At 50.3% G+C, this 194,756-nt stretch carries 165 protein-coding genes and 4 tRNA genes; 96 read left to right on the top strand and 73 right to left on the bottom strand.

Annotation, left to right across the window (positions count from 1 at the left end; translation table 11 throughout):
* Positions 1-149 precede the first annotated feature (149 nt).
* Complete coding sequence (locus IEX02_RS19890) at positions 150-386, top strand: hypothetical protein (RefSeq protein ID WP_188699206.1); 237 nt, start codon at positions 150-152, stop codon at positions 384-386.
* A 135-nt stretch (positions 387-521) separates the two neighbouring features.
* Here the strand turns inward: IEX02_RS19890 and IEX02_RS19885 are convergent, their stop codons facing one another.
* The 3 genes from IEX02_RS19885 to IEX02_RS19875 form a co-directional block, all read right to left on the bottom strand.
* Entirely contained in the window at positions 522-671 is a 150-nt protein-coding gene (locus IEX02_RS19885; RefSeq protein WP_188699205.1) for a hypothetical protein, read from the bottom strand.
* Between the two features lie 334 nt (positions 672-1,005).
* Positions 1,006-5,502: an EAL domain-containing protein gene (locus IEX02_RS19880; protein ID WP_229702306.1), complete on the bottom strand. Its 4,497-nt coding sequence runs from the start codon at positions 5,500-5,502 to the stop codon at positions 1,006-1,008.
* A gap of 213 nt (positions 5,503-5,715) precedes the next feature.
* The gene (locus tag IEX02_RS19875) at positions 5,716-8,475 is read right to left on the bottom strand and encodes an insulinase family protein (protein ID WP_188699204.1); all 2,760 of its coding nucleotides are present in this window, start codon (positions 8,473-8,475) and stop codon (positions 5,716-5,718) included.
* A 136-nt stretch (positions 8,476-8,611) separates the two neighbouring features.
* On the opposite strand from IEX02_RS19875, the gene sixA reads away from it, so the two are divergent.
* Positions 8,612-9,076, top strand: a complete 465-nt coding sequence (gene sixA, locus IEX02_RS19870) for a phosphohistidine phosphatase SixA (protein WP_188699203.1) — start codon at positions 8,612-8,614, stop codon at positions 9,074-9,076.
* A gap of 66 nt (positions 9,077-9,142) precedes the next feature.
* The gene (locus IEX02_RS19865; RefSeq protein ID WP_188699202.1) at positions 9,143-9,328 is read left to right on the top strand and encodes a hypothetical protein; all 186 of its coding nucleotides are present in this window, start codon (positions 9,143-9,145) and stop codon (positions 9,326-9,328) included.
* Between the two features lie 15 nt (positions 9,329-9,343).
* On the opposite strand, the gene IEX02_RS19860 is transcribed toward IEX02_RS19865, so the two are convergent.
* Positions 9,344-10,645: an HlyC/CorC family transporter gene (locus tag IEX02_RS19860; RefSeq protein ID WP_188699201.1), complete on the bottom strand. Its 1,302-nt coding sequence runs from the start codon at positions 10,643-10,645 to the stop codon at positions 9,344-9,346.
* Between the two features lie 89 nt (positions 10,646-10,734).
* On the bottom strand, positions 10,735-11,529 hold the full coding sequence (locus tag IEX02_RS19855) for a cytochrome C assembly family protein (protein ID WP_188699200.1): 795 nt from the start codon (positions 11,527-11,529) through the stop codon (positions 10,735-10,737).
* 285 nt (positions 11,530-11,814) lie between these two features.
* Between IEX02_RS19855 and ffh the strand changes: the two genes are divergently transcribed.
* The 9 genes from ffh to glpQ all read left to right on the top strand — a co-directional run bounded on the left by ffh (position 11,815) and on the right by glpQ (position 20,437).
* Positions 11,815-13,191, top strand: coding sequence for a signal recognition particle protein (ffh, locus tag IEX02_RS19850; RefSeq protein ID WP_188699199.1), 1,377 nt, complete (start codon positions 11,815-11,817; stop codon positions 13,189-13,191).
* A gap of 238 nt (positions 13,192-13,429) precedes the next feature.
* A complete protein-coding gene (rpsP, locus tag IEX02_RS19845; protein ID WP_102796062.1) occupies positions 13,430-13,681 on the top strand; it encodes a 30S ribosomal protein S16 in 252 nt (83 codons plus the stop codon).
* Positions 13,682-13,703: 22 nt separating this feature from the next.
* Positions 13,704-14,234: a ribosome maturation factor RimM gene (gene rimM, locus IEX02_RS19840; protein ID WP_188699198.1), complete on the top strand. Its 531-nt coding sequence runs from the start codon at positions 13,704-13,706 to the stop codon at positions 14,232-14,234.
* Positions 14,234-15,010, top strand: coding sequence for a tRNA (guanosine(37)-N1)-methyltransferase TrmD (gene trmD / locus IEX02_RS19835; RefSeq protein ID WP_188699197.1), 777 nt, complete (start codon positions 14,234-14,236; stop codon positions 15,008-15,010). Before rimM ends, trmD begins: the two co-directional genes overlap by 1 nt.
* A 19-nt stretch (positions 15,011-15,029) precedes the next feature.
* Complete coding sequence (gene rplS, locus IEX02_RS19830) at positions 15,030-15,389, top strand: 50S ribosomal protein L19 (RefSeq protein ID WP_102796281.1); 360 nt, start codon at positions 15,030-15,032, stop codon at positions 15,387-15,389.
* A gap of 142 nt (positions 15,390-15,531) precedes the next feature.
* The gene (locus IEX02_RS19825) at positions 15,532-15,846 is read left to right on the top strand and encodes an ArsR/SmtB family transcription factor (RefSeq protein ID WP_188699196.1); all 315 of its coding nucleotides are present in this window, start codon (positions 15,532-15,534) and stop codon (positions 15,844-15,846) included.
* The gene (locus tag IEX02_RS19820; RefSeq protein WP_188699195.1) at positions 15,833-16,270 is read left to right on the top strand and encodes an SRPBCC domain-containing protein; all 438 of its coding nucleotides are present in this window, start codon (positions 15,833-15,835) and stop codon (positions 16,268-16,270) included. Before IEX02_RS19825 ends, IEX02_RS19820 begins: the two co-directional genes overlap by 14 nt.
* A gap of 267 nt (positions 16,271-16,537) precedes the next feature.
* Complete coding sequence (locus tag IEX02_RS19815) at positions 16,538-19,372, top strand: TonB-dependent receptor (RefSeq protein WP_188699194.1); 2,835 nt, start codon at positions 16,538-16,540, stop codon at positions 19,370-19,372.
* 93 nt (positions 19,373-19,465) lie between these two features.
* Complete coding sequence (gene glpQ / locus IEX02_RS19810; RefSeq protein WP_188699193.1) at positions 19,466-20,437, top strand: glycerophosphodiester phosphodiesterase; 972 nt, start codon at positions 19,466-19,468, stop codon at positions 20,435-20,437.
* Positions 20,438-20,476: 39 nt separating this feature from the next.
* On the opposite strand, the gene IEX02_RS19805 is transcribed toward glpQ, so the two are convergent.
* From IEX02_RS19805 to IEX02_RS19795, 3 genes are all read right to left on the bottom strand, one after another.
* Complete coding sequence (locus tag IEX02_RS19805; protein WP_188699192.1) at positions 20,477-21,085, bottom strand: hypothetical protein; 609 nt, start codon at positions 21,083-21,085, stop codon at positions 20,477-20,479.
* 74 nt (positions 21,086-21,159) lie between these two features.
* A complete protein-coding gene (locus IEX02_RS19800; RefSeq protein WP_188699191.1) occupies positions 21,160-21,624 on the bottom strand; it encodes a YaiI/YqxD family protein in 465 nt (154 codons plus the stop codon).
* Complete coding sequence (locus IEX02_RS19795) at positions 21,621-23,018, bottom strand: diguanylate cyclase (protein WP_188699218.1); 1,398 nt, start codon at positions 23,016-23,018, stop codon at positions 21,621-21,623. Before IEX02_RS19795 ends, IEX02_RS19800 begins: the two co-directional genes overlap by 4 nt.
* Positions 23,019-23,281: 263 nt before the next feature.
* Between IEX02_RS19795 and IEX02_RS19790 the strand changes: the two genes are divergently transcribed.
* Positions 23,282-24,817, top strand: a complete 1,536-nt coding sequence (locus IEX02_RS19790; RefSeq protein ID WP_188699190.1) for an AbgT family transporter — start codon at positions 23,282-23,284, stop codon at positions 24,815-24,817.
* 24 nt (positions 24,818-24,841) lie between these two features.
* Positions 24,842-25,417, top strand: coding sequence for a DNA-J related domain-containing protein (locus IEX02_RS19785; RefSeq protein ID WP_188699189.1), 576 nt, complete (start codon positions 24,842-24,844; stop codon positions 25,415-25,417).
* Here the strand turns inward: IEX02_RS19785 and IEX02_RS19780 are convergent.
* The gene (locus IEX02_RS19780) at positions 25,399-27,075 is read right to left on the bottom strand and encodes a methyl-accepting chemotaxis protein (protein WP_188699188.1); all 1,677 of its coding nucleotides are present in this window, start codon (positions 27,073-27,075) and stop codon (positions 25,399-25,401) included. The genes IEX02_RS19785 and IEX02_RS19780 overlap by 19 nt on opposite strands.
* Before the next feature lie 363 nt (positions 27,076-27,438).
* Between IEX02_RS19780 and IEX02_RS19775 the strand changes: the two genes are divergently transcribed.
* The 3 genes from IEX02_RS19775 (at position 27,439) to IEX02_RS19765 (ending at position 30,509) form a co-directional block, all read left to right on the top strand.
* Positions 27,439-28,530: a 3-deoxy-7-phosphoheptulonate synthase gene (locus IEX02_RS19775; RefSeq protein ID WP_188699187.1), complete on the top strand. Its 1,092-nt coding sequence runs from the start codon at positions 27,439-27,441 to the stop codon at positions 28,528-28,530.
* 2 nt (positions 28,531-28,532) lie between these two features.
* Positions 28,533-29,660: a bifunctional chorismate mutase/prephenate dehydrogenase gene (tyrA, locus tag IEX02_RS19770; protein ID WP_188699186.1), complete on the top strand. Its 1,128-nt coding sequence runs from the start codon at positions 28,533-28,535 to the stop codon at positions 29,658-29,660.
* Between the two features lie 195 nt (positions 29,661-29,855).
* A complete protein-coding gene (locus IEX02_RS19765; RefSeq protein ID WP_188699185.1) occupies positions 29,856-30,509 on the top strand; it encodes a glutathione S-transferase family protein in 654 nt (217 codons plus the stop codon).
* A gap of 50 nt (positions 30,510-30,559) precedes the next feature.
* Here the strand turns inward: IEX02_RS19765 and pheA are convergent, their stop codons facing one another.
* The 4 genes from pheA to yciH form a co-directional block, all read right to left on the bottom strand.
* Positions 30,560-31,747, bottom strand: coding sequence for a prephenate dehydratase (gene pheA / locus IEX02_RS19760; protein WP_188699217.1), 1,188 nt, complete (start codon positions 31,745-31,747; stop codon positions 30,560-30,562).
* Positions 31,748-31,934: 187 nt separating this feature from the next.
* Entirely contained in the window at positions 31,935-34,307 is a 2,373-nt protein-coding gene (locus tag IEX02_RS19755; RefSeq protein ID WP_188699184.1) for a penicillin acylase family protein, read from the bottom strand.
* 120 nt (positions 34,308-34,427) lie between these two features.
* Positions 34,428-35,225 carry a response regulator gene (locus tag IEX02_RS19750; protein ID WP_188699183.1) on the bottom strand — a complete coding sequence of 266 codons (798 nt, stop codon included), beginning with the start codon at positions 35,223-35,225 and terminating at the stop codon, positions 34,428-34,430.
* Positions 35,226-35,262: 37 nt separating this feature from the next.
* Positions 35,263-35,583: a stress response translation initiation inhibitor YciH gene (yciH, locus tag IEX02_RS19745; protein ID WP_188699182.1), complete on the bottom strand. Its 321-nt coding sequence runs from the start codon at positions 35,581-35,583 to the stop codon at positions 35,263-35,265.
* Between the two features lie 174 nt (positions 35,584-35,757).
* Between yciH and IEX02_RS19740 the strand changes: the two genes are divergently transcribed.
* From IEX02_RS19740 to IEX02_RS19715, 6 genes are all read left to right on the top strand, one after another.
* Entirely contained in the window at positions 35,758-36,213 is a 456-nt protein-coding gene (locus IEX02_RS19740) for a GNAT family N-acetyltransferase (protein ID WP_188699181.1), read from the top strand.
* 147 nt (positions 36,214-36,360) lie between these two features.
* Complete coding sequence (locus IEX02_RS19735; RefSeq protein WP_188699180.1) at positions 36,361-37,377, top strand: Fe(3+) ABC transporter substrate-binding protein; 1,017 nt, start codon at positions 36,361-36,363, stop codon at positions 37,375-37,377.
* A gap of 61 nt (positions 37,378-37,438) precedes the next feature.
* Positions 37,439-39,073 carry an ABC transporter permease gene (locus tag IEX02_RS19730; protein WP_188699216.1) on the top strand — a complete coding sequence of 545 codons (1,635 nt, stop codon included), beginning with the start codon at positions 37,439-37,441 and terminating at the stop codon, positions 39,071-39,073.
* Positions 39,073-40,137: an ABC transporter ATP-binding protein gene (locus IEX02_RS19725; protein ID WP_188699179.1), complete on the top strand. Its 1,065-nt coding sequence runs from the start codon at positions 39,073-39,075 to the stop codon at positions 40,135-40,137. Before IEX02_RS19730 ends, IEX02_RS19725 begins: the two co-directional genes overlap by 1 nt.
* On the top strand, positions 40,137-40,919 hold the full coding sequence (locus IEX02_RS19720; RefSeq protein WP_188699178.1) for a S1/P1 nuclease: 783 nt from the start codon (positions 40,137-40,139) through the stop codon (positions 40,917-40,919). The genes IEX02_RS19725 and IEX02_RS19720 overlap by 1 nt, the downstream gene beginning before the upstream one ends.
* A gap of 58 nt (positions 40,920-40,977) precedes the next feature.
* Positions 40,978-41,421, top strand: coding sequence for a tellurite resistance TerB family protein (locus IEX02_RS19715; RefSeq protein WP_188699177.1), 444 nt, complete (start codon positions 40,978-40,980; stop codon positions 41,419-41,421).
* Here IEX02_RS19715 and IEX02_RS19710 read toward each other — a convergent pair.
* Both IEX02_RS19710 and IEX02_RS19705 read right to left on the bottom strand, forming a co-directional pair.
* Complete coding sequence (locus IEX02_RS19710; protein ID WP_188699176.1) at positions 41,418-42,674, bottom strand: MFS transporter; 1,257 nt, start codon at positions 42,672-42,674, stop codon at positions 41,418-41,420. The genes IEX02_RS19715 and IEX02_RS19710 overlap by 4 nt on opposite strands.
* A gap of 8 nt (positions 42,675-42,682) precedes the next feature.
* Positions 42,683-44,476, bottom strand: coding sequence for a sensor domain-containing diguanylate cyclase (locus tag IEX02_RS19705; protein ID WP_188699175.1), 1,794 nt, complete (start codon positions 44,474-44,476; stop codon positions 42,683-42,685).
* A gap of 203 nt (positions 44,477-44,679) precedes the next feature.
* Between IEX02_RS19705 and IEX02_RS19700 the strand changes: the two genes are divergently transcribed.
* A complete protein-coding gene (locus IEX02_RS19700; RefSeq protein WP_188699174.1) occupies positions 44,680-46,521 on the top strand; it encodes a GNAT family N-acetyltransferase in 1,842 nt (613 codons plus the stop codon).
* Complete coding sequence (locus tag IEX02_RS19695; RefSeq protein ID WP_188699173.1) at positions 46,518-47,435, top strand: histone deacetylase family protein; 918 nt, start codon at positions 46,518-46,520, stop codon at positions 47,433-47,435. Before IEX02_RS19700 ends, IEX02_RS19695 begins: the two co-directional genes overlap by 4 nt.
* Before the next feature lie 191 nt (positions 47,436-47,626).
* Here the strand turns inward: IEX02_RS19695 and IEX02_RS19690 are convergent, their stop codons facing one another.
* From IEX02_RS19690 to IEX02_RS19615, 16 genes are all read right to left on the bottom strand, one after another.
* Positions 47,627-49,000, bottom strand: coding sequence for an amidohydrolase family protein (locus tag IEX02_RS19690; protein WP_188699172.1), 1,374 nt, complete (start codon positions 48,998-49,000; stop codon positions 47,627-47,629).
* A 124-nt stretch (positions 49,001-49,124) separates the two neighbouring features.
* The gene (locus IEX02_RS19685) at positions 49,125-50,588 is read right to left on the bottom strand and encodes a M48 family metalloprotease (RefSeq protein ID WP_229702304.1); all 1,464 of its coding nucleotides are present in this window, start codon (positions 50,586-50,588) and stop codon (positions 49,125-49,127) included.
* Entirely contained in the window at positions 50,572-51,234 is a 663-nt protein-coding gene (locus tag IEX02_RS19680; protein WP_188699171.1) for a hypothetical protein, read from the bottom strand. Before IEX02_RS19680 ends, IEX02_RS19685 begins: the two co-directional genes overlap by 17 nt.
* Positions 51,231-51,848 carry a hypothetical protein gene (locus tag IEX02_RS19675; protein WP_188699170.1) on the bottom strand — a complete coding sequence of 206 codons (618 nt, stop codon included), beginning with the start codon at positions 51,846-51,848 and terminating at the stop codon, positions 51,231-51,233. Before IEX02_RS19675 ends, IEX02_RS19680 begins: the two co-directional genes overlap by 4 nt.
* Positions 51,849-51,898: 50 nt before the next feature.
* Entirely contained in the window at positions 51,899-52,906 is a 1,008-nt protein-coding gene (locus tag IEX02_RS19670; protein WP_188699169.1) for a vWA domain-containing protein, read from the bottom strand.
* Positions 52,903-53,985, bottom strand: a complete 1,083-nt coding sequence (locus IEX02_RS19665; protein ID WP_188699168.1) for a vWA domain-containing protein — start codon at positions 53,983-53,985, stop codon at positions 52,903-52,905. The genes IEX02_RS19670 and IEX02_RS19665 overlap by 4 nt, the downstream gene beginning before the upstream one ends.
* The gene (locus IEX02_RS19660) at positions 53,982-55,196 is read right to left on the bottom strand and encodes a hypothetical protein (RefSeq protein ID WP_188699167.1); all 1,215 of its coding nucleotides are present in this window, start codon (positions 55,194-55,196) and stop codon (positions 53,982-53,984) included. The genes IEX02_RS19665 and IEX02_RS19660 overlap by 4 nt, the downstream gene beginning before the upstream one ends.
* 8 nt (positions 55,197-55,204) lie before the next feature.
* The gene (locus IEX02_RS19655) at positions 55,205-56,005 is read right to left on the bottom strand and encodes a MotA/TolQ/ExbB proton channel family protein (protein ID WP_188699166.1); all 801 of its coding nucleotides are present in this window, start codon (positions 56,003-56,005) and stop codon (positions 55,205-55,207) included.
* Positions 56,006-56,013: 8 nt separating this feature from the next.
* Positions 56,014-56,175 carry a hypothetical protein gene (locus IEX02_RS19650; protein ID WP_188699165.1) on the bottom strand — a complete coding sequence of 54 codons (162 nt, stop codon included), beginning with the start codon at positions 56,173-56,175 and terminating at the stop codon, positions 56,014-56,016.
* Positions 56,172-58,259: a PEGA domain-containing protein gene (locus tag IEX02_RS19645; protein ID WP_188699164.1), complete on the bottom strand. Its 2,088-nt coding sequence runs from the start codon at positions 58,257-58,259 to the stop codon at positions 56,172-56,174. The genes IEX02_RS19650 and IEX02_RS19645 overlap by 4 nt, the downstream gene beginning before the upstream one ends.
* Positions 58,256-59,737: a tetratricopeptide repeat protein gene (locus IEX02_RS19640; protein ID WP_188699163.1), complete on the bottom strand. Its 1,482-nt coding sequence runs from the start codon at positions 59,735-59,737 to the stop codon at positions 58,256-58,258. The genes IEX02_RS19645 and IEX02_RS19640 overlap by 4 nt, the downstream gene beginning before the upstream one ends.
* Before the next feature lie 15 nt (positions 59,738-59,752).
* Positions 59,753-60,931 carry a hypothetical protein gene (locus tag IEX02_RS19635; RefSeq protein ID WP_188699162.1) on the bottom strand — a complete coding sequence of 393 codons (1,179 nt, stop codon included), beginning with the start codon at positions 60,929-60,931 and terminating at the stop codon, positions 59,753-59,755.
* Between the two features lie 13 nt (positions 60,932-60,944).
* Positions 60,945-62,102: a hypothetical protein gene (locus tag IEX02_RS19630; RefSeq protein WP_188699161.1), complete on the bottom strand. Its 1,158-nt coding sequence runs from the start codon at positions 62,100-62,102 to the stop codon at positions 60,945-60,947.
* 10 nt (positions 62,103-62,112) lie between these two features.
* Positions 62,113-63,225 carry a tetratricopeptide repeat protein gene (locus tag IEX02_RS19625; RefSeq protein WP_188699160.1) on the bottom strand — a complete coding sequence of 371 codons (1,113 nt, stop codon included), beginning with the start codon at positions 63,223-63,225 and terminating at the stop codon, positions 62,113-62,115.
* A gap of 571 nt (positions 63,226-63,796) precedes the next feature.
* Positions 63,797-67,084 (bottom strand): S41 family peptidase, encoded by a 3,288-nt coding sequence (locus IEX02_RS19620; protein ID WP_188699159.1) that lies wholly within the window; start codon positions 67,082-67,084, stop codon positions 63,797-63,799.
* Positions 67,085-67,228: 144 nt separating this feature from the next.
* Complete coding sequence (locus IEX02_RS19615; RefSeq protein WP_188699158.1) at positions 67,229-68,089, bottom strand: DUF72 domain-containing protein; 861 nt, start codon at positions 68,087-68,089, stop codon at positions 67,229-67,231.
* Positions 68,090-68,261: 172 nt separating this feature from the next.
* On the opposite strand from IEX02_RS19615, the gene aspS reads away from it, so the two are divergent.
* The 12 genes from aspS to ybgF all read left to right on the top strand — a co-directional run bounded on the left by aspS (position 68,262) and on the right by ybgF (position 78,568).
* Complete coding sequence (gene aspS / locus IEX02_RS19610; protein WP_188699157.1) at positions 68,262-70,022, top strand: aspartate--tRNA ligase; 1,761 nt, start codon at positions 68,262-68,264, stop codon at positions 70,020-70,022.
* Positions 70,019-70,468: a dihydroneopterin triphosphate diphosphatase gene (gene nudB, locus IEX02_RS19605; protein ID WP_188699156.1), complete on the top strand. Its 450-nt coding sequence runs from the start codon at positions 70,019-70,021 to the stop codon at positions 70,466-70,468. Before aspS ends, nudB begins: the two co-directional genes overlap by 4 nt.
* Entirely contained in the window at positions 70,465-70,989 is a 525-nt protein-coding gene (gene ruvC, locus IEX02_RS19600) for a crossover junction endodeoxyribonuclease RuvC (protein WP_188699155.1), read from the top strand. The genes nudB and ruvC overlap by 4 nt, the downstream gene beginning before the upstream one ends.
* Before the next feature lie 42 nt (positions 70,990-71,031).
* A complete protein-coding gene (gene ruvA, locus IEX02_RS19595) occupies positions 71,032-71,652 on the top strand; it encodes a Holliday junction branch migration protein RuvA (protein WP_188699154.1) in 621 nt (206 codons plus the stop codon).
* A 44-nt stretch (positions 71,653-71,696) separates the two neighbouring features.
* Positions 71,697-72,701, top strand: coding sequence for a Holliday junction branch migration DNA helicase RuvB (gene ruvB, locus IEX02_RS19590; protein ID WP_188699153.1), 1,005 nt, complete (start codon positions 71,697-71,699; stop codon positions 72,699-72,701).
* Between the two features lie 782 nt (positions 72,702-73,483).
* Positions 73,484-73,894, top strand: coding sequence for a tol-pal system-associated acyl-CoA thioesterase (gene ybgC, locus IEX02_RS19585; RefSeq protein ID WP_229702303.1), 411 nt, complete (start codon positions 73,484-73,486; stop codon positions 73,892-73,894).
* Positions 73,884-74,570 (top strand): protein TolQ, encoded by a 687-nt coding sequence (tolQ, locus tag IEX02_RS19580; protein WP_188699152.1) that lies wholly within the window; start codon positions 73,884-73,886, stop codon positions 74,568-74,570. Before ybgC ends, tolQ begins: the two co-directional genes overlap by 11 nt.
* 8 nt (positions 74,571-74,578) lie before the next feature.
* Positions 74,579-75,001 (top strand): protein TolR, encoded by a 423-nt coding sequence (tolR, locus tag IEX02_RS19575; RefSeq protein WP_188699151.1) that lies wholly within the window; start codon positions 74,579-74,581, stop codon positions 74,999-75,001.
* Positions 75,002-75,874 (top strand): cell envelope integrity protein TolA, encoded by an 873-nt coding sequence (gene tolA / locus IEX02_RS19570; RefSeq protein ID WP_188699150.1) that lies wholly within the window; start codon positions 75,002-75,004, stop codon positions 75,872-75,874.
* 23 nt (positions 75,875-75,897) lie between these two features.
* The gene (gene tolB / locus IEX02_RS19565) at positions 75,898-77,226 is read left to right on the top strand and encodes a Tol-Pal system beta propeller repeat protein TolB (RefSeq protein WP_188699213.1); all 1,329 of its coding nucleotides are present in this window, start codon (positions 75,898-75,900) and stop codon (positions 77,224-77,226) included.
* Positions 77,227-77,263: 37 nt separating this feature from the next.
* Positions 77,264-77,806 (top strand): peptidoglycan-associated lipoprotein Pal, encoded by a 543-nt coding sequence (pal, locus tag IEX02_RS19560; protein ID WP_188699149.1) that lies wholly within the window; start codon positions 77,264-77,266, stop codon positions 77,804-77,806.
* A 45-nt stretch (positions 77,807-77,851) separates the two neighbouring features.
* Positions 77,852-78,568: a tol-pal system protein YbgF gene (gene ybgF / locus IEX02_RS19555; protein WP_373285046.1), complete on the top strand. Its 717-nt coding sequence runs from the start codon at positions 77,852-77,854 to the stop codon at positions 78,566-78,568.
* A gap of 234 nt (positions 78,569-78,802) precedes the next feature.
* Here the strand turns inward: ybgF and IEX02_RS19550 are convergent.
* From IEX02_RS19550 to IEX02_RS19540, 3 genes are all read right to left on the bottom strand, one after another.
* Positions 78,803-78,878 (bottom strand) — tRNA-Lys (locus IEX02_RS19550).
* A 51-nt stretch (positions 78,879-78,929) separates the two neighbouring features.
* Positions 78,930-79,005 (bottom strand) — tRNA-Lys (locus tag IEX02_RS19545).
* 225 nt (positions 79,006-79,230) lie between these two features.
* Positions 79,231-79,965 (bottom strand): ferredoxin--NADP reductase, encoded by a 735-nt coding sequence (locus IEX02_RS19540; protein ID WP_188699147.1) that lies wholly within the window; start codon positions 79,963-79,965, stop codon positions 79,231-79,233.
* A gap of 148 nt (positions 79,966-80,113) precedes the next feature.
* Between IEX02_RS19540 and nadA the strand changes: the two genes are divergently transcribed.
* The 3 genes from nadA (at position 80,114) to IEX02_RS19525 (ending at position 82,947) form a co-directional block, all read left to right on the top strand.
* The gene (gene nadA, locus IEX02_RS19535) at positions 80,114-81,172 is read left to right on the top strand and encodes a quinolinate synthase NadA (RefSeq protein WP_188699212.1); all 1,059 of its coding nucleotides are present in this window, start codon (positions 80,114-80,116) and stop codon (positions 81,170-81,172) included.
* Between the two features lie 272 nt (positions 81,173-81,444).
* Positions 81,445-81,532: transfer RNA gene (locus tag IEX02_RS19530), tRNA-Ser, on the top strand.
* Positions 81,533-82,191: 659 nt separating this feature from the next.
* Positions 82,192-82,947: a substrate-binding periplasmic protein gene (locus tag IEX02_RS19525; protein WP_188699146.1), complete on the top strand. Its 756-nt coding sequence runs from the start codon at positions 82,192-82,194 to the stop codon at positions 82,945-82,947.
* 145 nt (positions 82,948-83,092) lie between these two features.
* On the opposite strand, the gene yhbY is transcribed toward IEX02_RS19525, so the two are convergent.
* The gene (gene yhbY / locus IEX02_RS19520; RefSeq protein ID WP_188699145.1) at positions 83,093-83,389 is read right to left on the bottom strand and encodes a ribosome assembly RNA-binding protein YhbY; all 297 of its coding nucleotides are present in this window, start codon (positions 83,387-83,389) and stop codon (positions 83,093-83,095) included.
* Positions 83,390-84,035: 646 nt separating this feature from the next.
* Between yhbY and ftsH the strand changes: the two genes are divergently transcribed.
* From ftsH to IEX02_RS19465, 11 genes are all read left to right on the top strand, one after another.
* The gene (gene ftsH, locus IEX02_RS19515) at positions 84,036-85,970 is read left to right on the top strand and encodes an ATP-dependent zinc metalloprotease FtsH (protein ID WP_308422511.1); all 1,935 of its coding nucleotides are present in this window, start codon (positions 84,036-84,038) and stop codon (positions 85,968-85,970) included.
* 63 nt (positions 85,971-86,033) lie between these two features.
* A complete protein-coding gene (folP, locus tag IEX02_RS19510; RefSeq protein ID WP_188699143.1) occupies positions 86,034-86,864 on the top strand; it encodes a dihydropteroate synthase in 831 nt (276 codons plus the stop codon).
* Between the two features lie 39 nt (positions 86,865-86,903).
* Positions 86,904-88,253 (top strand): phosphoglucosamine mutase, encoded by a 1,350-nt coding sequence (gene glmM, locus IEX02_RS19505; protein ID WP_188699142.1) that lies wholly within the window; start codon positions 86,904-86,906, stop codon positions 88,251-88,253.
* 92 nt (positions 88,254-88,345) lie between these two features.
* Positions 88,346-89,092 (top strand): triose-phosphate isomerase, encoded by a 747-nt coding sequence (gene tpiA, locus IEX02_RS19500; RefSeq protein WP_188699141.1) that lies wholly within the window; start codon positions 88,346-88,348, stop codon positions 89,090-89,092.
* A 13-nt stretch (positions 89,093-89,105) separates the two neighbouring features.
* Positions 89,106-89,444: a preprotein translocase subunit SecG gene (gene secG / locus IEX02_RS19495; RefSeq protein ID WP_188699140.1), complete on the top strand. Its 339-nt coding sequence runs from the start codon at positions 89,106-89,108 to the stop codon at positions 89,442-89,444.
* Positions 89,445-89,463: 19 nt separating this feature from the next.
* Positions 89,464-89,548, top strand: a tRNA-Leu gene (locus IEX02_RS19490).
* A gap of 172 nt (positions 89,549-89,720) precedes the next feature.
* Entirely contained in the window at positions 89,721-90,104 is a 384-nt protein-coding gene (locus tag IEX02_RS19485; RefSeq protein ID WP_188699211.1) for an MmcQ/YjbR family DNA-binding protein, read from the top strand.
* 278 nt (positions 90,105-90,382) lie between these two features.
* On the top strand, positions 90,383-92,509 hold the full coding sequence (gene pnp, locus IEX02_RS19480) for a polyribonucleotide nucleotidyltransferase (RefSeq protein ID WP_188699139.1): 2,127 nt from the start codon (positions 90,383-90,385) through the stop codon (positions 92,507-92,509).
* Positions 92,510-92,744: 235 nt separating this feature from the next.
* Entirely contained in the window at positions 92,745-93,647 is a 903-nt protein-coding gene (gene nlpI / locus IEX02_RS19475; RefSeq protein WP_188699138.1) for a lipoprotein NlpI, read from the top strand.
* 7 nt (positions 93,648-93,654) lie between these two features.
* Positions 93,655-95,118 carry an SEL1-like repeat protein gene (locus IEX02_RS19470; RefSeq protein WP_188699137.1) on the top strand — a complete coding sequence of 488 codons (1,464 nt, stop codon included), beginning with the start codon at positions 93,655-93,657 and terminating at the stop codon, positions 95,116-95,118.
* Positions 95,119-95,205: 87 nt separating this feature from the next.
* A complete protein-coding gene (locus IEX02_RS19465) occupies positions 95,206-96,120 on the top strand; it encodes a TlpA family protein disulfide reductase (RefSeq protein WP_188699136.1) in 915 nt (304 codons plus the stop codon).
* A 41-nt stretch (positions 96,121-96,161) separates the two neighbouring features.
* Here the strand turns inward: IEX02_RS19465 and IEX02_RS19460 are convergent, their stop codons facing one another.
* Genes IEX02_RS19460 through IEX02_RS19445 form a run of 4 tightly spaced genes read right to left on the bottom strand, consistent with a single transcriptional unit; the run spans position 96,162 to position 99,973 of the window.
* Positions 96,162-97,400: an ABC transporter permease gene (locus IEX02_RS19460; RefSeq protein WP_188699135.1), complete on the bottom strand. Its 1,239-nt coding sequence runs from the start codon at positions 97,398-97,400 to the stop codon at positions 96,162-96,164.
* Positions 97,393-98,061 (bottom strand): ABC transporter ATP-binding protein, encoded by a 669-nt coding sequence (locus tag IEX02_RS19455; RefSeq protein ID WP_188699210.1) that lies wholly within the window; start codon positions 98,059-98,061, stop codon positions 97,393-97,395. The genes IEX02_RS19460 and IEX02_RS19455 overlap by 8 nt, the downstream gene beginning before the upstream one ends.
* A 46-nt stretch (positions 98,062-98,107) precedes the next feature.
* On the bottom strand, positions 98,108-99,268 hold the full coding sequence (locus tag IEX02_RS19450) for an efflux RND transporter periplasmic adaptor subunit (protein WP_188699134.1): 1,161 nt from the start codon (positions 99,266-99,268) through the stop codon (positions 98,108-98,110).
* A gap of 12 nt (positions 99,269-99,280) precedes the next feature.
* Positions 99,281-99,973, bottom strand: coding sequence for a YIP1 family protein (locus IEX02_RS19445; protein ID WP_188699133.1), 693 nt, complete (start codon positions 99,971-99,973; stop codon positions 99,281-99,283).
* A gap of 295 nt (positions 99,974-100,268) precedes the next feature.
* On the opposite strand from IEX02_RS19445, the gene IEX02_RS19440 reads away from it, so the two are divergent.
* Entirely contained in the window at positions 100,269-101,621 is a 1,353-nt protein-coding gene (locus IEX02_RS19440; protein WP_188699132.1) for a GGDEF domain-containing protein, read from the top strand.
* Positions 101,611-102,861: a glycosyltransferase gene (locus tag IEX02_RS19435; protein WP_229702302.1), complete on the top strand. Its 1,251-nt coding sequence runs from the start codon at positions 101,611-101,613 to the stop codon at positions 102,859-102,861. Before IEX02_RS19440 ends, IEX02_RS19435 begins: the two co-directional genes overlap by 11 nt.
* Here the strand turns inward: IEX02_RS19435 and IEX02_RS19430 are convergent.
* The 5 genes from IEX02_RS19430 to IEX02_RS19410 form a co-directional block, all read right to left on the bottom strand.
* A complete protein-coding gene (locus tag IEX02_RS19430; RefSeq protein ID WP_268237445.1) occupies positions 102,858-103,370 on the bottom strand; it encodes a SprT family zinc-dependent metalloprotease in 513 nt (170 codons plus the stop codon). The genes IEX02_RS19435 and IEX02_RS19430 overlap by 4 nt on opposite strands.
* Before the next feature lie 98 nt (positions 103,371-103,468).
* Positions 103,469-105,322: a choice-of-anchor I family protein gene (locus IEX02_RS19425; RefSeq protein ID WP_229702301.1), complete on the bottom strand. Its 1,854-nt coding sequence runs from the start codon at positions 105,320-105,322 to the stop codon at positions 103,469-103,471.
* 180 nt (positions 105,323-105,502) lie between these two features.
* On the bottom strand, positions 105,503-107,059 hold the full coding sequence (locus IEX02_RS19420) for a glycoside hydrolase family 32 protein (protein WP_188699128.1): 1,557 nt from the start codon (positions 107,057-107,059) through the stop codon (positions 105,503-105,505).
* Positions 107,060-107,185: 126 nt separating this feature from the next.
* Positions 107,186-108,409, bottom strand: a complete 1,224-nt coding sequence (locus tag IEX02_RS19415; RefSeq protein WP_188699127.1) for a DEAD/DEAH box helicase — start codon at positions 108,407-108,409, stop codon at positions 107,186-107,188.
* A gap of 75 nt (positions 108,410-108,484) precedes the next feature.
* Entirely contained in the window at positions 108,485-109,510 is a 1,026-nt protein-coding gene (locus IEX02_RS19410) for a site-2 protease family protein (RefSeq protein WP_188699125.1), read from the bottom strand.
* Between the two features lie 316 nt (positions 109,511-109,826).
* Between IEX02_RS19410 and IEX02_RS19405 the strand changes: the two genes are divergently transcribed.
* The 3 genes from IEX02_RS19405 (at position 109,827) to IEX02_RS19395 (ending at position 115,083) form a co-directional block, all read left to right on the top strand.
* Complete coding sequence (locus IEX02_RS19405) at positions 109,827-110,864, top strand: OmpA family protein (RefSeq protein WP_188699123.1); 1,038 nt, start codon at positions 109,827-109,829, stop codon at positions 110,862-110,864.
* A gap of 168 nt (positions 110,865-111,032) precedes the next feature.
* Positions 111,033-111,659 carry a LysE family translocator gene (locus tag IEX02_RS19400; protein ID WP_188699121.1) on the top strand — a complete coding sequence of 209 codons (627 nt, stop codon included), beginning with the start codon at positions 111,033-111,035 and terminating at the stop codon, positions 111,657-111,659.
* A gap of 145 nt (positions 111,660-111,804) precedes the next feature.
* Positions 111,805-115,083, top strand: coding sequence for an Ig-like domain-containing protein (locus tag IEX02_RS19395; RefSeq protein ID WP_188699119.1), 3,279 nt, complete (start codon positions 111,805-111,807; stop codon positions 115,081-115,083).
* 40 nt (positions 115,084-115,123) lie between these two features.
* Here IEX02_RS19395 and IEX02_RS19390 read toward each other — a convergent pair whose 3' ends face one another.
* Complete coding sequence (locus IEX02_RS19390) at positions 115,124-115,726, bottom strand: Crp/Fnr family transcriptional regulator (RefSeq protein WP_188699117.1); 603 nt, start codon at positions 115,724-115,726, stop codon at positions 115,124-115,126.
* Between the two features lie 111 nt (positions 115,727-115,837).
* Here IEX02_RS19390 and IEX02_RS19385 point away from each other — a divergent pair, with 111 nt between their 5' ends.
* The 3 genes from IEX02_RS19385 (at position 115,838) to IEX02_RS19375 (ending at position 118,363) form a co-directional block, all read left to right on the top strand.
* The gene (locus tag IEX02_RS19385) at positions 115,838-116,179 is read left to right on the top strand and encodes a 5-carboxymethyl-2-hydroxymuconate Delta-isomerase (RefSeq protein WP_188699116.1); all 342 of its coding nucleotides are present in this window, start codon (positions 115,838-115,840) and stop codon (positions 116,177-116,179) included.
* 156 nt (positions 116,180-116,335) lie between these two features.
* Positions 116,336-117,376 (top strand): serine hydrolase domain-containing protein, encoded by a 1,041-nt coding sequence (locus IEX02_RS19380; protein ID WP_188699114.1) that lies wholly within the window; start codon positions 116,336-116,338, stop codon positions 117,374-117,376.
* A 153-nt stretch (positions 117,377-117,529) separates the two neighbouring features.
* On the top strand, positions 117,530-118,363 hold the full coding sequence (locus IEX02_RS19375; RefSeq protein ID WP_188699112.1) for an alpha/beta hydrolase: 834 nt from the start codon (positions 117,530-117,532) through the stop codon (positions 118,361-118,363).
* A 1-nt stretch (position 118,364) separates the two neighbouring features.
* On the opposite strand, the gene IEX02_RS19370 is transcribed toward IEX02_RS19375, so the two are convergent.
* The 4 genes from IEX02_RS19370 to xthA form a co-directional block, all read right to left on the bottom strand.
* On the bottom strand, positions 118,365-119,606 hold the full coding sequence (locus IEX02_RS19370; RefSeq protein ID WP_188699110.1) for a GGDEF domain-containing protein: 1,242 nt from the start codon (positions 119,604-119,606) through the stop codon (positions 118,365-118,367).
* A 230-nt stretch (positions 119,607-119,836) separates the two neighbouring features.
* Positions 119,837-121,141: a hypothetical protein gene (locus tag IEX02_RS19365; RefSeq protein WP_188699220.1), complete on the bottom strand. Its 1,305-nt coding sequence runs from the start codon at positions 121,139-121,141 to the stop codon at positions 119,837-119,839.
* Between the two features lies 1 nt (position 121,142).
* The gene (locus IEX02_RS19360) at positions 121,143-121,799 is read right to left on the bottom strand and encodes an energy-coupling factor ABC transporter permease (RefSeq protein ID WP_188699107.1); all 657 of its coding nucleotides are present in this window, start codon (positions 121,797-121,799) and stop codon (positions 121,143-121,145) included.
* A 6-nt stretch (positions 121,800-121,805) separates the two neighbouring features.
* Positions 121,806-122,612 (bottom strand): exodeoxyribonuclease III, encoded by an 807-nt coding sequence (gene xthA / locus IEX02_RS19355; RefSeq protein WP_188699106.1) that lies wholly within the window; start codon positions 122,610-122,612, stop codon positions 121,806-121,808.
* A 170-nt stretch (positions 122,613-122,782) separates the two neighbouring features.
* On the opposite strand from xthA, the gene IEX02_RS19350 reads away from it, so the two are divergent.
* Complete coding sequence (locus IEX02_RS19350) at positions 122,783-124,465, top strand: carbon starvation CstA family protein (protein WP_188699104.1); 1,683 nt, start codon at positions 122,783-122,785, stop codon at positions 124,463-124,465.
* Positions 124,466-124,480: 15 nt separating this feature from the next.
* On the opposite strand, the gene IEX02_RS19345 is transcribed toward IEX02_RS19350, so the two are convergent.
* Together IEX02_RS19345 and IEX02_RS19340 are read right to left on the bottom strand one after the other, a co-directional pair.
* The gene (locus IEX02_RS19345; protein ID WP_188699102.1) at positions 124,481-125,428 is read right to left on the bottom strand and encodes a GDYXXLXY domain-containing protein; all 948 of its coding nucleotides are present in this window, start codon (positions 125,426-125,428) and stop codon (positions 124,481-124,483) included.
* Positions 125,425-126,699 carry a DUF2157 domain-containing protein gene (locus IEX02_RS19340; protein ID WP_188699100.1) on the bottom strand — a complete coding sequence of 425 codons (1,275 nt, stop codon included), beginning with the start codon at positions 126,697-126,699 and terminating at the stop codon, positions 125,425-125,427. The genes IEX02_RS19345 and IEX02_RS19340 overlap by 4 nt, the downstream gene beginning before the upstream one ends.
* Before the next feature lie 369 nt (positions 126,700-127,068).
* On the opposite strand from IEX02_RS19340, the gene IEX02_RS19335 reads away from it, so the two are divergent.
* The 5 genes from IEX02_RS19335 (at position 127,069) to IEX02_RS19315 (ending at position 130,595) form a co-directional block, all read left to right on the top strand.
* On the top strand, positions 127,069-128,313 hold the full coding sequence (locus IEX02_RS19335) for a glycoside hydrolase family 18 protein (protein WP_188699097.1): 1,245 nt from the start codon (positions 127,069-127,071) through the stop codon (positions 128,311-128,313).
* A gap of 258 nt (positions 128,314-128,571) precedes the next feature.
* On the top strand, positions 128,572-129,150 hold the full coding sequence (locus IEX02_RS19330; protein WP_188699095.1) for a TetR/AcrR family transcriptional regulator: 579 nt from the start codon (positions 128,572-128,574) through the stop codon (positions 129,148-129,150).
* A gap of 13 nt (positions 129,151-129,163) precedes the next feature.
* Positions 129,164-129,451 carry a YciI family protein gene (locus IEX02_RS19325; protein ID WP_188699093.1) on the top strand — a complete coding sequence of 96 codons (288 nt, stop codon included), beginning with the start codon at positions 129,164-129,166 and terminating at the stop codon, positions 129,449-129,451.
* Between the two features lie 9 nt (positions 129,452-129,460).
* On the top strand, positions 129,461-130,066 hold the full coding sequence (locus tag IEX02_RS19320; protein ID WP_188699091.1) for a DNA-3-methyladenine glycosylase I: 606 nt from the start codon (positions 129,461-129,463) through the stop codon (positions 130,064-130,066).
* Between the two features lies 1 nt (position 130,067).
* On the top strand, positions 130,068-130,595 hold the full coding sequence (locus IEX02_RS19315) for a GNAT family N-acetyltransferase (RefSeq protein ID WP_188699089.1): 528 nt from the start codon (positions 130,068-130,070) through the stop codon (positions 130,593-130,595).
* A gap of 231 nt (positions 130,596-130,826) precedes the next feature.
* Here IEX02_RS19315 and IEX02_RS19310 read toward each other — a convergent pair whose 3' ends face one another.
* From IEX02_RS19310 to IEX02_RS19300, 3 genes are all read right to left on the bottom strand, one after another.
* Positions 130,827-131,288: a GreA/GreB family elongation factor gene (locus IEX02_RS19310; protein WP_188699087.1), complete on the bottom strand. Its 462-nt coding sequence runs from the start codon at positions 131,286-131,288 to the stop codon at positions 130,827-130,829.
* A gap of 352 nt (positions 131,289-131,640) precedes the next feature.
* Positions 131,641-132,408 (bottom strand): polyphosphate kinase 2, encoded by a 768-nt coding sequence (gene ppk2, locus IEX02_RS19305; RefSeq protein ID WP_188699085.1) that lies wholly within the window; start codon positions 132,406-132,408, stop codon positions 131,641-131,643.
* A gap of 92 nt (positions 132,409-132,500) precedes the next feature.
* Entirely contained in the window at positions 132,501-135,173 is a 2,673-nt protein-coding gene (locus tag IEX02_RS19300) for a cation-transporting P-type ATPase (protein WP_229702300.1), read from the bottom strand.
* Between the two features lie 168 nt (positions 135,174-135,341).
* Here IEX02_RS19300 and recC point away from each other — a divergent pair, with 168 nt between their 5' ends.
* Genes recC through recD form a run of 3 tightly spaced genes read left to right on the top strand, consistent with a single transcriptional unit; the run spans position 135,342 to position 144,060 of the window.
* Positions 135,342-138,635, top strand: coding sequence for an exodeoxyribonuclease V subunit gamma (gene recC / locus IEX02_RS19295; protein WP_188699081.1), 3,294 nt, complete (start codon positions 135,342-135,344; stop codon positions 138,633-138,635).
* On the top strand, positions 138,632-142,174 hold the full coding sequence (gene recB / locus IEX02_RS19290; protein WP_188699078.1) for an exodeoxyribonuclease V subunit beta: 3,543 nt from the start codon (positions 138,632-138,634) through the stop codon (positions 142,172-142,174). Before recC ends, recB begins: the two co-directional genes overlap by 4 nt.
* Positions 142,168-144,060 (top strand): exodeoxyribonuclease V subunit alpha, encoded by a 1,893-nt coding sequence (gene recD, locus IEX02_RS19285; protein WP_188699076.1) that lies wholly within the window; start codon positions 142,168-142,170, stop codon positions 144,058-144,060. Before recB ends, recD begins: the two co-directional genes overlap by 7 nt.
* Before the next feature lie 54 nt (positions 144,061-144,114).
* Here the strand turns inward: recD and IEX02_RS19280 are convergent, their stop codons facing one another.
* Positions 144,115-144,651 (bottom strand): DUF2062 domain-containing protein, encoded by a 537-nt coding sequence (locus tag IEX02_RS19280; RefSeq protein WP_188699075.1) that lies wholly within the window; start codon positions 144,649-144,651, stop codon positions 144,115-144,117.
* 47 nt (positions 144,652-144,698) lie between these two features.
* On the opposite strand from IEX02_RS19280, the gene IEX02_RS19275 reads away from it, so the two are divergent.
* The 12 genes from IEX02_RS19275 to IEX02_RS19220 all read left to right on the top strand — a co-directional run bounded on the left by IEX02_RS19275 (position 144,699) and on the right by IEX02_RS19220 (position 159,683).
* Complete coding sequence (locus tag IEX02_RS19275; RefSeq protein ID WP_188699073.1) at positions 144,699-146,960, top strand: DNA internalization-related competence protein ComEC/Rec2; 2,262 nt, start codon at positions 144,699-144,701, stop codon at positions 146,958-146,960.
* Between the two features lie 107 nt (positions 146,961-147,067).
* Positions 147,068-148,822 carry a lipid A export permease/ATP-binding protein MsbA gene (gene msbA, locus IEX02_RS19270; protein WP_188699071.1) on the top strand — a complete coding sequence of 585 codons (1,755 nt, stop codon included), beginning with the start codon at positions 147,068-147,070 and terminating at the stop codon, positions 148,820-148,822.
* Entirely contained in the window at positions 148,819-149,787 is a 969-nt protein-coding gene (gene lpxK, locus IEX02_RS19265; RefSeq protein WP_229702299.1) for a tetraacyldisaccharide 4'-kinase, read from the top strand. Before msbA ends, lpxK begins: the two co-directional genes overlap by 4 nt.
* Positions 149,777-149,974, top strand: coding sequence for a Trm112 family protein (locus tag IEX02_RS19260; protein WP_188699069.1), 198 nt, complete (start codon positions 149,777-149,779; stop codon positions 149,972-149,974). Before lpxK ends, IEX02_RS19260 begins: the two co-directional genes overlap by 11 nt.
* Before the next feature lie 6 nt (positions 149,975-149,980).
* Positions 149,981-150,736 (top strand): 3-deoxy-manno-octulosonate cytidylyltransferase, encoded by a 756-nt coding sequence (kdsB, locus tag IEX02_RS19255; protein ID WP_188699068.1) that lies wholly within the window; start codon positions 149,981-149,983, stop codon positions 150,734-150,736.
* 11 nt (positions 150,737-150,747) lie between these two features.
* The gene (locus IEX02_RS19250) at positions 150,748-151,410 is read left to right on the top strand and encodes an SDR family oxidoreductase (RefSeq protein ID WP_188699067.1); all 663 of its coding nucleotides are present in this window, start codon (positions 150,748-150,750) and stop codon (positions 151,408-151,410) included.
* Between the two features lie 120 nt (positions 151,411-151,530).
* Positions 151,531-152,184 carry a PilZ domain-containing protein gene (locus tag IEX02_RS19245; RefSeq protein ID WP_188699066.1) on the top strand — a complete coding sequence of 218 codons (654 nt, stop codon included), beginning with the start codon at positions 151,531-151,533 and terminating at the stop codon, positions 152,182-152,184.
* Positions 152,185-152,275: 91 nt separating this feature from the next.
* The gene (locus IEX02_RS19240; RefSeq protein WP_188699065.1) at positions 152,276-152,911 is read left to right on the top strand and encodes a PilZ domain-containing protein; all 636 of its coding nucleotides are present in this window, start codon (positions 152,276-152,278) and stop codon (positions 152,909-152,911) included.
* 72 nt (positions 152,912-152,983) lie between these two features.
* Positions 152,984-153,973, top strand: a complete 990-nt coding sequence (gene nagZ / locus IEX02_RS19235) for a beta-N-acetylhexosaminidase (RefSeq protein WP_188699064.1) — start codon at positions 152,984-152,986, stop codon at positions 153,971-153,973.
* Positions 153,963-155,330: an SLC13 family permease gene (locus IEX02_RS19230; protein ID WP_188699063.1), complete on the top strand. Its 1,368-nt coding sequence runs from the start codon at positions 153,963-153,965 to the stop codon at positions 155,328-155,330. Before nagZ ends, IEX02_RS19230 begins: the two co-directional genes overlap by 11 nt.
* Positions 155,331-155,544: 214 nt before the next feature.
* Positions 155,545-156,579 (top strand): efflux RND transporter periplasmic adaptor subunit, encoded by a 1,035-nt coding sequence (locus tag IEX02_RS19225; protein ID WP_188699061.1) that lies wholly within the window; start codon positions 155,545-155,547, stop codon positions 156,577-156,579.
* A 5-nt stretch (positions 156,580-156,584) separates the two neighbouring features.
* Positions 156,585-159,683 (top strand): efflux RND transporter permease subunit, encoded by a 3,099-nt coding sequence (locus tag IEX02_RS19220; protein ID WP_188699059.1) that lies wholly within the window; start codon positions 156,585-156,587, stop codon positions 159,681-159,683.
* Between the two features lie 94 nt (positions 159,684-159,777).
* On the opposite strand, the gene IEX02_RS19215 is transcribed toward IEX02_RS19220, so the two are convergent.
* Complete coding sequence (locus IEX02_RS19215; RefSeq protein WP_188699058.1) at positions 159,778-160,815, bottom strand: oxidoreductase; 1,038 nt, start codon at positions 160,813-160,815, stop codon at positions 159,778-159,780.
* Positions 160,816-161,021: 206 nt separating this feature from the next.
* Between IEX02_RS19215 and IEX02_RS19210 the strand changes: the two genes are divergently transcribed.
* From IEX02_RS19210 to IEX02_RS19200, 3 genes are all read left to right on the top strand, one after another.
* On the top strand, positions 161,022-162,017 hold the full coding sequence (locus IEX02_RS19210) for a hypothetical protein (protein WP_188699056.1): 996 nt from the start codon (positions 161,022-161,024) through the stop codon (positions 162,015-162,017).
* Between the two features lie 127 nt (positions 162,018-162,144).
* Positions 162,145-162,579, top strand: a complete 435-nt coding sequence (locus IEX02_RS19205) for an acetyltransferase (RefSeq protein ID WP_188699054.1) — start codon at positions 162,145-162,147, stop codon at positions 162,577-162,579.
* A 36-nt stretch (positions 162,580-162,615) separates the two neighbouring features.
* Positions 162,616-163,197 carry an NAD(P)H-dependent oxidoreductase gene (locus IEX02_RS19200; RefSeq protein WP_188699053.1) on the top strand — a complete coding sequence of 194 codons (582 nt, stop codon included), beginning with the start codon at positions 162,616-162,618 and terminating at the stop codon, positions 163,195-163,197.
* Between the two features lie 56 nt (positions 163,198-163,253).
* Here IEX02_RS19200 and rsgA read toward each other — a convergent pair whose 3' ends face one another.
* The 6 genes from rsgA to IEX02_RS19170 form a co-directional block, all read right to left on the bottom strand.
* Positions 163,254-164,291 carry a ribosome small subunit-dependent GTPase A gene (gene rsgA, locus IEX02_RS19195; RefSeq protein ID WP_188699051.1) on the bottom strand — a complete coding sequence of 346 codons (1,038 nt, stop codon included), beginning with the start codon at positions 164,289-164,291 and terminating at the stop codon, positions 163,254-163,256.
* Between the two features lie 294 nt (positions 164,292-164,585).
* The gene (locus IEX02_RS19190) at positions 164,586-165,248 is read right to left on the bottom strand and encodes a TVP38/TMEM64 family protein (RefSeq protein WP_188699049.1); all 663 of its coding nucleotides are present in this window, start codon (positions 165,246-165,248) and stop codon (positions 164,586-164,588) included.
* 15 nt (positions 165,249-165,263) lie between these two features.
* Positions 165,264-165,671: a DUF2141 domain-containing protein gene (locus IEX02_RS19185; protein ID WP_188699047.1), complete on the bottom strand. Its 408-nt coding sequence runs from the start codon at positions 165,669-165,671 to the stop codon at positions 165,264-165,266.
* 52 nt (positions 165,672-165,723) lie between these two features.
* The gene (locus IEX02_RS19180; protein WP_188699045.1) at positions 165,724-166,455 is read right to left on the bottom strand and encodes an SDR family NAD(P)-dependent oxidoreductase; all 732 of its coding nucleotides are present in this window, start codon (positions 166,453-166,455) and stop codon (positions 165,724-165,726) included.
* A gap of 103 nt (positions 166,456-166,558) precedes the next feature.
* On the bottom strand, positions 166,559-166,921 hold the full coding sequence (locus IEX02_RS19175) for a hypothetical protein (RefSeq protein WP_188699043.1): 363 nt from the start codon (positions 166,919-166,921) through the stop codon (positions 166,559-166,561).
* 149 nt (positions 166,922-167,070) lie between these two features.
* Positions 167,071-167,319: a GlsB/YeaQ/YmgE family stress response membrane protein gene (locus IEX02_RS19170; protein ID WP_188699041.1), complete on the bottom strand. Its 249-nt coding sequence runs from the start codon at positions 167,317-167,319 to the stop codon at positions 167,071-167,073.
* Between the two features lie 227 nt (positions 167,320-167,546).
* Between IEX02_RS19170 and rhlP the strand changes: the two genes are divergently transcribed.
* Entirely contained in the window at positions 167,547-168,452 is a 906-nt protein-coding gene (gene rhlP / locus IEX02_RS19165; RefSeq protein ID WP_188699039.1) for a rhombotarget lipoprotein, read from the top strand.
* The gene (locus IEX02_RS19160) at positions 168,452-168,964 is read left to right on the top strand and encodes a M23 family metallopeptidase (protein ID WP_188699036.1); all 513 of its coding nucleotides are present in this window, start codon (positions 168,452-168,454) and stop codon (positions 168,962-168,964) included. The genes rhlP and IEX02_RS19160 overlap by 1 nt, the downstream gene beginning before the upstream one ends.
* Positions 168,965-168,982: 18 nt before the next feature.
* On the opposite strand, the gene IEX02_RS19155 is transcribed toward IEX02_RS19160, so the two are convergent.
* The 5 genes from IEX02_RS19155 to IEX02_RS19135 form a co-directional block, all read right to left on the bottom strand.
* Complete coding sequence (locus tag IEX02_RS19155) at positions 168,983-171,190, bottom strand: GGDEF domain-containing phosphodiesterase (protein ID WP_188699034.1); 2,208 nt, start codon at positions 171,188-171,190, stop codon at positions 168,983-168,985.
* A 401-nt stretch (positions 171,191-171,591) separates the two neighbouring features.
* Positions 171,592-172,110: a cob(I)yrinic acid a,c-diamide adenosyltransferase gene (locus IEX02_RS19150; protein ID WP_188699032.1), complete on the bottom strand. Its 519-nt coding sequence runs from the start codon at positions 172,108-172,110 to the stop codon at positions 171,592-171,594.
* Positions 172,107-173,402, bottom strand: coding sequence for a CsiV family protein (locus tag IEX02_RS19145; RefSeq protein WP_188699031.1), 1,296 nt, complete (start codon positions 173,400-173,402; stop codon positions 172,107-172,109). Before IEX02_RS19145 ends, IEX02_RS19150 begins: the two co-directional genes overlap by 4 nt.
* 2 nt (positions 173,403-173,404) lie before the next feature.
* The gene (gene mfd / locus IEX02_RS19140) at positions 173,405-176,890 is read right to left on the bottom strand and encodes a transcription-repair coupling factor (RefSeq protein ID WP_188699030.1); all 3,486 of its coding nucleotides are present in this window, start codon (positions 176,888-176,890) and stop codon (positions 173,405-173,407) included.
* A gap of 56 nt (positions 176,891-176,946) precedes the next feature.
* Positions 176,947-177,546 (bottom strand): PilZ domain-containing protein, encoded by a 600-nt coding sequence (locus IEX02_RS19135; RefSeq protein ID WP_188699029.1) that lies wholly within the window; start codon positions 177,544-177,546, stop codon positions 176,947-176,949.
* Between the two features lie 181 nt (positions 177,547-177,727).
* On the opposite strand from IEX02_RS19135, the gene IEX02_RS19130 reads away from it, so the two are divergent.
* The 4 genes from IEX02_RS19130 to IEX02_RS19115 all read left to right on the top strand — a co-directional run bounded on the left by IEX02_RS19130 (position 177,728) and on the right by IEX02_RS19115 (position 181,531).
* Positions 177,728-178,933 (top strand): lipoprotein-releasing ABC transporter permease subunit, encoded by a 1,206-nt coding sequence (locus IEX02_RS19130; RefSeq protein ID WP_188699028.1) that lies wholly within the window; start codon positions 177,728-177,730, stop codon positions 178,931-178,933.
* Between the two features lie 30 nt (positions 178,934-178,963).
* Positions 178,964-179,644: a lipoprotein-releasing ABC transporter ATP-binding protein LolD gene (lolD, locus tag IEX02_RS19125; protein ID WP_188699027.1), complete on the top strand. Its 681-nt coding sequence runs from the start codon at positions 178,964-178,966 to the stop codon at positions 179,642-179,644.
* Entirely contained in the window at positions 179,641-180,891 is a 1,251-nt protein-coding gene (locus IEX02_RS19120; RefSeq protein WP_188699026.1) for a lipoprotein-releasing ABC transporter permease subunit, read from the top strand. The genes lolD and IEX02_RS19120 overlap by 4 nt, the downstream gene beginning before the upstream one ends.
* A 265-nt stretch (positions 180,892-181,156) precedes the next feature.
* Positions 181,157-181,531, top strand: coding sequence for a hypothetical protein (locus tag IEX02_RS19115; RefSeq protein ID WP_188699025.1), 375 nt, complete (start codon positions 181,157-181,159; stop codon positions 181,529-181,531).
* Between the two features lie 20 nt (positions 181,532-181,551).
* Here the strand turns inward: IEX02_RS19115 and IEX02_RS19110 are convergent, their stop codons facing one another.
* Positions 181,552-182,226: a DUF599 domain-containing protein gene (locus tag IEX02_RS19110; protein ID WP_188699023.1), complete on the bottom strand. Its 675-nt coding sequence runs from the start codon at positions 182,224-182,226 to the stop codon at positions 181,552-181,554.
* A gap of 117 nt (positions 182,227-182,343) precedes the next feature.
* Between IEX02_RS19110 and IEX02_RS19105 the strand changes: the two genes are divergently transcribed.
* On the top strand, positions 182,344-183,273 hold the full coding sequence (locus tag IEX02_RS19105; protein WP_188699208.1) for a tRNA-dihydrouridine synthase: 930 nt from the start codon (positions 182,344-182,346) through the stop codon (positions 183,271-183,273).
* Positions 183,274-183,373: 100 nt separating this feature from the next.
* On the opposite strand, the gene IEX02_RS19100 is transcribed toward IEX02_RS19105, so the two are convergent.
* Both IEX02_RS19100 and IEX02_RS19095 read right to left on the bottom strand, forming a co-directional pair.
* Positions 183,374-184,198, bottom strand: coding sequence for a DUF2971 domain-containing protein (locus IEX02_RS19100; RefSeq protein WP_188699021.1), 825 nt, complete (start codon positions 184,196-184,198; stop codon positions 183,374-183,376).
* Positions 184,199-184,270: 72 nt separating this feature from the next.
* Complete coding sequence (locus tag IEX02_RS19095; RefSeq protein ID WP_188699018.1) at positions 184,271-184,798, bottom strand: hypothetical protein; 528 nt, start codon at positions 184,796-184,798, stop codon at positions 184,271-184,273.
* 328 nt (positions 184,799-185,126) lie between these two features.
* On the opposite strand from IEX02_RS19095, the gene IEX02_RS19090 reads away from it, so the two are divergent.
* Together IEX02_RS19090 and IEX02_RS19085 are read left to right on the top strand one after the other, a co-directional pair.
* Complete coding sequence (locus tag IEX02_RS19090; RefSeq protein ID WP_373285044.1) at positions 185,127-185,567, top strand: tyrosine-type recombinase/integrase; 441 nt, start codon at positions 185,127-185,129, stop codon at positions 185,565-185,567.
* 460 nt (positions 185,568-186,027) lie between these two features.
* A complete protein-coding gene (locus tag IEX02_RS19085) occupies positions 186,028-186,756 on the top strand; it encodes a hypothetical protein (RefSeq protein ID WP_188699016.1) in 729 nt (242 codons plus the stop codon).
* 214 nt (positions 186,757-186,970) lie between these two features.
* Here IEX02_RS19085 and IEX02_RS19080 read toward each other — a convergent pair whose 3' ends face one another.
* Positions 186,971-187,492, bottom strand: coding sequence for a hypothetical protein (locus IEX02_RS19080; RefSeq protein WP_188699014.1), 522 nt, complete (start codon positions 187,490-187,492; stop codon positions 186,971-186,973).
* Positions 187,493-187,842: 350 nt separating this feature from the next.
* Here IEX02_RS19080 and IEX02_RS19075 point away from each other — a divergent pair, with 350 nt between their 5' ends.
* Entirely contained in the window at positions 187,843-189,258 is a 1,416-nt protein-coding gene (locus IEX02_RS19075; RefSeq protein WP_188699012.1) for an amidohydrolase, read from the top strand.
* On the top strand, positions 189,255-190,526 hold the full coding sequence (locus IEX02_RS19070; protein WP_188699010.1) for an amidohydrolase family protein: 1,272 nt from the start codon (positions 189,255-189,257) through the stop codon (positions 190,524-190,526). The genes IEX02_RS19075 and IEX02_RS19070 overlap by 4 nt, the downstream gene beginning before the upstream one ends.
* Positions 190,527-190,592: 66 nt before the next feature.
* Here the strand turns inward: IEX02_RS19070 and IEX02_RS19065 are convergent, their stop codons facing one another.
* Together IEX02_RS19065 and IEX02_RS19060 are read right to left on the bottom strand one after the other, a co-directional pair.
* A complete protein-coding gene (locus tag IEX02_RS19065) occupies positions 190,593-190,772 on the bottom strand; it encodes a hypothetical protein (protein ID WP_188699008.1) in 180 nt (59 codons plus the stop codon).
* Positions 190,773-190,829: 57 nt separating this feature from the next.
* The gene (locus IEX02_RS19060) at positions 190,830-191,486 is read right to left on the bottom strand and encodes an arylesterase (RefSeq protein WP_188699005.1); all 657 of its coding nucleotides are present in this window, start codon (positions 191,484-191,486) and stop codon (positions 190,830-190,832) included.
* On the opposite strand from IEX02_RS19060, the gene IEX02_RS19055 reads away from it, so the two are divergent.
* Positions 191,449-192,165, top strand: a complete 717-nt coding sequence (locus IEX02_RS19055; protein ID WP_229702298.1) for an ABC transporter ATP-binding protein — start codon at positions 191,449-191,451, stop codon at positions 192,163-192,165. The two genes, IEX02_RS19060 and IEX02_RS19055, sit on opposite strands and share 38 nt — an antisense overlap.
* Positions 192,155-194,677: an ABC transporter permease gene (locus IEX02_RS19050; protein WP_229702297.1), complete on the top strand. Its 2,523-nt coding sequence runs from the start codon at positions 192,155-192,157 to the stop codon at positions 194,675-194,677. The genes IEX02_RS19055 and IEX02_RS19050 overlap by 11 nt, the downstream gene beginning before the upstream one ends.
* Positions 194,678-194,756 lie beyond the last annotated feature (79 nt).

The raw sequence follows: 194,756 nt of genomic DNA, 5'->3' as shown, positions 1-194,756 counted from the left end.
AGAAAACCCAATAAATACCCCACAAAGAAAAATGCCAGTCAGCTTAACTGACTGGCATTAGGCTCATATGCCGGCTTTTTTATGTGGCGAATGTTCCTTAACATAATTTTAACGAATAAAAACTGTTGTTTTTATCACCAATATGTATAATGCGCGAACAATTTTCCTATCCCATCCCCGGAGTCATGATGTTGTTGGCTATTTTAGTCTCTGTTATCAGTGCAGTGTTTTATTATGTCGAAGCATTCAGAACGGGATTGTCTGCAAAACAGTGGGGATTGGCAGGTTTGCTATTCGGCCCATTGGTTTTCCCGCTGTTTAGTGTGAAAAAGCAAATGGCGCTTCGCAAAGCGAGGGGATTTGACTCGGCTTATCTTCGCGCCTGATCCAGAAGTTAAATTGCCCAGGCTGTAAAAACAAAAAAGAGAGCATTGCTCTCTTTTTTATACCAGGTATGCCGATATGACTGCTTTCGGCTACGTCATCCTACAGCCGGTAGACTGTTGAATAACACCTTATGCTTAGATACGTACTGAGCGTGGTTTCCAGGCTTGCACGGTTTGCGTGGTTTCAGCCTTGCTCTTTACTGGAGCTTTTGCGCCGTCTGCGGCTTTGTCAGCAACAGGAGTGGCGGTAGTCAGTGCGATGGCAATTGCATAAGCTTTCAACATGTCGTTCTCTCCTAAAGGTTAATTCTTTTTTTGTAACAGCCTGCTGGCTGCTCACAAACTATATAGCCAGTCCCGTGCCAACTTTTTAACTCATTGAAAAATATGGATTTAATTTGTTTTTTGGATGAGTTTGAGAGAGTGTCAAAAATTTGATTAGGGTAGGGAATCGTTTAAACTCTAGGCGTGCCAACAATTTGACTGATTCGTGGTGGGCGAATTAATAGGCAATAAATCCACCGGATTTGGCGACGTTTTGCCGCTGGACTGCGGCAATTCGCCGCAAACTAAGCAAAGGAGGGGATTGGTCAGAGGGGGATTGAACACCCCGTCACAATTAGAAGTTGTTTTGCTTGATTAGCTTGGTGAGATGGCGGTTTTCCTGCAAAAGCTTAGTGAAGCGCTCGCTGCTTAGCGGCTTGCTATACAGATAACCTTGCAACATTTCACACTCGTAGCGACGCAGGATACTCAGTTGCTGCTCTTCCTCCACCCCTTCGGCAACGACTTTCAGACCAAGATTGTGGGCAATCGTAATAATCGCGCTGGTCATATGGCGATCCACTGCACTGGTGGCGATGTCGTCAATAAAGGCTTTGTCAATTTTCAGGGTATTGAGTGGAAAGCGCTTGAGATAGGCTAGTGACGAATAGCCAGTGCCAAAATCATCCAGCGCCAGGTGGATGCCCATTTCCCGCAAACGTTGCATCAGCTCCAGAGATTGCTCTGGACGCTGCATCAGTGTGCCTTCGGTGATTTCACACTCTAGATGTAAAGGAGAGAGACCTGTTTGCCTTAAAACCTGTTCAATGCGACGGTCCAAATCGGGAAGTTCAAACTGGCGGGCAGATATATTGATAGCCACCCGGCCACTGAACAGTCCCTGTTTTACCCATCGTTGGGTATCTTCACAGGCTTTGCGCAGGACGATATCGCCAATCTCGATAATCTGACCTGTTTCTTCTGCCAAGGGAATAAATTGGTCTGGACTGACGATGCCTTTTTCGGGATGTTCAAAGCGCACTAAGGCTTCCATACTGACCAATTGACCGGATGCAATATCCACTTTGGGCTGATAGTAGACACTGAACAAATCTTCTTTGATTCCGTGGCGGATCAGGTTCTCAATTTGCAGCTGTCGTACCGCATTTTGATTCATCTCACCACTAAAGAACTGATACTTGTTACCACCGGCATTTTTAGCAAAGTACATGGCGGTATCGGCATTTTTCAGCAGTTCCTGGGGGCTGACACCATCCTCTGGATAGAAGGCTATTCCCAGGCTGCCCCCTAAAACGAACTCCTGACGATTAATAATAAAGGGGCGGGCCATCTCATCCAGGATGCGCTGAGCCAGATGCGTAATGCGGTGTATATCGGTGCTGTTTTCCACCAACACACTGAATTCATCGCCACCTAGGCGATAGCAAGTGGCATTGGTTCCAGCAATTTTCTGTAGTCTTGCTGCGATTTGCTTGATCAGTAGATCCCCGGTCTGGTGTCCCATGGAATCGTTGATCTTTTTAAAGTTATCCATATCCATGCAGAGCAGGGCATGATGGGCCCCTTTGCGCACTAGGTTCTGGTGGCTGGCTTGGAAGAATGAACGGTTTGGTAAACCTGTCAGGGTGTCTGAGTTAGCCAGTTGCAATAATTCTTTTTCGGTGCGCTTGCGGGAGGTTATGTCCGAAAAGACTCCCACATAATGGCTGATGCTGCCGTCATCGCTATGGATAGCATCGATATTCAGATCGACTTCATAACGCTCACCATTTTGTCGCAGCGATTCAATTTCACCACTCCAGTTCCCTTTGTGCCTGAGCGTCTTACGTACTTCCTCGGTAAAAGCAGGAGGGTACTGATGAAAGGACAGATAACTGGCCAGGGCTTGTTCTCGGGTCTCGCCAGTATGGGCGCAATAGGCCTGGTTGACCGAAATAATTCTGAAGCTGGTGTCGGTGATAAATACGCCATCGGAAATGGTTTCAATGGAGCGCTTAAACAGGCGTAATTGTTCTTCGGCTTGTTTCAGGTGGCTGATGTTCTTAAGTGTGCCAGTCATCCGTAAAGGGTGTTGGCCGGCATCCCAGGCGACCACTTTGCCGCGATCCAAAACCCACTGCCAATCGCCTTTAAAATCTTTAACCCGGTATGTGGTTTCGTAATATTCGGACTTACCCTGCAAATGCTGACTCAGACTGTCACGAACCCGCTCCAGATCCGATGGATGTATATTGGACTCCAGCTCAGTGGCAACACGATGATTATCCTGAGGGAAATCAAGAACACCCCATATGTTAGCTCTGTGCACTTCACTGTGCTGAATATCCCAATCCCATAGTTCGTCACCGCTGCTCCAGAGCGTGAGTTTCAAACGCTCTTCGCTGTCACTGACTCGGCGCTGGGTAATGCGACGTAGCTTGTATTGTCTGAACCAGTAGCTGAGTATCAGGAAGGCCACAATACCGTAGGCAATCAACGCTGATTGATGTAACCAGGTAGGGGCTTTCACTCTTATTGCCAGCTCGGCGGGGGGCGACCAGGGGCCGTCTAATTCACGAGCCTGGACTCTGAAGGTGTAGTTACCAAAGCCTAGGTTGGTGAAGGTTGCCTGACGAATATTGTGGTTTGCCTCCAGCCATTGATCCGACAAGCCTTGCATTTGATAACGGTAGTTGACCGACTTTGGGTTAACCGGATTGAGCAGTGCAAAGGTAAAGGAAAATGGTGAAGCTTTGTTTTCCAATTCAACGGCAGGAAGCTGGTAGATGGGGTGCGACAGTGGGCTGTCAATTTCGCCGACCCTGACTTCCTGATTAAATATACTGAGCTTAGTAATGCTTGGCGCACGTATAACACGTTCAACTTTTTCGTTCAGGCGTTGAGGGTTGAAGATATGAAAGCCCTTAGTGCCACCAAAGAGAATATGCTGCTGGCTGGTTACCAGGCCGGCAGATTCGTTCAGCTCATTAAAATCCAGCAGATCTTTGGGGATGTGCCGAACCAGCTTGCCACTTTGACGATCAATCTGGTCAATACCCGCGGCAGTTGCTACCCAGACAGCGCTGTCATCCAGCAACATGGTCAGGATACCGTTGTCCGCCAGGCCATTTTCCTGGGTGTAATGGTGCAGAATCTGGTAATTCTGCTTATCCAACTTGAACAAGCCACTTTTGAAGCTGGACACCCAGATATATTCGGGACCCTCTACAATGGCGTTGGTATCGCCTAGGGGGGACGTTTTGCCATTAAAGGCAAACAGCAGGTGGTTAAATTGTTCGGAGTCGAGGTTGTAGAGACTGATACCGTCATTACTGGCCAGCCAGACATTGTTCTTGCTATCCACCATGCTGGGCTTAATGAGTTGCCCTTGCTTGTTGGGCACCGGCACCTGCTCAAAACTGAAATCATTGATATTGATGCTGGATAACACGCCGGTTGTCCAAATCCAGGCGCGCCCCCCCGACAGTTGTACACTGTCTACCAGTTGCCCCGATAACAAATGCTCTACCTGATTAAGCTTACCTGCTCCGTCCAGTTTAAAAATAAATATACCGTCAATAGTGGCTAGCCATAGCCTGTCTTGCTTATCGACGGCCAAATCCCAGATTGAATGAGGAAAGTCACTCAGATAATGTGTAAAACCGGCATTGGTGGGCTCAAACAGATTCAGACCACCAGATTGCGTGGCAATCCAGATTTGTCCATTTGGGGCTTCAGAGAATGCCCACACCATGTCGTCCGAAATGGAAACATTGCTATGGGGAATTGCCTGGTAATGCTTAATAAAAGCAGTGCGTTCATTGTATTGAAAGGCGCCACCGGTAAAGCTACCCAGCCAGATCGAGTCATTGCTGTCTTTAAACAACTTAAATACATAGCGGTTGTCCAAAGACACTAGCGCGTCGTTGGTTTGGTCGATGTTGAGTCCGGTGAAACGTTTGGGATTGATAATACTGAGACCTTCTGAGGTGCCCAGCCATACGTCCTGATCGCCGTCTTGGGCGATAGTCTGTACCAGATTACTGACCAGAGCTGGCTGAGACTCTGTGGTCAGGTGATGTTGCAGCTGTAACTGCTTATCCAGCACATATACGCCTTGTTCTGTGGCCAACCAGTATTGATCATCAATGACTTTTATTTCGTGTAAGAAACTCGCTGGAATATCCAGTTGCCAGGGGTTCTCGCCATTTAACGGGAACAATCGATTCTCTGACACCTGATAAATCTGAATACCGTGGCCATAGCTGCCAAGCCATAAAAAGTCGTCGTGAAAAAGAAAGCTTTTGGTTTCAGGGAATGAATCGATGTCGGCGAGTTTAATCTTGTGAAAGCTTTGTTGTTGCGGGTTAAAGCGGAAGAGATGATTTTTATCAGCGACCCAGAGCTCCCCGTTAAGTCCTTCGCTGATCGAGACAATCAGGTCGTCTGACAGCTGACTGTTCTGCGTGTTAAAACGCGTGAAATTATCACTTTGTCGGTTGTAATAGGCCAAGCCACTATTGGTTGCGACCCACAATTTCCCATCTGCGGCGATAAAAAGTTGGCGAATAAATTTGTCCGGCAGGCTGTTGGGTAGGTTAGGATCCAGGTGATATTGCTTGAACTCGTAGCCATCAAAGCGGTTCAGGCCATTTACTGTGGCCAGCCAAATAAAACCATATTTGTCTTCGGCGATGTCTAGCACCGTACTTTGGCTGAGGCCGTCCGGCACAGAATAATTCTTGAACTGAATGTCAGAAAGACTGGTAGTGGCTTGGCTACAGGGCGACAACAACAAGGTCAGGTACAAGACCACCTTGAAAATGCCAAGCTTGACCGGATTAAGACGCAATGGACACCTTTATGCAGCATTGCTGCTTTATAGTAATTATGTTTATCGGGTACTTTCTGCTTCTTTGCTGTCCTTAGCGTTGCAATCTACCGAAAAGCAATCTTTTTTCGGCTGTAACTGGCTAGCTTCCTGGCCTGCCAACGTATTATGTAATCTGTACGTTAAAATATGTCATGGCCCAAGTCAAAGCCCTGATTGTTGAAAGTTTCACTTTTATCGAATCGGGCTAACGTTTGCTTTAAATTGCGGCAAATTCACAATCAACTTTCCTTCCAGGCTAGGTTCCGCCTCATCTGCATGTTGGCTGTAAAGTAATACTGAAGCAAAACCGTCGGTTGAGGTGAAACCCTGACAAAAATTCAACACTTGCTCGCGGCCGAGGGCCAGAATTTGGCTGGCTAAACGCTGAGGGTGGTCAAACTGCCAATCCTGATTGCCAATCGCCAACCACAGGCGCTGGCTGCGCATGGACAGACTGGTATCCTTACTGGTCAGCTGCTTGGCAATCCCTTGTTTTAACAGTTGCCAATCCTGCTCGTCCATGCTCGCAATGGCGTCTGAACTTTGTGCAAGAAACTGGCGTATCGCCTCAACAAGCACTTCAATCCCATAGTTAGGTGACTGAATATAAAAACCAATACCAGGATGCTGGTTGTATGGCATGTATCCACTGCCAACCAGATAACCGAGTTGCTTCTCGGTGCGTAGCTGGTTGAAAAAAGGAGCGGCCAGTAATTGCTCAACCAAAATTGTCAGGGCAATATCATTGACATCGTCGTTAGGAGGTTGGAAGTAAAGTAGTACGGCTTTGTCATCGCCCTGGCAAGGCACTCCCAATCGATAGTTGTCACTGAGAGAGACCACATCCCGGGGTAAGCCTTTGGCCTGCAGCCGCCCATCGAGTAACTGTTGTTCCAGATTGCTGGCAAAGTTGATGGCTTGTTGTGCTGGCCAGTCGCCATGAGCGAAGGCTTCTAAATGCAACGACGACAACAGTCGGGTTTGAATATTCAGCATTTGTGAATATTCCGCTGCTTCCACAATGGGTAGCATGTCTTCCAGCGCGAAGGACAAGGGTTGCATTAGCACCGACAGATGATTGAAGAGTCGGTTTACCGGCTTATTCAGCAGACTGTTTTGCATGGCTTGAGATTGTTTCGCTTTGGCAAGTTCAAACTCATCGCGGGTAAAGTCAAAACTCAGAATTTGCCTGAGCATCTGTTCTGCCATGGGAAACTGCTGGTCGCTAAAGCCACTGGTATGCAGCGAAAAACCGCCCTGATGCGCATAGAAGTGAAAGTGCAGGCCAGCGATATTAGCCTGATAGTAATCCTGATTCAGCCTCTCCTGTACCATGTTGGTCCAGATGCGTTTATAGCCACAAAGACCCGCCCCTTCCAATACTGCGCTGCTGTCGAACGACAGATACAATTCGCCCTTAGGCTGGTGAAACTCGTCATCCTGGCAAAACCAGAAATTGAAACTGTTTCTCTCAAGTAGAATAGTGGGCCTTAAGTAGGTCTTGTCCACTTCATGCAGGGCGGTGCGAACATGCAGATAAGGGTTGGGCTTGGGCAAGACTAAAGCAGAAATGACTGGCGGGCATTTCAGTTGCGCCAGCAATGCGGGTGAAAGTGGTTCTATGGCGTAGGGCGTGTCGTACCAGGCAGCTTGCCGGTCGGTATGTTGGTCCGGCAATATCAGTTTAAGACGCATATTTTGCGGCTGCATCTGCGCTAACATACGATGAATCAAATCGGGAGAGAACTGTTCAAGCAGGTATTCGCCGCTCAGTAAATCTCTGGGCGGGTAGTAATGCAGTTGTACTGCCAAATGCGAAGCAAGATCCATGGCTTTAGGCTTGTCATGGAAGTCGAAGGCCATTTGACCAAACTTCTGGCGTTCCTCAAAACGCCATTTGCTAACACCTTCTTCTTTAATTAGCGCTATGCTGGCAAATAAGCAAAACAGGATATCCTGCCAGTGCTGTGCCCCTGAAGGGGTAAGCTGCAGATTGATGTTGAAATCTTTGAAATTGCTCCCTTGGATCCCACCGCCAGCGCTAAGGCTGGTTGCCCAACCTTGTTCTTTGAGGTAGCTAAGCAGGCTGCCGGGCCCTTCATCACCGAGTAAATGACTGATGAGATTCAAGGGTTTGCTTTGGTAAAACTGGTGCACATCTTCAAGGGCAAAACTGACGATCATCCGCCTGGCTGTTTTTAAGGGCACGATCTTAAGCGCCACGCCTAACTGCTCAGGTAAGTATAACGGCGGATAGGGTTTTGGTTGGCTTTTGAGCGCTGTAGGCAAATTTGTAAAATACTGCTGGCATAACTTTTCCTGCTCGTCCAATGACAGTTCTGAAACCAGACACAAGCTCATATTGCCACCGTGATAATGTCGCCGGTGCATGTCCCTGAGCATCTGTTGTAACTGGGTTTCATCAAACTGGCTGAAAATGTCCAGGTTACCTACCGAAAACTTACTGAATGGATGAGCCGGGTTGCACGTTTCTTTATGCACTTGATATAGACGTCGCAGGTCATCCTGCTTCTTCATGTGAAATTCAGCGTCGATGGCGTTCAGTTCATTTCGCATCGCGCTCAGATCAAATAGCGGAGTGCACAACATGGCACTGAATTGCCTCAATGCCTCTTCAAAACCGTTACTTAACGCATCAAAGTAGAAACTAGATTGTTCTGTGCCTGTCCAGGCGTTAACATGTCCGCCGTTTAACGATAGGTGGTCGGCCAGATGGTTGGCGGCAGGGTAATCCTGGCAGCCGAGAAACAGCATATGCTCAAGCAAATGCGCAAGTCCCTGGCAAGATTCAGGGTCTTGAAAATGTCCTAGTGCAATGGTGGCGCAAGCTGCAGACTTACGACTTTCAACATCATGCACCAACAGGACGTTAAGACCATTGTCCAGTACAAGGTGGCGGTACTGGCATCTATCATAGGTACTGGTAATCACGTGCTAGACCTGCTGGTTGGTATATAGGGTATCAAATAGGATAACGTGGCAAATTGCAACCAAGGCTGTCCGTCCTTTTTGTCTGTTACCCTTGCGTCTTGGTATTTTCCACAGATTTTGGATAATTGAGCTGTTAATGCAAATATTCATTATGCGTCATGGTGAGGCTGAGAACCGCTTTACTGATGATGCCAGCCGCTGTTTAACTCCGCAGGGAGTGGTAGAAGCCGGGAGCAGTGGTGCCTGGTTACATAACATCGTTGACCATATTGATAGGGTATTGGTCAGTCCTTATGTGCGTGCTGGTCAAACCTTGGAGGCGGTGAAGCATAAACTGCCGATTGAGAGGACGCAGGTGAGTACTGATGTCACTCCTGATGGGCAAGTAGCGTTGTTCCACGATTATCTGCAGGTTCTGCTTGGCGAAGATAAGCAAATCCAGACCCTGCTTATTGTCAGTCACATGCCATTTGTCAGCAGCTTAGTCGATGAGCTGTGCGGTCATTATCATTCTATGTTGTTTGCTACGGCGGGCATTGCGCAGTTGGAATATGATATTGAAAGCGGTCGGGCATCGCTGATCAGACAATATATTCCTTAAGTTTTCCTGCTATCCGACTTTAGCTTTTTTGACATTCTCCGATAATACTCTTGAGGAGGAGGAGAGATGCCAGGTAAAAGTTTGCCAGCCCAGTTGCGTCAGGTGTTGGAAAATCACGTTGAGCAGTCTGACCTTGTCTATGACGAGGAGCTTAAAGGGATTTTTGAACGACTGAACAGCCTGAATGATCAGGTTGAGCGTCTGAAGGCTAATATTCACCAGAAAAGATTGCGGCAGGAGGATAATCCTTAACTGCCGCTTGTCTGTTTAGTTGCCGAGGCTATCACCGCGCCCTTGTTCGGGTTCTTTGAAGTACATGGGTTTGACTCGTACTGTTTTGACCATGTTCTCGCTTATCTCAACGATTTCCATCGGATAGCCCGCCAGGCGGCAGCATACCTGTTCAGGTGGAATTTCCTCAAAGTGCTCCAGAATCAGTCCATTGAGTGTCTTAGGCCCTTCGATGGGCAGACTCCATTCCATCTCTTTATTTAAATCACGAATGTTGGCACTGCCATCCACAATCACACTGCCGTCATCCTCAATATTCACTTCTTTGCTGTGAGTCGGCAGTATGGTGGTGGTAAAATCACCGACAATCTCTTCCAGAATATCTTCCAAGGTCACCAGGCCCTGGATATCACCGTATTCATCTACCACCAAACCAATGCGCTCTTTGGCTGATTGGAACTTGTACAGCAAGGTGTGCAGTGGCGTACTTTCCGGCGTGAAATAAATTTCCCTGACGGCGCGTAACAGATTGGATTTGGAAAACTCATCCTTGGCCGTTAGTCGCAGGGCATCTCGGGCATGAATGAAGCCAACGGCATCATCTATAGTGTCACGGTAAAGCAGTACCCTTGTGTGCTGAGAGTGCATCAACTGCTTCTGGATGGCTTTCCAATCGTCATTGATATCAATACCCACTATTTCGTTACGTGGGATCATAATGTCTTCCGCCGTGACCTTTTCCAGATCCAGTATGCCTACCAACATATCCTGGTGCTGTTTGGGGATCATGGCGCCGGCTTCATGCACGACAGTGCGCAGTTCTTCTCTGCTTAAACTGTCCTCGTCGCCGTTTTTGGGGCTGATACGAAACAGCACTAAAAAAGCATTGGTAAAGCCATTAATGATAAAAACCAGTGGATAGAATAGCTTCAGCATCGGCAGAAGTATGACTGAACTTGGGAAGGATATTTTTTCTGGGTACAAGGCGGCCAGCGTCTTTGGTGTGACTTCTGCAAACACCAGAATAACTAAGGTCAGGGCAAAGGTGGCAATGGCAATACCTACGTCGCCAAACAAACGCATACCGATAATGGTTGCGATAGCTGAGGCGGCGATGTTGACCAGGTTGTTGCCAATAAGAATCAAGCCGATAAGGCGGTCGGGCCTGAGTAGCAATTTGTGAACGCGAATGGCGCCTTTATGTTCTTCCTTGACCAGATGTTTGAGTCGGTACCGGTTGATGGACATCATGCCGGTTTCTGAGCTGGAAAAATACGCGGATAACAATATGAGAATGGCAAGCAGGATAAACAGCGTGCCGGTTGATATGTCGTCCAAAGATGGGGTTCCTGTGTTGTCTTAATGGTTCCTTATGACCCCAAAGGCCATAAGGAATTGTTCGACGCTCTAGTTTGCCAAACTCGATTCTACATTCCCAGTAAAACTTCTTTGACAAAGCGACTACCGAAGTAGGCGAGGGTTAATAACAGGGCGCCAATAAGGGTGGCGATCACAACAGGACGGCCACGCCAGCCAAGGCGATAGTGGCCAGCCAACAAGACCACAAACACTAACCAGGCCAGGCTGGATAGCACGGTTTTATGCACCTGATGCTGAGCAAACATATCATTGAGGAATACAAAACCACTGATCAGCGACAGAGTTAACAGTACTGTACCAACCAGCAGCAATTTGAAAAGAATCTGCTCAACAATCATCAAGGGCGGTAGCGAGGAGTGCAGTAGCGACAATTGCTTACGTTTAAGTTGAAAATTAATAAAAGCCAGTTGAAGTGCATACAGCATGCCTATCATCAAACAGCCATAGGAAAATAATGCCAAGGTGATATGTGCAATAAGGCCTGGACGCATTTCTATATGCATTAAATGGGTATCAGGAACGAACAGGTTCAGTAGTACAGTCAACGAGGCGAAGCCGTACACCACCGGCAGTAAAATGGCGTTAGGTAGGCTAAATGAGGCAATCGTCATGGCCAGGGTGATCATCCAGGCAATCAATGATGCCACATTGAGAATGCTCATATTTTGCCCAGGCTGGCTGAATATATCGCCGGTGAGTAACCAGAAGTGCAAAATAACCGCGATAGACCCTAGTGCGGCAGAGAATTTATGCCGAGGGCCTTCGTGATGAAATAGTCTGCTGGCGATATGAACAGCAGCGCCCAAATAGAGCAGGGTTACTGCCAAACCTAACAGGAACATCTTGTAGCCTTATTGATTTGCATCTGAGTATATGAATCCGTATCCGCTTATGTTGCGCCGATTTATGCTCGGTTCTCCAAGTAGGCGCTCAAGTATATCCCCTCGCACTTTGCTTCACCAGCCTAATGAGAATGAATATCAACAGGTTGCCCGGCGCAGTTAGGTTAAGGGGCCTACACATGGAAATTGCGCGGCATCGCCTATATAATCCGCGGCACCGGCTCTTTGCCTGCTTTTTTTATTCCAGACTCCGCTAGGTCGGCGTCGAAAAGGATGATACCTGATATGTTTGAAAATCTTACCGAACGCTTGGGACAGACCCTGAAGAATATCAGTGGTCGTGGCCGACTGACTGAGGACAACATCAAGGACACACTGCGTGAAGTCAGGATGGCCTTGTTGGAAGCTGACGTGGCTTTACCTGTGGTGCGCGAGTTTATTAACCAGGTTAAAGAGAAAGCCGTTGGCATTGAAGTCAGCAAGAGCCTTAATCCGGGTCAAGTGTTCGTTAAGATTGTACGTGGCGAACTTGAGGCCATTATGGGCCAGGCCAACGAAAAATTGGCCTTATCGGCGCAGCCCCCGGCTGTGGTGATGATGGCCGGTTTACAAGGTGCAGGTAAAACCACCAGTGTCGGTAAACTGGCGCGTTTTCTGCGGGAGCGGGAAAAGAAAAAGGTCTTGGTTGTCAGTGCGGACGTATACCGCCCGGCGGCCATTAAACAGCTGGAAACTCTGGCTAATGAGGTACAGGTAAGTTTTTTCCCGTCCGATATCAGCCAAAAACCCATTGATATAGTTAACGGCGCCATAGAATACGCCAAAAAACAGTTCTACGATGTGCTGTTGGTGGATACCGCCGGTCGTTTGCACGTCGACGAAAGCATGATGGACGAGATAAAGGACCTGCATGCAGCGGTTAAACCGGTAGAAACTTTGTTTGTGGTAGACGCCATGACGGGGCAGGATGCGGCCAATACTGCTAAAGCCTTTAACGATGCACTTCCTTTAACCGGGGTTATTCTAACCAAGGCTGACGGTGATGCTCGTGGCGGTGCCGCGTTGTCGGTACGTCATATCACAGGTAAGCCGATTAAATTCCTCGGTATGGGTGAGAAGTCGGATGCCTTAGAGCCTTTCCATCCGGATCGTGTGGCGTCACGTATTCTGGGTATGGGTGATGTACTGAGCCTCATTGAAGAGGTCGAGCGCAAGGTTGATAAAGACAAAGCCCAGAAAATGGCGAAGAAGATCCAAAAGGGCAAAGGCTTTGACCTGCAGGACTTCAAAGAGCAACTTGAGCAGATGCGTAATATGGGCGGTATGATGTCCATGCTGGATAAGTTGCCGGGAATGGGCAACATGAGCGAGCAAATCAAGGAAAAGGCTAACGAAAAAAGCTTTAATCAGCTGGAAGCCATTATCAATTCCATGACGCCTGGCGAGCGAGCCAATCCTGACCTTATTAAAGGGTCGCGTAAGCGTCGCATTGCCGCGGGATCAGGTACGCAGATCCAAGATGTCAATCGTCTGCTTAAGCAGTTTACTCAGATGCAGAAGATGATGAAGAAGATGTCCGGCGGCGGTATGCAAAAAATGATGCAGCGCATGAAGGGCATGATGCCACCAGGTGGACCAGGCGGTATGTTCCCTCGCCGCTAATAAAGATATCAGTTGGCAGTCATCAGTTGACCAGCGATGGGCTAGGTTCAATCTGAACTGCCAACTGCCAACTGCCAACTGCCAACTGCCAACTGCCAACTGCCAACTGCCACTCCGTATTTATCCTTGCATTTATAAGTAAAATCCGTACAATACCGCGGCCCTTCAACCTGGCTTTGATGTCAGTGATGAAAGGTAAGTAAGGTAATGTCAACGCTTAACGAGTTTAGAGGCAACTATGGTTACTATTCGTTTACAGCGTGGTGGCGCTAAAAAAGCTCCATTTTATCAGGTCGTGGTGGCTGACAGCCGCCGTGCGCGCGATGGTCGTTTCATCGAAAACATCGGCTTTTTCAACCCGACTGCTCAAGGTCAGGAAGAAAAACTGCGTATCGATCTGGACCGTGTAGAGCATTGGGTTGGTGTAGGTGCAAGCCTGTCTGACCGCGTTGCTCGCTTGGTTAAAGATGCAAAAAAAGCAGCGGCTTAAGCCAGTCTGCTGAGGTATAGGAATGAGTGACGCGTCTGAAACTCTGGTGGTAGGCAAAATCGGGGCACCCTATGGTGTTAAAGGTTGGGTCAAGATCACCTCTTATACCGATCAACCCGAGGGTATTTTCGATTACGCGCCCTGGCTTTTGAAGTCGGAAGGTGGATTGAAAGAACTGAAGGTTGACCAATGGCGTGAACATAACAAAGGGTTAATTGCCAAGCTGGCCGGTGTAGATGACCGTGACGCAGTCGACAGACTGAAGAATCTGGAAATCGTGATTTCGGCTGAGCAACTTCCTGAACTGGAAGAGGGCGATTTTTACTGGCGTGATCTGGTGGGCATGCAAGTGGTAACCGAAAAAGGTTACAACTTGGGTACCGTCAGAGAATTGTTCGAAACCGGCTCTAACGACGTACTGGTGGTTAAAGCCAATATTAATGACGCCTTTGGACAAAAAGAACGCATGATCCCTTATCTTATTGACCAAGTGGTTAAGAAAGTGGATCCCGCGGCGAAAACCATCACGGTGGATTGGGAACCAGACTTCTGATGACACGCAAATTTTGTGTGGTCAGCCTGTTCCCTGACATGTTCGATAATTTCACCCAACAAGGTGTGTTTGGTCGGGCAGTCAAATCCGGTTTGTTGCAAGTAGAGTGTTTCAATCCGAGAGACTTTACCCATGATAAACATCGTACCGTGGACGACCGACCTTATGGCGGTGGGCCCGGTATGCTGATGATGGTGCAACCGCTGACAGACGCTATCCATGCAGCTAAACAGGCGGCAGGGGATAAGCCCAAGGTGATTTATTTATCGCCCCAGGGCCAAAAGCTGGATCAGCAAGGGGTACGACGGCTTTCCGAATCGGAAAACCTGATCCTGGTTGCTGGCCGCTACGAAGGCATCGACGAGCGAGTCATAGAAGCCGAAGTTGACGAAGAATGGTCAATCGGCGACTACGTACTCAGTGGCGGGGAACTCCCGGCCATGGTGTTGATGGACGCAATAGCGCGATTTGTTCCCGGTGTGCTGGGACATGAGCAATCCGCTGAGCAAGACTCATTTAATGATGGGCTGCTGGATTGTCCGCACTATACCCGTCCGGAGAACCTCGACGGTTGCCTGGTGCCAGATGTTTTATTATCTGGCAATCACGAAAAAATCAGGCAGTGGCGTTTAAAACAGTCGCTGGGGAGAACCTGGCAACGACGCCCTGAATTGTTAAACGACCTGGCTCTGACTGAGGAGCAAAAGCGCTTATTGAGGCAGTTTCAAGATGAAATTGCCCAGCAGCAAACGCCTTTGCAGCATGATGACAGTTAATCCAGGATGAGAGGTTATGATGAGCAAAATCAATCAAGATATCATCAAGCGTATTGAAGAAGAACAGTTGAAAAAAGACGTTCCTGCTTTCGGCCCAGGTGACACTGTAGTCGTTCAGGTGCGCGTTAAGGAAGGCGACAAAGAGCGTCTTCAGGCTTACGAAGGTGTAGTTATCGCCAAGCGTAACCGTGGTCTGCACTCTGCATTTACCGTACGTAAGATTTCCAGCGGTGAAGGCGTTGAGCGTGTATTCCAGACTCACAGCCCGGCTGTAGCTTCTATCGAAGTTAAGCGCCGCGGTGCGGTACGTCGCGCCAAGCTGTACTATCTGCGCGAGCGTAGCGGCAAGTCTGCACGTATCAAAGAAAAGCTTAACTAAGATTAATCTTCCGTTGACATACCTTACTGAAAAAGCCCGGCACTCGCCGGGCTTTTTACTTTTCTCGCACCAATAAAGATTTCACCCAATTAATTTTTGAATGAGTTTGACATGCAACCAATTGGTTGCATAAGGTTGGAGTATGGATATTTTCACTGCCCTTTCAGACCCTGTTCGTCGCCAATTAATTGAAGCCTTATGGCAGCGTGGTCCTTTGTCCATTAAACAACTGGGCGAGGGCTTACCTATCAGTCGTCAGGCGATCACTAAACATCTGAATATGCTGGTAAAGGCCAAGTTGGTGAATGCCCGTTATTGTGGCAAGGAACGTATCCACGAACTCAACCCCAAGCCCATGGAGAAAGTGGCGCTGTGGTTGCAACCTTTTGCCGAGCAGTGGGACGACAGATTGTCCCGCCTCAAAACCTATTTGGGAGAACAGCATGAGCAAGATTGACAGTATTAACCGTGAGCTGCGCCTTACTGCATCTATTGACAAAGTCTGGGCGGCAATCAGTGATCCTAAGCAGGTGGCTTGCTGGTTTGGTTCAAAGGCCGAATTCCAGCTAGAAGCAGGCTGTGAAGGCTGGTTTGAATGGCCAGCAGAGATTTGTACTGGCCGCTATGCCATGCGTATAGAGCAGGTTGACGCGCCTCATTACCTGGCCTGGCGCTGGATGGCTGACCAAGATGTCTCCTTTGACGAAACAACATCCACCCTGGTTGAATGGTGGCTGGAATCAGAAGGACAGGGGACGCTTCTGAAACTCAAAGAGTCTGGCTTCTTAACCCACAAACAACAGCAACTGAATGTACAAGGTTGGTTGCAAGAGTTGGCAGAGTTGTCTGGCTATGTCGATCGTGCCTCGATGCCCGTTTAATGGAGGGGCTTCTGTGTCAGATGCGCCTGCGTAATCAAGCAGGCAGCATTCTCTATTGTTGGTGAGTTGCTTTAGTTGTTGCCATTTTGCGTGCTCTTTTTGTTCTTTTGTTGGAACGATTTAACAAATTGATTTCATTAAGAAATCCGACCTCTCATAACATCGCCATCTTGTCATATTTCGTTCCGAAATCTGTCATCTGCCTTTGTTAGTTTTGCCCCGCTTTTTAGCACACCATCCTTGTTGTACCTACATGGGGTAATTAAATTGAATTTAACAACTAAAAAAACTTACCTGGCGACGGTTCTAGCTTCACTGTGCTCACTCAGTGCCGCCGCCCAGGACACCACACACACGCAAGAGTCCAAGCTTATTGAAGAAGTAGTTGCCACCGGCAGCTTGAGACAAGCTAACAATGCGTTAGCCGAACAGTTTAATGCAGCCAGCGTTACCACCACCATGTCGGTGGAAGCGATGCTGAATATGCCCCAGGAAAACCTGGCAAATATCCTTGGCCGTTTACCAGGTATGGCTGCCAGCGCTGACCAAAGCCGTAACCAGGCTGGCACGGGCGAGGCACAGTATTTGTCCATCCGTGGTCTGGATAACTCCTTCAATGCCTTTAGTATGAACGGAGTACGGGTAGCACAAACCGATGCTACTACCCGTGCGGTGTCTTTAAATCTGTTTTCCCCTTTCTCCATTGCCAGCGTCTCGGTAGATAAAGCGCCGACCGCAGAGTATGACGGTGACAACATCGCCGGCATTGTGGATTTTCGCACCCCTAAAGCGTCTGACTTTGGTGGCGAGTTGCTGCGTATGCGTGCGCAGGGCAACATCGCTGGCAGGGCGAATGAGCGCAGTCAGGATGACGATGGTTTTGCCATACAAGGAGAGATTGCCCATACCTTTGATCGCTTAGGGGTATATGCCAACTTGTATTACTCCGAAAAAAACACGCTGGGCGAATCTACCGCGCTGCAACAAGGTTGGATGAAGAAAAATAACCAGGTTGCTCCAGACCAGCCCAATCGAGAGAACCTGAATAACCTGGCGCCCCGAAACGGTGTGCAATGGAACTTCCTACGCAACAATATTGAGCGTCAGGGCGCAACATTAAGTCTGGATTATCAGACCGATAACCATTTGTTGTATTTACGTTCTACTTACGGTGAATACAGCTTGAAGAGTTGGATGGACCAAGCCAGCTTACGGGCCGAACTTGACGGTGGACTCGGTCAGGTCAACCCTATTACTGGCACTAACGCTGGTACCGTTTATGACGATTACGGTAACCTTAGCCTGTGGGGTATGCGCTCCGGTGCGTACCATCGTACCGAGCACAGTGACCAAAGCTTGTTTACCGTTAAGCTCGGTGGGGAAAGTCGTCTGAGTGATGCCTTACATCTGGATTACTACGCGGCGTATTCCGATGGTCAACAAGATTATCCTATGCGTATTCAAACCGCATTTTACTCACCCACATACAACGGTACTGCCAGCGGTACCGGTGAGGCCACCGAGCAACTGTTGATTGATGCCTTGGACCCGACCAACCCTCGTTTGGTTCTTTCCCCGGGACAGCAAGCCTTCGCGAACGACTTGAATAATCCACGACAGTGGTATGTCACTGGTGGCTATGAAGAAAGTGAAGAACAGAAGTATCAGTATGGTACGGATTTAACCTGGCAGTGGGACGACGAAAAGGTTAAATACATTAAGTTCGGCCTGATGTATGAGGACGCAGAGCGTTTGTCTAACTCTGTGGATCTGGGGGGCGATGACAGAGCCTATATGCGTGGCGGAGACTATTTGTCGTTCTCCCGTGAGGGGTTACCCATAGGTCAGCAGGGCCTGAGCATTGGCGAATTCCAGGGCAGCTTTGTGCATGACTTTATGGGCGGCGCGACCCAAATGCCCTTGTTCCTGCCGGATACCAAGTTGGTTGAACAGCAATACCACCATATCGCATTACCTATCATTGAAGAGTTGAAGCAACTGCGTGATACCGATGGCGTATTAAGTCCACGGGTGTGGAGTGGCTATGTGGATGGTCAAGAGAGTCGCCTTGGGGCTTATATGATGGCCGAGATGCAGTTTGGTGATTGGACCTTATATCCAGGCCTGCGCTTTGAAGATAATGATTTTGAGGCCACCTACACTCAGGAACAAACGCTTGGGGATGAAAGCAGCCTGGCGTTTGAAACCTCCAGTCGTAGCTACCAACAGTGGATGCCGAGCTTGATTGCCAGCTATCGTCCTAGTGATGACAGCGTGTACCGCGCATCGGTACGTAAAAGCTATAGCCGCCCTTCGTTTGATTTACTGCTTGGCCCCTCCAAGGTTAGCCGTAACGACAAGAACGAAGTGGTATCTATCAGCATGGGGAATCCCAATCTGAAGCCGGTAGAGTCCTGGAACTATGACTTGAATGCCGAGTTTCATGGTGAAGGCGGGGACTACTTGAGTGTCTCTGTGTACTACAAAGATCTGCAGCATGTGATTCAAGCAACAGGCCAAACCAATGCGGGCAGCATGGGTATCTTAGATGATGTATCCAAGGTGACCGAATTAGGCGCTGATGGGGTGGAGATCACCTCGCTGGATAACTCCGCAGACGGTGAAGTCTATGGTATCGAGCTGGGTGGACAATATCACTTCACCTCTTTGCCTGGTGTCTTTGATGGCTTAGGGGTCTACGCCAACATCACCCGTCAGGAGACCTCTACCGATGTGGGTACGGGTGAGAACAAACGTGAAAGCTGGCTGACTCAGGCGCCGGAGCTAATGTACACCGCTGAGCTGAACTACCGCAATCATGGTTTGTATGCAGCGTTAACCTACAGCTATACGGGTAAACGTTTGTATCGTATGAACAGTTACGATCCTGATTTGTGGACACACTCGGTTAGCAGTTTGGATCTGGCCGTTAACTATGAAGTCAATGATGCGCTGAAAGTGGGCGCGGCCATTGAAAACCTGTTGGATAGTCACAGCTTCTGGACTTATTACGGCAAGGAAGAGTTGCTCTCCAATGACCGCAATGGTGGTTATGTTGAAACCGGACGCTTCTTCACCGTCAATATGACCTACAGCTTCTAAATAGCCGCAGTGGCCCGGTGCTGAGCGCCGGGCTGTGATTGATAAAGGTCGACGGACTTCAGTCCGCCGACCTTCTTTATAAAGAGAGACTTTATGAAAGCACTTTTGATTCCAACCCTGATGCTAGGCTTGCTGGGCAGTGTTCAAACCGTGGCTGATCCGCAAATTATTGCCCATCGCGGCGCATCGGGTTACCTGCCGGAGCATACGCTGGCGGCGGTGATTTTGGCCCATGGAATGGATGTGGATTATATCGAACAGGATTTGGTGGTCAGTAAAGATGATCAACTCTTGGTGTTGCACGACATCTACCTGGATCATGTTACCGATGTGGCGACACGTTTTCCCCAGCGTAAACGGGCTGATGGGCGTTTTTATGCGGTGGATTTCACCCTGGCTGAGCTAAAAACCTTGCGGGTCACCTCTCGTCACGCCGAACAGCCTCGTCAGGTTGAGCTAACAGCCCGTCAGGGAGGGGAGATGTTCAGGATCAGCACTTTTGCCGAGCAAATCGCATTAATCAGCCAGTTAAACCAGGGCCGCGGTAAGCAAATAGGTTTTTATCCTGAAGTGAAACAAGCCGCCTGGCACCGTAAGCAAGGAAAAGACATCAGTAAGTTAGTGGTAAGCGCGTTAACAGAGGCCGGTTTAAATCATCCAGATGCCAAAGTGATGGTGCAATGCTTTGACTTTGCTGAAACTCAGCGTCTACGCAATCAATTGGGTTTAAAGACGGGCTTGGTACAGTTAATTGGCGAGTCTGACTGGGGGAATCCGGAAAGTGATTATGCATGGTTGCAATCCGATCCCGGTTTACAGGCGATTGCCAAGGTAGCGCAAGGCATTGGGCCCTGGCATCGCCAGCTTTACCAAGTAGAGAATGGCCAGGTCTCGGCCTTTGCACGTATGGCAAAGCAACACGGACTACTGATTCACCCCTATACAGTGAATTTTGACGATGCTCCCCAAGGCATGAACTTTGAGCAGTTGCAGCATATGCTGTTCGAGAAGGTTAAGGTGGACGGGGTCTTTACTGATTATCCAGACCGGATTTCAAATAGATAAAAACGGGGCTGCGGCCCCGTTCTTGTTGTTAAGCAGGGATTAGTCTTTATATCCCCAGGGCGCAGCAGGTGTGCTAATTTCTTTGGTCAGGTCAAAATCCACCCTGAATTCACGACCTTCCCGCACCAGGCGATAGGTAAAAAATTCGGGGTAAATATACATCTGCCAGGTATTGCCGATGGATTGCGGAATCCCCTGGCTGACAAATAGCTCCTTAGAGTACTGATCAGCGGGGAAGGACTGCACTTGCGCCCAACCTGCATCGACAGTGTGGCCTCCATACATGGTGGATTCATCATAAGTGCCGTCTTTGTGGCGATGATCGTGTTTAAGCGACAAGCCAGCTCCCGTCTTGGTGATAATCCAGGTACGTGAGGCGTCGTCGCCTACATGAAAAGGGATCTGCAATTCTGTGTCGCTGCACTTGCGCACATGCATAGTCAGAGGCTTACCGGCCATACCGCCTGGCCCCTGGTTGTCGATGGCGATTTTGCCGGCAAAAGCCTTGCCACAAAGCGCTTTCAGCTGGTTAAAAAATGCATCCTGACTGGCAATCGAGACTTCGGGGGCGTCTGCCACCACGGGCTTGGCTAAAACCAAAGGGCTCAGCATGCTTAGTAGTAGCGCGGAGTGGGTGAGTAACCGCATGTTATTTTCCTTTTTTGGTTGAATTCCCTGGCGCAGACTATAGGGAAGCACCGAGCGCTTTACAACTAATAGGTTTATTGACGAGGTTTTCGTGACGCTTGTCTGGCAAGGTAGCTGTCTAAACCGTTGGCAAAGGTCTGTTTTTCCTTGGCTCCTAAAGGCGGTGGCCCACCTGTTTGAACACCGCTGCTGCGCATGGTATCCATAAAGTCACGCATATTCAGACGCTGACGAATGGTGTCGCGACTGTATACTTCTCCCCGGGGATTAATGGCTTCGGCCCCTTTGGCCATGACTTCTGCGGCCAGTGGAATATCGCCGGTAACCACTAAGTCGCCGGCTTCGACCCGCTGAACTATCTCATTATCCGCCACATCAAAGCCGCTGGGAACCTGAATAGCGCGAATAACCTTGGAGGGCGGAGTGCGCAGGGGTTGATTCGCTACTAACAGGGTTGGGGTGGCGGTACGCTCGGCGGCGCGGAAAATAATTTCCTTTATCACTACAGGGCAGGCGTCGGCATCGACCCAGATTGTCATGGTGGACTTTCCTCACTAATACAAATTCGATTACGGCCTTGTGCTTTGGCGTTGTATAGCGCCTGGTCTGCGCGCTCAAAACATTGTTGCATAGGTTCCATCGTCTCTAATTCGGCGATCCCGAAGCTGCAACTAATAGGTAAGTCCAGACTGAAACGGGTCTCTTCCAGGGTGTCTGCTATACGTCTTGCCAGTGCAACCGCATCCTGGAGGGCGGCATTGTGACAGAGGATGATAAATTCTTCACCTCCCCAGCGGGCCACCAGATCATGTTCCCGTACACATTGACGCAACACGTCCGCCAGCTCTCGTAAAATACGATCGCCAATATGATGACCATGGGTATCGTTAACGGTTTTGAAATGGTCAATATCCAATAGAATTAAACTACGACTTAATTGCTCCGGATTACGATTATCTTGTAAGACACTATGATCAAAGTAATGGCGATTATGCAGTTTGGTGAGGGGATCGTGACTAGACAGATAGGTCAGTTCGGCATTCTTCTGTTCAAGTTCATGACGAAGCGCCTCTAATAGTTGATTTTGTTCAGCTAACTTGAGGTTGTAACGGCGGATCCACAAATTCCACAGGCTGAGTAGCAATATTACCGTCAGGGTAACCAGACCAATCTGCCAGGCCAGCCGCCGGTTGCTGTTTTCCACAATACGCAGGTTGTTCCAATGATTTTGAATCTGCAGGTGTTGTTCTTCACTGATAGTCAAAAGCGCCTGGTTGATAGCAGGCAGCAACTCCGCAACTTCATGGCTAAGACCGATACGCAGCTCGTCTTGCGGACCGCCCCAACCGGATATTTTTAGGTCGTGTAGCGCATCCTGTTGAATATAGGCATTGATAGAGTACAGCGAGCCGACAAACAAATCAGCCTGGCCATCGGCTACCGCCTGTAAACCGTCGCGTTCTGTGCTGACTGCCAGCGTTTTTATATTGGGGTAATGATTGCGCAAATATTCGTGTAGTCGGTAACCCGCAGCCACTGCCATGACTCGTGGGCCGATATGTTCAAAGCTTTGCAAAAACGGCTGGTCTTTTCTGGCCACCATAACATTGGGGGCGTAGAAATACACTTGGCTGAAGGTCAGATACTGATTACGCTCATCGGTGCGATTCAGCATAGGAGAAAGGTGACATTCACCCTGTTTTAGTTTCTCCAATGTCTCCCGCCAACTGGATGTGGGCTCAAGCGCTAGCTCAATTCCCAACCTTTTCGCGACCAGCGCCAGATACTCCGAAGACATGCCAACATGTTGACCATTCTCAATGGCTTCGTAAGGCATCCAATCAGGATCCACACAGTACTTGAGTTTTAGGGGGGAGGCGTTCGTGTTTGATATGGCTTGTGCTCTGCACAAGACAGAAAAAAGAGGCAGCATCAGCGCAAGGCCGACAAAAATTAACTTAATGGGGCCAGATCCACTCAATCTTTGGCTCTTTATTTTGTTTTTGTCAGTGTAAGGGCTTAACGCTTTGATTGCCAAGGTGATGTCACAAGGTTTTTACACTAGCTTGGGTAAAAATACCGCGAATACTCTCGATTCTGCCTTGTCTGATTTGCCTGGGCGGCCTAGTGTGGCAAACTTCGTTCCACCTTTTGAATACTGAAATGTACTCATAACAACAATAATGGAGTGACTTAATGACAGCCCAAGCAAATTGGACCAGCCGGGCGCTGGACAAAATAGAGAAGGTCGGCAATAAGCTGCCCGACCCTGCGGTAATATTCCTGCTCAGCCTGGTTATTGTCTGGGTGTTATCCGCCTTACTGGCCAATATGAGTTTTGATGCCCTTGATCCACGTACCGGAAAAAACATTGAAGTTCAAAACCTGTTAACCGGGGCCAGCCTGGCTGACTTTATGTCGCGTATGGTAACCATCTTTACTAGCTTCGCCCCCTTGGGTGTGGTACTGGTGTCTATGTTGGGGATTGGGGTCGCCGAGCATTCGGGCTTTATCAACGCCGGTTTAAAGCGGATGTTGGATTCCACGCCTAAGTTTTTGCTTACGCCTTCTATTATCTTGGTTGCGATTGTTAGTCATACGGCAACGGATGCAGGCTATGTGTTGGTTATTCCGCTGGCTGGTGTGATTTTTTATGCTATGGGTCGTCATCCATTGGCGGGTATTGCTGCAGCCTTTGCCGGGGTAAGTGGCGGCTTCGCGGCCAACTTTGTCCCGTCGGCTATCGATCCCTTACTACAAAGCTTCACCCAAAGCGCAGCCCATATTATTGACCCTGGCTTGCAGATAAACCCCCTGAATAACTGGTTCTTTACCAGTGCCTCCAGCTTACTGATTATCTGTATTGGCTGGTATTTGACCGACAGAGTGATTGAACCTCGCTTGCAAGCCACGCCGGTGGACGGCGATCCAAAGGAAATTCCAAAGTTTGATGAACTGAGTGATAAAGATCGCAAAGCGTTGCGCGCGGCAACCCTGGTAATGCTCGCAGGTATTGGTTTGCTGGTGGCAGTATTGTGGCCGGTTGACTCGCCACTGCGTGCGCCTGACGGTGATTTGGCATCGTTTTCTGCGCCTGTTATGCGCAGTATCGTACCGCTGATCTTCCTGCTGTTTATTATCCCCGGTGTGGTGTATGGCCTAGTGGCTGGTACTTTTAAGTCCAGCCGTGACATTATCGGTGCAATGAGCAAATCCATGGGCAGTATGAGCTATTACATTGTGATGGCGTTCTTCTGTGCCTTGTTTATCGATGCGTTTGGTAAGTCCAATTTGGGCGCCTTATTGGCCATTGAAGGGGCGCAGGTTCTGCAAACATTACAGTTGCCTTCCATGGTGACCATAGTGGGCCTAATTTTCCTGACGGCCTTTGTTAATCTGTTTGTTGGCTCGTCTTCAGCGAAATGGGCGCTGCTGGGGCCGATTTTCGTGCCTATGTTGATGCAACTTGGTATTTCGCCAGACCTGACTCAAGCCGCGTACCGTGTGGGTGATTCATCGTCTAACATCATTACGCCTCTGATGCCTTATTTCCCGCTGGTGGTGGTGTATTGCCAGCGCTATGTTAAAGACACGGGGATTGGCACAGTACTGTCACTGATGCTGCCATTCTCCATTTGCATTATTCTGCTTTGGACCGTGTTCCTGCTGATCTACTGGGGACTGGGACTGCCGTTGGGACTGCAATCCAGTTATGTTTACCCGGCCCTTTAATCGCCATTCTCTGCGGGGCCTGATGTGAATCACCCCGCTGACTTTACTCGCCTGTTGCATCAGCTGTTGCAACAGGCACCTAACGGGCTGAGTGAGTACGAGTTAATCGGCCTGTTGAAATCTGAAAGTCACGCAATATTCAGCCCGGATTTGAGTCTGTCGGACCCCCTGGTGATGTTTCAAACTCACTTTGTGTTATTTCATCAGCTATATCAGTTGCGCAATCAACTGCGTACCCGTGAAGAAGCGGAGCTGACCATCAGTGCCATGCGTATTCAGTTACAGCCCTATCAACCGCGCCGGGCTGATATTACCGCCCACGATGGCTTGGCAGCCTATTATCTGAACTGGGACAATTTCAAGCAGACATCCGAAGCGGACGTTACCAGTTTGCTGGCGGACTTTTGGCTGCGTATGCGCGGTGTGCTGTCGTCTGAAGAGCGAAGCGCGGCATTGGCAGTGTTGGAATTGGATGAGAAGGCCGATATGCCGACGATTCGTCGCCAGTACCGACGGCTGATGCATTTACATCATCCCGATAAGGGCGGCGACCACCATTATTGCCAGCAGCTCAGTGATGCTTATCGTAAGCTAACCTGAAGCGGGTTGTTGGTAGTACGGACAGACTCTGGCCCCGGTTGAGCCGATGGGGCCAGGGCCTTCACAGCTTGCTCCAGGTTATCGGATGCCAGCCTGACGGCATTGGAAACATCGGTGCGCTCAGATAGGGCAATATAGGCTTTTGATGAATCAACCACTTGCGCCGTGCAGATATTCATTTCAACCAGCACAGCGGATTGAGCTTCGGCGGCTTGATTCAGGTCACTGACCACAGATTCAATACCACTTACATCTTCTACCAGTGCATTTAGCCGTTGCAGGGCAGATTTAGCCTCATCGGCATTAATGATGCATTGCTCTCGCCCTTGGGACATAGCGTTGACGGCATGGGCGGCGCCTTGCTGAAAACTACTTAGGATACTTTGGATATCCGAGGTGGAGTGTTGAGTTTTGAGGGCTAAGGAGCGGACTTCATCGGCGACCACGGCGAACCCGCGCCCATGCTCACCGGCCCGGGCTGCTTCAATAGCAGCATTTAGCGCTAGCAAATTGGTTTGGTCGGCAATTTCATTGATAACTCGCACAACGCGGGTGATATCGGCGCTTTTGTTCTGCAGTTCTTCGATGAGTTGACTGGTTTGTTCGGTATCTGACACTAAGCGCTCAAAGCCTTTATTGGCATTATCGAAGATATGAAAGCACAGGTCGGCATTGTGTTTGGCCTGATTGCTCGAGTCTGACACCTTCTGGGTCACATTTTGCAATTTAGTGACTATTTGATTGAGATTCTCCATCCCTTGCTGTAACTGCCATGACACTGATTGCTGATTATGGGCGCCTTGGCTAATGATATGGCTGACCTCCTGAAGTGCATTGAAGGAATGATTAACCTCATGTTTTGCCTGCTCAAGCAGGCTCAGGGTTGATTGCATTTTACCTTGCATATGCCGGGTTGCTTCCGCCAAGGCACCGAGCTCATGATGGCTTTGGTAAGGGATAGGGGAGTCATAGCGACAGTGCATTAAGTCCTTTACCCCGACGGTAATGGACTTGGTAGGACGGATCACCTGTTGGCGAAGCACAAACATCACTAAGGCAACGGTTGCAAAGGTGAGCAGCAGGCTGAGTAGTAAGATGGATTGGATCGCCGCATTTGCACCACTTTTCATTTCTGCCAGCTCTGTTCTGGCTAATTCGGCAATTTTATCTTCCAGGCTGGTTAATCGGGCCGCCGGCTCTCTATCCATACCTTTAACGACCTTATCACCCAACGTTGGTTCAAAATTCCCTGCAACAAACTGGGTAAGACCGTTGCGGTATTGTGCCGCCATGGTTTGGTGCGCAGAACGGAAGGCTTGAATGTCAGTGACGATCTGGGCTGGTAACTGATGATGATGTTCCAGGTCTTCCAGTTGCTGTTGAATCTGAGTTTCGTGCTTTACAAAACTGTTCCAGTACTTATCCAGACTTTTGGGGTCATGGCCCCGCAACAACACGTTTTTCCATTCTTGTACTTGTGTTTTGAAGCCCACCAGGATAGCCGATGTCTGTCTTTCCGCTGACAAGGTGTTGTGTTGCATATTTTCAAATGAATGGATGATGCGCTGGGTTTGGTACAGTGATGCCATGTTCAGGGCAAATAACACCATCAAACCAAACAGAACGGGGAGGGAGATGATCAGACTGAGCTTTTTCAAGAGCGTAATCTCTTTAACACCGGAGGCATTTGGATGCCAGCAAGAACACCGGAGGCATTTGGATGCCAGCAAGCTTAATGATGTCAGATGACAAATTAATGACGAAGCAGGGGCTGGGAGAGAGGAAAAACCTGACGTTTTACTGCACGTTAGCGGTTCTTATGAATCTTGTCTTGTAACTGAATTTATAAAATGTTAAAAAGTCAATCGAAACGAAATTAAAGTAAAGTCATGAAAGTAAATAAAATATTACACCCTCTTTTTAAGACCTCCCGATACCGCTAATCTTTTCGGTTTTGATGCTATTGTGGCGTCATATTTCTTCTACAATTTGTAAACTCATTCATACAGGTAGTGCTCCTCATGTTAAAAGATTCCATCCATAACGTTCACGTTTCCGGTGAACAAGTCCTGATTACCCCCGATGCCCTGGCCAGAGAAATGCCGGTCAGCGAACGTGCTCTTGAGGTGATTGCTCAGTCGCGCGCAACTATTGCAGACATTATTCACCGTCGTGATCATCGCTTACTGGTGGTGTGTGGACCTTGTTCCATTCATGATATTGATGCGGCCAAAGAATATGCGCTCAAGCTTAAACAATTGCATGAAGAGACCAAGGACACCCTGTATATCGTTATGCGTGTTTATTTTGAAAAGCCGCGTACTACGGTAGGTTGGAAAGGTCTGATTAACGATCCACATTTGGATGGCACCTTTGATATTGAGGCGGGCTTGCGTAAAGCCAGAGAGTTATTAATCTGGTTGTCCGAGTTAGAACTTCCTGTGGCAACCGAGGCGTTGGATCCCATCAGCCCTCAATATCTGGCAGAGTTGTTTGCCTGGTCGGCCATTGGTGCACGTACCTCAGAATCCCAGACTCACCGTGAAATGGCCAGTGGTTTGTCGATGCCAGTCGGCTTTAAAAACGGCACAGATGGTAGTCTGGGTATTGCAATCAACGCCTTGCAGTCGGCCGCATCGGGTCACAACTTTATGGGGATTAATAAGCAGGGCCAGGTAGCCATTATTCAAACCCAGGGTAATCCCGATGGCCATATCATTCTGCGTGGTGGTAAGCAGCCTAACTATGACTCGGTATGCGTGTCTGAATGTGAACAGCAATTGCAAGCAGCCAAACTCAGCGCCGGATTAGTGGTAGACTGCAGCCACGCGAATTCAAACAAAGATTATCGCCGCCAGCCGCTGGTCGCGGCTAATGTGATGAATCAGATTCTGGAAGGTAACCAGTCTATTATCGGTATTATGCTGGAAAGCCATTTGAATGCCGGTAATCAAAACAGCGATGGAAAGAAGCCCACCGAGCTTGACTACGGGGTGTCTATTACCGATGGCTGCATTGACTGGGCTAGTACCGATAAGCTGCTCAAGCAGACCAGGGAAAAGCTAATTACCGTATTGCCAATGCGTATGAAGAAACTCAAACAAGCGAGCTAAGCATGAGTGAGCACGCAGATCCTCTGGCGCCGCTGCGCCAACAAATTGATGCTCTGGACAGTCAGCTGGTTGAGCTACTGGTTAAACGCTTGGCCATTACGCGCCAGGTGGGTGAGATCAAAAGTCAGGTAGGTTTACCAATCTACGTACCCAGCCGCGAGGCTGAACTGTTAGCCAAGCGTCGAGCTGAAGCCGAAGCCCTGGGATTGTCCCCGGCATTGGTTGAAGATCTGCTGCGCAGGATCATGCGTGAATCCTATCAGACCCAACATCAACGCTATCGTTGTTGCAATCCCGAACTTGGCAAGGTAGTGGTGATTGGTGGCGGTGGCGCGCTGGGTAGTGTGTTTGTGGATATGTTTCGTCTCAGTGGCTATGAGGTGGCTATTCTCGAACAGGAAGACTGGCCACATGCCGACGCGCTCTTTAAGGGAGCCGGGCTGGTGCTGGTATCGGTACCAATGAAACTGACCGAAACGGTCATTAGCAAGTTGTCGGGGCTGCCTGAAAATTGCCTGTTGGCCGATATTACCAGCACTAAATCAGGTCCCCTGCAGGCCATGCTGGAGGTGCATCAAGGACCTGTATTGGGCTTACATCCCATGTTTGGTCCTGATGTGTCCAGCTTGGTGAAGCAAGTGATTGTGGTGTGTCATGGCCGCTATCCAGCGCGTTATGAGTGGCTGCTTGAGCAGATGCGCAGTTGGGGAGCTATTTTGAATGAAAGCACCGCGCAGGAACATGACGATGCCATGGCGTTTATTCAGGTCATGCGACACTTCTGTACTTATGTGTATGGCTCTCATCTGGCGGGTGAAAATCCGGACTTGGACAAGCTGATTCAATTCAGCTCGCCAATATACAGGCTGGAGTTAGCGATGGTGGGACGGTTATTTGCCCAGTCTCCCAATCTGTACGCGGATATTATTTTCAGTAACAAACAAAGTCTGCCTTTATTGAGACGTTTTCGCGATCATTTGGATCAGGCGCTTGCCACCTTGGAAGCCGGCGATAAGGCGACCTTTATCAAGGACTTTTTCCATATTGGCCAATGGTTTGGTGATTTTGCTAAGAAAAGTTTGGTGGAAAGTAAGAAGCTCTTGCTTAAAGCCAATGATGATCGCAGTTAGTGTTAAATAGGCGTGTCGTGACGACACGCCGTATTCTCTCTTTCCTCTCTGTATTGCCCCGCAGTTTTGTTTCAAAAAAGATAAAAGTGGCTGATTTATCATGCTGATGCTTTTATTTTCCGGCGTTAGAACTGGCATAGAACGCGCCCCTGACCTATTTTGTAAACGCCATGTTTAAAACAAAAGGAACAACAGATGCCGTTGGTTGAAGATAACAAGTGCGATTTAGTCTTGTATACCAACCCCTGGTCGCGCGGGCAAATAGTGCGTTGGATGCTTGAAGAAACTGGCGTGGCTTATCGTCAAGTCGTATTGAATTATGGCGAGCAAATGAAAACGCCAGCGTATTTGGCGATCAACCCTATGGGGAAAGTACCCACCTTAGTGCATGAAGGGAAGGTAGTGACGGAGTGTCCTGCTATTTGCGCCTATCTTGCTGATACCTTTCCTGAAGCAGCATTGGCGCCGCCTTTTTATGACAGGGCGGCTTACTATCGCTGGTTGTTTTTTGCTGCTGGGCCACTTGAAGCGGCAATAGTGAATCGCTTGCTTAAGGTGGAGGTGGATGAAGACCAGCAAAAAATGGTGGGTTACGGTAGCTATGATAAGGCCGTGGCTGTGCTGGCCGATGCGGTGTCTTCTGCTCCCTATCTGCTCGGTGAGCAGTTTACGGCTGCAGACGTTTATGTGGGCTCTCATGTTATATGGGGAATGCAATTTGAAAGCCTACCCAAGCGCCCTGAATTTGAACGTTATGCCAAGCGCTTAATGGAACGTCCTGCCTTTTTGGCAGCGAAAGCGATTGATGACCGGCTTGGCGAGGCGCTTAAAAACGCTGCCCAGGCATAACCTTGTGTTTGATACTAAGGTTGTGACCGGGGCCACAACCTTATAAGGGCCTAACCCTGTAGAGCGTCTGCAGCAGCTACGCGGGTGGGTGTGACTTCTTCGCTGGGATAGCAGCCGAGTACTTTCAAGGAACGGGTGATACCGTGCAATTGTTCGATAGCGGTCTGCATGGGACCGTCCTGTAGATTGGCTTCCACATCAATGTAAAACATTTCTTCCCAAGGATTGCCGTTGATCGGCCGTGACTCCAGCTTAGTCATATTAATTTGGTTATCGCGCAATACCAGCAGGGCTTCCACTAGGGCGCCAGGTTTTTGCACTGTACTCATTACCAAGGTGGTCTTGGCTGGAATTTGCAGCGGCACATTCACCGGCTTTCTGGCGACGACAATAAAGCGGCTGTGGTTTTCTTTCTGGTTGGCCAGATTGGACTTAATTGGGGTCAAACCATATAACGCTCCACCAGGAGCGCTGCCTATGGCAGCGATGCTTGGGTCTTGCATCTCAGACACTTTCAACATGGCGGCAGAGGTACTATCGGTGGGCTTAACCTCAATATTACCCAGCTCCGCTAAAAAGTGGCTACATTGGGAGAATACCTGAGGGTGGGCATACAGGGTCTTAAGCTTACTGATATCGGTATCACAGGCGACCAGCAGCGCATGTTCAACCGGGTGGGTTAGCTCGCCGATAATAGACAGACTGGTATGTTGCAGTACGTCAAATACTTCATTGATACTGCCGGAAGAGGTGTTTTCAATGGGGAGTACCGCATAGTCGGCTTCGCCGGTTTCCACCTTGTGGATAATGGCATCGAAGCTGGGACAGCCGATTTCCATCAGTTCACCGGGACGGCGCGAGAAGTACTTTTGCGTCGCCAGGTAGCTGTAGGAGCCTTTGTCACCCAAAAACGCCACGCGATTTAGCGGTTGCGCGTTGTCAGGATTTGCCTTTTGGGCCAGCAACATTTGTTGATTAAGCACAGAGTCTTCGATAATCACATGGAACAGGGACGTGACATATTGTGGTGTCAATCCTAGTGGCTGACCTTGTTTGATGAGTTTAATCAGCAACTGTTCTTCACGTACCGGATCCCTAACCTGCATATGTGCTTTAATCTTGGTTTCTGCCACCTGATTGGTGAATTGCTGGCGCTTGGCGAGCAGGCCCAATAACTCGGCGTCCAATGCACTAATCTGCTGTCTGATTTGTTCCAGTTGTGCCTGATAGTCTGTCATCTGTGGTTCCTGTTGCTGATAAAAGGGATACTCATGATCCAAAAAAAAACCTCCCTGGTGGGAGGTTTTCTGAATTCGACTTTCGCGCAGCCAACTACCTCCCGGATTCAGGTAAGGTAAAAAAGTGCGCAAAAGAAAAAATATTCGTTTTCATGAGCTTGAATGTAAGGGGGCAGTGGCCCCCTTGTCAACCCCCAATTGGTTGCAGGCTAAGGTGGTAGCGGCCAGGGCCCGGCAATAATCCGGTTGGCTGACCACTGCGCCAGGCTTCATGACCTAGACCAAAATAAGGGGAGAGCGGGTGGCCGGCCTGACTGGACGGCATGTGAAAGATGGCTTTGTCTTCATGACCAGGAGCAACCACCAAGCGTTGCGACGCGCCGGAGCTGCTTTGTGCCACGCGCGGCATAAAACTGTCGCCAGCCAGTGATTCTTTGGGCATATCCGTCAATTTGCCCAACATGGGAACGAAGGCACTGAGGGGGTGACGAATATCTACCGCATTGAACTGACCCCAGGTCAGGGTACGCCAGTCACCAAAATCCTTGTCCAGCTTGGCCAAGGTGTCGGTCAGCGCAGCATTAAATAATTCCTGCCAGCTGTCAAAATCACTGGGTACTAAGTTAGCCGGTTGCTGGCTGACCATTTCCCACAGTGGCGCTTCCATCTGATTGCGTACCGCATTGAAGTTAAAGCGCGCCGAGTGTTCTAACATTATGCGGTTAAGATCCTGATAAACCTTATTCCTTACATTCAGGCGAAACTGGCGTACTAACAGGTAGCCTAAGTCGTGCTCCGAGGCGCTGGCGGTCCAGTTTTGCAAGGCTTCTTTCACTAAGGCTTTTTGTGGGTGTTGGCTGACAGGTAATACGCTACTGAGCATAAAGTCACGCCAAGGGGCCAGAAACAAAGCTCTGTCATCAAGCTGGATATCCAGCAAGTCTTGCTCGTTGAAACTGTCCTTGGCTCGCAGGCCGTCGCGGATTTGTTGATTGCGGGCGCCAAGCGCATAGCCGCCATCACCAATTTTTTCATACATCTGGCCGCCGACTACCCGAGAGTTGGCGGTCCACAACCTGTGATCGGCGGGATTAATTACTTTGGGATAATCCTGTGGGTCACGATAACCTGCCCAGCCGGCACTGCCATCGCTCCAGTCAGCAATATAGCGACCATCAAAGCCAAAGCGGATGGGCATGGGACCGGAAATGGTCCAGCCTATATTACCGGCACTGTCGGCCATCATCAGATTCTGGGCCGGCATACCGGCGGTGGCACCAACGGCAGCGCCTTGCCCCACATCTTGGGCCACTTCTAAACCAATGAGATTAAGGTTGGCGCCTTGGCTATCGTGCGCAACCCAGCGCAGTGCCAGTGGCATACCGTTTTCATCCTCAGAAACTACTGGCCCCCAAATGGTTTCTTTTATCTCAATGGTCTGGGTTGGTGCACCTTTAATCTCTATGTCCTGACTGACATAGTTAAACGCCTGGTAGCCAGCAGGGGTAAGATACTGATCGCCTGTGTCGTTCAGTTTAAGCCGGATAAGATCGCTCCAGTCACCGTAGCTGTTGGTAAAGCCCCAGGCCAGTTTGCCATTACTGCCCACTACCATCAGCGGCGTGCCGGGTAATGTCACGCCGGTTACTTGATGAGTGTGGCCGTTTTGTTGCCAGTTAAACTGCGCTTTAAACCAGATGTTCGGTACACGTAAACCTAAATGCATATCATCGGCCAGGATCCCGGCCTGATAAGGGCTCAGTGCACCGCCAACAGCCCAGTTATTACTGCCGATAGTGCGGTCTTCCGGTTGATTGTCCAACATGACTAATTGCTGATTAGTGGAAGATGGCCAGGCACTGGCTGGCAGCGGATTGGTGGGGCGCAGGCTGTCATCTATAGGGGCATCCCACTGGCTACCCTCTGGATGCAAAAATGCGTACAGGTCTGCTGGCAAATGCGTTTTCATCAGACTCAGGCTAAAGTCGCGCCGTCCGTCATGGTGCTGTAAATCCAGATACATGCTGTAAAGCGCCAGCATAGTATCGCTGGCTTGCCATTTGGCCGGCGTTACTCCTAGCAGGTAGTATTCGAACGAGTGGGCGCCGAGTTGCGTCAGCCCATGATTGACGCCCGCCGTATAGGCCTGAATGATCTGGCGATGCTCTGTGGGCATGCTGGACAGGATTCGCTCGGCGCGATCTCTAAAGCGGTGCAGACGGATTTCTTTATCTCGATTCAGCGCGACTTCACCGAATAAGGCTGAGAGCTCTCCGGCGGAATTGCGCCTTAGCAAATCCATCTGAAAAAAACGCTCCTGGCCATGCACAAAACCCACCGCTCTGGCCAGATCCAGTCGACTTTGAGCCTTGAATACCGCCATGCCACCCTCGTCCCGTGTTACCTCGACGCTTTCCTGCAAGTCTGGCACGGTGCGCTGGCCATCCAGTTGCGGCAGACTGGCACGCAGTAGCAAATATCCACCGAGTAAAGCGAGTAAAATAAGGCTTAGCAGGCCCAGAAGCGTCAGTTTGAGGTAGCGGGATGTCGTCGATTGCATGACGTAATTCCTTGTTTTTTAGACCATCTTACGGCTATGCCTGAATAAATTGAAGAGGTCGGACAAGAATCGTTTTAATGGCTATAAAAAAACCGGCCACTGGCCGGTTTTCACTGTTCGCTACTGCCCTAGTAATGAGCTTAGCATCTTACGCACTTCGGCTGACTCAAAAGGTTTGTCACAGAGCGCATTCACGCCGGTCTGCTGGATATTACTCATATGGGCGCTGTTGGCCTCTGAAGTCACCATGATAATGGGAATATGCGCCGTATCAGGGTTATAGCGCACAAACTCAGACAGCTCCCGACCGTCCATCTCCGGCATATTGTAGTCGGTAACTAATAAATCAAAGGCGTGATCTTTTAGGAAGGTTAACGCCATAGCACCGTTTTCTGCCTCGGTAATCTTCTTCAGACCCATATTTTCCAACACCCGGCGGATGTGGTTTCGGGCCATGCGGCTGTCATCAACCAACAGTACGCGGACTTCCTGAATATCAAATAGTTCGAGTTCTAATTCTTCGGCGTTAAGTAAATCCAGTGTGGCATTTAGCGCGCGGGTTAAATGGAGCGGTTCAAAGGGTTTAGGCAAAATGGCCACAACACCGGCTTGTTTAAATTCTTCCAGCTTGGCGGGTCTGAATTCACTGGATACCAGCATAAAGGCGATAGAAGAAGTTTTGTCGTCCTGTTTGATGGTCTTGAGTAGATCTAAGCCTGTGCCGTCTTCGAAGTACATGGCACTGACCACCAGATCAATGCCGTGTTTATGAATATGTTCCAGTGCGGACTGTACGTTTCCGGCAGTTTCAATTCGGCCGATTTGTTCCTTAGCCAGCATAGCACTGATGATTTTGCGTTGGGTATCAGAAGGTTCAACCAGCAAAATACTCAGCTCGCTGCGGGAAATATGCTCCATTTGGGATCCTCAGTGACGATGTCTAGACGAAAGGCGGTTAGCCTCCGGCAAGCTTAACCTGAAAGCCTTTCTTTTCAAGCAATGCTTTTATCTTGTCACGATTATCACCCTGTATCTCTATTACTCCGTCTTTAACCGTGCCACCTGTGCCACAGACTTTCTTCAGATCGCTGCATAGCTGCTTGATCTCGCTTTCGTCCATTTGCATACCATAGACGGTGGTCACCCCTTTACCTTTGCGGCCTTTAGTTTCGCGTTTAATACGAATAATGCCGTCACCTTTAGGGGCTTGTTTTTCCGGCTTAGGGTCGGCAATACGGCCGGAGGCGGTGGAATACACCAGAGGGTTGTCGCTCATAGTCAGATTCTTGCTGCTGATTTGATGGGGCGATCTTAACCAACCTGGGCCACTTTGCCCAGACGCTTGATGGACTGATGTTGGCGGTGACCAACCTTGGCCTGCATTGGGGCTTCGGCTAGAATGCGCGGCACTTATAGTGGGCCGCTCGCGCCCTTTTGTCAGGATATACAAATGACCGATTTTATTCTTCGTCAGGCCGTTGCCCAGGATCTTGAGGCATTAACCGCCTTTAATCAGGCCATGGCGCTTGAAACCGAAAACAAGACCCTGGAAGCACAGACGCTACGTCAGGGGGTTAACGGCATTCTGCAGCATCCCCATTATGGCTTTTATCTGGTAGCTGAGCGTGAAGGTGAAATTGTCGGTAGCCTGGCGGTAACTTATGAATGGAGTGACTGGCGTAACAGCTTGTTTTGGTGGATCCAGAGCGTATACGTAGTGCCAGCCGCCAGGCGTCAGGGCATTTACTCCGCGCTTTATCATAAGGTGCAGGATATGGCTAAAGAGCAGGGCAATGTATGTGGCTTCCGCTTGTATGTGGAAAAGGAGAATCTTGTCGCTCAGGCAACATACCAGAAGCTAGGCATGCAGGAATGCCAGTATTTTATGTACCAGAGCAAAGCCTAGGGCAGCAGGCCTGGGATAGATGCGGTCAAGATAAAGCAAGAGGCGGTAGATAACAGTTGTTGTTATTGAGAACTGTTATCAAAAAGGATAAAGTATTGACCTTATCCTACGGCGAATCGGCCGCTTGATCTTCGTAAGAGGGAAATTATGCTCAAACCTGTTTCTATCCTAGCGCTATTGTTGTCTGCAGCGACCGCTGTCCAGGCGGCGCAAGAAGTGAATGTTTATTCTGCCCGCAAGGAAGCCCTGATTAAGCCCGTGCTGGATGATTTCACCAAGCAAACCGGTATTCAGGTTAATCTTATTACTGGCAATGCTGATACCTTGCTGTCCCGTATTGCCACAGAAGGGCAGTTCAGCCCGGCTGATTTGTTGGTGACCACCGATGTTGGCCGTCTGCAATGGGCCAAAGAGTCTGGCTTACTGCAAGGTGCCCAGGCCAACGAGCAATTAGCACAATGGGTACCAGAAAACCTGCGTGATCAGGATAATCAGTGGTTCGCTCTGACTAAACGCGCCAGGCCTATTATGTATGCCATTGACCGGGTTAAGCCCGAAGAGCTTAATCGCCTGGAGGATCTGACTGACGCCAAATGGAGAGGACGAGTTTGCGTGCGCTCATCCACTAACATTTATAACCAGTCAATGGTGTCGGCGCTGATCGAGCAAATAGGTGAACCAGCTACCCTGGAATGGGCTAAAGGCTTAGTAAAGAACTTTGCCCGCCCGCCCAAAGGTGGTGATCGCGACCAAATAAAAGCTGTAGCAGCCGGACAATGTGATATTGCCATTGCTAACACTTATTATCTGGCTGGCATGTTAAAAGACGCCGACCAGTCGCAAGTGGAAGCGGCGAAAAAAGTGAAGGTATTCTGGCCTAACCAGGCCGATCGAGGCGCCCACGTGAATATCTCCGGAGCGGCCGTGACCAAGCATGCCCCCAATGCCGACAATGCCAACAAGTTACTGGTATTTATGCTCGGCAAAGACGCCCAGCAATGGTACGCCGAACATAACGGTGAATACCCGGTGCGCAGCGATGTGAATATCAGCGAAGTGCTCAAAGGCTTCGGTGAATTTAAAGCCGAGTCTATTCCTCTGGAAAAAGTGGGTGCACGTAACACCGACGCACTGATGCTGATGAATCACGCTGGTTGGAAGTAACAGATAAAACAGGGATAATGCGCGCCCACGCAGTTTAGAGGCAGAGCAAGGTTTGGCAATACTGAGATCATCCGGCCGTATCAGTGGTTGGCGAAGCATTACCTTGACGGCGTCCTTGTTGCTGGCGCTACCTATTCTGCTGGTGGTATTGAGCCTTAGTCAGCCGCAATGGCAAGTTTGGCAGCACCTGGTGGATACGGTGCTGCTGGATTATGTGCTCAACAGTTTGTTGCTGGCGTTTGGCGTGGGACTGGGGGCTATGCTGCTGGGCACCGCGCTAGCCTGGATTTGTCACCATTATCAGTTTCCTGGGCGCAGTTGGTTCGAATGGCTGTTGCTGCTCCCGCTGGCGATCCCTGCTTATATTATTGCCTACTGTTACACCGGCTTGTTGGATTTTGCCGGGCCGCTGCAAACCACATTACGTGAATGGTTTGACTGGGGTTACGGCGACTATTGGTTTCCAGAAATCCGTTCCTTGGGCGGTGCCATTGTCATGCTGATTCTGGTGTTGTACCCCTATGTCTTTATGCTGGCCAGAAATGCCTTTCGTGACCAGTCGCAAAGTTTGCTGGAAGCCAGTCGCAGCATGGGGCTGACACCTCAGCAGTATTTTTTGAAGGTGGCCGTGCCCATGGCCCGGCCCGCCATTTTAAGCGGTACGGCATTAGCCATGATGGAAGCCTTTGCTGATTTCGGCACCGTTGAGTATTTTGGTGTCAGTACCTTTACCACCGGCATTTTCCGCACCTGGTTTGGCATGGGCAATCATCTGGCTGCTGCGCAGTTATCTGCATTACTGATGTTATTTGTTATGGGGCTGGTTTTGTGGGAACAGTACTCACGACGTAAAATTCAGTATTACTATCAGGGACATAAACGTCAGGTACAGAGGCGCACTAAACCGGCGCGGCTGACAGGCTGGTTGTTGTTTGCCTTGTGTAGTTTGGTTCTGGCTCTGGGGTTCTTATTGCCGCTGGCGATGTTATTGCACTGGGCCTGGCTAACCGGCCCTGAGCAGCTTGATGCCCGTTTCTGGCAACTAGCCTGGAATAGTTTTTCATTGGCATTGATGGCGGCGCTGCTGATTTTGTTGCTAGCCATGTTGTTTGCCTATGCTAAGCGGCTGAAAAGCGACCCCTTTATCAATGCGCCGGTGACGGTGGCCAAGTTGGGGTATGCTTTACCGGGGACGGTCATCGCGGTGGGCACTATGGTGCCGTTGGCCTGGTTTGATAAATCGCTGGACGCGGTATTGCAGGCCTGGCTAGGTATCAGTACCGGCCTATTACTCTCAGGCACAGTGTTTGCGTTATTGTTTGCCTATTCGGTGCGCTTTTTGGCCGTGAGTTTACATCAAGTGGAAACGGGGCTTGCCCGAGTTAAGCCGAGCATGGATATGGCGGGGCGAAGCCTTGGCTTAAGCCCGACCGGGGTATTCACCAAGGTGCATTTACCTATTCTTAGGGCCAGTCTGCTCAGCGCCGTGTTGTTGGTATTTGTGGATGTACTAAAGGAATTGCCAGCTACTTTGATTTTACGTCCATTTAATTTCGATACGCTGGCGATCCGTACTTATGAATTGGCCTCCGATGAGCGCCTGTCTGATGCCGCAGCCCCGGCGCTGCTGATCTTACTGGCCGGTCTGGCACCGGTTATATTGTTGTCCAGGGCCATCAATAAGGAAACGGCATAATGTTGCAACTTGACCAGGTGGCCATTAGTTATGGCAGCAATAAAGTGGTGCAGGGCTTTGATTTACTCCTGCAAAGCGGGGAGATTGGCTGTTTATTAGGGGCCTCTGGCTGCGGTAAAACATCTGTGCTGCGTGCTATTGCCGGGTTTGAACCTGTAAGTGAAGGAACGATTCACTTGCATCAACAAACGGTGAGCCGTGCCGGTTTTGGTGTCGCGCCGGAAAAACGCAAAATTGGCATGGTTTTTCAGGATTTTGCCTTGTTTCCTCACTTAACCGTGGCAGAAAATATTGCTTTTGGCATCCGTCGCTTACCTAAAACTCAGCAGCGTCAACGAGTTGATACCCTGCTGGCCTTGGTAGAACTGCAAGGATTGGGCGAGCGCTATAGTCATGCTTTATCCGGTGGTCAGCAGCAACGGGTAGCCCTGGCCAGAGCCCTGGCGCCACAGCCGGATTTACTGCTTTTGGATGAACCTTTCTCCAGCCTGGATACCGAGCTGCGAGGCAGCCTGGCTACTCAGGTTCGACAAATTCTTAAACAACAAGGCATCACTGCTTTATTGGTGACCCATGATAAATCAGAAGCCTTCAGCATGGCCGATCAGTTAGGGGTGATGGATAAGGGCAGACTCTTGCAATGGGGCAGTCCTGCCACGTTATTCAGTCAGCCTGCCTGCTTGGATGTAGCCGATTTTATTGGTAAAGGGGCGGTGGTGAAGGTGCAGTATCTGGGGGATGGACAAATATCCGGTGATATTGGTCATTGGCCATTAAGTGACCGTCTTAATCTTGATGCCGGAGTGCCGTTAAGTTTACTGCTCAGACCACATCAGGTTAAGCCTGACAATAGTTCTGCACTAAAGGCCAAGGTACTGCGCCAGATATTCAGAGGTGCCGATTACTTATATGAATTGCAATTGTCCGGCGGTGAGCAACTGCTGAGCAGTACCTCATTGGATTGTGAATTGAGGGTCGGGGAAAGCCTCGGCTTGTCGCTGGATATGACCAATCCACTGCTTTTTGTTGCGGCCGATGGCCACAGTGTATCCCGGGAGTTGTAATGAAAACTTACCTTGCTGTCTTCACCCTTTTACTGATGTCCTTAAGCGCTCAGGTGCAAGCCTGGGGGGAGAAGGGCCATCGCACCGTGGGCCTGTTGGCCTACGCCCAGTTAAGTCCGGCGGCGCAGAAAAAAGTCGATGCACTGCTAAAACACAAAGGGTTTAAGGATATTGGTGAAGCCTCGGTATGGGCTGACAAAATACGTGAACAAAAGTTGCCTGCCTATGCCCACACCGGCCCCTGGCACTATGTTAATCTGCCGCGCGATGCGGAGGTCTTTGATATGTCCAGGGATTGTTCGCGCCCCTGCATTGTCAGCGTATTACAAGATATGCAGCTTCAGCTCCAGGACAGTGACAAAGATCAACAGGCTGAAGCATTAGCCTTTGTTGTGCACCTGGTCGGCGATATACATCAGCCCATGCATGTCAGTTTTGCCGATGACAAAGGCGGCAACACCACTAAGGTGAAGATTAAGGGCGACGAAGTCAGCTTACACTATTACTGGGACGGGGTGGTGCTAAGAGGCTTACCACGCTCCGAGCAACTGGCAGCCAGATTAATGGCTGAAGCTGACAACGAACAGCGCCGCCAATGGCGGGCAGCCCCGCTCAAGCAGTGGCTGGCCGAGTCATATCAATTGACCCGACAGGTCTATGCCAATCAATCCAAGGTATTGGATGCGGCCCAACTGCAACGAGATCAAGCCTTGGCGCTTAAGCGTTTGCAAGTTGCCGGGGCCCGTTTGGCGGCCTTACTTGAGAGGCAATTAGGTCACTAATGGAACCAGTACAAAACAGACGAGTCCTATCTGATAGCAGAGTGTTAAGGCGATAACTATGTTGAAACAGTTTAAGCATTGGTTACAGGAAACCTTGGTTGTGACGCGTGACAGTGGCATCCAATTGCAATTGGATCTGGCCACGGCTGTTTTGTATATGGAAGTCATCCGGGCTGATCAGCAACTGGATCCCCAGGAGAGAAAATTAATGCAGGACTTACTGCAAAGCGAGTTTAATCTTGGTCACTCAGACATCCAGGCGCTGTTACAAACATCAGAGCAGCAAGCAGAACAAGCACCGGATCTGGTCAGTTTCACCCGTGTACTGAATCAGCAATGCGGGGCGGAGCAGAAAGCTCGTATCATGGAAAACCTGTGGCAGCTGGCCTACGCAGATGGGCGCTTAGATAGTCACGAAGAGCATATTATCCGTCGCATTGCCGACTTACTTTATATTCCTCATAGCCAGTTTATTCAGGCTAAGCTCAAGGCGCAGGATTAATCTGTTTCGGCCATTCGCCAGGTAGACCAACTGCCAGCCAAGCCCATCAGGCCGAGAAAGAAAATAACCGCACTAACCGAGAAGCTAGCCAGTAGGGCGGTGATGCCTCCCATCAGCAGTAAAATGCTACCAATAACGGTGTTGCTGACCGAGACGTAATCTGTGCGTTTTATCCCGCCGGCCATATTGACCAGGTAGGTCTGTCTGCCGATTCGCACGCCTTCATGGGCGACGGATAAACTCAAATAAAACAAAGCATATAACCACACAGGTGCGTCATTGGACTGTAGCTCGGTGCCCCATACCGCCAGGCAGCTTAAGGCAGCAAAAACACCACCGAGCAACATTACCCGACGACTGGACTGGTCTGCCATAAGTCCCCATACGCTGGCAGAGATACCCGCTGCCAGGCTGCTAGCCAATAAAAAGAGGGCAAAGGTGCTGCTTTGTGTCTGTTTGGCTTGCGCCAGTAGCAACATAAATGGCGCGGATAAGGCCGAGCCCATTAGCAGGGCTCTGGAAAGCAAAAAATGGCGGAATTTGCGATCCCGACAGATCAGTTGCCAGGCATGGCTCAATGCTGAAGATTGGTTGTCGCCGGGCTGTCTGTTTTCCCCTGGAGGCTCCTGTACGGCCCAAAACAGCATCCCGGCCAGCCACCAAAGCAAACCTGCCAGCAGGAGTAATGCAAGGTACATGGTTGTGCTGACAGAGGATGCATCAATAAAAAATACCAGGCTGACGGCAAATGTCAGTACTCCCGCTATGCTGGCGGCAAAGCCGGATAGTCGCCCTCGCTGTTTTTTGGCGATCACTTTACCTTGCATATCTTTAATAGTGACCGAGCACAGTGCGCGGGCCAGACTAAATAACACCAACAGCGCTAATACCGTATAGCCGGCAGTATCACCTGACAAAAGCCAAAGGGCTGCGGCCATGCCTAGCACTGTCAGCCCTTGGATAAAGGCCCCTAGTTGCCAAAGCCCTTTACGATAAACAAAGCGGTTTACCCAAGTGCCAATGGCAATTTGTGGGATCATCGAGCCAGACTCGCGAATGGGTACCAGCAAAGAGATTAATACCGGGGAGACACCGACGGCGCCAAGTAACCAGGTCAAAACAATTTTGGGGGAGGCGAGTAAATCCCCAAGTTTGGTCAATACCAGTACGGCACAGAGCAGCCTGAAATGCTGTGTACTGTGATTTTTCCGCGTATCTACTTTTTTTCGTACCGGTTTAACTGGCGAATTCATCCCCATTTTCACTCATCCATAGACACCCGATTACGGCCATTGGATTTGGCTTGGTAAAGGCGTTGATCTGCCCGTTGCAACAAGGCTTTAGGGCTTTGTCTGTGGCCGGGGATCATGCTGGACACACCCACACTAATGGTTAAAAAGTAAGGCTTATCATCAATCATAGCGGGCTGGCTGGCGATAGCTTTACACATTTGCTCGGCAAGCGGGGCTGCGGCCTCTAAGCTGGTGTTAGGCAACACCACGGCAAATTCTTCTCCTCCGTAACGGGCCACTAAATCGGTTGAGCGATGCAGTTGTGCGGCCAGTTGCTCAGCCACCTGAATTAATGCCTGGTCACCCGCCGGATGGCCATACTTGTCGTTGAAGGCTTTAAAATGATCAATATCGATTAACATCAATGACAAAGGTTGTTGTTCACGTTTTGCCATCAGCCACTGCTGGTTAAAATGCTGGTCAAAGGCACGCCGGTTAGCAATATCTGTGAGGCTATCCTGCGTGGATAACTGTTGCAGCTTATCGTTCGCTGCCTGTAGCTCTCGTGTACGCCGGATAACGCGGTTTTCCAGCTCATCAATGGACTCTGCCAGCTTATCACTCAGGTGCGCCATGCTGGCCGATAACGAGCGTACCTCGCGAATGGGACTGTTCTTAAAGCTATCTTGTTGCAGCGCATTTAACGCGCGGCTGTTGGCCAACTGCGAAATGTTTTCAATGGGCCGTGCAATTAGGCCTCCCAGCAAGGCACCGCACAGTGCCAGCAATACTAAGATCATCAGCATTAATCCCAGTGCCTGGCGCGTCGTTTTCATGGTCTTGCCGACGAATTCCTGCTCAGGCAGTAAAACCCCTAATTGCCAATGCAGGCCATGACCAAGATCGATACGGCGAATATTGGCCAGATACCGTTGCCCCTGTACGTCCAGAATGTGACTGAACGGCTGGATATTGTGCTGACTAACTTCACGCAGCAAGGCGCTAGGGTGGGAGGCCAGATTGAGACGTACCGACGGTGTGTCTGGGTCGACAAAAGGTATGGCGGTGGATGACGTAGCGATTAGCTTTCCCTCGGCATCGGCCAGATAAGCTATTCCTGCATTGCCTAATGGAATATGGGCAATAAACTCACTGATTTCTGCAAGCGCCATGTCCACACCGCAAACGGCAATCACCTTGCCCTGGGCATCTGTTACCGCTAACGACATACTGATACCAAAGTCTGGTAAACCCACATAGCGGTGAATTGACCCCCAGGCCAATTGCCCTGGCTCGCGCAGCGCCGCCTGCATGTATGGGCGCTGACGCGGGTCGTATGCCGTTAACGCTGAGGTGCGATGTCCTATACTGCCATTGGGGTTAGGGGCATAAGAGGCCAGGGTTAACTCACCATCAAGAAAATTGCTGGCAATATTAGTTTGTCCATTTGAGGCAGGGGCTCGAGCACCATTAATATAACGTCCGTCGGGGAGTGCCACAGAAATAAACGTCATATGTTCTGATTGCTGAATTTGGGTATAAAGCCAAGGCGCCATGTTAACAGGCTGCTGAATATCAAGGCGTCCGCTGCGTATTCCTTGCGCATTGAGCTCGAGGATCGCCGGTAGGCGTTGTGTTAGCAGTTTTATCTGGTTTTCCAGCCGCTCACTGCGTTCTTGAGCTATCTGCTGGCCAAACGCCCGTCCTGTGTCCAGGCTGTTATGTAAAGAGATACCACCAATTAGCATGGCTGCAATCAGAAACAGCAAAGTAGTGGGGATTATAATCAGCAGCCTGAGCGGCAGTGCGCCAGTCCTGCTCATTTCGTGATTCCGTTCATACAACAGTGTAATACCATGAACTAAGATTTTGTTATCTAATGGAATTGGTATTTTCCAAAAGGACTATCTGCTAATGTTACGGCAAGTTGCACATAACTCGAAGCGCTTTGGTTTATATCAAACCATTGTGCTTTGCCGGGTGACAAAATAGGTCGCATATCGCCCTGGTATTCAAGGAGTTACACATGTATACCGCATTGCCGAACCGACCGGACTGGCAAACTTTATTGAAATCCGGTAACCGTATCTTTCTCGGTTCCCACGCCGCAGTGCCTAATGCGCTGCTTGATGATTTGATTGCCAATGCCCAGGGCCTGCATGATATCGAGATCGTGCATATCCTGACCCTGGCCGACCATCGCTGGGTCGAGCCGAAATTCAATGACCTGTTTAAGGTGAATACCTTTTTTATTGGCGGCGATAAAATGCGCGCCGCCGTGTCCGAAGGTCGTGCAGATTATACACCTTGTTTTTTGTCTGAGGTGTCGAGTTTATTTGAAACCGATATTTTACCTCTTGATGCGGCACTGATTATGGTGGGGCCGCCGGATAAATTCGGCTATTGCTCACTGGGCGTATCGGTGGATGTGGTGCAAGCTGCGGTGCGCAAAGCCAAATATGTTATCGCCCAAATCAACCCCTTGATGCCGCGCACCAGTGGTGACTCTTTTGTGCATGTATCGCAGTTGAGTGCAAGTATCGAACGCCAACAGGAATTGCCGGAAATGCCGGATGTTGAGCCAGATCCCGTGACTGAACGTATAGGTCAGTATGTGTCGATGCTGGTGGAAGACGGAGCAACCTTACAACTTGGAATCGGCAAGATCCCCAATGCGGTGCTGCAATACCTGCAACATCATAAAAATTTGGGGGTGCATAGTGAGTTGATTACCGATGGGGTCATCGATTTAATTAAAAAAGGGGTGATCAACAACCGCAAGAAAACCTTTCATCCCGGTAAAACAGTCACCAGCTTCTGCCTGGGCAGCAAGCGGCTTTACGATTTTGTTGACGGTAATCCGCATGTGGAATTTTACCCCAGTAGTTACGTCAATTCGCCGGTCAATATTTCCCGTAACAATAAGATGGTGGCCATTAACAGTGCCATTGAAGTGGATCTGACCGGTCAGGTGGTTGCGGACTCCATTGGTTATCAGTTTTATAGCGGCATAGGCGGGCAAGTGGACTTTATTCGCGGTGCGGCCATCAGCCCCGGCGGTAAGCCGATTATTGCGTTACCTTCCACGGCTAAGAACGGCAAGGTGTCACGTATTGTGCCGCATATTACCCAGGGAAGCGGTGTGGTTACGTCTCGCGGGCATGTGCATTATGTGGTCACTGAGTTTGGTGTAGCGTCTTTAAAAGGCCGCAGTATTCGTGAGCGGGCCTTGGAGCTGATCCGGGTGGCGCATCCGAAGTTTAGGGCGCAGTTGCTTGAGCAGGTGCGCAAGCATTATTGGGTGCCGCATTACCAGAAGGATTACCCACGAGAAGTGCCTGAGCTTGGCAAAATCAGTGTGAAAACTCTGATAATAGACGGCGCAAGTTTTGATTTGCGGCCGTTGAACCCGGCTGATGAAAGGCGTTTACAAGAGTTTTTCTATTCACACACCAAAGAAACGCTGTTCTATCGCTATAACTATTACCCTACCCAGATGACCAGAGAAAAGTCCTGCAGTCTGGTCAGTGTGGATCAAAGCCGTGACCTGGCCTTGTGTATTGTCAGGCAATACGGCTCGGTATCAGAAATTCAGGCGGTAGGGCGATATTATCTGAACGAAGATGGCACCAGCTGTGAAGTGGCCTTTGTTACCCGGGAGAAGTATCACGGTAAAGGTATGGCACGTCAGTTGCTGGCTGAGATGATCAGTATTGCCAATAAGCGGGGCCTGGATTCTATGCAAGCTTATGTTCGTTCTGACAATAAAAACATGTTGCGGGTGTTTGAAAGTGCCAACTTCAAACGTCAGCCCGCCGAAGACCCGGGAGAAGTGATGTTGAAACTGTCGTTAAAGGCTGACTCATGAGCTTTGTATTTATCAGTCATCCGGCGTGTGCGCTGCACGATGTGGGGGACGAACATCCAGAATCACCGGAGCGTCTGGATGCCATCAACGACAGGTTGATTGCATCCGGGCTGGATTATTCCATTCTGCGTGCAGAAGCTGCTAAGGCCACCCGCAAGCAGCTGTATCTGGCCCATGATAAAACCTACGTAGATAAATTGTTTGCCTGCACCCCAAAAGAAGGCAAGGTGCAATTGGACGATGACACCACCATGATGCCACGTAGCCTGGAAGCGGCCTTATATGCCGCCGGGGCGAATGTGATGGCGGTAGATATGTTAATGCAGGATAAGGCGGGCCAGGCGTTTTGTGCAGTGCGCCCGCCGGGTCATCATGCGGAGCGGGACAAAGCCATGGGCTTTTGCTTGTTTAACAATATTGCCGTGGCGGCGCATTGGGCCATGCATAAATATAAGCTCGAACGTATCGCCATTGTGGACTTTGATGTACACCACGGTAATGGCACCGAAGATATTTTCTTTGACGACGAGCGGGTGCTGTTTTGCTCATCGTATGAATATCCCTTCTATCCCTTTAATGTAGGGCCAGGTAATGCGCACATTTTAAATATGCCTTTACCGCCAGGCACAGACGGTGACGGTTTTCGTGAAGCGGTGATCAATCAGTGGCTGGACAAGATTGATGCCTTTGCACCGCAACTTATTTTGATCTCCGCCGGTTTTGATGGCCACTACGAAGACGATATGGCGCATTTTCGTCTGGTGGAGACCGACTACGATTGGATCACCCGCGAATTAAAGCAGATTGCCAACAAGCATTGTAACGGCAAAATGCTTTCCACCCTGGAAGGGGGCTATGCCATGAGCGCCTTGGGCCGCAGTGTGACAGTGCATATTAAGGCGATGATGGAGTGACGGACCACCTTGGTCGCCGTCCGGGTGACAAGTAGCGGTGTCTGCACCGTCAATTTATGCCACCTTGACACAAGAACTTTTGCTGTCAGGGGAAAATAATGAATGGGTTTGGAGGGGGACTGTGCTAGCAGTGGCTAAGTGATAGGGCGTACAGAGGTACGGTGCAAATACCGACCTCTGTAGTATGTAAGTTAAAGTGCAGACTCAATAACCTGACCATCTTGTTTATAGAGTGTCCCGCCTTTCATGACTAGTTTGACATCCTGCAGCAGGTTGATATAACGCAGCACATCGCCTTTTACGGCAATGATATCGGCATATTTCCCCGCTGATACCGTACCGCTGTGTTCATCAACTCCCATCATAACGGCCGGCCAGTATGTGGCAGCGCGAATAGCATCCATAGCAGGAATATCCATAACATCTACCCATACAGCCATCTCGTTCCACGTGCTTTGGCAATGAAATTTTGTCGGAATACCGCTGTCGGTGCCAACCAGAAAAACCACGCCCGCATCACGCAATTGTTGAATTTTGCGTTTAAGAGTTGGTTTTCGTAAGGGGGTTAGCTGCATATAGCTAAGTTGACCAGGTTTTTTCAAGGACTGGCGAATATCTTCGACGGTATCTTTCTTTAACCCCCGTTCCCAGCAATTGTTATCGAGGCGCTCTGGGTTGGATACGGTCAAGTCGTATTGCCACAGCCCCTCTACGGTTGGTGTCCAGAATAAGGGACCGCCAGCTACGCGGCCGGTCGCGGTGCGCTCATTCAACTGTTCGATAACATCAGCGGGAAATCCCGGGGCTGTGGTTAATCCGGTATGCTCAAAATTATCTACACCAATGGCCAGTCCGCGGCGGATTTCATCGGGGCGGTGAGCATGGGCAACAACTTTAAGACCTTGCTTATGTGCTTCATCCACAACGGCATTGGCTTCTTCCAGCGTCATCTTGTCATGATCTATGAGTTTGATAACGTCTACCCCGGCTTGGGCCAACTTTTTTATTTTCTTCCTGGCGTCATTAACGCCCTTTATTCCCCAGCGGTAGCTTTCGGTTCCTGGGTAAGCTTCATGTTGGATAAAGGGGCCGGATATATACAATCTGGGGCCAGGGATACGGCCTTCGTTGATACTTCGTTTAACTTCAATAGAGGCTTCCAGTGGGGCGCCAAGATCTCGCGCGCTGGTTATACCTGCAAGTAATAACTGCAATGCACTTGCCGGCATGACTTCATCTTGAAAACGTTCGGGATAGGCTTTATGCCAATGGCTATAATTGGCATGGCCTGCCAACATCAGGTGGGCATGGTTTTCCCATAAACCGGGTAATACGTCCATGCCTTCTGTAGAGATATGCTCATAGCCATCGGGTACGGGTAGGGTATCTACTGTCCCGACTTTTTCAATGCGATCATCTTTGATTAAAATCACACTATTAGCGATAGGTTGATGACCGAAACCATCAATCAGACGGCCACCTACTAGTGCTTTCAGTTCTTGCGCCTGAAGCGCCGTGGGGGACAGCAGCAAAGTCAAAAGCAAAACGGTATTTTTGGTAGACATGCGTACCTCTTATTATTGTTGAATGGGTGCAATGTCGGCTTGTCGACCTATCTACCTTAAGCAAGTTGACGAGCTAAATCTACACAACTTTGAGTGTCACTATTGGTTGTGTATTGGCTAAAAGCTATTTAATTATCTTCAACCATTCTCCCTCCTGAGGTTCGCCGCTGGGGTAATAGCCGTTAATCAGGCGTAGCTGTTCCTCGGCATAGCGGCCGATTCGCATGCGTTTGGCTATGTCGGCAAAGGTCATACCGGGGCTGGCCTGCACATAGCTGATGGTTTTGGCTTTAGGCAGCGCGGCCGTGCCTCGAGCCGGCGCGAAGCTGTGAATACTGTCTAAAAATAGCTTGTCATAGTCGGTATCGGGGGCTGGCTTATGCACTTCCCCCTGTAACATGTAGATAAGCGAGCCGCGATAAAAGATAGCCACCCGGCTGGGCTCGGCGAGCTTGTCGTCTGCTGGACGAATTCCTGTGTGCCCCAACATGCCGGCCTGACTAAAGTCCTCAGAGCGCATCAGCAGTGGGACATCGTAGTATTTACGTAAATAGTTGCCGGGGGGAAGTTCTTCCTGGCGTCGGGTCACTTCCATATGTATCAGGGCACTTTTATCCGGAGCTTCGGCCACAATGGTATGGCCGGCATTGGTCACCTGCCAGTTTTCTGGGAATACCAGGGAAAAACCCAGGCGGCTGTGGGTAAAACGATTTTCCTCTGACTGCTTGGTCTGCGCCGGACGGCGATAACTTGGACCGTAGACCAGGCCCTCCATAATATTGCGAAACTCAGCCGGGTCTTTTTCCATCACCTGGGTATTTTTTTCCAGCTCGGCGGCCTTATTCACCACTTCCTTTAGACGGGTGTCATTGCGAGGGTGGGTGGAAAATAAGCCATGATAGGTTTGCTGGCGGCCGGTTTTAGCATTGAGATGACGGGTGAATTTTTCCTGATCTTTAAGCGTGGAAATTACCTCGATCATCGCATGGGGAGAATAGCCAGCTTTAGACAGATAGCGGGCACCCAGGCCATCGGCTTCCAATTCCATTTCACGCCCATAGCCCATGACTGCCGCACTGCTCCATAAACTGGCAGCGTCCCCAACCGCCCAGGACCCTGTGGCCAGCACCGACATCACGCTTAATACCTTGGCGCCGGTTCGGGCAGTATCCTGTTGCACCGCGTGGCGGGCGGTTACATGGCCCAATTCGTGAGCCAGTACTGCTGCAAGTTGGGCTTCGCTGTGCATGTACGCCAGCAAGCCGCGATTGACATAGATATAGCCACCGGGCAGGGCAAAGGCATTAATCTGCGGATTGTCCAGCACGGTAAAGTGATAAGTAAGCTCGGGTCGTTCACCGACGCTGGTCAGCGCCTGACCAACCCGGTTCACATAAGCGGAGACTTTTTCATCCTCATATATGGGCTGAGTTTCGAGGATTTTCTGATGCATTTCCTGGCCGATTTCCAGTTCACTGGACTCGGACATAGTGACAAACTCGGCATCGCCGGTGGCTGGATTAGTAGCACAGCCGCTGAGCAAAAAAACGGCCCCCATGACGAATAACAGGCTAATTCTGTAGACCATGGCTTGGCTCTCCTTGTGGTTGGAAAAACTCACTTAACTGATTACCCAGTCCTTTACATGCCTCACTTTCAACCTGTGCCAGCAGTGGAATAGGGATCACGACTGCCGGCATGTAGGACGTGCCTTTGGCACTGGTATGAATACGTCCCGCGACGACTTCGCGTTTTAGATCCCAAATGACCGACTCATAGCCGGCCTCGTCGTCCCAGCTACCAAATCCCAGGCAACCTCCGCCAGGTACTAGCGCACAACTGATGGAACCGACACTGGATGTGGTCTCGGTATTGCCGTCTACCCAAATGAGATAGCGCAGGTTTTTCTGGCTCATGCGCTCGGCCAGCTTATCCTGTCCCCGGAGTTTGTTGATTCCTGGCAGATTGAGCGGGGCGGTACGGGGTTCAAAAAAAGGATAAAACTCGTCGAGAAACTCCTGTTCCGGGATAACCTTCAGGCCCTTATCGGCCATGGTTTCCTGTAAGCAATTAATCAAAGACGGCTCGGTTTCATAATTGTTGGCGTGGCGTCTGCCCAGAATCACAATGGACTCGCCACTATTGAGGCTAGTGCTACCTTGGCGAAATTCATCAATGGTGACACTAGAGCAACCAGTCAGGAGTAACAAGGGAACAAAATAAACAGGATTCATTGTTTTTCTCCTCGGATAGCCAGGGTATGTTGATTGAGGTTTTGCTCCATCCATTGACGTATTTCCGGCACCCGCGAGAAGTCCATCAGCAGTTTTGCTCCGGCATCGCGCAGGGCCATCTGAATAGCGAGCTCCAGCCCATCAGCATCCGTGGTGGAGAATGCGGTTGGGGTCTTGCCATAAGAGGTCATAAACCAGTCAGCCACCAGTCGGCCATTTCCTTCGTGCAGTTGCAGGTGATATTTAAACCACACCTCATATATCTTGCTGCGGGTTTCCCGTGGCACGGTATATTGGAATTCCTCCACAACCGGCGTGAGAATCAGATCGGCCGAACCAGATTGAGCGGATAATTCCACCAGGTTTTTAAACATGCCACTCAATACCCGACTGAACATCTGCATATGCGCGTCCCCTTGTTCTATGTCCCAATCTTCGCGCGCTTCATTATTCTCTTCGTAGCGGTAATGGCGTAATTCCACCGGATAGTAAGTTCCCATGGTGATGGGCATTTGTTGTACCAGAGGTTGAGGAACCTGGCTTTTTACCCGAAAGCTGCTGGAGCAACTACCAAGTAGCAAACACAGTACTAGCAGTAAAAGCGCTCTTGTCATGTTTTCCTCCTGGAGTGCCGAAAGGCACCGTGTCACCGATAATGAACGGGCTAATAGCCGGGACGAAAGTCATTTAAACCAATAAAGGTGCCGCCATTTTGTAAGGTGAGTTCGCGCATCAGGGCGGCAAAGCGAATACCTGTCATCTGGTATTGTGGGGGATTGGCAAACTGCACGGGTAATCCCACTGCATGAATTCGTACCCGCTTTTGATTGCCTTCGGCCATTTGATTAATGCGTGACACAGTGTCCACCACTTGTTTAATCGATTTGCCGGTAAACTCGTCACCAAACACATAAATACTGATCTTTTTATCTGGTGCGTAGAAGGAGCGTATGGCCGCCAGCACGCCTTCTACCGGCGAGGAGTTGCTGAACGGATGCCAGCCGCGCAGACGCTGAATAATGGCGCTGCGACGGGCCGGGGTGTCGGGGATCCATTCGCGGCGGTAGTTGCTGAACATGTAATCGCCCATATCATTCATAATCTGAATACCCTTGACGTCGGGGTAGATATCTAAGGTGGCGATAATCTCGTCGATCATGCGTTGCCAGCCGTAGTTCACCATGCTGCCGGAGGTATCTATGATGAAAATGATGTATTCGCTGTCCACCGGAATACCGCCAATTAGATCGTTTTTACGTTTGTAGTTATCGCCCAGTAAACGGCGCATTTCATCGGTTAGGCTTTGTCTGGCCAGTTCCAACTCACCTTTTTGTCTGGCGCTGAGTTGCTGGGCATCCGACAATCTGGCGTAGCGGCTTTGCATCAAGTCAAGTTCGGTGCGCAGGCGGGCTATGCGGGTCTTTTCCAGCGACAACTGTTCATGCTTGGCGGTCATTTGCCGGTTCAATATCTGGGTTTCGCCACGAAGTTCAAATAACTGGCGTTGCAGCTCTTGTATCAGCCCCTGTTGGTCCAATTCGGCTTGCTCTATGACATCCGGGGGCACATTGCGAACGATCAGCAACAGGATAATGATGGCGCCAAAGCCACAGGAGATGACATCCAGAAACGAGATGCTGAAAATATCGGTGATTTGGCGACGGCTTCTCATGGCCAGTCCTCTGAGGGGCTGAGAAAAGATCCTCCGGTATGCTGTGCCAATTGCCAGAATGCTGCTGCCGCCATAGGATCGCCCTCCATGGGGCTGAGCAATGTGTTAACCGGTACGCCTGGGGGTAAGCCTTGCACGGCTTTTTTAAACAGCTCCAAGCGCTCTATACCGGAAATCGTATTCTGACTACTGGCCGACAGTCCCTGAGTGGGCAGACCATCGGTGATAAGGAATATGTTATCGGGGAGGGGGTCTAAGCTGCCGGCAGACAAAAATGCCCGCTCCAGGCTGGTTCCCCCCGCAGGAAGAGCGGCGCGCATATTGTCCATAGCCTCTTGTAGACTGTCACGGTCACTGACTTTCAGCCAGTTACCCTGGGTTTTTTTGATCGCGGCTCGGGCGTCGGTATTAAACAGATATATCTGGTAATGGCTGTCTTTGGGAAATTGCGATACCAGCCAGGAAACTCTGTCCTGAGCGCGTAACCACTTAGGGGAAGCCCGCTGAATATCGTCCTGCATATGGCGGCGACGTATAATATTCACCAAACGTTCGTCCAACATGCTGGTGCTGGCGTCCAGTAAAATCAGAATTCGCTGGCCGCCAAGACGTAAGCCGGTCAGGTACTGACGATCGCCCATACCGACAAACTTTTGCACGTTTTCTCCCTCTCGCTGTTCGGCCAATAGTTGTTGTTTTTCTTTTTCCAATGCGGCGAGCTGGGCTTGAAGTTGTTTAATGGCTTCGTTCCACTGCTCAGGATCCAAGGTCTCAAGCATGCTGCGTTGCTGCTTGAGTTCCTGTTCTATTTGCCTGGCCAAGCCTTGTGCTTCGACCAGCTCTTCATCGGCATCAGACAGGACGTTGCGGGCTCTGACCAGATTTTCTTCCCCGATACGAATCTCTTCTTCGAGCAATCTCACTTCTGATTCATCTTGCTGTTGCAGCTGTTCGCGGCTTTCATCAATACCGTGTTTGAGCAACAAAAACAGCAGCGCCGCAGCGCCAAAGCCGCAGGACATAACATCCAAAAAGGCCAGGCTAAAGTTAGAGGTTTGGCGACGACTTCTTCTGCTCATGGCATAACCCGAATACAGCGAAGTGAGCGGCTGATATTGCCCTGGCTCAAGACTAGGTTGTCGCCAACTTTGAGTGCGGCTTCACGTTCTTTTTGTGAGGTGTGCCAGTTGCCACAAGGGATAAGTCGATGTCCCTCAGCATGCGGCTGAATACAGAACGCGGTCTCGGTAGGCGAGTGAATCAGTTGGTTGTTCTGCCAGCCATAGTTACCTTCTTGCAGGGCGAAGGCATGATCCTTATACAGTAAGTGCGTTGCCAGTGGCTGTGCTTCTGTCTGGGAAGTGCGGGGAAGCGTATCTATCAAGTTGATTCCCTCTGACGCCTGAGAAGGTACAACAAGGGCTGCGGCGTCAAGCACTGCGTGGGCATCAAGCACCTTTGCCTGAGGGAGCGCAGCGGTGATGCCGGGCAACCGAGCCAGATGGTGATCTAACCAGATGTGATGAGGGTGGTTAGTCAACAGTGACAACAAAGGGGCCATAAACTGCTGGATAAGCCCTGGCAGCTCAGAATCATCCAGTGGTAATGTGCGGTTAGCTATGCTCAGGGGGAGGCGTTGCCCGCTGTGGCAATATTGTCGGACCCATAAATACAGGGCTTGTTCGGTGTTACCTTGATGCATGGGATCAAAACGCAGCTCGTGAATATAACGTTTGGTCAGATGTTTCATCAGATAATCACACAGTGAATCTAGGCCTATGCCGCTGAGTAACTGGTAATTGCTGTGGCTGAGGCTGTCGGTTGCACTTAACTCGGTCAGTACAATGTGTTTGCTGTGTAATGCCACATGCAGATGCATGCCGTTATCGACACGATTCACTAAACTGCCCAGGGCTGTATACATCAATCCGGTCACTTGCCAGGGTGTTTCCCGCATAATTCCCAATAGCAGTGCAAGCTGAGCCTGATTAAGGTTACCGGGCACAGCCACTAAGACGGGAGAAGGGCCCACCTGCTGCGCTAGGGCGAGGAGTTGCCGATGCGCCAGATCTGCCGTATGGCGCAATTCTCCCATCAGGTTCAGTGGTTCCAGGCTCAAGCGGTGCCAGTAACCGCTGGCGCATTGGCTAGGGGCTAAGCGTTGCCCGGCCAGTGCCTGTTGATCAAACAATAACCCGTTATCCAGCTCGCGAACCAAACACTGATGTTCAATATGCTGACCTTGCCGGTATAGACTCAGGGCAATATCGTTGATTTCCAGAATGTCCATCTTGCACCTCAATCTAGTTGCTTCATCCAGCGCAGCAAGTGTTCATCGGCGTAGCGTTTAGTTTGGGTGACAACGCGTTCTTGCTGAAGCTGTAATTGATGGCTGATAAACATGATAAATATGCTGATAAGTAACGCGATAAAGGTTGAGTTAAAGGCCACACCCAAGGCCTGAGTCACGCCGGTAATATCACCTTCTATGGCCTTGTGTGCCTGTCCCAGGGCTTCACCTATCCCTCGTACCGTGCCAATAAAACCAATAGAGGGGATGGCCCAGGCAATGTAACGAACCAAGGATAGTTCGCTGTCTAAGCGATCAGACTCGGTATCGCACTGTTCTTTAATGGCATCGGCGGCGGCGGTAACATCCCCGGTTGCGGCAAAACGTTGCAGGGCGCTTAATAAGGTACGCGGGGTTAGAAGCTGTTGTTGTTTTTCGGGTAAGGCCTGAAGCGGGCGGCACAGGTTGACTGCATCGGCAGGCAATATGGTGGTGCCTTGTTCGGTCGCCAGCCAGTGGCGCGATAACATGCGCTTTTCGCCTTGTAACTGCCAGGCCTTGAATCCCATGATGGCACAGGCCCACAGCATCAAAATAAAGCAGCTTTCCTGTTCGAAATCCTTCAGCACCACGTACCAGGAACGTTGAACCTGGATGGTTTGTCCCTGACTTTGTAGTTCAATCTGTTGTTGTATTAAGGCATCCGCTTTGGGCCGGATCAGTGACACATACGTGCCATGCACCAGGATAATGGCCAGTAGTAAGCTAAACAGTTGGTAGATAAATTCACGGGGTATGCGATTTTCCATAGCGAACCTCAGATATCCGTGGGAAATGAAACCGAAGCATCTTCTGAAATCTCCTCAGAGGGGATAAAGATGCCTTCACGATTTAGCTGTGGCTGATCGGGGGCGAAAGCCTGACCGGTCTGGCAGCTCAGTACCATCGCCAGTAACATCAGTTTCAGCTTTTTGCTCATGGGCTTTCCTTTGTGATTGGGGGGAGGGACTCGGCATAACGGGCCAGGCGAAATCCCACGTCCCGGCGGGCGTCGTTGCCGTAATCCCGGTAAGACAGTCTGACTTCGGTTAAGCGGCCATGGGCCCAACTGGCACCACGTATCACATGATGAATACCTTGCTGCGCACCAAGAGGGTCGGTATTGGCCTTGAAGTTCAGTCCGGAATGGATTTGATAAACATCATGTACCCACTCTGAGACATTCCCCATCAGGTCGTACAGCCCCTTCTGGTCGGCTTGAAAACTCGCCACAGGCGCACTGACCTTGAAGCTGTCTTGATAACCCGCCAATATGTCTCCCACTAATGCCACACTCTCTAGCCCGGCCAGATTGACGCTGCCAGCGGGGGGCGGAAGTTGTTGCCCCCAATTGAATTGCTGCATGCGCTTTGATTGATAGCGTGATGCCCAGGCCCATTCCGCTTCACTGGGCAGGCGATAGCCATTGGCGCTGGCGTTAAAGCCCTGGTATTGATTCTCTTCAATAAGGTAAAAAGGTTGCAGCCCTTCCTGCGAGGACAGCCAATTGCAGAAGCGAGCGGCGTCTAGCCAACCAATGTTGACCACGGGTTGATTGTCGCCGTCCAGGCTGGCCCCCTCTGCATGCGATGAACTATGAAAGGAGGCAAACTGTCGGTATTGGCGGTTGGTCACCTCGGTCATACCCAGGTAGAAAGGACGGGCTAATGCCACCTTATGTAAGGTTTCATTGGCTCGGCGTCCTTGTTCACGTCTGGACGCACCCATCTCAAAACTCACCTGGGGGTGAAACAATTTCAGTCTGGCATCGCCTAAAAGCGTCAGTTGGGCGGGCAGTGCCTCGAATCTGGCTTGTTCAAGGGTTTTCAGATTGGCTTGCACTTTAATGGTTTGGCCGGCCTTGGGCGTCAACGTCTGGATAAAGTCAGCATAGCCGGACAGACTGACTCGCAAGGTTTGAGGATGGGTGGCCAGTTCAAGGGTTTGATTGGCTCTCCCCAGTAGAATGTCATTGATATATAAAAGGGCATCTTGGTGCTGGGTGCTTACCGAGACTTTGCCGAGCAGCGGTGCTAGAGGTAGGTTCAGTGCCTGTACACTGCCGGCGCTGGCCTGAATGTCGCGTCTGGTGGGTTGGTAACCTTCCCGCAATAGCAACAATTCATGATTTGTGCCTGCACTTAGCGACAGTTCAAGGGGGGTTTTACCTTGATACAAACCATCCACGCTGACACTTGCGCCGTTCGGCTGCGATGTGAGTTTTAGTCTGGCCGATGCGGGTAACAGTCTGGCTTGGCTGATGGTCAGGTTTTCACCGGCATTTATCTCCACCCTTTGCTGCCAGTTCTGATAACCAGGGTAGGAAAGTTGTAACTTGTGGGTACCAGCTAGCAGTTCAATATTCAACGGGGTTTGGCTAAAAGCTTGTTCGTCGATACTCAGGCTGGCCCCGCTGGGATAACTATCCAGTACTAGGGTTCCCCAGTTAGGCAACAGATTAATATCAAGGTGTTGCAACTCGTCATAGCCCTTGATCTCGATGATTTCTGTGTGGCTTTGATAGCGAGGTGCTTCGAAGCGAATCTGCTGTTTACCAAGAGGAAGGTTAGTGAGTATCCCATCGGTGTCACCCAGAGGAAGGTCATCCAGATAGGCCTGCGCTGTGACATTGCTGGTGGCTTTTAGCCGACCAGGAAGGGGAGACAGTTGAATATTAAGACGAAAGTGATCGTCAGTGGCAGTATCCAACTGCCTCTCATAAGGGCTGTAACCTGGCTGACTGATATGCAGACTGTACTGGCCCGGCATTAATAATCTGCGTCCGGCCACTTGCACATGGTAAGGGCCTGCCAAGCGAATCTGGCTGGACGCGGGACTTACCTGAATATCCAGGCTGGTGGCACTGAGTAAAAAGCCGGCGACAGCGAACAAAATAACCAGTAAGGCCGCTACCAACCACAGCCAAGGACGCCAGGCAGGGCGCCGGGGCGTGGATTGTTTGCCGCCTGGCTCAAATACTGCCGGGGTGATCAGGGTGGCATTTTTTAACTGCAGATTACTCATATACTGCCTATTTTCTCAGTACAGCGAATGCTGATGGTGGTGGGGGCTTCCCCGGCCTGTAATACAAATTCATGCATGACATCCCGGTAACCACTGCGCGTGCCTTGCAGGGTATATTTGCCTGGATAGAGTTGAATCTGTTTGCTATCGAAAATGCCCAGGCCGCCTACCTTAAAGAGTTGCACCTGAGTTTGGCTGTCAGATATCAGCTGCACTGTGACGGGTTGCCTAGCCTGGATGAGCAAATGCTGCAGATCATCAATCTGGTCGCTCAGGCGGGGGCCGGGCTGCTTGATGCGGCTGGCCTGATCAAGTAACTGCGCGGCATTGGCGTAGTGACGTTCATCTCGCAGGGCTAATGGGGCCGCGAGCCTGGCACTGAGCAGTTCATCTAATTCTGCCCTGGCGCGGGCGCGAAGCAGAGCGACGCGTACCTGCACTAATCCAGATTGCAAGGCATCAGCCTGCTTGTAGTGCTCTATGGCTTGCGGCCACTGCTCCTGCGCCTCCAGCATCTGCCCCTGATGCATAAGCTGAGTGATGCGTTGTGCCAGTTGCTTGCTTTTGGCCTGGCGCATGGCATCCAAGCTGTCTTGATCGTTCGGCTTAAGATGAAGTGCCTGGGTGAATGCCTCAATGGCCTGTTGGGTGGCATTGTTAGCCAACGCAGACAGACCGTTTGACATATAACGACGATGCAGACGATCCAATTTATTCTGTTGCAGTCGCGCCAGAGTCTGACTGGCCCCTGAATGCAGAGGATCCAAGCCATGGGCTTGGTTGGCCAGGTCAATGGCTTCATCCAACTTGCCATCTTCTTCTGCATATTGGCTGGCGGTCATCAGTTTCAGCAGTGCGGGTAAGCCTTGCGCCCGGTTTAAGCCGGATTGCGCCGCTTCTTGCTCCGGCGCTATGGCATAGGCCAGTTCAAAAGCCTGCAAAGCTGCATCCGCGTCGTCTTTGGCCAGCGCCAGTTGCCCTTCATTCAGCGCCGTTTCCAGCACTTGTTGCCCTTGTGTTTGCAAGTCTTGCAGCGCTAGCAGGCTTGCTTGGTATTGTTCCAACGCCTGGGAAAACTGACGCTGTTGATAAAACTCATCCCCCTTGGCTGCGACCTGCAGCGCTTGCTGAAAACTTGCCTCGGCCCAGCGCTTTACGGCAATGTCTTCCAGCGCTTGTTGCACCTTTAACAGGTTCTGCAGAACGTCCTGCGCCTCACGTCTGGCTTTCGCCAATTGGGCGTCCTGAAACGGACTGTCTTCAAGCTTCTCAAATACGGGCTCAGCGGCTGGTAAAGCAGTATCGTCTGCCTTTGGCAGCCAATCAGGTAGATAAAAAATGGCCACAATCAGCAGCAGGCAAAACAAGGCCAAAGGCAGCAGAATATAAGGCTTGCCACCGGGGTGGATCGGCGTACCTACCCGCGCTTCTGAAAAACGAGGGGATGGGGTGCTGTTGTCTGATTTTTCATCCTGCATAACTGCCTCCCGGGATTAGAGTTCGGATTTGCCGCGCTCTAGCTGATAGATTTCCCTGAGTAAGGTTTTCCATTGCTGATACTGGTCATCTACCGTGCCAGACAACGTGACGGTGCGATCCTCCAGCTCAATGCTTTGGGGCGCGATACTGGCTTCCAGTGACTCTCCCAACTCCAATAACGCATCAACATGAATTTGTGCCTGATCGGCTTTATCCATGCCGCTTTTGAGCATATATCCGCCGCCTGCGACGCCCACGTAAGAAGCGGCTCTGGCGACTGCATCTGGACTGCCTGCGCCTAGGACGCCACCAAGAATGGTGGCGGCACCAAGCATAATGCGTTTACGTGACTCCTCCTCAAGCTCGCGCATGGCGATAACTTCCTGATAGCTTTGACCTCGCCAGGCCCGATAGGCCACGGTCATCTCCCGGGCGTACTGCGAGTAGTACTCCTGTAGGGTATCTATATACATTTGGTCACGCTCACGAATGGCTTGCAGGCGCTGCATCATGTTGTCACCTGATGCGGGGAGGCGGTTAATTTCAAAGTAGCCGCTGCTATCTTGTGTTACGTAGTCGCCAAATACTTGGGGGGAAAACTCACTGGCAAACCGCAATCCGGCTAACTCATGCAGATAGGCAACCTGCTGCTCATTGAGCTGTTGTCGATACTGAAGTAAATCGTTGGCGATACGGTTGTAAAGATCGGCAAAGGGCTCGCCACTTTGCTTATATTTGGGATCATAGGCATAGCGGCTGGCCATACTTTCATATTCTTTTTCCAGCCAGGTGCGACCGCTGGCATCATAGGCATGAATTAAAAGACGTAGCTTTTCTCCATCCGAAGATAGAATTTTCCCTGTCACATTTAGATCCAACGGAACAGTGTTTTGCGGGACAATGCGAACAGGCCCCCAAGCGGCGCTTTTCTGCATGGCCTGCATTAACTGGAAGGGAAAATACTGGCTTTCCGCTTTACGGATTTCGGCAAAGTAAAGGGTGCTTTCGTCGTCATCCTCAGGCATTTCACCCACATCAAAGCGCACAATCGCCACATCCAGCAGTTGATTTTCATTGAGCAGGGTTTGCTGGGTAACAACGGGCGTGGTGTTGGTGGTCTTCACCTGGTAGCTGGCACAACCGTTGATCATGAATCCACTCATCACACAGCCGAACAGGAATAAATATTTCATTTGTGTCTCCCGATTATCCTGATTGCCCGCTGGTGGACTTTTTCAGTGGCAAACCTTTGTATTTGCGATACTCATTCCAAAGCTGCTCTCTTAGCACAGGGTCTCGCTCTTTGATGGCCGCCTCGCGAATTTGTCTGGCAACCACATCATCCTCATTAGCATCGGGAATATCCGCTGGCACGCCACTGACACCGGGTAACGGAGCGCCCCCTTCGGGCAAGGGCGAGCCTGCTGAGGATGGCGCTCCAGAAGAAGATGTGTCGCCAGCCGGCGAACTTTGCTGATTGGCTTGTTCACCGCCGAAACCTCGATCTTCAGCGGATTCAGCCATCTCCTCGTCGCCACTGTTGTCCTCGGGCAACGAGGCACCTTGCTTGGCGGCCCGATCTCGTATGTAGCTATTTTCCCGCAGTATCATCTGGTCGTACTGGCCCATAGCGCTGTCTAAACGGGCATCGGCTTTAGCGATAAGCTGTTCGTCTGTTGCGGTATTTTGTTGAGACGCTGCTTCTTGACTGGTGGTCGTGGTCTGTGAAGCTGAAGACGAAGAAGACGAAGAAGACGAAGAAGACGAAGAAGACGAAGAAGCTGCACTTACTTCCTCTGAAAAGTCGATATCGTCTGACTCACTTTGCCCTTCGCCTTGTATGCCATCATTGGACTCATTGCTGGACTCTTCATAACCACTGGCGTTACCACCTAGATCTTGCTCATTCTGACCTGCACCGACGTCTGGCTGATGCATCCCTTCATTGCCCATACCCTCTGTTTGTTGCCCGGTGTTGCCGGCACTGCCGTACGGCTCCGCCCCCGTTTGTTGATTGCCTTGTTGTTGTCCCTGAGTGCCTTGCTCTGAGGCTTCCCCTGTCGCAGAAGCCGGACTGCGCTGTGCCTGGCCATCCTTGGATGAGGATTGTCTCTGGGACTGACTAGGTTGACTGCCACTGGAAGGCCTTGATGGTGTTGACTGGCTCTGGCCTTGTCCTTGTTCCTGGCTTTGCCCCTGTCCTTGCCCCGACGAAGTGCTCGGCTGGCTAGGTGGACTGGGTTGAGACGGTTGAGGTGTTGGAGGGGAGGGCTGCGATGTAGACTCACAACCACTCAACGCCATAAACAACGCAGTAGCTAGCAGCGACACTCTGTATCGTTGATTGGGTTTTCGAATCGACATAATACTGCTCCTATGGGTTGCTGAGTTTCAGCCGAACACCCTGCGTATCTATGGGTTCCTCTTCTTCAAAGCGTGGGCGAAAACTGGCCGTACGCAAGAATTTAAGTGCTCTGGAACGCATAGCGGTTGCATCCAATGGATTGGAATCAAGTAACTGAATATTGTTAGCTTTGCCGTGGGCATTGACATCAAAGCTGGCCAGCACAAAGCGGTCCGGCTCCCTATTCTGACCATCATCAGCAAGGAATAAGCGGGAGTCCGGCAGCAAGGTGGGCCGCTCAAAAAGCTTGATGGCGCTACTTTCATGTCCCTGGCGAGCCAATTCCCTGGCTTCCCGATAGGTATTAAATGCATGACTGGTTTTACCAAACATCAGATACCAGTCTGCTAGCCCCACTCTGGCTAGCACTTTACCTTGCATGGCGGCTGACTCAGTTTGGGCGTCATAAATTTCCACCATTTTTTCCAGGGCGATTTTGCCATCCCGATAATTCTCTGTGCGATAGTCAACAGCGGGTAAGCCCATGTAAAAACTGCCTTGACGGGTCATATCCAGGTTGTCAAAACTGAACTCCAACTGCGCTGGCCCAAGCTGCGATTTAAAAAAGCTGGCCATCACTAACCCTTTGAGGCTCTGCACCATACGGGGATCTTTGTCGCCGAAGTTGGCCAGGATAATGTCATGGGTCTGCTGGTAGAGCGCTTCTGACTGCAGCAGCCTGACATAAGCCTCGTTGAGAAATTCATGATGGTGAACAAACAGCAGCCAACTGGCATAACTGAACAAGTAGGGCAGTAGCTGAGGATCGTCTGGTTTGTAATTGCGATTAACCAGCCAATATACTCGCTGGTGCATGTCATCCAGCTCTTTCCAACGCTTTTGCGCCATCATGCTGCTATGCATTTTTTCAATAATTGGTACTTGTGCCAGAGCGTAAATCCCCTGACTTATCTTGGTGATTTGCAGTGCCCGGGAAAAACTGTCAATGGCTAACTCGTGCTGGTTTTGCTGTTGATAGGCAACCCCAAGCTGAGCCAGTAACTGTCCTAACTGTGGACTGTAGGTTCCTTCATCCTGCTGAACGCGATCAATTTCCTGCAAGTAGGGTCGGATAGATTGCATATCCAGCTCTGCTGCGGGCGAGGCAGGGGACAACAGCAAACATATCAATACAGAAGGACTTACCAAGCAACGGGCAGCAATACACATAATACAACCCCAAGGAACGAGTTATTTACCTGAAACCTCTTACCTGATCAGCGTGCTCAAGGGCTTATCAGGTAGTGATAGTGTGTTTCCCGGTGTCCTATGTTCAGCTGCCTGCCGGATATCGTTGTTTTGTTCTGGATCCTTGTGTCAAAAATGCCCGGGCCATCGCCCTATGAGGATATTTTTGCGCCTGGATAGATGCCCACACTGAGCTGTCAAAGGCATGACAGCGGTGACATCCTTGCTTATTAATCAGAAGCTTAGGGTGTCATAACTTGGGCTTACTGCGAGTATAGTTAATGTGTAATTAAAATGTTAAAAATTTCTTGAACATTTTTTTTGATTGTGGTTGAACCCATGATTTCTCAAGACTTAGGGGGAATGAGTATCTGCAGGACATCGTCGACGAATGTTCCGACAACGTCGGCATCCCATCCATAGCTGGAAATAAAAAGACCGAGCACTGACCGGTCTTTTCTGTCATTTATCTTTTCAGTATGTCCCCGGCGGGGTCATTAACGCCGGGCAGGGGCTGGGCCTTAAGAGTGGGAACTGGCTGCGCTTGCAATTGTTTGCTGAGATAGTCGAGCGCATAGGTCAATTGAGCATCTTGGCCCATATAAGTCGCATGGGGCAAGTTATCCACCTCTATTGTGGGTTCAACACCGTGGCCTTCCACTATCCAGCGACCATCCATGGCAAACTGGGCAAATTCCGCCACTCTGGCCATACCATTGTCGGTCAGACGATTTCGACCGGTCAGCCATACCCCGGCTCCGGCCGTGCGCTTGCCCACTACAGGCGCCAGATTCAGAGCCTTAACGGCGGCGGTAAAAGTTTCGCCGTCTGAGTAGGTATACTGATCAGCCAATACCACTAAATGCCCTCTGAACGCAGACTGCATATTGGTATTGGCTTCACCTCGGGTATTTTCCCAAAATGCCCAGGCTTTGCGCATCAGCTTCTCAATCAGCCAACTGTCGATATTTCCGCCGCGGTTACGACGAACGTCGATAACCAAGCCCTTTTTGTTGTAGTTGGCGTAGAACTCACGGGCAAACTCGGCAATATCATTGCCGCCCATGGCATAAATATGCAGATAACCAACATCAGGGTTGGCTTGTTCCACTTTCTGGCGATTCTGATTCACCCAGTCCAGATATTGCAGGCGGCTAGCGTCTCTATTGCTAATTGGTGTGACCACGGTTTGGTGAGACTTTCCGCCGCGCTTGAGCTGCAGTAAAACCTGTTTGTTTTGCTGGTTTCGAAGGGCGCTGTATAGTTCACCAACCTGGCTGACAGGCTGGCCATTAACGGCCAGGATAATATCGCCCGGTTTGGCATCAACCCCGGGTTTAGCCAGTGGCGAAGCGCGCTCCGGCAGCTCTGGGTCGTGTTGGAAGATATGAGAGATTTGCACTCCTTTGGCGGTTGGCGCAAAGGTTGCTGCCAATGAGGCGGCGCGAGGGCGTTCGTTGGCTTTAGGGAAATCTCCGCCGTATACCTGAGAGTGCAGGGTATTCAATTCACCCATCATCTGCGCGAACACGTCGTTAAGTTCATATCGATCGGTAACACGTTCCAGCAGCGGCTGATATTTGTCTTTTACCGCAGCCCAATCAAGGCCACGCATACGCGTATCAAACAGCGAATCTCGGTGCATTAGCCAGGCGTCATGGAACATCTGTTGCCATTCTTCACTGGGTTTAAGCAGCATTTGCCAGTCTTGGCTATTGAGCTTGTTCTGGCTGCTATCAGCGGGAAACTTCTGCTTGGCGTCCACAATAAAGATATTGGCGTTATCTGCACCTTGCTGCCGTACCAGCATTTTCTTGCCGTCAGCCGACAGGGTAAACTCCGCAATATCGTCTTTAAAGGTTTCCAGCTTGGCTTGTGGGTTGATCTCAATAGACTTAATCGCTGGCTTGCTGCCTGGTTCACTAATTTGATCCAGTACATACAAGTAGTCTTTATTGGCCTGAAGTCCCTTGTAATTGCCTGCAGGCGCCTTAACCTGCCAAAGCCGCTGGCTGATACCTTGCCAGTCCAGCTCTGAGGCTTTCTTAGCCGACTTGTTGTTTTTGCTGTCTTTTTCCTTTTTATCTTCATCGGCCTTGTTATCCAAACCGGCTAACAATTCATCATCGGCCTGGAAGGGGAAACGGGCTTTCGGGTCCAGCGCATAAGCAAATATCTGGCTGCGCCGGTCAAAGGCCGGGCCCATATTACGATCACCCCAGGGAGAGTTTGGCGTAGCGACGAAATGGCGGTTAGACAGGAAATACAACCATTTTCCATCATCGCTGAAAGCGGGGGCATAGGACTCATATTTCTCAGACGTGAGAATTTGCGAGCGCTTTTTTTTAACGTCAAACAGCGTGATTTGCCCACGATCTTTACCCAGTCCTGTACCGGCCATGGCCAGCAGGCTGCTATCCGGTGACCAGCTCAGGCTGGTAAGCGCAGAGAGACCAGCATAACCACTGATAATTTTGCGGTTTTTACCGCTGGTTAAATCGAGTAGCCAGACATTGCCGTTTTTATCATCATGCACCAAGGAGTTACCGTCCGGTGACAAGCTCAGGTTCCAGCGATAAGTATTGCCATCCTGGGTTAATTGCTTGGCGTTACTTGAGCCGTCAGCTGCGTAGCGCCAGATCTCCATTTCGCCGCTGGCATCGTTAAAGGCGTATACCCATTTTCCGTCATGACTGAGCAGGGCATTGCGACTGCGCGAGTTTTTCGGTGTGGCGATTTCAACTAAACGGGATTTGTCTATGCCGGACACGGCAATGCGTCCTCGGGCGGTTAAGACGGCTTTTTCCTGCTCACCGGCAAGACTGGTGGATGTTAAGTAACGCAGGGGGGTGTTTTCCCAGTGTTCACGCAGATTGGGAAAATCCGAGGTGAGATTCAATGGCAGTTTTTGCATTGCGCCACTGACCAGGTCTAACAGCTGCAAGTCGGCACCCAACTGGAATACCAGCTTATCACCGCTGAGGCTGGCGTGACGCACGGCTAAATCCTTGAATTGGGTAACCTGCTCTATATCGGATCCATCCAGATTCATGCGCCAGATATTATCGTTGCCACTGTTATCCGAGATAAAATACAACTTGTTGTTATGCAGCATAGGACGGCGTACTGAACCATCGTGGCTGTCGGTCAGGGCCTTCGCTTCTTGGTGCTTCCCTGGTATGAAATGCCACAGCTCACCGGTTGCGCCGCCGCGGTATTGACGGGTGTTATCTACAGACACTTGCAGACCAAACTGACTGAAATACAAATGCTTGCCTGAGTCGTCCAACACCCCTTCCACGGCGTCGGCCACTTCCAGTTCAGTGACTTGTAGATTTTCGGGGTTTACACTTAGCAGGTTCCAACTGTTTGACATGCCTGTACGGCCGGTTGTGCTATAAAGCACCTCGCCTGAGGCTGTCCAGCCGTGCACTTTTACTTGTGCTTGCTCAAACGTAAGGCGCTTAGCCAGACCACCCTCAATAGGCAGCATATACACCTCGTTGGCTCCCTCATAGTTCGCTACAAAAGCGACATATTTGCCGTCTTTAGATAAGGCCGCCATGGTTTCTTCTGCGGGGTGAGTGGTTAGGCGTCTGGCCTGAGACTGATTGAGGCCCGCTACCCACAGATCGCCTTCTGCGGTAAATACTAAAGTATTCCCTGCCAGTGCCGGAAAACGGTAATAACCTTCGGCTGCATTAGCCAGAGTGCTGACGCCAAACATCAGGCTTAATAAGAGTTTTATCTTCATCAGGTGTCCTTATTGGCATTTAACACATGCCTTCTCATTTTTAACGGGGTCAATATGCCCTGGGGCAAGCCTATTGCAGACTAGAGGGCTTGTGAACACGGATCTGTGTTAAAACTGTAACAATACGTGCTCAACAGGTGCTAGCTAAAACAGACTAGTCTGGCTGGCCTGACGTGGCAGATTGATGGCAAAAGGTGAGGAGCCTTTGGGCCAGTCCTGAAAAAATTGCTCAGCCAAAAAAGGGGCATCGGCGTTATCCGCTAGGTGGAAAAACATAAAAGGGGTTTTGCCTTCGTCCAGCCATTGCTGCAGCTTGCTGTGCCAGCTTTGGTAAAAACGCCGGTTGGTCGGAATATCCGGATGGCCTACAAAGCGCACGATAGGGCGCTCAGCCGTGGCAATCACATTAACCGGTACGCGTGGTTTTTTCATTTTCACTTCGCCCAAAAGCCCGTTATTGCCCTTGGCACTGAATAGGCCGCGGGTGTCCATAATGACGCGATTAACTCCTCTGTCCAGCAGCAATCTGTTGAATTGGCGCTCTTCTTCGCCTTTGGCAAAAAACGCCGGATGACGCACTTCCACTCCATAGTGAAAACCTTCCGGCAGCAGTTGTAAAAAATGCTGCAAACGCGGCAAGTGCTGAGGGCCAAAATGAGCAGGGAGTTGCAACATCAGGCAACCAATTTGTGTGGCCATAGGCCTAAAGCGGGCCAGAAAATCTAGCGTTTGCTGCTCTACATTCAGCAGCAGTTGATGGTGGCTGATACCCTGGTGGAATTTAAAGCAAAATCGAAAGTGTTCGGGTACGCTTTGCTGCCAGCGCCGTAAGTTTGCTTGATCGGGAATCTGGTAAAAACTGGTATTGCCCTCTACCGAATTAAACAACCTGCTGTAGTGGTAGAGGCTTTGGGCAGCAGAACTGGCGGCGGGGAAAATACTGCTGGACCACGCATCCATATGCCACATAGGGCAGCCAGCATAAAGGGATGAAAAAGATGGCATGGTAATCCAGACAAACAGCAAAGGCCGGCCAGTCTATCAAAGTAACAGGTCATGACAGAAGCCTGCGTGACACCTCGCATATTCATATGGTTTGGGTATACTATGCGGCCTTTGGTTTCGGCTTTTTTTCTCGGCCAATTCAGGGCCGGTTTTCTAAGACAAGGTTTTATTCATGCGCACAGATTATTGCGGCAATATCAATGCATCTTTTGTTGGTCAGGAAGTGACGCTGACTGGTTGGGTAAATCGTCGACGTGACCTAGGTGGCGTTATTTTCCTCGATTTACGTGATCGCCAGGGCGTAGTGCAGGTGGTGTACGATCCTGACTTGGCCGATGTTTTCGAGCAAGCCAATAAAGTGCGTAACGAATTTTGTGTGCAAATCACAGGTCTGGTACGTGCCCGTCCAGAAGGACAGGTCAATAAAGACATGAGTACCGGGGAAATTGAAATCCTGGGTAAAGCGCTCACTGTGCTGAACAAAGCTGCACCTTTGCCGCTGGACTTCAACCAGGAAAACTCGGAAGAGCAGCGTTTAAAGTACCGTTATCTTGACCTGCGTCGCCCGGTGATGACCGAGCGTCTGATGTTCCGCGCCAAAGTAACGGGGGCGGTACGTCGTTATTTGGAAGACGAAGGCTTTCTGGATATTGAAACGCCAATTCTGACTAAAGCGACGCCGGAAGGGGCTCGGGATTATCTGGTGCCCAGCCGTACCCATAAAGGTGAATTTTTTGCCCTGCCGCAATCACCACAGCTGTTTAAACAGCTGCTGATGATGTCGGGCATGGACCGTTACTACCAGATTGTTAAATGCTTCCGCGACGAAGACCTGCGCGCTGACCGCCAGCCAGAATTTACCCAAATCGATATCGAGACCTCTTTCCTCGATGCCGATGGTGTAATGGCCATCACTGAACGAATGATTCGTGGCCTGTTTAACGACCTGCTAAATGTGGAGCTAGGTGAGTTCCCGCGTATGACCTATGCCGACGCCATGCAGCGCTACGGTAGTGATAAGCCGGATTTGCGTAACCCACTGGAGCTGGTGGATGTGGCAGACCTGGTTAAGGATGTCGAGTTTAAAGTATTCAGTGGTCCGGCCAATGATCCCAAGGGGCGCGTAAGTGTTATTCGTGTGCCGGGCGGCGCCACTTTGTCCCGTAAGCAGTTGGATGACTACGGCAACTTTGTTGGTATCTACGGCGCCAAAGGCCTGGCCTGGTTGAAGGTAAACGACAAGGCGGCGGGTCTGGAAGGTTTGCAGTCTCCTATTCTTAAATTCCTCGGTGAAGAGGTGGCGAACGCCTTACTGGCACGCACCGGTGCCGAAACCGGCGATATCCTGCTGTTTGGCGCTGATTCTGCTCGTGTGGTTACCGAGGCCCTGGGCGCTCTGCGTCTTAAGCTGGGTGAAGACCTGAATCTGTTGCAAGGTGAGTGGCGTCCGTTGTGGGTGGTGGACTTCCCCATGTTCGAAGAAGTGGATGGCAACTTGTACGCGTTGCATCATCCGTTTACCGCGCCACGTGACATGACTCCTGCGCAATTGGCGGCCGACCCGCAAAATGCGGTATCCAATGCTTACGATATGGTGCTAAACGGTGTGGAACTGGGCGGTGGCTCGGTACGTATTCACGATCAGGCTATGCAGGCCGAGGTCTTCCGCATCCTGGGCATCAGTGACGAAGAAGCTGAGCTGAAATTTGGCTTCCTGCTCGAAGCGCTGCGCTACGGTGCACCGCCACATGCGGGTTTGGCCTTTGGCTTAGACCGTATGGTGATGCTGATGGTGGGCGCAAGCTCCATTCGTGATGTGATGGCTTTCCCCAAAACTACCACGGCGGCTTGTCCGTTAACTGACGCGCCGTCGCCTGCCAATCCTGATGCACTCAAAGAACTGGCTATCCAGACTGTTAAAACCAGCCAATGAGTTTTAAACAGCCACGCTCGGTGCTGGTGGTAATTTATGACCAGCATCACCGAGTGTTGGTGATGCAGCGTCTGGATGATGCCAATTTCTGGCAATCGGTCACCGGCTCCATGGAGCCGGATGAACAGCCTTTCGATACCGCCTTGCGTGAAGTGCTGGAAGAAACGGGTATTGATGTTGCAACCCTTGGCTATCAGTTAGTGGATTGTGCTATTACCAACCAATACGACATTCGTCCCGCCTGGCGTCACAGGTATGCCCCCGGCGTAACCACCAACACGGAATATGTGTTTTGTCTGCAAGTAAAATCTGGCCAGACTATTGCGCTTAGCGAACACAGCGATTATTTATGGCTTCCCTGGCGGGAGGCCGCGCAAAAGGTGTGGTCACAGACCAATCGAGAAGCCATTAAACGGCTAGCCAAGGCGTGGGGAGAAGACCTGTGAGTATTATTTTAGGTATCGATCCCGGCTCAAGGATCACCGGTTATGGGGTGATACGTCAGGTTGGCAGTAAATTTGAGTACCTGGGCAGTGGCTGTATTCGCCTCCCTGACGGAGCTCTGCCCGAGCGTTTACAGCTTATCTATAATGGCATCACCGAGCTCATCACCCAGTATCAACCTACCCAGATGGCGGTGGAACAGGTATTTATGGCCCGCAACCCCGATTCGGCTTTGAAGTTGGGACAAGCGCGTGGCGCAGCGATTGTGGCCGCTACTAATCAAGCCTTGCTGGTTTCTGAATATTCGGCAAGGCAGATAAAACAAGCCGTGGTAGGCAAGGGCAGTGCCGCCAAAGAGCAAGTTCAGCATATGGTCACTTACCTGCTCAAATTACCCGGTAAACCCCAGGCGGATGCGGCGGATGCCTTAGCGGTAGCGCTGTGCCATGGCCATACCAGCCAGAGCCTGATCAAACTGGCAGGGCAGGCGAGTAAAACGGTGCGCGGGCGATTGCGCCGCTAAGCAAGGCGGATTGACGAACAGAACAAGTAACAGGAAGGCATAATGATAGGCAGAATTCGCGGCATACTGATTGAGAAGCAGCCACCCGAAGTGTTAATCGAGGTAGGTGGTGTTGGCTATGAAATCCAGATGCCGATGACCAGTTTTTACCAACTTCCCGAGCTCGGCAAGGAAGCCGTAATCTATACCCATTTTGTGGTGCGGGAAGATGCCCAACTGCTGTTTGGCTTTGCCAGCAAAGCAGAGCGGGCCCTGTTCAGAGAACTTATCAAGGCCAATGGTGTGGGACCTAAACTGGCGCTGACGATTTTATCGGGTATGTCGGCCAGTCAGTTTGTGATTTGTGTACAAAATCAGGATGTTAGTGCGCTGATAAAGTTGCCTGGTGTGGGGCGTAAAACCGCTGAACGTTTATTGGTGGAACTGAAGGACAGATTGAAACACTTCCTTGGTGATGATGAACAAGCCTTTACCCTTGCCTCACAAACCGGGCCGGTGGAGAATACTTTTGTGGTATCTGATGACCCTCGTGACGAGGCGATCAGCGCCTTGATTGCGTTGGGTTATAAACCAGCGCAAGCGGAGAAAACTGTGAAGTCCTTGTACAAGGACGGATTGAGTTCTGAGCAGCTTATCCGCGACGCCTTACGTTCCATGCTGTAACGCAGGCTGCGTTGCCAACCTTATATCAGCCAAGAGCATAACAGATGATAGAAGCCGACAGATTGATCCAGCCTACCGCCAGAGAAGAAGATGAGGCGGTAGATCGTGCCATACGCCCTAAAATGCTGGCCGATTACACTGGCCAGGATCATGTGTGTGAGCAAATGGAAATTTTTATTCAGGCTGCCCGTAAGCGCCAGGATGCGCTGGATCATTTACTTATTTTCGGCCCGCCCGGATTGGGGAAAACCACCCTGGCGAACATTGTGGCCAATGAAATGGGGGTCAATATCAAAACCACCTCTGGGCCGGTACTGGAAAAAGCCGGAGACCTGGCGGCGCTTTTGACTAATCTAGAAGCCCATGATGTGCTATTTATTGATGAAATTCACCGTCTTAGCCCAGTAGTCGAAGAGATCTTGTATCCAGCCATGGAAGACTACCAGTTGGATATTATGATTGGGGAAGGGCCAGCAGCCCGTTCCATCAAGCTCGATTTGCCACCTTTTACCCTGGTGGGGGCCACCACCCGAGCCGGTTCGTTAACCTCACCACTGCGCGATCGTTTCGGCATTGTGCAGCGCCTGGAATTTTACAATGTGCGCGATCTGACCCAGATTGTGCAGCGCTCGGCTAACTACCTGAATCTGAATATGCAGGAAGAGGGCGCCTTGGAAGTGGCGAGACGAGCCAGAGGCACGCCACGTATTGCCAACCGATTACTGCGCCGGGTGCGGGATTATGCAGAAATCAAAGCCGATGGTGTAATATCTCAGCAAGTCGCCGCCAAAGCACTGGACATGTTGGATGTAGACAAAGAAGGCTTCGATTATATGGATAGAAAGTTACTGAATGCCATTATCGACAAGTTTTCTGGTGGTCCCGTGGGATTGGATAACCTGGCTGCTGCTATTGGTGAAGAAAAAGACACCATTGAAGATGTCATCGAGCCATTTTTGATTCAGCAAGGTTTTTTGCAGCGCACCCCTCGTGGACGTATTGCCACCCAAAGAGCTTTCCTGCATTTAGGCTTTGATATTCAAGGTTAGAGGTTGGGCGTGACTCAGAGGCGTCGGGCTCAGGTCCGACTCTCTGTGAAGCGTTAAACCAGCAGCAGATAACACCCGCCATCTACTATACCCAAGCTGGAAAAGTCCGGATAAATATTGCTATATCAATGCGTTAAGCCAAAATTTTACGCCTTACGCCTTACGCCTTACGCCTTACGCCTTACGCCTTACGCCTTACGCCTAAAACAGGCAAAAAAAAAGCCCACCTAAAAGGTGGGCAAAAGCAACAAGTGTTGAAGGAAAAGGAAAACCCTTCCAGGGAACATGTCAACAGGAGATGTGACAAATGCATCTGGCTCTCAAAGATGAAACATCGTGCGCTAGCTCAGAATACGAAGTGTATTTTACGGCTTTGAGGTGATTGCACAATTGAGTTTTTCTGTCATTTATCATTAGTAAAACTAATGTGTAAATCTATTGTTTAAATTTGCTGTTGTCATTTTTCTGAAATAATAGCCTGAAAGGCCCATTAAAAATGGGCTTTTGCAATTCTGGTTGTTTTGTAATCGATTAAAAATACTATCAACATTCCCTTTGGCTATGACTTTATGCAGTGTCGGTAGATAGATATGCAATTACATATCATAAAGACAGCTTTTTCCGAGGCGGAAATGACTCGTATCGGGGCGCAGTTCCCACAGCGTAAGGGGATTAAGATTGTTCGCTTTGGTATAAAAAAACATCAGTTGCGATAGTCTACCCGTTACAGAGGGTGGTCGGGCTTGGTATGCTAGGAGCTGAATGTTAATTTTTGGAACTTATTGGCGGTGACGACGCATATTCATGAAATCCGAGTTTATTATGAGGACACGGACGCAGGGGGCATAGTGTATTATGCCAACTACCTGAAGTTTTTAGAGCGGGCCAGAACAGAATGGCTGCGCGCTTTAGGTATAGAACAAGATCTGTTATTGGAACAATCTATAGGTTTTGTCGTCAAACGGGTGGAAGTGGATTATCAGGCCGCAGCCAAGTTTAATCAGCTACTGCGTGTTGAGTCTCAGATCGCTGAGGTAAAACGGGCCAGCCTGCAATTCCAACAAAAGATCTTGGATCAAAACAACAACGTATTAGTGCGCGCGTCGGTGAAGGTGGTTTGTGTCAACCTGGTTGAGATGAAACCTATCGGCATACCGGAATTTATTTTAGGGGAACTATCCTGTGTCAGGTGAAATGTCTGTATTCAGCTTGTTTATGCAAGCCAGCTTATTGGTCAAACTTGTTATGCTGCTGTTGCTTGCTACTTCAGTGGTGTCCTGGGCATTTATCTTTCAACGCAGCAAAGCACTGAAGTTCGCTCAGGCTGAGGTTCGTAAGTTTGAAGATAAGTTTTGGTCTGGCGGTGATTTGAATCGCTTGTTCCAGGAAATTTCTGCGCGTAATCAAGTGTCCGGTATGGCCAGCTTGTTTGTAGCCGGATTTAAAGAATTTGCCCGTTTGCGCAAAAGTGCAGCGGCCTCGCCACAGGCGGTGATGGATGGTACTTACCGTGCCATGCGTGTCGTGCTGTCCCGTGAAGTTGATTCATTAGAAAGCCATTTACCCTTTTTAGCCACCGCCGGCTCCATCAGCCCATATATTGGTTTGTTTGGCACGGTGTGGGGCATTATGACGGCCTTTATTGCCTTAGGTGAAGTGCAGCAGGCAACCTTGGCCATGGTTGCGCCCGGTATTGCCGAAGCACTGATCGCGACAGCCATGGGTCTGTTTGCCGCTATTCCGGCGGTTATTGCGTATAACCGTTTCAGCCATCAGGTTGAGAAGCTGGAAAACAGCTATGCCAACTTTATGGAAGAGTTCTCCAGTATTCTGCATCGCCAGTCTCACGCCAGCGAAAGCGCAGCCTAGGAGCGAATATGTACGAGAGAAAGCGTCGCCGCCCGGTCTCGGAAATTAACGTCGTTCCCTATATCGATGTCATGTTGGTGCTACTTATCATTTTTATGGTGACAGCACCGTTAGTGACTCAAGGCGTAAAAGTAGAGCTGCCCAAAGCATCAGCAGAAGCCCTGTCTGATGATTCTAAGCCGCCTATCATTGCGTCTGTGAATATGGATGGCGAGTATTTTCTGAATGTGGGGGGCAATCCTGACAAACCCATGGCTGCCGATGAATTAGCTGCGCTTGTGGCTGAACAGTTAAAGCTGCAACCTGAGGCGCCAGTGGTGGTAAAAGGTGATGGCCGGGTAGCTTACAACCAGGTAGTACAGTTAATGGTATTGCTGCAACATGCCGGTGTCCCCTCTGTTGGTTTGATGACGGATTCCACGGAGCAGTAGATGGTCAAGTTGAAGGATTCCTTGTGGAAATCCGTTGCACTGCATCTTGTCCTCTTGGTGCTGTTAGCTGTCAGTGTGAACTTTCACACGCCTATGCCGACGCCTGACTTACCGCAAATGAATGTGGTGCAGGCGGTTGCTATAGATAAGGCGGTGATTGACGCGCAGGCTAAGCGAATTCAAGACAAGAAGGACGCAGAAAAGCGCGCTGAACGGCAAAGGCTGGCTGAGATAGAGCGTAAGGCCAAAGAAGCCGAGAAGAAACGCCAACAAGAAAAGGAACGTGCGCGCCAGGTTGAGCTGGATAAAAAGCGTAAGGCGGAGGAAAAACGTAAAGCCGATGCTGCTGCCGCTGAGGCAAAACGTAAAGCGGCAGAGAAAAAGCGCGCAGAGAAGGCAGAAGCCGAACGTAAGCGCAAAGAGCAGGAACGTTTGAAGGCAGAGAAGGCAGCCAAAGAGAAACGTGAGCGAGAAAAGAAAGCGGAAGACGAGCGAAAACGTCGTGAAGCACAAGAGCGCGCTGAAATGGAGCGGCAGATGCAGGAACAACTGCAGGCCGAGCAGGCGGCTCAGCAGCGGCGTCGCAGTCAGCAAGTGTTAACCGAGTTACAAAAATACACGGCGCTGATTAAGCAAGCTATTCAACGAAATCTGATTGTTGATCAGTCCATGAAAGGTAAGTCCTGTCGACTGAATATTCGGCTTGCTTCAAATGGATTAGTGACCCAAGTCAGAATTTTGAATGGGGATGCCATTTTATGTCGAGCTGCACAAACTGCCGTATACAAGGCTGAAACATTGCCGGTATCTCCGGAGCCGGATGTATATGAAAAGCTTAGAGATATTAACTTAACCGTAGAGCCAAACCTGTGATTAAAAGATTGTTATTTGCCGTTATGGCGTACAGCTGTTGTGTGTTGAGTGCCAACGCAACATTAGAGATTGTGATTACCGAAGGTATTGATACGGCCCGGCCGGTTGCTATTGTACCTTTTCAATGGAAAGGGCAAGGACGTGTACCTTTAAACTTATCTGAGGTCATTTCAGCTGATTTGGCCAGAAGCGGTAAGTTTAACCCCATTAAGACCGCCAGCATGCCGCAGATGCCAAGTCGAGACGGTGAAGTGGATTACGCCGCCTGGGCCACCAAAGGGGTGGAAGCTGTATTGGTTGGCAAAGTTGAAGAGCAAGGCATTGACCGCTACCTGGTGTCTTTTGAGCTGATTGATGTGCTGCGTGGGCAGATAACCGGTGGTAAGGCGCAAGTGCTGAGCAATGGTAAGTTAATTGGTAGCAGCGACCATATTCTGGTCAACCGCCAACATGCTATCGACGGCAATAGCTTCCGTCAGCATGCACACCGGATTTCCGATATTGTCTATGAAAAGCTAACGGGGGAGCGCGGTGCATTTTTAACCCGTATTGCTTACGTTATTGTTCGCGACCGCGCGCAAGAACCTTTTCCTTATCAGTTGGTTGTCGCAGATTATGATGGATTCAACGAAACCGTTTTACTGCGCTCTAAAGAACCTTTGATGTCCCCGGTTTGGTCACCTGATGGCAGCAAGCTGGCTTATGTGAGTTTTGAAAACCATCGTTCACAGATATACATTCAGGATATTTACACGATGAGCCGGACCCGAATTACCAATTTCCCTGGTATCAATGGCGCCCCCCAATTCTCGCCTGATGGCAAAAAAATGGCGATGGTGTTGTCCAAAGACGGTAACCCCGATATCTATCTGATGGATTTGGCTAGTAAACAACTTCGCCGCCTGACAGACAGCCGTAATATTGATACCGAGCCGACCTGGACACCGGATGGGCAAAACATCATCTTTACCTCAGAACGGGGTGGTAAACCTCAGTTATATAGCGTAAATTTAGGCTCGGGCAAGGTTCGCCGCTTGACTTTTGATGGAGAAATGAACCTAGGGGCTACGGTCACGCCCGACGGCAAGGAAGTGGTGATGGTTAACCGTACAAATGGAAACTATCACATTGCAAGATTAGATATGTCGTCCGGTATGATGCAGGTGCTGACCAAGACTTATCTGGATGAGTCGCCCAGTATTGCGCCGAATGGCAGTATGATAATATACAGTACCCTGCATAACAGAAGGCAGGTTCTGTCGCTTGTATCGTTGGATGGGCGCTTTAAAGCAAGGTTACCTGCGGCTAATGGACAGGTTAAATCACCAAGCTGGTCGCCGTTTTTAATGTAATTTGTTAAAACCTTTGAAAACAATAAGGATCACGAGAATGCAACTAAATAAAGTATTCAAGGGCGTCATCATTGCTCTGCCGGTAATCACTCTGATGGCTTGTTCTTCCAGCAGCCAGGTTGATGAACAAGCGTCAACCAATCAGTCTCAAACCAGTGCAGGACAAGAATCTTCTTCTAACGTGCAAACCGGTACCGTTGAACGTGTAAAAACGCCCCAGGAGCTGGCGCGTGAAGAGTTAGATGCGCTGCAAAATGAACAGATCGTATACTTTGACTTTGACCGTTCTACCGTTGGTTCAGATTACTACGGTATTCTGGACAAACACGCCGCATTCCTGATCAAAAACCCTGGTCAAACTGTGACTGTTGAAGGTCACTGTGACAGCCGTGGTACACCTGAGTACAACATTGCCTTGGGTGAGCGTCGTGCTAAGTCTGTAGCTACTTATCTGCAAAACGCTGGTGTCAGCAGTTCACAGATTTCTGTTGTATCTTATGGTGAAGAGAAACCTCTTGATCCAAGCCTGACCGAAGCGGCGTTTGCTAAAAACCGTCGCGGCGTATTGGTTTATCGTTAAGCATTAACGATGATTAAGTGTCACGTAGCCTTAATCGGAACCTTTATGGGAGCCGCCGTTTGTGCGGCTCCTGCGCCTGTCTCTGATGTAACTTCTGGTAGTTTAGAAAGCCGGATGGCTGCATTAGAGCGTATGGTTGATGCCCGAACGAATGCACAGCATTCGGTGCAAGCTCAATTAGATCAGGTACAAAACGAGGTTAACGACCTGCGCGGGGTTGTGGAGTTACATAGCCACAAGCTGGAGCAAATTCTGGAACGGCAACGGGAGTTGTATCTGGAAATTGATAAGCGTATTGATGCAGTGCTGAAGAGGCCGGCAAGTAGTCAGCCTGATTACACTGCACCTTTAGCTGATGCGGGTCCGACAGCAGGTTCGATGAGCGAGCAGGAAGCCTACGATCGTGCGGTAAATCTGATTTTACGTGACAAGCGTTATGATCAGGCAATCCCCGAGTTCGAAGCCTTTCTGAAAGCTTACCCAACGTCAGGTTTTGCTGCTAACGCGAGATACTGGTTGGGTCAGTTGTTGTTTAATAAGCAAGATTGGAGTGGCGCAGCCAGTCATTTTGAACGGGTTATTTCTGAATTCCCTGATTCAAATAAGCGTGCGGATTCCTTGTTGAAGCTGGGGATGATTGCACAAAATCAAGCAAACCTTGCCCGGGCACAGCAACTTTATGAACAGGTTGTTCGTGAGTACCCTGATTCATCAGCCAGAAAACTGGCCGAACCCAGGCTTCGTACACTTAAAGCGAATTAAGCATAAGTTGCAAATCTCATTAAACGCCGCAGGGTAATGCTCTGCGGCGTTTTTTTATGTCTGCATAAAGTACGCCCAAGATGGCCAGTAATAGGCCTGATAATCGCCTGAAGGCTTGTCTTGAATAACAATATGTCCGCTGTTTTCGAAGCGGCTGGTTCTCACCCCGCACGACCTATTAAGGTTGTGTTGACTAGGGTAGGGAGTTTGGAATGCTTGGTACTTTTTAGATTGTGGTGGGTCGTGCTGGATTCGAACCAGCGACCAATTGATTAAAAGTCAACTGCTCTACCAACTGAGCTAACGACCCACAATCTATGGAAGGTAGCAGATTTTCTCATTCGCGAAAGCTAGGAGAAAGTGGTGGGTCGTGCTGGATTCGAACCAGCGACCAATTGATTAAAAGTCAACTGCTCTACCAACTGAGCTAACGACCCACTTGTTTTCGTTGTCTGCTGCAACGGGCGCATATAATACTTATTTCAGAACCACGCGCAACCCAAATTTCCCAGAAAATGACATTTTTCTTTCTGAATGCTTTATTTATAGGCGGTATGTGCAAAATTAGCACCGCAGCGGCTAAAAAACATGCTTTGTAGTGCCCTTTACTGCCTGTTTTTCGTGAACAAAATTGTCTTCAAAGAGGCGATGAGTTGTTCTTACTACCAGTATTTTTCCACACTAATTTGGCCTGCGTGCCTTTTTAGGTGCATAGCTAAGCCTCTTTGTTGCAAAAGTTGCTGTGTTTCACTGACCATCTGCGGATTTCCACACAATATAAGGTGGCTGTTTGCCGGATTAATAGCTAATGCCAGGTCGTTTTCCAGAATACCTTCACTGAGCAGACTGGTGATCCGTTTTGAGTAGGCTGCATCAATAGATTCGCGGGTGACGCTAAGACAAAGTCTGAATTGTGGATGCAGCAACGCGATTTCGTTTAACTCATCTATATAGGCGAGATCTTCGGCGTACCTGACACCGTAGACCAGCACTATATTCTCAAACTGCTCCCAGATTTGTTCGCATCTGAGCATGGAGATAAAGGGGCCAACAGCGGTGCCTGTGGCTAACAGCCAAAGATCGCGACAGGGAGGGATTCCATCAAGTGTCATAAAGCCACTGGCCTTAGCGCTGACCTGCAACCTGTCACCGACTTGAAGATTGGCCAGCGCAGGTGAGAGTTTGCCGTTCTCTACGGCTACAACCAGTATTTCCAGCATATCGCTACCTGGTTGGTTAACTAACGAATAGGCCCTGCCGATGCGTTTATCTTCTAAAGGCAATGCCACCTTAATAAACTGGCCGGGTTCAAAAGGTGCTATATCGGCCTGAATCAACAAGGAGAATAGTTTATTGTTCCAGTCTTTGCGCTTCACTATCGTGCCTTCAATCCACATATTTCCTCCTCTTGCACATCTCTTATATATAGAACAAGCCAACTGGCTTTTCTGTCGATGGGGGGCTTTATTTACGCGCTGTCACGGCATATCAATTTTTTTGTAAAGCTTGTATAATCCGCAGCCCCTAGCAATGCCGAGCCGTACCATGATTCAGACTCAAACCATTGATACCCTCGAATATCCATTTCCTCCTAAGCCTGCTGCACTAGATGAAGCGCAACAATTGGCTTACAGAGAGCGTATCAAACGTTTGTTGAAAGAAAAGAATGCCGTTTTGGTCGCGCACTATTATACCGACCCAGTTATTCAGGCTTTAGCCGAGGAAACCCATGGCTGCGTAGCAGATTCATTGGAAATGGCCAGGTTTGGTCGTGATGCTAAAGAACAAACCCTGATCGTTGCAGGTGTTAAGTTTATGGGCGAGACCGCTAAAATTCTCAGCCCGGAAAAAACGGTGCTAATGCCTACGTTAGAAGCAACCTGCTCGCTGGATTTAGGCTGCCCTATCGACAAGTTCAGTGCCTTTTGTGACGAACACCCTGATCATACTGTGGTGGTGTATGCCAATACGTCGGCTGCGGTAAAGGCCCGTGCTGATTGGGTGGTGACGTCCAGTATTGCATTGGAGATTGTTGAGCATCTGGACAGTCAAGGGAAGAAAATACTCTGGGGCCCGGATCGCCACCTGGGTTCTTATATAGAGAAACAGACTGGTGCCGAGATGCTAATGTGGCAGGGCGCTTGTATTGTTCATGATGAATTTAAAGCCCGGGCTTTGGCCTCGCTAAAGCAGCAGTACCCCGATGCAGCTATTCTTGTTCATCCTGAGTCGCCCGCCAATGTCGTGACAATGGCCGATGCTGTTGGTTCTACATCACAGTTGATTAAGGCCGCTCAGACGCTGCCTAATGAGCGACTTATTGTCGCCACCGACAAAGGTATCTTTTATAAGATGCAGCAGGCAGCTCCAGGTAAGATCTTCCTTGAAGCGCCAACAGGTGGAAATGGTGCAACCTGTAAAAGTTGTGCGCATTGTCCGTGGATGGCGATGAATGGGCTGGACGCTATCGAGCAAGCCTTGACCGATAATAGCGGCCATGAAATTTTTGTTGATGAGGCAACCAGGGTTAAAGCGATGGTTCCTCTGAACCGGATGCTGGACTTTGCGGCAGCACATAGCATGAAGGTGAAAGGCAACGCTTAAGGGGGCATCGGGCGGATTTATCGCTTATTTGGCTAATTATATAGCGAATGACATATTCAGCCCGATATTTTCCTTGATTAACAATAGTGAATTCCCTAACATACGCGGCGCTTGAACAGGGGAGCTTTTAGTTACCTGTTCGGAATTTCTGCCAAGTTTGGGTTTATGCTCAAAGCAGACAAAATTTAGGGCTGGAGCCCCAAGCAACGAGCATGCCGCAGTGCTCCTGGAATTTAACCCAGTTAAACAACGCGGCCAAAAAATCAGAATTAGGTGAGGTGTCCGAGTGGCTGAAGGAGCACGCCTGGAAAGTGTGTATACGGCAACGTATCGAGGGTTCGAATCCCTCCCTCACCGCCATATAAAAGCAAAAGGCCCCGTCCAGTTGGACGGGGCCTTTTGCTTTTATATCCCGTGCAGGGCGGTCATGGTTCGAACCCTTGGTTCGACCAACTTGCTGGGAGCAAGTTGGAACGCCGCGCCGTCAGCGGCGGCCCGCAGGGCGAAGGGCAGGAAGCCCGGAGTCATCCCTCCCGTCGTAAAATCTCAAAACTGAACAGATATCTGTATTTGGACGGGGCCTTTTGCTTTTATATTCCGTGGAGGGCGGCCATGGTTTGAACCCTTGGTTCGACCAATTTGCCGGGAGCAAGTTGGAACGCCGCGCAGTCAGCGGCGGCCCGCAGGGCAGAATACAGGACGTATTCTGTAATCCCTCCCGATGTAAAATCTCAAAACTGAACAGATATCAGTATCTGGACGGGACCTCTGTACTCAAAAAGGTCAACAGGCTCTAATGTCGACCCCGGGGGAATCTATTAGTGTTATTTTGCCCATCTATTTTAGCTTTACGTGTTTATATCTTTACTTTATTAATCACGGAATACGCTGAAGAGCATTGTTTTTGCTGGATAAAGCGGAGCCTCAACTGCCATGTATTTGCTGTGCTGACATGACAATAATTGTTGTTTAGGTAGTTGAGCTTTATTACTCTGAAGTCAGTAGCAAAAGGAGGAAGTATGTTTGTCAGAATGGCGCTGTTCGTGATGCTGGCAATGCTACGGCCTGCCTGGGCTGAGTCTATGACCATCTATACGGAGCACTTTCCTCCTTACCAGTTTATACAAGAGGGGAAGGTGGTGGGTATTAATGCAGAGCTAATCATGCTGGTGTGCGAGCGGGCAGAGGTTGATTGTGAGTTGGAGTTGTTGCCTTGGAGCCGATCATTTCAGTTAACCCGGCAGCATAAGTTAAGTGGCCTGATTTCAACCGCCAGATATAAAGAGCGTGAGCAGCAGTTTAAATGGGTGGGACCACTGGTGAAGTCAACGTCTTACCTTTATCGGCTAAAACATCGTGATGACATTTCCCTTACCTCTCTTAGCGACGCTACGCGTTATACCATAGGCATTCAACCTAATGATATTTATGAAGCGGTGTTGTTAAAACATGGCTTCGAGAAAGGCAAGAATCTACTCAATGTATCCTATAAAAATGCTGACATGCAGTTGTTTATAAAAGGAAAACTTGACTTAATTATTGGTTCACCTTTGACGCTCAACTATCAAATTCACCCCTTAGGCTTTGCCTTTGATGATCTGGTGCCGGTACTGGAATTCCCTCTCGATGTTCAGGGGAATTATCTGGCTCTGAATGCCGCTTTTCCTGAGCCACTCCGTGAGCGTCTGCAATGGACTCTTGATAGTCTTCGTGTAGCAGGGGATGTTGATTCCCTGATTCAGAAGTATCAGGTTGCGCAAACCGCAATGAACTGAGTCTCAGGGAATGAGATTGATGAAATTATCTATTAATTGAAACAGTTTTATCAATTATGTCGCGACCGCTAAGGAAGGCTAAGCTTTTCCCTACAAAGGCCACGAGCCGGGTAGCTATAATACGAGGGCGGAAGGCCGAGCTGACTCAGCCTTTGGGGATGCGGATCTTTTTCTCTTCGCTTTCCCGGTATAACACCAGGTTGTGGCCGATAAGTTGTACGTTCAGCGCTTTTGTTTCACGAGCAATGGCATCGCAAATTAACCGTTTTTGTTCGCGGTCCGTTGTCGCCACTTTCACTTTTATCAGTTCGTGGTGATTAAGGGCGTTATCAATTTCAGCTAATACGCCTTCGGTTAAGCCATTGTTGCCAAGTAGTACAACAGGCTTGAGCGAATGGGCTAAACCTTTGAGGTATTGCTTCTGTTTGGTAGAAAGAATCATTAGGTTACAAATTTATCTTTTAACTAAAACACACCAGCGTTAATTGGTGTGTCTAAAGGGTTGAAAAACGGTATTCTACCGCCATCTTAAGCGCATGCCTAATGACATTAGCAGGTTATGCTAAAAAAGGCGTCATCGGCTAAAGCTTAAAATAGCGTAAAGGCAATGCACTTTGTCAGTGGGCATGGTTAGAAAAGGGCTTAGGCACAGATAAAATGGTGGAATTCAATAGGGCGCCTACGCTTTGTAGTGCAGGGGTTCAAGCCAGTTGAAGTACACCACCTCTGTGATAAGCGTTGAGATATCGGGGAAAGCGCTGGTGTGTTGCTAACCACAGATTGGTATAGTTTTTCTATGTCCGAGCAAAATGTCAGTCTTAAGTTTAGAAGAAGGCTTCCGCAAATAAGGGAGCCAAGAGGTAACCGGTTTCAAGGGTGATATTGAGGCGGTTTACATAGTTTCGAGCGTCGAACTCTGGTAGGCTAAGCCTGCCGGACTCTGGAGCCAACCCTAATGCGGTATTGCCACATGACAGGTAAGGGTTTCATAGGCGTTACATCCTGGTTGGTTTGGCTTGTACTGCTAAGTGGGATACCGGTTAGGAAAACCGGTCCGGATAAGAACTGTTTTTACAGAGGTTACAGCGTTGAGCGATATGGCAAAAAATTTAATTTTGTGGTTGGTTATAGCCGTCGTATTAATGACGGTGTTTCAGAGTTTCACCCCGGGGGAATCTTCTGGACGCCAATATGATTACACCCAGTTCATCAATGAGGTGAATCAGGGAATGGTGCGTGAAGTGCGCATTGATGGTCGGGAAATCAAAGGGGTGTCCCGTAGCGGCGAAAGCTTTACCACCTTTATTCCATCTGTTGGCGATAACGGCCTGGTGACAGACCTCATCAAGAATGATGTGCGTATGATCAATGAGCCGCCTGAGCGTCCGTCAATGCTGGCCAACATTTTCATCTCTTGGTTCCCGATGTTGCTGCTTATCGGGGTATGGATTTTCTTCATGCGTCAGATGCAGGGCGGCGGTGGTCGCGGGGCGATGTCGTTTGGCAAGAGCAAGGCGCGTTTGCTGGGCGAAGATCAGATTAAGACTACCTTTGCAGATGTGGCGGGCTGTGATGAAGCTAAAGAAGATGTATCTGAATTAGTTGACTTCTTGCGCGATCCGTCCAAGTTCCAGAAACTGGGGGGAAAAATTCCTAAAGGCGTTCTGATGGTCGGCCCTCCCGGTACAGGTAAAACCTTGTTGGCAAAAGCCATTGCCGGTGAAGCCAAGGTGCCATTCTTTACTATCTCCGGTTCCGATTTTGTTGAGATGTTTGTCGGTGTGGGTGCGTCCCGTGTTCGTGATATGTTCGAGCAAGCTAAGAAGTCAGCGCCTTGCATTATCTTTATCGACGAGATTGATGCTGTTGGCCGTCAGCGTGGTGCCGGTTTAGGCGGTGGTCATGATGAGCGTGAGCAAACATTGAACCAAATGTTGGTTGAGATGGACGGCTTTGAAGGTCATGAAGGTATTATTGTGATTGCCGCGACCAACCGTCCGGATGTCTTGGACCCTGCATTGCTTCGTCCCGGCCGTTTTGACCGTCAAGTGGTCGTTGGGTTGCCCGACATTCGTGGTCGTGAACAGATCCTTAAAGTGCATATGCGTAAAGTGCCTATTGCCGATAACGTTGATGCGGGTGTTATTGCGCGTGGTACGCCTGGCTTCTCTGGTGCCGATCTGGCTAACCTGGTTAACGAAGCGGCGTTGTTTGCTGCACGTTCTAACAAGCGTTTGGTTGCCATGGAAGAGTTTGATAAAGCCAAAGACAAGATCATGATGGGCGCAGAGCGTAAGTCTATGGTGATGTCTGAAGGTGAGAAAGAGATGACTGCCTACCATGAAGCTGGCCACGCTATTGTGGGGCGTATGGTACCCGAGCACGATCCTGTTTATAAGGTGTCTATTATACCGCGTGGTCGTGCGCTGGGTGTGACCATGTACCTGCCAGAGCAGGATAGGTTCAGTTACACCAAACAGCATCTGGAAAGCATGATTTCCAGCCTTTATGGTGGTCGTATCGCTGAAGACATTATTTATGGCGGTGAAAAGGTTACTACCGGAGCGTCAAACGATATAGAGCGTGCTACTGATTTGGCTCGTAAGATGGTCACCCAATGGGGCCTGTCAGATAAAATGGGTCCTATGCTCTACGCCGAGGAAGAAGGCGAAGTGTTCCTGGGACGTAGTATGGCCCGTGCTAAGCATATGTCCGATGATACGGCGCGTGCTATTGATGCTGAAATCAAAGCCGTCATTGATCGCAACTATGATCGTGCTGAGCAAATTCTGCGTGACAACATGGATATTTTGCATGCCATGAAGGACGCGCTGATGAAGTACGAGACTATTGATGCCAAACAGATCGACGATCTGATGGCACGTCGCGATGTTCGTCCTCCTGCAGATTGGGATAATGACAACAAGCCTAAGGGCGATGAGTCAAACAAACCTGAAAGCAAGGCTGAAACGAAGAAAAGTTCAGATGCGGATATCAGTAAGCCGGGCGACTTACCCAGCTAACACCCATCATCAATATCAGAAGGCGCTTTTTAGCGCCTTCTTTTTCTTGAGAAGAATCATTCAATGAAATTTGCCAATAAGACAGTGGATCTATCCAGTCCAAAGGTCATGGGGATCCTCAATGTTACCCCGGATTCATTTTCTGATGGTGGGCGTTTTAATAAACCGGACGCAGCTCTATATCAGGTAGAAAGCATGTTGGCTGACGGCGCTACCTTTATCGATGTCGGTGGAGAATCTACTCGCCCGGGCGCCGCAGACGTTTCGGTAGAGGATGAAATTTCTCGGGTGGTGCCGGTTGTGGAAGCGATTGCCAGCCGGTTTGATACTGTGATTTCAGTGGATACCAGTAAACCTGAAGTCATGTTGGAAGCCTGCCGCGCCGGTGCTGGATTGATCAATGATGTGCGGGCCCTGCAAGAACCTGGCGCCTTGAGTGTGGCTAAGCAAAGTGGGGCGGCGGTGTGTTTAATGCACATGCAAGGGCAACCCCGAACCATGCAACATGAACCTCAATATCAAGACTTGTTTGCAGACATATTTGCCTTTTTGGATGATCGAGTTCAGGCCTGTATCGACACCGGCATAGAGCGAGAACGTATTTTGCTCGACCCAGGCTTTGGTTTTGGAAAAACTTTGCAGCATAATTATCAGCTGTTGCAGGGAATGGAACGTTTCCACCATATGGGGCTGCCGCTCTTGGTGGGGATGTCGCGAAAGTCCATGCTGGGAAATCTCCTTGGTCGGGCGGTTGAAGAACGCTTGGCAGGCAGCTTGGCTTGCGCAACAATTGCAGCCCTCAAAGGGGCGCAGATTATTCGTGTGCATGATGTTAAACAGACAGTCGATGCGTTAAAAGTTACAATGGCAGTACTTGCTCCAGAAGCTATATAAAGATCGGATGATATCCGGCGAAGTCATACAAGGAACACTATGAGTCAAAGAAAGTATTTCGGTACCGATGGTATCCGCGGAAAGGTTGGCGAGAGCGCTATTAACCCCGAGTTTGTGACCAAGCTAGGGTGGGCTGCAGGAAAAGTGCTGGCCGGTCGAGGAACCAATAAGGTGTTGATCGGGAAGGATACCCGTATTTCTGGTTATATGCTTGAGTCAGCCTTAGAGGCCGGTTTATCGGCAGCGGGTATCAATATTGGATTGCTGGGTCCTATGCCCACACCGGCCATTGCTTATCTAACGAAAACCTTTCGTTCGGAAGCCGGTATTGTCATTAGTGCCTCACACAATCCTTATTACGACAACGGCATTAAGTTTTTCTCAGCCGATGGCTTTAAGCTGGATGATGATATTGAGCAGGCAATTGAAGCAATGCTTGAACAACCTATGGTCTGTGCTGCGCCGGATAAGTTAGGTAAAGCTGCCCGTATCAGTGATGCGGCGGGCCGATATATCGAATTTTGCAAGGGAACCTTCCCGTCAGATCTGTCATTAACCGGCATGAAAATTGTGGTGGATTGTGCGCATGGTGCGACTTACCACATTGCGCCTAACGTACTCAGGGAACTGGGCGCTGACGTGGTTGAAATTGGCACCACTCCTAATGGCCTGAACATCAATGACGATGTCGGCGCAACGTCAATGCAGGCTATTACCGAGCGGGTTCTGGCCGAAAAAGCCGACCTGGGATTTGCCCTGGATGGTGATGGCGACCGCATTATGATGGTCGATCATAAAGGCAATGTGGTTGATGGTGACGAGATTGTTTACATCATTGCCAGAGATGCCCTTAAGTCCGGCCGTTTAAACGGCGGCGGTGTCGTCGGTACTTTAATGAGTAACCTGGGCCTGGAAGTGGCACTAAGCCGTTTATCCATTCCGTTTGCCCGCAGTAAAGTGGGTGATCGTCACGTTATGGAACTGCTACAGGAAAAAGGCTGGAATATCGGTGGAGAGAGCTCTGGCCATGTGCTAAATCTCGGCGTTGCTTCTACCGGTGATGGGATTGTTTCTGGTCTGCAGGTACTGACCTCTATGTTACGCGCCGGCATGAGCCTATATGAGCTTCGCCGCGGTATGGAGAAATTCCCGCAAACGCTAATTAATGTGCGATACAGTGAAGGGAGTTCTTCGCCTTTGGAGCACCCTGATGTGTTAGCGTCTGTTCAGGCCGCCGAGCAGGATATGGGCGATGATGGACGTGTCTTGTTGCGTAAAAGCGGCACAGAACCCCTTATTCGAGTCATGGTTGAAGCCACTAAAGACGAGCAAGCAAGTAAGTGGGCCGAAGCCATCGCAGAGTCGGTACGAAAAGTAACCGCACAGTAACATTTGACGCGCGAGCCACTTGTAACTTGTTTTGCGGTTGGTTACACTCTCGCGCGCTTTGAATTGACTCGCCAGGCGAGCCAGGAGTCACAATGGCTGCAAAGATTAGACGGCCCATAGTGGCAGGTAACTGGAAAATGAACGGTAACCTGTCTCTGGTTAAAACAATGCAGGATGCATTAGCACAATCTCAGTTGGACAATATGGATACGGTTGTATGCCCTCCATTTACTCTACTGAGTGGTTTCGATACACAACAGATTAAGCTGGGTGCTCAAAACCTCAGTGTGTATCCGAACGGTGCCCATACTGGCGAAATTTCCGCTGCTATGCTGCAGGATGTCGGTTGCCAATACGTCATATTGGGACATTCTGAACGCAGAGCGGAACAGTTCGAGTCAAATGAACTTGTCGCCGATAAGGTGAAAGTCGCCTTAACGGCAGGCCTTCAGCCTATTGTTTGCGTTGGTGAACCGCTGGAAGTACGGCAAAGCGGCAAAGTATTTGATTATGTTGCCGCCCAACTTGATGCCGTCACACAGGTTATTAGTCAACAAGACCTGTTAGAGGTGGTGGTTGCCTATGAGCCTATTTGGGCTATAGGAACCGGGAACACAGCAACGCCTGAGCAAGTGCAAGAAGTTCATGCGTTTATTCGTAACCATCTGGGCAAGTCCTGTCAGGAAGCGGCTGCGAAAATAAGAATTTTGTATGGCGGCAGCGTGAATGCCGCCAATGCAGCGCAGATTTTTGCGCAACCCGACGTAGACGGCGGCCTGATAGGTGGTGCCAGTCTTAAAGTCGAAGATTTTTTAGCAATTTGCCAAGCGGCAAACTGAATTGAGGTAAAGCATGCTTTACGAAGTATTGATGGTGATTTATCTGCTGATTTCATTAGCCTTGATTGGGCTGGTGTTGATTCAGCGTGGTAAAGGTGCCGATATGGGCGCATCTTTTGGTGCCGGCGCATCTAACACTGTATTTGGTGCCTCTGGTTCCGGTAATTTCCTGAGCCGTTCCACTGCAATTCTGGCGACGCTGTTCTTTGCAATCAGTTTGATTCTGGGGGCAATGACAGCCGGTAAAGAAAAACAGGTTGATGAGTGGGATAATCTGGAAGTACCTGTTACTCAGCCTGCTGATACCGATGTACCGGTTGAGAAAACTCAGCCAACAGACGTGCCTAACTAATAGGGTCTGACAATATTTCGCGGATGTGGTGGAATTGGTAGACACGCCATCTTGAGGGGGTGGTGTCGCAAGACGTGCGAGTTCGAGTCTCGCCATCCGCACCAATACTGGAAACCCGGCTTTTTGCCGGGTTTTTTCGTTTCTGCTACTTATTCTGGTTAACATTCATAGCGTCTACGTGCTGCACCAGCAGGCGTTAGCAAGCCTTAGGTTCATAAATACTTTACCTCTTGGCATTATCTCGGCGATGCTAAGGGCGGACATCTGGAGACGATGATGGACTACCAACAAGCCCGCAGCTATTTACTCGATAAACCCGACGCTAACGAAGATTTCCCTTTTGGCCCGGATGTGGCTGTGATGAAGATTCGCGGCAAGATGTTCGCTACTCTGGCGTTAGAGCAGGGACAAGGGCGAATGAATCTAAAATGTGAACCCCAACAAGCATTAATGCTGCGTGATATGTTTGCCGCAGTCTTGCCTGGTTACCACATGAACAAATTGCATTGGAATACCATCAAACTGGATGGGAGCATTCCACTAGGAGAAGTGCAACGCATGATTGACCATTCTTATGCGCTGGTAGTGCAAGGGTTACGTAAGTCTGACCGACTGGGATTGCTGGCAAAGTATGGCGACAGCTTAAAGCTGGATGCCTAGTTGTATAAATGCTCCTCATCGCTTGCCGTCAGGCTAAGGTCGAGCTGTTCGAATCGCAGGCATGGCGGCCCCTCGATAAATAAATGTTTAATGGAATTGGCAAATCTTCCTCGCTATACTATGCGCCGCGTTAAAAAGCGAATATATGAACATTCAATGTAAAAGCCTCTGCCATGAGACAAGGGGCTGTATTGGCAAAGTCAGTGGTTTCCCGGCGGAAACTCCTTGCCAGTCGCAGTCACTTTGTTTGGCGTCAGGCTTAATGTAAGGAAAATTAAGTGACTCCAATTACTAAAACCTTCCAATACGGTCAGCACCAGGTCACGCTAGAGACCGGTGTTATTGCTCGTCAGGCCACTGCTGCCGTTATGGCCAGTATGGACGATACCGCGGTACTGGTTACTGTTGTAGGTAAGAAAGAAGCGAAACCCGATCAGGATTTCTTCCCGTTGACGGTAAATTATCAAGAGAAGACGTATGCAGCCGGTAAGATCCCTGGTGGTTTCTTCAAGCGCGAAGGTCGTCCCTCTGAAAATGAGACCCTGACTGCACGTCTGATTGACCGTCCGATTCGTCCATTGTTCCCAGAAGGTTTCAAGAACGAAGTTCAGGTTGTTATTACCGTTATGTCTGCCAACCCAGACATCCCTACCGATATCATCTCAATGATCGGTACCTCTGCTGCCTTGGCTATCTCCGGTATTCCATTTAATGGCCCTATCGGTGCGTCTCGTGTAGGTTATAAAGATGGTCAGTATATCCTCAATACGCGTATTTCCGAGCAAGCTGACAGCGAGTTGGATCTGGTGGTTGCCGGTACGCAAAGCGCAGTATTGATGGTGGAATCCGAAGCCAGCGTATTGTCTGAGGAAGTGATGCTGGGCGCCGTGATGTACGGTCACGACGAACTGCAAGCCGTTATTAACGCTGTGAATGAATTTGCCGCTGAAGTGAATACACCTAAGTGGGATTGGCAGCCAGAAGCGGAAAATACTGAGCTGAAAGCCAAGGTGAAAGCTCTGGCTGAAGCCGATATGTCTGCTGCTTACCAAATCTCTGACAAGATGGCCCGTAAAGATGCAGTGACCGCGGTCACTGATAAAGTGGCAGCGCAGATTCTGGAAGAGAGCCCAGAGCAAGACGCAAAAGAATTGAAAGAGCTACTGCACGATCTGGAAAGTGACGTAGTGCGTTCACGTATTTTGAATGGCGAGCCTCGTATCGACGGCCGCGACCCGCAGATGATTCGTGCGCTGGATGTTGCCACCGGTATTTTGCCTAGGGTTCACGGCAGCGCCTTGTTCACTCGTGGTGAAACCCAGGCCATTGTTGCTGCCACGTTGGGTACCGAGCGTGATGCGCAGATGATTGATGAGCTAGGCGGTCGAACCGACAGCCGCTTTATGCTGCATTATAACTTCCCTCCTTACTGTGTGGGTGAAACCGGCATGATGGGTTCACCTAAGCGCCGTGAAATCGGTCACGGTCGTTTGGCTAAGCGTGGTATCCAGGCCGTTATGCCATCAGAGGAAGAATTCCCGTATGTGGTACGTTTGGTGTCTGAAATCACAGAGTCTAACGGTTCATCTTCTATGGCTTCTGTATGTGGTAGCTCACTGGCGCTGATGGATGCGGGCGTACCTATCAAGGCCTCTGTTGCCGGTATTGCCATGGGTCTGGTGAAAAGTGACGACAAGTTCGTGGTACTGTCTGACATTTTGGGTGACGAAGACCACCTGGGTGATATGGACTTTAAAGTCGCCGGTACTTCTGAAGGTGTGACTGCGCTGCAGATGGACATCAAGATCGAAGGTATCACCAAAGAAATCATGCAAATTGCTCTGAAACAAGCCAAAGAAGCGCGTTTGCATATTCTGGGTGTGATGGACAAAGCCATTAATTCACACCGTGAAGAGATGTCTGAGTTCGCGCCTCGCATCTACACTATCAAGATCGATCAAGACAAGATCCGTGAAGTGATTGGTAAAGGTGGTGCGGTTATCCGTTCTATCACCGAGAAGTCTGATACCAATATCGAGATCGAAGATGACGGTACTATCAAGATCTTCGCTACCGAGCGTGCCAAGGCACAGATTGCTATCGATATGATCGAAGGTATTACTGCTGATGTCGAAGTAGGCAAAACTTACCACGGTAAAGTAACCCGCTGTGTAGACTTTGGTGCCTTTGTTGAAGTGTTGCCAGGTAAAGAAGGTCTGGTACACATTTCTCAGATTGCCCACGAGCGTGTTGCCAAGGTAAGTGATTACCTGACCGAAGGTCAGATGGTAGATGTGAAGGTGATGGAAATCGATCGCCAGAACCGTATCCGTCTGAGCATCAAGGAACTGCTGGAAAAACCAGCTGCCCCTGCTGAGTCTCAGGCTGAACAGCCACAGGACTAATAATCTTTCATAACTGATTGATTAAGATAAAAAATGGCACCTTAGCGGTGCCATTTTTGTTTGCAAAAATGCTCAAAAATTTGGTTTTAGGTATATCTACAACAATAATTTGATACAGCAAGGGGCTTTAAGCCAGTCGCCAGAACAGGTATAACTGGCAGCCTGCGAGAGGGAAGGGGGAGCCGGCAGATGCTCCCGATGTAAGGAATACCTCGATAGGAATGTAACGGGTCAGATGACAAAACTATCTAGAATTATTTTTTTGCTTGTTGCCGTAGTCGGTAGCAATGCTTGTAGTACTGTACCGGAAGGGCAGTCCGGCAATGGTCAGATGGGTAATCTTATTCTGGTTGAGCCCATGCCAGCTAATATGCGTAGCCAAATGGCCCTGGCCAGATACAGCCAAATTTTGGCACAGGTGGAGTTAGATAATACGCAGCGTGCCGATCTGCTCTATCAGCGTGGGATGTTATATGACAGCGTTGGTTTAGATGGATTAGCACAGTTTGATTTCACTATGGCGTTGAAGCTGCGTCCCGATATGGCCGAAGCTTACAATTTCATGGGTATCCACCACACCCAAAATATGGAATTTATTCAGGCTTATGAAGCCTTTGATGCAACACTGGACATCGATCCTGATCACGACTTTGCCTTTCTGAATCGCGGCATAGCCTTGTATTACGGCGGTCGCCCGGAGCTTGCGGTGGATGATTTGAACCGCTTTTACCATCGCGATGAAAGCGACCCCTACCGGGCAGTATGGGCTTATCTTGCCGAGTCCGCAGTGGACACCGCCAAAGCGCAACTAACCCTGCGGGAAAGCCGCGCCAAGCTTAAACAGGATAATTGGGCCATTGCATTGGTTGACCTGTATCTTGGCGACATAACTGAGCGCCAGTTATTGTCTGGATTACTCGCCGGTGTGCGCAGTCAGCAAGAGCTGGCTAATCGCTTATGCGAAGCCTATTTCTACCTGGGTAAATACCATATGGCTAAAGGCCACAAAGGTGTTGCGTCTAACTACTTTAAGCTTTCATTGAGCACTAATGTCTACGAGTTTGTTGAACATCGCTACGCCAGGCTCGAATTAGATTTACTGCGCGAGAAGACCCTCGAAGACGCACCGGTACGATAAACTGAGTATGTTGAAATCTTTGCGTTTATTGATTAGCGCTGTTGGTGGTGCCTGCTTGTTGGTGGCCAGTCAGCAGCAATATATTCCGTTGCTGCTTACACAAGGTGAGCGAGATCCCGCATCGTTGTCCCGTGCTGTTAGCCTTGGTTCTGAACAGGCGCTCAATATGCTTAGCGCCTATGCACAGCAGACACAGAGCCCCTATTGGCTTAAGCAAGCCGCTGAGCTTGGAGATGCGGGCTCTTATTACCGCCTGGCATTAAATGAAAGCGATGAAGCAACGCACACACGTTTGATGGGGAAGGCGGCCTTAGGGGGCCTGGCAGCGGCTCAGCACGAAATGGCTTTGCTGAGTAAGTCCCCTGCCAATAAACGTCGTTGGTTGGAGTTAGCCGCAGAGCAGGATTATCTACCAGCGATCATTTCTTTGTATCAATGGTTGCTTATCGAAGAGCAGCCCGAGCAAGCCGAAGTATGGTTGGAAAAAGCTGCCCCACGGGATGCGAACAGTGCCTTGCTGCTGGCTAAGTTGGAATGGCGGACTGGCAAGTATAAACAAGCTAAAGGTTGGCTTACCCACGCCAGGGATAATGGCGTCACTGTAGCCGGCGATTACCTGAACTGGATAAACCGTTATTGGCAAAGACAAGGTAAAGGGCTGGCTGTCACACGAGAGCAATGTGTGATTCAGTTACAACCTGTGGTGATGTCGTTGGAAAATATGCAGCAGATGGCACAGCTGAGCCGGTCTTTTGATAAAGATGACAGGCTGGCGTCTTTACCTATATGTCTGCTTGAACCCATTTGGGTAAAACCTGAACAGGTGAAATGTGATGAAAACTGGCAAAGCCATCGACGTTTAGGTTGTGACGTCAGGCAGTTGTCGCGTTTGCCTCTGGACGACAACTTTTCCCATTTGATGGTACTGGCACCGCGCGGTAAAGCTAATGTACACAACGGCATCATGTATCTGGATCAGGGCGACAGTTACTCGGTGTTTGTGCATGAGCTGGCGCATTTTGCCGGTTTTGTGGATGAATATCCGTTGTCATCGGACATGGCTGAATTTGTTTGTCATCCTTATAGTCAGGCACCTAACCTGGTTTTCGTCAACGAGGCTGAAGAGCTGCCCGAAAAGCTCGACGGCTGGCGGCAAACAGGGGAGGAGTGGTCAATGGCCAAGGCCAGAACCTGTAACAATCACCAGATGCATGCCTACAAAGGCAGCGACCGCTTAACCTTTATGGAATATCACGATCAGCAGTACATCCCGCCTTTGTATATGGCGTTGTGGAAGCAGCGTTTGGAAAATCGTACCGAACTGCTACCGGCTTTTATTAATTTTTCCCAGGCCTGGGAAGCGCAAGGGAATGCTGAGCTCGCTTTGCAGTGGCGGCAGAAGGCAAACCAGTACCAGTATCCATCCCTGGCGGACAGTTTGCCGCCCGACAGCGTTTTAACCCCCTTTTAGTACTAAACAAAGAATGTCTGTTTTTTACAATTCCAGGGCGGTTTAACCAACTACACTGGCCATGAGTATTTTTTAAAAGGAAAACCCATGGCCTGTATCAAATATGTTCCCCTGATTCTGCCGCTGCTCTTTGCAGGAAAGCTGTACGCAAACGAAGACGCGCTGACGGGAAAAACCTATACCGGGGTAAAAGGGGAAACCCTGTCTTATGCCAAGGTGGTGGGTGAATCGCCAATTTATGTCAAATTCTGGGCCACCTGGTGTGTTCCTTGTATGCAGCAGATGCCCCATTTTCAGCAGGCATTTGAACAACATGGCGATAAAGTTCAATTTATTTCCGTTAACCTTGGGGTAAATGAAACGCCCCAGGCACTGACCGACGTTATCGAGAAATTCAATCTCACTATGCCAATACTGCAGGATAACTCAGGCGAGTTAGCCCAGGCGTTTGGGCTGATGGGGACCCCTTGGCATGTGCTGATTAATCGCGATGGGCGAATTGTACATAAGGGCCATGAAGCAGACGCCCAGTTGGATAAACGCCTGGCATTGGTAGCGGCTCGCCAGCCTAGTGAACTGCCAGAACTCAGTCTGCTAGATGGCAAACAGCAACCCTTAGATCTCAATGAGCAGGGGACGCAACTGCTGTACTTTTCGGCCACCTGGTGTGATTGGTACTTAAAAGATTCAAGACCCGAACAAGCTCGTAACTGTATTGCCGGTCAACAGTTTTTCAACAGACTCAGCGACGCCTACCCCAAGGTGAAAAGTCTGGGGATTTTATCGCGGCTTTGGACAGGACAAACCGACGTAGATGAATACCGAGAAAAGTTTGCCATTACGCATCCTCTTGCCATCGACAGCAGCCTGGATGCGGCTATAGGTTATGGCATCAACCAATTGCCCACACTGGTAGTAATCAAAGAGGGACGGGAAGTGTTAAAAGTGAACACATTTTCCAACCCAGACCGGCTTATGCAGCAGGTGCAGAAAATACTCTGAGTATGGCTAAAACGCCGCATGTGCAGCGTTTTAGCTTGTTTTTATTCGTAGCGCAGGGCGTCGATGGGATTGAGATTGGCGGCTTTAACGGCCGGCATCAGACCGAAAATAACCCCAATAGCTGTGGTAAAACCAAAAGACAGGGCAATGGCCCACCCTGGTACGAGTGCCGCCGGCATACTGGGGACTAGCATGGAGAGGAAGGCCGCCAAGCCCCAGCCAAGCAATAGACCAATGATGCCGCCGAACAGCGATAACACCAGTGCCTCTACCAGAAACTGCAACATAATAAAGTTAGGTGTGGCGCCCAGGGCTTTATTGATACCAATCTCGCGGGTGCGTTCGGTGACCGATACCAGCATAATATTCATCACGCCAATTCCCCCTACCAACAAGCTAATTCCCACCACGCCCCCGGCGACCAGAGTCACCCAGTTAGTGATCGCCGCGAAGCTTTCCTTGGTTTTCTTGGCGGTGATAAACTCAAAATCGTCCTTATCATCGCCAGAAAGATGGTGACGTTTACGCAGAATTTGCCGGATTTGGGCCTGAATACTATCCAGGTTTGCCCCCGCTGCAGGTCTGAACATAATATCGATATTCTCGGTCACCCGGCTGCCTGCCAGCGATGCCATGGTGGAGAAGGGCGCGATAATGTAGTTATCCTGGTCAAAACCGAACAGTGAACCTCGCTCTTCTGCTACGCCGATAATGCGAAACCACTCCCCGGACAGACTAATAAATTCGCCTATGGGGTTTTCGGGCAGCTTAAGCTTTTTACGTGTTGACTCACCAATAAACACCACGCGGCGGCGCCTGTCATCGTCTGTACTACGAATAAACCGCCCCTGCTGGGGATACACTTTAATGACTTTCTGATAGCCCGAGTCGGTGCCTATTACCTGCGTTTGAACGGTTTGCCGGCCATAGCTGACTGTACTGCCAAAGCTAAAGGCCTGCATACTGGCGCTCATATCTTCCACGTCCTTGACCTTGGCTTTAAGCACTAAGAAATCTTCGTAACTTAGCTTGTTGGAAAAACCCAACATTTCTTGTTCCTGAGAGGTGATGGCGCGTAACGTCACCATGTCACTGCCAAGATCATCTAGCTGTGAATCAATACCTGAACTCAGGCCTTCCATTATGGCGACTACAGTGATCACCGCTGCGACACCAATCACTATACCCAAGGTGGTTAAGGCGCTACGCATAGCGTGGGCGCGAATGGAAGCGAGCGCTGCACGGGTGCCTTCAATGGCGGCATGTAGTCCATTAAACATGCAGTTTCTCCGGCTGAGTTTTATCGTTTCGCTTATCCGCCGCTATCAGGCCATCAACCAAACGGATCACCCGTTTACAATGATCGGCAATCTCTTGCTCATGGGTAACCAGCACTATGGTATGGCCCTCACTGTGCAGCTCATCAAAGAGTTTCATAATGTCCTGGGTTGTTTTGCTGTCCAGGTTGCCTGTGGGTTCATCACCCAGCAAAATAGCCGGTTTGGTGACTAGCGCCCGGGCAATCGCCACCCGCTGGCGCTGACCACCGGATAGCTGATTGGGATAATGACTAAGCTTATCAGCCAGGCCAACCCGCTTTAGTGCTTGCTTGGCCATGTCTATTCGCTCGGCACTGGGGAGCATACGATAGACTAGCGGCTGCATGACATTGGCCAGTACCGAGGCGCGGGGCAACAAATTAAAACTCTGAAAGATAAAGCCGACACTTTGGTTACGGATTTGTGCAAGCTGGGCTTCGTTCATACGGGCCACCGCTTGATTATCCAGTCGGTACTCACCGCTGCTGGGAATATCCAAACAGCCCAGAATATTCATCAGGGTCGATTTTCCCGAGCCGGAAGGACCGATAATGGCAACATAATCGTTGCGGGTGATCTGCAGGCTGATGTCCCGCAATGCATAAAACAGCTCGCCACCCATTTCATAGCGTTTGCTGATATTGCTCAGACGGATTACCGGCTTATCATCAGTCACTATTTACATCCTGTTTAAGTTGTACGCTTTGGCCTTCTTCTAGTTGGCTGAACAGCCTGGATGGTCCCACCACCACTTTATGCATATCCTGCAGGCCAGATAGCACGGCTTGCTGAATATCGGTGGCCATACCTGTGGTGACCCAGACCTTGTTCAGTTTGTTGTTATCATCAACACGCCAAACAAAAGATTTACCTTGCTCTTCCTGGATAGCGGCTACCGGCACATTTAAGGTGGTGTCGCCCTGGTTCGTGATGATCTCAGCACGGCAACTCATACCTGGGTATAGCTGATGCTCGCCGGGGGCAAGCAGCACCTTAACCCGAAACGCCAGGCCTTCGCCACTGGACAGGCGTTTGGCTGAGGTACCAATAGAAATCACTTCGCCGCTAATGGGGGTTTTAGGCAAAGCGGCGGCAAAAATCTCGGCCTTTTGCCCTAAAGCCACGCGGGCAATATCAGCTTCATCCACTCTGAGCTCAGCCAGAATGGCGCTGGGATCGGCCAGTACCATCAGGTCGGAACCGACAATATTTGTGGTGCCGGCAATGACCGTTTCACCGGTTTTAATATCCACCGAGGCCAGTAAACCGTCCATGGCTGCGACAAACAAGGTTTTACGCAGTCTGTCTTTGGCCAGAATCAAGGCCGCCTGGGCTTGCTCCAACTGCGCCTGCGCCGCCTGGGTATTGATACGGGCAATATCCAATTGGCTTTGTAGGGCGTCCACTGTCTCCTGTTGCACTAGCTTTTGCGTAAGCAAACTGCGATTACGTTTTACCTGGCGCTGCAGGTCGTCTTCCACCGCGCGGGTACGCTGAATTTCGATGCGCCTGGCATCCACCGCAGCCTGATAGCTTTCCACATCAGCGTTAAAGGCGGTGGGATCAAGGCGCATCAGCACCTCGCCTTGTTGCACATGCTGGCCTTCTTCCACTAACACATCTTGCACTGTGCCGGTGACTTCGGAGCGGATCTGAATTTGCGACTTAAATACCAGGTTGCCCGAGGCCAGGATAGTGTCGCTCAGTACCCCTTGGCTAACGGCCGCGGCTTCCACGGTAACCTGGCCTTTATTTCCAGAGAGGTGTTTATAGGAAACCAGACCAAGCACACACAAAATGATGGCACCCAGGATGAGAATTTTTTTCATATCGATCCCCGATTAGAAAAGTGCAATCAGCAGCCAGGTCCCCATGATTGTCATAAAGGGTAATCCTGCCAGCACATAGGCAGTAATGGGCTTCATCTTGGCCCAGCTTTGCAACCCTGCCGCCGCGACCACAATGCCCCATAAGCTAAACAGGTTGAACGCTTCAGCCCAGTTGTATAGGGCATGGTCTATGGGTAAGTTCAGCAATAATTGGTTTAAGGATGCATAGTTGGCAAAATTCAGAGGTACATCCGGGCTGTCTGCCAGTAAAATCAGCAGCGCCAGCCCCAGTGCGTTAAAGAACATAGGCATCATGGCCCACAGACTAAAGCTGTACCAATCCCCGTAGCTGAATTCATCGGTACGACTGACCAGTTTCAGGTAGCCCGAGTACAAGGCATTCATCAACAGGGTTGCCAGAACAATGCTTACTGCGGCAATGGGGGCAGTATAAGGCGCGCTATCTTGCATAAAACTGCGTGCTTGATCGGCTTCCGCCGGGCTGACATCGCCCATTTGTGCGATTTGCTGCTCAACAATCCATTCCGAACTCATACCGCTGTAAAGCCAATATGTGACAAGTGCATATAAGATGGTGGAGAAGAAAAGTGCTATCCATCCCCAGCCTTTGGCCTCTTTTAGATCATCGAATAGGCTTTTGGGGGCCACAAAAACATTAACGAGCGCGTTGGAAAGTGTTGCCACAAATTGTCTCCCTTGATTTCTTATTTTGGGCGAATTCCTGATAGGTGTATCGGTAAACCTGAGTGTCAAATTTACCGAGCACAACATGCTAGTCACTAGCAACGCAAATTTATAACAAAAACGTTATAAATTTTTTTGATGTTTTTTCTCTTTACCTGGTCCTAGATATTGGCGGCGGCGCCCAGGAGCCATTACACTTAAGTTGTCGCCAGGTATCAGGGAAGGGCTTGTCCGCCGAATTCTTTTTGTTTTGATAGGTGGTACTCTGAAGTTTCCCCGACTTATATGGTTGTCTTTGGCAACCCTCTGCTACTACTTGACCGCGTTGCTGGGCATGACCATTTTGTCCCTGCCTCCCGGCAATATCACTTTGCTGTGGCTGCCGGCCGGTATCGGGCTGATTATGTTTATGCAAATCGGCCTTACGGCAGGTCCTTTGGTGTTTATCGCCAGCCTGGCAGCAAATTATCCATCCATGACAGCCTCCGGCTTGGATGCGGGAGTGCTGCATACTGTGGTGGCGGCCACTATTGATACCCTCGCATCGGGCTTGGCTGCGCTCTTAGTACAACGACATTTACCACAGGGCCTGTGTAAAAGCTGGGATACGGTGTCCTTGCTGTTTTGGGCTTGCCTACTGCCAATGGGGTTATCGTCACTTTTACTGTGTAGCAATCTTTGGTGGGGGGGCTATATCAGCCTCGAACAATGGAACTACTACTTTCAAGCCTTGTTTCTGGCCGACAGCCTGGGCATCTTGTTGATTTATCCACTGTATCTAAGTTTACGTGGCTTGGTACTCTCACAGTTGACCTGGCCTAAGTTTGTGGTATTGACCATGCTCTTTGCGCTGCTGTCGGTGGTGGCGGCCTTTCACTTGTTACCCGGCGCTTTATACCTCTGTTTTCCGCTCCTGACTTTTGTTGCCTTGCGTGGTCGCCCTTATCATCTTGGATTTGCTCTACTGCTTTGCGTGATGGCGTTGCTTATGATGGCGTCACAGGATTTAGGCCCCTTCGCGTTAGCCGACTATGACACCGGCGTAGTGATGTTGATGTCCTTTGTTTTTTGTATTGCCGTGGTATCGCTGGCGATTATGCTGCATCAGCAAGAGCTGAATGAAGCTATTCGCATTCAGGCATTTTGGCGAGAGAAGGCGATTCATGACGATCTGACTGGCTTGTACAATCGCGTGCATTTTTTGCGACGTTTGGACGAGGAGCGTTTACGTAGTGAACGCACCAAAGCCCCTTACGTGGTTGCCTTGATGGATGTGGATTGGTTTAAAAAAGTTAATGATCAACACGGCCACCTTATCGGTGACAGGGTGCTGAAAGGGTTGGCCGATTTGATGGTTAAGCAGTTACGGCAGATTGATGTGCTGGCTCGTATTGGCGGGGAGGAGTTCGCCTTGTTGATGCCAAACGTTAGCCTGAATCAAGCAAGACAAGCACTGGAGCGGTTGCGCAGCAGCCTCGAACAAGAGGGAATTCAGGTGAACGGCAGGACTTACCTGATTACCCTGAGCATTGGTGCCATGCAAGCCGATGGTGCGCCCGTAGAGATACTACTGCAAAAGGTTGATACACTCTTGTATCGGGCCAAACATCATGGGCGAAACAGACTGGAGATGGACGTTGCCGAGTAATGATAAAACCCTGTTGGTGATTGGTTATGTATGGCCGGAGCCGAATTCTTCTGCTGCGGGCAGCCGTATGTTGCAACTTTTGTCGGTGTTTCGCTCGGCCGGGTATCAAATAGTATATGGCTCTGCGGCTGAAAGTAGCCAACATGCTGTAGATTTAGCCGGGCTCGGAGTGGAAGCCGTTACACTGAGTCTTAATTGCGCCTCGTTTGATGACTATATTCGTCACCTGCAACCCGATGTGGTGATGTTCGACCGCTTTATGATGGAAGAACAATTCGGCTGGCGGGTAGAACAACATTGTCCCAATGCTCTGCGTATTCTTGACTCTGAAGACCTGCATTTTTTACGCCATGCCAGGCATCTGGCGCTAAAACAAGGCGAGCGACTCAGCAACACACATTTGTACAATGAGTTGGCTAAGCGTGAAATCGCTGCTATTTTGCGCTGCGATATCACCCTGGTTATCTCCGAGTTTGAATGGGCGCTCTTGCGAGACGTTTTTAATATTCCGGCGGAAATTTTGCACTATTGTCCTTTTATGCAAGGGCAGGTGTCCGCTTCACAGACACTGGCATACGAACAGCGTGGCCACTTTATCAGTATTGGCAATTTCCGCCATGCCCCGAACTGGGACGCGGTACTTTATCTGAAAGAAAGTATTTGGCCGCTGATCCGCCAACAGCTGCCTCATGCTGAGTTGCATGTGTATGGGGCCTATCCACCGCCCAAAGCCACCGCGCTGCATAATCCAAAACAAGGCTTTTTGGTTAAAGGCTGGGCAACAGATGCATTGAGCGTGGTCGGGCAGGCCAGAGTCATGCTGGCGCCGCTGCGATTTGGTGCCGGGTTAAAGGGCAAACTGATAGATGCTGCACTATGCCAAACCCCGGCGGTAACCAGCAGTATCGGGGCCGAAGGTATGTATGCTGAGCTGCCACCCGGTTTGTTGGTGGCCGATGACGCCCAGGCATTTGCTGCGCAGGCCGTGGGATTGTATCAACATAAAAACCAGTGGCAGGCACTAAGCGAATGCGCCGGGCAATTGTTGCCAGCGCGCTTTTCTAAAGCCGAACATGGCCCCCGGTTATTAGCTTGTATCGCACAGGTTAGTGATAATTTAGCCACATGTCGCCAGGCTAATTTCTTTGGCAGTATGCTGCGTCACCATAGTCTTAAAAGCACCCAATATATGGCGCAGTGGATCGAAGCAAAGAATCGCCTCAAGGCCTTGCAGTCTTAGTTCTGAGCCGGTAATTGCGGGACAAGGGCTTGTTGGCAGCGTCGACAATGATAGATCACACCTTTTTGCATGCGGTTGTGGCGTCGAATCGACAGATGAACCGGCCCGCACTGACAATGATAGGGAAACTGCTGGCCTGCCACCTTGCTGATATCCATACGGTGAGTCGACGTGCCATTGAGGTTAAACAAAGACTTCATCAGTCCCTTCCACTGCGTTCCATGAGGTTGAATCCGCTTGAACAATGAGCCGCGCCCATACAACTGCCACACCAGCAAATGGCAGAATTCATGGGGGATCACTTCTCGCATAAATTCCTCTGCATTGTCCGCTAAGAGTACTGCATTTAAACGAATATGATTGGCTTGCAAGCGAGCGCTGCCGGCAATGCGTCCACGTTGATCGAAGCTAAGGGAAGGAAGGGGAAAACGCCTTTGCAATTGTTGTTCGGCAAGTTGGTGACAATGCTGCAACCGCATCTGTGCCTGTAATTTAACCTCGTTGTCCAAGCGAATGAAAACCCCAAGCCATGAAATTCGAAACCCAAGTGTATCAAAGCGGCAGGTAGGAAGACCAACAGCTTGTTTGGCTGTTGGTCTGTGCGGGGTTATTTTTCAGTGATCTGGTAAACCGTTACCGAACCACTGACTTCATTACCGATCAGCAGCAGGGCATTGCCATTGGGGCTGTGTTCGGCACTGATAAACTTGATGCTTTCCGGCCCCAGATCGCCGGCCTCAGGAACTTGGCTACAGTCCATCCCTTCGTTTTCATCACAGGGATTATCCAGGTCGTCATCCAGTTCAAAGTCGACATTAAAGTTGCGGTTATTGTAATGGGCAACAAAGGCTGCCTGAAAAGGGTTAGTGACATCGTAAACAAACAAGTCGCCGGAACGCTCCTGGCCAATAAAGGCGTACACGCGACCAGCAATCTCACCCACATCAATGGCCTCTGGCTCGCCGCCTTTATCGTCCGAGCGGTTATCGCCTTTGCTTTCGGTATGCGCACTGTTGAAGTTGTTGCCCAGCACGGCGGCGCCGATGCGACCGAAATCGTCGCCGGAATCAAACACCTGGTTGATGTTTTGATCCCAGATTGAGAAAGAGCGGGCGCCATAAGCATGGAGCTTTTCCACTACGCCATCGTTATCCGGATCCAGCAGTGCCGAGGTCACTTTCAAGCGTCCCAGGCCGTCTTTTCCGCCTGTTTCATCATACAGCGCCTGTAACGTGGTGGATAGCGTCAGGTTGAATTCATCCGGGTCTACAATGTCTTTCACCCTGATGTCTTCTGAATAGGCATCCCAGTCCCTTGCGTCGCCTTCGTTGGCTGACAGGATAAAGGTGGCGCCGTTCCAGCTATAAGTGGCGATACTGTCCGGTTGGAACATACCGTAAACATTGGGGAGTGTTCTGAAGGACGCCACTTCATCTTCGTTGCTGAAGTCTATACCGAACCGGCCCCAATCTTTCAGCCCCAGCGCTTTGACCTCAATGGTCATTTCATCCAGATTCAGGATGCCAATGGCATTGGCTTCTTGCAGCGACACATAGGCGGTTTTGCTGTCAGCCGCCACGGCAATGTATTCTGGCTCCAGGTCCTGCGCCACTGTGGTGCCAGTGGGAGCTGCCAACTTTACGCCACTGGCTTTTAGTAAGCTGCGGCGTTTGGCATCGGTATCGTAATCGGCAGCGCTTAACAGGTCTGAGCTGAAAATCATATCTGTGCTGAGGTTAATGTCATCCGCCAAATCCGCGGGTATGCCTTCAGTCAAGCTGATAACGCTGATGGAGCCTTCTGGATCAAGATTGTAATTCGTATCCGGTTCGCCCTCATTGGCTACCAGTACCTTGCTGCCATCCGGCGTGAAAGTAAGCATATCCGGTAGCGCACCGGCTGCGACCGCTTTGATAAAGCTGCCCTGACCGGTGCCATCCAGGCTGTAAAACAAGACAGCGCCGGTGGCCGTTTTCTCTTTGCCCGCCACCGCAATGGCCAGTAAGTCGTTGTAAATGGCAATGGAGTTAGCTTCGCCCAGTGGCAGACTGACTGCAGTGCCAGTGGTATTTTTTACCGATACGCTATCCGGGAAGGTAAAAGCCGTAGAGGATAGACTGTTGTCGGTAACCGGGCTGCCAACCGCCGCGGTAGGCAGACTTGCCAGGGATATCACTTCAATCTGATTATCGGCGGCATTAATGGCAAAAGCGGCCTTGGAGGCCGCATGAAACTGTACTATTTCAGCAGCGGACTTGCCGTAAATACCGGTATTGAAACGACCGACAACCTCAATATTCAGATCCCGGGGTAAATCTTTACCCGCGTTGCCATCCTGCCCTGGCGCGCCGTCCTGGCCTGGTGTACCAGCCGGCCCTTGGTTGCCATCCTCGCCATCCAGTGAACAGCCGGCCAATACCGACAATAAGGCTAAGGTAAGTAAGCTGTGTTTAAGGTTCATTACTGTTCTCATGCTGTTGTTTTTAGAGAACAAAATCTAACCGTGATGAAATGACCGTAGGATGACAGTTATATTGCCAAAATATGACGCCTGGGATGGCGTCATTCAGGTGTGATGGGCGGAGTTTACTCCGCCTGCGAGCAAAAACGCCCAGCAAGGACCGGGTGCCAAGCGCTTAGTTCATTTATGTGGCCAAATGCTCGTTAACTTATAACCTTGCTTGCGGATTAGCGTGGCGTTGCCTGAAATATGCACGGCAGTGTAAGGACGGGTAGGGAAGACGCGCTCGGTCATACTCAGTTGTCCATCGTTAACAAATACCTCCACGGCGCTTTGGTCTAGAAATAATCTCAGCGACAACGACTTATCTGACAGCGTGAGTGGTGCCAGGTGCCTGGCGGCAAAGGTGTCAGAAAAATCCGAGCGCCCGGCTTGGGAGCGGTCAATATAAAACTGTCCGTCATCCATCCCCAGTTGCAGTTTTTCCCCCGATTCATTGCTGAACGTCAGTGCTAGGGCTGGCGCCTGGTCTGCTAGCCGGAACTCAAATAACCATTCGGATTGCATGATATCGGCGTTACTTTGCAAGGTCAGGCGGTCAGCCTCTGTCCGCTCGGTGAAGGCTAAGGGCTGGCGCAGGGTTTCCAGTTCCGCAACCGGCTGTGATTTTAGTCTCAGTCCTTCGGCTGTGCGTATCATTTCCAATGTTCTTGGCATGGTCATGCTGCTTCGCCAGGGGTGAGTGGGCAGTTCTTGTCCGTACAGCCAGTTACTCATCCAACCAATAAACAAAGTGCGTCCGTCTTTCACCCCCGACCATGTGACGCCAGCATAGTTATCTGCACCATGGTCAAGCCAGACGGCCTCCTTATGCTGCAAGGTGTTGGCAAATTCCGGGTCCAGGGTGAAGGTTTTACCGTCAAAATCGCCGACAAAATACTGGATCCCTGAACCACCTTGCGGACCGCCGGGGTTTAAATTAAGCAGCAGGGCCCAATGGGTCTGGTTGGAGCCCGGCAGGGTGAAGGGCAGTAAATCAGGACACTCCCAAACTCCGCCGTGGGCGCCCAATCCTTTGCCAAAACTGCTTTGGTATTGCCAATCAATCAGATTTTTGGAACGCCAGAACTGCACGTGGTCGGTTACCGACAAGCCCATTATCCAATGCTGACTTGGGGCGTGCCAGAATACCTTGGGGTCGCGAAAATCCTGGGTGTCGCCGGGGTTGGGTATGACCGGGTTGTCGGCATACTTTTGCCAGCTGCGGCCGTTGTCCAGACTGAATGCCAGCCCTTGTGACTCATGATTGCGGGTATTCTTCGCGGCGGCGTTAGGATCATGATAGGTAAAAAGCGCAACCAAAGGGATAGCGCCGTCCTTGCCCAAGCCGCTGGTATTGTGGGTATCTGCCACAATGCTGCCGGAAAAAATATAGCCTTTGTCGTCAGGTGTCAGGGCCACAGGTTGATGTTCCCAGTGCACTAAGTCGCGACTGATGGCATGTCCCCAATGCATAGGCCCCCAACGGGTATCGTTGGGATAGAATTGGTAAAACAGGTGGTATTCTCCCTGGTGATACACCAGACCATTGGGATCATTCATCCAGCCTGATGGGGGAGAAAAGTGCCACTGGGGGCGATAGGGCTCTTGGTAGTGTCCTGCTGCCAGTTCTTGCGCTTGGCCTGTGAGGCTGAGTAGCCAGACCATGGAAGTGATGATGCCGTATCTTAGTTTCACCTGTGCCCCTGCGTTTACGTCGGCTGTACTGCATGCCAATATCGAGCAGAGTGTGGTAATTGTCTAGATTTTGGGCAATGAATACGAATTCATTGCCCGGCTAAGATACAAGGTACTGCTATTTTTTTACGCTTGTTTGGGGACTTTAGGTTTTTTCGGCTTCTTGGGTTTCTTCGGTTTAAGGGGGCGTAAGTCCAGTTTGGATTCAGGTAAGGGCTGTTTAGGCTCAAAGCCGGGAACAGCTTGACGCGGCAGCAACTGACCAATCAATCGCTCGATGGCGCTTAATTCGCCAAACTCTTCAGCGCAAACCAAGGAAACTGCCTGGCCCGCTACCCCGGCGCGGCCTGTACGGCCAATACGGTGAACATAATCCTGGGTGATATGTGGCAGATCGAGATTGACCACCACGGGCAATTGTTTGATATCCAGCCCCCGCGCGGCTAAATCGGTCGCGGCTAAAATCTGCACCTTACCCTGATGAAAATCGTTTAATGCCCGAAGACGGGCGCCCTGACTTTTGTCACCGTGAATGGCCGCAGCGGAGATTTGCTGAGCGGTGAGGCTTTTAACCAGGCGATCCGCTCCTTGCTTGGTGCGACAAAAAACCAGCACCTGCTGCCAGTTATGCTGCCTAATTTGTGCAATTAACAAAGCATTTTTACGCGCTTTATCTACTGGGATAAGCCACTGTTCTACCTCTGTTGCCGTGCTATTGGCGGGATGCACAGATACTTCCTGCGGCGCGCTTAACAAACTGGATGCCAGTTGGCGTATGTCGTCGGAGAAGGTGGCTGACAGCATTAAGCTCTGGCGTTTACCTGGCAGCAAGCGCAGTACACTTTTTACCTCAGGTAAAAAGCCCAGATCCAGCATACGATCGGCTTCATCCAGCACCAGAATCTGTAATTGTTTAAAGCCAATGGCATTAGAACGGAACAGATCCAGCAAGCGTCCTGGCGTGGCCACCAAAATATCGCAGCCCGAGCGCAGTGCCTGCATTTGCGGGTTTATCTTCACCCCGCCAAACACCGCCTGCACTCGCAGACGACTATGAGTGGCATAAGATTTAAGACTGTCCGCTACCTGAACGGCTAACTCACGGGTCGGCACCAGAATAAGGGCTTTAGCCTGATTAGCACGCACCGCAGGGCTTGATAGCAAACGCTGAATAACCGGTAGCGCATAGCTTGCCGTTTTGCCTGTGCCTGTCTGGGCTGACGCCAGCAGATCCTGGCCAGCCAGTACAACAGGGATGGCCAGTGTCTGAATCTCGGTGGGGGTGTGGTAGCCAAGCTCTGTCAGTCTGGTTTGCAGAGTAGGGGCCAGGCCTAATGCTTCAAATGTCATGGATGTTTACTGCCTTTTGGTGTTGGTGCACCAAATTCAAAGTTGGAGCGCTGTGGTGGTGACTTTTCAGTGGCGCTAATTTGCCAGGATCTGCATAGGCAACTGTAATATAGGATGCTCTGCATCGGCAAAGGCATAGATTACGCCAACGTGGCCTACCAGTGTCAGTATGTACCAGACGGCGGAAAATATCCGGCCATAATTATCCAGTGGCACTAAAACAGACTGGTGCCGGGTACGCCATTCGAGCAAGATCTCGATAGCACCGAAGAAGATAAAGAAAACCAGCAAGGCCAGCCCGAAAACCCAGGCAATACCCAGCCCCAGCGCCATACCCGCAATACAGACACTTAGGCCTAGCCAGGAACGCATGGAAAAGCTGATGCTCTTGATCACATGGCCACCGTCTAAGGGCAGGATGGGTAGCAGGTTAAACAGATTTAACAGCGAGCCTATCACGGCTGCACCGGCAAAGAGTTCATGGCCGGTCAGGGCATAAAGCAACAGGCAAGCTAATGACATCAGCAAACCAAACACCGGCCCCATGATGGAAATCACTACATCCTGCCAACGGGTGGTAAGTTTATCGTCAGAGAGCGCCAGCCCGCCCACAAAAGGAATCAGATAAATGCCTTTGGTTTTGATACCGAAATATTGCATGGCCCTGACATGCCCGTACTCGTGGACCACCAGACAGGCCACTAATACCAGCGCAAATTCAACACTGAATAGCCAGCTGTAGCCCGCAACAGACGCAGCAGCCAAGGCTGCCTTCACTACTTTGGCGCTTTTAAATAGTTTAAATCCCAGCGCCAGCAGACCAATGGTCCCTTTGCTGGCAGGTTCACTGGGTAATAGGAATTCTTCGCTTTGCACCTGCTCGCTATCCAGACTGAGCTGATAGCGCATTTTTTGCGTCCCCGGCAGCATAGTCAGCTCGAGTGTCACGCTCACCCCGGTTGCGGTCACAAAATGATGGCAGGTTTGTTCGTTGTGGGCCTGTGTGCTCACTACTTCCCCCCCATAGTGCAGACATTGCTGATTGTTGTGAATGTCCAGACTTAAAGGTTGGTCATACAAAGTGGCGTGAAGTAGTTGCATCTTATTGTCTCAGGCTGAAGGCGCGCTATGGTAGCCAAGTTCATTTGATTGGAAAAGCCTGAAACCGTTGTTCTATTTTTACTCTGTCGCTCAATTTGTCGCCTTTTCACCTTGTTAAATCGGCTATCTACCGTGACAGGCGTTAAATACAACTTATTGATTTGTAATTATTTCCCTTAACACTGAAAGCTTTGATATAATTCTGCGCCGAATTTTTCGGTATGTCGGTTTTTTCACCAAAACAACAATAACAAAGGCGAAAACTGGCATGATGAATTGCTATTTCAACACATTTACACGCTGCTAAGGGATCATCATGAAGTTGAACGCTATTGCTAAGGCTGCCTTGCTCAGTCTGCTACCTGCTTCCAGTTTACTTGCTCAGGAAGCCCCGCAATACGGTGCTTGGGTTGCCGGTTTCGGCGAATACTATAAGGTTGATAACGACAAACCTAATTCATTGGATAGCTTTGAAGATGCATCTGGCCTGGGGGCTGAGCTGGGTTTTCGTTTTACCCCTGAGTGGGGAGCCCGTTTAGAATGGTCTCGCCTGAACTTTGACTCAGAATCTGGTTTGAATGATCGCGATGGTGAGCGTTTTGGTATTGATGCGCTGCATTATTTTGATAAAAAGCAAACCTACCTGTTTGCCGGTTTTAAACACCAGAACCTGGGTGAAAATTACCGTTTGGTGAACTTCGGTCTGGGCCGTCACTGGGATTTAAGCCAGGACTGGAAACTGGTTACCGAAGCGGCTGCTTATTATGATTTTGGCCAGAATTTTACTGATTTTGGGGTAAAGCTGGGTCTGGCTTACACCTTCGGTGGCAATAGCAGCGGCAGCAACAGCGGCGCGAATCCTGCTGCTCAGGCGGTGGCTGAGGTGGATAGCGATGGCGATGGTGTGGGCGACAGTCAGGATCGCTGTGCCAATACACCCAGCACCGACCGTGTTGATGCCTTTGGTTGTACCTTGTTTGATGAAAAAACCGTATTCAGCGCGCTGGATATGCTGTTTGCTCACGACAGCTACAAGATTGCCAACCCCCAGTCGCAGCAGGTGAAGAACTTTGCCGACTTTATGCAACAGTACACTGATACCCGCGTGACCATTGAAGGCCATACTTCTTTGGTGGGGACTGAAGCCTATAACCAGACGCTTTCTGAGCGTCGAGCCAAGGCGGTGAAACGTTTGCTGGTTGAGCAATATGGTATCGAGGCTGATCGTATTCAGACCGTTGGCTATGGTGAAAGCCGTCCTCTGGATAGTGCAGACAACGACGCGGCGCACAAAGCTAACCGCCGTATCCACGCGCAAGTCAGCACCACTAAAAAAGTGAAACTTGAGCGCTAAGTTGATGCTTTAAGGCTAAGTTATAACAGAAGGCGCCCATGGCGCCTTTTTTATGCCTGGTACGCCAGTGTGAGCGAGCATTGCGATAATAGATCATCTATCGCTGGTGGTGACAAAGCGTGGCAATTACCATGTAGCTTAGTTAATCACCTTACAAGGAGCGTAATCATGTTTCCCATGGATGTATGGCTGACCTACAGCCTGGCTTGTATTTTACTGGTACTTTCCCCTGGCCCAGATAATCTGCTGGCTATTGGCCGTGGCCTAAGCCAGGGAAAATTAGCGGCTATTTTTTCCGGTTTGTCATCTGGCACCGGGATCCTTTTTCATGTATTGGCTGCCACCTTTGGTTTGACCCTGCTGATTAAAACCTCGGCGCTGGCGTTTTACGCGGTGAAGATTATAGGGGCGGCTTATCTGATTTGGCTTGGCATCAAGGTGCTTCGCTCACGCAGCCTGTTTACCTTAGAGCCGGTAAAAAAGCAGTCACTGACCACCATCTTCAGTACCGGATTTTTATCCGCCGCGCTGAATCCTAAACCCGGTATGTTTGTACTGGCCTTTGTACCGCAGTTTGTAAACCCCGAATTGGGCTCGGTAACAACGCAAATGCTGGTTTATGGTGCCTGGTTTGCTTTGCTGACGGCATTTGGTTTCGCCTTAATGGGCATCTTTGCGGCCCGGCTTAGTCATTGGTTACAGGCTCGCCCAAAAGTGGTAAATGGCCTGAATATCGGGGCAGGGGTGACCTTTATAGGCTCTGGCCTGGCCGTGGCGGCGATGAAGCAGCGCTAGTTGCGCTTGACGAATGCCCTGCACGTTGTGCGGAGCTTATGGCTATTCCTTTTTATATTTATAACTTCCTGTTCACATTAAGGGCGGGAAGTTATATAACCTCTCTGTATAAAAATAAATCTACACCTTCCAAGGGAGTACAGGGATGTTAACACGCCTATCTTTTTCAGGCCTGGCGCTGGGCCTGCTTATCTATTTATCGTCATTTGCAGCTTTTACACAACCCTTGTCTTTGATTGAGAAGAGTCAATGGGGATCTAGCACCTATAGCAAGGCTGTGAGTATTGGTGACTTTGTGTTTGCTGCTGCATCAACTCAGATTGATATATTTGATAGAACTCTTGATGTTGATTCTTCGCTTATTGGGAAAAAGAATATCCAGCGCGGAGCAATGAATATAGAGGCATTTAATAATATGTTGCTTGTCTCTAGTTTTCAAATGTTGCAAATATACTCTATCTCAGACGAAGGTGGTTTAGCGCAGATATACGAATTTTATACAGGTCTTGTATCAGAAGCATGCTTCACGGTAAGAGATGACGGGTTCTATTTAATGGGAATTAAAGACGAGACGTTTCAGGTATATTCTATTAAGTATCTAAATGAAGAGTTTAGTGTCTCAATCTCTAAAAAATATGAAGTAGATAATGCAAGCTTAGATGGTTGTTCTACCATAGAGGGTGAAAACGGCATCCATTATTCTAAGCTTGAATATAGTTCCAAATTGTCAAGTTACCTTTTAAGAGAAATATTTATTCCTTATGATATGAATGAAGATGATTTTTATGATCGACTTAATTATGGTGTTTACTTTGACGGAAATTTCAACCAGGTTAGATATTTGACTGAAAATACTCTTGTTTTATTTAGCAGGAATGACGGTGAGTTGGTTTTAGTAAAAGTGGAGAATGAAGAGCTGATAGTTTTGGACCGATTAAGAGATCATGCACTGCATGAAGGTAACTTGGCGGTTGGCGACCAGTTTTTTTACTTGGTAAAGGACTATGTCAGTGTTTTTAGTATAGATAGTTTAGATAGAATTGAATGGGTGTCTACTAATAATATTTCGGGCATTGATGCACCTTTCAGTTCTCCCATGCGGGTAGAATTTAAGGGCGGGAAGCTACTATCTGCATCTGAAGATTTTGGTATATTCGAAGTCACCATGAATGGGCTTGAAATTGGTAGTGTTAAACGTTTCTTTAACCAAAGCGGTAGTATAATAAATGCCGCCTTTGTTGGAGATAGGCAGTATGTGCTAAAAAACAACACGATCCACGTAGTTGATATGTTTAAAAAAGGGGGAGCTGTTAAATATTTTGATACTACACTTTTAGATCAAAACAACCCTAATGTGAAAATTTATAATGATCGACTTATTTCGCTCGGATTTCATAATCTAAGCTATTATTCTATAAATAAAGACTATTCACTTAAAAAATTGATTTCTGGAATCCCATCTTGTTATCAATTTGGGTGGGCATACACTCCTAGATTTTTTGTGCACAATGAGAGATTTTATGTTTATTGTTATAATTCAAGTGACGCTGGCTATAAATTATTTGGATTAAATATCGAGTCGGATGACTCTCTTTATGAACCTCCTGTTGTTATAGAAGTGGACGATTCTACTAAGGGGGAGTTCTCTAGATTTAGACATGTGGAGTTTATGTTTGATGGAGATGTTTATTTCGCTGCTGATAATCCTGGGGGGGAGTCCTTTTTCCTTTATAAGCTTGATGATTTGAAAAGTTCTCTTGTGAAAGTTGGTGATTCTTTTAATGTTAAGCTGACTAACCCTAATCGTGAAGCTGGAAATGCATGGCTTTCTAAAGGGCGATACTTTATTTCTGAAAGAGAAAAGGAAGAGCAAGAAGATGGGTGTCATAATTCTAATTTATCTATATATAGAATAAATGAGGTTTTTGGATACGATGAGGTGGCAAGGTTTGATGGTGGGGTGAGTCACCAGCCTTTTATGTTGGGTGAGTATCTTTTTTTATTTAATATTAAGAAAGATTGTATAGCATATTTGGATGTCTATAAAGTTAAAGATAATGGTGATCTCGACTGGAGTCATAAGCAAGTCGTCGATGATATTAATCTGTATTATTACGACAAAATATCTGGAAGTGAAAATAAAGTTTTACTGGGAAATAATAAATTTGTATCTGCTTGGGAGCTAAATTTTTCCCCTGAATTGAATGATTTCCAAATATCTGTAGAAGAAGATAACCAATTTAATTGGGATTTAGAAAGAGCTGACAGGGAAGGGGATAGTATTGATGTTGAGGTTCTTGTTGAACCTAATTCAGGAAGCTTGGAGTTCTTACCAGAGCAAAAATCACTCAGCTATACACCTAATGTGGACTTTTTTGGCACGGATATCATGTCTATTAAGCTGTCTGATGAGCATGGTAATTTCCATGAGTACCAGTTAACTGTTGACGTTTTGCCGGTCAATGACGCGCCTGTGATGTCATCGATGACAGGAGTGACAGTGAAGAACTCGACGCTGACAGGACAGCTTATGGCATCCGATGCAGAGCAAGACACAGTGAGTTTTAGTTTGTTTAAAGCCCCTCAATATGGTCAGGTAACGATAAGTTCGGAAGGCGCGTTTGAGTACACGCCAAACAATGACTTTGTTGGCGCAGATTACTTTGATGTTGAAGCTCTTGATGACAAAGGTGCAAAGAGCCAGGGAAGGGTGTCAATTGAGGTCAAGGCTGAGAATCTGGCGCCCAGTCTTGGAATTACCCAATTTACGCTCGACGAAGATACTGCTAAAACATTTACACTGGATGTCAGTAATGACGATGGTTCAGAGGTAACACTACTATTGGGAGATGTGTCTGGTCTGCAAGGGCTCCTGGAGCTTCTTGGCGAACACAGAATACAGTTTACACCCAGCGCCGATTTTTACGGTGAAACCCAGGCAACACTGGTGCTTACTGATAAACTTGGTGCCAGTAAGACAGAAACGCTCACCTTTGTTGTACAAGCCGTTGATGATCCACCCAGACCACAAGCACAAAGCGTTAGTGCAAAAGCAGGAACTACCCATAAAGGGCAATTAGCCAATCAGGATATTGACGGGGACACCTTGATCTATGCGGTGCTGCAAACAACCAGCAACGGCGCTTTGACCCTGAATGCAAACGGCAGTTATAGCTACACGCCCAATACTGGATTTAGTGGAACGGATAAATTTACCTACCAGGTAAGTGATAGCAATGGCAACACCGCACAAAGCGAGGTGCAGATCTCAGTCGCTAAAGCCAGTACACCGCCGCCTGCCACCTCCTCAGACTCATCGGGTGGTGGTACCTTGTCGTGGCTTTTATTGGCGCTACTGTGGCTTAGTTATCTGCATCAACGGAGGTGGGTGACAAAGTGCTATATCGGCACGGGCAACAGTTAATACTGAGCGGTTGATTTTACCGAGGTAAGGTGAGCTGGCCTCAGGCGCTTTCCTTAACCTCGGTTAAGCCCATGCGGGCGCGAATACGAGACAGTGCCACATCGGTAATACCTAAGTACCGAGCGACCTGGTAAAGCGGGAAATGCTGGGCATCGCTGCCGTATTCACGTAAAAATCCTTGATAACGCTGCTGGGCATCCTGCATAAGAAAGCTGGCTTCGCGACGTTCTTTTTTAATCGCCAGTCCTTCCAGCAACATACGGGTGAGCAGATTCCAGGCGCTGTAGTGATCGGCCAGGTGGGTCAGTTGTCGGTAGCTGATACAGGCCGTGCAGTTGTCGGTCAGCGCCTGGGTAGCAAATGGACTGGGCTGATTAGCAATCAGACTATGCATGCTGGCAAACAGGCTGCCAGGACGGGTCAGAGACTTATTACATTCTTTGCCCTGAGGTGTCAGGTAGTAGTAACGGCCAAAGCCTTCCAGTATAAAATACAGGCGTTTGGGCACTTCGCCGGCTCGGAAAATATGCTCACCGGCCTGCCAGGGTTTGATTTTGAACATATCGGCGGCGGCATGCCAGGCTGAATCATCCAGCTGTATATGCTGTCCAAGAGCATGGCGAAGTTTTTCCAATTGCGGCATAGCATTTCCAATTGTTTGATTTTTGTTCCGCGGCCGTACAGCTTATGTCAGTTGCTAAACGCTGTCATTGCATTTATGTTGTGGCTCCAATTTGTTGACCAGAGACGTAGCGTGCCACATTGTATTGTTGAATATTCCAAGGCGTTGGAAAGCCGTATCATGCCTGAAACCCTGCTGCAGGCTGTTTATCAGGGAGCGGTTGAGTCTGGTTTGTTCACGCCTTCAGCCATTAAGAGCCGTGCCATCGCCTGTGACTATTATATGGTGGGTGATCAGGTGGCGGATTTTGTGCATATCAATTTGCGTATTCTTGCCGGGCGTACCGATGCGCAAAAAAAACAGCTGACCGACGCCGTGCTGGCTAAGCTCAGTGACCTCAGTATCAGCCCTCTTTCCATTACGGCAGAAGTGCAGGATATGCATGTGGAGAGTTACGCCAAACGTCTACTCTAGTGTCTGATACATCGGGTGTGCATCACACTGACCTTTCTCTCTCCTAGCTTATTGCTGCCAGTTGCTGAGATCTTTTTCTTAAGTATGTGCTGAGTTACGACGCTTAATGTCACTGAGATGACTTGGAAGATTACAGAGATTAAGTAGGAGCGAGGGATGAAAGGATGCAAGGGGCACCTGTTGGCTACAGTGCTGTTGGGCTGTGCGTCTACTAGCTGGGCACTGGAGTCTATTCATCGACTGTTTGAGACCGAGGAGTCGGCGCCACGACCTTTCAGTGGCGTACTCTTGGTTGCCAAAGGCGACAAACTGCTAGTTAGCCATCATGCTAACTGGCCAGAAAATAGCGCGTTCGAACCCATAGATAAAACCCAACGTTTTACCGTGGGGGCCATTGCCAGACAGATCACTGCGGCGTTAATTATGCAGGAAGTGGATGCCGGGCATTTGTCACTCAGTCATGAGGTGGAAGAGTGGTTACCCGAATATCAAACTCACTGGCAGGCAAAAATGCCAATTCGGCAGTTACTCAGTCACAGTGATGGCGTGTTTGTCAGTGATTGGTACCAAGGGCTGGAAGGTGAGGTCTTTGCCTATGAGAATCTTGGTTATAACTTGGCAGGCGATATTCTTGAATCCGTCACCGGAAAATCCTATCAAGAGCTGGTCGACGAGGTGCTGCAACGCTGCCGGATGCAAACCAGCACCACCTATGCCCTGGATAAGCCCACCGCACAATCGGCCAAAGGTTTTATGGAACTTCAGCCTGGGGAGCTGGTACCTGTCTTGACTGGCATACCGGATGATTTTATTGCCAGCTCCGGCGTGCAGGCCAGTGCCATGGATTTGCTGAGCTGGAATCTTTGTTTGCACCGGGGCAAGCTGTTATCTAAGCAATCGTATCGGCAGATGATCACTTCATCATCGTTGCAACCGCATCGCTGGGGAACATTAGGACATGGGTTTGGCGTGCAAATCAGTGACCAGCCGGTGCGTGAATACAGCCAAAGTGGTTATGTGCCGGGTTTTATTTCTACCCTGGCTTATTATCCCGATTTTAATATCAGTCTGATTGTACTGGAAAACGTATCCTGGGATCCCAAGGATACGCAGCGGGCCTATTACTACCATGATAAATCCAGACAAGCCTTACTGGCTTATTTAACCCGCGGTGCAGGGCGCTCCATCGGCCAATAGTACTTGGCATTGTCCGGTTCGCTGGCTAAGCTGGGCCGGCTTTATTTCTTGCGGTCAGAAAAATGGCGCCAAGAAACCTGCAGTAATCTGATGAGAGCCTACTGACTAGGTAGGCATTCTTATCCCAAAACAATGTGTTAACAGGAATTCCCTATGAGAAGGATAATCACGGCATGGCTGATGTTTGCCGGTTTTACGGCGTCGGCCTATGAGGTTCAGATACTGGACATAGAAAGCCCCAGTATGGGTATCAGCCAAAAGGCCACCTTAGTTTTGCCGGATGGCTACCAGCAATCCGAGCGGCGTTATCCGGTGTTGTATTTGCTGCATGGTCATGGTGGCAATTATCAGAACTGGGCTGAGCGCACAGAGGTTGAAGCACTGGCGGACAGGTATCAGATGTTGATTTTGATGCCGGATGGCAATATTAATAGCTGGTATGTAGACAGCCAGTTTAAAACCAATAGCCTCTACACCCGTTATATTGGCGAAGAAATTCCGGCTTATCTGGATAGTCATTTTCGCACAGTGGCCCAGCGCAGTGGCCGGGCTATCACAGGATTGAGTATGGGCGGCTTTGGTGCCTTGCATATTGCATTGAGCTACCCCACAGAGTTTATTGCCGCCGGCAGTACCAGCGGTGGCGTTGACCCTCGGGGCTTTGAGGGCAAATGGGGGCTGAATGAGGTGTTGGGCAACCCGCTTGAGCAGCAAGGCGTTTGGATGCAAAACGCTATTGTGAATCGAGTCGACGGCTTTAAACAGCATAACCTGGCACTGATTATTGATTGCGGCGTTGAGGACTTTTTCCTGGCCGCCAACCGGCGCTTGCATCAAGCCTTGTTGGATAAGGGGATAGCCCACACTTACATAGAGCAGCCAGGCGGCCATAACTGGCCTTACTGGGCCGGGAGTATAGGTTTACAGGCCGAGTTTTTGTCCCGTTATCTCTCTGCTTCAATGACACCCACAGAGACCGCGCCCTGATTCAGGCGCGGCTTTTCACACAGTTCCGGCCGGCTTTTTTGGCATCATATAACGCCTGGTCGGCCTGTTTCATTACTGCCATAAACTCACTGCTGGTCTGACTACGCGGTGCCACACCAAAGCTACAGGTCACCTGCACGCTTTGTTTGGCGGTGCTGTCCTTAGTTTTAGCCTTAGTGCGTGATTGGGCGGTTTGTTTGGTTTTTTTCGCCGGCCTGTCCGGGCCCCGTATCACCATTTTGTAATTGGCAATATCTTCGCGCAGGGCTTCTAAATGTGCTTTGATTTCTGCCGGCTCTTTACGTGGGAAGATAATAGTAAATTCCTCACCGCCGTAACGAAATGCCTTGCCACCTCCGGTAACCTTGGTCATACGGCTGGCCACCAGGCGCAGTACCTGATCGCCCACATCATGACCGTAGGTATCGTTGAATGACTTAAAGTGGTCAATATCGGCCATCACCACCACGTATTTTTTACCCAGGGTTTGCACATATTGCATCAGGGCGCGACGTGACGGAATACCGGTCAACTCGTCACGAAAGGCCATGTTATGGCTGTCCATGATCACGCTAAACAGAAATAACACCGCCATGGTTAAAAGCGCCAACTGGCTGATCAGGAGTTGTTGTTTGCCAGGGTATTGCAGCATAGGCAGAAGCAACAGGCTGACAAACAGGGCGCAGTGGTTATTGGTCGGCCTGAGGCCAACCCGTATCAGCGCGATAATCAGCAAGGTAACATACAAGGCTGCTTCCAGCGGGCTGTAGGCCGACAGATAGCGCTGTGGCAGCCAGGATACTAAGCTGGTTAGCCAGTCCAAAGGCTGGGCATTTAGTTGCTGAAAGATAAGATAGACAGCGCTTGCAGCAATGACCACCTGGGTAATGCTAAGCAGGGCATTAGGTAAGGCAAAGCCACGGTCTTTGTCCCATATCAGCCAGACCATGCTGGCCATTAGCAATAAAGGTAAAGGGGGCGAGTCGTGCTTAAGCCAACTTATATCAGGCCAGAGCTGCGCCATATAAGGCAGCATCAGCATCAAGCTGAATAAGGCCATGCGACTGCGGGAAAACTGCAGGGCGATTAAGCCTGCAATGGCCAGGGCAATCAGCGGCAGGTAACTGAGTTGACTGGACCATTTGATCAGCAGGGGATGGGCACTCTGTGCCACCAGGGTGCTAATATACAACAGTATCAGGGCAGGGATGGCGCGTTTGGCCAGTAACTGCAGATTCTGCACCAGGCTCTCCTTATGGCTTTGCGGTTCGCAGCGGCATAATGCGGCCCCATTCTAAAGCAAGTGCGCAAATAGTCTAACCGCTTCGCAGTACCTTATGTATACCTAACCGGCTCACCTTATACCCAAGGCATAAGCTTTTACTTGACCATCCTGCTTCTTGCCAGATGATGTTGCCGGCTATGTATTTGGGCGATAGATAAACTGATGCACAGCTTACCTAATACCGGCTTTTATGGGGGGCTTAGCAAGCGGGCCATGCCGTTATCCAGCAACGCCTGCAGTTTTATGGCCGCCTCGCTCACCTGCCATTCCTCATAACCGTCGACACTGGCCTGTGCGGCCAGGGTAAATGCGCGTCCTCCCTGATATTCAGGCAGGCAAACATGGGCCAGCATCACCATTTCGGCGCGTTTGCGTGTTTCGCTTGGGCCTGAGCCTAGCTTCTGAAAAATACGCCATTTGCCGCTACTTATCTGGTTTAGCTTGGTTCGGTTATCTCCAGGAGCGTCTATTTGTTTGGCGATGGCGTCGGCCACCAGGTTAGAAATGCCCATTAACATGCCGCCATACTGGTGGGTAACATCAGAATGCCCTGTACCGTAAAACAGCGTGCGGATATCTTCTTCCTGCAAGTCTGGGTGACGGGTGGAAGGCTCGGCCATATGATTGGCAAGGCGCTTTAGCCATTCAGCTTGGGCCAGCGTGGTCATGGGTTTATTACCCGTCAGGCCGCAGGTATCGCAGCGATAATCCAGATAGCCTGGGTCCTGCTGGTTGTCGGTCAGACGCGGCATACTTGCCTGCTGTTTGGTGGCTCTGTCCTGCCAGTTATCGCTGTCGGGATCAAATAGCACGCTGCCGTAAGCGCCCCGCAGGTAAATATCCGGGTTACTGAGTTTAAGCCAATCATCATGAAACAAGCCGGTCAGATAATCGCGGCCACTAACATTGATAAAGTAAGAGGCGATAGCATTGGAGTTTCCATCGGCCATGCCAAAGGGAAAATAGGTGTGAATGCTGGTGATCAGATCAGCGATGGGCACTTCGCCGGCCAAACTGTTGGCGCCAACGCCAGCCTGACGGGCTTGGCTTATGGCACCGGTGATCGCCATCACTTTGGATGAACTCCAGGGTTCGTAGCGTTCGTTTTGGCTGTTACCGTTGGCCAGATAGCGATAGGTCATGCCATCGTCTGTCAGTCTTTGGTCAATAACCAATAAGCGGCCTTTGTCATTGTTGTTGCCAAAGAACTGCCAGTCGGCAGCGACACGTTGCTCCCAGCCAGGTGTCGAATAGTCGCTTTGTGCAGCAGTTTGATATTGTTCTGATGGCTCTTGTACTGTCAGTGGGCAGTCTATATAAGGCGCTGTTAGATCGACTGGTTGGTACGGAAAAACATCAACGCTTTGTTTATAAAAGCTCTGCGCTTCTTGGTTGGGAGGGGAGCTTTGTTGCCGCGATTGCTGTGTGGTTGATGGTTGGCAGGCACTGAGTGCAAGCAAGCTGGAACACAGCAATAGCGGGCATTTCAACATGTCATTTATCCTTGATGTAATATTTATCGTAAAAGGTGTAGACCCAAGTCGGGCAATAAATGATAAGCAAGGTAATAGTCATACCATTAAGCATGGCTTCCGGGAATAGCATAAGCGGGATTAGCAATAGGTAGTTATCTACTACCACATCCCATTGGTGAATGCCGTCGAGGAAGAAATACCCACCCATCAGAAACATCTTCAGGGTGATAAGCAGCGCCCCAGGTATAAAGGCACACAGGAAAATATAGATAAACACATGTCGCGGCAGCTTATGAAACGACAGGTTATAAATAAGGTAGGCCACGGCCAGCGGTACACTGACCCCAAGCAGGCCGTTAACACCAAACATACTCCAACTTTCCTTGCCTACTAGCGTGATACCGGCCAGCGCTAGAAAGCTACTGAGCAATGCTCTTCTAAGGCCCAGAACCAGTGGAAGCGCAGACAGCCATAAAAAGTGCACACTCAGGCCGTCATAAATTCCCGCCCTGAACAGCCACAGCACAAACAAACAGGCCGCCGAACCAAAAATCAGATGTTGGCTGTGTTTGTCGTGTAATAACTGCCGTGGTGGTGCGCTTTTAAACAGGCTTAGCATCAGGCCCAGGTAACCCACCCAGGCCAGACTCTGCAATAAGGTTAGATTGTCTAACACCGGCGCTTACCGGTAAACGGCCCAGATGGGCGCATGGTCAGACGGCTTTTCAATACCGCGAAGTTCGTAATCAATACCGGCTTCAACCAATTGCGCATGCAAGCTGGGGGTTGCCAGAATCAGGTCAATACGCAGACCGCGATTGTCATCAAAGCCTTTGGAGCGGTAGTCAAACCAGCTGTATTGGTCGGCAACTTCCGGGTGCAAGCTACGGAAACTGTCGGTCAGTCCCCAGCCCAATAAATGATTCAGCCACTCGCGCTCTTCTGGCAGGAAGCTGCATTTGCCGGTCTTCAGCCAACGCAGGCGATTGGGTTCACCTATGCCAATATCCTGATCCTGATGGGAGATATTCACATCGCCCATGACAATTAACTTTTCTTCCGGGTTGTGATGACCGGTCAGGTAGTCTTGTAAGTCCGCATAGAACTTACGCTTGGCAGGGTACTTGGTTTCATGATCCTGGCTCTCTCCCTGGGGGAAATAACCGTTTAACACCCGAACCTGGCTGCCGTCTTCCATTTGGTAGGTGGCCATGATCATACGGCGTTGTGCATCGGGTTCATCACCGGGAAACCCGTATTGCACGTCCAGCGGTTGTTGCTTACTTAACAGCGCCACACCATAGTGACCTTTCTGCCCGAAAAAGCTTACCTGATAGCCCATGGCTTCTACATCTGCGCGTGGAAACATGTCGTCATGTACTTTGGTTTCCTGCAGGCCGATGACATCGGGTTGATGCTTGTCGATGAGTGCCTGAAGTTGATGAAGTCTTGCGCGTAGTCCATTGATATTAAAAGAGATAAATTTCATGGGATGGTCACTTGGAAAAGAATGGGCTTATGTTAGCAAATCCCTAGGGCGTCATCACCCCGAAAACCCATCAAATCGACGGGTTGCTCAACAGCAGGTATGACCAAAGCAGCAGAGACATTTCAGCCTAACCTGATATGGTTAACACAGGCTTTCACAGGAATCTTGCTATGCAATCCGTCACTATCGTGTTACTCGGCTTGGTCGGCATGTTGCTCGGCTGGTTGTTTTATTCAAAGTTTATTGCTGAAAAAATCTTTGGCATGGACGACCGATTTATCACCCCTGCCCATGAGCTGGAAGATGGTGTGGACTATGTGCCCACCAATAAAGTGGTGCTCTGGGGGCACCATTTTACCTCAGTGGCGGGAGCCGCACCTATTGTTGGTCCGGCCATTGCGGTTTATTGGGGCTGGGTGCCGGCGGTGTTGTGGGTGGTGTTGGGCACCATCTTTTTTGCCGGGGTGCATGATATGGGGGCACTGTGGGCCAGCGCCCGCAATAAGGGCAAATCCATGGGCGCGCTATCCGAATCTGTGATTGGCAAGCGTACCCGCTCGCTCTTTATGGTGGTGGTGTTTTTGGTGCTGCTGATGGTCAACGCGGTCTTTGGTGTGGTGATTGCCAATTCCTTTGTGTCACAGCCGCAGGCGGTGTTTCCTGCCTGGGCCGCAATAGTGGTGGCCCTGATTATTGGTCAGTTGCTGAAACGCAAGGTGCCGTTGATCCCGCTCTGTTTGGTGGGCGTTGGGGTGCTGTACTACAGCATCGCCGTGGGCAGTGATATGCCATTAGCGCTGCCTACCGAGATGTTTGGTCTGACCGATAAGGCCAACTGGATCATTATTCTGTTTATTTACGCGGCTATCGCGTCGTTGTTGCCTGTGTGGATGCTGTTGCAACCACGGGATTTTATCAACGGTATGCAACTGTTGGTGGGCTTGGTGTTGTTATATGGGGCGGTATTTGTGTCTATGCCGGATATTACCGCACCGGCCTTTAATACCCAGACCGCGGTAGATACGCCCAGTATTATACCGCTGCTCTTTGTCACTATAGCCTGTGGTGCGGTATCGGGCTTTCACGGTATTGTCTCTTCCGGTACCAGCTCAAAACAGCTGGATAAAGAAACCGATGGCCGCTTTGTAGGTTATCTGGGCGCCGTGGGTGAAGGATGCCTGGCCTTGATTACGCTGGTGGCGGTAAGCGGCGTCATGCTGGCCGCTTCGCCAGAGGAATGGCATGAGGTATACAGCCACTTAGGGGCGGGGAGTGTTAATGCCTTTATTACCGGTGGCGCCAATCTTATTCAAAGCGGCTGGGGACTGTCGGTGGAAATTTCTTCCACCTTGTTGGCGGTAATGGTGGTGCTGTTTGCCGGCACTACTATGGACTCCGGTGTGCGCTTGCAGCGTTACATTATTCAAGAATGGGGTGAGATCTATCAGGTCAGTGCGCTGAGAAACGGCATTATTGCTACTTTGTTGGCGGTAGGTTGCTGTTTGTTGTTGGCCTTTGGTGCTGGAGGTTCCTCCGGCAGTGGCGGCATGATTATCTGGCCATTGTTTGGCTCCACCAACCAGATCCTGGCCAGTCTGACCTTGCTGGTGATTTCGGTGATGCTGATAAAAGCCGGTCGCCCCGCCATTTATACTCTGATCCCCATGAGCTTTGTGTTAGTGATGGCGTTCTTTGCCGGTGTGATCAAGCTTGGTGAGTACTACCAGCAGGGCAATTGGCTGCTGGTAGGGTTGGACTTGATTGTTTTGGTTGTCAGCGTGTTGGTGATGCTCGAGGCTTGGTCTGTGATCGTTAAACACAAGGCCAGTGAAGCCGCTGCCAAGCAAGATTAAGTGAATAAGGCGGCGTTAATCTACGCCGCCCCGTCTGAAAAATCGCGCCGAGAGGATCTGTTCCGCATCCGCTGTTGGGGTATCCACCTGGCCCTGATAGACCAGTCGAAAGCCATTCCAGGCGCGGTCTACTTCCGCCAATGACAAGGGATCGCTCTGACCTTTTGCCTGCCATTGAAGTTGCGACAGATCGATCTCAACCTGATAGCGGTCGCCGGGAAATAACTCGATTCTTTTCAGTACCGCCTTGCTACAGTTCCGGTTCAACGCTACGGGTCTTAATGTTTCAGCGTGCACCAAGGCAAAGCCGCAGTGCGCCTGGTCATCAAACAATGTCAGTGGGGCTAGGCGGCTGTTCTCTATACTAAATTCAAGATGTTGAGGGGGCGCGTCCGGCTGTGCCAGCGCATCTTCCTGCTCAGCAAAGCGTGTTCGGGTGCGAATCGGACTAAAGCGATGGCCGGTAATAACCGGCGTGCCGTCACTGCCCAGGGCTACCCGCATTTCCAGTGGCGTTTGCCAGGATTGGGCTTCGCCGCGAATGGCTTCCAGCTCCTTACCCGCGCCTTGTTCGACAAAGTATTTTTCAATACCCAGTTGCAGCTTAGGCAGGTAACTGTGGTCAAAAGCGGAAGCAAAACCGCGCACAAATAAACCGAGTGTCGGCGCTGTGCTGTCAACCGATACCAGGTTGGCCACATCACGCTGATTGGTACGAAGATTGAGATAGACGTTGTCGGCGCGCAGGTTGTTTTCCTGCATCAGTCCTTTTGCCCTATGTACTAGCTCATAATCCAGCACCACGTAGTCGCCGCGAAAGATATCACGGGGATCCACCGGCATGGTTCTTAGGTAAACCACTTCACCATTGGCCATGATATTTTCATGTTTACTGACAATGGTAGCCAGTATCAACAACTGTGCGACCAGTACCACCGGCAGCCAAATCTGTGCTTTGTTCATGCCTTTACATCCTTGTTTCTTTGATAGTACCAACCGACTAAAAACAGCCCCAGACCCACTAAAACAAAGGCCAGCGAACGCAGCAGCAGGTTGTCAAACAGGTCCATAAAACGGACAAAGACCACAATAGCCAGGAGCAGGGCAAAGCATCCCACCATCAGGCCGCGTTGCTGGCGATTGCCTTGGCGAATAAACAACATACAGTGGGCGACAAGTATCAGAATAAACAGCATGTCCAGTACTTGACCGGATAGCCACCTGGGAATGTACGCCAGGCTCAGTACCAGGGCATTGCTTATGGCTAGCAAAACCAGATGCGCGCTTCTTTCCAATCTGCTGTTCTTGCACTGATCAGGCAGCATAAGTAAGGTGGCAAAGGCCGATACAACGGCGGCACATGCAAGCAGGCCAAGCCAATGCGCCGGAGTTTCTTCAGTGCTCCAGCCCAATTGCTTGGCGTCAAAGCCAAAGGCCAGCAGCCACAACAACACCACAGTGTAAGCCGGATACAGCAAACCCAGCCGCAATTGATATTGGCTGGCCGATGTGCCTTTGGCATACCCCAGGCAAATCAGCAGGCTGCTGGTGGCCAGCACCACCATCTCGGGAAACACCCCGCTGGCATTGTACAGGCCGGATAGCAGCATCAGCAGGCTGGTGTATGCGCTGAGTAACAACAGCCAGCCTGGCTGACTGCGCCAACAAAAAACATAAAGTGCCAACAAGGCCGCCAGCGCGGGGTGTAAGGTGGCGTTATATTCCCACATTTCGGCACCGGCCCAAACGGCTAACAATAGCAGTGCCAGCAAGCTATGCATCCAGTGCTTCAGGATAATCGCCAGGGCCAAGGCGGACAGCCCCCACAGCATAAAGAAATTAGGATAGTGTTCATCCATATGATAAATCTGCGAGACCAGCCAGATAGCAGCGCCGAATAACATACTCCACAGCAGTCCCAAACCATCGGCCAGCGGGCTGGTCGATTTACGCTGCAAAAACCAGGTTGCGGTCGCCACTGAGCATGTGGCAGTCAGAACCACCAGTAATTTAAGGTAGCGATGCATATCCTGCCAGTTGTAGGCAAAAAACAGCACAATACCCAATCCCAATATCACGGCGGCAAAGGCGTAGATAAGCCACTGTCCCCAGTTATTGTTAGCCGGCTCAGGGTACAGGGCCAGTATGGCCTGATGTTGTTGTTCCGAGATAATGCCTTTGCCACGCCATTCTGCTGCTTGTTGTTGCAGCCAGCGAAGATGCGCATTTTTCATTATTGTCTTCCTTTTGCCTAAATGGCGTTAACCAAATCCTATGCAGGCGCAGCTTGATTGTTTAAACCGTGGCATGCCGGCCAGAGTTGCCCTCAAGCCTGAACAACTCATGAGTGCGCCAGCGCAGATACTGTCACGGGCATACTCAACTGTCTACCGGAGAGGTTAATGACGCAGCGCTAACCTGATTGGCTCAACCGTCGATCAACACCTTGTCCATAGAGTGGGGGTGCGGCAACTTAGTTTTGACAATACCTGCTGCGATATCTAAGCGGAAAGAAGAGGCGTTTCATTTAAGATAGATTTTAACATTTAGTTATCATATCTTTGTTCTTTAGTAACATTGTATGGCCTTATACAGGGGGAAATATGCGCGTGATAAACAGAATTTTCAGTGGCTTGCTGGTTGCCGTGTTGCTGAGTGGATGCGTTGAATCTGACCGAAGACATAGTGGTGCAGACAAACCGAACTCCATGTCAGCTACAGCAGGTACTGGAAAGTCCAGGGTGGTGGGGTATTTTCCGCTGTGGGAGCCCGAACGTGGCTACCGCGTTAAAGATATTGTAACTCGCGGTGCGGCCGACCAACTTACCCATATTCTGCTCGCCTTCGGTGGGCTAGCCGACGGGCAATGTGTGCTGGATGAGATACCTGCCAGCATTGAACATCACTATAGTGCACAAGACAGCGTGGATGGCATGGCGGATAGCCAGGATGCCAAGGTTAAAGGTGTTATTGGCCAGTTGATTAAGTTCAAGGCCATGTATCCAGATGTGAAGCTGCTGTGGTCTATTGGTGGATGGACAGGGTCGGTCGGTTTTATTGAGGCCGCCAAAGATGTTGAGCGATTCGCAGACTCCTGCCATGCGCTACTTAATGATCCGCGCTGGGCTGGCCTGTTCGACGGTATCGATATTGACTGGGAATACCCCAATGCCTGTGGTGTTGAATGTGATAAAAGTGGCCCTGACGGCTATTACCACCTGATCAAAGCGGTACGGGACAGGTTTGGTCGCGACAGCTTAGTCACCTCGGCCATTGGGGCTCCGCTATCTATCCTAAGCGCGGCAGACTACGCTAAGGCCGCGCCTTATCTCGATTTCTTTATGCCCATGACTTACGATTATGCTGGCGCCTGGTCACCGCAGGGCCCGACTTATCCTCATTCCCCTTTGTACCCGATTGCTGTTGCCAAAGGCACCACGCATGAGAAAAACAACGCTGATGATTCAATTGCTTACATGCTAGCGCAAGGTATTCCGGCGGATAAAATTTTGCTGGGTATCGGCTTTTACGGTCGCGGCTGGGCAGGTATTGAGCAAACCGAAGCCCTGGCAACCGCCACTGGGCCTGCGAAGGGCAAGAAAGAAGCTGGCGGTAATGCCTATCATGTGCTGAAAACCTATTGTCCCGCCACGGGAACCTTAGGCGGCACGGCCTATGGCTTATGTAACGGTGAATGGTGGAGCTACGACACACCGCAAACCATTCTGGGAAAAATGGACTACGTGAATCAAAAAGGCTTAGGCGGTGCCTTTTTCTGGCAACTCAGCGGTGATACCGAGCAAGGTGAATTGCTGGATGCCATAGTTACCGGGCTTGGCGCAAAGTGAACCGTTGTGCCTGTAACCCCATCGGGTTTAGAAAAACGTAGTCACTAAGTAGATAAACCACGACGCCGTAAGCTGGCTTATCCATTTCATAAGTCGAAGGTATCCAGTTTATCTGCGCTGTTTGTATACCAGGCCCTGTCAAGGGCCCGATGAATCAATATACCCTTTACAGATAAGATGTTTTTCGATTTTTGCTTGCATGGCTAGGACATTTGCCCTAACTTGTAGGTCAAGTGTCCTAGTGCGGCAATCAGAGTAATGCAAGTATCCAAACGCGAGCATATAGTTGCTCAGGCGGATAGGCTTTTTTATGAGCAGGGCTATGAATTTACCTCCTTTGCCCATATTGCCGAGGCGGTGCAGATTTCCCGTGGCAATTTCTACTATCACTTTAAGTCTAAGGACGAGATCCTCGAGGCAGTTATCGCTCGGCGCCTGGCCAACACCCATGCGATGCTGGACGCCTGGCAGCTGCAGGGGGATTCGCCGCGAGCCAGAATAGATTGTTTTATCCAGATTCTGGTGGCCAATAGCAGCAAGATCCTTAAATACGGTTGTCCGCTCGGCAGCCTGACCAGCGAGCTGGCCAAGCTTAATCATCAGGCCCTGGACCGTGCCAATGACTTATTCAGTCTGTTTCGCCAATGGTTAGGTGAACAGCTTGTTGTCCTGGGATTTTCCCCGCAGCAAGCCGACACCCTGGCCATGCATCTGCTGGCCCGCAGCCAGGGCATTGCCACCTTGGCCAACGCTTTTAACGATATGGCCTTTATCGAGCAGGAAGTTAAGCTGCTGAATCAATGGCTGGACCTGCAAATTCAGTCGCTACCGAGATAATCAAGGAGTGTCGATGTTTATTGTGTTATTAAAATTTGCCCAAAACCATGCCAACGCCGGACACTATATGCAAGCACATAAAGATTGGATAACCCTAGGCCGGGAAGCGGGGATTTTTCTGCTGGTGGGCAGTTTGAAACCTGCGCAGGGAGGCATGTTGCTTGCCCATAATACCAGCTTGGAAGCGCTGCAACAGCGCGTGGCAGAGGACCCCTTTGTGCAGCATCAGGTGGTCAGCAGCGAAATTATCGAAGTGGCACCCAACCAGGCTGATCAGCGTCTTGCCTTTTTACTCAATTAAGGAGTGCGTGTGAGTACTTATATCGAGCCTGTGGATGGCCAGCCCCGCTGTAACTGGTGCGGCGGTGCGGCGGAGTTTCTGCCTTATCATGATAATGAATGGGGATTTCCGGTTAAGGATGATATCCGTTTATTTGAAAAGCTATGCCTGGAGTCCTTTCAATCGGGCCTGAGCTGGCGCACGATTTTGAACAAAAGAGAAAATTTTCGGATGGCGTTCAAGGGCTTTGATTTTCATCAGGTGGCCCGTTTTGATGAGCAGGATATTCAGCGCCTGTTGCAGGATGCGGGCATTGTCCGTCATCGCGGCAAAATAGAGGCGGTGATCAACAATGCTCAAAGGGCCATTGAGCTGATTGAGCGAGAAGGTTCGTTGGCGGGTTATTTCTGGCGTTTTGAAGAAGCTGAGCCGGATACCGAACAGTTGCAGATGCGTGCTACTAGCAGTCAATCTGAGGCTTTATCCAAGGCGCTGAAAAAACAGGGCTGGAAGTTTGTTGGCCCCACTACCGTCTACGCCTTTATGCAGGCCATGGGGCTGGTAAACGATCATGCGCCAGACTGCGTGACCCGGCAAAAAGTGACGCAGGCCAGAAAAACCTTCAACAAGCCCTAACATGGATATCAGGATTAGACCCTATCGGGCAGATGACGTTGAGCCTTTGTACGAGGCGGTGCGTTCATCTGTTGTGCATTTGTCCACCTGGTTACCCTGGTGCAGTGAAGCCTATGCTTGCGAGGATGCTAAAGCCTGGGTGCAAGGGGCGGCTAACGCTTGGCAGGAAGGCAGTGACTATCGTTTCGTGATTGTGGATAGACAAAGCGGCCGCTTGCTCGGCGGGGTTGGACTCAACCAAATCACCGAGCAACACAAGGTGGGCTGCCTTGGCTATTGGGTGCGTAGCGATGCAGTCGGGCAGGGCATTGCCAAACGAGCTGCTCAGCTGGCGCTTAACTATGGGTTCACTCAACTGGGCTTGATGCGTATTGAGATTCTGGTACTGGTTAATAACCTGGCCAGTAATAAGGTAGCCGTGTCCTTGGGCGGTCGGTTGGAAGCGCTGCAGCGCAACAAGTTATATCATCAAGGTCAGCTGTGCGATGCTAACTGTTATGCGGTTATTCCCCAGGATCTTAGCTTGTGACAGAACCAAAAAAAAAGCCGGGCTAGCCCGGCTTAGTGATTTGAATCATGGCAGTGATAAATCAATATTTAATCGTTATTTGAACGTTTTTCTTTTTTTTCTTTGCGCTTCTCTTTGAGAGATTTTGCAGGTTTTTTCTTTTCTTTTTCTTTAGACATAAACAAATATTCTCCGAATAAAAGTAATCACTAAAGATGCCGCTGACTTTAGCTGGGTAAATTCAGTATCCATTTAATACTGATGAAGGTTTTCTAGCGGCATTATTGCTTCTTCATGGCGCATTTCTCCCTTACTGTCAAAATGGTGTTCATCAACACCATTGAGAATAAGTAGCAAACGGAATGCATGTTTTTTATGGAAAATAGAAACATGGCAATAACTACCGGGGTGTTTGCCAAGCAGCGCAATACCCAACCCGGAGCAGACCGACAGCAAGCCTTTTTCAGGGTTGGACTGCTGGCCGGCAACCAAGGTCAGTTTCAGCAATGTTTTAGCGTGCAGATCCCACACCAGTACTCTGTCACCAACGCATACACTGGGTAATGATGTTTGGCTGTTGCGCTGTGGTGCCACTCTCTCTATGGCAGCAAGCAGCTTAACCGGTGAGAGAAAAAGAATAGAGGGACTATAGATAAAAAAATAACGAATATGATTGGCTATTGTATTTGATAGCCGTAAAAAAAAGGCTCTCATCAGACTTCCCCATAAAAAACACAGAATTGTTTTTCAATGCCGGGAAGTTAAAAAAGACTTCCCGGCTTAGTCCGGACAGACTGAAACTTTTTTGTTTTTAAGATGATGCATGGATGTCTCCGTAAAATTCACCTAATAGCATACCGCTTAAAAAATAAAAGGCAAGTCGGTGATTATTTTAAAGAAAATATATAAATTTATTTATAATCAATGACCTCAGGCAGAGATCAGGGGAAATTTAAATGGGCTTGAAAAATTACTCTGATTATTCAGTAGAATTTTTTGCACTCCAGCCTGAATGACCGCGTCTGGAGTACATTGATTGTTCCTTGCTATCAATATTAGAGGCAGATTAGTACGTTTCCGGGACGCGTTTGACCTTATCGGGAATGGCAAGATCCCGATGTTGTTCTTCCATACCTGGCAATTCCACTTTAGGAAAGGGCTGTTGTTGGTAAGGCACCAACGACAGCAAGTGGCTGATACAATTCAGTCGGGCTTTTTTGTCATGGTTGGCGTCAATGATGTACCAGGGACTGTCCTGGGTATCGGTATGTTTGAACATTTCATTGCGTGCCTGGCTGTATTCTCGCCAGCGGCTGCGCGAAATCAGATCCATATCGGAAAATTTCCAGCGTTTAAGCGGGTTGTCCAGCCGTTCCTGAAAGCGCGCCTCCTGTACTTCTGCGGACACACTGAACCAGTATTTGACTAGTCGGATCCCGGAGCGGATCAGCATGCGCTCAAACTCCGGACAAGCGCGTAAAAACTCCTGATGCTCTTCATCGGTACAAAAGCCCATGACTTTCTCAACACCGGCGCGGTTATACCAACTGCGGTCAAATAGCACGATTTCACCGGCACTGGGCAAATGCTCTACATAGCGCTGAAAATACCACTGCTGGCGCTCTTTATCCGAAGGTTTCCCCAACGCCGCCACCCTGACCACCCGGGGATTAAGACGTTCGCTAACGGCTTTGATAGCGCCGCCCTTACCGGCGGCATCGCGCCCTTCAAAAATCACCACCAACTTTTGTCCGCTGTTGGCCACCCATTGTTGTAACTGGATGAGCTCTACCTGCAAGGCTTTGAGCTGTTGCTTATATTGCTGTTTATCCATTTCTCACTCCTCTTGGCTGTTATACCAGCTGTTGAGCGAAGTCTTAAATATTTTAGCGGTAGGAGTCATAGGCAAAGTGCGCTACATATCCATTATCTGGCCTTGTGCAAAAGACAGTGGCGCAGTTGTTTCTCCGCCTCCAGCAAAATGAATAACAATATACCCACACCCAGTATCAGCAGTCCGTCCTGCCAGCTTATGTCGCGGGTGCCAAAGACCTTTTGTAACGGGGGCATAAAGGTAATAGCCAACTGTGCCAGCACCACGGTGATGACCATTGCCCAGACCATGGGTGTAGCCTTGATTATCTGCCAGTTTAAGCTTGTGTTATAGAGATTACGGATAAAGAACAGCTGGAAGATTTCCATAACGACTAGTGTATTGACCGCCAGGGTGCGGGTGAGCTCGGCCTCATAGCCTAGGTTGGTGCCATAATAAGAAACCCCAAATACGCCGCAGATAAATAGCAAAGTGACCAGGATAATCTGCCAGGCCAGTTCGCCGCTTATCAAGGGGGCGTTGCGCGGTCTGGGTGGCCTGGTCATTAAGTTGGCCTCACTTGGTTCAAAAGCCAGGGCAATGCCCAGGGTGACGGCGGTAATCAGATTTACCCACAGAATCTGGATGGCGGTAATGGGCTGGGTCATCCCTAGCAGCAGAGCCAGCACTATAATGCCGGCTTCACCGCCATTGGTTGGCAGTGTCCAGCTGATCACTTTCTTAATGTTGTCATACACAGTGCGGCCTTCGCGCACTGCGGCGGCAATGGAAGCAAAGTTGTCGTCAGCCAGAACCAAATCCGAGGCTTCCTTCGCCGCCTCGCTACCTTTGCAGCCCATCGCAATGCCCGCATCGGCCCGTTTAAGTGCAGGGGCATCGTTTACGCCGTCACCTGTCATCGACACTACCAGCCCCAACTCCTGCAACGCCATGACCAGGCGCAGTTTATGCTCCGGACTGGTGCGGGCAAATACATCAACGTTCAAAATCTGTTCGGCCAAGGTGGCTTGGTCCATGACTTCCAATTGCGCACCGGTAAGCACTTTATCAGCATGTTTCAGGCCGGCCTGGGTAGCGATTGCGGCGGCGGTTTTGGCATGGTCACCGGTGATCATTTTTACCCGGATGCCGGCTTGCTGACATTGATGAACCGCCTCAATGGCATCCTGGCGTGGTGGGTCAATCATTCCCACCAGGCCTAGCAACACCACATCTGCATCCAGATCTGTAAGTTCCAGGGCCAAATGCTGGGCATGAGTGTTTTTTTGTGCCAGGGCCAGCACTCTTTGCCCCTGCGCTGCCAGTCTATCGGCTTTATCATGCCAGTAAGATTGCGCTAAAGGTTGCTGCGTGTTGTCAGGGCCTCGCTGCCATTGACATAAAGACAAAATCTTTTCCGGGGCACCTTTGAGTAGGATTAGGCCATGTCCCTGATGATCGTGATTAAGGGTTGCCATAAAACGATGGGCAGAATCAAAGGGAATGAGGTCGCTGCGTGTCCAGGCTTTATGTTGTGCTTCTGTAAGGCCGCTTTTCGCGGCAAAGGCCAGTAATGCGCCTTCCATGGGATCGCCCTGTACCAACCATTGTTCATCTGCCTTAACCAGTGTGGCGTCATTGCACAGCTGGGCCGCTAGTCCAATGGCAAGGAGTTCGTCCGATGCAGCAGCATTAGGGCCTTGCAGCCTGCCAAAAGGCTCATACCCTTCGCCTTCAACCTGATAATCCCCGGCACTTACGGCCGTGCTGACCACCATCATTTCGTTACGGGTCAGGGTGCCGGTTTTATCGGTACAGATCACGGATACGCACCCCAGGGTTTCAATACTGGGTAGACGTCTGACGATGGCATTGCGTTTGGCCATACGTTGCACGCCAATGGCCAGGGTGATGGTGAGTACTGCCGGTAAGCCTTCGGGAATTGCCGCAACCGACAGTGCCACAATGTTGAGAAACAGGGTCTGTAGTTCATAACCCATCAGGGTGACACCTGAAATCAACAAGGCGGCTGCCAGCATAAGTATGACCAGGGTCAGCCATTTGGCGAACACGCCCATTTGTTCAACCAGTGGGGTGGTGATCTGCGTCACATCCCTTAGTAAACCGCTGATCTTGCCAATTTCGCTTTGTTGGCCGGTTGCTACCACTAACCCAGCGCCCTGACCGTTGGTAACCAATGTGCCGCTAAATGCCATGCAGGTGCGATCGCCCAGGGCGGCCATAGCATCGACAGCCTGAGTTTGTTTTTCCACCGGTACCGACTCACCGGTGAGCGCCGCTTCCTGAATTTGCAGGCCATGGCAGCGAAAGAGTCTGAGATCTGCAGGCACTTTATCTCCCGCTTCCAGTAATACCACGTCTCCCGGTACCAACTGACTGGCCTGGATATGTTGTCGGATTCCTGCTCGAATCACGGCCGCCTTTGGAGCCAGTAATTGCCTGATAGATTGCATGGCCTGTTCGGCTTTCCCTTCCTGAATAAAGCCCACCAGCGCATTGACCAGCACAACCGCCAATATGACCAGACTGTCGGCTACATGACCTAACCAGAAGGTAATAACGGATGAGACCAGTAGCACATAAATCAGGATGTTGTGGAACTGCAACATAAAACGCTGCCAGGCCGGTTTGCCCTTAGCCTGTGGGAGCTGGTTAGGGCCGTATTGTTGCAGGCGCTGGTCTACCTGCGATGGGGCCAGGCCTTGCTGTTCACTGTCAAGTTGCTGCCATAGTTGCTCTACATTGAGCTGATGCCAGTTATCCATGTCGGCTCCCATCGTTTAACCTTACCGTCTCGGCCGCGCTTACTCCGGTCTACATTGGTGTTCGTGCTCAAGCTCAGTGTAGCCCAACAGCAGTAACAAAAATATGTCAGCATAGGCATTGGCCTGCGCTGTGTTACCATGGCTTCAGGACAATAAAATCAACGCCTTATGCTACATCTTGTTCAATCAAACAAAATGGAAGTGCTGGCCGCACAGCTATGCCAGCAGATAGCCAACGACAGCCGAACCCTAGACAACCTGTTCGCGCCTCAACCTATTTGGGTGCAAAGCCCGGGGATGGCACAGTGGTTAAAGCTTAAGGTGGCCGAGTCTTTGGGCATCGCCGCCAATTTGGAGTTTCCGCTGCCTTCCAGCTTCATCTGGAATCAGTTGTATCAGCGATTATTGCCGGATTTACCCCAGCAATCGGCCTTTACCAAGGACAATATGACCTGGAAGCTGATGGCTATTTTGCCTGCGATATGCCAGCAGCCCGCTTTTAGCGCTGTAGCGGGGTACTTAGGGCAAGACGCCGAGCCTCAAGGGCTGAAGCTGTATCAGCTATGCCAGAAAATTGCCGACTTATTTGACCAATATCTGGTTTATCGTCCCGATTGGTTGCAAGCCTGGGAACAAGACGAGCGGGTAGAGCAGCTTCCGGACGCCGAGCAGCAGTGGCAGGCCCAGTTGTGGCAGGCATTGGGGCAATATACCGAGCACTTAGGGGAGTCACCCTGGCACAGAGGCAACTTGCATCATAGCTTGCTGGAAAAACTCCAACAGCAGGATTGCCGTGGATTTTTGCCTGCCACCTTGTTGGTGTTTGGCATTTCTGCCTTGCCTGCGCAGCAGTTGGAAATTCTGGATGCCCTGGCCAGACAGATAGAGGTGGTGATTTTCTGGTTTAACCCCAGTCAGCAGTACTGGGGAGATATTGTCGATGAAAAGCGCAAAGCACGGGCGGCATTAGCGCAATTGGCCGACGGCGATGAGCTGGTGGATTACCTGGATGTGGGCAATCCTTTGCTGGCCTCCTGGGGTAAGTTAGGCCAGGATTTTCAGGATATGCTACTGGAGCGGTCGCCCGAGCAGCACGATTTATTTGTTGAGCAGGTACCACAAAATCTGCTTGAGCATATACAGCATGAGATTCTTAACCTGACGTTGCGCGGCAGTCCGGAGCCGCTCAGTGCAGAGGCATTGCTTGGTCAAGATCAAAGTTTACCCAGACAAGTCATAGACGCTGGTGATAACAGCCTCAAGGTCGTTAGTTGCCATTCCAGGTTGCGGGAATTGGAAGTCTTGCATGACCACTTGCTGCGCTTTTTCCGTCAAGGTCCGGATAATCATCCCGGTGACGTGATTGTGATGATGCCGGATGTGGCCGAATATGCGCCGCTGATTCACGGGGTGTTTGGCGGCCACCGCCAGGAACTGGCTATTCCTTATGCCATTTCTGATCGCAGCTTAGTGCAAGAATCGCCGCTGCTGAATAGTTTTATCAGCCTTAATAAACTGCAATTGTCGCGCCTGACCCTGGCCGAAGTGCTGGATATTCTTGAGGTGCCAGCTATTTTGCGCCGTTTTGAGCTGAGCGACGGGGAATTTGCCCAGTTACGTCGTTGTTTGCTGGATGTGGGCGTGCGTTGGGGGCTGGATGGTCAGGACAAGCAGCGCTGGCAGTTGCCTGAGGATCAACAAAATACCTGGTTATTTGGCCTCAAACGTTTGATCAGTGGCTATGCCATGCAAAGCGAGTTGTATGCACAGCCCAGGCAGGATGGGCAACTACCTATTGCTCCCTATGGTGAACTGGAAGGGCAGAGTAGTCAGGTATTGGGTAAATTATTGTTGTTTTTACAACAACTCACCGATTGGCTTAGCTTCTGTCAGTGTGCCTTGCCGCTGTCCGAAAAGGTTGATTGGGTACTGGCACATATTGAACAGATGTATCTGGTGGACGGTGACGATGAAACTGTCTGGCTGGGGCTGCGCGAGGCGCTTAGTACCTTGTCTGAACACCAGCATCAATATGCATCAGCCATTGAACAGCAAGTGTTTTGTCAGGCGCTGGAGCAACAGTTGCAGGAGTCGGGGGTGGGGCAGCGGTTTTTGGCTGGCAGCGTGAACTTCTGCACACTGATGCCGATGCGCAGTGTGCCCTTTAAACTGGTATGTCTGCTGGGGATGAATGATGCGGACTACCCACGCCAGGTAACCCCCGTGGGCTTTGATTTGATGCAGCATAGCGCTGGCAGAAAAGGCGATCGTTCACGCCGCTTGGACGATAAGTATTTGTTTCTGGAGGCGCTGCTATCGGCCCGTGAGCAACTATATATCAGCTATCAGGGCCGCAGTGCCCGAGATAATCAGGCGCTGGTGCCCTCGGTATTGTTGAGCGAACTGCTGGACTATTGCCAACTGGTTTATTGTGACGAAGACGGTCGTCCGGTTGGCGATGGCCTTATTGAAATTCAGCATTTACAGCCTTTTCATGCCGACTATTTTGCTGCTGCTAAGCCGACGAGTTTTGACAGCTATTGGCTGAGCCTGGCCAGAGGGCAGTTTCAGCCACCGCTACCCAAAGCCTTTATGGTGGAAGGGCTGCCAGATATTGAGGTGCAAAGCACGCTGGGTTGTGAAGAGCTTATCGCCTTTATGCAAAATCCCGCCAAAGGTTTCTTCCAACTGCGTTGGCAGGCCAGATTTGGTTATCTGCCAGACAGTCTTGAGGAAGACGAACCTTTTGTATTGGATAGTTTGCAACGGTATCAGTTGCTCGACAGATTGGTTGACTGGCAACAAGGGGCAACAGAACAGGATAGCTTGGCAATCCGTCTGCGGGCGGAGGGACTGTTGCCGGGCGGACATGCCGGCACATTAGCGCTGGATGCGGTGATGCGCCAGGCGGCCGACATCCGCGAAAGACTAGCGCAATACTGCCTTGATCATCAGAGTGCGCGCGCGGTATTGCACCTGCAAGTGGCTGGGGTCACCATTCAAGGGTGGCAGGATCATATTTATGCCGACCAATTGGTATTGTGGCGGGCCGGCAAGGTGCGAGCCAAGGACAAGCTCTCTCTTTGGTTACGTATGCTGATGTTGTGTGCCAATGGTCATCAATTAAGCTCGGCGGTGTTTGTGGGCACGGATTCGGCGCCTTTTGTGCTCAAAGGTATGAGTCCAGAGCAAGCACTGGAATGCCTGATTGTCTACGTACAGGCTTGGCGGGACGGACATAAACAGCCTTTGCTGTTGTTGCCTGAATGCGCCTGGTTGTGGTTGGAAAAGGGCGATATGGACAAGGTCTTGAACACCTTTGTGGGTAACGATTTCGCCAGGGGCGAAGGCCAGGAAGTGCATATTGCCCGAATCTGGCCGGATCTGAGCTTGCACCAAGATGACTTTATTGCCGTTAGTCAGGCCATGCTTGGTCCGTTGTTTAGCTGGAGTCAGGCATGAAGCACTTACGTATTGCAGACTTCCCATTATCTGGACAGTCTTTGATTGAAGCGAGTGCCGGCACAGGCAAAACCTTCACTATTGTGCGGCTTTACTTGCGTTTGTTACTTGGTGTCGGCTGTGCGCCGCTGAATGTGGATCAGATCCTGGTGGTGACCTTTACCAATGCCGCTACCGCTGAGTTGAAAAGCCGCATCCGGGCTATTTTAGCCAAGGCTAATCTGGATATGTATGTGGGTGCCAGCGACGATCCGATTCTGGCCGCTTTGATTGAACAAGTTGAAGACCGCGCGTTGGCGTGTCGGCGTTTGCAGTTAGCATTACGACAGATGGATGAGGCGGCCGTCTTTACTATTCATGGTTTCTGTCAGCGGGTACTGACCCGCCATGCGTTTGAAAGTGGTAGCCGCTATCAACAAGAACTGATTCTGGATGAGTCCTTACATTTACATCAGGCCATTAAAGACTTTTGGCGCCTCAGGGTGTTGCAATTATCCGCCCCGCTTTTGGAAGTGGCGCTTGGCCTCTGGTCGCAGCCGCTAGCCTTGCTGGGGCAAGTGCGCAGCCTGTTGAATCAGCCGTTCTGTAGTCCGGATAAACCCGTTGCCCTCGAAGAGATACTGGCTAAGTATCAGTGGCTAGTGGCAGATACTAAAACCTGGTGGCAGAACAGTCAGGTCTTGGAGCGCTTGTGGCAGGCCAAACTCAATAAGCGTTCGCGTTTGGGGAAAGGTGAAATACTGACGCAGATGGACAGCTTTTGTCGAAGCGATGCGTTGTTTTTCAATCAGGGGGCCGGTTTTGCTGAGTTTCTGCCCGAAAAAGTAGCGAAGGCATTAAGTAAGAGCAGTCCGGATCTCTCCGACCTGGATTTTGCCCGCTTTGAACAGTTGGTTCGACTTGCTGAGCAATTGCACCAAGGAGTCAAAGTCACCCTTTGTTTGGACGCTATTGCGCATTTACGTCAACAACTGGCCAGCAGCAAATATGAGGCTAACCAATGGAGTCCGGACGACCTGCTTAATCACTTTGCCCAGGCTTTACAAGGTGTCAACGGCGAGGCACTGCAGGCGGCAGTTCGTCAGGCCTATCCGGCCGCCATGATTGACGAATTTCAGGATACCGATGCGGTGCAGTATGAGATTTTCAGTCAGTTGTACCCTGTCGCCACAAGCTTGTGCCTGATTATGATTGGCGATCCTAAGCAGGCCATTTATGGGTTTCGTGGTGCCGATATTTTTACCTATATGGAAGCCAAACAACGGGTGGGCGAGAGCCGTTGTTTTACCCTGGATACGAACTGGCGCTCTGAGCCCGCTATGGTTGAGGCGGTTAATCGACTGTTCAGTCAAAGCCCAGAGGGCTTTTTGTATAACCAGGAGATCCCATTTTTGCCGGTACGAGCCGGTCAGGATAGCAAGCGGCTGCTGATGGATGGTGAGCCGCAGGCCGGTTTGGCTTTTCAGCACTTAGACAGCGATGGCCCGCTGGGTTTCAACGCCGCGCAGCGGACGCTGGCCAGCCACTTTGCCGGACAGATCTGTCAGTGGTTAACCTGGGGAATGCAGGGGCGGGCGCAGATACGTCATGGCGGTCAACTTCGCGCAGTGCGTCCGGCCGATTGTGCTCTGTTGGTGCGAGACAGATTTGAAGCACAGCTGATGCGAGATGCGCTGGCCGAGTTGCAAATTGCGTCGGTGTTTTTGGTCAGAAAAAGTGTGTTCGCCACCCAAACTGCGGCGGATTTATTGCTGATATTGCAGGCTATGCATAGCCCAGGCGAAGAGGCTTTGGTGAAATCCGCCATGCTGACCGAGCTGGTGGGCTTAAATAGCACAGAATTTGAAAGCTGGCTGGCGGATGACAGCCGCTGGCAGGAATTGCTGGGGCAGTTTTATCACTGGCAACGGCTGTGGCAACGTCAGGGGATTGCCAGTGCGCTGGCGCAAATGCAGCAGCAACTGGGACTGATGCCATCCTTGCAGGCCCGTTTTGATGATGGTTTGCGCCGTATTACCGATCTGCGTCACTTGTTTGAGTTACTGCAGCAGCAAAGCCTGATTTTGCAGGGCGAAAGTCAGCTTTTACATTGGTTTGCGCAGACCTTACTGGAACCGGATGATAACCACGAAGGCCAGCAGTTACGCCTGGAAACCGATGATAATTTGGTGCAAATCGTCACCATGCACGCATCCAAGGGGCTAGAGTATCCGCTGGTGTTTATGCCCTTCGCCTGTCGTTATCAAAAGCGACTTGATCCCTTGTATCACGATGATGAGCGACGGCTGTGGGTAGACTTTCTCGGTCGGGAAGAAAGCCTGGCAAAGGCGAGCCGGGAAAAACTGGCTGAAGATATTCGCTTGCTCTATGTGGCCCTGACCCGCTCAGAGCATTGGTGCAGTGTGGGGGTCTTTGATACCACCGCAGGGGGGATGAGCCGCAGTTCAGCGCTTACTTCTACCGCGCTTGGGGCATTGTTGTTCGGCCCAGGCCGAGAGATGCCTGCGGCGGGGCTGGCTGTTTCGTTAAGTGCACTGGCAGACCAGCAACAAATATTCTACTGTCCCATGGCGCAGATGGAGCCGCTGTTATACGGCGCTATGACGGCTGAGCCTCAACAATTGGACTGCGCCAGAGTCGGGCGTAGCCTTCGCCAGAGCTGGCGTCTGACCAGCTACTCTGCCATTAGTCAGCAGCGGGATCATCTGCCGGCTCCAGGTCATGATGAGGGCGTAGTGCCAGTGACTCCTGTGCCAGACGCGCAGCCCAGTTTGGACAGATTTGGTTTTGTGAAAGGGGCGAAAGCCGGTTTGTTCCTGCACGCGGTGCTGGAGCAAGTCATGATGGCGGATAGTCCTGAACAAGGCCTGCGTATCAGTGAGGCGCAATTGCAGGCAAGTATCGAGCAGCAAGCCGAACTCTATGCTATTGAGCCTAGCTGGTATGAGGTGGTGCAGGACTGGCTGTGGGATGTTTTACATACCCCCCTGGAGCTAACGTCTGCGCTTTGTCTGGCAGATATTCGTCAGGCCAGAGTCGAACTTGAGTTTCATTTGCCGCTGCATCAGGTTCAGGCCCACAAGTTTAACCATATTCTGCAAACCCATATGCCACAAATGCCAGCACGTTACGACTTCGATACCTTAAACGGTATGCTCAAGGGCTTTGTGGATCTTATCTTTATCCACGACGGCAAGTTGTATGTGGCGGATTATAAATCTAACCATCTGGGGGGCGATTTCGTTAGTTATGGTCAGGCGCAGATGCGACAGGCTATGTTGGAGCACGACTATCAATTGCAGGCGGTGTTGTACTGTCTGGCTTTACACCGCTGGTTAAAAAGTCGGCTGAGCGACTATAACTATGACCGCCATGTGGGCGGTGCCTGCTATTGGTTTTTACGTGGCATGAGCCTTTCACAGCCCGGGCAGGGAATATTTCAGCTACGCCCGGAAAAAGCCATGATACAGGCCCTGGATGCGTTGTTTGAGGGCAAAAGTGCGGACAGCAGCCAAATGGAGCAACTGAGCTTATGTTAGATAGCGCATCCTTTTTAAAACCCTTATTGGATCCTAAGCGAAGTCCCTTGCCTTGTACCGGGCTTGATCTGGGGTTTGGGGACTTTATCACCGAAAGTGAGATGCAAGGCGGTGAACTGCAGGCCCAACAGTTGGGGCTGCTGGCAGCTATTGTTAGCCAGCAGTTAGGTGCCCAGCATGTGTGTGTTCAACTGGATGAACTTGCGCGTTTGTATAACCTGTGTGTGCCAGCGCTGGCCGAGCCCTTACCCATGTTATTTACCTCTCAACTGCAAGAGTTGCTGGAGGTGGCGGTGAGTGTTAGTAAGGCAGACGCCGAGCAGGCGGACAGAGTTTGTCCTCTTGTCCTTGATGGTCAGGCACTTTATCTGCAGCGTTATTGGCAGTACGAGGTGGCGCTGGCAGGGCAGTTGAAGCAATTGGCTGCCGGACAACTGTGCGTAGACCATGAGGGTGCTCGAGACTTACTTGAACAGCTTTTCGGTGCACCGCAGGAGGGCGTGGACTGGCAAAAGCTCGCTGTTATTCTGGCCGCCAGTCGCCAACTTTGTGTTATTACCGGCGGGCCGGGTACCGGCAAAACTACTACGGTCACCCGTTTAATGGCGCTGATTCAGGGATTGGCGGCCCATGCTAAAACGGCCCCTTTACGTATCGTACTGGCGGCGCCTACCGGTAAGGCGGCAGCCAGGCTCAGCGAGTCTATCGCGATGGCCAGGGAACGTTTGCCAGTCGCTCTACGCCAGCATTTACCTAGCGAAGCGGCCACCTTGCATCGTTTACTGGGCTATCAGCCCGGCAAGAGTACCTTCCGCCATCACCAGGATAATCCACTGGCGTTGGATATGCTGATTTTGGATGAAGCCTCTATGGTGGATCTGCCGCTGATGGCAAAGCTGTTGGTCGCGCTGCCGCAGCATGCCCGTTTGGTGATGCTGGGGGATCGTCAGCAGTTAGCGTCGGTTGAAGTCGGTTCGGTATTGGGAGACATCTGTCAAAGTCTACCTGATACCCTGTGGCTCAAAGAGCAGGGACAATACGATGCCACCACCACCAGGCTGCTTAATCAATTGGGCGATGCACAGCTTATCCCCGCCGAGAAGTCCGTAAGCCTGGTTCAGAACAATTTGGTGATGTTAAGAAAAAGCCATCGTTTCACCGCAGCAAGCGGTGTAGGGCAACTGGCCATGGCAATTAATCAGGGACAAGTGGCGGGCGTCGTGGCATGTTTGCGAAACCCGGCGCTGAGTGATGTCACTTGGTACAACAGGGCGGAGCCGGGACAAGTGGTTGAACTGATGTGCCGTCTGCTGCAGGACTATATGTCTGCGATAGCCAAGCTGGACCTGCGGGCCGCCTTTGCCGCATTGCAGGGACAGCAACTGCTGTGTGCTACCCGTCGTGGGCCATGGGGCGTTGAGCAGTTAAATGCGCGTATTGAGCTTGAGTTGACCCGTAGGGGAATGATTAAACCCACTCAGGAGCTTTATCCTGGCTGTCCGCTGATGGTCAGCCAAAATGACTATCAGGTGCGAGTATTTAACGGTGATATCGGCATTTGTATGGCGGATAGCGATGGGCTTTTGAAAGTATGGTTTATGCAGATGGATGGTAGTCTCAGAGCCTTGTTACCCAGCCGATTACCTGCCTGGCAAAAACTTTATGCTATGACCATTCATAAAAGTCAGGGCTCAGAGTTTGAACACGCTATTATCTGCCTGCCACAGGGGCATTCCAGCCTGCTCAATCGTGAATTGCTGTACACCGGCATCACCCGGGCTAGGAAGCAGGTCAGCCTGTTTGCTGATGAAGGACAGATTCAATCTGCCTTAACCTCTCATTGCCAACGTGGTTCGCGTTTGGCGGTTAGGTTGTCAGTGAGCTAAAACTAGGATTTTCAGCAACCGCTGCCACTAAGGGCTATGCTATGAGTGTGGGACTTACAGGCGGTGGGTCATTCGATTCAGATTACGTTGCTGGCGTTTTTTCCAGGCTTTGTTAACCGAATAGCGCCACAGCAGATTCATCCCAAAATACCCCAGCAAGCCGGCCGCAATGGCACAAATCCCGCAGCCTAATAAAAAGGCTGGACCTATGGTCTCCAGGCTTTGTACCACCCAGTCCCAGCTTAGTTGAAAGGTAAATTCCTGCGGGGGCTGGCCCAGTACACTGACCCCTACCAGATAAGCACCATAGAAAATCGGCGGCATAGTGAAAGGGTTGGTGATCCACACAGTGGCAACGGATAGCGGCAGATTGACTCGCAGAGGAATAGCGCAGGCTGCCGATAGCCACATTTGAAAAGGCACCGGCCAAAAGGCAAAAAACAACCCCAAGCCAAATGCCCCGCAGGCTGACTTGCGGTTCAAATGCCAGAGGTTGGCGTCATGTAGCAAGGTTCCGAAGACTTTAAGGGCTTTTTGTTCCTTAATGGACTCATGGCTGGGTAAAAAGCGCTTAATCATTTTCTTCGGCATAAACATCTCTGATTCGGGCACAGCCCAAGCGTAAAGGCGACATAACTATGGATGGTTGGCTTTTCAGTTTTATGACAGCAAGCGCGTTAACGCTGCTGTTACCTGAGCTTCCTGCCGCCTGGTTGTTACCTGTTCTGCTGTTTGGCGCCTTATGGTTTGCTTATGGACGCCATTGGGTATTGTCCGGTCTACTGACCGGCATGATCTGGATGGCGAGTGTAGGCCATTGGCAGCTTGCCTGGCAACTCCCAAACGACAAGATCCGACAAGTTGTACTGGTGGAAGGGCAAGTGGAAACCTTGCTAAGCAATACCTCCCCAAGTCGTTTTACCTTAAGGTTAACACGACTGGACGATACCGCACTGTGGCGTGATGTGCGACTGAGGTTAAGCTGGCGTTCCCCAGCGTGGCCGCTCAAACAGGGGCAGCGAGTTCGCCTGGCGGTAAAGCTTAGACCACCGCATGCCAGCCTTAATCTGGGTGGCTTTAATTACCAACAATGGATGTTCGCACAGGGGATCCGCGCCAGTGGTTATGTGGTTAGTGACCGCCAGGCAGAGCTATTGACCGAGGCGCCGACAATCAGGCAATGGTGGCTGGATCGTTTTGCCAGCTTGGAGCTGAAGCACAAAGCCTGGCTGGCGGCCCTTAGTTTGGGTTATCGGGGCTGGCTAACCACGCAGGATTGGTGGTTGGTACAACGGACCGGTATTGCTCACCTAATTGCTATTTCTGGTTTGCATCTGGGTATGGTGTCGGCCTTTGCCTATACCCTGATGGTGTGGGTAATGGGTCCGATACTGGGAAGAAAAAAACAGCGCATTAACCTGCACTTGTTGGCCCTTGGAGTGGCGCTGCTGTTGTCCTGCGGTTATGCCGCGCTGGCCGGATTTAGCCTGCCGACGGTACGCGCCTGGCTGATGTTGGTTATGCTGGTGTTGTTGCTCAGGAGTAATCTGTATTGGCGTCCGGCACGTCTTCTGCTGGTCTGTTTATCGCTGTTTGTACTGTTGTTTCCTCTTAGTCTGCTGTCCTTAAGTTTCTGGCTGAGTTTTACCGCGGTGTTGGTCATTTATCTGGTGTTCTGGCGCTGGCCGAACCGGCGACGAAACTGGTCACTGCTAACCGCTGGGCAGACCATGTTGCGTATGCAGTTGGCATTAAGTCTGTTGATGTTGCCGCTGGTTGCCTGGCAGTTCGGTGTGGTATCTCTGGTATCGCCGCTGGTGAATCTGCTGGCGGTGCCTTATGTTACCTTGCTATTGCTGCCCCTGTGCTTGCTGGCGTTGCTGTTTTTGGTGCTCGATAGAGCGTGGGGGCAAGCGCTGTATTCTGTGGCAGATCAGTTAGTCAGTCTGGGATTAAATGGGATCTCAGTGATAGAAAGCCTGATGCACAGCGCGCTGCTGGTACCGGCCTGGTCCGGCTGGGTATGGTTGTGTGCGCTGTTTGCCTGTATATGGCTTGCTTTACCGCAAGGCTTAGTGCATCGCGCCTTGGCGGTGGTGTTGTTGATACCGCTGCTTAGCGCCTGGTTGCCAAGCCGCGAACCCGGCTGGCGAATTGAGGTGTTGGATGTTGGACAGGGGCTGGCGGTCATAGTGCACCGTCAGGGCCGGGCCTTACTGTATGACACCGGGCCTGCTTATTTTTCGGGTGGCAGTGCAGCGCAAGCGCAAATATTGCCTTCCTTGCGGGCACTGGGCATCCGTCGTTTGGACTGGTTGTTTATCAGTCATCAGGACAATGATCATGCCGGGGGATTGCAGGATATTCTGGCGCATATGCCGGTGTCGGGATTGGTTACCAATCTGGGGCGTTGTCGGGCTGGCTGGCAACAGCAGTGGCAAGGGTTAAGGCTGGAGGTGCTATGGCCCCCAGACAACCAAACTGGCAGCCAGAATAATTTGTCCTGCGTATTAAAAGTCAGCGATGGTCAAACTGCCTTGTTGCTATCGGGAGATATTGAAAATACGGTGGAAAAGCAGTTAGTTGGGGCGGTTGATTTGCAAGCGCAGATTTTGCTTGCGCCGCACCATGGCAGTGCTACCTCATCGTCTGAGGCGTTTATTGCCGCAGTGCAACCACAGTATGTGGTTTTCAGTCAGGCGCGCTTTAATCGCTGGGGCTTTCCGCGGCCTGAAGTGCTGGCGGCCTATCAAGAAGCTGGCGTGCATACTTATCAAACGGCCGACACCGGACAGTTACGCTTTTATGTCAACAAGGGACGTATTCACATTCAGGCTGTGCGTCAATCCCGTCACAATCAATGGTACATGCAATCATCAATCCCCGGCACTTTGGACTAAAATTTGTACAAAAAACTATTGATAGTTGGGGAATTATTAGCTGGCGGTTACAATAGGTCGATTCGGCCCGGCTAACGCGGGCGTCAATGGAAAGTCTGTCCTGTCTCATGAGTAAAAAAATCAGCGCTTCCGTTTTTCCGCGCTTTCTTCGTTATCTGCGCGAGTTTAAGCTGGCCTTTGTGATGGCCATTGTTGGCATGATTGGTTATTCGGCCGTGGATGCCTTTGTTATTTTCCAGATGCAGCCACTGATTGATGAAAGCCTGGTCAAAGGCAATGTGGACTACTTGCGTCTGGCTGCCTATCTGGTACTGCCGCTATTTATTCTGCGTGGTTTGTTCAACTTTATGGGCAGCTACAGTTTGTCCTGGGTGGGCAATCAGGTGGTGATGCGTATGCGCCAGCAGCTCTTTAATCAATATATGCATCTGCCGGTGTCCTATCATGATCAGCATTCCTCCGGACAGATGATTTCCAAGGTGATTTACGATACCGAGCAGGTGGCTAACGCCGCGGGTAAAGCATTGTTAACCCTAGTGCGCGAGGGTGCTTTGGTGGTGTACCTGCTGGCCATTATGTTCTATCACTCCTGGCAGCTGTCACTGATCTTTTTGCTAATCGGCCCTGTGGTGGCAGTGATAGTGTCTGTGGTCAGTAAACGTTTTCGCCTGGTCAGTCGTAATATTCAAAAGGCCATGGGTAGCGTTACCAATGTGGTGGAACAGGTTATAAAGGGCCATAAAGTGGTGCTGATGTTCGGCGGCCAGAAACTAGAAGAAGAGCGCTTCGCTGAGCGTAATAACCATAACCGACAGCAGAACATGAAGCTGGTAGTGTCAAGACTGTTAAGTGAATCCAGCATTCAGATCATTGCCTCTATTGCATTGGCCGTGGTGCTGTATTTGGCCAGTACCCCGGGCATGATTGAGAACCTTACCGCCGGTGTGTTTACCTCTGTGGTGGTGAGTATGACCATGCTACTCAAACCCCTTAAACAGCTCACCACGGTTAATGCCGAGTTTCAGCGTGGTATGGCAGCCTGTGCCAGTGTGTTTGAAGTGCTGGATGAGCAGCGTGAGCAGGACAACGGCACCGTTCATATAGCGCGCGCCCTCGGCGATATTCGTTTTGATAATGTGGATTTTGCCTACCCGGGTAAAAACAGTAATGCCTTAAAAGGCATCAGCTTTCATGTAGCACCCGGCAAGAGCCTGGCATTGGTGGGGCGTTCGGGAAGCGGTAAATCCACTATATCCAGCCTGTTAACGCGTTTTTACCAGGTGGAGAAGGGCGGTATCAGTCTGGATGGCCATGAACTTAATGATATTTGTCTGAAAGATTTGCGGCGCCAGTTCGCCCTGGTGTCTCAGCATGTCACGTTATTTAACGACAGCATTGCCAATAACATTGCCTATGGTGCGGATAGCTCCGTCAGCCGTGCCAAAATCGAAGAAGCGGCCAAAATTGCCCATGTGATGGAATTTGTCGAGCAGTTGCCGGATGGACTGGACACTAACATTGGTGAGAATGGGTTGATGTTATCCGGTGGCCAGCGTCAGCGTATCGCCATTGCCCGGGCTATTCTGCGTGATGCGCCCATTTTGATACTGGACGAGGCCACGTCGGCCCTGGATACCGAGTCCGAGCGGCTGATTCAGGACGCCTTGGATAAACTTCAGCAGGACAGAACCAGTATTTTGGTAGCGCACCGTTTATCCACTATTGAAAATGCCGATGAGATATTAGTCATTGACCAGGGGCGTATCCTGGAGCAAGGCAACCATAAAACCTTACTGGAAAAAGACGGTGCCTATGCACTGCTGCATAAAATGCAGTTCAAGGAAGGAATGGGCGAATCGTGAGTTGGTTGGAAAAACGTTGGTATCAGCCTGATGTGTTGATCTGGCTGTTACTGCCGCTGAGCTTAATATTCTGGTTGTTGTCCGCTACGCGGCGCTGGCTGTTTCGACTGGGCATTAAGCGCAGTATTAAGGTCGCTGCGCCGGTAATTGTGGTGGGCAATATCTCGGTGGGGGGCAATGGTAAGACCCCTATGGTGATCCGCTTGTGTCAGCTTCTGAAACAGCAGGGCTTTCACCCTGGTGTTGTGAGTCGTGGTTATGGTGGCAAAGCGCCGTATTACCCTTATAGCCTGTCAATGAACAGCGATCCTAAGTTGGTAGGGGATGAGCCTGTGATGATGCGACATCACATCGGGTGCCCTATGGTGGTGGCTCCAGACAGAGTGCGCGGCGCGCAATATCTGATTGAACAACATAAGTGCAATATCATTGTGTGTGACGATGGCCTACAGCACTACCGTTTGGCGCGGGATATCGAAATTCTGGTGATGGATGGGGCCAGACGCAACGGTAATGGCCATTTACTGCCTATGGGCCCACTTCGCGAAGGTCTTTGGCGGATGAAAACGGTGGACTTTGTGGTCGTCAACGGTGGCGTCGCACAGGAAGGTGAATACTTGATGTCATTGGAGCCAGGCCAACTGGTGAATGTGAAGTATCCCAGTCAGACCCAATCTATTTCTGAATTAAAGCGTCCGGCCATCGCTATGGCCGGTATAGGCAACCCAGAACGTTTCTTCAAACTGTTGGCGACCCGGCAGGTTAAATTAAAAGAGCGCCTGGTGTTTGCCGATCATCATCCGTTTAAGGACGGCGATATACCGGATGACCTGGTATTGATGACCGAAAAAGACGCGGTGAAGTGTCGCGATTTTGCAAAGTCCCAATGGTGGTACTTACCGGTAAGTGCTAAGTTAACCGAACAATTTAAACAACGATTGCTGGAAAAAATTCATGGCATTTGACAAGAAGTTACTGGACATTCTGGCGTGTCCAACATGTAAGGGTAAGCTGATTTATCAGGCCGACAACGCCGAGTTGGTCTGCCGTTTTGATCGCCTGGCTTTTCCCATTCGCGATAACATTCCTGTGATGCTGGAAAATGAGGCCCGTAGTTTGTCCTTAGATGAACTTGAACAGATTAAAGGCTGATAAACCATGAAATTTACCTGCATTATTCCGGCCCGTTATGCTTCTAGCCGTTTTCCCGGTAAACCTCTGGTGGATATTGATGGCAAGCCCATGATCCAACATGTGGTGGAACGTGCGCTGGAGTCAGGCGCCAGTCGGGTGGTGGTGGCCACCGATGACGAACGTATCAGCGAGGTGGTGAAGAGCTTCGGTGGGCAGGTTTGTATGACCGGCCGTCATCATGAGTCAGGCACCGAACGTTTGGCTGAAGTGGTGGAAGTGCTTGGCCTGGATGCAGAGGAAATTGTGGTCAATGTGCAGGGGGACGAACCTTTTGTGCCCGCCGCCATTATCCAGCAGGTGGCAGAGAACTTAAGCCAGCATGCTCAGGCTGAGATGGCTACCCTGGCAGTACGGTTGAGCGATGTGGAAGAGCTATTTAACCCCAATGTGGTCAAGGTGGTTACGGATAAGCTGGGCTACGCGCTGTATTTCAGCCGTGCCACTATTCCTTATGACAGGGCGCGTTTTCTCGACGCCGACAGTATTGATGAGATTGGCGATTATTACCTTCGTCATATTGGCATCTATGCTTATCGGGCAGGTTTTATTAAGCAATATGTGAATATGGCGCCGTCCGGACTTGAGCAGATTGAGTCGCTGGAGCAGCTAAGGGTGTTGTGGCATGGCGAAAAAATCCATGTTGATGTGGCTCTTCAGGCGCCACCAGCGGGGATTGATACCCCCGAAGACCTGGCTCGCGTGTTAAGCCAGTTGAGCTAGAGGAGAAGACAATGGCAACCGTCGTCATTACCGGTGCGGGCCGTGGAATTGGTCTGGCACTGGTGCAACAATTTTTGCAGCGTGGGGATAAGGTATTCGGTCTGTGCCGGCATGCCAGCGATGAACTTAAACAAAGCGGCGCCGAGGTTCTTGAAGGTGTAGATGTGGCCGATATTACCGGTCTGGCGAAAGCGCTCGAACCCTTGGCCAACGTACAGATTGATATTCTGATTAATAATGCCGGTGTGTTGGGTAACGAAAGTTTTGATCGCCCCGATCCTGCCAGTGTGGAACATCAATTCCGCGTGAATGCGCTAGGGCCGTTGATGGTTAGCCAATTGTTGGCTACTCATATGCAAAAAGGCGGCAAGATTGCCATGATCACCAGCCGTATGGGCTCCATGGCTGATAACGGTTCGGGTGGCTATTATGGTTATCGTATGTCTAAGGCGGCGCTGAATGCCGCTGGTGTCTCCATGGCTCGCGACCTTGCCCAGCGTGGTATTGCCGTTGCCTTATTGCATCCAGGTTATGTGCAGACGCAGATGGTAAATTTTGGCGGCGATGTGTCAGCTGAGGTTTCTGCATCGCGTTTGGTGCAGCGCATCGAAGCCCTTACTCTGGATAACTCTGGCCAGTTTTGGCATGCCAACGGTGACGCCTTACCCTGGTAATCTACAAAAATTCTCTTTGCTGGCTTGTTCTGCAATTGATCCTGCTATAAGTTAACAAAGTGTCACTAAGCGTGGCACTTTGTAATCGATGTGTGCTCATCAGAATGCAGGATAGTTAGATTGCAGAATGTCATCATCCAAGCCTGTTCAGAGCAGGACAAGGAGTGGTTAAGCCACGTCCACAATGGTACGCGTATTGATATTCAACTTTTGGATCAATACGACAGTCGTTTTCAAAGTGAGTTAATAGGTTACCGGTTTGGCCGCTATCTGATTATTCGGTTTGACGAATTTGTCATTCCACAAAGTATGAATTGCACCGGGTTAATTGCCGTCTGCCGGTTCTTAATCGAAGACAGTCTGGGCGAATGCTTTGCCTTTAAGAGTGAAATCGTCAATACCTTAAGGCGTCCCGATAAACTTTTGTTTATGGCGTTTCCTCGTGAAATTCACCGCCGACCACTGCGAGCCACCAAGCGTCAGAGCTTGAAGATACCTGCCTCTATTTCATTACGTAGTACCCAGGGCGTCTCTCCGTCTTTTGATGGTGCGCTGATTGATCTGTCCGCTAAGGGCTGTCGCTTTCAGTTTGATGCCTCTCATACGGGGCGTAAGGTTAATCTACTGCCCATTTTGATTCGTATCGACTGGCCTGAACGGGGTATCCAAAAGGAAGTCAGTGGGATGGTCAGAAATTCAAAAATGCAGGATGGTTTTCTGACTATCGGTGTGCAGTTTGACGAAGTGCAGCCGGACTTGGACATTTCACTCTGATTGCACTTTACTAGTTGCTAGATTGTGCCGCCGTTGGCGGCATTACCTTTCCTATTTCCTGCACAGCGCCACAGCCTAGAGGAGTTGAATCATGCAGCCAACGTTCAACGAATCTGACAAGGCCGATGACCACTATTGGATCCAACATTTAACCTTTGGGATGCGCGTCGACGTACAACTTCTCGAGCTGCAAAAACGTCGCTACCATGCCGAGTTGATGGGACTGCGTATTGGCCGCTATATCGCGCTTCGCTTTGAGCCACAAAACTGGCCGTTAGGCGAGCAGTTAACTGGTATGGCGGTGGTCTGTCGTTACCTGGTTGAAGACGAGTTGGGTACCATCTTCGCTTTTAAAGCCGAAGTTTTACAGTTACTGCGCTTTCCCGATCATCTGATTTTCCTGAGCTTCCCTGAGGATGTGGCTAAACGCAGTCTGCGCGACACCGCGCGCAATGAGGTTAATCTGCCCGTCACTGCTACCTTTGCCGATAAAAGCTATGTTGGCCAGATCACCGATATATCCGAAGGGGGGTGCCGGCTGCTGCTGCCTGAGGCTCCCGAACTGCAAGACTGGGACAAGGCTGACGTTTCGTTGGCCATAGAATGCACACAATCTCCAACACAGCCTCTCATTGCCCATGTGCGCAACCATCGGGAAGGGCGGGATGGCGTGAGCGTCGGCATGCAGTTTGCCGCTCCTCAGGCCTGGGTACAGAATTTACCCTGAGCATTGCCTTTTGTTTACAATTATTTAAAGTGTTGAAACCTGTAAACAGAGAGGAAGGCCATGGGCCCCCTGATGCTTGACTTGGCTGGTCATGAGCTGAGCGAAGAAGAAAAAGACATTCTGGATCATCCATTGGTTGGCGGCATAATATTAACCAGATGTAACTTTTATAATCTTGAACAACTCCGTGAATTAATCACCCAGACCCGTGCATCTGCACGTAATACGCTGTTGATTGGTATTGAACAAGAAGGCGGTACAGGTCAGGTGTTGAAAGTCGGGCTGAGTCCTTTGCCCCCTTTATCGTCGTTATTCAGATGCGCAGAAGGGCAGTTGGATAACGCCTGTCATTTGGCTTATCAGGCCGGATGGCTAACGGCGGCGGAATTGCTGGCATTGGATATCGATCTGTCCTTTGGTCCTGTGCTGGATATTCTTGGCCCCTCCCCCTTGGTTGCCGGGCGTGCGTTTCACAGCAAATCGCAGCAGGTTATTGAAATGGCCGCCAGCTACGCCAAAGGCATGCATGAGGCGGGTATGAAAACCGTTGGCAAGCATTTCCCTGGGCTTGGTTATGTGCAGGACGCCGAAAAGCGCGTCGACCCCAGGCCCCTGGCAGAGATTCGCCACCATGATCTGCGGGTGTTTCAGGCCATGCAGCAGCAAAACTTGTTGGATGCCGTGATGGTGGCCCATGTGCAGTATCCGGCGGTAGATAAGTTGTTGGCTTGTTACTCTCGTCGCTGGTTACGGGATATTTTGCGCAAGGAATTAGACTTTGACGGCGTGGTGTTCTCCGGCAACTTGAGTGCCAGTGTTAGCAATACTCGTGAATTTGCCGAGAAGGCCCGCCTGGCCCTGGATGCCGGATGCGATATGGTGTTGGTTTGTGGCAACCGGGACGGTGCTATCGCCGTTTTGGATGCGTTACCAAGTAGCTACCAGGCTAGTGAACGCTTGAATACGCTACGCAAGTCCGACGCTCCCAGTCTCTCTGCATTACGTACAAAAACACTATGGCAAACTGCCAATTCAGCGATGGAATCACTACATGCCGGTTAAAACCTCGTTATTGCTGTCTGGTCCAATATTGGCGGCGTTGTTGTGGGGGATTTTGTATCAGCAAGGTCTGCCTTTACCCATTATCTGGACAGCCAGTATCACCTTACTGACGGCGTTTTACTGGATCACCGAGGCGCTGCCTATTCCGGCAACGTCCCTTATCCCCTTCGCTGCCTTTCCCATGACAGGGGTGCTCACCCATCAACAGGCGGCGTCTTCGCTGGGAAGTCATGTCATTATTCTGCTGATGGGGGCCTTTATGCTCTCTAAAGCGTTGGAGAAATCCAATGTGCACAGTCGCTTTGCCTTTTACATGGTCAAACTCACCGGGGCTGACAGTGCCAGACGTTTGGTATTGGGATTTATGCTTACCGCGGCACTGCTGTCTATGTGGATTTCCAACACCGCCACCACCTTGATGTTATTGCCTATTGCGCTGGCCGTTATCGCCAGGGTGCAGGAGCCGCGTCTGGCGGCAGCTATTTTATTGGGTATTGCGTACTCTGCCAGTTTGGGTGGGGTCGGCACGCCTATTGGCACGCCGCCAAATATCATTTTTATGAGTGTTTACAGTCAGTCTCAGGGCAAAGAAATCAGCTTTCTGGATTGGATGAGCTTTGGCGTACCCATAGTGCTGATCGCTATTCCATTGATGGCGTTGTGGCTGACCCGGGGATTGGGGGCGCTGAACAATCTGCAGATACCGGCAGCGGGACGCTGGGATAGCGGCGAGAAACGTGTGTTATATGTGTTTTCAGTGGTGGCGGCAGCCTGGATTTTCCGTCCCTATTGGACCGAATGGCTGGGTCTTGAGTCGGTCGGTGACAGCACCATCGCTTTGGCTGGCGTGGTGGCCATGTTTTTAACCCCCACAGGTAAAGAAGCCGGTGAAAAACTCCTGGATTGGAAAACCGCCAATGATATTCCCTGGGGGATGCTGTTGTTATTTGCCGGAGGGATCTGTGTCGCCAAGGCTTTTGATGCCTCTGGTTTAAGTGCTGCTATGGGGCAGTGGTTGGGCGGCTTATCTGAACTTCCTGTGCTGCTGCTGATTCTGGCTTTGTGTTTGTTTGTGACCTTTTTGACCGAGATCACTTCCAATACGGCAACTGCCACCTTGCTGATGCCTATTCTCGCCACTGCCGGTGTGGCAGCAGGGGTAGACCCTAAACTTTTGATGATCCCTGCGGCCATCAGCGCCAGCTGTGCTTTTATGTTGCCGGTTGCCACGGCACCCAATGCCATAGTGTACAGTACCGATAAGGTATCTATTAGAACCATGGCGCGGGAAGGTTTGATGCTGAACCTGTTGGTGGCCGTTGTCGTTAGTCTGGTGATATATGTCGCCCTGGCCTGATGTAGAACATCAATCCTAGGGCGCAAGTGTAAAGAATTCGTCAAGGTCGATAATGCCAGGTCAAAGAATAGTAAATTAACTCTCAGCGCCTTCTATTGGTCGAAGTTTGGGAGGCGTTTTTCAGGACTTGCTTTATAGTCCGTACCCGTTTGAATCCAAATATAAACAGCTCACGTAATAACGAGAGCTTGCAACTAAGTATCAAGGATATTTCATGAAGCTTTCCATGCCTGCGGCGGTATGCGGGTGTTTGCTGGTGCTGGCCGGCTATTCCAGTACTTTAAGTGCTCAGGGAGCGCCAGGTGGCCCTCGAGCCGCCAGAGTTTTGGCCACCGATCTTAAGTTTGAACATGAAACCAGTCGGGTTGAAGCGGTAGGCACCGCCGAAGCTTTGCATTCTGTGGTGCTATATCCGGCGGTGGCCGACCGGGTAGTGGCTGTGCATTTTAAGCCCGGTGACAGGGTCAGCAAAGGGCAAGTGCTGTTAGAACTGGATGCCAGGCGCCAAAAAGTGGCCGTAGAGCGGGCCACTATCTTATTGGCCGATGCCGAGCGCACGGTGGAGCGCTTAACCGACAGTCGCAAACGCGGCGCTATTGCCCAAAGTCAGTTGGATGATGCGGTAACCCAGCGCGATCTGGCTAAAGTGCAATTGGATGAAGCCAAAGTGGAGTTGCAGGACCGTTCGGTACTGGCGCCTTTTGACGGGGTAGTGGGGCTGACCGAGGTGGAAGTAGGGGACCGAATCAATCTGCAAACCGCTATTACCAGTATAGATAGCCGTGCCCAGCTATATGTTAACTTCCGAGCGCCGGAAGCGGCCTTGGATATGCTGCACGCGGGCGCGAGCTTAACTCTCAAGCCCTGGCAAAGTCAGGGGATTGAAATTCAGGCCAAGATTGCGGAGTTGGACTCACGTATAGATACCACCAGTCGTACCCTGGCGGTACGCGCCATTATTGATAATCAAAGCGATGTTTACCGCCCTGGCATGAGTTTTCGCGTTGAGCTGAATATGCAAGGCGACAAGCATGCCGTGGTACCCGAAGTGGCGCTGGCCTGGGGCGCCAACGGCGCTTACGTGTGGGTGGCAAGAGAAGGCAAAGCCCAGCGCGTGGAAGTGCAGATTAAGCAGCGTCTGAAAGGCCGATTACTGGTATCTGGCGCCTTGGGAGAAGATGAGCAATTGATTACCGAGGGGATCCAGAGTTTGCGTGAAGGCCAGGCCGTCACTATCGCCAACGGGTAAGCAACATGAGTTTTAAACAATACTTACAAACCAGCGATCTGCCTTCGCTGTCCATTCGCCGCCCGGTGCTGATTGTAGTGCTCAACCTGTTGATCATTATTGCCGGTTTTGCCGCCATCAACGGTGTTGAAGTGCGCGAGTTGCCAGACGTTGATCGGCCGATTGTAACTGTTACCGCCAATTTCCCCGGTGGTTCACCGGAAACCGTGGATACTGAAGTCACCAGTCGTCTGGAAGGAGCGGTGGCCAGGGTTAGCGGGGTAAAAAGCATTCGCGCCAATTCCGAGGAAGGCAATGCCAGGGTGATGGTGGAATTCCGTCCTGGTATCGATCTGGACAATGCTGCCAATGAAACCCGCGAAGCGGTGAGCCGGGTGCAGCGACAGCTACCCGATGATGTGGAGCGTTTGTCTATTATCAAGGCCGATAACGACGCCGAATCCGTGGTGAGCCTGGCGGTATCCAGCGACAAACTCGAACTTGAAGCACTGACCGAGCGGGTGGAAACCGATCTGGCGCCGTTGTTTTTAAGTATTCCCGGGGTGGCCGATGTGCGCCTTAACGGCGACCGTGAGCGGGTTCTTCGGGTCATGATTGACCCATTACGTTTAACCAGTTTTGGTCTGACCGTACCTGATGTCGCCGCGGTGCTGCGCCAGGCACCTTTTGATGTGCCGGCAGGTAGCCTGCGCTCCACTGACCAAACGTTGATTGTACGTGCCGATGCCACGTCGGTGACCGCCGAACAGGTGGAAGATATTGTGGTGCGCGGCGATACCCGTATCGGTGATATTGCCTCAGTGTATTTTGGCCCGGCAGATGCGAGAAGTTTCGTGCGTTTGGACGGCAGACCCGTCATAGGTTTGGAAGTTATTCGCCAGGCCCGCTCCAATACCATAGAGATCTCAGACGAAGTGCTGGCCATGGTGAAGCGGCTGGAAGCACGTTTTCCTGAACTTAAGTTTCAGATCACCTCTGATGATGCGCAGTTTATCCGTGGCTCGGTTGAAGAAGTTATCACCTCGTTGGGGCTGACCATTTTGCTGGTTATTGCCACCTTGTGGGTGTTTATCGGCTCCTGGCGCGCCACTATTGTACCGGCCTTGTCGATTCCGGTGGCTTTGGTCGGATCGCTGGCCATTATCTGGGCTCTGGGTTTCTCCGTGAATATTTTGACCCTATTAGCCTTGGTACTGGCAACCGGACTTATCGTTGATGATGCCATTGTGGTATCGGAAAATATTCAGCGTCGCCGCGGAATGGGGCTCGGGGCCCGCGCCGCCGCGGTCATTGGTAGCCGCGAGGTGTTTTTTGCGGTGGTGGCCACCACTGCGGTGCTGGCCGCGGTATTCGTGCCTATTGCGTTTTTACCGTCAACGGCGGGAAGATTGTTCCGCGAGTTTGGTGGGGTGCTGGCTGGCGCGGTGATTATCTCGTCTTTTGTGGCGCTGTCTCTGGTACCTGCATTAACGGCCAGATTACCGGTAAAAAATGGCGGCAGTCATGTGTTTACCGGTATAGGCCAGCGTTTGCTAAATGGTTACAGCCGCAGTTTGCGTTGGGTGCTTGAGCACGCCTGGCTGACCTTTTTTGCCTGTATTTTGGCGGCCGGTGCAGCCAGTGCCTTATATCAGCATCTGGAAAATGAATTACTTCCCAGTGAGGACAGGGGCAAGATACGTATTTTTGCCCGAGGTCCAGATGGCGTGGGGCTGAACTTTATGGACAGACAAGCCAGGGCCATGGAAGAAGTGCTGCTGCCTTATGTGGATGGCGGGGATATTGACTCTATCTATACCGTGGTGGGGCAGTGGGATCCCAATATCGTATTTATTACCGTGCCCCTTAAAGACTGGAGCGAACGTAGCCACAGTCAGCAGGATATTATTAACGAAATTCGCGGCTCCCTTGGTCAGAATCCTGGTGCACCTGGGCGTGCTTTTGGTTCCAACAGCCTGAATTTACGTGGCCAGGGCGGCGGCATTGAGCTGGCCCTGACCGGTGAAAACTACGCAGGAATTTACGCCGCCGCACTGGATTTTGCCAGGGTCATAGAACAAAACATGCCGGATGTGGGTAAGGTGAATATTTCCTATAAACCCACCCAGCCACAGCTTAGGGTGAATATCGACAGACGCCGGGCCGAAGAGCTGGGTGTGTCATTGTCGGATATTTCCACCACCTTGCGCAGCGCCATTAATGGTGATGATGTGGCGGATTTGAATGTGGGTGACCAATCTATTCCTATTATGCTGCAAGCACAGAATCACACCATCAATGATCCCAGTGATTTATCAAACCTCTATGTGGGCTCGCGTAGTGGCCAGTTGGTGCCCTTATCCAGCCTGGCTAGTATTAGCGAGGAAGGGGTGGCAGCAGAGCTTGAACGTCACGCTCAGCGCCGTGCTATTGGTCTGGATATGGAACTGCCCGCAGAAATGGCTATGAGTGATGCGGTGGAAAAACTCAGAGGCCTGGCGGAGCAAAGCCTGCCAAGCAATATTGCCTTGGTGTTTAAGGGCGAGGCGCTGACCTTTGAGGAGACCGCCAACGAGGTGGTGCTCACTTATGTGCTGGCCTTTGTGATTGTCTTGCTGGTATTGGCTGCGCAGTTTGAAAGCGTTAACAGTGCCATAGTGGTGATGCTGACGGTACCTTTTGGTATTGCTGCGGCGCTGCTGGCGCTATTTTTAACCGGTACGTCCATCAATATCTATTCGCAGATAGGTCTGGTGATGTTGATTGGTCTGTTGGCGAAAAACTCCATTTTGCTGGTGGAGTTTGCCGACCAGTTGCGCGACAAAGGCTTGAGTGTGCGTGACGCGGTGGAAAAGGCCGCGGTGATCCGTTTGCGCCCCATTGCCATGACCTTGTTCTCTACTATTCTGGGCGGTTTGCCATTGATCCTCTCGGTAGGTGCAGGGGCCGAAGCGCGCAATGCCATCGGCTGGGTGGTATTTGGTGGCTTGGGGCTGGCGGTGGTGTTTACCTTGTATTTAACCCCGGTGCTGTATTTGGCCCTGGCCCGCTTTACCAAACCGCGCGCCGATGAAAGTGTGCGATTGGAACGTGAGCTTGAAGCGGTAGAAGCCCTGGAACACTGATAAAAAACGCCCGGCACACACGCCGGGCTTTTATGTTCAGGACGAACGGTATGGCACGGTCGCATGGATGCGAAGGAGCGGCGATGTGCAGCTTTTATGGTCTGAATGCCAGGGTTCGTCCATCTAAGTGACTTTGCAGGGCAGATTCTATGATTTTTATGCCCAGTAGTGCCTGTTGTGCGCTGACCAATAACGAGGCCTTCTTATCGATGGCATCGGCAAGATTACTAAATAGATGCTGGTAGCCCCCGGTTTGGGTTGAGACAACCTGGTGCTCCTCAGGGAGATATAAGGTACCAAACTGCTCTGTTGTTTCCTCTGCCCAGGTTGGCTCAATGGGCAGGACACCCGCCCTTAAACGCGCTTCCTGAGGATCCAGACCAAATTTAATAAAAGTGCCTTTGTTGCCTTGCACTTTAAATCTTGGATTAGGGCCGGCCTGATAGGGATCGGCGTGCAATATAACCTCCTTGTTGGGGTAATGCAGTTGCAGGTGAAAGTAGTCCACCGCCCGGGCAGCCGGTCGCATGGCCAATACCCTGGCCGTTATTGCCTCGGGCGGGCCAAACAGAGCCAGTGCCTGGTCAATCAGGTGTGGTCCCAAGTCATAAAGGATACCGGAGCCCGTTTCACTGTTTTCCCGCCAGCGCTGTTGGGGTGTAGGGCGAAAGCGATCAAAGTGAGACTCAAATAATCGCACCTCGCCAAGGGCTTCTGTTTCAATCAACTGTTTAACGGTGAGAAAGTCACCATCCCAGCGCCGGTTATGGAAGGGCGCCAGAACCTTACCTTGGTGTGTTGCCAGGTCAATAAGTTGTTGCGCTTCCTGGCTGCTAACGGTCAAGGGCTTTTCTACCAGCACATGCTTGCCTTGTGACAGCGCATACTGAGCAAGTTCAAAATGCGCCTGGTTCGGCGCGGTGATAATCACCAGTTCGCACTCTGCCTGGTCAATCAGTTGTTTGGCGTCACCAAAGCAGACCGTATGTGGAAATGCCTGTCGCACCGCGTCAGATTGAGTTGAGCTGATAGCGGTAAGGCTGAAACGTGCTGATGCTTGAATAAAGGGTAAGTGAAATACCTTGGCAGACAGGCCAAAGCCGATAACCGCGGTGCGAATGGGGGTTGACATGGCAATATACCGTGCTGAGCAAAGGGGGCTATTAAAACAGGGGCCAGGCGCGCTGCCAAGTGTGCTGCAGACCAATCAAGGGGCTGGCAACTTGACTCTAAGGTTAATAAAAGACGCCTGCTGCGTTCAGTCACAGTATTTTCTTAACACCTTGATTACAGTAGACTCCTCGGCCTGCAGCCGAAGACGATAGAGGCGAAATCATAATGGAAGATGCGGTTAATTTGCTCAAGCAGGAAAAGCCCAAAAGGTACCAGTCCTATTGGCGCGCTATAGCACGTCGCTGGAACTGGCTGACCTTAAGCCAAAAGTTGTATCTATTGGCCTTAGTGTTATTGCCATTTCATCAAGGCTGGATGGTGGCACTGGTGACTGGTATTGCTTTACTGCTGGAGTTTTGGCCTAAGTTTGTTCGCTGGTGGGAGTCCTTGGCTGGCAGGGCACTGATTCTGCTGTTTTATGCCGCCATCGCTAATTTTGCCGTGGCCGGTGCAGCGGGGCTGGTGAATGATGTCACCGGCGTGGCGGCAGATAACCTGAGTTACAGCCATAACTTTGCTGTTTTACTGCTGTTTCCCACCTGGGCCATCAGTGTCAGCCTGGTTGTGCTTTTACTGTTTCAGATTTTGCTACCCCTATATTTGATAGCCATTTTATTGGCCAAGCCCTTTGGTGAAAAAGGGATGCGGCTGTTTAGCCAGGGCCGTTACCCCATTAGTACTACCTTGGTGAGGTTACTGCTGTCTACTGTGGTGCTGATTAACCTGATGGAAGCCGTGCAGGACTCCAGTCAGCTAACACAGCGCCCTCAGATCTCCTCCAGTCTTACGGATTTTATCAAAGGGCGGGGCGCTGCGGCAGCGACTGACAATCTGTCCGATCATGATAATGCGTCTATAGCTGTCCCTACAGAGCTCGAAGAGGAACGCAGTGCCAGTTTCGGCCTGCATATCAAGTCAGGGGATAAGACCCTCTCCTGCGGCATTAAAAGCTGTGATTACCGCAGCGTGACCCGCCTGGCAGTGGCTAATTTTGTGTACTTTTTTGAGTCAAACAGCTTTTCTCGCTGCCAACTGGATGATGGTGCCCGGGTAGTGGAGCTGAATGATTATGAAATTCTTCAGGTTATTGAGCAACCTGACGCTCCGCTTGGTTTTTCCTTTGCAGTGAAGAAGTGCATCTCTGCGGCTTTTGGGCATTAGGGGCTGCGTATTTGCCCCTGTTCGCTGCTGGGCGCACACCACGGGAAGGTGAAAAACACCATAATAGTCTGCCATTGATATTGATAAGTTGGGTAAATTGCTCGGCCTCACTCAAAAGGAAGTACATATGCAATTAGTTTCAGTGAGTCGTAATGACTACCCGCAGCTTATTCAGATTTGGGAAGCCTCGGTGCGCGCAACCCACGATTTTCTTAGTGAAGCCGATATTCTTGCGCTTAAGCCTCTTATCCTTGAGCAATATTTCGACGCGGTACGTTTAACCGCGGCGCGCAGTGATGCCGGTGCATTGCTGGGGTTTAGCGGGGTTGCTGATGAGAGTCTGGAAATGCTGTTTATCAAGCCAGAACAGCGAGGGCTGGGTGTGGGCAGCGCGCTTTGCCGCCATGCTATTGCACATCAGGGAGTGACTAAGGTGGATGTAAACGAACAAAACCCACAGGCCATTGGTTTTTACTTACGTATGGGCTTTGCGCAAGTGGGACGCAGTGAACTGGACGGGCAGGGTAATCCCTTTCCGCTGCTGCATCTGGCGTTAGCCTGATTTTTTTAGCTGATTTCTTTCACAAGGAAACTTGAAGTGAACACCTTAGTTGTTGTTGCCCACCCGCTGGATAACAGTCTTTGCGCCCATTTGGCCGCACAAACTATTGCGCATCTTAAGCGCCAAGGCCATCAGGTGGAGGTTAAAAATCTTTACCTGGAGGCATTTCAGCCCGCCCTCACGCAAACTGAACGGCAAAGCTATTATCAACCCGAGTTTGATGATTCACTGCTTGCACAGGATATTGCTCAGCTTAAACGGGCCGAGTCGCTGGTGCTGGTTTTTCCAACCTGGTGGTTTGGCTTTCCGGCCATACTAAAAGGCTGGTTTGATCGGGTGTGGGCACCAGGGCATGCTTATGACCATGCATCCGATTTGGGTGCCATTCAGCCCCGTTTACAACATCTTAAAGAAATGAAAGTGGTTACTACCTTGGGTTCCCCTTGGTGGGTGGATAGGCTGGTTATGTTCAGACCAGTACGGCGTATTTTGAAAACCGCATTACTGGGTGCCTGTGCGGCTAAATGTCGCTTCAGCATGTTATCGCTTTATCAAAGTGAAAAGGTCGACAAGCAGCGTATTGAAGCCTTTGTGAAGAAGATTTGTCAGCGTTTTTAACCGGCTTTGACTCAAGCAAACAAAAGGTCACCTGAAGGTGACCTTTAGATTTGTGATTAGTAGCCCTTTTTATTGTGCCGTATAACCGGGACTAACCTTTTGATCATCTTGCCAAACTCCCTGTCCTTGGCGCGCCGTTCCTGCAGTGAACTGCGGTTTCTGCGTAGTTCAGCCTGTAGCTTGTGGTAGTTGACTAAGCGGCGAGGATCCAGTTCACCGCTATTAATGGCCAATTCCACCGCACAACCCGGTTCACCCATATGCTGACAGTCTTTAAAACGGCACTGCTCGGCAAGCACATCGATATCAGCAAAAGTGCGGCGTATACCATCCTCACCCTCACTTAACTGCAGCTCGCGCATTCCTGGGGTATCAATCAGTACCGCCCCGGCGGGCAAAAAGTGCATAGAGCGAGCCGTGGTGGTGTGACGTCCTTTACTGTCATCCTCACGAATAGCCGCGGTTTTCTGTCCATGTTCACCGCTTAAGGTGTTTACCAGGGTGGATTTCCCCACCCCGGAAGAGCCCATGACCGCCAAGGTCTTGCCGGGTTTGCACCAAGACAATAGCGACTTGCAACTGTTGTCATCCAATGCATTGACCGACTCCACGATCAACATGGGATCTAACTGCTGTACTAAACGGTGTTTTTCTTCAGCGTCGTGGCACAGATCCAACTTGGTAAGCACCACCACAGGGTCGACACCCGCTTCATAAGCGAGGGTCAGATAGCGCTCTATGCGACTTAGCTTAAAGTCCTGATTCAGCGAGCTGACAATCAGTAAAGTATCCACATTGGCACTGATTAATTGTTCGGCTAACTGGCTGCCAGCGGCTTTACGTTTAAATACCGACTTACGTTCCAGCAGCCGCACAAACTGCCCATCAGTATTGAGCAGTAGCCAATCACCAATAGTCATGACAGGTAGAGCCGCAGTGAGCGCCAAGTGATGCTTGCCTTGCTCAGAGGCCAGGACATATTCATTACGATGATGGGCAATTAGGCGCGCGATATTAAGTTGCTCAAACTCTTGCAGGCTAAGTTGTTGTTGAAAAAACGCCTGCCAGCCCAGTTGAGAAAGGGATAAATTCATATGATTTCCTTATGCACAAAGCAAAGGCTCTGCACACAGAGATAAAATGCATAGGAACCACAAGACACTGGTTTAAATAAAACCGAGTTTATTAATAGTCAGAGGTCCCGGTTAGAACGCACCGGGCAAAGGCAGAAAATGGGCCGAGGAAAGCGACAGCAGTGACGTTACTCAGCAACCTTTGCCGGGTGGGTAAATACGACAATCATCAAACTCTCCTTTAAGAATAGTGTTACTCAGCGGCCTTCAGCATAACAACTATTATGGGCATTGGCGACAGTGTTTTTGACCCAACTATAGCTTGCAAGGTGCTGGCGATATTCGCCGTTTTGCTACTAGCCATCCCAGCCAGAGTAAGGTGCTCATGCCTATGGCGGTGAATATAGCGGGTTTAGGATTTTCCAGGCTGCTTATGGCCCCTGCATAAGCACCTATCACGGCATAAGGCACAGTGCTGCATAGCCACAGCAGCATAAACTTAGCAAAGCGCATTCTACTGATACCGGCCAGGCAGGATGTCACTTCGGGCAAAATAGGCAGGGCGCGCGCCAGCAGGATTAACATTGGCCCATGCTGAGCAAAGGTGTCGACCGCTTGCTGACGTTTGGAGGCATCTTTTTGCAGCATCCTTATCAACTTATCACCATAGTGGTAGCTGATGCCGTAGCCACCCATTCCGGCCAGAGATAAACCGAAAATGGCCGACAGCGCCCCCGCCAGTGGGCCAAGGAAATAGCCACTGAGGATGATAATGGTCAGGGTCGGTACAGCAATAAATAGGTCCGCAAATAGCAGGGCGACCACAATACTGCTAACAAGCAGGGGATTTGCATGCCGGGCGGCTTCCAGCCACAGGCGAATTTGCTCAATCGTCAACAGCCCCGTGGATTTGATAATCACAAAAGTACAGGCAAATACCAGCACCAGCGGCAATACCAGGGTGAGTAAGGCTTTCATAAGGGCATCCTGTGATTACGGGTAGATAACCGAGATATCGATAACATCCGGCGGGCTGGATAAGGTTAATCTGGCATCGTTAAACGAGGGGGCACCGGTAAGCCGCACCCGGGCACCATTGGAAAACCCGAGGCCTTCTGCGGGCCACACTCCCGTCCAGTTTTTAGTGACCTGGTTGTTCATATCCTCGTCATGCAGCACTTTGATAGCAAATTCCCCGGGGCTTTGCGGGAAATGAAACAACATGCTGTTGGCATCGGCTGTTACGGGTTCGGTTTGGATACTTAATGCTTTGCTGTGATCTTTGGGAAAGCCGTCTTTAGCAAACAGTATTACCATAATTTGTCCCTGACGGGCGGTGTCAATCTGGCTAACTTTCACGGTCAGCGCCTGGGTGGTAAAAGGAGAAAAGAGTAACGCCATCATAAGTCCTTTATATGCTGTAGCTGGAAAACGAGAGGGATGTTTCATGTTGCTAGTGTCCTTTCATCAGGTGGCGAGCCAATGCCGGTGCGATGCGCAGCAGCAAGCGAAGTAACTTAACTTTGCCGATGTCATGTTGCCTTTTACCTAGTTCAAGGCCGTGGATAATGGCCTGTGCTGCCTGTTGAACAGATAACTTGTTGTTGCCGCGCCCTTGAGTCATTGGGGTGTCCACCAACGGCAGAAAAGCCTGTAAAACGCTGACTTGGGTATGTTCAAGTTGGTAACCCAGGCTTTGGGAAAAGCTGTTCAGGGCCGCCTTACTGGCGCAATAAACCGCTGATTGGGTTTTCGGAGCAAGGGCCAGCCCGGAGTTGATATTGAGGATGTAACTTGGTTTACCTGATTGCAGTAAAGCGGGCAGAAGCAGGTAACTCAAGGCACACACTGCGGTGAAGTTTAGGGTCACTTCCTGTGCAATAGATGCATAGCAAAAGTCGTCGTCCAACAGCCTTGGGGTAAACTGCACGGCGGCATTGTTGATAAGCACATCAATTTTCGGATAGTCGCTGAGAATACTTTGACACAGTGACGGGAAAACCTGCTGGTCACTGAGATCCGCAGAATAGGTCTGTATACCGGCAAAACGCTGCGTAAGGGCGACCAGCTTGGCTTCGTCTCTGGCAATCGCCAGAATGTGATTATGCGGGGCGAGCTGGCGCACCAACTCATAGCCGATACCGGATGTTGCGCCGGTGATCAGCAGGGTTTTGTTAGATAACATGGGGTAATCAATGCACTCAAATGTGTTCTTGAGTGCATTTAAGCCCCTTATCCGGATGGCAGCCTTAACCTGGGTTAAGGGGCATGAAAAAGTTAAATGAGGCTTAACTTTGCAGCCAAAGGTTAATACCGCGAATACTGATAAAGACTACCACCATGGTCAGACAGGCTGCAGTTAGCATTAAGAGCAGATAAAAACCTCGGATAAAGCGAATTTTCATGCGTACCGACCAGTTTTGACGCGGGGAAGGGCGCCTAGGCAGGCGGCTAAAGGCAGTGATAAACCAGTAACTTATGCCGCTCCATAGCAAGGTGAGAATGCTGGGTATCAATAGGCTGTCCTGACTGCTACTGCCACTTAGTAATAATACGTAAATAAATACCGCCAGTGACGCTAAACCAACCAGCGATAAAAAAGGTCTCAGCCATCGCAGCTTAATCGCTACTACGCGAAGCTTGTCGAGCATCTTCATAGATCCTGTTTTTTGCGACAGTGTAGCACTGCGCTAAGGTCGGTTTCGATAGGCAATGGATTGGGATAGGAAGTGATGAGAAGGGCTGCGTGGTTTAGGCCAAAACAGATATCGCCTGTTGTATTGCGCGCAGCCCTCAAATGTTACTTCTTAATAACCCGGTACAGATAAAGCAGCAGCAGTGCACCGCCAACCGAGATTAAGACACTGTACAGATTAAAACCGCTAAAGCCGCCGAAGCCGAGCAATGAGGCGATAAAACCGCCCACAAAGGCACCGACAATGCCGATAATAATAGTCACAATCAGCCCGCCGGGATCCTTGCCTGGCATAATCCATTTTGCCAACACCCCAACAATCAGTCCCATAATAATCCACGAGAAAAATCCCATAGTGCACCTCTTGTTATTGAATTGCTCTACCAATGTGCCTGTTTTAGCGCTGATGTAAAGTGCTTTATGCCCTCAGGGGCGGGGATCTGTATGTCAAGCCGCGACGGCGCTTATCAGCAGCACAGATGGTCAAGTGCCTCCAGGCATGGTACAAACAGTTGGCCTATAAATATGGATGGCTTGCCAGAGCGTGGCGACCTTTTGTAAGCAAAATCAAAGGAATACCTATGAAGTACAGAATCTATACAGTAATACTCAGTGTTGTGTTACTGGCCTCTTGCAGTGCTTTGGTCAGCCAGAACAGCGGCCAGCGAACTAAGGCCAGCAGTCTGGTTGACTATTTATATCCCGATGGGCAAAGCCGTGAGGCACATCAGCCTCAGATACCGGTGTTAACCTTGCCGGTGAAAGTGGGATTGGCCTTTGTGCCTTCCAGCCATTGGCAGCATGATGAGATCCAAAGTAAAGATCAGCTTGAATTACTCGAAAGGGTTAAACAGTCCTTTATGCAGTATGACTATATTGACCGTATTGAGGTGATCCCCAGCACTTACCTCAAAGGTGGAAAGGGGTTTACCTCATTGGAGCAAGTGGCCAGGCTTTATGATGTGGATGTCATGGCGTTGGTGTCCTATGATCAGGTGACGCAGTCACTGGAAAACAATGCTGCCGTGCTGTATTGGACCATAGTGGGAATGTACCTGATCCCCGGTAACGAAAATTCTGTGCAGACCTTTGTGGATACTGCTGTGTTTGATGTAAAAAGCCGCAAAATGCTGTTCAGGGCGCCGGGTATCAACAAACTGGAGAAAAGAACCACGGCTATTGGGGTTGATGACACCTTAGCGGAGAAATCAATGCAAGGTTTTCACCTGGCGGTGGCGGATATGAGCACTAACCTCGACGCCGAACTGGCCCGCTTTAAAACCAGAGTAAAAGAAGAGAAGATTGCCAAGATTCAGCATAGCGAGAACTATTCAGGTGGTGGTGCTATGGGGCTTATCTTATTACTGAGCGGATTTGTTCTGCTGGTGATTAGGGCTGGGTTCAATAATCGTGCCGATAACCTGAGTACGCAGAACGCTTTCGACGCAAAGCATATGCCTTCAAGCAAAGGAGTTGGCAGCCACTGATGGGTAAATGGATGGCAGGCACAGTGATGGTGGCAATACTTGCTGGTTTTATGCTGCCTGAGCCTGTGGCTATACCGGTTAAAAACGCCACAGCAAAGGACTGGCATAAAGACACCTTTTGGTATGAGCCCTGGGGCAGCTCCGGGGTACATAAAGGCGTGGATATTTTTGCCAGTGAAGGCACGCCGGTAATTGCTGCTACTCATCAATGGATTTTGTACAAAGGAGAGATTGCCAAAGGTGGCAAGGTGGTGTTGGCCATAGGGCCTAAATGGCGCATACATTACTATGCACATCTGGCCGAAATTACAGCGCAAGCTGGCTTGGTTGCCAGGGGCGAACCCATAGGAACTGTGGGTAGCACCGGCAATGCCAAAGGCAAGGCGTCACATCTGCATTACAGCCTGCTGTCATTGCTGCCTATTCCCTGGCGCATGGACACAACCACTCAAGGCTATAAGAAAGCTTTCTATCTGAATCCCATCGAATATTTCACCCGCGCCAGTCCATAGCTGGAATAGCCATCCGCTTTAGGTGGTGCTGACAGCGCTATATTGCTCAACCCAGTGGGATAGGGGCATGGGTTTGCCAAACAGATAGCCCTGAAAGCGCTGACATCCCAATGATTTAAGTAATGCTAGTTGTTCGCTGTTTTCGACACCTTCGGCGATGGTATGCATATTCAACTTGTTGGCTAATTCCAACGTGGCCTGGACTAGTTTTAAATGCCGCTGCGAATCGGTAATTCTGTCGATAAACTCGCGATCAATTTTCAGTGTCGAGGCCGAAATATCGATAAGCTGTGACAAGGAAGCATGGCCTGTGCCAAAGTCATCAATAATGACACAAACTCCTAACTCTGAGAGGCAGGTCAGGCGCTTGCGAGTCTCGTCATGGCGAGCCATGGCAGAGGTTTCGGTGATTTCAAGCTCTAGTCGTTGCCTCAGCAATGGGCTTTGTGAGTAATAACGGAGCAACTTTTCATAGAATGCATCATCGAGTATTTCAGGACCGGCCAGGTTAATCGCCACAGGTACAGAGGGTAATGTGGAAGGCCAATTGCGCAGTATGTCGATGGTTTTATTTAATACCTGAGTGGAGAACTGCACATGCCAGTCATGCTGATCGATCTGTGGCAAGAACTGTTGCGGTGTCAGCACCGTTTGATTGCCCTGTTGACGAATACGGGCCAATGCTTCATATCCCGTCAGTTGGTGCTCAGCATTGAATTGCGGCTGTAGCCAGAGTTCAAGCGCGCGCTCATCCAAAAACTGTTTAACTTTGTCACGAAGCAGGCTGTTTCTGTGAATAGTACGGCTGTAGATTTGCTCATACTCTACCACGTGATGTTTACTGTCAGCGCGGCTCAGCGCAATAGCGCATTCCTCGATCAGCAAGTTGGCGGCCACCCCTTCGCGCTGTGGGCTAGTACCTACACGCCAGTCCAGTAACAGATCAAGACATCCTTCCGGCATTTGTAAACTGATAAAACTCGGCAGGTATTGGGTAAGCCATTCCTGGGGACGCTGATTTTGAAATACCGAAACGGGGGTAGCCAACATAAACTTAGCACCCGGAAAACGATAGAAGTGAACTTGCCCGGGCAGTTTGCGCCGTAGCTGGCGGCTCAATTCCACTAACAACTGATCACCGGTATGCAGACCGTGTTGAACGTTCACTTCACGCAGGTTAGCCAGTTTCAGGAGAAGTAATACTTTGGGGTGTTTTAAACGTGAGAAGGCACGCTCGTACCAGAAATTGTGATTACGAAGACCGGTCAGACTGTCCAGAAAATACAAGCGTTTGAAACTGTCTTGTTGGGAGATATTGTGGCAATGAATCAACTGTTTCTTGTGATGTACTAAGCTGGCTGGATGCAGTTCATAGTGATCATGTGGAGGTGCCTTTAATTTGCCACGTATTTTCTTGCCTGGGCTTAATGACTCGTCAAAATGAAATATCTTCGCCAAACTGCCACATTTTCCGCCTGCCTGACGGATAAGTTCGCGGGCCGTCTGATTGGCTTGCAGAATGTTGCCTTGTTGGTCACAAAAAAACGATGCGGTGCCACCATTGTCAAAGATTTCCTGATAACGATTGACTATTGTGCCTAATTTTCGGCTTTGTAAGGTCAAGGCTTTAGACTGCCTGTCCAAGGTTGTCAGCAGACGCATCACAGCTAACGGCAGACAGAAGTTAAAAAACAGAAACACCAAGCTGCTCAAGTAAGTGTGTGTTTGGGGCAGGCTCGCTTGCAGGTTGAATAGTTGCGGTAGTGGTGTATTACGAATCAACAGCGCATAAGGAATAAGGTTGAATAGCATCGCCACAATGGCTGCTTTGTTACCGAAAAACAAACGTACGAACAGCGGCAAGGTAAACAGAAATAGCAGACCGAATTTGGCGGATTCAAAGTCAGGCACGAACAGCAGAATACTGACACCGGCTAATACTACGGTAAGCAGGAGGCCAGCTGCCGCCAGGTTGGTGGCATTTTTCCCCAGGCTGAGGATCATAACCAGCAGCAAAACAAAGGTGGAGCTAATAGCCAGCACGAAGTGCCTATCCAAACGGTAGGCCACATATGAAGAATGCAAAAGGATCACTAAGGTTAGCAGCGTGCCGCTAAGTAAAATGATCCTAAGTGCACTGAGTTTCCAAATTCGGTTGTCGGCGTCGGTAAAGTGTTCCTTTTCCAACAACAGATAGTTTTTTATATGTTGATACAGCCAGTTCAACTTATTATTTCAACCTGTCATGACGATAAACAGACAGAGCAGTAGACCATTACATAACCTGATAGAGGGTGCAACTCGTCGTTCTTCTGCTTACTTAGATATAGTGCTTATTTGATTTTCCTGGACTTTTCCTGCATTTCATCGAACTTAGCCGGCTTTTGACCGCTGATCAATCACTTGTGCCTTAGGTTCATCTGATCACTGTTAGACTGGTTGTTAAGATAGTGTTGCTAAATAATGCGATGAACTGCATGTTCAGACTGGGCGGAAGATCCGTAGCTGTGAGGTTAGCGAGTCATTGCTCGGCGACCAGCAGGCCATGTTCGGCGCCTATGCTTATCAGAGAGCCGCGCACCTCTCACACCATTAGCCTAAGATGCAGGGGGGCCTTAACTGAATTTTTAAACCTTAGGCTCGGCCATACCCGCCTGGAAGTTGAGCACTCTGGCCAGTACAAATAACCAGTCAGACAAACGGTTCAGATAGCGTAAACAGACGCCGGGTACTTCACGTTGGTGGCTTAGTTCCACCATTCTTCGTTCCGCACGCCTGGCAATGGTTCGGCATACGTGGGCTTGCGCCGCACTATGACAGCCGCCCGGCAAAATAAAACTGGTTTGCGGTGGGATGTCGCTTTGCCACTGATCTATTTGCTGTTCCAATCGTTCAACGTCAGCATCGGTCAGCTTAGTGCTGGCAGACAGGGCAAAACCGATTTGAAACAGCGCTTGCTGCACTTGCTGAACTGCGGTTAGCTGATCCAGTTCTTTGAGGCCGGATGCCAGCAATCCCAGATGGGCATTGAGCTCATCCAGGGTGCCATAGCACTCCAGTACAATATCCTGTTTGCCAAGACGCTCAGGTTTATCTACGTATATCTGTGTGGTGCCTTTATCGCCACCTTTAGTGTAAATCTTCATTGTGCCGCGTCTTCCTTGGGGGGCTCGGGTGGGTGGTAACGCCGCACCTCCACCACCATTCCGAACATGGGATGGTCAAAATAATGTAACTGTTTACTGATAATGCGTCTGAGCTGATCAAAGGGCATCCCATACAGTTGATACTGACCTGAGGCGGCATCGGCCGGCGCCAGTTGTCCCTGTTCAGCCAGCGCAATTTGCATTGGCTTAGTACCCATTAAGCCCGGCTGGCCTTCCTTACGGTACACCATGTCGGCATCAATATGCAGGTAGGGAACCCGGTTAATATACTGCAAATAGACCTTAAACAGGCCGTCCAGCTCCCACAGCTCATTGGTACTTTCTGTTTCCGGTAGCGCCTCAGTTGGCTGTGTTTCCAGCACGAGTGGCCCGGCAAGCGCCTGCTCTACCTGTGCCATCAGATCCAATGCTTCGACGGGAGTATCCGCGCTTTCCTGTAGGGTAACCTGTTCTTCTGGCTGTATGGTATAGCCATTCAGATCGTAACTTTTGGCAAAGTTGCGTCCGGCAAATAAACGCATTGCCTGTGCTTTACTGCGACCAAATTTTACCGGCTGGCGCCACGCCAGATGCATCAGCGGTGCTATACCGCGTTGACGGTATAAATCACGTGCCAACTGGCTAAGTTGCAGCTGCTCTGTGGGCAGCAGATAAGGGGTCAATGCATAGGGCTTTTCTTCACCATTGGGCCAGGTTGGCGCTTGCTCGACAAAATCTTCTGCTCGGGGATGGGGGACAACCAAATCGTCTAACCAGGCCAGCTCGAAGTCGTATTGACAGCCGGTGCGCATCAAGGGGTACAAATCGACGAAATCCTCATTTCGCCAGGCCGGTAAATCGGCATTAGGCAAGGCTGCGACAATGTGCGCCGGGAAGTCGGACATTGGGTCTTGTGCTGAGATAGACCCCTGTATAACCGATGCCGGCTGTTTGGCCGATTCATCCAATTGCTGCTGCACCTCTTCCAGCAATTGGGTGTCCGCAACGGCAAAGGGAAGCGCGTCTTTTGACTCGCCGGGTTGACAAGTTGGTAGCGCGGCGCGTAATGCCGAGGTATCCGGATGTAACAGTGGGCTTAGCAAATCCATCGCACGGCGGTCATAGGGCGTGGCCACAGGTTGAGGAAACTGTTCATCCAGCGCTTCAACCGCCTGACCTTGCTTGTACAGCACGACTTCCACTTCAAACCACCAATCCTGATTTTGGGCCTGGCCTGGGGCGGCAAAAAGCGCCATCATCAGTCCTATCAGAGGTGCACGTCTTGTTTGCATAGTCAGGCCGCCTGCAGTCGTTGTTTGAATTCATCCAGCATCGAAGCGATGAGTGTAACACGCTCCAGATGGGCTTCCGTTTTTATCGCAAATTTAAGTTTTTGCGGGCCGTCGAGTCGGTAGATCTTAGGTTGCGACTGAATAAGTTTGATAATAAAGCCTGGGTCTATACGGGTATCCTGAGCAAACTCTACAAACCCACCTGTGGCGCTGGCCTCTATCTTGTTGATGCCTATGCTACGTGCCGCCAATTTCATCTGCGTCAGCTTGATAAGATTGCGAGCAGGGTCCGGTAACAGCCCAAAGCGGTCAATCAGTTCAACCTGCACATCATCCAGATCATCGTCCGATTTACAGTTCGCAATTTTCTTGTACAGCGACAAGCGGGTGTTGACGTCGTTGATATAGTCTTCCGGCAGCAAAGCCGGTATGCGAAGCTCAATCTCGGTATGTTGCGACAAGGCTTCATCTAAGGATGGCTCCTTGCCGTTTTTAAGGGCTTCCACGGCTTGTTCCAGCATGTCCATATACAAGGAGAAGCCTACCGAGGCTATCTGACCAGATTGATCATCACCTAGCAGCTCACCGGCACCGCGGATTTCCAGGTCATGGGTGGCGAGGGCAAAACCTGCGCCCAGATCTTCCAGTGAAGCGATGGCTTCCAAACGCTTCTGTGCGTCTTTGGTCATGCGCTTGGGGTGCGGGGTAAGTAAATAGGCATAAGCCTGGTGGTGCGAACGGCCTACCCGGCCACGCAACTGGTGCAGCTGCGCAAGCCCCAGGTGATCGGCTCTGTCCATAATAATGGTATTGGCCGAGGGCACATCGATACCGGTTTCGATAATAGTGGTGCATACCAGCACGTTAAAACGCTGATGGTAGAAGTCCGACATGACCCGTTCCAGTTCCCGCTCGCGCATCTGGCCGTGGCCTATGGCGATACGTGCTTCCGGAACAATTTCGGCGATCTCGGTAGCGGTTTGTTCAATGCTGTCTACTTCGTTGTGCAGGAAGTAAACCTGACCACCACGCAGGATTTCACGCATGATGGCTTCACGGATCAGGGCTTTGTCACGCTGACGTACAAAGGTTTTAATGGCCAAACGCTTAGCGGGAGGCGTGGCAATAATGGACAAATCACGCATACCTGACAACGCCATATTCAGGGTACGGGGAATCGGCGTGGCGGTCAGGGTCAGTATGTCTACATCGGCACGCAGCGCTTTGAACTTCTCTTTTTGTCGTACCCCGAAACGGTGTTCTTCATCTATGACCACTAAACCTAAGTCGGCAAACTTCACATCATCCTGCAGCAGTTTATGGGTGCCTACGACAATGTCGACTTTGCCTTCTGCCAGCTCATCCAGAGTTTGTCTTTGTGACTTGCCACTGGAAAAACGTGACATCACTTCGATACGAAACGGCCAGTTGGCAAAGCGGTCGCGGAAATTCTCAAAATGCTGCTGGGCGAGTAGGGTGGTGGGTACCAGAATGGCTACCTGCTTACCGGCATTGGCGGCCAAAAACGCCGCACGCATGGCCACTTCGGTCTTACCGAAGCCTACATCACCGCACACCAGACGATCCATGGCATTGGGACTGCCCATATCCTGAATAACGGCGCGTATGGCCTGTTCCTGATCGGCGGTTTCCTCAAAGGGGAAACTGTCGGCAAAACTCTGATACTCATTCCAGTCGATGGGAATGGCAAAGCCGGGCTTGGCGGCGCGCCGGGCATAAACATCCAAAAGCTGGGCGGCTACATCACGGACTTTTTCGGCGGCCTTTTTACGCGCTTTCGCCCAGGCATCGGTGCCCAGGTTATGCAGCGGTGCATGATCCAGATCGCCACCGCTGTAGCGGCTAATTAGATGTAAAGAGGATACCGGCACGTAGAGTTTGGCACCCTTGGCGTATTCTATGGTCAGGTATTCGGTGGTGACCCCGCCGGCATCCAGGGTTTGCAGGCCAAGATAACGGCCTACACCATGCTCCAAATGTACGACTGGTTGCCCTGCTGATAGCTCTGCCAGATTGCGGATAACGGCCGCTTCATCGGTGGCCTGACGCTTGTCACGCAGCCGCCGCTGACTGATCTTATGGCCGAGCAGCTCGGTTTCTGTGATGACTACCAGTTTGGCATCGGCTTCTGCCAGGGCAAAACTGTGCTCGGCAATATTTAAGGTGATGCCCAGTGTTTCATGGCTGGTCAGGAACTGGTTTACATCATCAAACACCTTAGGCTTGCAGGAAATCTTTTTCAGCAGTTCCAGCAGACTCTCGCGCCGGCCCTGGGATTCCACGCAAAACAGCACTTTATAGGCATTTTGCTGCCAGGTGGTTAACTGCTGGCTGAGGTTTAAAAGGGGAGTCTTGCTTTGCGGATTTACCGCAATATCTGTGACCGGCGTGGTGGCAAAGTTAATGCGACCGGCTTTGTCTTCCAGCGCCTGATGTTGAATACTGATCCGCGGCCAGTCTTTAAAACGGGCAAACAGTTCGTCTACCTTGAGATAAATCTCGGCCGGTGAGAGCAAGGGGCGCAGAGGATTATATCTGTGCTGTTCAAAGCGTTCGTGCAAATCGGCCCAGTAAAACTCGGCGGCATTGACTAAGTCCCCCTGCATCAGCAGCAGGCTGTCTGGGTGCAAATAATCAAACAGGGTGGCGGTGTGTTCAAAAAACAGCGGCAGGTAGTATTCAATCCCTGCGGGCATTATCCCTTTACCTACCTGGTAGTAGACCGAGTCCTTGGCGTTGCTGGCATCAAAACGATCAACAAACTGTCGCCTGAACAGCTCGATTGCCGGTTTATCGGTAGGAAACTCGCGGGCCGGCAATAAACGAATCTCAGGAACTTTGTCGCCTGAACGCTGGCTGTCGGTGTCAAACAAACGGATGCTGTCTACTTCATCATCAAACAAGTCAATGCGATAAGGCTCTCGACTCCCCATGGGATACAAATCGATAATGCTGCCGCGAATCGAATATTCGCCGTGGCTAAGCACCTGATTAACCGCACTGTACCCGGCCCGTTCCAATCCCTGACGAAAACTGTCCAGCTCAAGGGTTTGCCCTTGTTTGAGTATCAACAGATATTTAGCCAGGTAATCCCGTGGCGCCATGCGTTGTAACAGGGTATTGACCGGCACCACATAGACGCAAGGTTGAGGTTGTGTCAGATGGTAAAGGGTCTCAAGCCTGAGCGAGATAATATCCTGGTGGGGCGAAAAGGTATCGTAAGGCAGGGTTTCCCAATCAGGGAAAACCTTAACCGCCAGGCCTTGTTCTGCATGTAAGAAGCCTTCCACTTCCCGGGCGAGTTTCAGGGCGCTGGGCGTGTCGGCTGTTACCAGCAGAATAGAGCGATGGCTGGTTTTGGCTGCATTGGCGATAGTCAGGGCCAGACTGCTGCCCTGCAGGTTGCCCCATTGAAGATGGTCTCCCTGCTTTTTCGGCAAAGGCGGTGCAAAAATACTGTTGGTCATGCTTAGGTAGACGGCTTATTTAAGTCAATTGATGGTGTTCGCCGGTGGCAAACGTCCTATTCACTCTCGCTGCGCTGTTTAGCTCGCTTACGCAACTGCAGGGTTTGCAGATGCAAGCTGGCTCGCACCAGTAATTCCTGGTCTTCTTCGCGCAGTCGGTTGAAAAACAGCGAGATATGGTACTGATCAGCAACAGGCTCGCAAGCAATAACTTCACCGTAGCAAAATACCGCGGCTGCTTCTTCTTCTAAAAACAGCCGCAATTCGCACTGCTGGCCGACCGGAATTGCTCGGGGTGAACACAGAACAATCCCCCCGCCACCAAAGGAATGGCTGACAAACTGTTCGTCCTGACGCATTTGCTCGTGCAATATATAGGACATCATCAGGTCGATTTTACGTGACTGATGATTGAGGAAAGTCACCAGGTCGGCGGCATGTTCACTGAGGTTACGCAGTGGGCGTAGGGCAGCCACTTCCAGTGCAGACATTTCACTGGCAATGCGAAAGGCATAGGGCATTTGCTCGACAAGTTGCTCTGCGCTTGGCAAAGCAAAATCAGCATCCAGTTCCCGCAGGTTAACCTTGATGGGATGTTTAATGCGGAAAAATTCATCGAACTGCTGACGCTTTTGTTCGAGGCTTGGTAACTCCATCCTGACTCCTTTGCCACCTGTCCGGTCATGCCGGTTCGGCCCTTGATTGTCCCTTAGCTTACACCTATTATCGGCCAACGATAAACAGGGCCTGCATCGAAAGGACTGGTCAGGGTGTTTATCAGTCAAATAATGACCAATGCATACTGCGGTATTGGTACGAGGAAAGCGACCAAAACAGATGTTTTATCCCATATCTGCCTATATCGGCTTGCGTTATGCCAGAGCCAGCAAGGGTAACCCCTTTATTGCATTTATTAATGCCTTTTCGGTGGCCGGTATTGCCCTTGGGCTGACAGCCTTGATTACGGTTTCATCGGTGATGAATGGCTTTGAAGGCGAATTGAAAAAGCGCATTCTGGGGATTAATCCCCATATTCTGGTGGATACCACCGACAGCGAAGCGGTCCGGCAGATTGGTCAGCTTAAGCATGTGCTGGCGACTACCCCCATGCTTGAATCTCAGGGGCTGTTACAGTCTCCCCGGGCCTTACATGGCGTGATGATTCAGGGCGTTGACCCGCAAACTATGCCTGCTAACGCCATTATCAGTAACCATATGATGTTGGGTGAGTTAAGCGCACTTAAAAGCGGGGAATATGGCCTGGTTCTGGGGCGTCCGCTGGCGGCCATGCTGGGACTTGGCCTGGGGGACAAAGTGCGTTTGCTTAGCGCAGATGCCAGTGTGTATACGCCACTGGGGCGTATGCCCAGTCAGCGGCAGTTTCGTATCACGGGGATTTTTGATGTGGGCTCTGAGCTGGATGATAAGGTGGTACTGATTCACCTTAACGATGCGCTTAAATTATTGCGCGGCAGTTATCCGGAACTGGCCAAAACCCGCTTGTTTCTCGACGATGCTTTTGCCTGGCAATCGGTAACCGCTGAGCTTGAGCAGATGGGGCTGGCTTCCAGCAACTGGCGGCAACGCCAGGGCCCTTTGTTTGATGCGGTAAATACAGAAAAGAACATGATGGCCCTGATGCTGGCTCTGATTATCGCGGTAGCGGCTTTTAACATTGTGTCGGCTATGGTGATGGTGGTGACGGAAAAGCGGGGGGATATCGCTATTCTCCGCACGCAGGGAATGCAAGGGGCTGATCTAATTAATGTTTTCTTAATTAACGGGTTGTATAACGGCATTAAAGGCACCTTGTTGGGGTTGGTCGGTGGTTTGTTGTTAGCCACACAGCTCAATAACTTGTTGGACATCTTCGGTGTTCACTTACTGGCAACGCCGGACGGCTCTGGCCTGCCCGTAGATATCCAAGCACATCAGGTGGCGATGATGTTGGGTTTGTCCTTGTTGCTGAGCCTGGTTGCCACCTTGTACCCTGCCATTCGGGCCGCCCGCGTGCAGCCAGCTCAGGCGTTGCGTGATGAATAATCTGGCCTTGTCAGAAATCAAAGGAACAATATGAAGTCGTTGTTAAGTTGCCTGCAACTGACCAAAGAATATGACGAAGGGCCACAGCCCGTCAGCGTGCTGGAAGATGTCAGCTTTGACGTGGGTATGGCTGAGCAACTGGCCATAGTCGGGAGCTCGGGATCCGGCAAGAGCACCTTATTGCATTTGCTGGGTGCGTTAGACACGCCTACCTCGGGTAAGGTGTTGTTTGACGGGCAGGACATATTTAGTTTCAGTGCAAAGCGTCAGGCTGCATTTCGCAATCAAAGTCTGGGGTTTGTGTATCAGTTTCACCATTTGCTGCCCGAGTTTTCTGCGCTGGAAAACGTTGCCATGCCGCTGCTTATTGGTGGGCTTCCCCAGCAACAAGCCAAAACCAGGGCATTGCAAATGTTGGAGCGGGTCGGCTTAAGTTCGCGTGCACAGCACAAGCCGGCGCAATTGTCCGGCGGTGAGCGTCAACGGGTGGCGATTGCCCGTGCCTTGGTTAATCAGCCTAAGCTAGTGTTAGCCGACGAACCTACCGGCAATCTGGATAATAAAACGGCTGAATCTATTTATATGTTGCTGCGCGAACTTACCCGTGATTTAGGTACCAGCTTTGTAGTAGTGACTCATGATCTGCACCTGGCAGAACGTTTGGATCGAACCTTAAGTCTGCATAACGGCAAGTTGGAGTCGGTGTTATGAGCACTGGCTGGCGCTTAAGCAGTCAGTTAGCCTGGCGGTTTCGCCGCAGTCGCGGACAAAGCGGCTTTACCTCTTTTATCTCGGCTTCATCTACCCTGGGCATTGCCCTGGGATGCTGCGTGATGATCTTATTGCTGTCGGTAATGAATGGCTTTGAACGTGAGCTCAAAGACAGGTTACTGGCGGTGTTGCCGCATGGTGAACTGACCGCAGTAACGCCGGAAGGGATCAATGACTGGCAGCAGCAAGTTCAACGTTTTCAGGCAGACCCTAATGTGCGTTATGTTGCCCCTGTTACTCAGATGGCCGCGATGTTGCAAAGTGCAGGGAAGATGAATGCGGTACAAGTTACAGGTATTGACACCAGATTTACCCCATCGACACGCATTCATTTAATGACGGCGCCCGAGCAATGGCAGGCGTTTGAGCAACAGCCCAATGGCATATTGCTTGGCCGCGGTATTATGAAAAAGCTCGGCGTCGAGGTCGGACAAAAAGTGCAGTTATTGATGCCGCAGCAAGGCGACAGTCAACATTTCAGACCTCCCAAATCGGTATGGTTTGATGTGGTGGGGGCGGCCGGTATTGGCGGTGAGTTGGTGGATAATCATCTGGCACTGATTCATCTTAGCAAGGCGTCGTCCATTCTTGGCGTAACGTCCGGCGCTCAGGGTTTGGAGTTTGGGTTTGCAGATCCGTTTCGCGCGCCGTTTTTAATGCGCGAACTGGGGATGGGGTTTGAACAGTATGTGTATATTTCCGACTGGACCCGCACCCATGGACACTTGTATCAGGACATTAAACTTGTGCGTGCGGTAGTGTATCTGGTGCTGACCTTGTTGATTGCCGTGGCCTGCTTCAACATAGTGTCGACATTGGTGATGGCGGTAAACGAAAAGCGCCGGGAAATTGCGATGCTAAAGACCATGGGGGCCAGGGATAGCCTGATTGTTAGTGCATTTATGCTACAAGGCTTGTTCAATGGCTTAATTGGTACCGCATTTGGTGTATTCAGTGGTTTAGTGCTGGCGTGGAAATTATCTGCTTTGGCCAGTGGTTTGGAAAGCCTGACCGGCATCACCTTGTTGTCTGGTGATATTTATTTTATTGATTTCTTACCCTCACAAATCCATCTCTTTGATGTGCTGGTTACTGCTGCCATCGCCCTTGGGCTGAGTAGCGCTGCTACTTTATATCCTGCGGTTAAGGCGGCTCGTATTGAACCTGCCAAGGTGCTTGGACACTAGCGACAATCCCTCTCAAATTGTATCTAAATGGCAACTGTGACGACCTTGGCTGGGGTCGCCGCCGTTGCATGCTGTCATTTTGTTGACTCGTTACTTCTTGCTAAAAAGCCCTTGGGGGCACGTATTGGCTTAGGTCGAGGCTGATTTTCTACTTGCTTACGTAGATCCCATGTGAGTTGGTTCAATTCTTGCTGCAATTTAGCTTTGGACAAATTGCACTGGGTGGGTGAACAAGGTGGGTCAACTCGCTGTCGGGGCTGAAAACATGCTTAAGTGGAATAAAAAAGCGGCCAATATCTGGATTGTATTGGTGGCTATATGTTGTTTTATCGTTCAAGGGGTTTTAGTTAACCTGTTGTTTCCATGGGTTATTTCTCCTTTGGTTTTGGCCTTTGCATGGCTAAAGTATCTACGTGCTCACGGATTTCCTGGCGCCTATGCTGCGGCCAACGGCTTTTTGTTTGGGGCCAGCATTAGCCTGTTATATGTCCATATTGATTGGTTTTTGGTCGCAGGTGTAAACCCTTCTATAAGCGGAACATTACCACAGGTATTTGTACTGGCTCCGCTACAGGCCTTTGTTATCGGTGGTTTGGTCTCCATGCTGAGTTATTTTGCCAGCCGTATCAGGCGTTGGTAGTGTGGCTTTTAGTGTAAAATTCAGTGACAGTCCTTTAAGGCTTTTAATACCTTAGAGTGAAATTCTCGCTGATACATGATCAACATGGTAATGACGGCCGTCAGCATAAATAACCTGGGATCGATAAACCAGGGTAGGGTAGATAAGGAAAAATAGGTGGCGCGCAATCCGTAGTTAAAGGAGTGAGCTGCTTGATCAATTACCTTGGCGGTGCGATTTGCGTATAGGTTCAGCTCTTCTTCGCTCATCTTATTGCCATTTGGGGCGGCACCTATTAGCACCCCGCCGAAACCATACTGGCGCAACGACCAGGTAAACTGAAAGAACGCAAAGACAAAGATCCCCACCAACAACAGTAATTTTATTTGAATTTGCTGGTTTGACTGTTCCGACAGACTTAACTGGTGGATCATGGCATTGATTTCTTCCACCGATGCGGTGGCTGTCAGCAAGCCGGCCAGGATCAGCAGGCAACTGGAGGCAAAAAAGGTAATGTTGCGTTCCAGTGTCGAGATAATTGATACATCGGCAACACGGTTTTCCCTGACCAACATTTCCGTCATCCAACGCGTCCGCTTGGCTCGCATTTCACTGGCTAAACAAGAGGTATGCTTGGCTTTGCGTTTGGCAAACAAGGTGTAGCCAATCCAGATGCTCAGGAACCAGAGCAGGGCAAGGGTATCAATTAAGTTCATAGAATGGATTTACTGATTACAATATTAAGGAATCTGCTAAACTGCGCGGCCCTATCGTACTGCCGTTCGCTCCTGGTAACACAGACAAAAGACTACCCCTAAATCATGACAAAAGAAATGCATATTGCCCTGGCCCCTATGGAAGGTGTGGTTGATCATCTGATGCGCGACATGCTGACTCGTGTGGGCGGCTTTGATCTGTGCGTGACCGAATTTATCAGAGTGGTAGACCAGTTGTTACCGCCGCGGGTGTTTTATCGTCTGTGTCCGGAATTACATACTGGCGGTAAAACCTTGGCCGGGGTGCCTGTCAGGGTGCAATTGCTGGGACAGGATCCTGGTTGCCTGGCTGACAATGCGGCTCGCGCGGTGGAACTGGGTTCGCCAGGTATTGATTTGAATTTTGGCTGTCCGGCCAAAACCGTCAATAAAAGTAAAGGGGGGGCGGTATTGCTGAAGGAAACCGACAGCCTGTACAACATCGTTCATGCCGTCAGACAAGCAGTTCCCCCGACACAGCCTGTCACCGCCAAAATGCGTCTGGGCTTTGAAGATAAGAGTCTAGCCATTGATAATGCCCTGGCTCTGGAAGCCGCCGGAGCAAGTCTGATTACTATTCACGCCCGTACTAAGGTGGAAGGCTATAACCCACCGGCCTACTGGGATTGGATTGCCAGAATCAAACAGCATGTGAAGATCCCTTTAGTCGCTAATGGCGAAATCTGGTCGGCAGAGGATGCGGTGCTTTGTCAGCAGCAGTCACAATGCCAAGCTATTATGCTGGGAAGGGGAGCGTTATCCTTGCCTAACCTGGCGGCCGTGATCAAGCAGCAAAGCGGCCCCATGAGTTGGGAGGAGGTGCGCCAGCTGTTGACCCGTTACTCCGGTTATGAAATTTATGGTGATAAAGGCAAGTATTACCCCAATAGGATAAAACAGTGGCTGGGATACCTGAAACGTCAGTATGTTGAGGCTGATGCGTTGTTTGCCCAGATCCGTGCCATGCAGTCTTCTGAGCAGATTGTTGAGGCGTTACAGCAGCCTTAAACTGGATTAACCAAAACTCTATCTGACACTTTTCATTTTAGAGCTTCACCAAACCTGACAGTCTGCTTTGTGCCAATAACGGACATTCAGTAACTCTTTTTTATAAGCATTCTTGCTCAATTTTTTCAAACTCAACCTTATATTCTGTTCGGGATATGCCCGCTTGATACACCGCGGCCTGAATATGATTTTGCCTTAATGCTTCCCAAACTCGATATTTAGTATCTCTGGATGAATTACTCCCTAAGTAAACACTTGATATAACGTCTTTGGGGATGTCGGTCAGGATAACATCCATTCCGTATTCATCTTTAGATGTAGCAAAGCGACTGTCGATGTGATTCAGAAATAGTCTCTCTTCCTCTTCATATGACCATTCGATTGGTTTCTCCCCAAATAGTTTCTGACGGTAGGCATAGTGACTGTCATTAACACTTGAACGTGCAGTTGTGTAAATTACAGGTAATGGTCTAACTATGTCCCCTTTTAAATCCCGTCTATGGAAAAATTCATGATGTTCATCAAAACCAATAACATAGCCTTTATTGCATGAAGCGTAATGTGACCACATTAACAGACTCGAATTCGTTCTAGACAATGATAATACCCCAAGGTGTTTCAAAAAATCTGTCAGGGCAAGACCAAGTTTGTGTGGATTAGAGATATCTTGAGCATTATTCAGGAAATCTTCTTTCATCTCCTCGTAAAGATTCCGATTTTCCTTTGTTTTTTCACTTTCCGGTGCTCTAGCCCAACACTCATCAAACTCTCTAAGCGTTTGATTAATTACAGGATTAATATCTTCACTGATATTTACTAGAGGGTAAGCTTCAAACGGGTCATTTAGAGATCTTAAAGGTGAAAACCTTATCTTAAGGTTTTCAATAACATCTAGGCGGTCAACTGGCAGATATTTGAAAAGCACTACACCTTCCTTAATACTTTTAACGCATAGCGAAGCGGCAGCCCGTCAGGAACGTCTGCCCTCCACGCCTTATTACGTGCTCTCACCTTCAGGAAAGAGTTGATTAATAAAGTCCGCACAGACTGCGATGTGTTGAATGCAGTCTCCCACCAACATCGATGAACCGTGAGCTTGAGAATTTCTAAGATCAGGAATACCCTTGAGCATCGCTCTGCACCACTCGTTGTCTGGTGACGGATTCTCAATGTGGCGGAACCCCGCATCAGAAATCCAACCATTCTGAAGCGCCATGCGGAGCAGTTTGCCCAACATCATACGATTTTCAGGCTTCGCTTTGAGCTTTAGAGCGTGCTCTATCACTGTATAGGTTTTCAAATGCACTTCCGGCGCTAGCGCATAGAAATAGTAGCTATAAAGTGCCATGTTTCTTGCGACATTGAATTGCCCTTTAACCTCATCAGGAACTTCGCGGTTTAGATGCTCTTGCGATAATAAATCGTGCATTTTTTCTAGGCTAGGAACGCTGCCGCAAACAGCACCAAGAAGACGGTGCTTTTCGTCCATTTTGGTCAGTTCTTCAAGACTCTTGAGTTGCTCCATAGTTCCCTATGCCTTACACGTAATAGCGAATTATACCGGCCATGCAAAGTCGGCTATCTTACAAGCTACATTACCTTGCAAGGTTAAAAAGTCCAATGTCCGCTATTCGTTCATCTGAGCCGCCATACTTAACTCTCCGAACAACAGGAGATTAATCATGGCTGTTCAACAAGTAGTACCCTGGAACAAAGATCGCATCATCGGACAGAAAAAGCCACTTCAGATATCTCATATTTAGGGTATCCGTATCAGGCTAGAACTGGAAGGTAAGACACGGGATTTAGCCCTCTTTTATCTTGGTCTTGATAGCAAGCTCAGAGGCTGAGATTTGGTCAAACTTAAGGTGTCAGATGTTGCTTGCGGGCGCTCAATATTAACCCGTACTCACGTTGTACAACAGAAAACAGGCTGTCCAGTGCAGTTCGAAATCACGCAAGGAACTAGAGAGTCCCTTTCCGCATGGATAAAGAAAGCAAACTTGTTAGGCTCGGATTACTTGTTTAAGCCCAGGATTACTGACTCGGAACACATCTCAACCCGGCAATACAGTCGTATTTTCCATGGTTGGATTCAGAAGCTGTGGCTTGATGCATCGCTATACAGCACCCACTCAATGAGGAGAACCAAACCTTATCTAATCTACAAGAAGACTAGGAATCTTAGAGTCATCCAGCTCTTGCTGGGCCACAAGAAGCTGGAAAGCACAGTGCGGTATCTTGGAATTGAAGTAGACGATGCATTAGAGATTTCAGAATCCATTGAAGTCTAAGAGCAAAAGGGCTGCATGAGCAACCCTCTTGTGCCAAATGCCTCCGTTCGAGTTTTGAGGTCTGGCGGCTGCGTACGTTAAGCGGACCTTAGGATAAATAATCTCCCCACCTCAAAGGACAGTAGACTACAGCCACCTATCTATGGACTCTAATGGATTATTTCATGGACTATTTTTTCATACTCAAATCATTGAATAATATGGTTTAAATCAATAAAGCAATCCTTTCTTCGGCATACTGTTTCTAGATACAATATTGAAACTTCGTTAAAAAAGAGCCTAATCAATAGTATTAGGAACAGCTGATGAGTGAGTTAACTAGTTTATTCAAATCAATATTGAGTCTACCGACGGAGCATCTTGCGCTACTAATTGTCGGTTTGTCGTTGGTAGTAGTGTTTTGTGCATTGCGAATAGTGGTAAAAGTATTGGAACCAGCCAAAGCTAAGGAGAGTAAGTAATGCTTGAATGGACAAAAATACCCAGCGTTAGGTTTTTAGATTTTGAGGATTCTCCGCTGCATAAAATGAAATGGAGTGGAGACGCCAAGTCAGACTACATTGCTGCCCTTATGTTACTTATAGTTTTGTCTCATCATGCTAGCGATAAAGATAGTTTAGCGAATGGGCGGTTGGGTGATACCCAAATGTCTTACGATAAGCTTACAGAATTGTTGGGCATAAGTAGAACGAAGGTCTCTAATGGTATAAGAGTTCTTGAGAGCCTTTCACTCATAAAGGTGAGTAGTAATAAGAGGCCTAATATCTTCACAATAATAGGTCTTGCCGATGGAGCAAGATGGGGTAAGTTGCCAGCTAAAGGGCTATATGACAAAAAACTTTCAAAGGTAAAAGTTTTTGAGTCATTCAAGTTAAGAAGCAAAGTTGAATTAAACGCTCTTAAGATTTATTTAGTCGTTGTTGCATTTAGAGATAGTCAGATTGGATGCACTAAGCTCGGGTATGAAAAAATCACCAAATACGCTGCTGTACAACGAAATGATATTAAACCTGCTTTGTCTTTCTTAATCGCAAATGACTTTTTACAAATCGATACTGAAGTCACCGACTTAAATCAGTTCAGCAATACAAATGTATATTGGCTTAGACATATCGAGCCCCATAAACACCGAGGAACTATTGGGCGAAAGGATGCAACTCAAAGTGCTGAAGTTGCTTCCTCGTCATAGTTTGAATCGCCACCACTTTAGTCGACATACTCCAGCTTCGATAAATTAGCGTGACGGTTACTCTTTTACTCGACACGCGAAGGTCCGAAGTTTGTCTGAAACTGACTGTTGGGGCTGGCCGCTTGGCAACAGTGAACGTAAAGTTGCCCTTCGGCGTCGTGAATAGTTAAGTCCGGAAAGAGCGATTACCAGACCGTCACTACCGCCAATATTATTAAGTTTCATAATCAATGATTGCCTTTTCCATCTCATCGATCCCGGTGCAAATCTTATCTCTAAATTCTTCATATTTTTCGTTTGAACCAAATGGTGCTGCCTGATGAGCTATTCTGTTCCTTCTATCACGCCACTTTGTTGAGCCGTTTTTACTTTGTGTATTCATGATTTCAGTTACTACTGGAAGACCACCCATATACCCTGAAATAACCTTAACATCAGGAATCTTTTCCGGCTCTTGGAGCGAAAACGATTTGATAGCAGACGGTTGCTTGTTGTTCTGGCCGTCAAGATAATCCTTCCAAGCACATACTTGTTCGTATAATTCTTCACGCTTTCGAACCACTTCTATGATTTTCAATCCCTTTTCCAAAACGGCCCATAAGGATAGATATGCCATTTCATTCGACTCGGCGGCCTCGTACACTAAAGCTCTTTCCGTTTGTTCCTTCTTAATTGTCCGAAATTCCTCGATCATGGCTTCTTGAAACTTATCATGTAAATGAATCACTAATGGCATATTACAGCTTTACGCTGTCAGGTCATACACTTAGGAGTTCGCAAAACTGGCTGGTGAAAAATAAAGCGGATCGATTCGATGAGCATCAGCCCGAACGGCTGCAATTTGTCTTAAGCAGACGGACACCAATGAGCTAATCAGTGTCCGTTTTTCGCTCTTTGCTGACTGTCAGGTCGAGTCTAACATTCCTAGCATAAGTGTCAGATCAAATATGAGTCACTGCACTTAAACCGATGGTCTGTATCAGTCAACAGACTGTCGCAATGAGCTTGATCCAGTTTAGTTAATTTGTTGTATTGATTTTTCCTAAAACCATAAGCGGTGAACCCGCGCGGACTTACAGGGATATCATGACAAAACAACAACAAACAGGGCGCTTGCTATTGGCTACCCTGACAATGGCGGTGCTGGCCGCCTGCGGTCAGAAGGCTGAAAAAGAAGCCTCGGCGCCACTGGTCGAGATTAATAAAGACCCCTATCCCAGTACTTACCAGGCACTCCCTTCACCTGCCACCTTAATTACCAATGTCAGTATTTTAGACGGGCTGGGTGGGCAGATTGATAAGGGCTCGGTACTTTTTCAAGACGGTAAAATCGTGGCAGTGGGCAGCGACGTTGACGCCCCGCAGGATGCCATTGTTATTGACGGTAAAGGCAAATGGCTCACCCCGGGTATTATCGATGCACATAGTCATTTAGGGGTGTATGCCACACCGGACGGCCCTTCTCACTCCGACGGAAATGAAATGACCAAACCGGTAACGGCGCAGGTTTGGGCTGAGCATTCTATTTGGCCTCAAGACCCGGGTTTTCGTCGCGCATTGGCCGGCGGGGTAACAGCACTGCAAATTCTGCCAGGCTCGGCTAACCTGGTGGGCGGTCGTTCCGTGACCGTCAAGAACCTGCCCGGTCGCACCATTCAGGATATGAAATTCCCTGATGCTCCTTACGGCCTGAAGATGGCGTGTGGCGAAAACCCCAAGCGGGTGTATGGCAATAAGGGTGGACCTGCCACCCGTATGGGTAACGTGGCAGGCTATCGCCAGGCCTGGTCTGATGCGCAGGACTACCAACGTAAATGGGATAAATATACCCAAGAGCATAAAGCTGGTAAGAACCCCACGCCGCCTAAACGTGATTTAACCCTGGATACCCTGGCCGGGGTATTGAATGGCGAAATCCTGGTGCATATGCACTGTTACCGGGCTGATGATATGGGCACCATGCTGGATTTGATGAAAGAGTTTGATTACAAAATCACCTCCTTCCAGCATGCGGTTGAAGCCTACAAAATTGCCGACCGGTTAGCCGATGACCAGGTGTGTTCTGCTATGTGGGCGGATTGGTGGGGCTTTAAAATGGAAGCCTATGACGGTATCCGTGAGAATATCCCCATGGTACATAAAGCGGGTGCGTGCGCCATTGTGCATTCGGATAGTGACCTGGGCATTCAGCGATTAAATCAGGAGGCGGCCAAGGCACTAGGTGATGGTCAGCGTGCCGGTATTGATATTAGTAAAGCGGTGGCCTGGCAGTGGCTGTCAGCCAATCCGGCCAAATCCCTCGGCATCTTTGATAAAACCGGCTCGCTGGAAGTGGGCAAAAATGCCGATCTGGTATTGTGGAGCGCCGATCCGTTTTCAAGTTATGCGCAGGCCGAACGGGTATACATTGATGGTGGATTGGCATTCGATCGCCAGCGCCCAGACAGCTGGCCGGTGTCAGACTTTGAGTTAGGCCAACCCGGTGAAGGAGACGTAAAATGAAAAAGACCAGTATCGCCTTACTCACCGGTCTGCTAAGCCTGACCGCGCAGGCAGACAACATTGCCGTGGTGGGAGGCTATGTCCATACCCTATCTGAGCAGGGCAGTGTAAACAATGCTACGGTATTGATCCGCGATGGCCGCATCGAAGCCATTGGTGAAGGGATTGAGATCCCCGCGCATTTTCGTGTCATTGATGCCAAGGGGAAAATTGTTACTCCTGGTTTGATGGGGGCCTATACCTCAGTGGGGCTGGTGGAAGTGGGTTCTTCTGCCGGTACTGTGGATGCCAGTTATAAACCGCAGGATTTTTCCAAAGCGGGTGCCGCATTGGATGTTTCCTATGCCATCAACCCCGATAACTCGGTGGTGGATGTGACGCGTATTGAAGGCTTTACCCTGGCGGCGACCGGTATGTCCAGTACTCATACCCTATTTGGCGGTCAGGGCGCCATCATCAGCCTGGGAGACGATGACAACCTGGTTAAAGCCAAAGCCTTTATGACGGTGTCTGTCAGTAATGCTGGGGCCGATGACGCAGGTGGCAGCCGCGCCGCCCTGTGGCCGCAAATTGAAAATGCCATTGCTGAGGCGCAGTCACTAAAAGGCAGAGCGCTTGGGCCTAAGGACGAGTGGCATGGTCAGTTGAGTAAGATGGATGTTAATGCGCTGATTCCTGTGGTTACAGGCAAGATGCTGTTGGTTGTGGATGCGCGGCGCGTGTCTGATATCCGTCAGGTTCTGGCCTTTAAAGCACGACATCCGAAGATCAATCTGGCGCTATTACGTGCTACCGAAGGTTGGCGAATTGCCGGTGAGATTGCTGAAGCTCGGGTCCCTGTCATTCTCGATCCAGAGCCAAACCTGCCCTATGCCTTTGATATGCTGGGCTCAACTATGGCCAATGCCGGTCGCTTAGACGCCGCTGGCGTGCAAGTATCTATTGGGGTGGATACCCATAACTTGCGACTGGCTACCCAGCACGCTGGTAATGCGGTGGCCAATGGTTTGCCCTGGCAGGATGGCCTGGCTGCACTGACCATTAATACCGCTAAGTTGTTTGGTATTGATAAGGATTATGGCAGCTTGGAGAAGGGTAAGGTTGCTGATCTGGTGATATGGTCAGGGGATCCGCTGGAAGTAATGCATGCCCCTGAGCAGGTACTGATAAAAGGGCAACCTATTAAGGTGGAATCCCGTCAAACCAAGCTCAGAGATCGCTATTTGACTCTGGAGCGAGATACGCCGCATCAGTATATGCGTCCCTAAATCAAAAAAGCGCCTGCGGGCGCTTTTTTTCTATGGGGTTTAATTCAGACTCTGGTGTTGCCGCTACTAGGCTTGAGTATTCACCAGTGTACCCACTCGCTGGTTGGGGTCGGGTTGACTGCGCTGAACTTCTAATTCAGCTTGGCGCTGCTGCTGATCGGCCTGACGCACATCCTGTTGCTGCTCTTGTCGGGGCTGTGGCTGAACCGTCTGCACATTGGCACCGGCTACTGATCCAATTTCCATCTTCACTCACCTCGTTATTCAATCCTGATGGTTGATAGAGTGTAGTTCATCTTGCGACTACTTGGTTAAAAGTGGCTCCAGTTGCTGGCGCATAAATTCCGCAATCAGGGGCTGTGCTTCTTCGTTCGGGTGAATACGGTCTTTTTGCATCAGTTCAGGATTAAGGGCGACCTCTTCAAGTAAAAAGGGTAGCAGCGGCACATCGTTGGCTTTGGCAAGCTGATCGAAACTGTCTGTGAACATTTGCGTATAGCGTCTGCCGTAATTAGTGGGGATCTGCATTTTTTGCAGCAGTACCACCACATCTTCTTTGCGGGCCAGTGCAATCATGGCTTCAATATTGGCTTTAAATTTATCTACCGGGTAACCACGTAAACCATCATTTCCCCCTAATTCAATGAGCAGATGGCTGGGTTGGTGCTGCTTAAGTAAGCGGGGCAGGCGAGCCAACCCGCCGTCTGTGGTTTCGCCACTGATGGCAGCGTTGACTATAGTGATCCCATCGTCCTGCCACGAATTTTGTAACAAACTCACCCAGCCTTGTTCTTGCTTCATACCATAGGCTGCGCTTAGGCTGTCACCTAACACCAGTAATTTGACCTGCGCCGCCTTTAATTGATCCGAAAAGCACAGCAGGGGTATAACAATCAGGATAACCTTGAGAGCTGAATACACGATGACGTTGACCTCCAATATGATAAGTACCAAGGCCATTACCAAAACAGTGACAACCAGCCAGGGTGAGTTACAGATCCTTCAACCTATCAGTTTTGATGTCAAGGCTGGCGAGACTGTTGCCATTGTTGGCGCGTCAGGTTCGGGAAAATCGACCTTGCTGGGATTGCTCGCCGGTCTGGACCAGGTCTCCAGTGGCGAGATTTATCTGGATAACCAACCCTTGCATACTATGGATGAAGAGCAGCGGGCTCGCCTGCGCGGTGAAAAGGTTGGCTTTATCTTCCAAAGCTTTATGTTGGTGCAGAGTCTGACGGCGCTAGAAAATATTATGCTGCCAGCCGAGATTGCCGGTTTAAAGGATGCCCGCAAGCGTGCCCAGGAGGCCCTTGAGCAGGTGGGCTTGTCACATCGTGGCAGCCATTATCCTAACCAGTTAAGTGGCGGGGAGCAGCAACGGGTGGCTATTGCCAGGGCCTTTATTACCCGGCCAAAAATCCTGTTTGCTGATGAGCCCACAGGGAATCTGGATGCGGCTAACGGCGAAAAAATTGAAAATCTGCTGTTTGATTTAAACCAGCAACTTGGCACCACGCTGATTCTGGTTACCCATGACAATGAGCTAGCCGCTCGTTGTCAGCGGCAGTTGAAAATGCAGGGTGGGGTGCTGGAAGATACTTCGGTAACGGCGGTGGAAGGGCAGCGTCATGTTGGGTAATTCAATGGCACTGAGCCTGTCATGGCGATTGTTTCGTCATGAAGCGAGGCGAGGGGAACTGACGGTTATTTTGCTGGCCATTGTGTTGTCGGTGGCCTCGGTACTGTCATTGTCTTTGTTCAGTGAACGTCTGCAAACTGCGCTGTCTGACCGAAGTGCTGAGTTTCTGGCTGCCGACCGCATGTTGGGGTCGGATAAACCCGTACCACAGGCCTGGCTGGATGAGGCCCGTGAACGCGGGCTGGCGGTATCACAGCGTAATCAATTACGCTCCATGGCGTTTGCCAATGACAAGATGATGCTGGCAGATGTGAGGGCCGTAGATGAGTTCTATCCCCTAAAAGGCGTGGTCAAGGTCTCGGATACACCTTTTGGTCTGCCACAAGAAACCCGTGCCTTACCCGCCCCGGGGGAGGTCTGGATTGGCTCGCGGTTGTTTCAGGTGTTGGGTATATCACTGGGCGACGAGCTGGAAATAGGCGATAAAGCCTTTGTGGTCAGCAAAGCCGTGATTGAATTGCCGGACGGGGGCTTTAACCTGTTTGGCGGCGATCCTGTGGTGCTAATGAACCTGGCCGACCTGCCAGCGACTAATGTGACCGGGCCGGGCAGTCGTACCGACTACGATTACCTGTTTGCTGGTGATGATAGTGCGCTGGAAGATTATTATGCCTACCTTAAACCCCAGCTTAACCGTGAACTGCATTACTGGCGCTCGGTGAAAGACGAGGATTCCCCTCTGGGGCGGTCGGTGAAACGCGCCGAGCAGTATTTCCTGCTGGCCAGTTTGTTGGCCATTGTGTTGGCGGCAGTCTCCATTGCCGTGGCCGCGCAGCGTTACAGTCAGCGCCATTACGACCCGGTCGCCATTATGAAAACCCTGGGCGCCCCGGCTGCCATGGTTAGACGGATTTACTTGCTGCAAATCCTGTTTATTACCTTGCTTGGCATTCTGGCAGGGGGTGTTGTGGGCTATGCCATCCAGCAACTTATCGCCAGTCTGATTGCCGATAAAGTGCCGGTGGCGCTGGATGCCTGGTACTGGCGGCCATTCTTTATCGCGGTATTTACCGGCCTGGTCTGTGCCATGCTGTTTTCCCTGTATCCCCTGTTAAGGCTGTTTTCTGTGCCGCCTCTTAGGGTCTTGCGGCGGGACTTAGGTGCCGGCATGGGCTCCAAAGGATTACAGTTTGGTGCCGCTGGCCTGGCTATTTTCTTGTTGATGTGGGCCTACAGCGGCAATCTGAAAATCAGTGCCATCCTGCTGGGGAGTGGACTGCTGCTGGTGGTGTCGTTAATGCTGGTGACCTTGGGTCTGATTGCAATAGGGCGAAAGCTGGGGCAGGGGCGAATGGGGGCCTGGCAACTTGCCTGGGCGCGTATATCCCGCCGGGCCATGGATAACTCGGTGCAACTGATCAGCTTCGCGGTAACTATTATGCTGCTGCTAGTGGTGCTGGTGATGCGCAACGATATGGTACAGCAATGGCGAAACCAGCTACCTGAAGGTACGCCGAACTATTTTATGATCAATATCACCGAGCAGCAGTTACCGACACTAGAGCAGCATTTTGCCGAGCGTGGTGTGGATATTGAGCAGTTTTATCCGGTGGTCCGAGGGCGCTTTGCGGCGATTAACCAAGAGACGATCCGCACCGATGTCAGCAAGGAAGACGACAGTAATACCCGCGGACGTCAGGGGCTGGGACGTGAAGCAAACCTGACCTGGAGTAACAGCCTGCAGCATGAAAACCATGTCGTACAAGGTCAATGGCATGGTGATGAAGCCGCCAGCGATACGCCCAGAGTCTCGGTGGAAAAAGAAGTGGCGCAGCGCCTGGATATTAAGATGGGGGATATGCTGACCTTTAATATCGGCAGTGAGGTGGTGCAGGCAAAAGTGACCAGCGTCCGTGAAGTGAATTGGCAAACCATGCAGCCGAATTTCTTCTTTGTGTTGGAACCGCGCAGTATGGCCAACTTTTCGCCCACTTATATCACCAGTTTTCACTTAGACAGCGATAAAAAGCCGGAATTGGCCGGATTAATGGCACCGTTTCCCACCGTCAGCCTGTTTGATGTGGATGCACGTATTAATCAGTTACGCAGTATCGTCGAGCAGGTGTCCATGGCCGTAGAGTTCATTTTGGTGCTGGTTTTGTGTGCCGGTACCTTAGTGCTGGTGGCGCAGGTTCAGTCCAGTATGGATGAGCGCATGCAGGAGCTGGCCATACTCCGTACTCTCGGGGCCAAAGGGCTGCTGATCCGTATGAGTGTGGTGATGGAGTTTGTGATTATTGGTCTGGTAGCCGGTTTAATGGCGGCCATGGCTAATGAGCTGGCGTTGTATATGCTGCAGACCCAGATATTTAATATGCAGGCGAGTATTCACTGGAATTTCTGGTTGCTGGCGCCGCTGGTGGGCGCGCTGGTGGTTGGTATTCTGGGCGCGCTTAGTTGCTGGCGGCTGTTGTCCTTTAATACCAGTGAGCTGCTTAGGCGTATGATTTAATAAGAAACGGGCGAAAGCCTAATGCCAGTCAGTTAAGCTGACTGGCATTTTTCTTTGTGGGGTATTTATTGGGTTTTCT

This window comes from Bowmanella pacifica (assembly GCF_014645355.1).
Classification (GTDB): domain Bacteria; phylum Pseudomonadota; class Gammaproteobacteria; order Enterobacterales; family Alteromonadaceae; genus Bowmanella; species Bowmanella pacifica.
The sequence above is the reverse complement of the archived record's forward strand: the minus strand, read 5'-3'. Positions and strand labels throughout refer to the sequence as shown.

Bases quoted from the DNA above. Each gene is read 5' to 3' on its own strand.
- IEX02_RS19640 (WP_188699163.1), bottom strand. From the start codon at position 59,737: ATGCAGGATGAAAAATCAGACAACAGCACCCCATCCCCTCGTTTTTCA.
- IEX02_RS19800 (WP_188699191.1), bottom strand. From the start codon at position 21,624: ATGACAATCTGGGTCGATGCCGACGCCTGCCCTGTAGTGATAAAGGAA.
- IEX02_RS19315 (WP_188699089.1), top strand. From the start codon at position 130,068: ATGGATATCAGGATTAGACCCTATCGGGCAGATGACGTTGAGCCTTTG.
- IEX02_RS19635 (WP_188699162.1), bottom strand. From the start codon at position 60,931: ATGAAATATTTATTCCTGTTCGGCTGTGTGATGAGTGGATTCATGATC.
- nadA (WP_188699212.1), top strand. From the start codon at position 80,114: ATGATTCAGACTCAAACCATTGATACCCTCGAATATCCATTTCCTCCT.
- pal (WP_188699149.1), top strand. From the start codon at position 77,264: ATGCAACTAAATAAAGTATTCAAGGGCGTCATCATTGCTCTGCCGGTA.
- IEX02_RS19415 (WP_188699127.1), bottom strand. From the start codon at position 108,409: ATGACATTTGAAGCATTAGGCCTGGCCCCTACTCTGCAAACCAGACTG.
- IEX02_RS19335 (WP_188699097.1), top strand. From the start codon at position 127,069: ATGCGCGTGATAAACAGAATTTTCAGTGGCTTGCTGGTTGCCGTGTTG.
- IEX02_RS19065 (WP_188699008.1), bottom strand. From the start codon at position 190,772: ATGGAAATTGGATCAGTAGCCGGTGCCAATGTGCAGACGGTTCAGCCA.
- tolR (WP_188699151.1), top strand. From the start codon at position 74,579: ATGTACGAGAGAAAGCGTCGCCGCCCGGTCTCGGAAATTAACGTCGTT.
- IEX02_RS19120 (WP_188699026.1), top strand. From the start codon at position 179,641: ATGAGCACTGGCTGGCGCTTAAGCAGTCAGTTAGCCTGGCGGTTTCGC.
- IEX02_RS19540 (WP_188699147.1), bottom strand. From the start codon at position 79,965: ATGTGGATTGAAGGCACGATAGTGAAGCGCAAAGACTGGAACAATAAA.
- folP (WP_188699143.1), top strand. From the start codon at position 86,034: ATGAAATTTGCCAATAAGACAGTGGATCTATCCAGTCCAAAGGTCATG.
- ruvA (WP_188699154.1), top strand. From the start codon at position 71,032: ATGATAGGCAGAATTCGCGGCATACTGATTGAGAAGCAGCCACCCGAA.
- trmD (WP_188699197.1), top strand. From the start codon at position 14,234: ATGACACGCAAATTTTGTGTGGTCAGCCTGTTCCCTGACATGTTCGAT.
- yciH (WP_188699182.1), bottom strand. From the start codon at position 35,583: ATGAGCGACAACCCTCTGGTGTATTCCACCGCCTCCGGCCGTATTGCC.
- secG (WP_188699140.1), top strand. From the start codon at position 89,106: ATGCTTTACGAAGTATTGATGGTGATTTATCTGCTGATTTCATTAGCC.
- nagZ (WP_188699064.1), top strand. From the start codon at position 152,984: ATGCTTGACTTGGCTGGTCATGAGCTGAGCGAAGAAGAAAAAGACATT.
- IEX02_RS19855 (WP_188699200.1), bottom strand. From the start codon at position 11,529: ATGTTCCTGTTAGGTTTGGCAGTAACCCTGCTCTATTTGGGCGCTGCT.
- IEX02_RS19665 (WP_188699168.1), bottom strand. From the start codon at position 53,985: ATGAGCAGAAGAAGTCGTCGCCAAACCTCTAACTTTAGCCTGGCCTTT.
- tolA (WP_188699150.1), top strand. From the start codon at position 75,002: ATGGTCAAGTTGAAGGATTCCTTGTGGAAATCCGTTGCACTGCATCTT.
- IEX02_RS19615 (WP_188699158.1), bottom strand. From the start codon at position 68,089: ATGCCATCTTTTTCATCCCTTTATGCTGGCTGCCCTATGTGGCATATG.
- IEX02_RS19230 (WP_188699063.1), top strand. From the start codon at position 153,963: ATGCCGGTTAAAACCTCGTTATTGCTGTCTGGTCCAATATTGGCGGCG.
- tolB (WP_188699213.1), top strand. From the start codon at position 75,898: ATGGCGTACAGCTGTTGTGTGTTGAGTGCCAACGCAACATTAGAGATT.
- ppk2 (WP_188699085.1), bottom strand. From the start codon at position 132,408: ATGGATAAACAGCAATATAAGCAACAGCTCAAAGCCTTGCAGGTAGAG.
- IEX02_RS19710 (WP_188699176.1), bottom strand. From the start codon at position 42,674: ATGAATTCGCCAGTTAAACCGGTACGAAAAAAAGTAGATACGCGGAAA.
- IEX02_RS19115 (WP_188699025.1), top strand. From the start codon at position 181,157: ATGCTTAAGTGGAATAAAAAAGCGGCCAATATCTGGATTGTATTGGTG.
- nlpI (WP_188699138.1), top strand. From the start codon at position 92,745: ATGACAAAACTATCTAGAATTATTTTTTTGCTTGTTGCCGTAGTCGGT.
- IEX02_RS19805 (WP_188699192.1), bottom strand. From the start codon at position 21,085: ATGCGGTTACTCACCCACTCCGCGCTACTACTAAGCATGCTGAGCCCT.
- IEX02_RS19160 (WP_188699036.1), top strand. From the start codon at position 168,452: ATGGGTAAATGGATGGCAGGCACAGTGATGGTGGCAATACTTGCTGGT.
- IEX02_RS19755 (WP_188699184.1), bottom strand. From the start codon at position 34,307: ATGCAATCGACGACATCCCGCTACCTCAAACTGACGCTTCTGGGCCTG.
- IEX02_RS19365 (WP_188699220.1), bottom strand. From the start codon at position 121,141: ATGTTGAAATGCCCGCTATTGCTGTGTTCCAGCTTGCTTGCACTCAGT.
- IEX02_RS19390 (WP_188699117.1), bottom strand. From the start codon at position 115,726: ATGCCGCAATTGGAAAAACTTCGCCATGCTCTTGGACAGCATATACAG.
- tpiA (WP_188699141.1), top strand. From the start codon at position 88,346: ATGGCTGCAAAGATTAGACGGCCCATAGTGGCAGGTAACTGGAAAATG.
- IEX02_RS19150 (WP_188699032.1), bottom strand. From the start codon at position 172,110: ATGAAGATTTACACTAAAGGTGGCGATAAAGGCACCACACAGATATAC.
- IEX02_RS19630 (WP_188699161.1), bottom strand. From the start codon at position 62,102: ATGTCGATTCGAAAACCCAATCAACGATACAGAGTGTCGCTGCTAGCT.
- IEX02_RS19330 (WP_188699095.1), top strand. From the start codon at position 128,572: ATGCAAGTATCCAAACGCGAGCATATAGTTGCTCAGGCGGATAGGCTT.
- glpQ (WP_188699193.1), top strand. From the start codon at position 19,466: ATGAAAGCACTTTTGATTCCAACCCTGATGCTAGGCTTGCTGGGCAGT.
- ffh (WP_188699199.1), top strand. From the start codon at position 11,815: ATGTTTGAAAATCTTACCGAACGCTTGGGACAGACCCTGAAGAATATC.
- IEX02_RS19695 (WP_188699173.1), top strand. From the start codon at position 46,518: ATGAGCTTTGTATTTATCAGTCATCCGGCGTGTGCGCTGCACGATGTG.
- recB (WP_188699078.1), top strand. From the start codon at position 138,632: ATGAAGCACTTACGTATTGCAGACTTCCCATTATCTGGACAGTCTTTG.
- IEX02_RS19240 (WP_188699065.1), top strand. From the start codon at position 152,276: ATGCAGCCAACGTTCAACGAATCTGACAAGGCCGATGACCACTATTGG.
- IEX02_RS19400 (WP_188699121.1), top strand. From the start codon at position 111,033: ATGTTTCCCATGGATGTATGGCTGACCTACAGCCTGGCTTGTATTTTA.
- IEX02_RS19700 (WP_188699174.1), top strand. From the start codon at position 44,680: ATGTATACCGCATTGCCGAACCGACCGGACTGGCAAACTTTATTGAAA.
- IEX02_RS19765 (WP_188699185.1), top strand. From the start codon at position 29,856: ATGCCGTTGGTTGAAGATAACAAGTGCGATTTAGTCTTGTATACCAAC.
- IEX02_RS19715 (WP_188699177.1), top strand. From the start codon at position 40,978: ATGTTGAAACAGTTTAAGCATTGGTTACAGGAAACCTTGGTTGTGACG.
- IEX02_RS19380 (WP_188699114.1), top strand. From the start codon at position 116,336: ATGAAAGGATGCAAGGGGCACCTGTTGGCTACAGTGCTGTTGGGCTGT.
- IEX02_RS19180 (WP_188699045.1), bottom strand. From the start codon at position 166,455: ATGTTATCTAACAAAACCCTGCTGATCACCGGCGCAACATCCGGTATC.
- IEX02_RS19645 (WP_188699164.1), bottom strand. From the start codon at position 58,259: ATGAGTAATCTGCAGTTAAAAAATGCCACCCTGATCACCCCGGCAGTA.
- IEX02_RS19205 (WP_188699054.1), top strand. From the start codon at position 162,145: ATGCAATTAGTTTCAGTGAGTCGTAATGACTACCCGCAGCTTATTCAG.
- recC (WP_188699081.1), top strand. From the start codon at position 135,342: ATGCTACATCTTGTTCAATCAAACAAAATGGAAGTGCTGGCCGCACAG.
- IEX02_RS19300 (WP_229702300.1), bottom strand. From the start codon at position 135,173: ATGGATAACTGGCATCAGCTCAATGTAGAGCAACTATGGCAGCAACTT.
- lolD (WP_188699027.1), top strand. From the start codon at position 178,964: ATGAAGTCGTTGTTAAGTTGCCTGCAACTGACCAAAGAATATGACGAA.
- IEX02_RS19450 (WP_188699134.1), bottom strand. From the start codon at position 99,268: ATGAAAAAAATTCTCATCCTGGGTGCCATCATTTTGTGTGTGCTTGGT.
- IEX02_RS19075 (WP_188699012.1), top strand. From the start codon at position 187,843: ATGACAAAACAACAACAAACAGGGCGCTTGCTATTGGCTACCCTGACA.
- IEX02_RS19110 (WP_188699023.1), bottom strand. From the start codon at position 182,226: ATGAACTTAATTGATACCCTTGCCCTGCTCTGGTTCCTGAGCATCTGG.
- IEX02_RS19795 (WP_188699218.1), bottom strand. From the start codon at position 23,018: ATGCTGCCTCTTTTTTCTGTCTTGTGCAGAGCACAAGCCATATCAAAC.
- IEX02_RS19790 (WP_188699190.1), top strand. From the start codon at position 23,282: ATGACAGCCCAAGCAAATTGGACCAGCCGGGCGCTGGACAAAATAGAG.
- ybgF (WP_373285046.1), top strand. From the start codon at position 77,852: ATGGGAGCCGCCGTTTGTGCGGCTCCTGCGCCTGTCTCTGATGTAACT.
- ruvB (WP_188699153.1), top strand. From the start codon at position 71,697: ATGATAGAAGCCGACAGATTGATCCAGCCTACCGCCAGAGAAGAAGAT.
- IEX02_RS19340 (WP_188699100.1), bottom strand. From the start codon at position 126,699: ATGAAAAATGCGCATCTTCGCTGGCTGCAACAACAAGCAGCAGAATGG.
- IEX02_RS19680 (WP_188699171.1), bottom strand. From the start codon at position 51,234: ATGAATCCTGTTTATTTTGTTCCCTTGTTACTCCTGACTGGTTGCTCT.
- IEX02_RS19865 (WP_188699202.1), top strand. From the start codon at position 9,143: ATGCCAGGTAAAAGTTTGCCAGCCCAGTTGCGTCAGGTGTTGGAAAAT.
- IEX02_RS19685 (WP_229702304.1), bottom strand. From the start codon at position 50,588: ATGGTCTACAGAATTAGCCTGTTATTCGTCATGGGGGCCGTTTTTTTG.
- xthA (WP_188699106.1), bottom strand. From the start codon at position 122,612: ATGAAATTTATCTCTTTTAATATCAATGGACTACGCGCAAGACTTCAT.
- IEX02_RS19470 (WP_188699137.1), top strand. From the start codon at position 93,655: ATGTTGAAATCTTTGCGTTTATTGATTAGCGCTGTTGGTGGTGCCTGC.
- IEX02_RS19655 (WP_188699166.1), bottom strand. From the start codon at position 56,005: ATGGAAAATCGCATACCCCGTGAATTTATCTACCAACTGTTTAGCTTA.
- rimM (WP_188699198.1), top strand. From the start codon at position 13,704: ATGAGTGACGCGTCTGAAACTCTGGTGGTAGGCAAAATCGGGGCACCC.
- IEX02_RS19425 (WP_229702301.1), bottom strand. From the start codon at position 105,322: ATGAACCTTAAACACAGCTTACTTACCTTAGCCTTATTGTCGGTATTG.
- IEX02_RS19670 (WP_188699169.1), bottom strand. From the start codon at position 52,906: ATGAGAAGCCGTCGCCAAATCACCGATATTTTCAGCATCTCGTTTCTG.
- IEX02_RS19405 (WP_188699123.1), top strand. From the start codon at position 109,827: ATGAAGTTGAACGCTATTGCTAAGGCTGCCTTGCTCAGTCTGCTACCT.
- IEX02_RS19410 (WP_188699125.1), bottom strand. From the start codon at position 109,510: ATGCAACTACTTCACGCCACTTTGTATGACCAACCTTTAAGTCTGGAC.
- IEX02_RS19325 (WP_188699093.1), top strand. From the start codon at position 129,164: ATGTTTATTGTGTTATTAAAATTTGCCCAAAACCATGCCAACGCCGGA.
- IEX02_RS19485 (WP_188699211.1), top strand. From the start codon at position 89,721: ATGGACTACCAACAAGCCCGCAGCTATTTACTCGATAAACCCGACGCT.
- yhbY (WP_188699145.1), bottom strand. From the start codon at position 83,389: ATGATTCTTTCTACCAAACAGAAGCAATACCTCAAAGGTTTAGCCCAT.
- IEX02_RS19185 (WP_188699047.1), bottom strand. From the start codon at position 165,671: ATGGCGTTACTCTTTTCTCCTTTTACCACCCAGGCGCTGACCGTGAAA.
- IEX02_RS19465 (WP_188699136.1), top strand. From the start codon at position 95,206: ATGGCCTGTATCAAATATGTTCCCCTGATTCTGCCGCTGCTCTTTGCA.
- rplS (WP_102796281.1), top strand. From the start codon at position 15,030: ATGAGCAAAATCAATCAAGATATCATCAAGCGTATTGAAGAAGAACAG.
- IEX02_RS19130 (WP_188699028.1), top strand. From the start codon at position 177,728: ATGTTTTATCCCATATCTGCCTATATCGGCTTGCGTTATGCCAGAGCC.
- IEX02_RS19460 (WP_188699135.1), bottom strand. From the start codon at position 97,400: ATGTTTAATGGACTACATGCCGCCATTGAAGGCACCCGTGCAGCGCTC.
- pheA (WP_188699217.1), bottom strand. From the start codon at position 31,747: ATGACAGACTATCAGGCACAACTGGAACAAATCAGACAGCAGATTAGT.
- IEX02_RS19215 (WP_188699058.1), bottom strand. From the start codon at position 160,815: ATGTCAACCCCCATTCGCACCGCGGTTATCGGCTTTGGCCTGTCTGCC.
- IEX02_RS19060 (WP_188699005.1), bottom strand. From the start codon at position 191,486: ATGGCCTTGGTACTTATCATATTGGAGGTCAACGTCATCGTGTATTCA.
- IEX02_RS19280 (WP_188699075.1), bottom strand. From the start codon at position 144,651: ATGCCGAAGAAAATGATTAAGCGCTTTTTACCCAGCCATGAGTCCATT.
- IEX02_RS19095 (WP_188699018.1), bottom strand. From the start codon at position 184,798: ATGGAGCAACTCAAGAGTCTTGAAGAACTGACCAAAATGGACGAAAAG.
- IEX02_RS19750 (WP_188699183.1), bottom strand. From the start codon at position 35,225: ATGGAGCATATTTCCCGCAGCGAGCTGAGTATTTTGCTGGTTGAACCT.
- IEX02_RS19050 (WP_229702297.1), top strand. From the start codon at position 192,155: ATGTTGGGTAATTCAATGGCACTGAGCCTGTCATGGCGATTGTTTCGT.
- rpsP (WP_102796062.1), top strand. From the start codon at position 13,430: ATGGTTACTATTCGTTTACAGCGTGGTGGCGCTAAAAAAGCTCCATTT.
- IEX02_RS19210 (WP_188699056.1), top strand. From the start codon at position 161,022: ATGGAAGATGCGGTTAATTTGCTCAAGCAGGAAAAGCCCAAAAGGTAC.
- IEX02_RS19725 (WP_188699179.1), top strand. From the start codon at position 39,073: ATGTTGCAACTTGACCAGGTGGCCATTAGTTATGGCAGCAATAAAGTG.
- aspS (WP_188699157.1), top strand. From the start codon at position 68,262: ATGCGCACAGATTATTGCGGCAATATCAATGCATCTTTTGTTGGTCAG.
- IEX02_RS19175 (WP_188699043.1), bottom strand. From the start codon at position 166,921: ATGCTCGACAAGCTTCGCGTAGTAGCGATTAAGCTGCGATGGCTGAGA.
- msbA (WP_188699071.1), top strand. From the start codon at position 147,068: ATGAGTAAAAAAATCAGCGCTTCCGTTTTTCCGCGCTTTCTTCGTTAT.
- IEX02_RS19275 (WP_188699073.1), top strand. From the start codon at position 144,699: ATGGATGGTTGGCTTTTCAGTTTTATGACAGCAAGCGCGTTAACGCTG.
- recD (WP_188699076.1), top strand. From the start codon at position 142,168: ATGTTAGATAGCGCATCCTTTTTAAAACCCTTATTGGATCCTAAGCGA.
- IEX02_RS19455 (WP_188699210.1), bottom strand. From the start codon at position 98,061: ATGGGTGGCGAGCTGTTTTATGCATTGCGGGACATCAGCCTGCAGATC.
- tyrA (WP_188699186.1), top strand. From the start codon at position 28,533: ATGAGTGAGCACGCAGATCCTCTGGCGCCGCTGCGCCAACAAATTGAT.
- IEX02_RS19890 (WP_188699206.1), top strand. From the start codon at position 150: ATGCGCGAACAATTTTCCTATCCCATCCCCGGAGTCATGATGTTGTTG.
- IEX02_RS19105 (WP_188699208.1), top strand. From the start codon at position 182,344: ATGCATATTGCCCTGGCCCCTATGGAAGGTGTGGTTGATCATCTGATG.
- IEX02_RS19720 (WP_188699178.1), top strand. From the start codon at position 40,137: ATGAAAACTTACCTTGCTGTCTTCACCCTTTTACTGATGTCCTTAAGC.
- sixA (WP_188699203.1), top strand. From the start codon at position 8,612: ATGCAAATATTCATTATGCGTCATGGTGAGGCTGAGAACCGCTTTACT.
- IEX02_RS19650 (WP_188699165.1), bottom strand. From the start codon at position 56,175: ATGAGCAAAAAGCTGAAACTGATGTTACTGGCGATGGTACTGAGCTGC.
- IEX02_RS19885 (WP_188699205.1), bottom strand. From the start codon at position 671: ATGTTGAAAGCTTATGCAATTGCCATCGCACTGACTACCGCCACTCCT.
- IEX02_RS19690 (WP_188699172.1), bottom strand. From the start codon at position 49,000: ATGTCTACCAAAAATACCGTTTTGCTTTTGACTTTGCTGCTGTCCCCC.
- IEX02_RS19775 (WP_188699187.1), top strand. From the start codon at position 27,439: ATGTTAAAAGATTCCATCCATAACGTTCACGTTTCCGGTGAACAAGTC.
- IEX02_RS19705 (WP_188699175.1), bottom strand. From the start codon at position 44,476: ATGAGCAGGACTGGCGCACTGCCGCTCAGGCTGCTGATTATAATCCCC.
- IEX02_RS19660 (WP_188699167.1), bottom strand. From the start codon at position 55,196: ATGGACATTCTGGAAATCAACGATATTGCCCTGAGTCTATACCGGCAA.
- IEX02_RS19190 (WP_188699049.1), bottom strand. From the start codon at position 165,248: ATGAAAGCCTTACTCACCCTGGTATTGCCGCTGGTGCTGGTATTTGCC.
- IEX02_RS19220 (WP_188699059.1), top strand. From the start codon at position 156,585: ATGAGTTTTAAACAATACTTACAAACCAGCGATCTGCCTTCGCTGTCC.
- IEX02_RS19260 (WP_188699069.1), top strand. From the start codon at position 149,777: ATGGCATTTGACAAGAAGTTACTGGACATTCTGGCGTGTCCAACATGT.
- IEX02_RS19740 (WP_188699181.1), top strand. From the start codon at position 35,758: ATGACCGATTTTATTCTTCGTCAGGCCGTTGCCCAGGATCTTGAGGCA.
- IEX02_RS19080 (WP_188699014.1), bottom strand. From the start codon at position 187,492: ATGCCATTAGTGATTCATTTACATGATAAGTTTCAAGAAGCCATGATC.
- kdsB (WP_188699068.1), top strand. From the start codon at position 149,981: ATGAAATTTACCTGCATTATTCCGGCCCGTTATGCTTCTAGCCGTTTT.
- nudB (WP_188699156.1), top strand. From the start codon at position 70,019: ATGAGTTTTAAACAGCCACGCTCGGTGCTGGTGGTAATTTATGACCAG.
- IEX02_RS19225 (WP_188699061.1), top strand. From the start codon at position 155,545: ATGAAGCTTTCCATGCCTGCGGCGGTATGCGGGTGTTTGCTGGTGCTG.
- IEX02_RS19310 (WP_188699087.1), bottom strand. From the start codon at position 131,288: ATGAGAGCCTTTTTTTTACGGCTATCAAATACAATAGCCAATCATATT.
- IEX02_RS19170 (WP_188699041.1), bottom strand. From the start codon at position 167,319: ATGGGATTTTTCTCGTGGATTATTATGGGACTGATTGTTGGGGTGTTG.
- IEX02_RS19135 (WP_188699029.1), bottom strand. From the start codon at position 177,546: ATGGAGTTACCAAGCCTCGAACAAAAGCGTCAGCAGTTCGATGAATTT.
- IEX02_RS19525 (WP_188699146.1), top strand. From the start codon at position 82,192: ATGTTTGTCAGAATGGCGCTGTTCGTGATGCTGGCAATGCTACGGCCT.
- IEX02_RS19820 (WP_188699195.1), top strand. From the start codon at position 15,833: ATGAGCAAGATTGACAGTATTAACCGTGAGCTGCGCCTTACTGCATCT.
- rsgA (WP_188699051.1), bottom strand. From the start codon at position 164,291: ATGAATTTATCCCTTTCTCAACTGGGCTGGCAGGCGTTTTTTCAACAA.
- IEX02_RS19375 (WP_188699112.1), top strand. From the start codon at position 117,530: ATGAGAAGGATAATCACGGCATGGCTGATGTTTGCCGGTTTTACGGCG.
- IEX02_RS19070 (WP_188699010.1), top strand. From the start codon at position 189,255: ATGAAAAAGACCAGTATCGCCTTACTCACCGGTCTGCTAAGCCTGACC.
- IEX02_RS19250 (WP_188699067.1), top strand. From the start codon at position 150,748: ATGGCAACCGTCGTCATTACCGGTGCGGGCCGTGGAATTGGTCTGGCA.
- IEX02_RS19085 (WP_188699016.1), top strand. From the start codon at position 186,028: ATGCTTGAATGGACAAAAATACCCAGCGTTAGGTTTTTAGATTTTGAG.
- rhlP (WP_188699039.1), top strand. From the start codon at position 167,547: ATGAAGTACAGAATCTATACAGTAATACTCAGTGTTGTGTTACTGGCC.
- IEX02_RS19675 (WP_188699170.1), bottom strand. From the start codon at position 51,848: ATGACAAGAGCGCTTTTACTGCTAGTACTGTGTTTGCTACTTGGTAGT.
- glmM (WP_188699142.1), top strand. From the start codon at position 86,904: ATGAGTCAAAGAAAGTATTTCGGTACCGATGGTATCCGCGGAAAGGTT.
- IEX02_RS19620 (WP_188699159.1), bottom strand. From the start codon at position 67,084: ATGAAGATAAAACTCTTATTAAGCCTGATGTTTGGCGTCAGCACTCTG.
- IEX02_RS19055 (WP_229702298.1), top strand. From the start codon at position 191,449: ATGACGTTGACCTCCAATATGATAAGTACCAAGGCCATTACCAAAACA.
- IEX02_RS19350 (WP_188699104.1), top strand. From the start codon at position 122,783: ATGCAATCCGTCACTATCGTGTTACTCGGCTTGGTCGGCATGTTGCTC.
- IEX02_RS19395 (WP_188699119.1), top strand. From the start codon at position 111,805: ATGTTAACACGCCTATCTTTTTCAGGCCTGGCGCTGGGCCTGCTTATC.
- IEX02_RS19625 (WP_188699160.1), bottom strand. From the start codon at position 63,225: ATGCAATCTATCCGACCCTACTTGCAGGAAATTGATCGCGTTCAGCAG.
- IEX02_RS19825 (WP_188699196.1), top strand. From the start codon at position 15,532: ATGGATATTTTCACTGCCCTTTCAGACCCTGTTCGTCGCCAATTAATT.
- IEX02_RS19345 (WP_188699102.1), bottom strand. From the start codon at position 125,428: ATGAACAAAGCACAGATTTGGCTGCCGGTGGTACTGGTCGCACAGTTG.
- IEX02_RS19735 (WP_188699180.1), top strand. From the start codon at position 36,361: ATGCTCAAACCTGTTTCTATCCTAGCGCTATTGTTGTCTGCAGCGACC.
- mfd (WP_188699030.1), bottom strand. From the start codon at position 176,890: ATGACCAACAGTATTTTTGCACCGCCTTTGCCGAAAAAGCAGGGAGAC.
- IEX02_RS19145 (WP_188699031.1), bottom strand. From the start codon at position 173,402: ATGCAAACAAGACGTGCACCTCTGATAGGACTGATGATGGCGCTTTTT.